Origin of the sequence: Georgenia sp. SUBG003, assembly GCF_000715355.2 — a bacterium.
Taxonomy (GTDB): Bacteria; Actinomycetota; Actinomycetes; order Actinomycetales; family Actinomycetaceae; genus Georgenia.
In genome coordinates this window covers 3015585-3239841 of sequence record NZ_CP180204.1, presented here as the reverse complement: position 1 = coordinate 3239841, position 224257 = coordinate 3015585, and the positions used below count along the sequence as shown (strand labels likewise).

The window sequence follows — 224257 nt, the reverse complement described above, 5'->3', positions numbered from 1 at the left end:
CGGTGACCCCGGTGGGCTGCAGCGCGCCCATCGCGCGGGTCAGCGCGTCCTTGTCGAGGGCGGCGGTGAGGAGGTCGAGGTCGGCGCGCAGCGGCCCGGTGCCCAGCGCCTCGATCCTCTCCGTCGCCATGAACGACGAGTACAGGTCACCGATCTTGCGGGCGTTGTCCGGGTTGCCGCCGCCGGCGTCGCCGGACGCGGCGGCCTCGACGATCGCGCGCACCCGCACCTCGCTGAGGTCGCGCAGCGCGTAGAAGGCGCCGTCGCGTGCCCGGTCCGCCGGGATGACGTGCCTGGACAGCCAGGTGCCGTTGACGTGCCGGAACAGGTCGTCCTGCGCACGGACGGAGGTGTCCATCGCCTCCGCGTCGGACATGCCGGGAGTGGTCTCACTCACGTTGGTGGTGGTCATCCTCCGACCCTACGGCAGCCTCCCGACACCGCGGAACGGGCGGGCGTCACGGTGGCGCCGCCGGTGTTGGCACAATGACCGCATGCGCATCCACATCGCCGCGGACCACGCCGGGTTCGAGCTGAAGGCCGCCCTCGTCGAGCACCTGCGGGCCGCCGGCCACGACGTCGTCGACCACGGCGCCCTGGAGTACGACGCCCAGGACGACTACCCGCCGGTCTGCTTCGCGGCCGCGCAGGCCACCGTCGACGACCCGGGCTCCCTCGGGATCGTCCTCGGCGGCTCCGGCAACGGCGAGCAGATCGCCGCGAACAAGGTCCCCGGGGTGCGGGCCGCGCTCGCGTGGAACACCGAGACAGCCACCCTCGCCCGCGCGCACAACGACGCCAACGTCGTCGCGCTGGGGGCGCGGCAGCACTCGGTCGACGAGGCGATCGAGCTCGTCGAGGCGTTCCTCGCCGAGCCGTTCTCCGGCGACGGGCGTCACCAGCGCCGGATCGACCTCGTCGCCGCGTTCGAGAGCGGTCGCTAGAAGCCCCAGCTGATGGCCGGCGCGAGCGGCGACCCGAACGCCGTCGACGCTGCCGCGAGGGAGCCGGGCGCGAGCTCGGTGACCCGCCCTGCGCCGGCCAGCGCCGCGAGCGAGAACCCGCCGAGGTACGCCGACGCGAGGTCGGCCACGTCGAGGACGAGGTGGGCCGCCTCTCCGGTCCGCACCGCCGTAGCCCCCGAGGCGGAGCCCCGCAGGTGCCAGCGACCCGCGTTGGCGGGGAGCAGCTCGTCACGCACCTCGAGCACGACGTCGACCTCGGCCGCGTACCGGCGGCCGGCCAGCGCCGCGCCAACGTCCAGCAGGCGCAGCCACACGCCGTCGTGCAGGCGCACCTGGGCACCGCGGAGGTCGGTGAGGAGGTGGAGAAGCGCGTCGTCGACGGCCAGCCGACCGGTGTGGACCCCGGCCATGAGGTCGAGGTCCGTCAGGGTCCCCCACAGCGCCCGCGCCGCGGCGGCGTCGAGCGCGACGGACTCGCGGACCTTCACGGTGCCCTGCGGCTGCCCGGTGTCGGCCCAGTCGCCCTTGCGCCGGAACAGCGCGTAGCCGCGGGGGCTCGCCGGCCGTGGTGCGCACGACGGCGATCCGCAGGCCCTCGGCGTCCTTGCGCGCCCCCCCGGCGTCTCCGGTCCTCCGGGCGGGGGGCGCTGCCCGACCGGCCTCCTGCCCGGCGGCGCCCGCCGGACCGGCGTCCTGCCCGGCGGCGCGTGGATGGGTGGTCACGCTGCATCCTCTCAGGTGTTCGCGGCACTCCCCGGGCAGGGCGCCCTGTGAGGGGCCTGGACGCTTGCGCACCACACGCTTGCGCACCACGGATCGTTAGCCGCACTATTGATCAGCCTGCTTAGTATCGAACTCGCGCAGCACCGGAGGCTCACGTGATCCGTACCGACCTGCCCCGCACCTCCGCCGGCGCGCGGAGCCGCTCGGCGCGCTCGGGCGTGCTGCGGGGTCTCGTCGTCCTCGCCGTGCTGGTCGTCTGGCTCGCGGTCGGGGCGTTCGGCGGGATGGCGCAGGGCTCCCTCGCCGAGGTCCAGGAGAACGACAGCGCCGCGTTCCTGCCGGAGAACGCGGAGTCCACGCGCGCGGACCGGCTGGCCCGGGACTTCTCCACCAGCGAGTCCCTTCCCGCGCTGGTCGTCCTTCGGCCGGCGGACGGCGGGGCGCTCACCGGGGCCGACGTGGCCGCGGGGCAGGAGCTTGCGACCGCCGTCGGCGGCGTCGGGCTCGCCGGCGCCGGCGTCCTCGAGGACTACCTCACGGCTCCGGTCGTCGCCGTTCCCTCCGAGGACGGCGAGGCGTTGCTGATCCCCGTCGCGCTGGACGCCGGCAGCGCGAACGAGCTCGTCGGCGAGGACGAGGAACGGCTCGTCAACGTCGTGGTGGACGAGCTCCGCGTCGTGGTGGACGAGCAGCTGGCCGGGACCGGCCTCCAGGGATGGGTGACCGGCCCCGCCGGCTTCGTCGCCGACCTCGTCTCCGCCTTCGGCGGCATCGACGGCATCCTCCTCGGCGTCGCGCTCGTCGTGGTCCTGGTGATCCTCTTCATCGTCTACCGCTCGCCCAGCCTTCCCTTCACGGTGCTGCTCACGGCCGTCTTCGCGCTGTGCGCGGCCGCGCTGGTGATCAAGCCGCTAGCGGGCGAGGGGATCCTCCTGCTCAACGGGCAGAGCCAGGGCATCCTCTCCATCCTGGTGATCGGAGCTGCTACGGACTACTCCCTGCTGCTGGTGGCCCGCTACCGCGAGGAGCTGACGCGCCACGAGCGTCCGGCCGACGCGATGCGCGCCGCCTGGCGGGCATCCCTGGAGCCGATCGCCGCCAGCGCGGGCACGGTCGTCGTCGGACTCCTGTGCCTCCTGCTCTCGGACCTGGGCTCGAACGCGAGCCTCGGACCGGTGGCGGCGATCGGGATCGCCTCCGCGGTGCTCGCGGCGCTCACCCTGCTGCCCGCCCTCCTGCTGGTGGCGGGACGCCGGTCCAGGTTCGTCTTCTGGCCGCGCATGCCGCACTACGTCGGTGCCGGCACCGACGCGTCCGGCGGCGGCGGATCGCGCACGCGCCCGGGGGCCTGGGAGCGGGTGGCCGGCTTCGTCGGCTCCCACGCGCGTCCGGTGTGGGTGACGACGGCGCTCGTCCTGCTCGCCGGCGCGGCGTTCGTGCCGACCCTGCGCGCCGACGGCACCAGCGACACCGACGTCTTCCTCAACGAGGTGGAGTCGGTCGCCGGCGAGGAGGTCCTTGCCGAGCACTTCGACGAGGGCACGGTCCAGCCCGCCGTCGTCATCGCCTCCGAGGAGGACGGCGAGGAGGTCCGCGAGGCGGCCGAGGGCGTCGACGGCGTGCTGTCCGCGGAGATCGTCACGGACGCCGGAACGCCTGCGGGTGCCGGGGGGCGCCCGACCCGCAGAGGGCGCGGCCGCGGCGCCGCCCGGAGACGCGGGTGGCGCCCCTCGGCCGACGTGACGCTGGTCGTCGCGGCCGGCGGTGGGCTCGGCGCCCTCGCCAGGCACGGTCTCGCGGTGTGGACGCCGGCCGACGCCGCGGCGTTCCCCTGGGCGACCTTCTCGACCAACGTCTCGGGCTGCCTGCTCATCGGCGTGCTCATGGTCCTGGTCACGGAGGTGGCGGGACGCCCCCACCGCCTGCTCCGCCCGTTCGTCGGGGTGGGCGTCCTGGGCGGTTTCACCACGTTCTCGACGTACGCCGTCCAGACGCACCAGCTCCTCGGGGAGCAGGCGACCGGCACCGCCCTGGCGTACCTCTTCGGCACCCTGGTGGCCGCGCTGCTCGCGACGGAGACCGGCATGGTGCTGACCCGCCGGGCCGCCCGCGGCCGTAGCCACCGGAAAGGACCGGAAGCATGAGAGAAGGAAGCAGGGCGCTCCGGCTGACCGTCCTGGTCGGGGAGTCCGACCAGTGGCACCACCGGCCGGTCTACGCCGAGATCGTCCGGCGGGCCCGCGACGCCGGCCTCGCGGGCGCGTCGGTGTTCCGCGGCCTGGAGGGCTTCGGCCGGTTCCACAAGATCCACACGAGCCGGATCCTGAGCCTGAGCGAGGACCTGCCCCTGAGCGTCGTCGTCATCGACGAGGAGGACAAGATCCGCGCGTTCCTGCCCAGCCTCGACGAGGTCGTCACCGAGGGCGTCGCCGTCGTCGACGAGGTCGAGGTGGTGCGGCACTTCGGCGACCGGTCCGGGGAGACGGCGTGACGGTCCTGCTCGTCGCGCTCGGCGCGGCGGTCGGGGCACCGCTGCGGTACTGGACCGACCGGGCGGTGCAGGCCCGCCACGACTCGGTCCTCCCGTGGGGCACCCTCGTGGTCAACGTCGCCGGGTCGTTCGTCCTCGGCTTCGTCGCCGGCGGGGCGGTGGCCGGAGGCGTCTCCGACGCCGTGGTGGCGGCGGCGGGTACCGGGTTCTGCGGGGCCCTGACGACGTACAGCACGTTCGGCTACGAGACGGCGCGGCTGAGGGAGAGCGGCTCGCGGCTGTACGTCCTGCTCAACATCACGCTGAGCCTTGCCGCGGGGCTCGCCGCGGCCTGGCTGGGGCTGGCGGCCGCCGGGGTCGTCTGGGGCTGACGGCAAGGGGCCCGGACCGAGGGTCGGTCCGGTTCATGACTGACGTTCGCGGTCCCGAAGGATCGCGGTCCGCGGAGACCGGCCGGTCCGGTCCGAGGCCGGCCGGGTGGCCTGGTCCGGAACGGCGCCCGGGCGGGTCCGCCGTGTGACCATGACGGGTGACGGGAGGTGGGGCTCGTGCGGATCGCGGGACCTCTGGTGGCGCTGCTCGCCGCCGTCGTGCTGGGTGGCTGCGCCGGCACGCAGGACCCCGCTGCCGTCCCGGCGACGACGCCGGCCCGCGCGGACGCCGTCCGCCTCGCCGCCGTCGGGGACTCCATCACCGAGGCGGACAGTCCCGACTTCGACGGCGGGGACCTCGGGCCGGAGTCCTGGGTGTTCCACGCGGTCGGCGAGGACGTCGCCCTGGTCGGGGGCTGGGCCCGGTGGGGAGCGACGACGGCCCAGATGGCCGCGGCGGCCGAGCCGGTGGAGGCGGACGTGCTCGTGATCCTCGCCGGCACGAACGACGTCGCTCCGGGGAGCCGCACGAGAGCACCCTCGACAACCTCCGCGAGATCGCCGTCGCGGTGGACGCGTCCCAGGTCGTGATCTCCGCCGTGCCCCCGATCGACGCCGCCCCCGCGCTGGCCGCCGAGCTCAACACCGCGCTCGAGGCGCTGGCGCAGGACGAGGGGTGGGTCTGGGTGGACGCCCCCGCGGGCCTGCGCGACGGCGCCCGGTTCGCCGACGGGATGACCTCCGACGGGCTGCACCCCACCGAGACCGGCGCCCGTGTCCTCGGCGAGGCGATCGGCGCCGTCGTCCGCGAGGTCGGACGGCAGGAGGCCACGGCGGGCGGTTAGGGACCGCGCCCCGCGCCGTGAAACGATACGCGGCATGGCGATGCGTGAGATCCGAACCGTCGGCGACCCCGTGCTGCGCACCCCGTGCGAGCCGGTCACCGACATCGATGCCCGAGTCCGTTCCCTCGTGGACGACCTGCTCGAGACCGTCGACGAGGAGGGGCGTGCCGGCCTGGCGGCGAACCAGATCGGCGTGAGCCTGCGGGCGTTCTCGTGGAACATCGACGACGAGATCGGCTACGTCATCAACCCCCGCATCGTCGAGCTCTCCGAGGACGAGTACCAGGACGGCGACGAGGGCTGTCTGTCGGTGCCCGGCCTGTGGTTCCCCACGAGGCGTGCCTGGTACGCGCGGGTCGAGGGGATCGACCTGGACGGCAGGAAGGTCGTCGTCGAGGGCGAGGAGCTCATGGCGCGGTGCCTGCAGCACGAGGTGGACCACCTCGACGGGATGCTCTACCTCGACCGGCTCGAGCGCAGCGTGCGCAAGAAGGCCATGAAGGCCGTCCGCGAGCAGCTGTGACCTTCGTCCGGCGCGCCACGGGCACACTCTGGCGCGCCGGAGGGGTTTCGGGCATGATGGCACCAGTTCGCCGCGCGAACGTGTCGCACCTGGTCAGGCAAGAGGTCGTAGGGGAAGACGCACCTCGAGCAAAGACCAGGAGGAGTTGACATGAGTGGTGCCTTCACCCGCGGCGTCATTTTCGTGCACTCTGCGCCCCGTGCGCTGTGCCCCCACATCGAGTGGGCCGCCGGCACGGTGCTCGACATCCGTGCGTCCCTGGAGTGGACGCCCCAGCCGGCCGCGCCCGGGATGTTCCGGGCCGAGCTCTCCTGGGTCGGCCCGGTGGGGACCGGGGCGCGTCTCGCCTCCGCGCTGCGCGGCTGGACGCACCTGCGCTACGAGATCACGGAGGAGGCGAGCCCGGGCTGCGACGGCGGGCGCTGGTCGCACACGCCCGAGCTCGGGATCTTCCACGCCCAGACCGACGCCCACGGCAACGTCGTGGTGCCGGAGGACCGGATCCGTGCGGCGCTCGTCCACGCGGACGAACCGGCCCGGCTGCGCCACGAGCTCGACCTCGCCCTGGGACAGGCCTGGGACGACGAGCTCGAGCCGTTCCGCTACGCGGGTGCCGGCGCTCCTGTGCGCTGGCTGCACCGCGTGGGCTGACCGCACCGCGTGGACCGGCCGCGTGGGCTGACCGCGCAGCCGCGTAGGCCTTCCGCGTGGCCTGACCGGACCGCGTGGTGGTCCGCGGTGGCTACCCCCACCAGGCCGCCGCGGCCCCGGATCGACGACGGCCACCCGGCCGGCGAAGTCGCGCAGCGTGGTCGGCTCCGGCAGCCGGCCGATGCGGCCCGTGCCGGTGCTCGTGCCGGACGCGGCCTGGGCGATCAGCGTGAAGGCAGGCTCCTCGTAAGGGTGCGCGCGGCGCAGGGCCGCCAGCACGGCCTGGCGCCGGTGCCGTGGCAGGACGATCTCGAGGCGGTCCTCGGCGACCTCCTCCACGTTCCCGACGGAACCGACGGTGGGGTTGGCGCCCTCGAGCGGGCGGAAGGTGCCGGTGCCCGGAGAGGTGAACGCGGCCCGTTCGTAGTCCCCCAGCCGGCCCGCGCCGGCGTCTGCCAGAGCGTCGAGCACGTGCGCCGTCGCCTCGCGCGGGACGAACGTGACCAGCGTGTCGAGCAGCTCGCCGGGCAGCGGGTCCACGGGCACGGTGTCCACCAGGCCGAGGAGGTCGGCCAGTGCCTCGGCGACGCCGTCCTGGGCGGCGTCGGCGTTGGTGTGCGCCGTGTACAGCGCGCACCCGCCCCTGACGAGCGAGTGAACCACCCGGCCCTTGGGACTCGTCGCGGCGACCGTGGAGGTCCCGCGCAGGTAGAGCGGGTGGTGGGTCACGAGCAGGTCCGCGCCGCGCTCGAGCGCCTCGGCGGCCACCTCCTCGGTCGGGTCGACCGCCAGCACGACGGACGTGACCGGAGCGGCCGGGTCCCCGGCGACGAGGCCGACGGCGTCCCAGTCCTCCGCCGTCGCCGGCGGGTAGTGCCGCTCGAGGAGGTTCACGACGTCGGCGAGGGTCAGGTCCGGCATGCCCGGGAGCCTAGTGCCCGGGACCTGCCCGCCGCCGTCCGCATCCGGTCGCGCTACGACGCCCCGCGACGTCGCGATGTCTCGGGTGGGCCCGGCCGGTCTCGAACCGACGACCTCCGCGGTGTAAGCGCGGCGCTCTGACCAACTGAGCTACAGGCCCCTGGCGCCGAGGCGCCCGCCACAGCCTAGAGCAGAGCAGGCACCTCGCGGCGCAGCCTCCCGTGGGCGGCGGGAAGAACCCGCGCATGACGTCAGCGCGCCGCCGCCAGGCTCGCCAGCCCCCTGCGGTAGCCGTCGAGGTCGCGGGCCTGGCCGCGGGGCTTGACCACGGCCCATCGCACCACGCCGTCGGCGTCGATCAGGAAGCTGCCCCGCAGCGCGTGCCCGTCCGTCTCGTCGAGGACGCCGTACGCGCGTGCCGTGGCGCCGTGCGGCCAGAAGTCGGAGAGCAGGTCGAACCCGAAGCCCTCGGCCTCCGCCCACGCCCGCTGCGCGAACATCGCGTCCGTCGAGATCGCCAGCAGCCGCGCGCCGCGGTCCGCGAACTCGGAGATGTTGTCCCGCAGCTCGCACAGCTCGGAGGTGCAGATGCCCGAGAACACGAACGGGAAGAACACGACCACCACCGGGCTGCCGCGCAGCGCGCTCAGGCGCACGGGCGTGCCGTGCGTGTCGGGCAGCTCGAAGTCGGGGGCGAGATCTCCCACGCGGGGCGCAGGCGCCACTCAGCGGCCCCGGCGGCGCGTCGCGATCCGGATGCCGGACCAGCCCGACGCCGCGGACGTGGCCGAGGTGGCGAGCATGCCGGCGGTGCGGGCCGCCTCCTCGATGTCGGCCGGCCGCACGTGACCGTCACGCCCGGGCTTGGGCGTGAGGACCCAGATCAGCCCGCCGCCGTCGTCGAGGTTGGACTGGGCGTCGACGAGCAGGTCGGTCAGCTCCTCCTGCCCGCCGTCGTCGGCACGCCACCAGATCAGGGTGCCGTCGCAGACGTCGTCGTAGTCCTCGTCGACCAGCTCGTTACCGGTGGCTTCCGCCACGGCCTCGCGCACCCCAGGGTCGACGTCGTCGTCGTAGAGAAACTCCTGGATCACCTGCCCGGTGGTGAAGCCGAACCTGCTGCCGGCTCCCGCGCCCGCGCTGACTGCCACGTGTGTCCTTACCTTCCCGGCCGGCGGTGCGGCCCGTGCTCCGTGCTTTCCCCGCGTCCGCGGGGGGCGTGTGGTCAAGCCCACCGTAGTGCGCCCCTCGCGCGCAAGCCCGCAGGACGGCGCGAGGACCTCGGGCGGCGCGTGTCAGCAGTCTCACACGTCCGCGTCGACCCAAGGTTCGCCAGCAGCTGGGTCAAGGTAAGACAATGGTCCTACCCTGAACGAAGGTGTGGCACCGCCAGCGTCGTCACCGTCGACGCCCAACGAAAGAGGGAACGCGTGAGTTCACGAGACGAGTCCTCGCCGCTGATCAAGGGACTCCTCAGCCAGGTGAAGGACATCGACACCGAGGAGACCCAGGAGTGGCTGGAGTCGCTGGACGGACTGATCGACGAGCGTGGGGGGCCTCGCGCCCGGTACATCCTGCTCAACCTGCTCCAGCGCGCGCGCGAACGCTCCGTCGCCGTCCCGAACCCGATCAACACCCCGTACGTCAACACCATCGGCGTCCACGAGGAGCCGTACTTCCCGGGTGACGAGGCCCAGGAGCGCAAGTACCGCGGCTGGATCCGGTGGAACGCCGCCGTCATGGTCACCCGCGCGCAGCGCCCGGGCGTGTCCGTCGGCGGGCACATCTCGTCGTACGCGTCGGTCGCGACGCTTTACGAGGTGGGCCTGAACCACTTCTTCCGCGGCAAGCAGCACCCGGGCGGGGGCGACCAGGTCTTCTTCCAGGGCCACGCCTCCCCCGGCAACTACGCCCGCGCCTTCCTCGAGGGCCGGCTCTCCGAGTCGGACCTCGACGGTTTCCGCCAGGAGTACTCCCACCCGGAGGGCAGCCGCGGGCTGCCGTCCTACCCGCACCCGCGCCGCATGCCGGACTTCTGGGAGTTCCCCACGGTCTCCATGGGTCTCGGCCCTGCGCAGGCGATCTACCAGGCGTGGGTCAACCGGTACATGCACGAGCGCGGCATCAAGGACACGTCCCAGCAGCACGTGTGGGCGTTCCTCGGCGACGGCGAGATGGACGAGCCGGAGTCGCGCGGCATGCTGCAGCTCGCCGCCCAGCAGAACCTCGACAACCTCACGTTCGTCGTCAACTGCAACCTGCAGCGCCTGGACGGTCCGGTGCGCGGCAACGGCAAGATCATCCAGGAGCTCGAGGCCCAGTTCCGCGGGGCCGGCTGGAACGTCGTCAAGGTCATCTGGGGCCGGGAGTGGGACGCGCTGCTCAACGCCGACAAGGACCGCGCCCTCGTCAACCTGATGAACAACACCCTCGACGGGGACTACCAGACGTACAAGGCCAACGACGGCGCCTACGTGCGTGAGCACTTCTTCGGTCGCGACCCGCGCACGAAGGAGCTCGTCAAGAACATGACGGACGACGAGATCTGGGCGCTCAAGCGCGGCGGGCACGACTACCGGAAGATCTACGCCGCGTACAAGGCCGCCACGGAGCACACCGGGCAGCCGACGGTCGTCCTGGCGCACACCGTCAAGGGCTACGGTCTCGGGCCGAGCTTCGCGGGCCGCAACGCGACCCACCAGATGAAGAAGATGAAGAGCACGGACCTGAAGATGCTCCGTGACGCCCTTCGCATCCCCATCTCCGACGAGGAGCTCGAGGACCCGTACAGCGCGCCGTACTACCGGCCGGACGAGTCGGACGAGACGCTGCAGTACATGCTCGAGCGCCGCCGCGCGCTCGGCGGGTTCGTGCCCGAGCGCCTGACCGAGTCCAAGGCCCTCACGCTCCCTGACGCCAAGCCCTACGAGATTCTGGCCAAGGGCTCAGGGCACCAGGAGATCGCCACCACGATGGCCTTCGTCCGTCTCCTCAAGGAGCTGATGAAGGACAAGGAGATCGGCCGGCGGATCGTCCCGATCATCCCGGACGAGGCGCGCACGTTCGGTCTGGACTCGATCTTCCCGACGGCGAAGATCTTCAACATCCACGGCCAGAACTACACGGCCGTGGACCAGGAGCTCATGCTGAGCTACAAGGAGTCCGAGCAGGGGCAGATCCTGCACACCGGCATCAACGAGGCCGGGTCCGCCGCGGCCATGCAGGTGGTGGGCACCAGCTACGCCGTGCACGGCGAGCCGATGATCCCCGTCTACATCTTCTACTCGATGTTCGGCTTCCAGCGCACGGGCGACCAGTTCTGGGCCGCCGGCGACCAGCTCGCCCGCGGCTTCGTCATCGGCGCCACCGCCGGCAAGACGACGCTCGCCGGCGAGGGTACCCAGCACATGGACGGGCACTCCCCCGTGCTCGCCTCGACCAACCCGGCGTTCGTGCACTACGACCCGGCGTACGCGTACGAGATCCGGCACATCGTCCGCGACGGCCTGCAGCGGATGTACGGCGAGGACCCGCGGGACCCGAACGTCATGTACTACCTCACGGTGTACAACGAGCCGATGGTCCAGCCCGCCGAGCCGGAGAACGTCGACGTCGAGGGCATCGTCAAGGGCATCTACCGCGTCGCCGAGCCCGAGGGTGACGGCCCGCGGGCCCAGCTCCTCGCCTCCGGGGTCGGCGTGCCGTGGGCCCTGCACGCCCGCGAGCTCCTCGCCGACGACTGGGGCGTGCGGGCCGGCGTCTGGTCGGTGACCAGCTGGTACGAGCTGCGCCGCGACGGCCTCGAGGCGGACCGGCACAACTTCCTGCACCCGCAGGAGGAGCGCCGCGAGGCGTACGTGACGAGCCGGCTGCGGGACGCGGGCGGCCCCTACGTCGCCACAAGCGACTACGAGCACCAGGTCCAGGACTCCATCCGCCCCTGGGTGCCCGGCGACTACTACACGCTCGGCGCCGACGGGTTCGGCTACTCCGACACCCGTCCGGCTGCGAGGCGCCAGCTGTTCATCGACGCCCACTCGATGGCGGTGCGCGCCCTGCAGGCCCTCGCGGACCGGGGTGAGATCGACCGGGACATCCCGCGTCAGGCCATCGAGAAGTACGACCTGTTCAACGTCCACGCCGGCGAGTCCGGCACGGCGGGCGGCGACGCCTGACCGGAGGGCCGCGCAGCGGAAGGGCCCCGTCGACCGTCAGGTCGGCGGGGCCCTTCCGCTCCCCCGACATCGCGGTCCCCCCCACCTCCCCCCCCGGCGAGACGTCAACCACTCCACGACACGTCAAGTCCTCCACGAGAGGTCAAGTCCTCCACGAGAGGTCAAGTCCTCCACGAGAGGTCAAGTCCTCCAGGAGACGTCGAGGCGTGGACGGGCGGTCAGTTGGTTCGCCGAGCCGTCAGCCCGTCCGCGACTCGCCCGTAAAATGGGCACTTCGACGCAATCCCGGTTCGCTCACTCAGAGCGGTGAGGATTTGGTGCGCAAGGGGCACCGAATCCTCACCACTGCCGAACCCGCATGCCAACCGGACCCGCGCTACGGACGTCAGATGGCCTCCGGGGCGCACCACGAGCCGGAGCAGGCAACGTCTTTCCGACCAGGGAGGGACCGGCGGAGGGATGACGTCTCGCGGAGAACGTGACATCTCGCGGAGAAGATGACGGGCGGTCTCAAGGGGTCCACGCAACACCTCGATGAGAAGAGGTGGTGCGGGTGCCGCGTCCGATGGTGTGGGTCCCGGGGCGCAGGGCGTTCTGGCGGGCGATCCGGGCCGGGGACTGGACGTTCGAGTCGGCGGCGGCGGCCGCGGGCGTGTCACGCGAGGGGGCACGCACGTGGTTGGCCGAGGCTGGCGGGGTGTGTCCGTTAATCCTCGGCGAGCCCACGGGACGCCGTCTGTGCGTGCAGGAGCGGGACGAGATCGCGGTACGGCGCGCCGCGGGCGAGGGGGTGCGGCAGATCGCCCGCGCGCTGGGACGTGCCCCCAGCACGGTCAGCCGGGAGCTGGCCCGTAACCGGGCCGCCCGGCACCCCCATCCCTACCGGGCGCACCTGGCCCAGGCCAAGGCCGACGGGGTTGCGCGAGGAAGGTCCGGACGAGGAGGTGCCTGTGGTGAGTGCGAGCGGCCGGGTGGGCGCGACGGGCGACGGCCGCGGCGGTGCCCGGTCCGCGGCCGACGTGAGCCGCGTCGTCGTCAGACCGATGGGAACGCCGCTGCCGCTGGGGTTCCTGGGCCTGTTCGTGGCGACGATCGGGTTCAGCGCCCTCCAGCTCGGCTGGCTGCCGCCCGAGCAGGGACGCAACGTCGCTCTCGGCGTCCTCGCCCTCACCGTCCCGACCCAGCTCGTCTCCTCGCTGTACGGGTTCCTCGCCCGCGACCCGGTGGCGGGCACCGGCATGGGGATCCTCTTCGGCACGTGGGGCGCGGCGGCTCTCGTCACCTTCTCGTCGCCCCCCGGGGCCGTCTCCGCGGGCCTGGGCGTGCTGTTCCTCGCCACCGGCACCGCGATGCTCGTGCCCGCAGCCGCGAGCCTCACCAAGCTCACCGCGGCCGGGGTCATGGTCCTGACGGCGGTCCGGTTCTGGCTGACGGGCCTGGCCGAGCTGACGGGCGACGCCGGCTGGAGGTCGGCCGCCGGCGTTGCCGGCCTCGTGCTCGCGGTGGCCGCCCTCTACGCCGCCCTCGCGCTGGAGCTCGAGGACGCCAACCACCGCACCGTGCTGCCGGTGCTGCGCCGGGGCGCCGGCCGCGACGTCATGACGGGCTCGATCGACGACGAGCTCGAGAACCTCTCCCACGAGGCCGGCGTGCGCAAGCAGCTCTGACGCCCGGCCCAGGACCTCGCGGCGATTCGGTGGACGGAGGTCCGTCCGGCTCGGCATGCTCGGCCCATGCAGCCGACGGAGGTCTTCGCCAGCCCGTCCACCGTGACGACCGCGCTGGAGGCCACCGGCTACATCGCCGACGCCGGACTGGCCACCGTCGCCTACCTTGCCCACCAGCTCTCCCGGCCGCTCCTGCTCGAGGGAGAGCCCGGCACCGGGAAGACCGCCCTCGCCGAGGCGCTCGCCGGCGTCCTCGGCCGGCCGCTGATCCGCCTGCAGTGCTACGAGGGGATCGACGCCACCCAGGCCCTGTACGACTGGGACTTCCCCCGCCAGATCCTCCACCTGCGCGCCGTCGAGGCACTCGCCGCCGCTCGCGCCCGTGCCGTCCCCGCCCCCGCCACGGCGGCGGAGGTCGTCGACGGCGGGACGGACCCCGCCGCGCACGCCCCGGCGTCCGCCGAGGACCTCGAGAGCGAGCTCTTCGACGAGAGGTTCCTCCTCGCCCGGCCCGTGCTGCGAGCCCTGCGCGAGAGCCCCTGCGTGCTCCTGGTCGACGAGATCGACCGCGCGGACGACGAGTTCGAGGCCTTCCTGCTCGAGGTGCTCTCCACCTGGCAGGTCACCATTCCCGAGCTCGGCACGGTCACGGCCCGGCAGGCGCCGTTCGTGGTCCTCACGTCCAACCGCACCCGCGAGCTGCACGACGCCCTCAAGCGGCGCTGCCTCTACCACTGGATCGACCACCCGGGGCTCGCCCGTGAGCTGGCGATCGTGCGCACCCGGCTTCCCGACGTCGACCCCGCCCTGTGCGAGCAGGTCGTCACCCTGGTCCAGGGGCTGCGCGGCAGGGGTGAGCTCATCAAGCCCCCGGGCGTGGCCGAGACCATCGACTGGGCCCGGGCGCTCGCCGCTCTCGGCACCAGCGAGGTGGACGTCGAGACGGCGGCCCGCACCCTGGGCACCGCGGTGAAGTACCGGGAGGACGCCGAACGCGTCCGGCAGCTCCTCGACAAGATGCTCACCAGGTAGCCGGCCGTGTGGACCGCGAGCGAGACCCTCCTCGGACTGGCCCGGGCCCTGCGTGCCGCCGGGCTGCCCGTCACCGCGGACCGGGAACGCTCGTTCCTCGAGGCCGCGGCCCTGGTGTCCCTCGCCGACCGTACGGGCGTGTACTGGGCCGGCCGCGCCACCATGACCGCCGACCCGGCGGACGTGCCCGTCTACGACCAGGTCTTCACCGCCTGGTTCGGCGGCACCGCGATGCACCTGACCCCGCACCCGCGTCCGCCGTCGTCGACGACGCCCCAGGCGTCCCTGACGCCCACGGCCGACGGCTCGGGCGGGACCGAGGAGCCGCTCTCCGCCGCGGCGTCGGGTGCGGAGGTGCTGCGCCACCGCGACGTCGCCACCCTCACCGCGGCCGAACGCGCCCGGCTCGCCCGGCTCACCGTGCGGGCCGCCGCCTCGCGGCCGGGCAGCCCTGCGGCGACGAGGACCGCGACGGCGAGGGCGAGGTCGAGCCCGGTGCCCGACTTGGGCAGAGACGCCGGGGAGAGGTTGACCGTCGTCCGGCGGGCCGGCCAGGTCACCCCGAGCTGGTGACCGCCGAGCGGACCCGCTCCCGGGCCTCGTTCACCGCGGTGTCGGGCAGTCCCACCAGCGTGAACGCCGGCAGGCCGGAGCTCATGTGCGCCTCGACCTCGACGAGATGGCCGGTCAGCCCCAGCAGCGAGACGGTCCAGGTCCGTCCGAGCCCCACGTCAGCCCACCGCCCGCAGGTGCTGTACCTCCGGCCGCCCCCCGGAGGGCACCAGGATCGCGACGACGTCGATGCGGACCTCGCGGGCCCGGGCGTCGTGGGCACCGAGCCACAGGCCGGCCAGGCGGCGCAGGCGCGCGAGCTTGGCCCGGGTCACCGCCTCCGCCGGGTGCCCGTAGCCGGTGCCACTGCGGGTCTTGACCTCGACGAAGACCAGCTCGTCGGCGGCCCGGTCGCGGGCCACGATGTCGATCTCCCCGTAGCGGCAGCGCCAGTTGCGCTCGACGACCTCGATGCCGTGGTCGTCCAGGTAGCGTGCGGCGACTCTCTCGCCGAACCTGCCGACGGCGTCCTTGGCCCTCACGTCGACCACCTCCCCCCCGTACGCTCGCGCGCGGCGGCGGGCGCGCGGGGCGGGCGGTCCGGCGGGTGTGGACGGCCGGGCCGGCGGCGGACCTGTGGACGGCCGGCGGCGGCGGTTACGGCAGCTCGAGCTCCCGCTTGGCGAGCTCCTCGACGTTGACGTCCTTGAACGTCACGACGCGCACGGACTTCACGAACCGGGCCGAACGGTACACGTCCCAGACCCAGGCGTCCGTGAGGGTGAGCTCGAAGAAGACCTCCCCGCCGGCGGAACGCACCTGCACGTCCACGTTGTTCGCGAGGTAGAAGCGCCGCTCCGTCTCGACGACGTAGCTGAACAGGCCCACCACGTCGCGGTACTCGCGGTACAGGTCCAGCTCGAGCTCGGTCTCGTAGTTCTCCAGGTCCTCGGCACTCACAGGACCATCATGCCCCGCCCACGAGCACACCCGCGTCCGCCGCCGCCGCAGCGCGCCGCTCCGCGTGGTCGTCCTGCCGCTGCACGTGGTCGGGCGAAGCCGTGCGGACCTCCGCCTCGTCCGGCGCCGCCGGGTACTCCTCCGCCTCGTCCGGCGCCGCCAGGTACTCCTCCGCCTCGTCCGGCGTCACGCCGAGCGGGCGTCCCTCGTCGTCGGTGCCGGCGCTCGCGCCGCCGACGCCGGGCAGCCGCCACGACCGGCGGTGAAGCTCGCACGGGCCGTGCTCGGCAAGCGCCGCCACGTGCTCCGGAGAGCTGTAGCCCTTGTTGCCCGCCCAGTGGTAGTGCGGGTGGGCGTCGTGCAGCTCGACCATCACCGAGTCGCGGGCGACCTTGGCGAGCACGCTCGCGGCGGCCACGACGGCGCAGCGGGCGTCGCCCTTGACCTGCGTGCGCACCGGCGGCGCGCAGAGCTCCTCCACGGTGCCGGGCACGAGGACGGCGGGCGGCTCGGGGGCGAAAAGCTCGCCCTGCGCCGGTTCGGCGAGCCAGTCGTGCACGCCGTCGAGGATGACCAGCCCGGGCACGACGCCCGCGCCGGCGAGCTCGGCGAGCGCCCGCGTCCGGCCAGGCGCAGAGCCGCGATGATCCCCAGGCTGTCGATCTCCGCCGGCGAGGCGTGCCCCACCGCGGAGCCGACGCACCACGCCCGCACGGGCGCGACGAGCTCCTCGCGCGCCTGCGGGGCGAGCAGCTTGGAGTCGGCGAGCCCGCGCGGCATGCGCCGGGAGGTCGCGGCACCGACGACGGCGACCCCGACGCTCACGGGCCCCGCCAGCGCCCCGCGGCCCACCTCGTCCATCCCGGCGACGAGCGCCCCGTCGCCGAGCTCCGCGAGCAGCGCGTTCTCGAGCACCCGGGTCGGCTTCGGCCGCCGGGTGCGGCGTGTGGCGGTGGACGTCACGGGGACGGCTCCGGGACCTTGGCGAACGTCTGCTCAGGATTGTCCAGCAGAGTGATGCGGTCCGCGGGCCACAGCACGACGAAGGCACGGCCGACGATGTTCCGCACCGGCACGTTCCCCCCGCCGGGGTCGCCCAGGTGCGCCCGGGAGTCCGCCGAGTTCGAGCGGTTGTCCCCCATCAGCCACACGTGGTCCTCCGGCACGGTGGCGGAGAACTCCATCTCGCTCGGATCGGTGCCCGCCTTGAGGTACGGCTCGTCGACGGGTTCGCCGTTGACCGTCAGCCGCCCCTCGGTGTCGCAGCATTCCACGGTGTCCCCGCCGAGCCCGATGATCCGCTTGATCAGGTGGTGGCCGGCGTCCTGGGGCAGCAGGCCGATCCAGGTGAGGACCTCGGTGGCGGTGCGCTGCCACGCGGGCCGGGTGTCCGGCGGGAGCTCTCCGAGCCAGCCGCCCGGGTCGACGAAGACCACGACGTCCCCGCGGTCGAGGTCGAAGGGGCCCGGCGCGAGCTTGTTGACCATCACCCGGTCGCCGAGCTCGAGGGTGTCCTCCATCGAGCCGGACGGGATGTAGAAGGCCTGTGCGAGAAAGGTCTTGATGAGGACCGAGAGCACCAGGGCCGAGACCATGACGGTGAGCGTCTCGCGGAACCAGCCGCCCCGCTGGCCGGCGGACCTGCCGCCGGCGTCCGAGCCCTCCCGGGCGCCGGCCGGCCGCGAGCACGCGGCACCCGGCGCGCACGCGGCACCCGGCGGACGCACCCCGCCCGCCCCGCTCGACCTGGTGGCCGCCGGCCGCATGTGGGCCGGGTACGCGGCCGCCCACCCGGAGGCGGTGGCAGCCGCGCCCGATCACACGGTCGACCGGTTCGGGGACTCGGCCGAGCTCGCGGACGAGCTGCTGGGTCTGGTCCTGCACGGTCCGAAGCGCGCCACCGCCGACCTGGTGGCCGAGTTCGTGGCCCGCGGGGAGACGCTGCCGCGGGTGGGCTCGCACTGGGTGGCGTGCGACGGCGCGGGCGCCCCGCGCGCCGTGCTGCGCAGCACCGAGCTGCGGGTGGGGACCATCGCCGACGCCGACGAGGCGTTCGCCCGGGACGAGGGCGAGGGCGACCGGACCCTCGGGTCGTGGCGGCGGGAGCACCGCCGCTACTGGGAGCGGACCTGCGCCGCGCGGGGCGCGACGTTCACCGAGGAGGAGGAGATCGTCTTCGAACGCTTCCGGGTGGTGTGGCCACCCGAGGTCGCCGACTGAGTCTCACGCCAGGGAGGCGCGGACGGACCTCGCCGCCTCGACCAGGTTGGCGAGGGCCGCCGTCGTCTCCTCGTAGCGGCGGGTCTTCAGCCCGCAGTCGGGATTCACCCACAGCTGCCCGGCCGGCACGGCGTCCAGCGCCGCGGTGAGCAGCCCGGCGATCTCCTCGGCGGAGGGCACGCGCGGCGAGTGGATGTCGTACACGCCCGGGCCGATGCCCCGCCGGAAGCCCGCGGCCTTGATCTTCGGGAGGATCTCCATCCGCGAGCGCGCCGCCTCCACGCTGGTGACGTCCGCGTCCATCTGGTCGATGGCGTCGAGGACCTCGCCGAACTCGGAGTAGCACAGGTGCGTGTGCACCTGGGTCGCCGGCTCGGCCACAGACGTCGCCAGCCGGAACGCGTGCACCGCCCACGCGAGGTACGCCTCGCGGTCGGCACGCCGCAGCGGCAGCTTCTCCCGCAGCGCCGGCTCGTCCACCTGCACGATCCGGATGCCGGCCGCCTGCAGGTCGGCGATCTCGTCGCGCAGCGCGTACGCGAGCTGCTGCGCCACGTCGGCGACGGGCAGGTCGTCGCGGACGAACGACCACGCCAGCATCGTCACCGGCCCGGTGAGCATCCCCTTGACCGGCCGGTCGGTCAGCGACGCCGCGTAGGAGATCCACGGCACCGTCATCGGCTCCGGGCGGGCGACGTCGCCCCACAGGATCCCCGGGCGGGTGCACCGCGAGCCGTAGGACTGCACCCAGCCGTGCTCGGTGACGGCGAAGCCCTCGAGCTGCTCGGCGAAGTACTGGACCATGTCGTTGCGCTCGGGCTCGCCGTGCACCAGCACGTCCAGCCCCAGCTCCTCCTGCAGCCGCACCACCCGGGCGATCTCGCCGCGCACCACGTCCTCGTAGGCCGGCCGGCCCAGCTCCCCCGCGCCGCTGCGCCGCACGCGCCCGGCGCAGCGCGGACGTCTGGGGGAACGAGCCGATCGTCGTCGTCGCCAGGGCCGGCAGCCCGAGGATCTGCGCCTGGGCGGCGACCCGTTCCTCGTACGGCGCCCGCGCGAACCGCAGCCGCGCACCGGTCCTCACGCGCTGCCGCACCTCCTCGCGGACGACGCCGGAGTGGGCCAGGCGCGAGCGCCTCGCCCCGTCGGCCTCCGCCAGCTCGAGGGCGACCGCACCACGTCCCTCGGCCAGTCCCCGCGCCAGCACGACGACCTCCTCCACCTTCTGGTCGGCGAAGGCGAGCCAGCCGCGCAGCTCGGGGTCCAGGTGCCGCTCCCGCGAGACGTCGTGCGGCACGTGGAGGAGAGGGCACGACGTCGACACCGCGACCCGGGCGCCCTCGCCGATGCCCTCGCCGACCGCTGTGAGCAGGTCGAGGGCGCGGCCGAGGTCGGTGCGCCAGACGTTGCGGCCGTCGACCACGCCGGCGACGACGACCTTGCCCGCGAGCGCGGCGAGCGTCCGCCGGTCCGGCAGCGGCCCGCGCACGAGGTCGAGGCCGACCGCCTCGACGTGGCTCGCCGCGATCCTGGGGAGCGCGTCGCGGGCGTCCCCGTACGGGGTCGCGAGGAACAGGGCCGGCCGCGCGGGCCGGGCGAGGTGGTCCGCGAGCTCCTCGAGCACCCGGTCGAGCCCGGCGAGCACGCGCTCACGCGGGACGTCCCAGGTGTCGGCGACGAGCGCCGGCTCGTCGAGCTGCACCCAGGGCGCGCCGAGGTCACCGAGCTCACGGAGCAGCTCGGTGTAGGCGGGCAGCACGTCCTCGAGGCGGTCCAGCGGGTGGAAACCGGCGGGGGCGCCGGCCGCCGGCTTGCTCAGGAGCAGGAAGGACAGGGGGCCGAGGATCACCGGTCGCAGGGTGGCGCCGTCGGCTGCGGCCTCGAGGAACTCGCGCACCACCCGGTCGTCGGCGAGCCGCAGAGGAGTGTCCGGCCCGATCTCGGGCACGAGGTAGTGGTAGTTGGAGTCGAACCACTTCGTCAGCTCCAGCGGTGCGCGGTGGCCGTCACCGCGCGCGAGCGCGAAGTAGCCCGTGCGGTCCAACGGCCGGCCCTCGCCCGTGAGCCCGGAGAACCGGTGGGGAACGGCACCCAGCATGACGGCGGTGTCGAGAACGTGGTCGTAGACCGAGAAGTCCTGCGGCACCGCCGCGTCGTCGCTGGTCAGCCCGAGGGCGGCGAGCCGCGCACGGTTGGCGGTGCGCAGGTTCACCAGGGCCGCCTCGAGGTCGTCCGGCTCGATGCGCCCCGCCCAGAAGGCCTCGAGCGCCCGCTTGAGCTCGCGGTTGCGGCCGATGCGCGGGTAGCCGAGGACGGTGGCCCCGGGAAACCAGGGAACGGTCCGGTCGACCTCTTCCGGGCTGGACATCGCTCGTCCTCCTCCGGTCCGGGATGCGGGTCCCTCCTCGCCCTGCGGCGCACGGTAGCGCGCACGGCGCGCGCCCGCCCCACGCCCGTCGCGCCGCCGAGGGCCCGTCGACCACCGGCAGCCACAGGGCGAGCACCACCGACGCGGGCAGGGTGAGGATCGCCGGGCCGGACACGGGGAACAGCCTAGTTCTGCGCCGGCTCGCCCCGGGACAGGGCGGGCCGCCGGCCCGGCCCGACGTCGCCTCACCTCCTGGCGCGTCCACCCTCGGCGCGCACGCGCGGCCGGGGGGCCCCAGGTGATCTAGGGTCGGGTCCATGGGTGATGTGCTGGAGCTGAGCGACGTCGTCGTCCGCCGCGGGAGCAAGATGATCCTGGACGGCGTGGACTGGTCGGTGAACGAGGGCGAGCGCTGGGTCGTGCTCGGGCCCAACGGAGCCGGCAAGACGACGGTCATCCAGCTCGTGGCCGGACGCCTCCACCCGACCAGCGGCACCGTCAGGATCATCGGCGAGGAGGTCGGGAGGACCGACCTGAACGAGCTGCGCCCCCTGGTGGGGCTCGCCTCGGCCGCCCTGGACCAGCGGCTCCCAGCGGGCGAGCGGGCGATCGACGTCGTCGTGACCGCCTCCTACGGGATCACGGGCCGCTGGCGCGAGCAGTACGACGAGCTCGACCTCGAGCGCGCCCAGGTGCTTCTCGACGTCTTCGGCGTCGGCCACCTGGCCGAGCGCACCTACGGCACCCTCAGCTCCGGGGAGCGCAAGCGGGTGCAGATCGCCCGCGCCCTCATGCCGGACCCCGAGGTGCTGCTCCTCGACGAGCCTGCCGCGGGGCTCGATCTCGGCGGGCGCGAGGAGCTGATGGCCGCGCTGTCCGAGCTGGCCGGCGACGGCCGGTCACCGGTGATGGTGCTGGTCACCCACCACGTCGAGGAGATTCCCTCCGGCTTCACCCACGCCCTGCTGCTGCGCGAGGGCACGGTCGAGGCGGCCGGGCCGATGGAGGACGTGCTGACCCCCCAGCACCTCTCCGCCGCGTTCGGGCTCGAGCTGGAGGTCGAGCGTCACCGGGACCGGTACAGCGCGCGCGCGGCCGGCTCCGCCCGCTGACGCCGCCCGGCGTTACGGACGCAGCACCGTTACCGAGCCGAGACCCGGCCCGTGCGCGTCCGCGACCTGGGCCGTCACCGCATCTCGGTAGGATCTGGCTCACAACGACGACGTCGGTGCTGGTCGGCCGCGCGCGGGGCGCGGGGCGGGGAGTGAGGGAACATGGCCTGGCTCTGGTGGCTGGGGGCTGCCCTCGTCCTCGGCGTCGTGGAGATGCTGACCGTCGACCTGATCTTCCTCATGTTCGCCGGCGGGGCGCTGGCGGCCATGCTCGTCACCCTGCTCGGTGCGCCGTTCTGGGTGCAGATCCTCGTCTTCGCCGGCGTCTCCGCCGCACTGCTGTTCGTCGTGCGGCCGTGGGCCAAGAGGCTCCTCGACCGTTCGACGCCGGACACCGCCACGAACATCGCCGCCCACGTCGGGCGTGAGGCGACGGTCCTCATCGACGTCACCGAGCACGCCGGGCGGGTCAAGCTCGCCGGCGAGGTCTGGACCGCCCGGGCGGCCCAGCGCGGTGCCGTCCTGCCGGCCGGGACCACGGTCCGCGTCGTCCGCATCGACGGCGCGACCGCCGTCGTGGACGCCGCCGAGGACCACTCGTACCTGCCCTGACCCACCGAACACCCTTCAGAGGAGCACCATGGCCGACAGCATCGGCGGCATCATCCTGATCATCGTCCTGGTCCTCATCGGGATCTTCGTCGTCGTCGCGATCACGCGGGCGGTGCGGATCGTGCCCCAGGCGGTGGCGCTGATCGTCGAGCGCCTGGGCAAGTACCAGACGACGATGTACGCGGGCCTGCACTTCCTCATCCCCTTCGTGGACAAGGTGCGCGCGGGCGTCGACCTGCGCGAGCAGGTCGTCTCCTTCCCGCCGCAGCCCGTGATCACCTCGGACAACCTCGTGGTCAGCATCGACACGGTCATCTACTTCCAGGTCACGGACCCCAAGTCCGCGACCTACGAGATCGCGAACTACATCACCGGCATCGAGCAGCTGACCGTCACCACGCTGCGCAACGTGATCGGCTCCATGGACCTCGAGCAGACCCTGACCAGCCGCGACCAGATCAACGGCCAGCTGCGCGGCGTGCTGGACGAGGCCACCGGCCGGTGGGGCATCCGCGTCAACCGCGTCGAGCTGAAGGCCATCGACCCGCCCGCCTCGGTGCAGGGCTCGATGGAGCAGCAGATGCGCGCCGAGCGTGACCGCCGCGCCGCGATCCTGACCGCGGAGGGCGTCAAGCAGTCGCAGATCCTCACCGCCGAGGGCGAGAAGCAGGCCGCGATCCTGCGGGCCGAGGGGCAGGCGCAGTCCGCGATCCTCAAGGCCCAGGGCGAGTCGCGGGCGATCCTGCAGGTCTTCGACGCCATCCACCGCGGCAAGCCGGACAGCCGCCTGCTCGCGTACCAGTACCTCCAGATGCTCCCGGAGATCGCCAACGGCACGTCCTCGAAGATGTGGGTCGTGCCCACCGAGTTCACGGCCGCGCTCGGCGGCATCGCCAAGGGCTTCGGCCTCGACGGGAAGGCCGACGGCGGGCCTGACCTCGACAGCGGCGAGCACCCGACCGTCGACTTCGGCGACTACGGCTCCGGCATGTCGAAGAACCTGCAGGAGACGACGCTCCAGGACCCGGACGAGGCGCTCGCCCAGGCGCGCGGGGAGGCCCAGCGCGCCACCTCCGAGGCCACCCACGCGGGTGAGGGGTCCGGCGTGCCGTTCTCCCGGTCCGCGGAGATGGGCCAGCTGCCCGCGGAGTCCGTGCCCACCCGGGCCCAGCGGCGCCTGCTCGCCACCACCGCGCTGCCGGCCCGGGAGGCGCTCGCCCTCCAGCGCACCGTGTCGCGCACCCTGGGCACCACCGTGATGGGCGAGCTCGGCGACGTCGGCCTCGAGCTCGGGCTGCTGGCCGCGGACGCACACTCGGTCCGTGCGGTCGCCCGGGGCAAGACCGCGGCGTACTCCTTCGCCTGCCCGCTCGTCGTCGGGGCGGTCGTGGCCGGCGCCCCGGACCGCTGCGAGGCGGACCTGTGGGCCGTGGGGGAGTGCCTCGGCGTCGCGTACCAGATCGTCGACGACGTCCGCGAGGTCCTCGTCGACCGTGCCCGCCGGTCGGACCTGCGTCGCGGGAAGGTGACGACGCTCGTCGAGCGGGCGAGCCGGCACCCGGGCTGGTCCCCGGTCGCGCACCTGTGGGGCGACCCGGCCCTCGACGAGGCGGGCGCCGCGGTGCTGCGCCGGTTCTTCGTCGACTCCGGGGCGGTCGCCGCGGGTGCGGCGGAGGTCCGCGAGCTGCTCGCCGAGGCCTGCCTGCGGGCGCGGGCGCTGCCGGGGGACGTCGCCCGCGTCGTCGAGCGGTTCGCCGCCACCGTCGAGGAGCTTCTCGGGGACGCCGTCAGCGGCGTCCAGGAGCCCGCCGGGTAGCTCGTGCGGGCCGCACGTCAGCTTCGTCGCGCGGCCCGCCGGGCCGATTCCGTCAGTGCTCCTGGGCTCGCTGAGTCGGCCTGGACCGACTTCATCTGCCCAGCGTCACTGAGCCTGAGTCGTGGTGCGCCGTCGACGTGTGGCGCCGTCCCACCTCACGCGGTGGCGAGATCCTCCGCGTCGACGATCGTGTAGGCGTACCCCTGCTCGGCGAGGAACCGCTGGCGGTGCGCCGCGAAGTCCTGGTCGACGGTGTCGCGGGCGACCACGGCGTAGAAGTGGGCGGTCTTGCCGTCGGCCTTCGGCCGCATGAGCCGGCCCAGCCGCTGCGCCTCCTCCTGCCGGGAGCCGAACGAGCCGGACACCTGCACGGCCACCGACGCCTCGGGCAGGTCGATGGAGAAGTTGGCGACCTTGGACACCACGAGCACCTGGATCTCGCCGGCGCGGAACGCGTCGAAGAGCCGCTGGCGCTCCGCCACGCTCGTCTGCCCGGTGATCAGCGGGGCCCCGAGCGCCTCCGCCAGCTCGTCCAGCTGGTCGAGGTACTGCCCGATCACCAGGGTCTGCTCGCCGGGGTGCCGGCCGAGGATCTGGCGCACGATCTTCGTCTTGCCGGGCGCGGACGCGGCGAGCCGGTAGCGCTCCTCCGGCTCCGCCGTCGCGTAGACGAGCCGGTCGCTCTCCGGCAGGGTCAGGCGCACCTCGACGCACTCGGCCGGCGCGATGTACCCCTGCGCCTCGATGTCCTTCCAGGGCGCGTCGTAGCGCTTGGGGCCGATGAGGGAGAACACCTCGTCCTCGCGGCCGTCCTCGCGCACGAGCGTGGCCGTCAGCCCGAGGCGCCGGCGCGCCTGAAGGTCCGCCGTCATCCGGAAGATCGGCGCCGGCAGGAGGTGCACCTCGTCGTAGACGATCAGGCCCCAGTCGTGGGCGTCGAGCAGCTCCAGGTGCGTGTAGACGCCCTTCCGCCGGGTGGTGAGGACCTGGTAGGTGGCGATCGTGACCGGCCGGACGTCCTTGCGGGCCCCGGAGTACTCGCCGATCTCGTCCTCGGTCAGCGTGGTGCGCCGCACCAGCTCCTCGCGCCACTGCCGCGCGGAGACGGTGTTGGTCACCAGGATCAGGGTGGTGGTCCGCGACCGGGCCATCGCACCTGCGCCGACCAGCGTCTTGCCGGCCCCGCAGGGCAGGACGACGACGCCGGAGCCGCCGTGCCAGAAGGTCTCGACCGCCTCCTCCTGGTAGGGCCGCAGGTGCCAGCCGTCCTGGGCGAGGTCGATGGGGTGCGCCTCGCCGTCGACGTAGCCGGCGAGATCCTCGGCCGGCCATCCGAGCTTGACGAGCACCTGCTTGAGCCGGCCCCGCTCCGAGGGGTGGACGACGACGTCCTCGGTGTCGATCCGCTCGCCCAGCAGACCCTTGGTGCGCCGGGACCGCAGCACCTCCTCCAGCACCGGCCGGTCCAGCGCGTGCAGGACGAGGCCGTGGGTCGGGTGCTTGACCAGCTGCAGGCGCCCGTAGCGGTCCATCGTCTCCGCGACGTCCACCAGCAGGGTGTGGGGGACCGGGTAGCGGGAGTACTCGATGAGCGCGTTGACCACCTGCTCCGCGTCGTGGCCGGCGGCGCGGGCGTTCCACAGCCCCAGGGGCGTGAGGCGGTAGGTGTGGATGTGCTCGGGGGCGCGCTCGAGCTCGGCGAACGGCGCGATCGCACGCCGTGCCTCGTGGGCGCGGGGGTGGTCGACCTCGAGGAGGAGCGACTTGTCGGACTGGACGATCAGGGGGCCGTCGGGCATCCGTCCATTGTGGTCCTCGCGGGGTGGCCGGAGCGACCCGGGCGGCGCCCGAGGCGGAGCGCCCACCGCTCCCACGGCGGCAGGTCCTCCCAGTTGAGCAGGATCGTGCGCCACGCCCGGCGCATCCGCCGGCGCCACTGCGCGACCCCGAGCACCGAGCGGCCCGAGACCCGGACCCGCAGACGCCGGTCGAGCCTGATGCGCCGGCGGGGCCCGAGGGCGAACGCGAGGTCGAGGTCGTCGTGCAGCTCCGGGTCGTCCGTGTGGACGGCGGCGCGGACCTCCTGCCACACCGAGCGGCGCACCGCCATGTTCGAGCCCCAGAGCGTGTGGTGCCCGAGGGCGGCGTGGCAGAGAACGTAGTACGCGCAGAGATAGGCCCAGGTCGCCGGCCGGGCCGCCGCGGAGGGAAGACCGTAGAAGCGGCCGGTGCCCGTGACGGCGGCCGTGCCGGCGTCGGCCATCACCTCCGCGATCCGGCCGACCCAGTCCGGGCCGACCACGGTGTCCGCGTCGAGCCGTGCCACGACCTCCCCGGTGGCCGCGTCGTACCCGGCGGCCGCGGCCTGCGGGATGCCGTGCACCGGTTCGTGGACGATCCGTGCGCCGAACTCCGCGGCGACCTGTGCGGTGGCGTCGGTGGAGCCGTTGTCGACGACGATCACCTCGGCCGGGGGCGTGCGCTGCACGGCGAGCGCGGCCAGGCACGCGCGGAGGGCGGGGGCGTCGTCGCGGACGGGGACGACCACGCTGATGCGGGGCGTTCCCGCCGGGGTGCCGTGCGCCGCCGCGCGCCCACTGCAGGCGCGGGGTTGAGCCCCGCGTTTTCACAGCAGACGCGACAGACCGCCTACGAGCTCTTTACGCCCAATAATTCCGGACAACGCTTGCGCCCTACGTATTACCGCGGCTGCTGGCACGTAGTTAGCCGGCGCTTCTTCTGCAGGTACCGTCACCCCGAGAGGCTTCTTCCCTACTGAAAGAGGTTTACAACCCGAAGGCCGTCATCCCTCACGCGGCGTCGCTGCATCAGGCTTGCGCCCATTGTGCAATATTCCCCACTGCTGCCTCCCGTAGGAGTCTGGGCCGTGTCTCAGTCCCAGTGTGGCCGGTCACCCTCTCAGGCCGGCTACCCGTCGTCGCCTTGGTAGGCCATCACCCCACCAACAAGCTGATAGGCCGCGAGCCCATCCCCCGACCGACACAGTCTTTCCACACCCCACCATGCGGCAGGGGCGTCATATCCGGTATTAGCCACGATTTCTCGCGGTTATCCCGAAGTCGGGGGCAGGTTACTCACGTGTTACTCACCCGTTCGCCACTAATCAGACCCGGGCAAGCCCGGGCCCTCATCGTTCGACTTGCATGTGTTAAGCACGCCGCCAGCGTTCGTCCTGAGCCAGGATCAAACTCTCCGTTAAAAACACACGCCGAACCAACACCCCAAAAGGGCACGGCCGACAATCCATACGGAGAACCCCACCCCCACCAACCGGCAGGACCAGGGCCAATCCAGGCCAACGCACCCAGCCCCGACAGGCAGGACCAGGCACGACAACCAAAACAAAACAAAACCCCGGGCACCACGACACACCAACCACGAGGCCGGCCGCCACGACACCCAGAATTCAAATGGCATCAAAAAACTTGGCACACTGTTGAGTTCTCAAAGAACAGACACACACCGGAGACAGAACCCGAAACAATACCCGCTCTCGGACCCCCTCCGGGGCAACCTCTCAAACCTAACCCATCCGAACCCGCCCCCCGCAAATCCCCCCCGGAGTAATCCAGGACACATTCACCAGGACAAACAATTCGACACAGGCACCCGACCCCCCGCGCAGCACAAAACCACACTAAGAACCAGGACTCCCCCCCGGGACCGGCCACCCTCACGGTGTCCGTGCCTCCCTGGCAGGGCTCAGCAATACTAGGCAGCCCCCGAACCCACGGTCAAACCCCCCACCCATGACCCCCGTCACACGCCAACCCGCACGGAACGGGCACCGGAGGTCGGCCATTCCGACGACGGCGCAGCATCCCGGAGTCGCTGTCGGGCCAGCTCTTCGACGGGATGCCCAGACCGGCGGTCGGTGGTCGGGCACGGACACGACGGCGGGCGGGCAGTGGTCGCGCACGGACCGCACGGAGGGTGGTCAGCCACGGAGAGGGCCCAGTACACCCGGGGAGGCTCCGGGGAAGGCTCTGCCTGGAACGCCAGGGGGCGGGGGCCCCGAAGGACCGCCCGCCCCGCTGCGCGTCGCTCCGCTCAGCTCTCAGGACGCACGAAGATGTCGTCGAAGTTCGGCTCCTCGCCGATCATCCCGTACTTCACCGCCGCCTCGGCGTAGGTCTTCACGCTCTCCTCGTCCAGCCCCGGCGCGAACACCGCGAGGTTGGTCTGCTCCACGAGCTCGGGGTCGAGCTCGAGCTTTTCGGTGATGACCTCACGGACCCGGTCCGGGTTCTCGGTGGCGAACTGGTTCGCCTCGTCCATGGCGGCCTGGAAGTTCGCCACGACCTCCGGGTTGGCCTCGGCGAAAGCGCCCGAGGTGATGTAGTACCCCAGCGTCGTGTCCGGGAAGGGCTCGACGAAGTTGGAGATCAGCGGCTTGAAGCCGCGGCTGTCCGAGATCGACTTGTGCGGCTCGACGGACCAGATGGCGTCGACGTCGCCGCGCTCGAGCGCCGCGGGCATGTCCGAGTACGGCATGGGCGTGAACTCGAGGGTCGAGACGTCCACCCCCCTCGCCCTCCAGGGCAGCCTTGATGGTGAGGTCCCCGAGGTTGTTGACCGAGTTCACGGCGATGTTCGCGCCGGCGAGCTGCTCGACGGACTGGATCTCGCCGTCGGGCAGGACGTAGATGCGGGAGGTGTCCTTCTCCGGGTCCGACCCGGTGCCGCAGCAGTTGGACACGAACTTGATGTCCAGGCCCTGGTCGATGGCCTGGAGGTCGGAGACCACGTTGGCGTAGCCGATCGGGCTCTCCTGGTTGACCACGGACGGGACGATGGCGGAGCCGGCCTCGGCGATCTTCACCTCGACGTCGAGCCCGTTGTCGGCGAAGAAGCCCTCCTCCACGGCGAGGTGCAGCGGTCCGGCGTCCATGGTGGGGATCTGCATGACGGTGAGCTCGGTGAGCCCCTCCTCGTTCTGCGCGGCCGGCTCGGCCCCGCCGGAGCAGGCGGCGAGCGCGAGGGAGGCCGCGGCGGCGAGCGCCGCGGCGAGGGATGTGCGGGACCTGCGGTTCATGGTGGTGCTCTTCTCAGATCGTGTACTCGGGCTGGTGCTGGTCGGTGACGCCCGCGGCGGCGGTGGGGGGCGCGGACGAGGTCGCGGATCTCGGCGAAGATCTGCGAGCGCAGAGCGCTGAAGCGCGGCAGCTCCTTGGTGGAGAGCTGGTCACGCTCGGCCGGAAGGTCGACGTCGACGACCTTGGTGATGCGGCTGGGCGACTTCGAGATGACGGCGACGCGGTCGGAGAGGTAGACGGCCTCGTCGACGTCGTGGGTGACGAACAGGAGCGTCATGTCGGACTCGCTCCGGATCCGCAGCAGCAGGTCCTCGAGGTCGGCGCGCGTCTGGGCGTCGACCGACGCGAACGGCTCGTCCATGATGAGCACCGCCGGACGGTAGGCGATCGCGCGGGCGATGGCGACGCGCTGCTGCATGCCGCCGGAGAGCTGCCACGGGTGCTTCCGGGCGGCAGCGCTCAGACCCACCTGCTCCAGCGCCTCGGCCACCCGGGTGCGCGCCTCGTCGGCAGGCACGCCGGCGGCGCGCAGCGGCAGGGCGACGTTGCGCTCGACCGTGAACCACGGGAAGAGCGAGCGCGAGTAGTCCTGGAGGACGACGGCGAACTCCCGCGGCACCCCGTCGACGACCCTGCCCTCGAACTCGACCGTGCCCGAGGTGGGCGGCTGCAGACCGGCCAGGCAGCGCAGAAGCGTCGTCTTGCCCGCGCCGGACGGACCCACGATGGTGAAGAACTCGTTCCGGCCGATCTCGATGGAGATGTCCCCCAGCGCCTGGAAGGCGTGCTTGCCCTCCCCGTAGGTCTTGGACAGGTGGGTGACTCGTAGCATCGCGTCTCCGGTCATGTGCGGGCCTGCTGGTCGAAGTACCACCTCAGGCCGCGCCGCTCGATGGCGCCGAACACGAGGTTCAGGACCACGCCGAGGGTGCCCAGGATGAGCACCGCGGACCACACGGCCACGAGGTTGAAGGAGTTCTGGGCGTTGTTGAGGACGTAGCCGATGCCCTGGTTGGAGCCGGTCATCTCGGACGTCACCACGAGGATGAGGCCGAGCGGGATGGCGATCCGGATGCCGGCCGCCGCCCGCGCGGCCACGGCCGGGACCACGACGAACACCTGGCGGAACAGCCCGCCGATGCCGAAGCTTCGGGTGGTGTCGTGCAGCACCGGCGAGAGCCCGCGGCACCCGTCGATGACGTTGAGCAGGATCGGGAAGAAGCACCCGAGGGCGATGATGAAGACCTTCATCCCGGTGCCGATGCCGAAGAGCAGCATCGCGAACGGCAGCAGCGCGGTGGCGGGGATGGCGCGGACGAACTCGAACGACGGCGAGAGCGCCCGGTCGAGCACCCGGTTCTGCCCCACCACGAGCCCGACGGCGATGCCCAGCACGATCGCGAGGCCGAGCCCCGCGCCGAGGTTCTTCATGCTCGAGGCGAAGTCCTGCTGGCCCTGGCCGGTGATCCAGTACGAGTGCACGGACTCCAGCACGCGCGAGAGCGGCGGGTAGTAGGGGTTGGTGGAGCCCGCCGAGGTCACCCACCACAGGGCGACGGCGAGCACGGCGCCGAGGACCTTGAGCCCGGTCAGTCTCATCGGCCCTCCTTCCGAACGGACGGGTGCCAGCTGATCGCGCGGCGCTCCGCGGCGCGGATGGCGGCGTTGAGCCCGTAACCGACCAGCCCGATGACCACGATGTACGCGTACATGCGGTCCACGGCGGCGGCGTTGCGGGCGAGGTTGAGGCCGGCCCCGAGGCCGGGCACCCCGATGAGGATCTCCGAGGTGATGACGATGATCAGGGACGTCGCCGAGGCGATCCGCACCCCGGTGACCAGGCCGGGCAGCATCGACGGCAGGGTGAGCCAGCGCAGGGTGTCGCGCCGGGAGAAGCTGAAGGCGCGGGCGGTCTCCGCGGCCACCGGGTCGACGGACCCGACGGCGTAGATCGCCGCCACGAGCGACCGCGCCCGTGCCGGCCCGCACCTCCGCGACGAGCTCGTGCTCGACGAGTGGGCGCAGCTCCCGGGCGAGCGTCGACTCCAGCCGGGCCGCCTCGTCGAGCAGGCCCTTGTGCTCGAGGAGGTCGAGGTTCGCCAGGGCCACGGCCGCCGCGGTGGCGTGGCCCGAGTAGGTGTACCCGTGCCGCAGCCAGGTGCCCGGCTCGCGGAAGAACGGCTCGGCGACCCGCGGCGCCACGAGGACCGCCCCCATCGGCAGGTACCCGGAGGTGAGGCCCTTGGCGGTGGTCACCATGTCGGGCTCGAGCCCGTACCGGGTGGAGGCGAACCAGGACCCGCCGATGCGGCCGTACCCGGTGACGACCTCGTCGGCCACGAACAGGATGTCGTACTCGGTGCACGCCTTGCGCACCTCGGCCAGGTACCCCTCCGGCGGGGCGTACACGCCGCCGGCCCCGATGACCGGCTCGCAGAAGAACGCGGCCACGCGGTCCGGGCCGATGTCCTCGACGGCGGCCCTCAGCGCGTCGGCGGAGTCCCACTCGACCGACTCGGTCCGCGGACCGAGGTCGCCGTAGCCGTCCCGGTTCCCCGGGATGCCCGCCAGCGCCGTGCCGGCGTAGTGCATGCCGTGGTAGGCCCTCTCGCGGCCCACCAGCACGGTCTTCTCCGGTCGTCCCCGCTCGACCCAGTAGCGCCGCGCGATCTTGGCCGCGGTCTCGACGGAGTCGGAGCCGCCGGAGGTGAAGAACACCCGGCTGCCCGCCACCGGTGCGATGCCGGCGAGCCGCTCGGCGAGCTCGTTCGTCGGGACGGTCGCGTTGTCACCGAAGTTCGAGTACGCCGCGAGGGTCGACATCTGCCGCGCCGCGGCCTCGGCGAGCTCCCGGCGTCCGTGGCCGACGTTGGCGTACCAGAGCCCGGCGGTCGCGTCGAGGTAGCGCCTGCCGGTCTCGTCCCAGACGTACGCGCCCTCGCCGCGCGCGAGGACGAGCTCGCCGTCGCGCTCGACGGCGGCCATGTCGGAGAACGGGTGCCACAGCGCGCCCATGTCGGTCCCTTCGTCGGCGGCGAGGATCCCGCGCACCATACCGTTCGGGGGCTCGGTCCCCGGACCGGCGTCAGAACCTCTCGTCGATGAAGGCGAAGACGGCGTCGGCCATCAGCTGGACCGCGATGGCGGCCAGCAGCAGACCCGCCAGCCGTGTGACCAGGGTGGTGCCGCCGTCGCCGAGCACGCGGTGGATCGTGCCGGCGAACCGCATCGCGAGCCAGAGCATCACGTGGACGGCGATCAGGGCGACGGCGATCGCGACCCACGCGGCCACCGACCGGTCCGACTCCTCCACGGCGAGCATCGCCGCCACGATCGCGCCGGGACCGGCCAGCAGCGGCGTGCCGAGCGGCACCAGCGCCACGTTCACCCCGCTGCCCGACGGCTTCGGCTCCTCGGTCTTGCCGGTGAGGAGCTCCATCGCGACGAGGAGCAGCAGCAGCCCGCCGGAGAGCTGCAGCGCGGGCACGGAGATGTGCAGGAAGCTGAGGATGTACTGCCCGAACAGCGTGAAGACCAGGATGACGCCGAACGCGACGGCGGTCGCCTGCCGCGCGGCCGTGGCGCGCTGCCTCGCCGTCATGGTCGAGGTCAGCGCGAGGAAGACCGGCACGGTGCCGGGCGGGTCCATGATGACGAAGAGCGTGAAGAACGTCGTCGACATCAGGGTCAGGTCGACGATCTCGTTCACGGGCGGACCACCGGGAGCGTCCCCTCCGCCTCGATCGCCTCCAGCACCGCCGGAGCCGTGGTGCGCTCCCCCAGCACGTTCGGCTTGCCGTCGCCGTGGTAGTCGCTCGAGCCGGTGCGCCCCAGGCCGAGCCGGGCGGCCAGCACCTCCAGCTCGGCGACGGCCTGCGGGGTGTGGTCGCGATGGTCGATCTCGAGGGCGAACAGCCCGGCGTCGGCCATCGCCGCGATGACCGCGTCGGCCACCACGCGGCCGCGCACGCCCGCCCGGGGGGTGCGCCATCACCGGAACGCCACCGGCCGCCCGGACCATCTCGACGGCCGCGACGGCGTCGGGCGCGTGGTACGGGACGTAGTAGGGGCCGCGCACGGAGAGGACGGAGTCGAACGCGGCCGACCGGTCAGGCACGGCGCCCACGGCGACGAGCGCGTCGGCGATGTGCGGGCGGCCGATGGTCGCGCCGTCGGCCGCCTGGGCCTGGACGAGGTCCCACGTGACGGGATAGTCCGCGGCGATGCGCTCGACCATCGTCTCCGCGCGGTCCAGCCGCGAGCGCCGCGAGCGCTCCATCTCCTCCGCGAGCCGCGCGTCGGCCGGGTCGTGCAGGTAGCTGAGCAGGTGGACGGAGATGCCACGGTGCTGGCAGGAGACCTCGGCGCCGCGCAGCAGCGCCACGCCGGTCCCGGCGACGGCGGAGGCGGCCTCGTCCCAGCCGCGCACGGTGTCGTGGTCGGTCAGCCCGACGACGTCGACGCCCGCCCGGGCGGCGGCGCGGAGGACGTCCGAGGGGCTGTCGGTGCCGTCGGACGCGTCGGAGTGGGTGTGCGGGGCGGGTGCGGGTGTCGCGTCGCCACCCGCGGCCGGCGAGGCCTGATCGCCCGGGGGGGACGGCACCGCGTCCTCACCCGCAGCCGGCGGAACCTGCTCGCCTGCGGGGGACGGCACCGCACCGTCTCCGGCGGCCGGCGGAATCTGCTCGTCGGTCGGCGGGACCGCGCCGCTCTCGGCCGGGGGCGCCTCGACGCCCACCGCGACCGGCGCGGCATCGCCCGGCAGCGCGGGGTCGTCGGAGCCGGACGGAGGCACGGCGGCGGCCGGGTCACCCTCGGTGGATCCGCCGACGGCCGTCTCCCCGCCAGAGTCGGGACGGACCTTCTCGGCAGCAGCACCGTCGACGCCGGCGTTCTGGGCAGCAGCACCGTCGACGCCGGCGTTCTCGGCCGTGGCACCGTCGGCGCGGCCGGCGTCTGCTGCAGCGAGGACCTCCTCAGGCTGGGCGTCGCCCGGCGACGAGGGCTGGTCGGTGGTGGGCTCCTGGCTGTCGCGCGAGGGCGGCTGCTCGGTCACGGGTCACTCCTTCGGGATGACGGGGTTGGCGGTTGCCACACCGTTCTCGGCACTTCCCGGCACGACGGTGCCGGGCGGTCCACGTGACGCAGCCGCGAGGCTACGGACTCCGGGACCGCTCGCTGCGGTCAGGGCACGTGACGCGGCTCTCAGTCTAGGGAACTGCGCAAGCCTCGTGGACAACACGGGCGCGGCACGGTGTCGTGCCGGTTGCACGGTCTGCGCCGGATAGCCTGACGACATGCTTCTGCTCAGGACGACCACCACCGTGCTGGAGGCCCACTGCTACGTGGTGGCGCCGCACGACGGCGCCGAGGCGCTCGTCGTCGACCCAGGGGCGGGTTCTGCCCCGGAGGTGAGGCGGCTCCTCGCCGACCACGGCCTGCGAGTGGGGGCGGTCGCACTGACGCACGGCCACGCGGACCACCTCTGGGACGCGGCCGCCGTGGCCGGTGACGCGCCGGTCTACGTCGCCCCGCCCGACCTGTACCGGCTGGACGACCCGGCGGGAGCCCTGGGCGAGCCGCTCGCGACGATGTTCCGGGAGCTCGCCGTCGAGCCGTGGCGCCGGCCGGCGGACGTGCGTGTACTGCCCGGGGAGCTGTTCGCCGGAGGCGGAGCCGAGATCGTGCCGGGGGTGGTGGTGCGGGCCGTGCCCGCGCCGGGGCACACCGAGGGATCGACCGTGCTGCTGCTCAGCGGCGCCCCCGTCACGCAGGGCGTGCTCCCGGCGGGCGCGGACGTCCACCCCGACGTCACCGGGCACCACCTCCTCGCGCTCTGCGGCGACGTCGTCTTCGCGGGCTCGGTGGGGCGCACCGACCTGCCGGGGGGCGACGAGCGGGAGATGATCTCCACCCTGCGCACCCTCGGCTCCTCCCTCGCGCCGACCACCGTGCTCCTGCCCGGCCACGGGCCCTCCACGGTCCTGGCCCGTGAGCTGGCCACCAACCCGCACGTGCGCGCGGCGTTCTCCGCCCGCTGAGGAGCATCCTGACGGCGGGCCGAATCGCTAGCCCGGGCCCGGGGATGGAAAGATCGGCGCCATGGCACGTGCGTCCTCCCTGTCCGGTTTTCCCGAGTGGCTCCCCGACGGCCGCGTGGTCGAGCAGCATGTCCTCGACTCGCTGCGTCGCACCTTCGAGCTGCACGGGTTCGCCGGGATCGAGACGCGGGCGGTCGAGCCGCTGTCCCAGCTGCTGCGGAAGGGCGAGACGTCCAAGGAGGTGTACCTGCTGCACCGGCTGCAGGAGGAGGCGGGCGAGGACGTCGGCCCGGACAAGCAGCTCGGCCTGCACTTCGACCTCACGGTCCCCTTCGCCCGCTGGGTCCTCGAGCACGCGGGCCAGCTGTCCTTCCCGTTCAAGCGCTACCAGATCCAGAAGGTCTGGCGCGGGGAGCGGCCCCAGGACGGGCGCTTCCGTGAGTTCACGCAGGCCGACATCGACGTCGTCGGTGCCGACACCCTGCCGTTCCACTTCGAGGTCGAGCTGCCGCTCGTCATGGCCGAGGCCCTGGCCGCCCTCCCGATCCCGCCGGTGCGCATCAGCGTCAACAACCGCAAGGTCGCGCAGGGGTTCTACGAGGCGATCGGCCTCGACGACGTCGAGTCCGCGCTCCGGGTGATCGACAAGCTGGACAAGATCGGCCCCGAGGGCGTCGCCCGGGCGCTCATGGACGAGGCGGGCGCGACACCGGACCAGGCGGGCAAGGCGCTGGAGCTGGCCTCCATCAGCGGCACCGACGCCTCGGTGGCCGACCAGGTCCTCGCACTGGGGGCCCGCTCCGAGCTGCTCGAGACGGGCCTGCAGGAGCTGGTGACCCTCGTCGAGACCGCCCACGACCGCTCTCCCGGCACCGTCGTCGCCGACCTGAGGATCGCCCGCGGCCTGGACTACTACACCGGCTCCGTCTACGAGACGACGCTGGTCGGCCACGAGAACCTCGGCTCGATATGCTCCGGCGGCCGGTACGACTCGCTCGCCTCCGACGGGAGACGCACCTTCCCGGGCGTGGGCCTGTCCATCGGCGTCTCCCGCCTCCTCGCCCGCGTGCTCGGCGACGGGCTGGCCCGCGCGAGCCGCGCCGTGCCCGCCGCGGTGCTCGTGGCCGTGAACGACGAGGAGCACCGCCGCGCCTCCGACCGCGTCGCGCAGGCGCTCCGGGCCCGCGGCGTCCCCGCCGACGTCGCACCCGCCGCGGCGAAGTTCGGCAAGCAGATCCGGTACGCGGACCGCCGCGGCATCCCCTTCGTGTGGTTCCCCGGCGAGGACGGCGACGAGGTCAAGGACATCCGCTCGGGCGACCAGGTCCCGGCCGACGCGGGGACGTGGGAGCCGCCGGCCGAGGACCTGTGGCCCCGGGTCGTGGCCGACGAGGACTCGGGGGCGCGATGACGATCTCCATCCCGGCCGGCACGGGCGACGGCGCCCGTGCGGTCCTCGGCGCGCTGGGGGAGTTGCGCCGCGTCCTGGAGGGCGTGACGTTCCCGCTCGACATCGAGGACGCCGCGATGTCACGCGCGGACCGCCAGGAGGTCCTCGACCAGCTCGCCGACTACGTCATACCGCGCTACGAGCAGCTCGAGGCGCCGCTGCTCGCCGTCGTCGGCGGGTCCACCGGGGCTGGTAAGTCCACCCTGGTCAACGCGCTGGTCCGGGAGCACGTCACGGCGGCGTCGGCGATCCGGCCCACCACCCGCCGTCCGCTCCTGGTCCACCATCCCGACGACGCCGCCTGGTTCGCCGACGACCGCATCTTCCCCCGGGCTCGCCCGGGTGACCGTCGCCCCCCGGCTCGGCCCCCCACCCCTGCCACCGCGGGGGAGGCGGGCGTCCACCGCGAGCTCGAGCTGCGCGCCTCCGCGGCCCTGCCGCGCGGCCTGGCGCTGCTCGACGCGCCCGACATCGACTCCGTCGTCACCGAGAACCGCCAGCTCGCGAACCAGCTGCTGGCCGCCGCCGACCTGTGGGTCTTCGTCACCACGGCCGCCCGTTACGGAGACGCCATCCCCTGGAACCTGCTCACCGAGGCGGCGGACCGGCGCATCGTGGTCGCCGTCGTCCTGGACCGCGTCCCGCACGGGGTGAGCGCGGAGGTCCGGCACGACCTCGCCGCCCGGCTGGAGGACGAGGGCCTCGGGCGGGCGCCGCTGTTCGTGATCAGCGAGACCACCATGGGCACGGACGGCCTGCTCCCCGCGGACGACGTCGCCCCGCTCCAGGGCTGGCTGCGCGGCATCGCGTCCGACGCCGGCTCGCGGGCCTCCGTGGCCCGCCAGACGCTCGGCGGGGCGGTCGACGCCGTCCTCGCCCGCGCCTCCCTCGTCGCGGAGGGCACGCAGCACCAGACCCAGACGCTCGTGCGGCTGGCCGGCCACGTGGACGAGGCGTACGCCCAGGCGCACCACCGCATCATGACCGCCACCGCCGACGGCGCCATGCTGCGCGGCGAGGTGCTGTCCCGGTGGCAGGAGTTCGTGGGCACCGGCGACTTCTTCCGGTCCGTCGAGGCTCAGGTGGGCCGGATCCGGGACCGGGTCGGGAACTTCTTCCGGGGGGCGGCCGGCACCGACCGAGCAGGTCGAGGTGGCCATCGAGACCGGCCTGCAGACGCTGCTCGTGGCGGAGGCGGAACGCGCGGCCGCCGAGGTCGACCACCTGTGGCGGCGCGAGCCGGGCGGGAGGTGCTGGCCGCCGCCACCGCGGCGCTGGCCAGCGAGGAACGCCTCACGGAGGAGGCGGCCGCGGAGGTCCGCGGCTGGCAGGACGAGCTGCTCGGCATGGTCCGGCGCGAGGGCGCCGACAAGCGGCTGACCGCCCGCATGCTGTCCTTCGGCGTCAACGGGTTGGGGATCGCACTGATGGTCGTGATGTTCGCCTCGACGGCCGGCCTCACCGGGGCCGAGATCGCCATCGCCGGCGGCACCGCCGTCGTGGCCCAGAAGCTCCTCGAGGCGGTCTTCGGCGACGAGGCGGTGCGGAAGATGACCACCGCGGCCCGCAAGGACCTGCACGCACGGGCGGGCGCGCTGCTGGCCGCGCAGGCCGACAGCTACCGGCACGCGCTCGCCGACCTGGGCATCGACCCCGCCGCCACCGACAGCATCGCCGGGGCGGTCACCGCCGTGGCGCGCTCTGGACCGTCGCTGCTGGGACTCCAGCCGCCCGGAAGCGCGCCTCGGGCGTGGGGCGGCAGGACCCGCCGCTCGCGCAGCACCCACGGCAGCCCCCGCGCGGCGGCGAGAACCCCCGCGGCAGTCGCGCGGCTGATCCGCAGCTGCCGGAGCACGACGCCGGTGCGGCGCAGAGCCGCGGGCAACGGCCGGCGCAGCCAGGTGAACCACAGCGTGTTGCGAACGCCGTCGCGCAGGCGGCGCCCGGAGTCCCTGGCCCTCGAGGCGGCGTGGTGCACCGTCAGGTCCTCGAGGTAGCAGAGCTCCCAGCCGGCGGCGGCGAGGTCGGCGGCCAGGAGCTCCTCCTCGCCGCCGAGCCACAGCCGCGGATGGAAGCCTCCCGCCGACCGGAACGCGTCGCGGCGCAGCACGGACGCGCCGGCGAGGAAGCTCCCGAGCGCGGGACCGGGAAGCCCGGGCCGCCCCCGTACCGGCGAGTCCCGGAGCTCGGCGACGATGGGGTCCTCGACGCCGTCGGGCTCGACGACGATCCGGGCGGTGAGCACCGCGACGTCAGCGTGGGCGTCGAGCACGTCGGCGGCGCGGGCCAGGCTGCCGGGGTCCCACCACGTGTCGTCGTCGCAGAACGCCACGTACGGCGTGTCCAGCCTCGCGACCCCGACGTTGCGGCCCAGGGCGCCGAGGTTCGTGCGGCTGGCGACGAGCTCCACCCACGGGTGGTCGCGGCGCACAGCCTCTGCGGTGCCGTCGGCCGAACCGTTGTCGACGACGACGACCCTCGGCGCCTCGGGCAGCTCCCGGAGCAGGCGCAGGGTGCGGTCGAGCTCGGTACGGCGGTCGTGGGTGATGACGACGACGCCCACGCGCGCATCCGGTACGGCCATGCCCTCATTCCACCCCGCCGCGCGCCGCTCGGCATTCCTGGATCCCTCGCGCGGGAAGACCCGATGCGGTCGGCGCGCGGCCGTTGGAAGCGGCTATCTAGCGTGGACGGGAGCACGACGACCGCCACGCACCGACGACGATGTGGGGAACCGACATGCCCCTCCTCCTCGCCAGGCGCCGCTACGGGCGCCGCCACGACGACCGCCGCCACAGCTGCGGCCCTCCCGCCGCTCGCCGAGCCGTCCTGGCAGCGGTGACGCGCCGAGGTTGCCCTGGGACCGGCCATGACTCGCGCGTCTTCCCAGGCGTGTGGCCGGGGCGGGGCCGGGGCCCCGGCCGGTTCCCCGCAGAGAGCACCACCGCCTCGCGGCCGTCATCCCCGGAAGGGTTGTCCGACGACCGTCGCCGGCCGCCCTCACCGGCAGCATCACGGTGGTCGCCGATGCGGTGCCCACCGACCGACGTCCCTGAACCCAGGGGCGTGCTTCCGCGACGAAGGAGAGAACCTGTGAACGAGAACAACACCCTGGTGCGAAGCATGCACGACCTCGGGCTGGCCGCCTGGTTCGGTGGCTCGCTGATGGGCGCGATAGGGCTCAACGGGGCCGCGTCCCACGCCGCCGACCCCAAGGAGCGGCTCACGCTCTCGTCCAAGGGCTGGGGCATGTGGTCGCCCGTCAACGCCGCCGCGATCGGGGCCCATGTGGTGGGGAGCCTCGGTCTCATCGCAGCGAACAAGAGCAGGCTCGCGCTGCAGCCCGGGGCCCAGCTCAACACCGTCGTGAAGAGCGCGCTGACGGTCTTCACCGCCGGTGTGACGGCGTACAGCGGCGTGCTCGGTGCGAAGGTCGCCAAGCAGGCGAAGGAGGGTGAGGGCGGCGAGGGCGCCACCGAGCCGGAGCCCACCGCCTCGAAGAAGCTGAGCGCCGCGCAGGGCCAGCTGAAGGCGCTGCAGTGGGCGATCCCCGCGCTCACGGGGACCCTGGTGGTGCTGGCGGCTCAGCAGGGCGAGCAGCAGCGGTACGAGCCGACGGCCTCCCGGTGGTGGTCACGGCGCCACCACTGACGGCCTGGCCGGTGGGCGCCCGGCCGCCGTCGGACCGGTGCGCAGGGCGGTCCGGCACGCTGCCGGGCCGCCCCCCCGGTCGCACGATGTCACGCGTGAGGGGTGCCGGGCTGCGCGTCCGCGACGGTTCGTCACGGGAGGCGACCGGGCCGGCGCGCCCCGTGTTGCGTGGAGGGTCGCGGCCGACCACGGTGGAAGGAGGTGCGCAGGGATCCGGTGACGAAGCCCTGCACGGTGGCGACGCAGAGTGGTGGAGAGGGCATGGACAGCACGTGGCAGCCGTGGAGCCTCCACGAGGGCGTACGTGACGTCGAGAGCTTGGTGGGCTGGACGGTCGAGGCGCGCGACGGGGACGTCGGCAAGATCGACGACGCGTCCCTCGACGCCGGCGAGGGGGCGCTCGTGGTCGCGGCCGGGCCGGTGCTGCTCGGCCACATGGTGCTGCTGCCCGCGGGCACGGTCGTACGGGTGGACCGGGAGCACCGTCGCGTGCACGTGGACCTCACCCGCGAACAGATCGAGCAGGCGCCCCGACGCCGGGCCGGGATGCACCTCGCCGACGAGGCGTACCGCGAGGAGGTCGCCGAGTACTACCGGCGGCTCTGACGCGGCAGGGTCGCGTCCTGACATCGGTCCGCCCTCGACTCGCGGCCCACGGGGGAGGACCCTGGTCGTACCGGCACGACGGCGTGCAGCGGTGCCGCCGTCGACCTGCGTTCCGGGAGGGTCGTCATGTCGAGCTCGCTCGTCCACCCCGCGTCCGACCCGCAGCCGTCCGGACCGCACCCGTCCGACGTGCGGCCGCCGGGCCCCGCCAGCGCCGGCGCCGGCGCCGCGCAGAGCCGCGCCCAGGTCGCGGGCGAGAGCGGGGCGGCCGACGACGGACCTCGACAGCGGCGGTGCCCCTCTCCCCCTCCCACAGCACCACCCGCTGCGGGGCGAGACAGGCCCGCGCGCGGGTGACGGACGCCGGGCCGCCCCACGCGTCCAGGGCCCGGGCGACCTCCAGGCCGCCCGCGACGGCCCGTGCGCCGCCGTCGTGGGAGCACTTGGCGTACACGCCCGGCCCGCCGCCGTCGCCGAGGTGCAGGACGTGCCGCTGACCGGGCCGGTACCGCAGCGGCGTCACCACCAGGTCGGTGCCGGAGTCGCTCCCCCAGCAGGCGAGCCGCTCGCACGGGGTCGTAGAGGTCCCGCAGCCGGGGGAACGCCGGGTCGGCCGGGGCGAGCAGCACGGTCGTGCCGGCAGGTCCCCGGGCGCGCACGGCCGACGGCGCCCCGCCCCGCGCCGACGCGGGCGCGGCCTCGCTGGTCCACGTCACCGCGGCCGGCCGGGGTCCGGCCCCCCGATCGTCAGACTGAGGTAGACGCTCAGCTTCCGGTGCGGCTTCAGCCGCGACCGGACGACCTCGCAGCCCATCTCCTCGGTGCCAGACGCGTCGCCGGGGCCGGCCGGTCCGTGGGAACGGGACGCCTCGCCGGACGGCTCGCCGCCCCACTCGTCGATCGTGCGCGAGAGCTCGTCCCGCACCGTCGCGGCGACCAGAACGGGCACCTCCTCGGTGAGGAAACGACGGGTGCCGGCCACCCCGCGGCGCGCGGCGAGGACCTCCCGGACCGCGGCGGCGAGCGCCGCAGCCCCGGCGCCGCCGGCAGGGGGTCGGGCCGGTGCCGATGAGCGTGTCATGTCGCGAGGGTCTCCAGCGCGGGCGTGGACGCCGCCCCGATCCCCGCCATGAGGTGGATGGCCGCGACGGCGCGGCCCCCCAGGTCGGGTGCGGTGTCAGCCCTGGGGGGCTCGGTCAGACCGGTGACGATCGCCTCGCTCATCGACCCGGGACCCAGAAGGTCCGGGTCGACCCGGTGCACCCAGCCCCGTTCGGCGAAGAGACGGGCGCGCGTGCGCTGCTCCGCGCTCGGGCCACGCCGGGGGACGAGCAGCGCCGGGGTCCCGGCACCGAGCAGCTCTCCCGTGGTGTTGTACCCGGCCATCGACACCACGAGGTCGGCACGGGCCACCCGGCCGCCCCCGTGGATCTTCCGCCGCACCTCCGTCGCCGGGAGGTCGAGGGCGCGCCGCTTCAGCTCCCGGACGTCGCGCTCGGGCATGAACGGCCCCGTCACGAGGAAGAACTCGGCGCCGGTCTGCGCCCGCACGTCCGGGACGGAGCTGAGGACGGCGTCGAACATCGGGAAGGCGTCCGCGCCCCCGCCGGCCAGGACCAGGACGCGCGGCGGCCCCTCGTCGCGTCGCCACAGTGCCCCGGCGACCGCCCGGGCCCGGTGGTGGGCGGGCGCGCACACGTACCCGCAGTAGGTCAGCCTCGCCGCGGACGCGGCGGGCCAGGAGTACTCCGCCGCGACGTCGTAGACGTCCCGGGAGCCGTAGACGAGCACCTCGTCGTAGAACTCCTCCAGCGCGTCGTACGCGCCCTCGGCGGCCCAGCGCCGGCGCACCGTCTCGGGGGCGTCGATGATGTCGCGCAGCCCGAGCACCACCCGCGGCCGTCGCCCGTCGAGACCCCGCAGGGCGGGGAGGAGCTCGCCCATGGCGCCGTGCGGCATGTGGTCGACCAGCAGCACGTGCGGGTCGTAGGAAGCGATGGTGCTGGCGATGACCTCCGTGCGCAGCCGCAGCACCTCCTGGAAGGAGGACGAGAGCGACACCGCGGACCACCGGCCCGGCCCGTCCTTCCGGATGCTGGGCAGCTTGAGGTAGTCGTGCCCCGGGGCGGTGGTGAAGAACTGCCCGAGCGGCGAGTCGGACATCGTCAGCGCGCTCGCGCCGGGCAGCCGGCGGAGGAATTCCCGCGCGAGGAGGGTCGTCCGTCGCATGTGCCCCAGGCCCAGGCCGTCCTGCGAGTAGATGAGGAGCCGGGGTTCGTGCCCGCTCATCGTCGTTCGCCGCCCACCGGCGACGGGACGGCGGCGGGCGGGGTGGTGGCCGGGGCCTCCCGCAGGCTCCGGTGCCACGCCACCTGACGGGCGACGCCGGTGCGCAGGTCCGTGGTCGCCCGCCATCCCAGGACGACGGCGGCCGCCGTGGGGTCGCCGTGCGTGACGCCCGTGTCACCAGGACGGTGCGGTGCCGGCGAGACCGTGAGGGGACGGCCCACCTCCTCCTCGGCGATGCGCAGCAGGTCGGGGGACGGCGACGGGCCGGCCGTGCGCGATGTTCAGCACGGTGCCCGGCCGGACCGGGGCCGTCATGGCCACGGTCACCGCCTCGGCGACGTCGCCGACGTACGTGAAGTCGCGGAGCTGCACGGTGTCGCCGTAGACCACCGCCTCCCTGCCGTCGAGGAGCGCCTCGACGAAGCGGTGGAGCGCCATGTCGGGCCGCTGCCGGGGGCCGTAGACGGAGAAGAACCGGAGAGCGACCGTGGAGAGGCCGCGCTCGAGGGCGTAGGAGCCGACCAGGCACTCGCCGGCGAGCTTGCTCACGCCGTACGGGCTCAGCGGTGCCAGACGGCTGGACTCGTGCATCGGGTCGGAGGTCGGTCCGTACACCGAGGAGCTCGAGGCGTACACGAACCGGGGGGACGGCGGCCTGCGTGGCGGCCTCGAGGAGCCGGTGGGTGGCCAGCACGTTGCGGTGGACGTACGACGGGAACTCCGGGCCCCAGGACCGGGTCACCCCCGCCTCCGCGGCGAGGTGGACGACGGCGTCGACACCCTCGAGGAAGGGGCGGAGGTCGGCGGTGACCAGGTCGTCGTGGACGAACGAGAAGGACGGGTGCGCCGCGGACGTGCGCAGGTTCCGCCGCTTGACCTGGGGGTCGTAGGTGTCGGTGAGGGCGTCGATGCCGCGCACCGTCCAGCCCTGGCCCAGCAACCTTTCCGCGACGTGGCTCCCGATGAACCCGGCGGCGCCGGTGAGCAGGACACTGACCATGAGTGAACTCCCCACGCTGGAAGCTCCCCGTCCGTGGTCCGAGACTAACGAGCCGCTCAGGATGACGACAGGTGGAACTAGGGGTGAACGCCTAGGGGTTCCCTACTGCACCTGCCCCTCCCGCGCTGCGCAGGGACGCTACGACACGCTCTCGTACCGGTCGAGGATCGCGACCTTCTCGGCCGAGGCGGAGGACTCGTCGAACTCGTGGCCGAGCCACTCCCGGGCGAGCTTGCGCGCCAGCTCGAGCCCGATCACCCGCTGGCCGAAGGTGAGGACCTGCGCGTTGTTGGACTTGATGAGCCGCTCCACCGAGAACGAGTCGTGGGCGACGGAGGCCCGGATACCGGGCACCTTGTTGGCGGCCATCGCCACGCCGATGCCGGTGCCGCAGACGAGCAGTGCCCGGTCGGCCCTGCCCTCGGCGACCGTGCGGCCGGCGGCGACACCCACGTGCGGGTAGGCGGTGTGGTCGTCGGCGCCCACGCCGACGTCGATCACCTCGTCCACGCGCTCGTCGGCCTCGAGGTCCTTCTTGAGCGCCTCCTTGTAGTCGAAGCCGGCATCGTCCGACCCGACGACGATCCTGAGTCCCATGGCGTTCTCCTTCGGTGGTTGCGTTCCGGTGGTCAGTTCTGGAGCAGGCCCGAATCGGCGATCGCCGACATCAGCAGCGCGAACGACGTCGCGCCCGGGTCCGGCGTGCCGACCGACTTCTCGCCGAGCACGCGCGAGCGGCCCCGCCGCGCCACGATCAGTGCGGTGTCCTCGGCCGCGCGCGTGGCCACGTGCGCCGCGTGCGTCCAGGCCTCCGGCAGCGGGTCCCCGGCCGCGAACCGTTCGCGCAGCGCGGTGGTGAAAGGCACGAGCGCGTCGACCATCGTCTTGTCGCCCGGTTCCGCGCCGCCAAGGCGGAGCACGGCCTCTCCGCCCTGCTCCACGGCCCGGACGATGTCGGCGGGGGCAGCGGGCGCGTCGTCGGAGAGCGCGGTTCCGACGGCGGTCAGCGCCCCGCCCCAGAGCGCCCCGGACGTGCCGCCGGCCGCCTCGGACCAGGCGTCCCCCGGCCGCCCGTGACCAGGGCAACCGGCACGGCGGGGGCCGGCGAGCCGCCGAGGCCGGAGCCGCCGCCGGAGGGCGAGCACGTGGCCCTTGACGGCGGCAGCGGCCGTTCACCGGCGGTGACTATCGTCGACGACCCGGTGCCGGAGACCGTGCGCGATTTCTCCGACACGGTCGGGACCGCGCTGGCGCTCCTCGGCGTGACGCTGACGCTGCTCCTGGCCTCGTTCGCGCACGGCACCACCACGGGGCTGGCACAGGACGTCCAGGGCCTGGAGGGGGTTCTGCGGCAGTTCGTCGTCGTCCCGGCGGCCATTTTCGAGCGGGTCGTCGCGCTCGTCGTCCCGCTCGCGGTCCTCGCCGAGCTGGTCCTGCGCCGCGAGACCCGTCAGGCCGTCACGGGCCTGCTTGCCGGGGTGCTGGGCGTGATCGGGTGCGCCGCCGTCGTCGCCGTCCTGCACCGTGCCGGCCCGGCCGACCTGGTGCGCGGGTTGTCCGTGGTCCGAGGCGGCTCGACGGAGCTGGCCGTGCCCGTGTCACTGGCGATGGTCGGCGCCCTGCTCACCGCCGCCGGGCCGCGCGGCCGGCGGCGCAGCGTCGCATGGTCGTGGGGTGCGGTGTGGGTGACGGTCGGCATCCTGCTGGTGACCGCGCAGACCGCGCTGCTCGGCGCCGCGCTCGCCCTCCTCCTCGGGCGGACGGCCGGCCTGGTGGTGCGGTACGTCCTCGGCGTGCCCACCGGGCGCGCGTACGGCGACGACCTCGTCGAGGCCGTCCGGCGGGTGGGCCTGGCGCCGGTCAGCATCACCCGGTGCCCCGGCGCGGGGCACCGCCGGTACTCGCTCGTCACCGACGACGGGCGTCACCTCGAGCTGACGGTCCTCGACGGCGACCGTCAGGTGGCCGCCCTGCTGTCCCGCCTGTGGGAGGCGGTACGGGTCCGTGAGGTCGGCGCGCCGCCGCTCTCGGCCCGGGAGACCGCCGAGCACCTCGTCGCCCTGACGGCCCTGGTCCGGGAGGCAGGCGCCAGGGTGCAGGCGGTGCACGCCGTCGCCGTGGCCCGGGACTCCACGGTGATGGTGCGGGACGGGCCGGGCGGCGCCCGTCAGCCTCTCCCGGCTCGACCCCGACCAGCTCACGGACGACCTGCTGCGCGGCACCTGGGCGGAGCTCCGGCGGGTCCACCGGTGCGGCGTCGCGCACCGCCGGCTCAGCGCCGGCGCGGTGCAGGTGGATCTGGACGACGGAGAGCCCAGGGTGTGGTTCACGCGGTGGGAGTCCGGCTCCGTCGCCGCCTCCGAGCTCGTCCGGCGCGCCGACCTCGCCCAGCTGCTCACCCTGCTCGCCGCGCGCGTCGGCACGGACCGCGCCATCCGTTCCGCCCGGACGGTGCTGACCCCCGCGGAGCTGGCGGCGCTCGCGCCGCTCCTGCAGCCGGTGGTGCTGCCGCGTGCCACGCGCGAGGAGCTCCGGGGCCGCCGGGAGCTCCTGACCGAGCTTCGGACCGCCGTCGTGGGCCCGGGCGAGAAGGCGCCGGCGGAGCCGGTCCAGCTCGTCCGGCTCGGGGGGCGCCAGGCGTTCAGCGCCACCGTCGCGACGGTCGCCCTGGTGGTCGTGCTGACCACCGTCAACCTCCACGACATCTCGGCGGCCCTCACCGCGGGCGACTGGCGCTGGAGCGTCGCCGCCTTCCTCCTCGGCCTGACGACCTTCGCGGGGGTGGCGACGACGTACGTCGCGCTCGCCCCCGAGCCGCTGCCCTTCGGTCGGGCCGTCCTGGTCCAGGTCGCCGCCTCCTTCGTGGCACTCGCCGCTCCCGCGGGGCTCGGGCCCGCCGGCCTGAACGTCCGGATGTTCACCCGTCGGGGGATCGACACGCCCCGTGCCCTGGCCACGGTAGGGCTCGTGCAGGTCTCGCAGTTCGTGGTGACGGTGCTGCTCATCGTGGTGCTGTCGGTGCTCTCGGGCGCGTCCGCCACGCAGATCCCGGCCACCAGCCCGGCGACCCTGCTGACGGTCGCCGCGGTGGTCGGCGCCGTGGGGGCGGCCCTGCTGGTCCGGCCGGTGCGGGAGTGGCTCGGCAGGAAGGTGCTGCCCGTGGTCCGTCAGACGTGGCCGCTGGTGGTGGCGCTCGGCGGCCACCCGCGGCGGCTCGCGCTGGCCGTGCTGGGCAACGTGGTGACGAGCCTGGGCTGGATCCTCGCGCTGTACTGCTCCCTCGCGGCGTTCGGCGAGCATCTCGCCGCCATCCAGGTGGCGCTGGTCTACTTCGCGGGCAACGCGGCGGGGTCGGTGGTGCCGACGCCGGGAGGGATCGGTTCGATCGACGTGGCGCTGATCGCGACCCTGACGGCCGTGGGGGTCGGCCCGGGCGTGGCGGTCTCCGCCACGGTGGTCTTCCGCGTGGTGACGTTCTGGGTGCAGATCCCGCTCGGCTGGGTCACGCTGCGCGGGCTGATGCGGCGCGGCACTCTGTGACGCGGGGCCGCACGGCATCCGGCAGGCGAGGTTCAGTCGCCGTCGAGGACGAGCGCCGCGGCGGCCGGCGACCGCCCAGATCCCCTCCCGTGGCGCAGGCCCGGACCGTGCTGCCGCGGCGTACCCGAGCACGACGAGCATCGACCCCCGTGCGCGAAGACCGACGCGTCACCCACTTCGGCGCCCGTGCCGCGAGGCCGGGGGGGCGGGTCCCGGTTGCGGTGGCGTAGGCGGCCATGGGCCGAGCGTGCGCCCCCTGCCTTGGAACCATCAGGGGTGCCGACTGCGGTTTCGCCGTGGTTCTCGCCGAGCGGGCGGGCACGCCGACCGGGAGGACCGGCGGTAGGCGAAGAAGAAGGTCCCCGCCCCGCGGAGCGGGACAGGGACCTTCGGAAGTACACCGCCTGGGACTCGAACCCAGAACCCACTGATTAAGAGTCAGTTGCTCTGCCAATTGAGCTAGCGGTGCTCGGTGCGAGAAGTGACTTTACTGCACCGCACTGGAGGCCTCCAACCCGGGACGGCTCCACGGACGGGTGATGTCCGGCACACCCGCGCGGAAGCGCCCGGGGACGCGTCCGCGGCGCTCGGGACCGGGACGGCCGCACCACCCGCCGGGCCCGCCCGGCTGGTGCGGTGGGCCGGTCTTCCCGGTACAACGCGGTTATGAAGTTCTACGCGGACCTGCCCGCACGCCGGGCCCGACAGATGGCCGGCGACGTCCTGGTGGTTCTGTGGGTGGCAGTGTGCGTCTACGTCGGCCGGACCGTCCACGACCTCCTCGCCTCGGCGTCGGAGCCGCTGCGCCGCGCGGCGCAGGTCGGCCGGAGCATCGAGGACGGCATGGGCGACGCCGGGCGGGGTGCGGACGAGATCCCGCTCGTCGGTGAGCAGCTCAGCCGGCCGTTCGAGGAGGTGGCTGCCGCGGGCGGACGGCTCGGCGACGCGGGTGCGGACGGCGCGGACCGCGTCGAGGTGCTCGCCGTACTGGTCGGCGTCCTTCTCGCGCTGCTCCTCACGCTCCTGGTCCTGGTGCCCTGGCTGGCGCTGCGGCTGAGGTACGCGGCGCGAGGGCAGGCGGGCGTACGCGCGCGCGGGCATCAGCGGGCGCGGGGCGCGGGCGCGGCACGGGTGAAACACCACGAGAGCATCCCGGTGACCAGGGCGCCGGCGTGCGTGCCCGGCTCTCCGGACGATCGAGGCCCCGTCCAGCAGCTGCTGGACGGGGCCTCTCCGGTCACGCCGGCTCGGGTCACGCCGGCTCGCAGAGCGCGTCAGACCTTGGCGAGCTGGAGCTCCGGGTTCGGCGCGTCGGTCTTCGTCGAGATCTTCCACGCGGTGACGGCCAGCGCGGCCAGCACCGCCACGAAGACGATCAGGCCGGCGTTGAGCCCGATCCCGAAGATCCACAGGTACCCGATCGATCCCGCCGCGAGGCAGTAGTACGTCATCGGGATGATCGTCTTGCGGATGAGGTCGCCCTCCCGGCCGAGCAGGCCTACCGTGGCCGCGGCCGCGACGACGTTGTGGACCGCGACCATGTTCCCGGCGGCTCCGCCCACGGCCTGGATCGCCACCACGGTCTCCGGGCTCGAGGCACCGATGCCCTCGCCCGTGGAGAACTGGAAGAGCGCGAACATCATGTTGGAGACGGTGTTCGACCCGGCGACGAAGGCGCCGAGCGCGCCGATGAACGGCGCCAGGATCGGCCAGTTCTCACCGGTGACGTTCGCGGCGGCCTCGGCGAGGGTGATGGGCATCGACTCCAGCCCGGCCTCGTTGTAGTCGCCACCGGAGTTGATGAAGATGCGCACCAGCGGCAGCGCGCACAGCAGGGCCACGGCCGCTCCTGCGAGCTGCCCGCTCGCCACCTTCCAGGACGCCGCGATCTGCTTGCCGCTCATCCGGTGCAGCACGTAGGTGGCCAGGCAGGCGAGCAGGAAGATCGCACCCGGGGAGTAGATGAGGTCCATGTTCTGGGAGATGCCGGACCCGAAGATGTCGTTGACCTTGATGACGGCCGGCCCGGTCAGGAACGCCTTGATCGCGGGCACGTTCCTGGTCAGGAGGAGCAGTGCCGCGACGATGACGTAGGGGCTCCACGCGAGGACGATCGGCATCTTCCTCGTCAGCGTCGCCGCCTCGGCGTCGGGGTTGACCGAGCCCATCCAACGGTCGCTCCAGCGTTCCCGCGGCGGGAAGTCCCAGACGTCCTTCGGCATGAGGAAGCCCTTGGACGACGTGTACATCACCAGGACCAGGCCTAGGAACCCGCCGATCATCGAGGGGAACTCCGGGCCGAGCAGGTAGGCGACGGCGACGTAGGGGACGATCATCGCCAGTGCCGCGTACACGGTGAACGGGGCGACGGCGAGACCCGCGCGGAAGCTGCGCCTCTCGCCGAAGAACCCGGTCATCAGGCACACGAGGAAGAGCGGCACGAGGATGCCGACGATGGCGTGGATCGTCGCGACCTGAGTGGCCGTGTGGGCGACGAAGCCGTAGTGGTCGAGTCCCAGCTCGTCAGCTCTGGCCCGGACGTTGGGGACGAACGCGCCGTCGGTACCCGCCAGGCCCGTCCCGACGCCCGTGATCATCGGGGTGCCGACGGCACCGAAGCTCACCGGCGTCGACTGGATGATCAGGCCCGCCATCACGGCCGCCATGGCCGGGAAGCCGAGAGCGAGCAGCAGCGGAGCCACCACTGCTGCCGGCGTTCCGAAGCCGGCGGCACCCTCGATGAAGGAGCCGAAGAGCCAGGCGACGATGACCACCTGGACCCGCCGGTCCGCGCTGATGTTGGTGAAGCCTGCGCGGATCGACTGCAACGCACCGCTCTTCGTGATCGTCTCGAGGAGCAGCAGTGCGCCGAACACGATCCAGAGCAGCCCGATGGCGATGAGGAGGCCCTGGACGACCGAGGCGCCGATCGTCGTCCAGCTCATCTTCCAGACGGCCGACGCGACCACGACCACCACCGCGAGACCGACGGGCATGGCGTACTTGGCAGGCCATCTGAGCCAGAGCAGGAGTGTGCCGACCACCAGGATCGGTAGCAGGGCGAGTAGAGCGAGTACTGCGAGGTTGTCCATGAGCCCTCCAGGTGCCGGCGTCATCGCCGGATCGATCGGGTTCCACATTATGGAAATGCATGTCCACGCCTGAGTTCGGACAGAACCGTACCGGTATTGCGTGCACCGGTACAGAGACTGTCGGTGTTCATCCGCGCGTCAGCGTCGAGGTGCTGAAGCGCCACGGCGTCGACATGCTGTGGTGCCGGCCGACGGCCGTGGACGCACGTCGCCGTGGCCGGCTGTGCAGTGATGCCCGTGGGGGCGGTTGTGCAGCGATGCCCGCGCGAATGCCCGGCCCTGGCTGTGAAGTGGAGCCCGCGCGGATGCCCGGCTCTCGGCCGCACAGCTGCCACGACGGGGGCTTGCGGTCGGGCAGCGTACGGAAGGAGGCCGGGCGCTCCGATTTGTGTGATGGGGGGTCATGGGTGGGGGGGTTGATCGTGGGTTCGGGGGGCTGTGTAGTATTGGTGGGCCCTGCCAGGGAGGCACGGACACCGTGAGGGTGGCCGGTCCCGGGGGGGAGTCCTGGTTCTGAGTGTGGTTTCGTGCTGCGCGGGGGCCGGGTGCCTGTGTCGAATTCTTTGTCCTGGTGAATGTGTCCTGGATTACTCCGGGGGGATTTGCGGGGGGCGGGTTCGGACGGGTTAGGTTTGAGAGGTTGCCCCGGAGGGGGTCCGAGAGCGGGAATTGTTTCGGGTTCTGTCTCCGGTGTGTGTCTGTTCTTTGAGAACTCAACAGTGTGCCAAGTTTTTTGATGCCATTTGAATTCTGGGTGTCGTGGCGGCCGGCCTCGTGGTTGGTGTGTCGTGGTGCCTGGGGTTTTGTTTTGTTTTGGTTGTCGTGCCTGGTCCTGCCTGTCGGGCGGGTGCGTTGGCCTGGATTGGCCCTGGTCCTGCCGGTTGGTGGGGGTGGGGGTTCTCCGTATGGATTGTCGGCCGTGCCCTTTGGGGTGTTGGTTCGGCGTGTGTTTTTTAACGGAGAGTTTGATCCTGGCTCAGGACGAACGCTGGCGGCGTGCTTAACACATGCAAGTCGAACGATGAGGGCCCGGGCTTGCCCGGGTCTGATTAGTGGCGAACGGGTGAGTAACACGTGAGTAACCTGCCCCCCGACTTCGGGATAACCGCGAGAAATCGTGGCTAATACCGGATATGACGCCCCTGCCGCATGGTGGGGTGTGGAAAGACTGTGTCGGTCGGGGGATGGGCTCGCGGCCTATCAGCTTGTTGGTGGGGTGATGGCCTACCAAGGCGACGACGGGTAGCCGGCCTGAGAGGGTGACCGGCCACACTGGGACTGAGACACGGCCCAGACTCCTACGGGAGGCAGCAGTGGGGGAATATTGCACAATGGGCGCAAGCCTGATGCAGCGACGCCGCGTGAGGGATGACGGCCTTCGGGTTGTAAACCTCTTTCAGTAGGGAAGAAGCCTCTCGGGGTGACGGTACCTGCAGAAGAAGCGCCGGCTAACTACGTGCCAGCAGCCGCGGTAATACGTAGGGCGCAAGCGTTGTCCGGAATTATTGGGCGTAAAGAGCTCGTAGGCGGTCTGTCGCGTCTGCTGTGAAAACGCGGGGCTCAACCCCGCGCCTGCAGTGGGTACGGGCAGACTAGAGTGCGGTAGGGGAGACTGGAATTCCTGGTGTAGCGGTGGAATGCGCAGATATCAGGAGGAACACCGGTGGCGAAGGCGGGTCTCTGGGCCGTTACTGACGCTGAGGAGCGAAAGCATGGGGAGCGAACAGGATTAGATACCCTGGTAGTCCATGCCGTAAACGTTGGGCACTAGGTGTGGGACCCATTCCACGGGTTCCGTGCCGCAGCTAACGCATTAAGTGCCCCGCCTGGGGAGTACGGCCGCAAGGCTAAAACTCAAAGGAATTGACGGGGGCCCGCACAAGCGGCGGAGCATGCGGATTAATTCGATGCAACGCGAAGAACCTTACCAAGGCTTGACATACACCGGAACGTCCAGAGATGGGCGCCCCGCAAGGTCGGTGTACAGGTGGTGCATGGTTGTCGTCAGCTCGTGTCGTGAGATGTTGGGTTAGTCCCGCAACGAGCGCAACCCTTGTCCTGTGTTGCCAGCGGGTTATGCCGGGGACTCATGGGAGACTGCCGGGGTCAACTCGGAGGAAGGTGGGGATGACGTCAAATCATCATGCCCCTTATGTCTTGGGCTTCACGCATGCTACAATGGCCGGTACAAAGGGCGGCGATGCCGTAAGGTGGAGCGAATCCCAAAAAGCCGGTCTCAGTTCGGATTGGGGTCTGCAACTCGACCCCATGAAGTCGGAGTCGCTAGTAATCGCAGATCAGCAACGCTGCGGTGAATACGTTCTCGGGCCTTGTACACACCGCCCGTCACGTCACGAAAGTCGGTAACACCCGAAGCCGGTGGCCCAACCCTTGTGGGGGGAGCCGTCGAAGGTGGGACTGGCGATTGGGACGAAGTCGTAACAAGGTAGCCGTACCGGAAGGTGCGGCTGGATCACCTCCTTTCTAAGGAGCTCACTCACGCCCCCGCCGTCTTCGTACGGGTTGAGGGGGTGTGCAGGTGGCCGCGCCCGGGCCGAGGGTGTCCGGGGTGGTTCGCTCACGGGTGGAACGTCAAGAGCTTGTGCATGCTGTTGGGTCCTGAGGGAACAGGCCCCGCGGCCCCGTGACCGTCGTGCCCCTTTCGGGGGTGGGGCGGGTGGGGTGGTGGGTGGCCGGTTTGCTCTGGTGGCCGCTTCCTGGTCCGTTCCGCCGTTCCCGGTGGGTGCGGGGCGGGGAGTCGGTGCGTAGCTTGAGAACTGTACAGTGGACGCGAGCATCTTTTGATCTTTTTTTGTGGGTCAAGTTTTTTTTAAGAGCATTCGGTGGATGCCTTGGCACCAGGGAGCCGAAGAAGGACGTTGTAGCCTGCGATAAGCCTCGGGGGAGCTGGCAAACGAGCTGTGATCCGAGGGGTGTCCGAATGGGGGAAACCCGGGCCAGAGTCATGTCTGGGTTACCCGCGCCTGAATATATAGGGCGTGTGGGGGGGAACGCGGGGAAGTGGAAACATCTGCAGTACCCGCAGGAAGAGATATTCCGTGAGTGCGCTCGCCGTGAACCGGCGCGGACCGAGGCGTTCGGCGACCCCGAGGCGCACGAGCCGGTTGGCGTTGTCGGGCTGGTCGTGCGCGAACGGCACCACCAGGTGCGGCACGCCGGCCCGGAGCACCTGCGCGACGGTGCCGATGCCGCCGTGGTGCACGACGGCGGCCACGCGCGGCAGCAGCCCGGCCATCGACACCCAGTCCACGTGCAGGACGTCGTCGGGCAGAGGGTCCGGCACCTGGTCGCGGAACCGGGTGAGCAGGATCGTCCGGCGTCCACGCCGCCGGCCGGCCTCGACGGCGGCGGAGAAGAGCGGGCGGGCGTGGCGCATGGCCGAGCCGAAGGTGACCACGACGGGCGGCCGGCCGGCGGCGAGGAACGCCTCGACCGCCGTCGGAAGCTCGCTCGCTCCCGGGCCGCTCCCCTCGTCCCCGGCCGGGACGAACCCGGTCAGCCGCATGTTGACCGGCCAGTCGGGGCGCACGGGCGCGAACCAGTCGGGGAAGAGCCCGAGGTTCACCTGCGGCGACGGTGCCCAGCGGCCGAAGACCCGGTGCACCGGCGGCAGCCCGAGGCCGCACCGGAAGGCGTTGAGTGGTGGGGCGAGCACGGGGTCCGACAACCAGCGGTCCACACCCGCGAGGCGGGCGGCGTGGACCCGTCGGGGCAGCCACGAGGGGGCGCGGACGAGACCGAGCTCGGCGTTGTCGTAGGCGCTGAGGAAGGTCGCGGGCTGCAGGTGCACGCCGACCAGCGGGTGGCCGTGGCGCTCGTGGGCGACGCGCGCCCCGAACGCGAGCAGGGACGCTGCCACCACGGTCCGCGCCGGGTCCAGCCCGGCAAGGTAGTCGTACACGGGCCGCATCGCGGGAACGGCGGCCTGGTCCATGACCGTGCGGAAGGACCGGGTCGGGCTCCACAGCCGCGGGTCGGCCGTCACGCGCTCGAAGTCGGCGACCGTCCCCGTCGCCACGAGCTCCAGGCCCGCCGACTCGACGAGCCCGCGGAAGGCCGGGTTGGCCGTGACCGAGACCCGGTGCCCGCGCGACCTGAGCTCGCTCCCCACCGCCACGAACGGCAGCACGTCGCCGGCGCTCCCGAGCGTGGCGAGGACGACGTGCAGGGGCATCGTCGAACGATAGAACGCGGCCCGGCGCCACGGGAGGGGGTCGGACCGCGGGGGCCTCGGTCGCAGGCGTCAGCCGGGCCAGTCGGCGACGCGCAGCCGCCTCACCACGTCCTCGGGCTCTCCCCTGCCGAGCTGGAACCGCAGCGAGGCGGGCGTGTCCGTCCCGGCCCGGAGGTAACGACCGGAGAGCTCGTCGAGCCCGCCGCGGGCGATCGTCACGGCCAGCTCGACGACGTCGGCGACGTCCGTCCACTCGGTGCGGTTCTCGTGGCTGCGCATGGACCGTGTCATGTCCGTGACGACGACGCCCGGTGCGAGCTCGAAGGCGCGCAGCCCCCGGTCGAAACCTGCTTCGTGCAGCGCGCCGCCGATGCGGAACAGCGCCGTCTTGGAGGCGTAGTACGCGGAGGCGTCGGCGCTGTCGCGGGTCCCCGCGCCGGAGCTGAGATCGATCACCCGGCCGCCGCCGCGCGCGAGCATGCCGGGGACGACGGCGCGCGCGAGGAGGAACGGCCCGCGCACGTTGGTCTCCATCACCGACCACCACTCGTCACGGTCGGCCTCCCAGAGCGGGACCTCGGCGTCGATGCGGCCTGCGTTGTTCACGAGCAGGTCGACGGAGCCGAGCCGCTCCTCCACGTCGGCCACCGCCGCGTCGACGGCCGCCGCGTCGGTGACGTCGGTGACCGCGACGACCGCACGCCGGCCCAGCCCCTCGATCTCCCGTGCCACCTCGGCGAGCCGGTGCCCGAGCGGCCAGCGAGCGGCGGCGCCCCCGGCGAGGGTGTCCCCGGGCACCGACAGCGCGGCCGGCAGCCGGACGAGCTCCGCGAGGTCCCGGGCGGTGCTCACGACGCCGGCGCCAGGCGCGCGCACCACCGGGCGAGCGTGGCCCACTGCTCGTCCAGGGCGTGGCTGCTCGCCCCGATCGGCTCCTTGAAGAAGAACCCCAGCGGTGCCAGGGGTCCGCTCTCGCCCACCTCGTGGGCGCGGGCCATGAGCCGGGCGAGGTCGAGGACGAGCGGTGCGGCCAGGGCGGAGTCGCACCCCTGCCACGTGAACTGCATCGTCATCCGGGTCCCGAGGAACCCGTCGAAGGTGATGTTGTCCCAGGCGGTCTTCCAGTCGCCGAGGTCCTCGACGTAGTCGATGCGCACCGGACCCTCGACCGGGTACCCGACGATCGACTGGACGGTCAGCGCCTTCGTCGTCGTCTTGCTGACGGCGGCCGCGGGCTCCGCGAGCGTGCGGCCGTCCCCTCCGCCGAGAATGTTCATCGCCGACCAGGAGCGCACGTGCAGGGCGCGGCGGGCGAAGAGCGGCGCGAGGGCGGACTTCACGAGCGTCTCGCCGGTCTTGCCGTCGCGGCCGGCCCAGGGCACCTCCTGCTGCTTGGCCAGGTCCGCCAGGGCCGGGACGTTCGGGCCGGTGCTCGGGGTGAACGCGACGACCGGGCAGCCCGCCCGGAAGGCGGCGTAGGAGTAGAGCGAGCTCGGCGGCAGCGGCGCGCGCCCCGCGTCGAGCTCCTGCTCGAGCCGGTCGAGGTCGTGCAGCGCCGGGTGGTCCGGCACGGGGCGGCTCCGTGCTCGAGACGTCGACGACGACGACGCGGGCCAGGCCGTGCTCCTCCCGGAACGTCGTGAGGTCCTGCTCGATGCGGTCGGCCGCCTCGCGCTGGTTGCCGCCGGCGTGGACGCCCGGCCGGATGCGGCGGTCCGCGTCGTCGAGCTCGTCGCGGAGCGCGGCGACGAGCGCCGGGTGGAATACCCCGCCCGCGGCGAGCTCGCTCGCCCGGTCGGCGAGGCTGTGCGTCCCGACGTCGTGCCCCCCGACGACGAGGTCGTCGAGGCCGACGAGCCCTGCCTGGGCGATCTCCTCGAGCTGGGAGACGAGACCGGTGTCCGGGGCGAGTCCGCGGCGGACCGCGTGCAGGCCCAGGGTCGCGGTCGTCGCGACCGACCCGCGTCCGCCGACGAACCACACGCCGGTGCGCCGTGCGGGTTCCCCGTCGCCGTCGGCGAGGATGGTGGAAGACGTCGTCGTCCGAATGTCGTCATCGAGCATGCACGTGACGGTAGTCCACTTACGTCGAGTGTCAAACAAATGTGTCCGGACCTGAGACACACTTCTGTCGCCACCTGCGGGGTATGTGCTTCACTGGGCAGGTGCACACCGACGAGCACGCCTCCGTGACCTGCGGCTCCGCGCCGGCCGTCCCCGGTCACGGCTCGGCCGAGGCCCCCGCGCGCGTGCGGGCCCTCCTCGCCCAGGAGATTCTCGTGCGCCGCGAGTCCGACGAGGCGGGCGACTGGGGACGCCTGGTCTGGGACGAGATCGGCCGGCTCGTCGACGGCGGCAAGCACCTGCGCGCGCAGCTCCTCCTGCGCACCCACGAGGCGTTCGGCGGCGCCCGCGACGACGCCGCCGTGCGCGCGGCCGCCGGGGTGGAGATGCTCCACGGGGCGTTCCTCCTCCACGACGACCTCATCGACGGCGACACCGTGCGGCGGGGCGCCCCGAACCTGGCGGCCGTCGCCCACGAGCGTGCCCTGCTGGCCGGTGCCGACATCGCCGTCGCCGCGCTCGCGGCCGGTGCGGGTGCGGCCGGGGGAGTGGGCTACGCCTGCCTGCTCCTGGGCGCGACGCGCCGCGCCGGGATCGAGGTCGTCCTCGACCTCACCGGCTTCGACCGCCGCCTCGACGGCGTCGACCTCGTCGTGACGGGCGAGGGCAGTCTCGACGAGCAGTCGCTGGCCGGGAAGACCCCCATGGGCGTCGCCGAGGCCGCGGCGGCCCGCGCCGTCCCGACCGTCGCGGTGTGCGGACGCACGACGCTGACCGACCGGCAGGCCCGGGACGCCGGCATCGAGGCCGTGCATGCCCTCACCGACATCGAGCCGGACGTGGCGCGCTGCATCACCCACGCCGGCGAGCTCCTCGAGCGGCTCGCGGCGCAGATCGCCGCGCAGCGCCTCGCCTCCCAGCACGAGACGGTGGACTCGTGAACACCTCCGACCTGACCGCCCTGCGGCCGCGGGACGACGCCGCCGTCCGGCACGACCTGGTGGTCCGTGCCGCCCGTGCCGTCATGCCCGGCGGCGTCCGCCCCGTCGAGGTCGGCGTGCGCGACGGCGTCATCACCGCCGTCGAGCCGCTCGGCGCCGACCTCGCCGCCGGCACCGTGCTCGACCTCGCCGAGGACGAGGTGCTTCTGCCCGGTCTGGTGGACTCCCACGTGCACGTCAACCAGCCGGGCCGGACCGAGTGGGAGGGCTTCGAGTCCGCCACCCGGGCCGCCGCCGCGGGCGGGGTGACGACGATCGTCGACATGCCGCTGAACTCCGTGCCCCCCACCACCGACGTGGCGGCGCTGGAGACGAAGCGCGCCGAGGCGCGCGGCTCCGTCTACGTGGACGTGGGCTTCTGGGGCGGCGCGGTCCCAGGGAACACCGCTGACCTGCGCCCCCTGCACGACGAAGGCGTCCTCGGGTTCAAGTGCTTCCTCATCGACTCCGGCGTGCCCGAGTTCGGCCACCTCGCGCCCGACGAGCTCGAGCGGGACCTGGCCGAGCTCGCCCGGTTCGACGGCCTGATGATCATCCATGCCGAGGACCCGGCCGTCATCGGCTTGGCGCCCCACGCCCACGGCCGGCGCTACGCAGACTTCCTGGCCTCGCGCCCGCGCCAGGCGGAGGAGCGTGCGATCGCCACGGTGATCGAGGCTGCGCGCCGAACCGGGGCCCGGGTCCACGTCCTGCACCTCTCCGACGCCGCCGCCCTCCCCATGATCGCCGCCGCCCGCGCCGAGGGGGTGCGGCTGACGGTCGAGACCTGCCCGCACTACCTCACGCTGACGGCGGAAGAGGTCGCCGACGGCGCGACGGCGTTCAAGTGCTGCCCGCCCATCCGGGACCAGGCCAACCGCGACGGGCTGTGGCAGGGGCTGCTCGACGGCACGATCGACATCGTCGTGACGGACCACTCGCCGTCGACCCCCGAGCTCAAGGCCCTCGACACCGGCGACTTCGGCGAGGCGTGGGGGCGGTGTGGCCTCCGTCCAGCTGGGGCTGGCCGCCGTGTGGACGGAGGCACGCGCGCGCGGTGTCGGGCTCGAGCACGTGGTGCGGTGGATGTCCACCGGGCCCGCGGAGCTGGTGGGGCTGCGGACCAAGGGGGCGATCGCCGTCGGGAAGCAGGCGGACCTGGCGGTGCTGGCGCCCGAGGCGGAGTTCGAGGTCGACGTGGCCGCCCTGCACCACCGCAACCCTGTCACGCCCTACGCCGGGCGCCGGCTCGCGGGCGTGGTGCGCCGCACGCTCCTGCGCGGTCAGAAGATCGGCGCAGAGCCCGCGGGGACCCTGCTCCGCCGCGGCGAGGCCTGAGCGACCTTGGCCCCCACCGAACACCCGGCCCGCAGGCGCGGGCTACGCCCTCGTCGGGGTCTCGGCCGATCCCCTGCAGGATCCGCGCGCCTTCGCCGACGGCGAGCAGCTGACCTTCCCGCTCGCGTCGGACACCGACCACTCCGTGGCGGAGGCGTACGGGGCGCCGAGGACGAGGGCCGGACGCACCTACGAGGCGTGCACCGCTCGACGTTCGTGGTGGACACGGACGGTGCGGTGCGTGCCGCCTACTCACCTACGCCTGTCCACGTGCGGCCGCGTTGACCCGGCGCGACCGGCTCACCTAGTCTTCCATCAGGGAGAGATTCCATTTCGTATCGTGAAAAGGAGCGCAACGTGGCAACTCCGGACGGCCTGACGATCACCGGCGACATGGGCGAGCGGTACGAGGAGGTGCTCACCCCGACCGCGCTCGAGCTGGTCGCCACGCTGCACCGCCGGCTGGACGAGCGTCGCCTGGAGCTGCTCGAGGCGCGCCGCCGGCGGGTCGCCGACCTCGCGAACGGAGGGACGCTGGGCTTCCTGCCCGAGACGGCCCACATCCGTGAGGACGACTCGTGGCAGGTCGCCCCGCCCGCCCCGGGCCTGGTGGACCGCCGCGTGGAGATCACGGGCCCGACCGACAAGAAGATGACGATCAACGCGCTGAACTCCGGCGCGAAGGCGTGGCTCGCGGACCACGAGGACGCCAACACCCCGCAGTGGAGCTCCGTGGTGGGCGGGCAGCTCAACCTGCTCGACGCGATCAACCGCACCATCGACTTCACCGCCGAGAACGGCAAGACCTACGCGCTGAAGCCGGACGAGGAGCTGGCCACGATCATCGTGCGCCCGCGGGGCTGGCACCTGCCCGAGAAGCACATCCTCGTCGACGGCCAGGAGACCTCCGGCTCGCTGGTCGACTTCGCCCTCTACATCGCCACCGCGGGCCAGCGGCAGATCGAGAAGGGCCTCGGTCCCTACTTCTACCTGCCGAAGATGGAGTCCCACCTCGAGGCGCGGCTGTGGAACGACGCGTTCAACATCGCCCAGGACGCTCTGGGCATCCCGCGCGGCACGATCCGCGCGACGGTGCTGATCGAGACCTACCCGGCGGCCTTCGAGATGGAGGAGATCCTCTACGAGCTGCGTGAGCACTCCGCCGGCCTGAACGCCGGCCGCTGGGACTACATGTTCTCGGTCATCAAGTCCTTCCGGACGCGCGGCAAGGACTTCCTGCTGCCCGACCGCAACGCCGTGACGATGACCGTGCCGTTCATGCGCGCCTACACCGAGCTGCTCGTGCGCACCTGCCACAGGCGCGGCGCCCACGCGATCGGCGGGATGGCCGCCTTCATCCCGAGCAGGGACGAGGAGGTCAACAGGGCCGCCTTCGAGAAGGTGCGGGCGGACAAGACCCGGGAGGCGAACGACGGCTTCGACGGCTCCTGGGTGGCCCACCCGGGAATGGTCGAGCTGTGCAAGGAGGTCTTCACCTCCGTCCTCGGCGACCGGCCCAACCAGATCGACCGCAGGCGCGAGGACGTCGAGGTCACCGCCGACCAGCTCCTCGACGTCGCCTCCACCCCGGGCGACGTCACCGAGGCGGGGCTGCGCAACAACGTCTCGGTCGGCATCCAGTACCTGCGGGCCTGGCTCGGCGGACTCGGCGCCGTGGCCATCTTCAACCTCATGGAGGACGCAGCGACGGCGGAGATCTCCCGCTCGCAGGTGTGGCAGTGGCTGCACAACGACGTCACCCTCGCGGACACCGGCCACCGGGTCACCCGCGAGCTCATCGACCGGATCGTGGACGAGGAGATCTCCAAGCTGCCCGGCGACCCGGCCGACTACGACGAGGCGCGTCAGACCTTCCTCGAGGTCGCCGTCGCCGACGAGTACGCCGACTTCCTCACCCTGCCGGCGTACGAGCGCATGGCCTGAGCGCAGCGCCGGCGGGCCGGGTGAGCCGGCCCGCCGACCGCCGGCCGGGGCGGGGAGATCTTCTTCCTCGCCCGCGAGTACGACGCGGAGACCGCGGAGCGTGGGGGGTCGTCAACGAGGTCGCGACCACGACCAGCTCGAGCCCCTCGCGCTCGAGTACGCCCGCATCATCGCCACGAAGTCGCCGCAGGCGTCCGGATGCTGAAGTTCGCGTTCAAGCCTCGTCGACGACGGCATGGCCGGCCAGCAGGTCTTCGCCGGCGAGGCCACCCGCCTCGCCTACATGACGGACGAGGCGGTCGAGGGCCGGGACGCCTTCCTCGAGCGCCGCGACCCCGACTGGTCCGGCTTCCCCTACTACTACTGAGCGGTCACCCGCCCAGCTGCCCGCCCCGGGCGACCACTGACCGCGAGGCAGCCGATCCCCCGGACCGGATCAGCCCAGACGCCGAGCGTGCAACCGCTACCCGATCGAGACCGACCCGTCGGCTGCGGGAACCAGCTCGATCCAGGTCGACCCGGGAGCGAGCTCCACCGCCCGGCCGCTGCTGTCGGTGAGCACCAGGGGTTCGCGCTCGCCGGCCTTGGACCACGTGGCCTCGACGACATGCCCGCCCGTGCCCACGTGCGCGGCTCCCTTGCCCTCGAGGATCGTCTCCGGCACACGGGTGCCGCTCGCGTCGCGCGCCTCGGTGAGCACCACCTGCACACGTGACCTCGGCCCGCCTGCGGGCGCACGCCGAGACGACCGCCGCGGCCGCCGAGCGCCTGCGCATCGGCCGGGACCTGCACGACTCGGTCAGCCACGCGCTCTTCGTGCTGCGGCAGCGGGCCGAGATCATCGAGAAGGCGCTGGAGACGGAGAACGCGGCGCTGCTGCAGGCGGCGGCCGCGAGCCTCAAGGACGTCTCCCAGCAGGCGATCACCGACATGCGGGCCCTGCTGGCGGAGCTCCGGCCGGCCGCCGCGGGCACCCGTGACCTCGTCGCCGACCTGAGGAGGCTCGCGGCGGAGGTGGGCCAGCGCCACGGGCTCGAGGTCGACGTCGACGTGGATCCCCTCGCGCCGCAGCGCGCCGCCTCGCTGGACAGCCGGACCTGCGAGCACCTGGAGCGGGTGGCCGGCGAGGCTCTCCACAACGCGGCGAAGCACGCCGGGGCCGCGCGCGCCACGATCTCGCTCACCGTCGTCGCCCCCCGGTGGGGGACACGGTCCGGGACCGGTGGCTCGCTGCCCGGAACTGGCGGCTCGGAGCTGAGGCTGTCGGTGCGGGACGACGGCCGCGGCGGCGCCCCCACCACGGGCGCCGGCGGGGGGCACGGCCTGCGCACCATGCGCGAACGGATGACGCTGTGCGGAGGCAGCCTGACGGTGACGTCCGAGCCGGGCGCGGGCACCGAGGTCGTCGCGCACCTCCCGCTCGCCTAGCAGAACGGACGCGGTGCAGCCGGAAGGGGCGCCCCGCACGCGGGACGCCCCTGCCGTCGTGAGCCGGTACCTGACAGCACCAGCCGTCACGCGGTCGCGATGGCCTCCAGGACCGGCATCCTGGCGGCGCGCCGGGCGGGCCAGACCGCGGCCAGCACACCCACCACGCCGGCGATGACGATCAGGCCGGCCAGCCGCACCGCGGGCACCGCCGTCTCGGTGACGCCCTGCGTGTCCATCGTCGAGATCAGGCTGGTGCCGAACGCCGACCCGAGCGCCAGGCCCACCGTCGCGCCGAACAGCGCGATCAGCACCGCCTCGAGCCGCACCGCACGCCGCAGCTGCCGCCGCGACATGCCCACGGCCCTCAGCAGACCGATCTCGCGGGTGCGCTCCATCACCGACAGCGCCAGGGTGTTGACGATGCCCAGCACCGCGATGAGCACCGAGAGCACCAGCATCGCGTTGATCAGCATGAGGATCTGCGCCACCTGGGCCTGCTGCTCCTGCGTGAACTCGGCGGGGTCCTTGACGGTCACGACGGGGTAGTCCACCAGCACCGCCTCGGCCGCGTCGCGCACGGCCTCCGCGTCGGCGCCCTCGGCGACCTCGAGGAAGAGCCAGCGGTCGAGCGCCTCACCGCCGAGCTTCTCCACGTCCGGCAGCGGTACCACGATCGGGCCGACCGCCGGGTTCGCCTCGAACGTGCCCACGACGGTGAGCTCCAGCTCGCTTCCGTCGACGCCCACCGCCGGCACGACGTGGCCGATGTCCCAGCCGCGGTCGTCCGCGGTGACCGTGTCGACGAGCATGCCGCCCGTGGGCTCGCCGTCGACCATGTCGAGCACCATGCCCTTAGACATGGTCACCTCGTCGGCCGCCATGAACGTCGAGACCTCCCCGTCCAGCTGCGCCGAGGCCAGCCGGGACACCCCCGACGGAGGCCAGCCCGTCGATCTGCCGCATCTCCTCGGCGATGGCCGGCGAGAACGGCTGCCCCACCGAGGTCGAGACGATGAAGTCGGCCTGCAGCGTCTCGTCCACCGTCGTGCCGATCGACTCGTCGGCGGACGCACCGATGATGCTGAACGCCGAGACCAGGGTCGCGCCGACCATGAGCGCCGAGGCGGTGGCCGCGGAGCGGCGCGGGTTGCGCAGCGCGTTGTCCCGCGCGAGCCGCCCCGCCGGTCCGGAGATCCGCGGCAGCACCGCGCCGACCGCCCGCACGAACGGGCCGGCCAGCACCGGGCCGAGCAGGATCGCGGCCACCAGCAGGGCCAGGGACCCGGCCCCGACCAGGGTCGCGGACGCCGTGCCGTCCTGCGTGGTCCCGGCGATCACACCGGCCACGCCGGCGAGCGCGAGGACCGAGCCGCCGACCGCCCGGCGCCGCAGCGAGCGCTCCGGCATCGCCTGGTCGTCCCGCAGCGCCGCCACGGGCGGGACCTTCGCGGCGGCGCCGTGCGTGGCCCCGCGCGCTCGCGGTCCTGCTGACGCTCCTGCTCGTTGCGGGCGCCGGTGCGCTGTGGTGGTTCCAGGTCGGTCCGGGCGCCACCGTCGCCACGCCGGAGGTCGTCGCCTCGAGGAGGACGCCGCCGTCGCCGGGGTCCGCGACGCCGGCCTCGAGCCCGTGGTCAGCCGGACGCACCACGACGACGTCGTCGCCGGCACCGTCATCTCCACCGACCCTGGACCCGGCGTCGACGTCCACAAGAACGGCCGCGTCCGCATCTCGGTCTCTCTCGGGGTGCTCATGCTCACCGTGCCCGAGGTGGCCGGCACCGAGGTCGCCGAGGCTACCGAGGCGCTCGCGGCGGAGGGCCTCACGCTCGGCGAGACCAGCGAGGAGTACCACGGCACCGTCCCAGAAGGTGCCGTGATCTCCTCCTCCCCGGCCGCGGGCGAGTCGGTGCCTCACGACACCGCCGTCGATCTCGTCGTCTCGGCCGGCCGGGAACCGGTCGACCTGCCGGACGTGACCGGGCGCCAGCGTGGGGACGCCGTGGCAGCCCTCGAGGGAGCCGGCCTGACGGTCGGCGACGTCGCCGAGGCCCACGACGACACCGTGCCCGAGGGCGCCGTCATCTCCCAAGATCCCGCCGCCGGCTCCGCCCAGCTCTTCTACCGCGGGGACACGGTGAACCTGACCGTCTCCCTCGGCCCCGAGCTGTTCGAGGTGCCCGACGTCGTCGGCCGGCAGGTCGACGAGGCGTCCGCCGCGCTGGAGGCCGCGGGCTTCCGCGTCGACGTCGAGGAGGTGCTCGGAGGGTTCTTCGGCACCGTGCGCGCCCAGGACCCCGGTGCCGGTCTGATGCTGCCGCGCGGGAGCCTGGTCACGCTGACCGTCGTCTGACCCGCTCCTGCACGGCCCGCGCCGGTCCGGGTGACCCTGGCGGCCGCACCTCACTCCTGGTAGGAGTACCGCTCCTCACGCCATGCGTCTCCACGCAGGTGGTAGCCGCGTTCCTCCCAGAAGCCCCGCTCGACCTCGGTGAGGTAGTTCCACCCCCGGAGCCACTTCGGGCCCTTCCACGAGTACAGGTGGGGCAGGATGAGGCGCAGCGGCCCCCCGTGCTCGTCGCTGAGAGGCTCGCCCGCGCGGTGGGTCGCCAGGACCGCGCGCGGGGAGACGAGGTCCTCCAGGCGCACGGTGGCCGCGTAGCCGTACTCGGCGAACACCAGCACGTGCTCGACGTCCGTGCGCGGCGGCGCCGCCTCGACGACGTCACGGGCGGCCACGCCGGACCACCGCTCGTCGACGGAGGACCAGCCGGTCGCGCAGTGCAGGTCCGCGACCAGCTCGAGCGGCGTGAGCGCCAGCACCTGCCCGAACGTGAGCTCGTGCTCGGCGCCGTCGGCCGTCGCCCCGCCCACCGTGAGCCGCCAGCGCTCCGGGCGGCGTCGCGGGACCGGGCCGTAGTGCATCACCGGTGCCGCGGCGACCGGACGCTGGCCGGGCGGCAGGAACCGGTCCGCGGGCAGGCGCGGTACCGGCGCCATGCCCGCGCCCATGGCGTGCCCGTGCCCGCCGTCGTGCTCCACCGGTCCCCCTGCGGCTGACGATTCTCGTTCCCTGCGGCCCCGTCAGTGTCCGCGCAGCATCTCGGCCACGTCGAAGGCCATCTCCAGCGACTGCTGGTGGTTCAGCCGCGGGTCCACGAGGGTCTCGTACCGGCGCGCCAGCGCGGCGTCGTCGACCTCCTCGCTTCCGCCGAGGACCTCGGTGACGTCGTCGCCGGTGAGTTCCACGTGCAGCCCTCCCGGCACCGTGCCGAGCGCCTGGTGGACCTCGAAGAACCCGTGCACCTCGTCCAGGACGGTCGCGAACTCGCGCGTCTTGTACCCGGACGGCGAGGTGATGGTGTTTCCGTGCATCGGGTCGCACACCCACGTGACCGGGCGCCCGTCCGACGTCACGCTCTCCACGAGTCCGGGAAGGACGTCCCGGATCCGGCCCGCGCCCATCCGGGTGATGAAGGTCAGCCGGCCGGCCTCCCCCTCCGGGTTGAGCCGGTCCATCAGCGCCCGCGCGTCGTCCGCCGTCGTCGTGGGGCCGAGCTTGACCCCGATCGGGTTTCGCACGCGGGAGAGGAGGTCCACGTGGGCGCCGTCCACCTGACGGGTGCGCTCGCCGATCCAGAGGAAGTGGGCGGAGGTGTTGTACGGCCGGCCCGAACGTGAGTCGATCCGCGTCATGGCGGACTCGTAGTCGAGGAGCAGCGCCTCGTGGGAGGAGTAGAACTCGACCGTCTTGAGCGCCTCGAAGTCGACCCCGGCGGCACGCATGAAGCGCATCGCCCGGTCGATCTCGGCGGCGAGCACCTCGTACCGTGCGTAGGAGGGGTTTGCGGTGAAGCCACGGTTCCAGTCGTGCACGAGGCGCAGGTCGGCGAAGCCGCCGTTGGTGAAGGCCCGGATGAGGTTGATCGTCGTCGCCGACCGGTGGTACGCGTCGAGAAGCCGCTGGGGGTCCGGCGTGCGGTCCGCCTCGGTGAAGGGGTGGCCGTTCACGGCGTCGCCTCGGTAGGCGGGCAGGGTGACGCCGTCGCGGGTCTCGAAGTCCGAGCTGCGCGGCTTCGCGTACTGCCCCGCCATCCGGCCCATCTTGATGACCGGCAGGCTCGCGCCGTAGGTCAGCACCGCGGCCATCTGGAGGATCGTCTTGATCTTGTTGCGGATGCGGTCGGCGGTCGACTCGGCGAACGTCTCGGCACAGTCACCGCCCTGGAGGAGGAAGGCCTCGCCGCGCGAGGCCATCGCCAGCTTCTCCCGCAGGTTGTCCGCCTCACCGGCGAACACGAGCGGCGGGGACCCGCGCAGCTCCTCCGACACGCGGTCCACGGCGTCGCGGTCCGGCCACGACGGCTGCTGCGCGGCGGGAAGCTCCCGCCAGCGCTGGAGACCGTCCAGGACCTCCGGGGTTGCCTCGATACTCACCCGGACAGGATAGGTGCCGCCGAGGCGTGGGACGGACGCCGTCCATCTACCGGCCCGCGGCGGCTCGACCGCTCGCCCTACCGGCCCGGGGCGGCTCGACCGCTCGTCGCGCTGCGCGGTCCGGGTGCGGACGGCGCGAGCCCAAGGATCTGCCGATGCCCTCGCCGTTTGACCAGTTCGACGTCGAGGAGCCCCGCCGCGGCCGCCGCGGGCTCCTGGTGGGGCTCGTCGTCGTCGCTCTGCTCGCCGTCGTCTACGGTGCCGGCGCCTGGTTCCTCGGCGACCGGACGCCCACCGGGACCACGGTCGCCGGCGTTCCCGTCGGCGGGCTCTCCCAGGCCGACGCCCGCGCGCGCCTGGAGAGCGAGCTGGCGCCCCTGGCCGCCGAGCAGGTCCCCGTGTCCGTCGGCGAGGCGCACTCCAGCATCGACCCGGCGGCCGTCGGGCTGACCTTCGACGCCGGCGCGACCGTCGAGGACCTGACGGGCTTCACGCTCGACCCGCGCGTGCTGTGGGGGAGGATCTTCGGGATGGGCGCCGTCGAGCCGCGCTCGACCGTCGACGAGGCCGCCCTGCGCGACGCGCTGGAGACGGCGGCCTCCGAGCTCGACGTCGCCCCGGTCGAGGGGGCCATCACCTTCGCCGGCGCCACGCCGGAGGTCACCGAGCCCGAGGCGGGCACCTCCGTCGACGTCGACGCCGCCGTGGAGTCGGTGGCCCAGACGTGGCTCACCGCCGAGCGCCCGCTCCAGCTGCCCACCCAGGAGGTCGCACCGACCGTCGGTGCGGAGGCCGTCGACGAGGCGCTCACCTCCCTCGCCCAGCCTCTCGTCTCAGCCCCGGTCACCGTCAGCGTGGACGGCACGCTCGTCGAGCTGGGCCCCGAGCAGCTCGCTGCCAACGCCACGTTCGTCGCCCAGGGCGACGCGCTCGCGCTCGAGCTCGACGGACCGGGCCTGGCCGGCGCCGTCGCCGAGGTCAATCCCGAGATCGAGGCCGCCGGTGAGGACGCGAAGATCGTCCTCCAGGGCGGGACGCCCACGATCGTGCCGTCGACGACCGGCAAGGGCCTGGACCCCGACCAGCTCGCCGAGGCCGTGCGCACGGCCGGCACGTCCGGCGACCGCACGGCCGAGGTCGCCCTCGTGACGGCGGAGCCGGAGTTCACCACGGCCGACGCCGAGGCGCTGGGTGTCAAGGAGGTCATCGCGGAGTTCTCCACCCCGATGCCCTACGACCCGGTCCGCACCACCAACCTCAGGGTCGGGGCCCAGAAGGTCACCGGCGTGCTCGTGAAGCCGGGGGAGGAGTTCTCCCTCCTCGACGTCATCGGGCCCATCTCCGCCGCGAACGGGTACGTCTCCTCCGGCGTCGTCGAGGACGGGTTCGTCTCCACCGCGGTCGGCGGCGGGCTCTCCCAGCTCTCGACGAACATGTTCAACGTGGGCTTCCTCGCCGGCATGGACGACGTCACCCACACCCCGCACAGCCGCTGGTTCGACCGGTACCCCGCGGGCCGGGAGGCCACGCTCTGGGAGCCGAGCACGGACATGGTCTGGCGCAACAACACCGACTACGGGGTGCTGGTCCAGTCCTGGGTCACCGGTGACCGGGTGCACTCGCGCCTGTGGGGCACCAAGGTCTGGGACGTGGAGACCTCCACCTCGGACAAGTACAACATCGTCGAGCCGAAGACCGTCTACAACCCCTCGCCCGACTGCACACCGGAGAGCGGCGGCAACCCCGGCTTCACGGTGACCGTGGACCGGCAGCGGTACAGGGACGGCGCCCTCCACGACGACAAGTCGTGGACGTGGACCTACACCCCCTGGAACAAGGTCGTGTGCGGGGAGCCGCCCTCCGACGGGTGACGGTCACAAGCCTTGCCGGGCGGTACCGCCGCACCGGCCGGGGTGCACCGGCCCCTGCCGGGGCTCACGTCGGTGGTGGCGGGACCTTCTTCCCCGTCACCATCGCCGTCGCCGGCACGGTGACGTCGCCGCGCCGGGTCCGCACGACGACGGCGTCCCGGCCGACCTCGACGAGCTCGCCCAGGGCGTCGTGCAGGCCGCCGGACTGGCGGTAGCGCACCACCACCCGCTCGCCCGCGCGCCAGCGCGTCCAGGGCAGCTCGGGGGGGAAGGTCGGTGCTCATGGCGACCATCCTGCCTGTCGCGGACGGAGCCTGCCGCCGTGCGCAGCGACGGCCCGCTTCGCCGTCGTCGCCGCCTGGCGCTGGGAAGGCGTGCGTCGCCGGTCTGCTGCCCACGAGACGGCGCCTGGTCGTGCCCCTCGACCGGCTGGGCGATACTAGGTGGACGGTGCCCGACCGGCGCCGCGCCATCTGCGAGGAAAGGAAGCTCTCGTGACCTACGTCATCGCCCAGCCCTGCGTGGACGTCAAGGACCGGGCGTGCGTCGACGAATGTCCGGTCGACTGCATCTACGAGGGCAAGCGGATGCTGTACATCCACCCCGACGAGTGCGTCGACTGCGGCGCGTGCGAGCCGGTGTGCCCGGTCGAGGCGATCTTCTACGAGGACGACACCCCGGCGATCTGGTCCGACTACTACCGCGCCAACGTCGAGTTCTTCAACGACCTGGGGTCCCCCGGCGGCGCCGCGAAGATGGGCGTCATCGACAAGGACGACCCGATGATCGCGGCCCTGCCGCCGCAGGCCTGAGGTGCCGCTGCACGGCAGCGCGCTGCCCGATTTTCCCTGGGACTCCCTGGCGCCGGCCAAGTCCCGCGCCGCCGCCCACCCGCGCGGCATCGTCGACCTCTCGGTCGGTACCCCGGTGGACCCCACTCCCGCGGTCGCCCGTGAGGCGCTGCGCGCCGCCGCGGACGCACCCGGCTACCCGCAGACCGTGGGCACCCTGGCCCTGCGGGAGGCGATCGTCGAGTGGTTCGCCCGACGGCGCGGCGTACCGGGGCTCGGCACGGACGCCGTGATCCCGACCATCGGGTCCAAGGAGACCGTTGCGTTCCTGCCGTCCCTGCTCGGGCTCGGCGCCGGCGACGTCGTCCTGCACCCGCGCACCGCCTACCCCACGTACGACGTCGGAACCCGCCTCGCCGGGGCGACCCCCCGTCCCCGTGGACCCGGACCCGGCGTCCTGGCCGGATGCGCGGCTGGTCTGGCTGAACTCGCCGGGCAACCCTGACGGGCACGTCCTGTCCGTCGACGACCTCGCGGCCGTGGTGGCGTGGGCGCGTGAGCGCGGCGCCGTCGTCGCCTCGGACGAGTGCTACGCCGAGCTCCCCTGGGACGGGTTCGCGGCCGCCGACGGCGTGCCCAGCCTCCTCGACCCGCGTGTGTGCGACGGCGACCGCACGAACCTGCTGGTGCTGTACTCGCTGAGCAAGCAGTCCAATCTCGCCGGCTACCGGGCGGCCCTGCTGGCCGGGGACCGGGACCTGGTCGCCCGGCTCACCGAGATCCGCAAGCACGCCGGGATGATGATGCCCGCGCCGGTCCAGGCGGCGATGGCCGCGGCGCTCGCCGACGACGAGCACGTGGCGGAGCAGCGCGAGCGCTACCGCGCCAGGCGGGAGGTTCTGCTCGGGGCGGTGACCGCCGCGGGTCTCGAGCACGATCCGAGGTCGGTGGCCGGTCTGTACCTCTGGGCGCGGTCGGCCGGGCGCCCGGCGTCTTCCTGGGAGCTGGTCGACGCGCTCTCGCACCGCGGGATTCTCGTCGCGCCCGGCACGTTCTACGGCCCGCACGGGGGACGGCTACGTGCGCATCGCGCTGACCGCGACGGACGAGCGGATCTCCGAGGCGGCCCGCCGGCTGCGCGACGGCGGCCCGCTGGCCTGACGGGCGCCGTGTCCGTCCCTCGGCACCGGCCGTCCCCGCGTTCCCGGGCGCAGCCTGGCCGGAGCCGCCACGACGACGCCGGGACCCGCCCGAGGACCGCCGGCCGGTGCCGGGCTGCTGCGGCGCCGGCTTGCGTGCGGCGGCGAGCGGCGCGCTGTCCGGCTGGACGGCCGCGGCGACGTCGCCGACGAGCTCGGTGACCCGCGGGTCGTCGGCCGTCACGCTGACGGGCGAGGTGGAGATCTTCGCGGCGCGGGCGAGCGACCGGAAGTCGGCGCGCTGCTCGGGCAGGACCAGGGTCACGACGTCGCCGCCGTGCCCGGCGCGCGCCGTGCGCCCGGAACGGTGCAGGTACGCCTTGTGCTCGGCGGGCGGGTCGACGTGGACGACGAGGTCGACGTCGTCCACGTGGATGCCGCGGGCCGCGATGTCGGTGGCCACCATGACCCGCACCTCGCCGGACGAGAAGGCGTCGAGGCCGCGCTCCCGGGCGTTCTGCGAGAGGTTGCCGTGCAGCTCGACGGCCGGGATGCCCGCCGAGGTGAGCTGACGGGCGAGCTTCTTCGCCTGGTGCTTGGTGCGGGTGAACAGCAGCCGGCGGGAGGCTCCGGACGCGAGCGTGCGGACGAGCTCGTTCTTGACGTCGGTGGTGGGGACGAGGAAGACGTGGTGCTCCATGGCTGCGACGGGTGACGCGGCGGGGTCGACGCTGTGGTGCAGCGGGTCGTCGAGGAACTGGGTCACGAGCTTGTCGACGCCGTTGTCCAGCGTCGCGGAGAAGAGCATCCGCTGGGTGCCGCGGGGCGTCGCGCGCAGGATCCGGGTGACACCGGGCAGGAACCCGAGGTCGGCCATGTGGTCGGCCTCGTCCAGGACGGTGACGGCGACGCGGTCGAGGTGGACCAGCCGCTGCCCCATGAGGTCCTCGAGGCGGCCCGGGCACGCCACGACGATGTCGACGCCCCGGTCGAGCGCCTCCACCTGCCGGTTCTGGCTGACACCGCCGAAGATCGTCGTCACGCTCAGGCCTGCGGCCTTCGCGAGCGGCGTGATGGTCTCGGCGATCTGGGTGGCCAGCTCGCGGGTGGGGGCGAGCACCAGTCCCCGCGGGTGCGCCGGCCGGGTGCGCCCGGCGAGCGACTCGCCGGAGGGCACGAGCGCGGCGAGCCGTGCCACCAGGGGCAGGGAGAACGCAAGGGTCTTGCCGGAACCGGTGCGGCCGCGGCCGAGCACGTCACGGCCGGCGAGCGTGTCGGGCAGCGTCGCGGCCTGGATGGGGAAGGGCGCGGTGATGCCGCGCGTGGTGAGGGAGCGCGACAGGACGCCGGGGACGCCGAAGGCGTCGAACGTGGCGGTCGTGGGCGCAGAGGTGTTCTGGGGCACGAGGAGGTACTTCTCTCAGCAGGAGGTCACCGCAGGCATCTCCGCTCACTCGTCATCGGCGGGCGTGGCCGCCGGCGCGGTGGCCGTGCAGTGCGATGTCGGGGCACCGCTCGGCGCCACCTGGGCCCAGTATCGCACGTCGTGGTCCGCAACGCCGCGGCCGGCCCGTGCCTGCACGGGAAAGGACCGGGAGGGACCCGGGTACGGGGACCGGGAGGGACCCGGGGTACGGGGACCGGGGAGGGACCCGGGTACGGGGACCGGGGAGGGACCCGGGGTACGGGGACCGGGGAGGGACCCGGGTACGGGACCGGGGACGCACGGCAGCCGGACGGCCGCCGCGGCTGCACGGCCCGGGGTCACGAGGGCGGCGGCACCCCTCGCCCGGCCCGGGCGCGGGTCCGGATCGCCCTCCCGGCCGGCCAGCAGCACGGCGACGGAGACGAGGGCGAGCCCGACCGCCTCCCCCCGTCGTCGGTACCTGCCCGAGGACCACCAGGCCGACGGCGAGCGACGTGGCGGGCAGCAGCGACGTCAGCAGGGCGAAGGTCTGCGCGGCGAGCCGGGTGAGCGCCACCTGCTCGATCGCGTAGGGGACGAGGGAGGACAGCACCCCCATCGCGACGACCGTGAGGAGGAGCAGGGGATCGGCCACGGCCGTCCCGACGGTCGGGACGGCGACGGGCGCGTAGAGGACGCCTGCCACCGTCATGGCGACGGCGAGCGAGGTGAGCCCGTCCCGGTCCGCCGCGATGCGCCGTCCCAGCAGGATGTACACGGCCCACGCCGCCCCGGCGAGGAGCGCGAAGAGGACACCGACGCCGGTGCCGGGGTCCGACCAGTCCAGGCCGAGCCCGCTGATGGAGACCACACCGAGCAGCGCCAGCCCGACCGCGACGCGGACCCGGAGGCCGCGTCCCGTCACCGCCGCCACCGCGACCGGGCCGAGGAACTCCAGGGAGACGGCCGTCCCGAGCGGCAGGTAGCTGATGGAGGTGTAGAACAGCAGGTTCATCGCACCCAGCACCACCCCGAAGAGGGCCGACGCGGCCAGCGTGCGACGGGTCCACGGCGTTCTCCACGGCCGCCGCCAGACCAGCAGGAGGACGGCCGAGACGAGCATCCGCCACCAGGCCACCGTCGTCGCCGGCATGTGCACGAACAACCCCACGGCCAGGGCCGCGCCGAGGTACTGGCTGACCCCGGAGACCATGAATAGGGCGGGCGCCGGCAGGGTGGGGCCGGGCCGCGGTCCGGACGCCCGGCTCACCCGAGCACCCCCACGAGAGCGAGGATGACGGGCACGCAGCCGATCGTGGTGACGAGGACGACGTCTCGCACCATCGGCACGGCACGGCCGTACCGCATCGCGTAGACGAACACGTTCTGCGCCGTCGGCAGTGAGGCGACGATGACCGGGGCGAGCAGGTCGTCGCCGGTCAGCCCGAAGGCGTGAGCCGCGAGGAGGTAGGCCAGCAGGGGCCCGCCGAGGTTCCTCAGGACGACGGCGGTCCACAGCGGTGCGCGCACCTCGCCGCGCCCGGGAAGGGGCGCGCCGCGCAGCGAGAGGCCGAACGCGATGAGCATGGCGGGGATGGCGAGATCGGCGACCATCCCGACCGGCAGCGCGACGACCTGCGGGACGGTCACGCCGGTGACCGAGACGACGAGCCCGAGCAGCACCCCGATGACGAGCGGGTTGCGTACGGGCATCGTGACCGTCTGGGTGAGGGAGACGCCCCGCCGGCCCGTCTGCGCGTCGAGCACGGAGAAGCCGACGGGCACCATGACGAGCAGCTGCAGCAGCAGCACCGGGGCGATCGCGGCGGCGTCGCCGACCGCGAAGACCATCAGCGGGATGCCGAGGTTGCCGGCGTTGACGTAGCCGGCGGTCAGCGCACCGAGGGTCAGCTCCGCGCCTCGCTGCCGCAGCAGGACGCCGCACACGAGCGCGTAGACGGCCACCAGGGCGAGCGCCGTGAGGGCGTTGACCAGCGCGCCCGTCGAGAACACGTCACGAACGTCGGCCTCCGCCACGGTGCGGAACATGAGGACGGGCGTGGCGGCGAAGAACGTGAGTCGGCTGAGGACGGCGTCGGCGCCCTCGCCGAGCACCCGCCACCTGGCGAGCGCGTACCCGAGGAGCACGACGGCGGCGAGGGTCGCGAAGCCGGTGAGCACACCTGCCACGTGCTCCCCCTCCTCAGCCGGTCCGGTCGGCCCTCATCCTCCCACCGGCGGTCACGGTGCCCGGCGGACGTCCACGCTGAGCCCTGCGTGGTCGGAGACGGAGAGGCGGTGGACCACGGCCGGGCCCGCCGCGGCGAGGCCCGAGCCGAGCAGGTGGTCGAGCTGGGTGCGCGGGCGGGCGTTGGTGAACGTCAGCCCGCCGGCGAGCGGGGCGAGGCGCCCCGCGGCGACGGTCTCCGAGGACGCGACGCGGCCGCGTCGAGGTTGAGGTCGCCGCCGAGGAGACGGGGGCCGGGCAGGGTCAGCATCGCCTCCGACGCGACGGTGAGCTGGCGGCGGGCGACGTCGGGCCGCACCGACAGGTGCGTGGCACCGACGCTCACCGGCCCCTCCTCGGTGCGCAGCACGGCCGCCAGGAGCACCCGCGCCGAGTCCCACGACCAGGCGCGCGGCGACCACCACGCCGAGCCGCCGGGGCCGCACCTCAGGTCCCGCCCTGGGCGGCGATCACCAGCGCCTCGGCGTGCGCCGCCTCCGGGTCGAGGTACGTGCCGCCGCGGACGAGCGGGCGCAGGCGGTCGCCGTCGGCCACGAGGTCGTACCGCAGCGGGCGCGCGTTGGGCAGGTTGAGCGCGGCGAGCTCCTCCGGGGTCAGGCCGTCGAGCAGCGCGCACAGGGCCCGCAGGGAGTTGCCGTGGGCCACCACGAGGACGTTCCGTCCGCCCGCCAGGTGCTCCCCCAGCTCCGGGAGCCAGGGGCGCAGGCGCGCGACGACGTCGGCCAGCGACTCCGTGGCCGTGAGAGCCTCCGCGGGCAGCCGGTCGAACGGCGGGAGGCGACGCCACAGGGCGAGCGTGCCATCGTCGAGCGCGGGGGGCCGGCCCGCGTAGGAGCGGCGCCAGTGCACGAAGAGCTCCCGGCCGTGCTCGGCGAGCACCGCCGCCTTGAGGCGGCCGGACAGGGCGCCGTAGTTGCGCTCGTTCAGCCGCCACGTCCGCACGACGGGAGCCGCGGACCGGAGACTGTCCCGGATCAGCGCGGCGGTGCGCCGCCCGCGCGCGAGCTCGGACGTGACGATCAGGTCCGGCGTGAAGCCGGCACCGGCGAGCCGCCGGCCCGCAAGGCGGCACGCGTCCTCGCCCGCCGGGGTGAGGTCGAGATCCAGGACGCCGGTGAAGAGCTCGCGGACGTTGCCGACGGACTCGCCGTGGCGTACGAGCACCAGGGCGCCGAGGGATCCGTCCACGCGCCCACTCTGGCACGGCGCCGGGAGCGGTCGCACGCGCGAACGCCTACGATCCGGACCATGCCCACCTGCCGCAGCCGGCCTCGTCGGCCGACGTGAGCGAGGAGAGGACCACGCTCCTGACCTTCGGTCACGCGGCGCTGGACCGGTCCGCCCTCGCGGGTCTGCTCCGCTCGGCCGGGGTCACGACGGTGGTGGACATCCGCCGCTTCCCCGGTTCGCGGAACAACCCGGACGTGCGCCGCGACGCCCTGGAGGAGTGGCTGCCGGAGGCCGGCATCGCCTACCGGTGGGAGCCCCGGCTGGGCGGGCGCCGCCACCTGCGCAAGGACGACGACGCCGCCTCCCCGGACACGTGGTGGCAGGTCGACGCCTTCCGCGCCTACGCCGGGTGGACCCGGGATCCCGAGTTCCGTGCCGCCCTGGCCGACCTGCTGGAGGAGGCGCGCGAGGGGCGGGTGACGGTCATGTGCTCCGAGGCGGTGTGGTGGCGGTGCCACCGGCGGCTGGTGGCCGATGTCTCCGCCCTCGCGCACGACGTCGACGTGCGTCACCTCATGCACGACGGCGGCCTGCGGGAGCATCCCGTGGCCGAGGGCGCCCGGCTCGCCGAGCCGGGGCTGGTGGTCTGGGACGGTCGCAGGACCTGACGGACCGGCGGCCGGCCGGCTGGCGCCCGGGCCCGTCAGCCGGTGCTGCTGCGGCGGTAGCCGGCGAGCACGGCGTCCACGACGCGCGCGGTGCGCAGGGCGCTCTCGCCGGTGCTCGGGCAGGTTCCGCGGCCGGTGAGCTCGTCGACCACGAGCTGGATGAGGGGCTGCTGCACGACCTCGGGGTACGGAGCGTCGATGCGCTCCTCGCCCCCGGCGGTGCGCAGCAGCAGCGGTTCCTGGCCGAAGCTCGAGAAGGTGAGCGAACCGGCCGTGCCGATGATCTCCACCTCGTCCCGCCGCTCCACGGCGTCGAAGGCCCACAGCCCCGTGCCGACGACGCCGGAGGCGAAGGTGAACGCTGCGGCCACGTGGTCCTCCGCCGGGTACCTGCCGGCCAGGTTCGCCGCGACCCCGGTGACGGTGCCGACGGGCCCGAGAAGGTGGTCGAGCAGGTCGAGGGTGTGGGAACCGAGGTCGACGAACAGGCCACCACCGGAGATCTCCGGAAGCACCCGCCACGGCAGGTGGTCCGGCTCCCACATGCCGGCCGGGCTCTCGAGACGCACGGCAACCGCCCGGACCTCGCCCACGGCTCCGCCGTCGAGGAGGTCCTTGACGCGGACGAATCGCGGCATCGCGCGGCGGTAGTAGGCGACGAAGAGCGGCACGCCGGCGCGGGCGCAGGCGTCGATCATCTCCTGGCACTCCTCCGCGGTGCGGGCCATGGGCTTCTCGACGTACACCGGCTTGCCGGCGGCAGCCGCGCGCAGGACGTGCTCGCGGTGGCTGCCGGGCGGGGTGGCGACGTAGACCGCGTCGACGTCGGGGTCGGCGACCAGCTCGTCGGCGTCGTCGTACCAGCGCGGGACGCCGTGGCGGCGGGCGAAGTCGGCGGCCTTCGCGCCGTCGCGCCGCATCACGGCGACGAGGGAGGAACGCTCGGCGCGCTGGAGGCCCGGGCCCGACTTCCGCTCGGTGACCGCCCCGGCGCCGATGATCCCCCAGCGGACGTGCTCGAGCGTGGGCGGTGTCCGGGGGAGCGCTCCGTCGCTCGCCGTGGACACCGCCGACGTCGCAGCCGCGTTCGACTCGTTCCGCCACCTGAGGGTCGACGGGCGCGAGATCGTCGGTTTCGCCCGGATGTCACGGTTCTACGCCGCGGCGGACAGCTGGGTACGGTTCCACGCCAACTACCCCCACCACCGTCAGGCGCTGCTCTCCGCGCTCGGCGTCGACCCGGGGCTCGACGACGACACCGCCTCCGTCATGGTCGGCGCGGCCGCGCGTCGCGCGGACGCGCTCTCGCTCGAGAAGCTGGTGCGCGGGGCGGGCGGCGTGGGGGCCGCGCTCCGCACCCCGGAGGAGTGGCTCGCCCACGAGCAGGGCGCGGCCGTGGCGTCGGCCCCGCTGGTGGAAGAGCTGCCGGACGAGGCGTCCGGCGGGACGGGCGGACCCGGGAACGGCGCCCGGCGACCCCTGCCGGCCGCCGCGGACGGGCCGATGTCCGGCCTGCGGGTGCTCGACCTCACGCGGGTGATCGCCGGCCCGACCGCCACGAGGTCCCTCGCCGCTCTCGGGGCGGACGTGCTACGCGTCGACCCGCCGGGGAACCCCGAGCTTCTCGACCAGCACCTCGACACCGGCTTCGGGAAGCGGTCCGCCGAGGCCGATCTGACGGACCCTGCCGCACGAGGCCGGGTCGAGGGGCTGCTCGACGGGGCCGACGTCCTGGTCTCCGGGTACCGGCCCGGCGCGCTGGGCGCTCTCGGTCTGGGCGCGGAGGAGGTGCGCCGCCGCCACCCCCACCTCGTCGTGGCAGAACTCTCCGCGTGGGGGTACCGGGGGCCCTGGGCGCACGAGCGCGGCTTCGACTCGATCGTCCAGGTCGCGACCGGGATCGCGCACCGCTACGCGACGTCGGGGCCCGGCGGGCTGCGGCCCGGGGCACTGCCCGTGCAGGCGCTCGACCACACGGCCGGCTACCTGCTCGCGGCGACGGTCATGCAGGCGCTGGCCGAGCGCGTCGAGAACGGCGGCCGCGCGGTCCGGGTCAGCCTCGCCCGGGTGGCGCACGAGCTGCAGGCGCTACCGGTCCCGGAGGGCGAGGCGCAGACCCTCCCGGTCACCACCGCGACCGTCGCGTCGCACTACGGCACGCTCGTCCACGTCCCGCCGCCCCTCGCGGCCGGGGGCGAGAGGCTGCGGTACCCGGGGCCGCCGCGCCCGTACGGCGGCGACGGGCTCACCTGGGGGTGAGCCCGCCGCGGCGCCGCCTACCAGCGGTGGTGCACCTGGGCGCGGATCCGCTCGTCGTAGAGCTCGGCGACGGCGGCGAGCAGCTCCTCGGACAGCGGCTCGAGGTCCGCCGCGGCCGCGTTGGCCCGGGCCTGCTCGGCGTTGCGCGCGCCCGGGATCACGGTGGTGACCCCCTCCTGCTCGATCACCCAGCGAAGCGCGACCTGGGCGGGCGTGGCGCCCTCGGGGCCGTGCTCAGCCACGAGACGGGAGAACTCCTGGGCGGCCTCGACGCCGGTGGCGAAGTCCACGCCCGAGAACGTCTCGCCGATGTCGAACTGCTCGCCGTGGCGGTTGTAGGTGCGGTGGTCCGTCTCGGCGAACGTCGTCGTGGCCTTGTACCGGCCCGACAGCAGCCCGGAGGCGAGCGGCACCCGCGCGATGATGCCCACGCCCTCCTCGGCGGCACGGGGCAGCACCTGCTCGAGCGGCTTGCGCCGGAAGGCGTTGAGGATGATCTGCACGCTGACCGGGTGGAGCGTCTCGATCGCGGCCAGCGCCTCGTCGCAGGTCTCCACGCTCACGCCGTAGCCCGCGATGCGCTCCTCGGCGACCAGGGCCTCGAGCGCGTCGAACACCGCCGCGGAGGTGAGGACCTCGCTGGGCGGGCAGTGCAGCTGCACCAGGTCGAGCCTGTCGACACCGAGGTTCGTGCGCGAGCGGTCGGTCCACTCCCGGAACGCCTCGAGGTGGTAGGACCCGGGCACCTGCTCGGCCCGCCTGCCCATCTTGGTCGCCACCGTGAGGTCGACGCCGGGGGTTCTCCCGCAGGAAGGACCCGATCAGGCGCTCGCTGCGCCCGTCGCCGTAGACGTGCGCGGGCGTCCCTCCTCCGGCGGGTCGTCGCCGCCACGCCGGCCAGCACGGCCAGGGCCGCGAGCAGGCCGGTGACCAGGGCGGGCCACTGCCCGAGCCGGTCCGAGACGGTCAGCGTGGTCCGCAGCGGCAGCGACTCGACCATCTGCTCGGCGGTGAACAGGCCGGTGGTGTCCTGGAACACCCCGTTCGGGCTGACGACGCCGCTGACGCCCACCGTGGACACCTGCACCACGGCGCGGCCGTGCTCGACCGCCCGGAACCGGGACATGGCGAGCTGCTGCGTGGACTCCTGGGTCATCCCGAAGGAGGCGTTGTTCGTCGGGACGACGATCAGCTCGCCGCCGGCCACCACACCCTCCCGGATGAGCTGGTCGTAGGCCACCTCGAAGCAGATCCCGAGGGCGACGGGCACGTCCCGCCCGAGCCGCTCGACCGGCACGGCCATCAGCCCGGTGCCCGTTCCGGCGGCCATGTCGACGCTGATGAGGTCCACCGCGCTGGTGAACTGGCGGAAGAAGTCCCGATGGGGCATGTACTCGCCGAAGGGCACGGGGTGCTGCTTGGTGTAGACGAGGTCGGTCGGGCCGCGGGAGGTCCACACGACCATCTCGTTGTAACGGGTGCGCAGTCCCGGCCGCTCCGGGTCGTCGACGTAGCGCTGGGTGCCGAGGAGGATCGGCGCCCCGACGGTGGCGGCGGCGTCCTGCACGACTGCGGCGACACCGGCGTCCGTGCGTGGGTCGATGTCCGCGGCGCTCTCGGGCCACAGCACGAGGTCCAGCTCGCCGGGCGCCACGCGCTCGAGCAGCGCCTCGGTGCCGGCGGCGTGGTTGGCGGTGACCGCCCGTGCCTGGGAGACGGCGTCGGCACCGGCCGTCGGCACGGCGTCGGCGCCCGCGTCGCCGTCGCCGGACGAGGCGGCGCCCGCGTCGCCGTCGCCGGACGAGGCGGCGCCCGCCGGGCCGCTGCGCACGGCGTGCTCCGCCGCGGCGCTCAGCGCGGGGCCGTGCAGCGCGCGCGGGTGCCGCCGGCGCAGGGCGACGAAGTACTCGACGTTCCCGGAGGGCCCCGGCAGCGGGCTGGGGACCACGGCCCAGGTGTCCAGGCCCTCCGCGGCCGCCGCGGCGGCCACCTTGAGGACGGACTCCACGTGCTGGTCCGTGTCACGGACGACGCCACCGTGGCCGAGCCGTTCCTTGCCGACCTCGAACTGGGGCTTGACCATGAGCAGCAGGTCCGCGTCGGGCGCGGCCGCGCGCGCGAGCGCCGGGAGCACGAGCGTGAGGGAGATGAAGGACATGTCACCGACCACGAGCTCTGGCGCGGGGGCGACCTGCTCGGGCCTGAGCGTGCGGACGTTGGTGCGGTCCAGGACCGTCACGCGCGCGTCCGACTGCAGCGACCACGCGAGCTGTCCGTACCCGACATCGACGGCGACCACGTGGGCGGCACCGCGGCGCAGGAGCACGTCGGTGAAGCCGCCGGTCGAGGCTCCGGCGTCGAGGCAGCGGCGTCCGGAGACCACGGGGGCGTCCGTCCCGAGGGCGTCGAGCGCACCAGCCAGCTTGTGGGCACCGCGCGAGACGTAGTCGTCGCCCGCGGGCACGTCCACCCGGACGGCCTGTGCGGGGTCGACCTGGCGCGCCGCCTTGGTCACGACCTGCCCGTCGAGCAGCACGTACCCGGCGGCGATGAGCTCGGCGGCGTGCTGGCGCGACCGGGCCAGTCCCCGGCGCACCAGCTCCGCGTCCACACGGACCAGACGGGCCATCAGTTCTCGGCGCTCGTCAGTCGCGCCGACAGGTGGGCGTGGATGGCGTCGAACATCGGGACCTGCTCGGCCAGCGGCACGTCGGCGATGCCCTCGAGCAGGGCGAGCGGGTCGCCGGCGGAGCCCGGCGCCCGAGCCGGGTCGCCGTCGGGCAGGCCCTTGCCCCGCTGGTCGGCGGGTGTCTGCCCCATGCCTCGCTCCTCCTGCCTCGCTGTGCCTGGCTCAGGGAAGGTTATCGCGGCGCGACGACCTCGAGCACGGGCACCTGCTCGCCTGTGAGCACAGCGCCGCCGTCCACCGCCGACCAGGCGGCGGCGGTCAGGCACCGCCACGCGTCGAGCGAGACCGTGACGGGCGCGTCCTCCAGCTCGAGGTCGACGGTGCGGTCTCCCACGCGCAGCTCGAAGACGGGTCGCGGGCCGACGAGGCGCGCGGCCGCGGCACCGCACCGCCACCAGCCGTCGGGGTCCTCGACGGGCGCCGGGTGCGGCTCGTTGAGGTCCCGCAGGTCGACCGCGAGGTAGCTCGGACGCTCCCCGGGCACCGCGAGGATCACGTCCCGGGCGTCGCTGACACCGGTGAGGACGTGCAGACCGGGGATGCCCGCCGCCCGCGCGCCGGCGAGGTCGGTGTTGAGCCGGTCCCCGACGGCGATCGGACGAGTTCCGCCCGCCTTCGCCGTCGCCTGCCGGAAGATCTCCGGCTGCGGCTTCCCGGCCGAGACGGGGACGACGCCGGTCGCGTTGGTCACGGCCGCGACGAGCGAGCCGTTGCCCACCGCCATGCCGCGCTCCATGGGGAGGGTGGCGTCGAGGTTCGTCGCCACGTAGCGGGCGCCGGCCCTGACGGCGAAGGCCGCCTCGGTCAGCTCGCGCCAGCCGAGGTCGGGCGAGAAGCCCTGGACGACGGCGACCGGTCCGTCCGCGGCGGTCTCGGCGAGCCGGAACCCGGCCTCCAGCAGCGCCGTGCGCAGACCGGCCCCGCCGACCGGCAGGACGAGCGAGCCCGCCGGCAGCTCGGCGCCGAGGATGGCCGCCGCCGCCTGCGACGACGTCATGACCTCATGGGCCTGCGTGGGTATCCCGAGGCTGGTGAGCTGGTCGGCCACCGTCTGGGGCTCGCGTGCGGCGTTGTTCGTCACGAACATCATCCGCTGTCCGAGCGCCCGCGCACCTGCGACGCCCTCGTCGGCGTGGTCGACGGGCTCCGCGCCGCGGTAGCACACCCCGTCGAGGTCCATCAGCGCCACGTCGTAGACGCTGGCCAGCGGGCGCCGGCTCTCCAGCAGCCGCCCGGAATCCGCCGTCACGGGCGCTCCTCCCCCGACTCGAGGTCCAGCTCCGCCTGCTCGAACGCGTCGGACGACTCGCCCGCGTCGCCCTCTGCCGCTTCCCGAGGCTCGTGCGGCTCCCGCTCGTCCCGATCCGCCTCCGCGTCACCCTCCACGAGGTCGCCGTCCGCGTTCGCAGCACCGCCGTCTGGGATGCCTGCCCGTTCGTCGACCTGCGACGCTCGGGCGTCGTCGGACGCGCCCCGCGACGAGGCCTCGCCGGTGGGGGCTCCGCCCGTCTCGGTCTCGGCCGACTCGAGGTCGAAGACGACGATCTCGTCCTCCGGCTCAGGCTCTGGGCCCGCGGCCTCGCGAAGCGCGGAGGCCTCGTCGGCTCGCCCGAGCTCCTCCAGCCGGTCCGCCCTGACGATTTCCAGCCGGCGCTGCAGCTCTGGCTGGGTCACCTTGCCGACCAGTGACGACTCGAGCACGAGCAGTCCCGCCTCGTTCTCGCCGAGATCCGCCCGTGCGCCGCTCGCCACGATCGCCAGCTCGACGCGGTCGTGCTCGGAGAGCTTCGCGAGGTCGGACTCGGCGACGATCGCCAACGCGCGCTCCGGCCGCCCGAGCCCGCGCTCGCAGTCAGCCTCCATAGGGCGGTGAGCGTCCAGGCCGGAGAGACGCCGGACCGTCCGGAGCTCCCGGAGCGCCTCGGCATAGTTGCCGGTGGCGTAGGCGGTGACGGCCAGTGCCTCCCGGACCACGTCGACGCGCCCCGCCCGCCGCATCGCGGCCTGCGCATGCTCGTACGCCGCGGCGGGGTCGTCGTCGATCAGTCGTCCGGCTATCACCAGGTGGCGTGCCACGAGATCGGCGTTGTTCTTGCTCAGCGTGCGCAGCCGGGCACGAGCAGCACGGTCGAGCATCTGGGGCTCGATCTCTTCAGGGATGGAGGGTTCCTGCACCCGGTCGAACCGATCCGGACGGGGCTCCTGCCTGTCGTCCCGAGCGTCGCGGGCGCGGCCGGTGTCACGCCGCGGCCCGTACCCACCCTCGCGGCGCTCGCCACCACGACGGGCGTCACGGTCGAAGCCACCCTCGCGACGCGGCCCACGCTCAGAGCCGCCCTCGCGACGCGGCCCACGGTCGTAACCACCCTCGCGACGCGGCCGGGCGTCACGGTCGTAACCACCCTCACGGCGCGGCCCACGGTGCCCCGCGCCCAGCACGCGCCCGCGACCAGCCCGCGCCCCCGTCAGCACGCCGCGTCGGAGCAGCGCCGCCCCCTCGCAGCACACGGCCCGTGCCTGGGGGAAGGACACGGGCCGGTGCGGTACGGGGGGGCAGGATCAGAGCTGGTCCTGCCGCGTGGCGAGCGTGGTCTGGACCTTGATCTCCTTGCCGTCGCGCACGACAGTCAGGGTGACCTTGTCGCCGCTGGCGTACTGGCGGACATAGCCGGTGAGCGACTCCGCGCCGCTGACCGGGTCTCCGTCGATGGCCACGATGACGTCGCCCGCCTCCACGCCGGCCTCGGCCGCCGGCGTGCCGGGATCGAGCCGCTCGACCACGGCCCCGGCGCGGGTTGCGCCGTCGGCCTCGGCGGTGCCGTCACTCATGTACACGCCGAGGTAGGCGTGCTCGGCCACACCGTTGTCGATGAGCTGCTCGCCGACCTGCTTGGCGAGGTTGCTCGGGATCGCGAAGCCGAGCCCGATGCTGCCCGAGCTGCTGCCCGAGGCGTTCGGCATGCTGGCGATGGAGCTCGTGATGCCGATGACCCGGCCGGTCGCGTCGAACAGTGGGCCGCCGGAGTTGCCGGGGTTGATGGCGGCGTCGACCTGGATGGCGTTCGTGGTGACGCTCGTGCCCTGCTGCCCGGGCGACTGCGGCGCCTCCGTGGTGGTGACCGGTCGGTCGAGCGCGGAGACGATACCCGTGGTCACCGTGGAGCTCAGGCCGAGCGGGTTGCCGACCGCGACCACCGGGTCGCCGACGACGACGTCCTGGGAGTTGCCGAGCGTCGCGGGCTGCAGGTCGTCCGGCGGGTCGGTCAGCGTGATCACGGCGAGATCGGTGGCGGGGTCGGTGCCCGCGATGGTCGCCTCGTACAGGCGGCCGTCGGAGAGCGTCACGACCAGGCCGCCGTCGACGGCGTCGCCGACCACGTGGTCGTTCGTGAGGATGTGGCCCTCCTTGTCGAGGATGACGCCGGAGCCGGCGCCGCTCCCGGACTGCGTCCTGACGTCGATCGCGACGACCGAGGGGCGGACCGCGGCGGCCACGCTCGCCCAGTCGGGGTCGGTGGTCGTCGAGGTGACCACCGGCGCGGCGTTCGTCGAGGACGCGTCCTGCGACTGGCTCGTGGTCGCGGCGGTGGTGGGTGCCTGGTCGTCGAGCGCGCCGGTGAGGCCGGCGGTCCCGATGCTGGCCAGGACGCTCCGGCGGCACCCGGCGTGCCCGGGACCACCGGGTCGCCCGGGCTCTTCGGTGCACCCTCGGCGTAGGCGTCCGCCGCCGCTCCGTCGCGGCGCGGCGGGTCCGTGTAGTCGGACGTGCTCATGACGACCTCCGATCGTGCGCGCCCTCGCGCGCTGCCCCGATCGTCGCGCCTCATGCCCTCCGGCGCACGCGCAACCGGCCCGGCGGTCTCCTCAGGCCGCCGGAACGGGGTTCGCCCCCACGCCGAACCACTGCCGCAGCCGGTCGGTGACGGCCTGGTCGAACGCGTCGTCGTCGTGCCGTGCGCGCAGCCACGCCGCGAAGTCGCCGCCGGCGGCCAGGTCCATCTCCGCGCGGCAGGCCGCGGGGTCGGTCACCGCCCGCAGGAGCATGGACTCGGCCTCCTCGGCCGTGCGGTAGACGAAGGGGTAGCCCGCGGGCACGATCCCGGCCACCCACGGCCGGTCGGGGAAGATGCCGACGGCGCCCGCCACGAGCGCCTCCACGTACTCCAGGCCGTAGGACTCCTCCTCGGCGGTCGCCAGGAACGCCGTCGTCCGGGCGAGCGCCTCCCAGTAGGACTCCCGGCTGGCCGTCAGCGGCCCCACCCACGCCCACTCCTTGCGAGAGAGCGCCATGGCCCGCTCGGTCACCAGGTGGGACTCGTGCAGCCGCCCCTCGACCCGGATCGGGGTGCGGGCGGCGACCCGCTCCACCACCTTGAGGAACAGGTCCGGGCGCTTGCGGTCGGAGACGTAGATCGCTGGGTAGAGCACCACCGGGACTGGCGGCTCCTGGCGCGGGCGGACGTGGTCGAGCCGCACGCCCAGGTTCACCCAGGCGATCCGGGCGCGCTCCGCGAGGCGGGGCACCGCCCACGCGACGACCGTCTCGCGCACCTCGGTCGCCGTGCGCTCGGAGTTGCAGAACGTCGGAAAGAGCGCGCAGGACAGCGCGAGGGCGGCGACGTCGACGGTGCGGGTGTACCGGGAGGGGTTCCACCAGACGAGGTTCATCACCTGCGGCCGTTCGCACCGGCGGGAGAGCGTCTGCCACACCGCCACGGAGTCGATGACGTCCATGTTGACGACGACGGTGCGCGAGCCGTCCACCGCGTAGAGCGGGACGACGTCGACACCGTCCGGGCGCCGCCCGGCGCCGGCCAGCGGCCCCTCCGGTGCGACCACCTGCGCGTCGGGGAAGATCCGCAGCAGCCGCCGCACCAGCGTCGCGCCGGCGTCGCGGCCGCCGACGCGGCCGTCCTCGAGCTGGATGCTGCCGAGGCGCACCGCCACGTTCATCGTTGCTCACCCCTTCCTGCGTCGGCCGGTTCACGTACGACCGTCCTGTCTGCCCGCGGAGGGCCGGCCGCGGTCGGGCCGGCGGGCCGGCCGTCCCTCTTCGCGCCGACGCCGCGGTCGCGCGGCACCGGCCGCGCCGGCTGAGCGCTCGACCGGCCGCAGCGCCGGTGACGCTTCTCACCCGCGGGCACGCGACAGCCTGTGCCCGCCGGGCCGGACAGGTAGGGGCCGATATACGGCGTGGCCTGCGCGCACGTCCTCGACGGCCCGCGCCGCGCCCGGTGGGGTGCGGATTTCGGACGACGACAGGTGTAGCCAGCGCCTCACCGTCTCGGGTTGGACGTGACCGTTCCGTTACCTAGCGTCGGTCGCCGATGCCCGCGGACGGCCGCGGGCGAGCCCGTGAGGAACGCATGCCCCAGAGGACGAAGAACCCCCGCACCGCACGCCACGGCGGCGGTCCGGCCTGGCGACCGGTCGAGCCCGACGCCCCAGGGCCCCGGCAGGCCGGCGCCACCGTCATCCTGCCCCGTCGCGTGCTGCGCGAGCGCGACCGCGCCGAGCAGCTCGCCAGCCTCGAGGTCGGCTCGCCCGAGCGCGGCGAGTGGGAGGCACGCCTGCGCGGCGTCGGCCAGGGGCAGCGGAACCTGGAGTCACCGTCGCTGACGATGCTCGTCCTGCTCGCCACGATCGGCGTGCTGCTCTACGCCTCGTTCCTGCTGCGCCCCGGGAACTCCGGCGACCTGCTGCCCTGGCTCCTCGTCGTCGTGTGCGAGTCGATCATGATGGGCCAGGTCCTCATCTCCCTGTGGACCCAGCTGTCCTCCACGCACAGCCCGCGCGACTTCACCTACAACGAGGCGAGCCGGAACCTGTTCGTCCCGGTCGACTGGGACCTCAACGCCCCGCTCGCCACGGACCAGATGCAGCTCGACGGCGTCCCGGTCACCGTCGACGTCTTCATCACCACGTACGGCGAACCGGTCGAGACCATCCGCGCCACCGCCGCCGCGGCACGTGCCATGCGCGGCAGGCACGAGACGTGGATCCTCGACGACGGCCGCTCGCCCGAGGTCGAGGCGCTCGCCGCCGAGCTCGGCGTCCGCTATCTCACGCGAGCTGACAACAAGGGCGCGAAGGCCGGCAACATCAACCACGCGCTCGGCAGGACCACGGGCGACTACTTCGTCATCCTCGACGCCGACTTCGTCCCCTCCCCCGACCTGCTCGTCGAGACCGTCCCGTTCTTCGCCCAGGAGAAGGTGGCGTTCGTCCAGACGCCGCAGGTCTACGGCAACATCCACAACTTCATCACCCGCGGCGCCGGTTACCTGCAGACCGTCTTCTACTCCCTCATCCAGCCCGGCAAGAACCGCTTCAACTCGGCCTTCTGCGTCGGCACGAACGTCGTCTTCTCGCGGGAGGCGATCGCGGAGATCGGCGGCATGTACACAGGGTCGAAGTCCGAGGACGTGTGGACGTCGATGAAGCTCCACGAGCTCGGCTGGCGCTCGGTCTACATCCCCACCGTGCTCGCCGTCGGCGACACCCCCGAGAACATCGAGGCCTACACCAAGCAGCAGACCCGGTGGGCCACCGGCGCGTTCGAGATCCTCTTCAGGGCGAACCCGCTGACCAACCGGCGGCTGTCGGTGGACCAGCGGCTCCAGTACTTCGGGACCGCCACGTTCTACCTCGGCGGCGTGGTCACGTTCGCTCTCCTGCTCCTCCCGCCGCTGCAGATCTTCCTCGACCTCACGCCGATCGCCGCCGACCTGCCCCTGTGGGAGTGGGCGCTGTACTACTCGGGCTTCTACCTCATGCAGATCGTCGTGGCGACGTACACCATCGGCTCGTTCCGGTGGGAGACGCTCCTGCTGTCCACGGTGTCCTTCCCGATGTACATCCGGGCGATGGCTGGCGCGCTCGTGGGCCGGGACCGCGCGTGGCACGTCACCGGCAGGGCCGGGCGGGCGGCGTCGCCGTTCAACTACATCGTCCCGCAGATGCTCATGTTCCTCGCGCTCGTCGTCACGTCCGTCGTCGGCTTCTGGAAGGCCGAGTGGAGCTCGACGATCACGCTCGCCCTCGTGTGGAACACGGTCAACGCCGTCGCCCTGGCCCTCTTCCTCGGCATCGCGGTGCGCGAGGCCCGCGGCCTGCGCCGTGCCCGGCGTCCCGTGCCGCCCGCCCACGTCGCAGCCGCGTCCCCGGTCGCCGCCACCTCCCTCCTCGCCCGATAGGACTCCCCGTGAACTTCCGCCGCTTCGTCTCCCTGCTGCTCGGCGCCGTCGTGATCCTCGGCCTCGGTGCGGTCGGCCTCGTCTACACCTACGGCCGTGCCCACACCATCGACGCGCTCACGGCGACCGTCGAGACCGACGTCTCCACGGTCGGCACCCCCTTCGCCGGCCACGTCCAGACCCTCGAGGTCCACGCCGGCGACCACGTCACGGCCGGCCAGGAGATCGCCCGCGTCCAGAGCCCGAACCTCGGGCAGTCCCTCGAGACCGGGTTCCCCGAGGAGGGGCTCGGCTACCGCGTGGACGGCGACGACGTCATCGTCCTCACCGCCACCGCGGACGGCGTGGTCGGCAGCGCCGAGCACGCCGTGGGCTCCTTCGTCACCGCCAACACCGAGATCGCGACCGTCGAGGTGCAGGGCACCACCCGGGTCCGGGCCGAGGTGCCCATGACCGCGGCCGACTTCGCCCGCCTCCCGGCCGGCTCCCCGATGACCGCCCGGCTGCCCGACAGCACGGAGGTGGCTACCGAGGTCTACGAGGTGCAGTTCGAGGAGTCCGAGGACGGCGCGTCGGTCGCCGTCGTCCGCGCCCGCGGCCCGGAGCTCGTCGGCGCCGGCACCTTCACCAACGGCGCCCCGGTGACGGCCCAGGTCAAGCTGGACGACGCCGAGGGCCTCGGCTCGTGGGCCGCGCGCCAGCTCGCCGAGCTCGTGACGCCGACGACAAGAAGTACGACCGCGACCACGACCGACGACCACGACAAGAAGTGACGACCGCGACCACGACAAGAAGCACGACCGCGACCACGACAAGGACAAGTGGCACGACTAGCGCGACGCGGTAGCGCATGACGCGTCGTCCGCGAGGGCCCGGACGGGTCCTCCGGTAGGTGGAAGCGCGTCCCCCCCACGTTCGGCCGTCCCGGACGTGGGGGTCACCCCGCACCCAGCACGGGGGCGGCCGGGACTCCCGGCCGCCCCCCGTTCTCTGCGTAGCCTGGAGGCGCACGGGAACCATAAAGGCGTGGGGAGACGACGTGCGCGTCCTGCTCGTCGAGGACGAGAGTCCCTTGGCCACCGCGCTGCGGCGGACCCTCGAGGCGGAGGGCTTCAGCGTGGTGGTGGCGGACGACGGCATCGACGGCGAGTGGCAGACCCGCGAGCAGGACTTCGACGTGGTGGTCCTCGACGTCATGCTGCCCGGCCTGTCCGGCTACGACGTGTGCCGGCGCATGCGGGTGCGGGGCGACCGCACGCCGGTGCTCTTCCTGACGGCCAAGAACGGGGAGTTCGACGAGGCCGACGCGCTCGACATCGGCGGCGACGACTTCATGTCGAAGCCCTTCTCGACCGTCGTGCTCTCGGCCCGGCTCCGCGCTCTCACCCGACGTGCCGCCACGAACGACGGTCCGCCGCTCGCCGTCGGGCCGCTCCGGCTCGACCCGGCGCTGCAGCGGGCCTGGTGCGGCGAGCGCGAGCTGCACCTGACGGCGCGGGAGCTGGCGCTGCTGACGTACCTCGTCCACCGCGCCGAGCACGTGGTGGGAAAGCAGGAGATCCTCGACCACGTGTGGGACCAGGCCTTCGACGGCGGTCCCAACGTGGTCGAGGTGTACGTCGGCCGTCTGCGCCGCAAGCTCGGGCCCACCCCGGGCATCACCATCAGCACGGTCCGCGGGCTGGGGTACCGCCTCAGCGGGAGACGGACGTGAGGAGCGGACGACTGGGCGTGCGGGCGACCACCACGCTCGCCGCCACGGCCGTCGTCGCCGCCATCCTCGCCGGCGCGGGCGTCGCGCTGGTCCTGCTCATGCGCCGGGAGCTCGTCGCGGGCGTGGACGCCGCCGCGCAGGACCGGGCGCTGGACATCATCGTGCTGCAGCAGGACATCGTGGCACGGCCGGTCGTGCCGGCCACGCCGTACGGCGGCACCTTCGTCCAGGTGCTCGACGCCGAGGGGCGCGTCGTCGCGGCCAGCGGGGGGCTGGAGGAGACCGCCCCGATGGCCGGCCCCGCCGACGAGGCGGAGGTGCGTACCCGCACCCTGCCGGACACTCCGCAGGGACGCCCCTACCGGGTGCTGGCGATGCCGGCCGGGACCGAGGAGGCCCCGCGCACCGTGGTGGTGGCCCAGTCGCTGCGTACGGCGAACCGTGCGGTCGGCGACACCACCCGGCTCATCGTGGCGATCTTCCCGCTCGTGCTGGCTCTGACCGGTCTGGTCACGTGGCTGAGCGTGGGCCGGGCGCTCGCCCCCGTCGAGCGGATCCGCCGGAAGGCGGCGACCATCGGCGCGGGCGACCTGTCGCAGCGGGTTCCGACACCGCCCGCGCACGACGAGCTCCACCTGCTCGCCGAGACGATGAACCTGATGCTGGCCCGCATCCAGGCCGCGACCGAGCGACGTGAGCACTTCGTCTCGGACGCGTCCCACGAGCTCCGCACGCCGCTCGCCAACATGCAGGCGATGCTCGAGGTCGCCTCGGCCAGGGACGAGCCGGAGCTGTGGCGGGAGACGGCGTCCGCCCTGCGGACCGAGCAGACACGCATGGCCCGGCTGGTCGACGACCTGCTGCTCCTGGCCCGGCTCGACGGCCACGCCCCGCGTACCACGCGCGAGGTCGACCTCGACGACGTGGTCCACGGGGGAGGCCCAGTGGCTCCGCCGCACCACCGACCTCGACGTCGACGTCGAGCCGCTGCCGGCGCTCCGCGTGCTCGGCGACCAGGCTCAGCTTGCCCGCGTCCTGCGCAACCTCACCGACAACGCCCGCCGGCACGCCCGGACCACCGTCTCGCTCTCCCTTTGCCAGGTCGGTCCGTGCGCCGTCGTCGCCGTCCGGGACGACGGCGCAGGCATCCCGCCCGAGGAGCGCGAGCGCGTCTTCGACCGGTTCACGCGGCTCGACGAGGCTCGCGGGCGGGACCAGGGCGGCAGCGGCCTGGGCCTCGCCATCAGCCGGGCGATCGCCAGGTCCCACGGGGGGGGATCTCGTCGTCGCCGACGAGACGGAGCTGGGAGGGGCCGCTCTCGAGCTCCGGCTCCCGCTGCTGCCCGAGGAGGCGGAGGCGGACGACGAGCGACGTGCCCCTCCGCGCTGAACGCGCGCCGAACAGCGCCGGCCACGGGCGCCCGCGCGGGACGGCCCCCCCCACCGCGTGCACGACGAAAGGGCCGGCGCACCCAACGGTGCGCCGGCCCCCTCGGGACGAACGTGTCAGCGACCCAAGGTCCGGCGCGACCACGCGTGGCGCCGAGGTAGAGGGAGATGAACAGGACCGCGAGCACGATGGAGATGGCCCAACGGATCCAGTCACCACCGCCCGTGTCTGCCATGCCGAGCGCGTTGGTGATCAGCCATCCGACCGCCGCACCGGCGGCGCCGAGGATGATGGTCCAGAGGATGCCCAGGTTCTGGTCACCCTTCATGAAGAGTCGCGCCAGGGCGCCGATGACGGCTCCTGTGATGATGATCCAGAGAATGCTCATCTGAGCCTCGCTTTCTCACGCCGCGCGTGCGGCGATGACGTCGTGCTGACATGAAGAAGCGTGGCAGCAACGGGCGCCCACCGCATCTTGAAACGCGTCACAGGTGCGTCACAAGTTGTTCAGGACGTCTCGCGTCAGCGAGTGGAGCCCCCACGGGGAGCGCCCTGCGCCGCGCCGGCGCGACGACGCCGTCCCGAGCGGGGCCGGCCACCGGGCGCGGTGGCTGACGACGCCGGGCGTCGACGCCGCGCGCGGCGGGGCGACGGCGGACTGGGCGGGGGTGGTGACGGCGAGGATCATCCCTCCCGCCGCCAGGACGGTCAGCCCGGCGCGGGCCGACGTGGAACGGGTCAGATTCACGGTGTCCCCTTGCTCTGTGCCGCCGAGGGACGTCGTGAACTGTGCCCCCCGGCAGTTCCTCGTACCCGGGCGACATCACCCGGCTACGTCTTGCCCGGAACGGTAGGGGGACACCACGGCGGCGTCAAGACCTTTCACGCTGGTCCTGGCCGGTGCAAAGCGTTTTCACACCCTGCGAGACGGCCGAGTACTCAGCGAGGCGCTTCGGTTCTCGCCTGCTCGGGCTGGTGGGTCGCCGCCCAGCTGGCGAGCAGCCGGAGGCGGTCCTCCGACCCCGAGCCTGGCTCGGCGGTGTAGATCGTCAGAGCCAGCGGCCCGGCGTCGTCGGCCGACAGGTCCACCGAGTGGTACGCGAGCTTGAGCGGGCCGACCACGGGATGGTTGAACTGCTTGGTCCCCGCGGTGTGGATGCGGACGTTGTGCGTGGCCCAGCGGGCGCGGAACTCCTCGCTGAGGGTGGAGAGATCGCCGACGAGGTGACGCAGCTCCTGGTTGTGCGGGTCCCGGCCCGCCTCCGTGCGCAGCAGGGCGACCGTCACGTCGGCGGCGCCGTCCCAGTCGGGGTAGTAGTCGTGCGCGCCGGGATCGAGGAACTGGTACCGGGCGATGTTCGCGGGAGCGCCACCGCCCGTGAAGACCGGCGAGTAGAGCGCCCGGGCCAGGGCGTTCGCGGCGAGGATGTCCAGGCGGCCGTTGCAGACGAACGCGGCCGAGCCGGTCATGGAGTCGAGCATCCAGAGCACCCGGGGCGGCACCTCGGACCGCCGCCGGCGCGGGGCGGTGCGGGCCGCCGGCCGCGCGGCGCGGGCGAGCTCGAACAGGTAGACTCGTTCGGCCCCGTCGAGCTGCAGCGCCCGGGCGACGGCCTCCAGGACCTCGTCGGAGACGCCGCTGATGTGCCCCTTCTCCAACCGGGTGTACCACTCCGTGCTCACCCCGGCCAGCACGGCGACCTCCTCGCGCCGCAGCCCCGGAACGCGGCGGCGGCTCCCACCGGTCGGCAGCCCCACCTGACCGGGCGTGAGCCGGGCGCGACGCGTGGCGAGAAAGTCGCGGATGTCGGAGCGGTTGTTCACGTCCTCCACCGTACGTCCGGTGCCGAGAGATGGGAGGTTGTGGTTGTACCCCCACTACCTCGACCTGCCGCACGGCGGGAAGAGCCTGTTCGATGGATCCTGTCAGTGCGGGACCGGCGGCCGAGGGGCCGCCCAAGCTCCACGGCCCGGAGCCCCGCCCAACGCCATCGAAGGAGCACCACCATGCGAGGAGCAGTCCTCCACGCCCCCGGCGACGTCCGCGTCGAGAACCGTGAGCGCCCCCTGATCGTCGAGCCGACGGACGCGATCCTCCGCGTCGCGGCCGCCTGCGTGTGCGGGTCGGACCTGTGGCCCTACCGCGGGATCGAGAGCGTCGACGGCCCGGCACCGATGGGCCATGAGTACGTCGGCATCGTCGAGGAGATCGGCGACGACGTCCGGAACGTCCAGGTCGGAGACTTCGTCGTCGGCTCCTTCTTCGCCTCGGACAACACCTGCGAGATCTGCCTCGCCGGGTACCAGACCCACTGCGTCCACCGTCAGCCCGGTGCGGCCACCGGTGCGCAGGCGGAGCTGGTGCGCGTGCCCCTGGCTGACGGCACGCTCGTCGCCACCCCGGGCGTTCCCGACGCCGACCTCGTCCCGTCCCTGCTCGCGGCCTCCGACGTGCTGGGCACCGGCTGGTTCGGTGCCGTCACGGCCGAGGCCGGGCCCGGGAAGACCGTCGCGGTCGTCGGCGACGGCGCCGTCGGCCTGCTTGCCGTGCTCGCGGCCAGGCAGCTGGGCGCCGAGCGGATCATCGCGATGAGCCGGCACGCGCCGCGGCAGAAGCTGGCGCTGGAGTTCGGGGCGACCGACATCGTCACCGAGCGGGGCGACGACGGCGTGGCGCGCGTCAAGGAGCTGACCGACGGTCTGGGCGCCCACTCGGTCGTCGAGGCAGTGGGAACGCAGGAGTCGATGATGCAGGCGATCCGCTCCGCCCGGCCCGGCGGGCACGTCGGCTTCGTCGGCGTCACCCACGACGTCTCGATCCCCGGCGAGGAGCTGTTCTTCTCCGGCGTGCACCTGCACGGCGGACCGGCCCCCGTGCGGCAGTACCTGCCCGAGCTGATCCAGCTCATCTGGGACCGCAAGATCGAGCCCGGAAAGGTGTTCGACCTGGAGCTGTCGCTCGAGGAGGCCGCGGAGGGCTACCGCGCCATGGACGAGCGCCGAGCCGTGAAGGCGCTCCTGCGTCCCTGACCCGGCGAACCCCTGCGCCGGACACCGACCGGTGGAGGCCTGCGCTGCTCCCGGCACACCTCCACCGGCCGCCGTCGTCGCCGCGCCACCACACGCAGCGCACGGGACGGCTCCGGGGCGACGGACGGTGGATCGACCTATCCACGGGAAGTGACCCAGGTCACGTTCCGGCCGTGCGGTGCCAGGACGTTGGCCCCACGATCTGGACATATGGGGCCGCGATGCTTGTACCAACAAAGAGGTTCACAAACCCCCGCATAACGGAGAGCATCATGGCCACCACCGCCAGCGTCCCGTCCACCACCACCCCCGTCTACCAGGACCAGATCGTCACCTCCGGCGCCGCCCGCAAGGCGCTCGCCGCCGGCCGCATCGTCATCGGCTGGACCTTCCTGTGGGCGTTCCTCGACAAGCTCCTCGGCCTGGGCTACATGACCCCCGCCGAGCGTGCCTGGATCAACGGCGGCACCCCCGCCCAGGGATTCACGCGTCGGCGGACACGGCCGCGACGGCGGCGGGCACGTCCATGAGTCCCGCACCGGTGGCGTCGGCGCCCCAGGTGATGGTCGTGGTGGCACCGCTGGGGTCGAGGACCTGGCGCGCACCCGCCGCCAGCGGGACCGCCGTCGTCTCCAGCACCTCCTCGGCCTCGGCCTGGGTGAGGCCGGGGGCCGCCTCGGCCATGAGGGCGACGGCGCCGGCGACGTGCGGCGACGCCATCGAGGTGCCGCTGAGGTAGTAGTGGCTCAGCTGCGAGTTCGTCTGGTACGGGCCGAGCACCCACGAACCCGGTGCGGCGACGTCCAGGTCCTGCCCCTCGAGCTCGCGGGAGGAGAAGGGCGCGATGTAGGCGTCGTCGGCGGAGGTGGGGTCGGCGACGTCGCCGGTGCTCCACCACGTCGGCGAGGTCCACCGGCCGGTCCAGCCGGAGGCGGCGACCGAGATGACCTGCTCGAACGCGCCGGGGTAGCCCATGCCGGCCTCGCCCTCGTTGCCCGCCGCCGCCACGATGAGCACCCCGTTGGCGACGGCGCGGTCGACGGCGGCCTCGGTCAGTGCGTCGGGGCTCGGCCCGCCGAGCGACATGTTGATGACGACCGGGGAGTCGCCGAGCTTGCCGGACACCTTCAGGTCGGTGACGTAGTCGATGCCCGCGGCCACCGCGGAGGACCAGCCGGAACCGTTCTGGTTGAGCACCTTCACCGGGATGACGGTGGCCTCCGGCGCGACGCCGGCCACGGGCACGCCGTCGACGTCGTAGCCGAGGATGGAGCTGGTGACGTGGGTGCCGTGACCGTCCTGGTCGGTGGACCACTTGTTGGGCTGCGAGGAGATGCTGCCCCTCTCGCCGCCACCGCCGCCGAACGCCACGCCGAGGTCCGCCGCAACCGCCTCGGTGCCGAAGTACTGCGGCCAGCTGGAGTGCAGGCCCGTGTCGAGGACCGCGACGTACACGCCCTCGCCGGTCTCGTCGACCTCCCGGGTGTCGGTCTCGCCCTGCTCGTAGACGTCGATCTGGTCGGTGTTCCAGGTGGCGATGCCGTCGACGGTGCTCGTGAACGGTGCCGGGCTCACCGGCCTGCCGACGTACTGCACGTCCTCGTTCGCGGCCTCGACGAAGGGCAGCGCCTGGAGGTCGGCGAGGTCGGCGGCGGCGATCTTCATCGTCAGCGCGTCGATCTCCGGGTACGTCTCGTTGATCGTTCCGAACGACCTGAGCTCACGCTCGACGCCCGGGGTCAGGTCCGTGCTGAGGACGACGTTCACCCCGATCTGCTTGCCCGCCGCCTGGGCCGTGGGGATCGCGGCGGCGGTCAGGGCGACGAGAGAGGCGAGCCCGGTGAGAGCGCGGCGCATAGTTCTCCTCCAGAGTGCGCCCGGCCGGATGTCCGCAGCGTGGGGCATTCGGACCGGACCGGGACGTAGATGAATTACGCCGAGCCTAACGCCCGGGTGGCGGACGTCACGGGCTATCGGGCATCTTCCGTCCGCCACCAGGTGGGGACGCGCCGGGCCGAGCGGTCGGGTCCGCCGGGCGAGGCGGTCCCGGGACGGGAAGGCGGTGCCGCGTTCAGGCGGTCCGCGGCTCGCCCGGCGCCCGCCCGCGCTCCCGAGCAGAAGCTCGACGTGCTCGCCGAGCTCGGTGTCGCGCCGCGGGCCTCGGCGGAGGAGGCCCCGGAGGAGGACGAGGAGACCGAGGGCGTCGAGGAGACCGAGGGCGCCGAGCAGACCGAGGGCGTCGAGGAGGTGGCCCCAGAGGACGCGGAGACCGCCGCCACGCCCGGTGCCGCCGTCGAGACTGCCGACGAGGGGCCGAGGCTGCCCGCCGCCGCGCTGCTGTTCCAGGCGCCGGACCTGACGAAGACCCGCCCGCGTCGTCGTCGGGCGCAGGCCCCCGCCGGCGCTCCGACGGTCAGCGAGGCGGAGGAGAGCGCCCGGCCGGAGAGCGCCGAGAACGAGGCACCCGAGGACCGGACCGCCGAGGACAGCACGGCCGAGCAGACCGCCACCGAGGAGCAGGCCGGTGGCGAGGACCAGGCCGTCGGCGAGGAGGAGCAGACCGGTGGCCGCCGTCGTCGCCGTCGTGGCGGCCGTGGACGCCGCAACCGCGGCCAGTCCGACAACGGTGAGAGCCAGTCCGACAACGGTGACGAGCAGGAGGACGAGGAGTCCGAGGCCGCCGGCCCGGAGAGCGCCGAGCCCGAGACCACCGAGGCGACGGACGAGGAGAGCGAGGCCCAGGACGTCGAGAGCGAGGAGGGCGGCTCGAGCTCGCGCCGTCGTCGCCGTCGCCGCCGCTCCGGCCGGAGCGAGGGCGAGGGGTCCGGGCGCGCCGCGCGCGACGAGGTGACCGCGCTGAAGGGCTCCACCCGGCTGGAGGCCAAGCGCCAGCGCCGCCGCGAGGGGCGCGAGGCCGGGCGCCGTCGTCCGACCCTGTCCGAGGCCGAGTTCCTCGCCCGTCGCGAGGCGGTCAACCGCCAGATGGTGGTCCGCGAGAAGGACGGCCTGAACCAGATCGGGGTGCTGGAGGACGGCATCCTGGTGGAGCACTACGTCGCGCGGCACACGCAGACGTCGATGGTCGGGAACGTCTACCTCGGCCGCGTCCAGAACGTGCTGCCGTCCATGGAGGCCGCGTTCGTCGACCTCGGCAAGGGTCGCAACGCCGTGCTGTACGCCGGCGAGGTCAACTGGGACGCCGCGGGCATGGAGGGCCAGCCGCGCCGCATCGAGCAGGCGCTGAAGTCCGGCGACTCCGTGCTCGTGCAGGTCACCAAGGACCCGATCGGGCACAAGGGGGCGCGGCTGACGTCGCAGATCACCCTGGCCGGACGCCACCTGGTGCTCGTGCCCTCGGGCGCGATGACCGGCATCTCGCGCAAGCTGCCCGACAACGAGCGCGCGCGCCTGAAGAAGCTGCTCAAGGAGATCGTCCCGGCCGGGGCGGGTGTCATCGTGCGCACCGCCGCGGAGGGCGCCACCGAGGAGCAGCTGCGTGCCGACGTCGAGCGCCTCACCAAGCAGTGGGCCGACATCGAGGCGAAGGCCAAGAACGCCAAGAGCGCCCCGGTGCTGCTCAAGGGCGAGCCGGAGCTCGCCGTGCGGGTGGTCCGGGACGTGTTCAACGAGGACTTCGAGTCCCTCGTGGTCCAGGGCGACACCGCGTGGCAGACGATCTCGACGTACGTGAAGGACCTCTCGCCGGACCTCGCCCACCGCATGCGGCACTGGACGAGCGAGAAGGACGTCTTCGCCGAGTACCGCGTGGACGAGCAGCTCGCCAAGGGCATGGACCGAAAGGTCTGGCTGCCCTCGGGCGGCTCGCTGGTCATCGACCGGACCGAGGCGATGACGGTCATCGACGTCAACACCGGGAAGTTCACCGGCTCGGGCGGCACGCTCGAGGAGACTGTCACGCGCAACAACCTCGAGGCGGCCGAGGAGATCGTCCGCCAGCTGAGGCTGCGCGACATCGGCGGCATCATCGTCATCGACTTCATCGACATGGTGCTCGAGTCCAACCGTGACCTCGTGCTGCGGCGCCTGCTCGAGTGCCTGGGGCGCGACCGCACGCGCCACCAGGTGGCCGAGGTGACGTCGCTGGGCCTGGTGCAGATGACCCGCAAGCGCGTGGGGCAGGGCCTCGTCGAGGCCTTCTCGACTCCTTGCGAGCATTGCAACGGGCGCGGGTTCATCGTGCACGAGGAGCCCGTCGAGCGGTCCGGGTCCGGCGAGTCCCGCCCGCACGGGTCCGACGACGGCGGGTCGCGCCGGCGCGGTCGCCGTGCTCCGGCGCCGGTGGTCGAGACCCCGGAGGAGGCACCGGCGGAGGACCCGGCGGCCGCGCGTCGGCCCTTCCGGCCCGCGCCGGCCCTTCCCGCCCACGCCGGCCGCCTCCGCGCAGCCAGGACGCCGTTCCCCCCGCGCGATCTCTCGCGGCGCCGGAGTGGCACGAGTTCGGTGCGAATACCGCACCGAAGTTGTAGCGACGCAGGTCCGAGCGCGGGGGAGGACCCGAGCGCCCGGGGGGCGGCGGGGACGTGGCGGGGTGTGGCCGCAGCGCGCAGCACGGAGAGCGGGAGAACCTGGGCTGGCGCGGGAAGCCCATCGGCGAGCGGCTGCGCCCCCTGGTGCGGGCGGCTGCCCGGCGGACATGAAGGAGGGCCCCGCCGCCGCGGGACCCTCCTGGCGGTCAGCTCCTCGGACCGTCTGTCAGTTCTTGGAGCCGATCATGCCGTGCGGGTCGAGCACGTACTTCTTCGCCGCGCCCTTGTCGAACTCCTCGTAGCCCCGCGGGGCCTCGTCGAGCGAGATCGGCGTCGCGCCGACGTTCTTGGCGATGGAGACCTTGTCGTGGAGGATCGCCATCATCAGCCCGCGGTGGTACTTCATCACCGGGCACTGGCCCGTGGTGAAGGCCAGCGACTTCGACCAGCCGAGGCCCAGCCGGATGGACAGGTCGCCGTGCTTGGCCGCCTCGTCCACGCCGCCCGGGTCGCCGGTGACGTACAGGCCCGGGATGCCGAGGGCCCCGCCGGCAGCGGTGATGTCCATGAGGGAGTTGAGCACCGTGGCCGGGTGCTCTGTCGCCGCCTCCTTGCCGTGTCCGCGTGCCTCGAAGCCGACGGCGTCGACGCCGCAGTCGACCTCTGGCACGCCGAGAATCTGCTCGATCTGCTCCTTCGGGTCGCCCTTGGAGACGTCGACGGTCTCGCAGCCGAAGCTGCGCGCCTGAGCGAGGCGGTCCTCGTTGAGGTCGCCGACGATGACCACGGCGGCACCCAGCAGCTGGGCCGCGGTGGCCGCCGCGAGGCCCACCGGTCCGGCGCCCGCGACGTAGACCGTGGAGCCGGTGGTGACGCCGGCGGTGTAGGCGCCGTGGTACCCGGTCGGGAAGATGTCCGAGAGCATGGTCAGGTCGAGGATCTTCTCGAGCGCCTGGTCCCTGTCCGGGAACTTCAGCAGGTTCCAGTCGGCGTACGGCACGAGCACGTACTCGGCCTGCCCGCCCACCCAGCCGCCCATGTCGACGTACCCGTACGCCGAGCCGGGCCGGTCCGGGTTGACGTTGAGACAGATACCCGTCTTGCGCTCCTTGCAGTTGCGACAGCGTCCGCACGCGATGTTGAAGGGCACCGAGACGATGTCGCCCTCCTTGATGAACTCCACGTCGCGCCCGACCTCGACGACCTCACCGGTGATCTCGTGCCCCAGCACCAGGCCCTCCGGGGCGGTGGTGCGGCCACGCACCATGTGCTGGTCGGACCCGCAGATATTCGTCGAGACGGTCTTGAGGATGACGCCGTGGTTGACCTGGCGCCCGATGTTGGCCGGGTTCACCCCCGGTCCGTCCTTCAGCTCGAACTCGGGGTAGGGGGTGTCGATGACCTCGACCTTGCCCGGACCTGCGTAGCTGACAGCCTTGTTGGTCACGAAACTGCTCCTTCGACGACGTCGTTGTCCGAAACAGGAAGCCGGCCTCTTCCGATCCTGGAGGCGACCGACCCCCACCAGCCTGCCACGCCGGATGGGGGTCCGTCACGGGTCGGGGGCTGATCCACCCCGGCCGGGAAGGGGGAACGACGGGTTAGCCTCGGGCGGTGAGCACTTCACCCTCCGTGCCGTCTTCGGGGGCCCCCCAGGCGGCCCCGACGGCGCAGCTGCGGGTGCGCCTCGACCTCGCCTACGACGGCACCGAGTTCGCCGGGTGGGCCCGCCAGCCGGGGCTCCGAACCGTCCAGGGCACGCTCGAGGAGGGGCTCACCACGGTGCTGCGCCTGCCGGAGCCGGCGAGGCTGACGGTCGCGGGCCGCACGGACGCGGGTGTGCACGCGCGCGGCCAGGTCGCGCACCTCGACCTGCCCCGCGAGAACTGGGCGGCGCTGCCGGGCCGCAGCGACCGGACCCCGGGCGAGGCGCTGGTCAGCCGGCTCGCCGGCGTCCTCGGGCGCGGCGGCGTGCCCCGCGGCAGCAGCGACGTCGTCGTCCGGCGGGCCGCCGAGGCGCCCGCGGGCTTCGACGCGCGCTTCTCGGCCGTGTGGCGGCGCTACGTCTACCGAATCGCGGACGCGACGGTGCAGCGGGACCCGCTGCGCCGGCACGACGTGGTTTGGCACGGCCGCCCGCTCGACGTCGCCGCGATGGACGTGGCCGCCCGCCTGCTGCTCGGGGAGCACGACTTCGCGGCCTACTGCAAGCCCCGCGAGGGCGCCACGACCATCCGGACCCTCCTCGAGATGGAGTGGCGGCGCGTCCCGCCGGGCGAGCCGGACGCGGGGCTCGTCGTGGCGACCGTGCGCGCCGACGCGTTCTGCCACTCGATGGTCAGGGCGCTGGTCGGCGCGTCGCTGGCCGTGGGGGAGGGGCGACGGCCCGCGTCGTGGCCCGCAGAGGTGCTCGCGGGCGGGGTGCGCGACCGGCGGCGGCACCGGCACGGACGCGAGCACCGCCGCCGGCGGCGGCACGCGGTACGGCTACGCGTCCGCCTACGGCTCCCCTTCCCGGCGCCGCCGGACCGTCCCGGCCCCCGGCGCACCCCGCGTACGCCCCCGCCGCCCCGTACTCCACGCCGACGGCGTACCAGGCGCCCGCAGCGCCGGGCCCGTACGCGGGCCCCAGGCCCCCGGTGCCACCGCGTCCGCGGACCCCGGGACCCGGTTCCGCCGTCGTCGCCGTGGTGCTGGCCCTCTCCCTGCTCGCGACCGCCGGACTGCTGCTCTGGGACCTCTACCAGGCGCAGGGCTGGCTGCTGCCGGTCACGATCGGCGGCACGGTGCTGCTCCTGCTCGGACTCGGCGTGATGCTCTCCGCCCTGCGCGGGCGGCGCGGCGGCGCCCTGTCGGTCCTCGGGGTGCTCACGGCGCTGGTCGTGGTCCCTGCGACGCTCGTCTCCACGGTCGCGCCCTTCCACGTGGGCATGGCCTCCGGCGCCGGGTTCGGCGACCGCAGCTTCACCCCGACGACGGCGCAGGCAGCCTCCGACGGGTCCCAGCTGATGGCCGGCGACCTGGACGTGGACCTCACCAGGGTCGACCTGGGCGACGCGCCCGTGACCGTGCCGCTCGGGCTCGGGGCGGGCGACGTGCACCTCGTCGTCCCGAAGGACACCTCCGTCCGTCTCGAGGTCGAGCTGGGCGCGGGCCGGATCCAGGGGCGCACCTCCGGGGACTGGTCCGGACCGATGGACCGCAGCCCGGCCAGCTCGTCCGTCCCGGTCACGTGGTCCGAGGGCACCGCGATCGACGCCACCTATCTCTCTCCCGAGGCGCAGGAGGGCGACGACGCGCTCGTCGTCGAGATCGCCGTCGGCGCCGGGGACATCACCATCGAGGAGCAACGATGACCGACGACCGCAACGACGGCGTGGACGACCGCGACCGCCGCGAGACGGAGCAGCTGCCCGGGCCGTCCGGGGCGCACGAGACGAGTGTGCTGCCGACCTCTGACGACACGGCAGCACACCCGGCGGCCACGGACACGGCAGCCCTCCCGGCGGCCACGGACACGGCAGCCCTCCCGGCGGCCACGGACACGGCAGCCTTCCCGGCGGACACGGACACGGCAGCCTTCCCGGCGGCCAGTGACGCGACCGCCTCCCCGTCATGTCGCGCAGGAACTGCACGACGGCGGGGCGGGCCGGCTCCGGCACGGAACGGGCGATCGCCCGCATGCGCTCGTGCATCCGGGCGAGCCGGTCGCGCACCTCGCGGTGCGCGTGCTCGGTGGGGACCACGATGATCGAGCGACGGTCGGTGGGGTGCGGGGTCCGCCGCAGGTGCCCGGACGCGGTCAGCCGGTCCAGCAGCTTGGTGGTCGACGCGGTCGAGATCCGCAGGTGCGCGGCGAGGTCCCGCGGCGCCACCGTGCGGCCCTGGCCCTCCGCGGCGATGATGAATTGCAGGGCCTGCATGTCGGTCACGTTCATGTCCATGTCGGCGCTCAGGCGTCGGCGCATCTCCTGGTCGGCGCGGCGGAACGCCCGCAGTGCGGCGAGCATCTCCACCACCGCGACATCGCCGTCGTACCAGTAGGACGACCGCGGCGACGTCGGGTCCGGCGAGGGGTTGTCTGGCATGGGCAGTATGTTACCTTGGAAACTATCTAGCCGGGCTAGCAAATAGCGGCAGGCGCGACCGGAAGAGGTGAGGCCGATGACCGGCCCCGTCCCGCTCGATCACGTGGTCCTCCTCGACGACGACGGACGGCCGGTCGGCGTCGCGCCGCTCGGCGGCGTCCACGGCGCCCGTACCCCGCTGCACCTGGCGTTGTCGTGCTACCTCTTCCGGGGCGACGGTCGCGTGCTCCTCACCCGGCGCGCCCTCGGCAGGCGCACGTGGCCCGGGGTGTGGACCAACTCCCTCAGCGGGCACCCCCGCCTCGGCGAGACGGTGCCCGAGGCCCTCGCCCGTCACGCCTCCCACGAGCTCGGCCTCGCCGTGCGCGACGTGCGCACGGTGCTGCCGGACTTCCGCCACCGAGCGGTCGACGCCTCCGGCGTCGTCGAGAACGAGCTGTGCCACGTCCTCGTCGCCTTCACCGACGACGAGCCGGCGCCGAACCCGGACGTGGTCATGGACCTGCGCTGGGTGGACCCCGAGGAGCTCGGCCGCCTCGTCGTCGTCGCCCCGTGGGCGCTGAGCCCCTGGGCCGTCCAGCAGGTCCACGCCATGGCGGCCCTCGACGAGGACGACGGCGCCGCCGACGCGGCGGACGTCCGGGCGCGGGAGCTCGTCGGATGAGCGCCGGGACGACGGCCCCGCCGGCGACGGACGCTGCCACCGAGCTGCGCCGGATCCTCGACGCCGGAGCCGTCCGCGCCGGCGTGCGGGCGGCCCGCACGCCGCGAGTCGCGCGTCCGGAGCGAAGGCGGGGGGCCGCGGAGCACGGTCGGGCGCGGCGTTCCGGGAGGTCAGGGCAGCCGGGCGACGGCCCCGGTGACCAGGTCCCAGAACCGCGGGACGTCGAGCTCCGTCGCCACGAGGTGGTCGAGATCACGCCCCTGGCGCCCCCGCAGGTCGGTGACCGTCATCCCCCGGGTGTGCTGCCCGTGGAGCTCGACGTCCACGTGGCCGGGCCGCACCGCGACGATCTCGGGGACGACGGCGCGCACCAGGGCGCACACGTCGTGCACGGGCGGGGAGGCGAAGCCCTGCTTGGCGAGGTAGGCGGGGCCGAAGAAGTCCAGCATGTCGACGACGAAGTCCCCGGCCCGGGTCCCCATGCCGCGGAACCGGTCATGGACGTCGGGGGGTGGCGAGCGCCTGGTGGGTGAGGTCGAGCCCGACCATCGTCACCCGCCAGGGAGCCGTGAACACGATGTGCGCGGCCTCGGGGTCGGTGTAGATGTTGAACTCGGCGGCCGGGGTGACGTTGCCCTTGGTGAAGCCGCCGCCCATGAGGACCACCTCGGCCACCCGCTCGGCGATCTCGGGCTCGCGGCGCACCGCGGCGGCGACGTTGGTCAGCGGGCCGGTGGGCACGAGGGTCACGGTGCCGGGGTCGGCGGTCATGACCGTCTCGACGATGACGTCCACGCCGTGGCGCGGGTCGAGCGCGACCGTCGGCGCGGGAAGGTCCGGGCCGTCGAGACCGCTCTCCCCGTGCGTCTCGGAGTCGGTGAGGACGGCGCCGGAGACGAGCGGGCGGTCGCACCCGGCCGCCACCACGACTCCCTCGAGCCCGGCGACCGTCGCGACGGCCAGGGCGTTGCGGGTGACCTTCTCCAGCGTCTGGTTGCCGCCCACGGTGGTGATCGCGGCGATCTCGACCCCGGGCAGGCCCGCGGCGGCGAGGATCGCGAGGGCGTCGTCGTGCCCGGGGTCGACGTCGAGCAGGATGCGCGTCGTGCTCACGCGAGCACCTCCTCGGTGGTGACGAGCGTGATCTGCGGGGCGTAGAGGGCCATCGCGTCCAGCGCCCGCCGGTGGTTCTCCTCGCTGGAGCCGGCGCAGGCGTCGACGACGACGTCGACCCGGGCCCCGCCGTCGGCCGCGGCCAGGGCGGTGGACAGCACGCAGCAGTCCGTGGCCGCCCCGGCGAGCCGCAGGTGGGGCGTCGCGCCGGTGACCGCCCGCAGGGCGGGCGTCCACTTGCCGAACGTCGGCTCGGCGACGACGGCGGCCGGCACGTCCCGCAGGGCCGGCATGATCTCGTACAGCGGGTCACCGTCGGGAACCTGCGCGAAGGGCCAGGCGCGGTAGTAGGGCACCCAAGAGCCCTCGGGCCGCTCGGGAGCGACGAAGCGGGTGACCACCACCCGGCCGGCGTGGGCGTCGGCGAGCCGGCGGACCGGCCCGACGATGGCGTCGAAGGCCGGCGCGGCCCAGGGGCTCGGCGGCTCGGCGAAGATGCGCTGCGGGTCGATCACGACGAGCCAGGGCGCGTCCGGTTCCTCTGCGGTCACGGCCGAGACGCTACCGCGCGCGGCGGGCCGGGCACCGGGCGGAGCCCGGCCGGGGGACCCGCGGGCCGCGCCGGGCGCTCACACGCGGTACTGCGCCGCCAGCGGGCAGGCCCACACATCGAGGCCGCCGCGACCCACCTGGTTGATGTACCGGGTGACGGCGACGTAGGACTGCCCGATGGACGTCTCCGTGTAGCGCACCCCGAGCTTCTCGCAGTGCTCCCGCACGATCGGGGCGACCTTGCGAAGGTGCGGCCGCGCCATCGACGGGAACAGGTGGTGCTCGACCTGGAAGTTCAGCCCGCCCATGAACGTGTCCACCCAGCGGCCGCCGGTGATGTTGCGGCTCATGAGGACCTGGCGACGCAGGAAGTCGATCTTGACGTCCGGCGGAACGATCGGCATGCCGATGTGGTTGGGGGCGAAGGACAGCCCCATGTACAGGCCGAACACGGCGAGCTGGACGCCGACGAACGCCAGCGCCTTGCCGGGAGGCAGCACGAGGAAGACGAGCGCGAGGTAGCTCACCAGCCGCACCGCGATGAAGGTGGCCTCGACGCCGCGCCGCTTGACCTCTCCGCGCGAGAACAGCCGCCTGACGCCCTGCACGTGGAGGTTGAGCCCTTCGAGCAGCAGCAGCGGGTAGAAGAACCAGCCCTGCTTGCTCGCCAGCCAGCGGGTCAGCGGCGTCCTGCGTGCCTGGGCGGCCTGCGGGGTGAACGCCAGGACGCCGGACGCGATGTCGGGGTCGGCGCCCAGCTTGTTGGGTGCGGCGTGGTGCTTGTTGTGCTTGCGCTGCCACCAGCCGTGCCCCATGCCGGCGAAGAGGTTGATGACCACGAGGGAGACCCACTCGTTCCATTTCCCGGAGACGAAGATCTGCCGGTGCGCGGCGTCGTGGCCGAGGAACGCGATCTGCGTCATGAGCAGCGCGAGGACGACGGCGGTCACCATCTGCCACCAGGTGTCGCCGACGATCACGAAGACGGCGGCGAGCGCGATGCCCGCGAGCGTCAGGCCGACGAGCTTGGACCAGTAGTAGCCGTAGCGCCGCCTCATCAGCCCGGCCTGCTGCACGACGGCGGTGAGCGCGGTGAAGTCGCTCAGCTGCCGTTCGCGCGCCGCCCCGCGCGGGGACCGTGCAGGTCGCTCCGGCTGGCCGGTGCCGGTGTGGGTCAGTGTCTGGCTCATCGGTACCGCCTGTGGTCGCACAAGAACGCGACCCGGGGCCGCACTGGTGGCCGAACCGGCCTCCGCCCCGAGTGTGGCATCTCCGGACGCTTCGCGATACCGGAGGCTACGGAACCGTAGGTGGGCGCGGCGTGTCGGTGCGCCCGCGCGTGTCGCGGACAGCGCCGTGGCGGTGCCGCCGGGGCCCCCGGCCTACTCCGCCCCCGCCGAGGTGCACAACCTGACGTCGGCGGCGCCGCCCACCCGGTAGTCGTACCGCTCGCCGCCCGCCTCCAGGACGACGTGGTAGCCGTCGACCAGCGCCTGGGTGTAGACCGTCCCGGGCTCGGGACAGCCGAGCGAGCCGTCGTTCCACGTCACCGCCTCCGCGCTGACGACGGCGACGGACCCGGGCGGGCCGCCGGAACGGGTCGCCAGGTCGGCCAGCACGGCGTCCCAGACCGGCTGCGGGACCGCGGCCGGTCGCGTGGTCCCCGCGAGGACGGCGGCGGCCGCCGCCGGAACGGCCCGGAGCTGCGGCAGGGACCGGTAGACCTCCAGCACGGAACGGGGGGCTCCAGCCCTCGACGCGGGCGAACCGGGGGGTCGTCGGCGAGATGCTGGAGGAGCGCGACGGAACGGGCGTCCCCGACCCGCATGGCGGCGGTGAACACGGTCCGGCCAGCCTTGCTGCCCAGCGCCCCGGTGATGTCGAGGTAGAGACGCAGGCCCGGGTGGACGGCGCGGTACGGTGCGGGACGGCCGCCGCGTGGCTGGTACCGCGCGACGCTGACGTCGAACACGGACAGGCCCATGGGGGTCAACGGCCGGGTGATGCCCTGCAGCAGGCTCGCGCACAGGAACACGCGGGCGCCGTCGCGTCCTCCGTCCGGGTCCGGCAGGGGGTACAGGGTGGTGATCGGTCGCGACTGGACCAGGTAGATCCGTCCTTGCCGGTCGAGCGACCACTCCACGTCCTGCGGCCGGCCGCCACTTCTCTCCGCCCGCACGCCGAGCGCGGCGACGGCCTGCACCTGGGAGTTGGTGAGGCACGGCTCCGGCCCCGCCGGGCGCCTGAGGATCGCGCCCGTGGAGGACTCCACCGCCCACCGGTCCGGGTTGACGGTCCCGCCGACCAGCGCTGCGCCGAGGCCGGGCGCGGCGTCGATCACCGCCTCGCCGCGCCGGCCCGTCACCGGGTTGGCGGTGAACAGCACCCCGGAGACTGCGGCGTCCACCATCTGCTGCACGACGACCGCCATGCTGACCGTCCGGTGGTCGACGCCGTTGGCTGCGCGGTAGGCCACCGCCCGGTCGGTCCACAAGGATGCCCAGCAGCGGCGCACCGCGTCCCACAGAGCGTCGGGGCCGACGACGTCGAGGTACGTGTCCTGCTGGCCGGCGAAGCTGACCTCGGGCAGGTCCTCCGCGGTGGCCGAGGACCGCACGGCGACCGGCACGTCGTCCCCCAGCTGGGCGTACGCGGCGCGGACCGCCTCGAGCGTCGCCGTAGGGACGGCAGCAGCGGTGAGACGGGCGCGCGCCGTCCGGGCGAGAGCTGCGGAGGCCGAGCTTTCGTCCCCCTCCCCGGGCCGGGCCCGGCCGACGGCCTGGCCTGCCGCCGGTCGTGCGGTCAGGCTGTCCACGAGCTCTGCCAGGCCCGCCGTCTCCGCGGCCTGGTCGTAGAGCTCCGTGGTGAGGCAGAACCCCGGCGGCACCGGCAGCCCGGCCGCCAGCAGGGTGCCAAGGTTCGCCGCCTTGCCGCCGACCGTGGGACCCATAGTGGGGCCGACGTCCGCCAGGTTCACGACGCCTCGCGCCAGGCGCTCCGGGGGAGCGGCAGTTGTGCCCATATCAGCCACCACGTCGTCGTCGGCACACTGACGGTTCGACGATAGGCCGCCCCGTCCGGGAGTCAACCCTCCGGGAGTCGGGGCGCAGGCTCGGCGCTCCACCGGGGGAACGGCCCGTCAGGGGCAGCCTGTAACCCTATGAGTCGCCCGCCGGGGTTACCCTGTGAGGCATGGTCGTCGTGCCCCGGATCGAGATCACCGACGTCGTGGATCTCGTCAACCACTACTCCGTCCGCGCGCGTGCTGCCGCGGGCGACGAGGAGAAGGGGTACCGGCCGCTCGACGAGGTGCTCGGGCCGGTCGCGGAGCAGGTGGGCGAGCGGTCGACGGACGAGCTGCACGGACTCGCCGACGAGGCCTACCAGATCTTCGTGGCGGCCGCGGAGGGCCGCGACGTCGCACCGGTGCTCAACACCCTCCTGGCCGCGGCGAGGCCGACGCCGGTGCTGGCGCGGAACGGCGACGTCACCTGGGAGGTGGCCGAGGGGGGCAGCCGGGCTGCGGGGCGCGCTCGGCGTCGTCCTCCTGGACTGGCTGCACACGAACGGCCCCGAACGGCTCGGGGTGTGCGGGGGCCACCGGTGCGCCGACGCCTTCGTCGACGCCTCGCCCGCCGGGCGCAAGAAGTTCTGCTCCGCCGGCTGCCTCAACCGTCACAAGGTGGCAGAGCACCGGCGCCGCGCCGCCGCGCGCGCGGCCCGCTGAGCGGTCCGCGAGCTTCTCGCCGCCCGCCGAGCGGCCACCGTTCGTCCCGCCGGACGTCACCGCGAGAACCTCGCGGTACGGGGTTCGCAACGGGCATGCTGAGCTCACCACTCGAGGAGGAGCTCGCATGCTCGTGATCGACCTCAGCACCGCAGGCCCCGGCGGGGGACCGGTGCGTCAGCTCGAGGGCCGCGGCTGCGAGGCGGGCGTCTCCCTGATCTTCACCAGCACGGCGGAGCCGGGGGCCGGTCCGTACCTGCACAAGCACCCGTACGCCGAGACCTTCGTCATCCACTCCGGGCGGGCGCTGTTCACCGTCGGGGACGAGGAGCTCGTGGGCGCGTCGGGCCACGTGATCGTGGTGCCCGGCTTCACCCCGCACAAGTTCGCGGTGCTGGGACCGGAGACGTTCCGGTCCACGAACATCCACGCGAACGACACCTTCGTCACCGAGTGGCTGGAGGGCCCGGAGGCCGCCCTTCTCTAGCACCGGGAGCGGCCGGCCGGCGGGGGCGACGGGCGGAGGAGTCGCGACACACCACGGCCACGGGCGCCCCGCTCCGTCGCTCGGGCCCTTCGTGGCCGGTCCGTGCGGCGGCCGGACCTGGGGGCCGCCAGCGGGGGTTCCGGGCCAAGAAGAAGGGCCCGCCCCGTGGGGCGGGCCCTGCACGTGTCCGGACGGCCGGACACGGGGTGTCAGTGCTGGTGGCTGGCCTCGTGCTCGGCCACCTGGCGCCGGACCTCCTCCATGTCGAGGCCCTTGACGCCGTCGACCAGCTGCTCGAGGCTCTTCGCCGGCAGCGCGCCCGCCTGGGAGAAGACGAGGATCCCGTCGCGGAACGCCATCAGGGTCGGGATGGCGGTGATCTGGAGCTGGGCGGCGAGCTGCTGCTCGGCCTCCGTGTCGACCTTCGCGAACGTGATCTCCGGGTTCGCCTCGGAGACCCTCTCGTAGATGGGGGCGAACTGCTTGCAGGGGCCGCACCAGTCGGCCCAGAAGTCGACGAGCGTGATGCCGTCGCCGCTGATCGTCTGCTCGAACTCCGCGGTGGTGATGTTCTTCGTCGCCATGCTGCTGCTTCCTCCTCGTGGGGTTGCTCTGGGGGAGATAACGCGAGGGCGCGGGATTCATTCCCGGAGCCTCCGCTGGCGGCGCGTCACACCGTGACCACGAGCTTCCCGCGGACGTGGCCACGCTCGCTCGTGAGGAGCGCGTCACGCGCACGGTCGAGGGGGAACCGTTCGGCGATCTCGACACGCAGCTCGCCGTGCGCGACCTGGTCGAGGAGGCGGGAGAGCCGGGCCCGGTCGGGGCGGACGTAGACGTAGCGGCCGCCGAACCGCTCCCTGACCCCCGGGTCCACGACCGAGGCGACGCGTGCGCCGTCGGCGAGGACCTCCGCGGACGCGTCGAGGGCGTCCCCGCCCACCAGGTCGATGACGGCGTCGACGCCGTCCGGTGCCTCGCGCCGGACGTTGCCGACCAGCCCCTCGCCGTACTCCACGGGCACGGCGCCGAGGTCGGAGAGGTACTCGTGGTTGCGGGCGCTCGCCGTGCCGAGCACGAGCGCGCCGCGCAGGCGTGCCAGCTGCACGGCGAACGAACCGACGCCACCGGCGGCGGCGTGGACCAGGACCGTGTCGCCGTCGGCCACCCGGGCGGCGTCGAGCAGCATGTCCGCGGTCATCCCGGCGAGGGGGACGCCTGCGGCGACGTCGAGCGGGACGTCGTCCGGCACCTTCGCCCAGGCGCGTCCAGGCACGCTGACCTGCTCGGCGAAGGTGCCGGCCTGGATGTGGTCCTTGCGGGCGTAGGCGGCGACACGGTCGCCGGGGGCGAGGCCCTCGATGGCGGGGCCGGCCGCGAGGACGGTTCCCGCGACGTCCCAGCCGGGCACGAGCGGCAGGTGGTTGGGGACCGCGCCGCGCATGCCGCCGTAGAGGATCTTCCAGTCGACGGGGTTGACGCCCGCCGCGGCCGTCTTGACGAGCACGTCGTCGGGCCCGATGCCCGGGGCGTCGAGCTCGGTGAGCTCCACGGCACCCGGGCCGTCGAACGAGCGGATCACCGCCGCCCTGACGCGTCCCTCGGCGGCCCTCACCGTCCGGCGCGCCCGGCCGAGCTGCCCCTGGTGCGGACCTTCTCCAGCAGCTCCTTGGCCCGGCGCTGGTTCTCGGGCTTGGCGGCCTCACGGCGCACGATCTGGATCGCCTTGGCGGCGACGGCGCCCTTGAGGGCTCCACGGATCAGTCGCATGATCTTCCTTCCTCCTGGATGCTGCCCCGCGTGACGTGCGCGCCGGGGCGCGCGTTCTCGGGGATTTCGACCGTACGGGCGTGCGGCCGAGGCTGCCACCGCTGGGCCGGCGCCCGTGGTGCCGCACGTCCGGCTCGGCCGCTGCAGTGGCGCGGCGGCGCACCCGGTCCAGAGGTGCGGCCGCGGTCTGTCCTCACGGCAGGCGGTCACGCCCGGCGCGGTGGCGGACCCCCCTCGTCCTGGGGCTCCTCGTCGCCGAGGTCCTCCTCGGGCCGGCGGTAGGGGTCGGCCTCGCCGGCGTAGCTGGCGCTCGCCGCGAGGGCGGCCACCTCGGCGTCGCGGGCGGCAGCCTCGCGCAGGGCGTCCTCGAGGCTGGCGGCGGTCTCGGGGACGGCGTCGGGCACGAACTCCAGCGTCGGGGTGAGCCTGATGCCGGTCTGCTTGCCGACCTCGGAGCGGATGAGCCCCTTGGCGGAGGCCAGCGCCGCGGCCGAGGCCGCACGCTCCTCCTCCGAGCCGAGGACGGTGTAGAAGACGGTGGCGTTCTGCAGGTCGCCGGTCACGCGCACGTCGGTGACGGTGACGAACCCCAGGCGGGGGTCCTTGATCCGGGTGTCGAGCATGCGCGCGACGATCTGCTGGATCCGCTCGGCGAGCCGGCGGGCGCGGGGCGCGTCAGCCATGGGGGTCCTCCTGATGATGGGTGGGAGCGAGCGGCCCCGCGGGCACGTTCGTACCAGCGGGGCCGCTCGGGTCGAGCGTCAGGCGCGCGGCTTCTCGCGCATCTCGAACGTCTCGATGACGTCGCCCTCCTGGATGTCCCGGTACCCGAGGCCGATACCGCACTCGAAGCCCTCGCGGACCTCGGTGACGTCGTCCTTCTCGCGTCGCAGGGACTCGATGGTGAGCTTGTCCGCCACCACGACACCGTCGCGCACGAGGCGGGCGCTGGCGTTGCGGCGGATGAGGCCGGACCGGATGATCGAGCCGGCGATGTTGCCGAACTTGGAGGAGCGGAACACCTGGCGGATCTCCGCGGTGCCCAGCTGGACCTCCTCGAACTCCGGCTTGAGCATGCCCCTCAGGGCGTTCTCGACGTCCTCGATCGCGTCGTAGATGACCGAGTAGAACTTCAGGTCCACGCCCTCGCGGTCGGCCAGCTCGGCGACCCGCTCGGCGGGGCGCACGTTGAAGCCGATGATGACCGCGTTGTCCACGGTCGCCAGGTTGACGTCGTTCTGCGTGATCGCACCGACGCCGCGGTGGATGATCCGCAGCGCGACCTCGTCGCCCACGTCGATCTTGAGCAGCGAGTCCTCCAGCGCCTCGACGGCACCGGAGACGTCACCCTTGAGGATGAGGTTGAGGTTCTCGACCTTGCCCTCCTCGAGCGCCTTGGTGAAGTCCTCGAGGCTGACGCGCTTGCGGCGCTTGGCGAGCGTCGCGGCCCGCTCGGCGGCCTCGCGCTTGTCGGCGATCTGCCGGGCGGTGCGGTCGTCCGGCGCCACCAGGAAGGTGTCACCGGCCCGGGGCACGGACTGCAGGCCCAGCACCTGGACGGGACGGGACGGGCCCGCCTCGCGCAGGTTCTGGCCGTGCTCGTCGAACATGGCACGCACGCGGCCGTGGGCGGTGCCCGCGACGATGGCGTCACCGACCTGCAGCGTGCCGGACTGGACCAGCACGGTCGCGACAGCGCCGCGGCCCTTGTCGAGGTTGGCCTCGATGGCCACGCCGCGGGCGTCCTTGTCGGGGTTCGCCCGCAGCTCCAGAGCGGCGTCCGCGGTGAGCAGGACGGCCTCGAGAAGGTCGTCGATGCCCATGCGCCGCAGCGCGGAGACGTCGACGAACATGGTGTCGCCGCCGTACTCCTCGGCCACGAGGTTGTACTCGGTCAGCTGCTGGCGGATCTTGGCGGGGTTGGCCCCCTCCTTGTCCACCTTGTTGACCGCGACCACGATCGGCACGTCGGCCGCCTGGGCGTGGTTGAGCGCCTCCACGGTCTGCGGCATCACGCCGTCGTCCGCGGCGACCACGAGGATCGCGATGTCCGTGACGTCGGCGCCGCGGGCACGCATGGCGGTGAACGCCTCGTGACCCGGGGTGTCGATGAACGTGATCGCGCGGTCCTGGCCCTCGTGATCGGTGCGCACCTGGTACGCGCCGATGTGCTGGGTGATGCCGCCGTGCTCCTCGGCGACGACGTCCGTGGACCGGATGGCGTCGAGGAGCTTGGTCTTGCCGTGGTCGACGTGACCCATGACGGTCACGACCGGCGGCCGCGCAGGACGTCGTCGGACTCCCCGGCCTCCTCCGCCTCGAGGTCGATGTCGAAGCTCTCGAGGAGCTCGCGGTCCTCGTCCTCCGGGGAGACGGATCTCCCGCGGCCGCGGTGGAGAGCAGCGTGCGGCGCACGACGGGGGAAGCCCCACCGGCGCACGACGCGCTCCAGACCGGCGGTCCCTGCGTCCAGCCCGCGCGCGAGGTGGACCATCACGACGGCCAGGCACGTGACGAAGTACCAGGCGGCCGCTGCGCAGCCCGCCCACAGCAGTGCGACCGAGACGGACGCCGCCAGGTCGTCCGGCCCGGCGGCGCCCGCGGCTCGTGCGAGGAAGGTGCCGACGTCCGCTGCCCGCCACGCCAGCCAGGCGCCGAGCGGCCCGGTGAGGATCAGGCCGGCCAACGGCCCGAGCGTCGAGCGTTGTCCTGCCGAACCGGTCATGTTGGCCCCCTTGGTGTCGTACCGTGCCGTTTGATGCACTTTGAAGTGCTGTGACGTAGGTCTATCGGAGGTGCTCCGCCTTGTAAACCCCTGTAACGCGCCTGTGGACGGCCGGTCCGGAGCGCGGGTGCCGAGGTGCCGTAGCGTGCGCGCATGCGGTGGGAAGCGCTGTTCGAGGACCTGCAGGCCCAGCTGGCGGCGGCGGAGCGGGCGGAGGACGACGAGCTCGTCGCCGAGCTCACCGAGGCGGAGATGGGCGCGACCACCCTCCCGGACCGCCTGCGCGCCCGGCTGGGCGACGACGTCCGGCTACGTCTGCGGTCGGGGGTGGACGTGTCGGGGAGGGTGCTGGACGCGGCACCTCAGTGGCTGCTCCTCGGGGACGCCCAGGAGCGCCGCCACCTGGTCCCGACGCCGGCGGTCCAGGCGGCCTGGCCGCTCGGCCCGGTGGCGCCCGAGGCGGGAACGGTGGAGAAGCGGCTACGCATGACGCACGCGCTGCGTGCGCTGGCCCGAGAGGGCGTGCAGGTGCGCGTCACCTGCGACGGCGGCGACTACACCGGCTGGCTCACCCGCGTGGGTGCCGACCACGTGGACGTCCGCCCGGAGTCCCCGGCTCCCATGGTCGTCACGGTGGCGCTGGCCGCGGTGGTCGTGGTCAGCACTCTCTGACGGCCGAGCTGCCTCTGACGGGGGAGCAGCCCCGGACTCTCACGACCTCTGCTCGGCCTCGATCCGCGCCCGCGTGCGGGCGTACTGCTCCTGGATGTACTCCTCCAGGGCCGCCGACTCGACGCGCCACTGGTTCCGGCCGCCGACCTGGATGGCGCGCAGCTCGCCCGAGCGCACGAGCACACGGACCTGCGCGACCGAGACCGCGAGCTCCTCGGCAACGTCCGCCAGGGTCAGGAATCGCTGCGCCATGGCCACATCATCGCACCACCCGTGCGGGGACGCGGCGGCACGAGCGGTCCCTGTGGACGGAAGAATCCGGCAATATGCTGCCCGGGGCACGATGTGCCGGTGAGCAAGCAGGGGGCGTGGATGAACACGGATGAGCTGCCGCAGGCGCGCAGGATGCGTCGACCCACCTGGCGGGACCCTCGCCTCGGCGTCGGGGTCGTTCTCGTCGCCGCCTCGGTGGCGCTCGGCACCTGGGCGGTGCGCGACGCCGCGGCCACCGTCGAGGTCTACGCCGCGCGCGACGCGCTCACCCCCCGGCGACACGGTCGCCCCCGACGCGCTGGCCGTCCGTGAGGTCAGGCTCGGCGACGACGAGGGCCTCTACCACCTCGTCGCCGACGGCGTCCCGGACGGCGCCGTCGTCGTCCGCACCGTGGGGGCGGGCGGGCCGGACCGACGGCGGAGACCGCGGCCGAGGAGAAGGCCGAGCTCACCGCGCCGCCCACGCAGGCCCTGCCGGCCCGGGCCGAGCAGCTCGAGCTCGCGCCGGACGTCATCTACACGCTCCCGGCCGACGAGATGCTGGTCAAGGGCGCCCCGCACAAGGTGCGCTCCGCCGCGAACGACCGCGTCGTCGAGGCGCTGACGCAGGTGCTCACCGACTTCTCGGTCGACGCCAGGGTCACCGGCTTCTCGCGCGGGCCGACCGTCACCCGGTACGAGCTCGAGCTCGGCGCCGGCGTGAAGGTCGAGCGCATCACCGCGCTGAGCAAGAACATCGCCTACGCCGTGGCCAGCGCGGACGTCCGGATCCTGTCGCCGATCCCCGGCAAGTCCGCGATCGGCGTCGAGATCCCGAACGCCGACCGGGAGACCGTCGCGCTCGGCGACGTGCTGCGCTCGTCCGTGGCCCGGCGCACCGAGCACCCGCTCGTCGTCGGCGTCGGCAAGGACGTCGAGGGCGGCTACGTCATCGCCAACCTCGCGAAGATGCCGCACATGCTCGTGGCGGGCGCCACGGGCGCGGGCAAGTCGAGCTTCGTCAACTCGATGATCACCTCGATCATGATGCGCGCCACCCCGGAGGAGGTGCGCATGGTGCTGGTCGACCCCAAGCGGGTCGAGCTCACCATCTACGAGGGCATCCCGCACCTGATCACCCCGATCATCACCAGCCCCAAGAAGGCCGCCGAGGCCCTGGAGTGGGTGGTGCGGGAGATGGATGCGCGCTACGACGACCTGTCCATGTTCGGGTACAAGCACATCGACGACTTCAACGCCGCGGTGCGCAGCGGGAAGGTCAAGCCCCTGGAGGGCTCCGAGCGGAAGATCGCGCCGTACCCGTACCTGCTGGTGATCGTCGACGAGCTGGCCGACCTGATGATGGTCGCCCCGCGCGACGTCGAGGCGTCGATCCAGCGCATCACCCAGCTGGCCCGCGCCGCCGGCATCCACCTGGTCCTGGCGACGCAGCGGCCCTCGGTCGACGTCGTCACCGGCCTGATCAAGGCCAACGTGCCGTCGCGGCTGGCGTTCGCCACCTCCTCGCTCGCCGACTCCCGCGTGGTGCTGGACCAGCCCGGCGCCGAGAAGCTCATCGGCCAGGGTGACGCCCTGTTCCTGCCGATGGGCTCCGCCAAGCCGATGCGCGTGCAGGGCGCCTGGGTCACCGAGTCGGAGATCCACGCCGTCGTCGAGCACGTCAAGGCGCAGCTGCAGCCCACGTACCGCGAGGACGTCATCGCGCCGGTGGCGAAGAAGCAGGTGGACGAGGACATCGGCGACGACCTCGACCTGCTGCTGCAGGCCGCGGAGCTGGTCGTCACCACCCAGTTCGGCTCCACCTCGATGCTGCAGCGCAAGCTGCGCGTCGGCTTCGCCAAGGCGGGCCGGCTCATGGACCTGCTCGAGTCGCGCGAGATCGTCGGCCCCTCCGAGGGGTCCAAGGCCCGCGAGGTCCTCGTCCAGCCGGACGACCTGCCCGCGACCCTCGCCATGCTGCGCGGGGAGGAGCCGGCGGAGGCGCCGTACGACGGCGACGAGGTCGGCGACGCCGCCGGTGCGGTCCTCGCCGACGAGGCGCCGGTGGACCGGTACGCCGACGGCGTGGCGGGCCACCTCCCCGCGGCGGCGGACGGGTACGACGACGAGGACAGCGACGACGGCGAGGACGCCTGGCAGCTCACCGGCCGCTGAGGCGCCGCCGCGCGGGGGCGGTGCCGGCCCGTCGTCAGCGTGGGCGGCGGATCACCGTCGGAGCGTCGCCCGTCGCGTCGGCGGCTCCGTGCGCATCCGCTCGGCGCCCATCACCTCGGTGACGCGGACGTGGCGGGCGGCGACGGTGGTCGCGTCGAGGCCGAGCCCGTCCGGCCTTGCGCCCCTGACGAGCTCGTCCAGGGGGTAGATGCGCCGGCTGTCGGCACGATCCACCGTGACCGGGGCCCAGTCGAGCGCCGTGACGGCGGCCGGCCCGTCGGCGGCGACCCGGACCGTCGCCGTGGTCATGATCCCGGTGGCCGTCTCCATGGTGCAGCACGCCTCGTCCTGGTTGGAGAGGAAGTTCCCCATCGAGTAGACGACCCACATGCCCTCGCCCCGGGGCCCCCCGGGCAGGCGGTCGATCGGCTGCGGCACGTGCGAGTGGCTGCCGATGAGGACGTCGACCTGGCCGCCGCGGGCAAGCTCGGCGGCGATCCGGAGCTGCTCGTCGACGGGGGAGTGGGTGTACTCGACGCCCCAGTGGACGTTGGCGACGACGACGTCGGCGCCCGCCTCGCGCGCGGCGCGGGCCTGCCCGGTCATCACGGCGACGTCCGCCCTGGTCACCGCCCACGGCGAGCTCGCCGGGGCGGCCTGGCCGTTCATGATCGTCGTGGCCGAGAGCTGGGCGACGACGAGCTCCCGTCCGCCCCGCTCGAGCCGGTAGAGCTGCGGCGCGGCCGCCTCGGCGTCGCTGCGCGCGGTGCCGACGTGACCGAGCCCGGCGGCGTCGAGCACGTCGAGCGTGTGGTCGACGCCGGCCGCACCACGGTCGAGGGCGTGGTTGGTGGCCGTGGCGCAGCCGTCCCAGCCGAGCTCCGCGAGCGCCGGCACCAGCTCGCCGGGCGCGCCGAACACGGGGTACCCGGTGACGGCCTGCCCCGGAGGGGCGAGGGGGACCTCGAGGTTGCACAGCGCCAGGTCGGCGCCGGCGGTCCACTCCCTGACCCCCTCCATGAGCGGGACGAAGTCGTACCCGCCGCCGGGCAGCGCGGCGAGGTGGTTGACGTTGTCGTGGGGAAGAACGTCCCCGGCGGAGAGGATGGTGAAGGTGACGCCCTCGGCCGTCGACTGCGCCGCCCCGGGCGACGGTGCCGGGTCGGACGACTGCGGAGCCCCGGACGACGGTGGCGCCGCCGACGACGGCCGGGCAGAGGGGGGCGCGTCGCCACCGCCCCCATCCTCAGCGTGATCACGCCGCTCTCGCCCGAGGCCGGAGCGATCGTCGTGGCGGTGCTGGTCACCTTCCTCGCCGTCGGCGGTGGCCTGAAGTCGGTGGCCTGGAGCGACTTCTTCTCCGCGCTGGTCATCGTGCTCGGCCTCATGGCCGCACTGCCGATCGTGCTGGGCGGCGAGATCGGCGGGTGGAGCGAGTTCCGGCAGGGCCTGCCGGAGACGCACACCTCCCTCACCGGCGGTCTGTCCGCCCTCCAGCTGCTGGGCTACTTCCTGCCGCTGTTCCTGCTCATCCTGGCGGACCAGAACATGTACCAGCGGCTCGGCGCCTCCCGCGACGAGCACGAGGCCCGCAAGTCGACCGCCGGCTTCTTCTTCTCCAGCTTCCTCGTCACCGTGCCGGTCGCCCTGCTCGGGTCGGCGGCCGTCGTGCTGATGCCCGACATCGTCCCCGACACGGCCGTCCTGTCCCTCGCCGGCGAGGGCCACCTGCCGTCCGTCCTCGGCGGGCTGGTGCTCGCCGGAGCGCTCGCCTTCATCATCACCACCGGCTCGTCGTTCCTGCTGTCCGGTGCCGGCAACGTCGTCTACGACGGGGCCCAGCGCCTGCTCGGCCGGGAGATGGACGACCGCGGGCGACTGCGGGTCCACCGGCTCGCCGTGCTCGGCATCGCGGCGATCGCCTACGTGCTCGGCCGGTACTTCCCGACGGTGCTCGAGCTGCAGATGTACTCCTACACCGTCTACGGCGTGGCCATCGCCCCGCCGGTGCTCGCCATCTTCTTCTGGAGGCGGGTCAGCAGGTGGGGCGCCGTGACGTCCATGGTGCTGGGCGTCGTGGTCACCATCGTCTGGGAGCAGCTGGACCAGCCGTACGGCCTCAACTCGATCCTCATCTCCCTCCCGGTCGCCCTGCTTGCTCTCGTCCTGGTCAGCCTGGCACTGCCGGACCGGGGCGCGAGGGCCGGGGCGGCCGGCCTGGACGAGGCGGCCGAGGACCGGCGCCTCCTGCCCGACGAGGTCTGAGCCGGCGCCGCACGGCGGTGCCCCGGACCTGGTCGGCGTAGGCGCGCGGCGCGGGCGGTACCGCGCGTCCCGTGGGTGCGCCGCGGCGGAGGTCCCGTGCGGTCCGGGCGCCGGAGGACGTACGCTGCTGGGGGAACAACCCGGCGGACGACGCCGTTGGCGTTGACGTAGCAGTCCCGAGAAAGCGGAGAGACCCATGAGCGAGACCACCGAGAAGGTCGCCACCCACGGCGTGGAGCTGACCGACGTCGCGGCGAACAAGGTTCGCGCCCTGCTGGAGCAGGAGGGACGCGACGACCTCCGCCTGCGCGTGGCGGTCCAGCCGGGCGGGTGCTCCGGCCTCATCTACCAGCTCTACTTCGACGAGCGCATGCTCGACGGGGACGCGGTGCGCGAGTTCGGCGGCGTCGAGGTCGTCGTCGACCGCATGAGCGTGCCCTACCTCGACGGCGCGACGATCGACTTCGCCGACACGATCGAGAAGCAGGGCTTCACCATCGACAACCCGAACGCCGGCGGATCCTGCGCCTGCGGCGACTCCTTCCACTGACCGACCGGCGGGCCGAGGCTCGCCCCCCCGCGGCCCCGAGCCGGATCCACCGGCCGGGGCCGCCGCCCTGTCCGGGGATGGCCCCGGAGGGCCGCCGGCGCGCCGTCGGCGGTCCCGAACGCTCTCGTACCGAACCCTGGAGAGACCTCTTGCGTCGTCGTCCCGCCGTCCTGACCACCCTCGCGCTCGCCGCGGCCCTGACCCTCGCGTCCTGCTCCGGCGGCGAGGGGGAGGAGGACCCGACGGCCGGAGCCTCCGCCAGCGCCTCCGCCGAGGCCACGCCGGCCGGCACCGAGCTGCCCACGGTCTCCGGCGCCTTCGGCGAGGACCCCACGATCGAGTTCCCCGGCACGGGTGCGCCCGCCGACCTCCAGGTCGAGGTGCTCCAGGAGGGGGACGGCGCCGAGGTGGGCGCCGACGACTTCGTCGTGGCCGACTACGTCGGGCAGGTCTGGGACGGTGATGTGTTCGACAGCTCCTTCGAGCGCGGCGCGCCGACCGGGTTCAGCCTCAACGGCGTCATCCAGGGCTGGAAGGAGGGGCTGACCGGGACGCACGTCGGCGACCGCGTCCTGCTCTCGATCCCCTCCGACCTCGGCTACCCCCAGGGCACTCCCGACGGGTCCGTGGCACCGGGTGACACGCTCGTCTTCGTCGTCGACGTCGTCGAGACGTACGCGCCGGACGTCACCGGCCAGGCGGACGCGACGCCGGTCGAGCCGGCCCCGGACACTCCCGTCGTCGTGGAGGGTGCGCTGGGCGCGCCCGCCACGGTCACGGTCGAGGAGGGCGCTCCCGAGCCGACCGAGCCGAGCGTCACGGTGATCGCCAACGGCACGGGGGGAGAAGGTCCCGGAGACCCCGGGGACGACCGTGCTCATCCAGCTCGCCGAGAACGCGTGGGACAACAGCCAGCCGAACTCGACCTGGGAGTCCTCGGGCGTCACCTCGCTCCAGGTCGGCACGGGCGGGCTGTTCGACCAGCTGATCGGCGTCCCGGTCGGCTCGCGCGCGGTGCTGCAGGCACCCGGCACCGAGGGCGGCGAGCAGGAGGAGGCCAGCCCTGCGTTCGCCGGTGTGGTGGACATCATCGCCGTTCTTCCCGCACCGCCGGCCGGCTGAGTCGCGAGCGCCGCGCCACGCCCCCGGCATCGCGGACAGCCGGGCGGTGGCGGCCAGCAGGTGCAGCGACCGGTAGACGTTCGACTTCCCGGTGCCGTTCGCGCCCGTGACGACGGTCAGCGCCCCGAGCGGCAGCACGACGTCCCGCAGCGAGCGGTAGCCGCGGACGGCGACGGTGGTCAGCACCGGCGGCCTAGTCGGCGGGCACCGCGAGGCCGTCGACGATCTCGGCGCCCGGCAGGGCGGCGAGCACCTCGCCCGGCACCAGCAGCTTCGAGCGACGCACGCCCGAGCCGACGATCGACTGGCCGTGCACCACGCGCGCGTCGAGGAGCAGGCGCCAGTCGCGGGGCAGCCCGATCGGCGTGATGCCGCCGTACTCCATCCCGGAGGCCTCGACCGCCCGGTCGGTGGGCCAGAACGACGCCTTGCGGACGTCGAGCAGCTTGCGAACCGTGGTGTTGACGTCCGCACGGGTCGTCGCGCGCACGAGGCACGCCGCCACCCGCTCGTCGCCGGCGCGTCTCCCGGCGACGATGACGCAGTTCGAGGAGACCTCCGTGGGCAGGTCGTACGCCTCGGTCATCGTGGCGGTGTCCGCCAGCTCCGGGTCGATCTCGGCGACGAGCACCTGTGCGGCGGCGTCCGAGGGCATCGCCGCGAGCGCGGCGTGCACGGGCGGGGCGAGCAGGTCGGGGCGCTCGCGGGCCGGGACCCAGACGAGCGCGCCGAAGACGACGTCGTCGAGCTCGCCGAGCACCGCCGTCGGCTCCGAGGCGTCCATCGGGGGCGAGCCGAGGTCGGTGCCCGGCTCCGGCGTCGTCCCGGGCCCGTCGCCGGGCCCGTTGCCCGCCCCCTCCGGCTGCGTCGTCGTCACGCCTGGAACGTGGCCGTCAGCGTGGCCCGGGCGACGGTGTGGAACAGGGTCGTGATCGCGGCCTTGGTGGGCGTGGTCTCCTCGTCGAGCTCCAGCGTCTCGGTGTCGAGGGCGTGGACCGCGAAGTAGTACCGGTGCGCGCGGTCCCCGGGGGGCGGGGCGGCGCCGGTGTAGGCGTGCTCGCCGGCGTCGTTGCGCAGGTGGAAGGCCGCCCCGGGCAGCATGAGGTCCGACTGCCCGGCGCCCTGCTCCAGCTCGGTGGTGTCAGCGCCCAGGTCCACCACGCTCCAGTGCCACCAGCCGGACGGTGTCGGCGCGTCCGGGTCGAAGCAGCTGACGACGAAGCCGCGGGTCTGGGCGGGGAAGCCCGACCACGACAGCTGCGGGGAGACGCTGCCGCCGCGCTGGCTGTGGGCGGGCTCCATGGGGGCGCCGTCGGTGATGTCGCTCGAGGTGAGCGTGAACGACGGCACGGCGGGGAGCTTCTCGTAGGGGTCCTGGGCCAGCGGGCGGTCGAGGTTCACAGCAGTCCTTCCGTCGGTCGGTTCTCGTGCTGGCTCCAACCTAGGGCCTCGCCCGTCCGCGCGTCGTCCCACGTCACCGGCGTGCCACCGCGGGCAGGTGACCTTGGTCCCCGGTCCCGGCGTGATCCACGGCATACAAAGGGAGGAAAGCGACGAGGAGGTCGGTGTGTTCCAGGTCCGCATCCACGGTCGCGGCGGCCAGGGCGTGGTCACGGCCGCCGAGCTGCTCGCCGACGCCGCCTTCCGGCAGGGCCGCCACGCCCAGGCCTTCCCGAGCTTCGGCTCCGAGCGCACAGGTGCCCCGGTGGTCTCGTTCTGCCGCATCGCCGAGCGGCCGATCCGGGTCCGCGAGCCCGTCCTCGCGCCCGACGCCGTGATCGTCCAGGACCCGACGCTCCTGCGCGCCGTCGACGTCTTCGACGGCCTGCGCCCGGAGGGGTACGCGCTCGTCAACTCCCGGCGCCGCCTCGACGAGCTGGGGCTCGGCGAGCGGCTCGCGGCGCTGCCGCCGGGGCACGCGGTCACCGTGCCGGCCACCGAGATCGCCCTGGAGCACGTCGGGCGGCCGCTCCCCAACGCCGTCCTGCTCGGTGCGTTCGCCGCCCTGTACGACGCGCTCGACCTGGGTGCCGTCGTCGCCGCGCTGCGGGAGAGGTTCCCCGGCGAGACGGGGGGAGAGGAACGTCGCCGCCGCGCTCGCGGCGTACGACTCCGTCGCGGGCCCGGCCCACGACGCCGGAGGGAAGGAGCGGCTCCGTGCGTGAGCAGATCGAGGGATCGAGGGCCGTCGCCCGTGCGGTGGCCGCGGCACGCCCGCACGTCGTCTGCGCCTACCCCATCTCGCCGCAGACCCACATCGTCGAGGAGCTCTCCCGCCTGGTGAAGGCGGGGGAGCTGGCCAGCGAGTACGTCAACGTCGAGTCCGAGTTCGCCGCCATGTCCGTCGCGATCGGCGCCTCCGCCACCGGCGCACGCGCCTACACGGCCACCTCCAGCCAGGGCCTGCTGTACATGGTCGAGCCGATCTACAACGCCGCCGGCATGCGGCTGCCGGTCGTCATGACCGTGGCCAACCGGGCCGTCGGCGCGCCCATCAACATCTGGAACGACCACTCCGACGCCATGAGCCAGCGCGACTCCGGGTGGCTCCAGCTCTACGCCGAGGACAACCAGGAGGCCGCCGACCTTCACGTGCAGGCCTTCCGCATCGCCGAGGAGCTCTCCGTCCCCGTCATGGTGTGCATGGACGGCTTCGTCCTCACCCACGCCTTCGAGGAGGTCGACGTCCCCGAGCAGGCCCAGGTCGACATCTTCCTGCCGCCCTTCAGCCCCCCGCCAGCGTCTCGACCCCGACGAGCCGGTGACCATGGGCGCGATGGTGGGGCCGGAGACGTTCACCGAGGTGCGCTATCTCGCCCACCAGGTCCAGCTCGACGCCGTCGACGTCATCGCGCGCGTCGGCCACGAGTTCGCCGCGGCGTTCGGCCGCGAGTCCGGCGGTCTCGTGCGCCCCTACCGCACCGCCGGGGCGGAGACCGTGGTGGTGGCGCTGGGCTCCGTGCTCGGCACCCTCAAGGACGCGGTCGACGACGCCCGCGCCGCCGGGGAGCGCGTCGGCGTCCTCGGCGTCACCTCCTTCCGTCCCTTCCCGTACGACGCCGTGCGGGAGGCCCTCGCCGGCGCCCGCCGCGTCGTGGTGATCGACCGGGCGCTCGCACCGGGCGTGGGCGGCGTCGTCGCCCAGGACGTGACGCGGACGTGCTCGGGGCCGGGTTCCAGGCCAGGACGCTGCCGCTGCACGACGACGACGAGGGCGAGGTGGCCCGCGACCCTGGTTCCGCCACGTCCCCGGGCCGCGACCCGGGACGGCGCTGCCCGGCACGCCGCGTCGCCCGCGTTCGCCGTGCTGTACCTGCACGGCTGGAACGACTACTTCTACCAGCGCGAGCGCCCGCCGCTGGTCGGCCGACGGGCGCCTTCTACGCACTGGACCTGCGCAAGTACGGCCGGTCTCTGCGGGCGCACCAGACGCGTGGCTTCATGGAGTCGCTCACGGTCTACGACGAGGACATCCACGCCGCCCTGAAGGTGGTCCGGGCGGAGCTCGGCGTGGGCACCGACCTGGTGCTCATGGGCCACTCCACCGGTGGGCTCACCGCCGCCCTGTGGGCCCACCGCCACCCGGGTGCCCTGCGGGCGCTGGTGCTCAACTCCCACGCCGTCCAGCCGGTGCGGGTCGATCTCCACCACCTGGCGCACGACGGTCCGGTTGTCCCCGCCCGCGGGCGCGGCGCGGCCCCCGGGCCGCCCCCGAGCCACGAGGTGTCCGGCACCTCGATGTCCGTCATCGGCAGGCGCAGCTCCTGCTCCACCACCTGCAGGGCGCGGCCGAGGTCCAGCGCGGACGGGTACCGGTGTGCCGGGAGCTTGGCCATGCCCCGGGCGAGGACCTTCTCCAGCGACGCCGGCACGTCCCCGCGCCGATGGGCGGCACGGGGTCGCGGCGGATGCGCATGGTGTAGTCGAGCCTGGTGTTCGGGCCGCCGGGCCGGGTGAACGGCGACCGCCCGGCGAGCAGCGTGTAGATGGTGGCGGCGAGCGAGTACACGTCCCCGGTGACACCGACGGCCGCGTGGCCCTCGACGGACTCCGGCGGGGCCCACGGCACTGACACGCCGGCCGTCTCGTCCGCGTTCGCCGTCGTCATCCCGGCGATGCCGAAGTCGGTCAGCGCCGGGCGGCCGTACTCGGTGGTCAGGACGTTGGCGGGCTTGATGTCGCGGTGGACGATTCCGGCGCGGTGCGCCGTCTCGACCGCGCCCGCCAGGCGCACGCCGATGCCGACCGCCTCGGCCACGCCCAGCGGCCGCACCCTGAGCCGTTCGGCGAGGTTGGGCAGGGGGCAGTACTGCATCACCAGGTACGGCCGGCCGTCGGCGGCCTCGCCGGCGTGGTAGATCGCCACGATCGAGGAGTGCCCGGACAGCCGTGCCATGAGGTTGGCCTCGGCGATGAACTGCTCGCGGGGCTGGCCCTCGGTGGCCTCGCGGGTGAGGACCTTGACCGCCACCTTCCGGTGCGGCATGTGCTGGGTGTAGAGGTAGACGTCCGCGAAGCCGCCGGAGCCGAGCAGCTTCTCGAACGTGTACCCGGGCAGCTCCGGGTGCCGGGCGGGCGCGCGGCGGCTCACTCGTCGGCCTCCTCGCCGGCCCTGACGACGGCGATGCTCACGCCCGTCCCGAGCTCGACCACGCCGCCGGCGGGCACGGGCACCCCGGTGCCCGGGTGGAGACGGAAGGCCGGCTGCCCGGGCAGGACGAGCACCGTGCCGTTCGTGGAGTTCATGTCCGTGACGACGACGTGGTCGCCGGCGGGCCGGATCTCCACGTGCGTGCCCGAGACGTCGCGCTGCGGGTTGGAGACGGTGACCAGCCGCGGCACCTCGCCGCCCCGGAAGCGGGACGACTCCGGCGCGCGGCCCAGCAGCACGGGGCGGGTGACCTCGATGCGCGGGCCGGTCGAGAGCACGAGCTCGAGGATGGGCTGCTCGGCCCAGGGCTCGCCGTCGTGACCCCCGTCGTCGGCCGGCCGTTCCTCGGCCGGGAGCGGGGGCAGCTGCGACGGCAGCACCGTGTGGCCGTCGTGGTCGCCGTCGTCGGCGGGACGCGCCCAGGGCACCTCCGAGATGAGCCCCGGGCCCGCGGAGGGGGCGGGCGGCTCCGGCCGCACCGGGTGCACCGGGACGCCCGGGGACTGCGGTGCGGTGGGCGGCGCGAAGGACGAGCTCACGTCCTCGGCGGCGTGCCCGGCTGCGCCGTCGGCGACGTCGTCAGCCGTGCGGTCGGGCTGGTCGTCCTCGTTCTCCGGGATCTGCGTGGCCTCCAGCCCGAGGGTCGCGAGGCCGGCTCCTGCTTCGCCCACGGGTCCGCGGGACGGCGGGGCCGGTGCCGCCTCGGCGGGCGCTGCTCCGCGGGGCCGGCCGGCGATCAGGCGCCCTGGATCAGGGCGGGGTGCCCGCGGAGGCGGTCGAGGCCGTCTACATGGGGCAGGTCCTCCAGGCCGGCGCCGGGCAGGCGCCCGCCCGGCAGGCCGCCGTCGGCGCCGGGATCCCCTGGTCCGCGCACGCCACCACCGTCAACAAGGTGTGCCTGTCCGGGCTGTCGGCCGTCATCGACGCTGCCCGGCTCATCCGCTCCGGCGAGGCCGACGTCGTCGTGGCGGGCGGCATGGAGTCGATGACGAACGCCCCGCACCTCCTCATGGGCACCCGCGCCGGGTGGTCCTACGGCAACGTCGAGGCGGTGGACCACATGGCCTTCGACGGGCTGACCGACGCCTACGACCGCGAGGCGATGGGCCTGGCCACGGACAGGAGGACCGCGTCGACCTACCCGCTCACCCGCGAGCAGCAGGACGAGGTCGCCGCCCGCTCCCACCAGCGCGCTGCCAAGGCCTGGGCGGACGGCGTCTTCGCGGGCGAGGTCGTCCCGGTCACCGTGAGGACCCGCAAGGGCGGGGTCGAGGTCACGACCGACGAGGGGATCCGCCCCGACACCACCGTGGAGTCCCTCTCCGCGCTGCGCCCGGCGTTCACCCCCGAGGGCTCCATCACCGCCGGGAACGCCTCCCAGATCTCCGACGGCGCAGCCGCGGTGGTCCTGACCACCCGCGCCCACGCGGAGGAGCAGGGCTGGACGGTGCTCGCCGCCCTGCGCGCCCCCGGCCAGGTGGCGGGACCGGACGCCTCGCTGCACGCGCAGCCCGCCCGCGCCATCGAGAAGGCGCTGGCCCGGCAGGGGTGGGACGTGGCCGACCTCGACCTCGTCGAGATCAACGAGGCCTTCGGCGCCGTCGTCGTGCACTCGGCGGCGGAGCTCGGTGCCGATCCCGAGAAGGTCAACCCGCACGGCGGCGGCATCGCGCTGGGCCACCCGATCGGTGCCTCCGGCGCCCGGCTCGTGGTCCACGCCGCCCACCAGCTCGCCAGGAACGGCGGTGGCAGGGCCGCCGTCGGCCTCTGCGGCGGCGGCGGGCAGGGCGAGGCCCTCCTGCTGGAGGGGTGAGCAGTCCGGCGGCGGCAAGATACCGCCGCCGGTTCCACGGACGACGGCGGACGCGGCCGCCGTCGGGAGGAAAGGGCACGGCGGGTCACCGCCGTCGGGAGACGAAGGAGTTTTCCATGGGTGAGGTCATCGAGCACGACGTCCAGACGTCGCGGATCCGCGTGCACGTGCGGGACACGGACCCGGGCGGGGCGACGTCGCCGTCGGGCACCGTGATCCTGGTGCACGGGAACTGCTCCTCCTCGGCGTTCTTCCACCGTCTGCTGACGGCGCTGCCGGAGGGGTGGCGGGGCATCGCTCCGGATCTGCGCGGGTACGGCGACACCGAGCCGCTGCCGATCGACGCGACCCGCGGCATGCGGGACTTCTCCGACGACCTTGCCACGTTGATGGACGCCCTCGGTGTGGGGCGGGCCGCGTTCGTCGCCCACTCGGCCGGCGCGGGCGCCGTCATGCAGCTCGCGATCGACCTCCCCGAACGGGTCGGTGCCGTCCTGCTGGAGGCTCCGGCGTCGCCCTTCGGCTTCGGCGGGACGGCGGACGCGGAGGGCACGCCGGTGTGGCCGGACCACGCGGGCTCGGGCGGCGGGACCGCGAACCCGGACTTCGCCGCGGCGATCGCGGCCGGGGACCGGTCGACCGACGCGCCACACTCCCCGCTCAACGTGTTCCGCTCGCTCTACGTCGTGCCCGGGACGCAGCTCGAGGACGAGGACCTGCTGCTCGACTCCGTGCTCTCCACAAGGATCGGCGACGAGCACTACCCGGGCGGGACGGAGCCCAGCGAGAACTGGCCCGGAGTGGGGCCCGGGACCACAGGGATCAACAACGCTCTCTCGCCGCGGCACTACGACATGAGCGGCTTCGCGGACGTGCCCGAGGTCGGCCCGGTGCTCTGGGTGCGCGGCGACGCCGACGCGATCGTCTCGGACACCTCGCTGCTCGACCTCGGACACCTCGGCTCGGTCGGGGCGATCCCGGGGTGGCCGGGAGCCGACGTCTACCCCGCGCAGCCGATGGTCCGCCAGATGCGCACGGTGCTCGACCGGTTCGCGGCCGCGGGCGGGCGCTACGAGGAGGTGGTCCTCGAGGGCGTCGGGCACAGCCCGCACCTGGAGGACCCCGACCGCTTCGCAGAGCTGCTCGCCGGGCTGCTCAGCCGCGAAGGGGTGCGGCCGGCGTCGTGAGGCCAAGAACTACGGACGGAACTCTTCCCGATCATGGCGGACGGACGTCACAGCCACGTGATGAGATAGGCCAATGACGAGGACGAGGACGACCGACGCGGCGACCGGTCGGGCGAGCACGGCCGGGACCGAGGACCGCTACGCCTGGCTGGAGGACGTCGAGGGCCGCGAGCAGCTGGCCTGGGTGCGCGAGCGCAACGCGCACGCGGAGTCCGTGCTGACGGGCGGGGAGCGCTTCGACGCCATGCGTCGCGGGATCCTCGAGGTCCTGGACTCCACCGAGAAGATCCCCGGTGTCGTCCAGCGCGGCGAGCATCTCTACAACTTCTGGACCGACGCGGAGCACGAGCGCGGACTGTGGCGCCGCACCACCTGGGACTCCTACAGGACCGCCGACCCGGAGTGGGAGGTGCTCATCGACGTCGACGCCCTCAACGAGGCCGAGGGCGCCAACTGGGTGTGGCACGGCGCCCGGGTCCTGCGCCCGTCGTACACGCGCGCGCTCGTCCAGCTCTCCCGCGGCGGGTCGGACGCCGACATCACCCGCGAGTTCGACCTGACCACGAGGACGTGGGTCGAGGACGGCTTCACCCGCGAGGAGTCGAAGGGCGGCATCGGCTGGGCGGACGCGTCGGGCGACTCGGTGTTCGTCTACTCCGACTTCGGCGAGGGGTCGATGACCACCTCCGGCTACCCGCGCACGGTGCGCCGGTGGCACCGTGGCACCCCGCTGTCCGAGGCCAAGGAGATCTACGCCGGAAAGCCCACCGACATGCTCATCGGCGCCGGGCACGACTCCACGCCCGGCTATGAGCGCGACGTCGTGTTCCGGCACCTCGCCTTCTACGACTCCGAGCTCTACCTGCTCGGACCCGACGACGAGCTGACGCTGGTCGAGGTGCCACGCTCCGCCGAGCCGGACCTCTACCGCGACTGGCTCACCGTGGAGCTGCGCGAGGACTGGACCGTCGACGGCCGCACCTACTCCGGCGGTGCGTTGCTCGGCATCCCGCTCGAGCACTTCCTCGCGGGCGACCGCCGGTTCGAGGTGCTCTACGCGCCGACGCCGACGACGTCGCTCGCCGGCGCGACGTGGACGCGGCACCACCTGGTGCTCAACGTCCTCGACGACGTCTCCAACCGTCTCGAGGTCCTCACTCCCCCCGGTGACCGGGTCGGGTCAGGCGTGGCGCCGTCGGCCGCTCGACCTGACCGCGGGGGGCACCGCGGCCGGCGAGGTGCCGGAGCTGGCGACGATCGCCGTCGGCGCCGTGGACCCGGACGAGGAGGACGCGCTGTGGCTGACGACCACCGGCTTCCTCACCCCGACCACGCTGTCGCGGCTCGACCTCGACGAGGACGGGGCGACGACGTCGATCGAGCGGCTGAAGTCTCTGCCGGCGTACTTCGACACCACCGGGCTGCACGTCGAGCAGCACTTCGTCGCCTCCGCGGACGGCACCCGGGTGCCGTACTTCCAGGTCTCGCGAGAGCCGGTCGCGCACGACGGCGAGGTCGAGCCCGCGCCGACGCTGCTCTACGGCTACGGGGGCTTCGAGATCTCGCGCGTCCCGGCGTACTCGGGCGGCATCGGCCGGGCGTGGCTCGAGCGCGGCGGGGTGTACGTCGTCGCCAACATCCGCGGCGGCGGGGAGTACGGGCCGCGCTGGCACCAGGCCGCGCTCAAGCAGAACCGGCACAAGGCGTACGAGGACTTCGCCGCCGTCGCACGCGACCTCGTGGCTCGCGGCGTGACGGACCGGGCCCACCTCGGCGCGCAGGGCGGATCGAACGGCGGCCTGCTGATGGGCAACATGCTCACGCAGTACCCGGAGCTGTTCGGCGCCATCGTGTGCCAGGTCCCGCTGCTCGACATGAAGCGTTACTCCCACCTGCTCGCCGGGGCGTCGTGGATGGCGGAGTACGGCGACCCGGACGACCCCGAGCAGTGGGAGTTCATCAAGGAGTTCTCCGCATACCACCTGTTCGAGCCGGACCGCGACTACCCGCCGGTGCTGTTCACGACGTCCACGCGCGACGACCGGGTGCACCCCGGGCACGCCCGGAAGATGGCGGCGCAGATGATCGACGCCGGCAAGGACGTCAGCTACTACGAGAACATCGAGGGCGGCCACGGCGGGGCGGCGACCAACGCCCAGGCGGCGTTGATGCAGGCCCTCGCGTTCGAGTTCCTGTGGCAGCGGATCGGCTGACGACGGTGAACGGGGGCGCGTCGCCCGAGGGCGGGTCGGCGCCCGAGAGCGGGTCGGCGCCCGAGAGCGACCACTGCCTGTTCTGCGCGATCGTCGTCGGCGGCGCACCGGCCAGCGTCGTCCTCGCCGACGACGACGCCGTCGCCTTCCTCGACACCGTGCCTGTGAACACGGGGCACGTGCTCGTGGTGCCGCGACGGCACGCGGCCGGGCTGGTCGACCTGCCCGTGCCCGTCGGTGAGGCAGTGTGGCGCACGGCTCACCGGATCGCAGCCGCACTCCGTGCCGACGCCGAGTGGTCCGAGGGCGTGAACCTGCACCTGTCGGACGGGGAGGCCGCCGGGCAGAGCGTCGGCCACGTGCACCTGCACGTCATCCCCCGCTGGACCGACGACGGCCTGCGGATCGTGAAGGACAACGGGGCCGCACGGCCCTCCCGCGACGAGCTCGACGCCGTGGCGGCGCAGCTGAAGCGTGCGCTCGTGCACGGCGCGAGCTGAGACGGAGCACCGGCCCGGCCCTCGGACTCCGCTCGTCCACAGTTCCGGGCCGGCCCTCGGAGTCCGCTCCGTCCACAGTTCCGGGCCGGTCCGGTGCCGATGTCGGTGGGTCGGCCTAGTGTTGTACTCATGTTCGAGAGCGGGGGGCGGGCCGGGGTCGCCGGCGGTGGTGCGGGCGTGTCGGTGCTCGAGCGCCGGTTCTCGGATTCCCTCACGGCTTGCGGCGCGGCTCCGGTGCCGCGGGTGGACCTCTCCGGCCGGGGGCCCGTCGTCGTGGTCGATCCGGCGCTGCCGACGTCGTGGCGTCGCCGCCGGCCGTCGACGGCGGCCCCCGCCCGTGAGGAGGCCGGCTCGACCGCCGGCCGTGCGCCGAGGTGTCGCCCCGCTCATCACGTCTCCCTCACGGTCGAAGGATGCCCGCCGGGGGACGGGGGCCGGGGCGGACGCGCGTCCACCGGTGAGGCGCCCGCGCGCAGGGGCGGCGCGACCTCAGGGGCGCGGACCGCCCTCGGCCCCGCTCACGCAGCCGGGCCTCCTCGGCACGGACCTGCTCGTGGGTCGCGCGCTCGGCCTCCAGCCACGTCGGCATCTCGTCCAGCAGCGCCTTGATCTGCTCGGTGGTCAGCGGCTCCGTGACGCCCCCGCGGGCCAGGCCGGAGGTGGAGACGCGGAGCCTGCGCGCCACCTCCTGCCGGGGGTGCGGGCCGGAGCGCCGCAGCTCCGACAGCCACGCCGGCGGGTTCGCCTGAAGCTCGTTGAGCTCCTCGCGGCTGATGTCCCGGCCGCGGAACTCCTCCGGGGTGGCGGCCAGGAGCACACCGAGCTTGCGTGCAGCGGTCTGGGGCTTCATGGTCTGCTGCTTGGGTGCGCTCACCCGACCCAGCGTAGGCGGTCCACGTCCGTCCGGCCGACGCGCACTAGCCTGGGGCCATCCGTGACGCGAGAGGAGGCGGCATGACGGAGCCTTTCCGTCTCCGGTTCGCCGCCGGGGTCACACCGGACAAGTGGCTGCGCACGTGGGCCGCGCGCATGCCCGGCACGCCGGTGGACGCCGCCGTCCTCGACGAGGGCGACGATCCCTCGGCCCTCCTGCGCGCGGGGACGTGCTCGATCGCGTTCGTCCGCCTGCCGGTCGACCGCACGGGCCTGCACGTCATCCCGCTGTACGAGGAGGTGCCGGTGGTCGTCGCGGCCCGGGAGCACCCGGTGGCCGCGTTCGACGAGCTCGACGTCGCCGACCTCGCCGACGAGAACCTCCTCCAGAGCCCGGGGGAGGTGCCGGAGTGGGCAGCGGTCGCCACCGACCGTCCGCGCCCGGCGCTGGGCCCGATGACCGTCCAGCAGGCCGTCGCGGTGGCCGCCTCGGGGGCGGGCGTCCTGATCGTCCCCCTCTCCGTCGCACGGCTCCACCACCGCAAGGACGTGGTCCACCGCCCGGTCACCGGCGTCACCGGTTCCCGCGTGGGGCTCGCCTGGCGGGCCGACGACGAGGACCCGAGGATCGAGACCTTCATCGGCATCGTGCGGGGCCGGACCGAGCGGAGCAGCCGCGGAGGCACGGGCGAGGCCGGCACGGGCGCGAACGGACAGGGCCGGACCGGGACGGAGCCGAAGGACGGGAAGGCGGGAAAGCAGGCCGGCCGAGCGGGCCCACGCGCCAGGCCCGGCCGGTCGGCCCGGCGGAGGCCGCGGGGCCCCGGCCGGCCGGGTGGTCGACGCTGACGGAGGTGGGACGCCGGTCCCGGCACGGGCCGGCTCGGTCCTAGCCTCCCCGGGAGGGCGCACGCCCCGACCGGACGAGAGGAAGCAAGGGCATGGGGGAGCAGAACGGTGCGCACCGTACGGGTGAAGGACGTCACGATCGGCGCCGGCGTCCCGGCCGTCGTCGTCCCGGTCCTGGGCCGGACGACGGCGGAGCTGCGCGCCGAGGTGGTCGGGCTCGCCGGGCGCGGGCGGGAGCTGCTCGATGGCCGAGTGCAGCTGCGCGGCCGCGCCCTCCGCGCGGGCCCGGGTCTCCGGGTTCGACCGCTCCCACTCCGCCTGCTCGGCGTCGCGAACGGCCTGCTCGACGGCGCGCATGCGGCCCTCGACCCGCTGGACCTCCGCGCGCGGGACCTTGCCGGCCTCGTCCCACTGGTCCTGGATCGGGCGGAGCGCGGCCCGGGCCGCGCGCGCGTCCGTCACCGGCAGCAGGGCCTCCGCCTGCTCGAGGAGCACGAGCTTCACCTTGAGGTTCTCGCCGTACTCGGCGTCGATCTCGGCGTTCTGCGCGCTGCGGGCGTCGAAGAAGCTCTGCTGCGCCGCCCGGAACCGGGCCCACAGCGCGTCGTCGTCCTTGCGGGAGGCCCGGCCGGACGCCTTCCACTCGTCCATGAGCTGCCGGTACGCGGCGGCGGTGCGGCCCCAGTCGGTCGAGGTGGACAGCTCCTCGGCGCGCGCGATGAGCTTCTCCTTGGCCTCCTTGACGGTGTTCTGGGCGGCGTCGAGATCGGAGAAGTACTGGCGGCGGTGACGGTCGAACGCCGTGCGGGCGTGCGAGAACCGCTTCCACAGCTTGTCCTCGGTTGCACGGTCGAGGCGCGGACCGTTGCGCTGGGCATTCTTCCACTCGTCGAGCAGGTCACGCAGTCGCTGCCCCGACTGCTTCCACTGCGTGCGCGCCGGGTCCTGCTCCGCGATCTGCTCGGCCTTCTCCACGATCGCCGTGCGCTCCGCGACGGCCTGCGCCTTGGCCGCCTCGCGCTCCGCGGCAGCCTGCTTGCGTCGCTCGCCCGCGACCTCGCGGAGCCGCTCGAGACGCTGGCGCAGGCCGTCGATGTCGCCGACTGCGGCCGGCGCGTCGAGGGACTCGGTGAGGGTGGCGAGGGTCTGGTCGATCTCCTTGGCCGGGAGCTGCGGAAGCCGTGCCTCGAACAGCGCCACCTGCGCCTGGAGGTCGAGGAAGCGGCGGACGTAGAAGCCGAGCGCCTCCTCGGTGTCGGCCCCCGTGTACTGCCCCACAGACCGCTCGCCGGCGGCCTCGCGGACCCAGACCGTCCCGTCGTCGTCGACCCGTCCCCAGGCGGCCGCCTCGGCCGCGTCGTGGGGGTCGACCGGGGGCACGACCGCCGGCTGCGACACCACGGGCGCGACGACGGCGGGAGAGACCGAGGCGGCGGCCGCCCCGGTGCGCGCAGCCGACACCGAGCCGGTCGCAGCGGAAGACGCGGCGGACGCCGTCCTCGTCGGCCTCGACGGCCTCGACGGGGCGCGCCGGCGTACGGACCGTGCCGTCGCCCGGATGCGTTCCCGGGCCCTGGCCCGAACCGGTGACAGGGCCGTCCGCGACGCCCTGGCGTCCCTGGTGCGGCCCGGCGACGAGCTGCTGACCGCCCTGGTGGGGGCGGAGGCCGGGCAGGACGCCGCGGCAGAGGTGCGTGCGGCGGCTGCCGCGCTCGACCCGGCGCTCGAGGTCGTCGTCGTCGACGGGGGGCAGCCGTCCCCCGCACTGCTCCTGGGGGTCGAGTGAGCCAGCCGATCGCGCGCAAGAGTCACGACCCCGCCTTCCTCGGCGAGGCGGGCGGCCGTCTGGGGCGCTCCCTGGAGAAGGAGCTCGGCACCAGGACGGGCAGGGCGCTGGGCAAGCTCGGGCTGCGGACGGTCGGCGACCTGCTGCGGCACTACCCCCGCCGCTACGGCGACCGGGGCAAGCTCACGCCCCTGCGCCAGCTGCGCGTGGGGGACCACGTCACGGTCATCGCCGCGGTCGCCACGTCCGACCTGCGTCCGATGCGCGGCAAGCAGGGTGCCATCCTCAACGTCCGGATCACCGACGGCACCGACGAGCTGGTGCTCACCTTCTTCGGCCGGCACTCCCGCACGCTGGAGCACCACCAGCGGCGGCTCCACCGCGGAGCGACCGGCATGTTCAGCGGAACCGTCGGCGCCTACCGCGGCGACCGCCAGCTCACCCATCCCGACTACGAGACCTTCACCGACCTCGACGACGAGTTCGCGGCCGTGCAGAAGGTGGACTGGCCGATCCCGATCTACCCGGCCGGCGCGAGCATCGCCAGCTGGCAGATCGAGAAGGCGGTCGGGACGGTCCTGCGCACACTCACCTCCGACGACGTGCCGGAGGCCCTCCCCGAGGCATACCGCCGTGAGCACGGGCTGCCTGACGTCATGGCAGCCCTCCGTGGCCTCCACGCGCCGCACACGCCGGAGGAGTGGCAGCGCGCCCGGCGTCGCTTCCGCCACGAGGAGGCGTTCGTCCTCCAGACGGCGCTCGCCCGGCGCCGTGCCGCGACCCTGTCCGACGCCGCCACGGCGTTCGCGCCGCGCGAGGGCGGCATCCGCGACGCGTTCGACGCCCGCCTGCCCTTCGACCTCACCGCGGGGCAGCAGGAGGTCGCCGCCGTGCTCGAGGCCGAGATCGCCGCCCCCGTCCCCATGATGAGGCTGCTCCAGGGCGAGGTCGGCTCCGGCAAGACCGTCGTCGCGCTGCGGGCGATGCTCCAGGTGGTCGACGGCGGAGGGCAGGCCGCGCTGCTGGCACCCACGGAGGTGCTCGCGCAGCAGCACCACCGTTCGATCACCGGCATGCTCGGCCCGCTCGCCGAGGCGGGGATGCTCGGCGGCGCCGACGAGGGCACCCGCGTGGTCCTCCTGACGGGCTCCATGGGCGCGGCGGCCCGCCGCAGGGCGCTCGCCGCCGCGGCGTCGGGGGAGGCGGGGATCGTCATCGGCACTCACGCCCTCCTCAGCGAGGTCGTGCAGATCCCCGCCCTCGGGCTCGTCGTGGTCGACGAGCAGCACCGCTTCGGCGTCGAGCAGCGCGACGCCCTTCGCGCCAAGGGCCGCACCACACCGCACCTGCTCGTCATGACGGCGACGCCGATCCCGCGGACCGTCGCCATGACGAGCTTCGGGGATCTCGAGACCTCGACCCTGCGCGAGCTGCCGGCGGGGCGCGCCGGGGTGGGGACCACCCTCGTCCCCGCAGACAGGCCCCGCTGGGTCGAGCGCACGTGGGAACGGGTCCGCGAGGAGGTGGACGCCGGCGGCCGCGCCTACGTCGTGTGCCCCCGGATCACCGCCGGGGAGAACGGCGCGGGCGCCGGCGCCACGGAGGACGGCTTCGCCGACGACGTCTCCGCCGAGCTCTTCGCGCTCGACGAGGCGGGGGAGGCGCGCGCGCCGCTCGCCTCCGTCGAGGAGGTCGCCGCCCTGCTGCGCCAGATGCCGGCGCTGGTCGGCGTCGCGGTCGGCGAGATGCACGGCCAGCTGCCGGCGGAGGCCAAGGACGCCGCCATGGCCGACTTCGCCGCCGGCCGGACCCCGGTTCTCGTCTCCACGACCGTCATCGAGGTGGGCGTCGACGTCCCGGACGCCACGATCATGGTCATCCTCGACGCCGACCGGTTCGGCCTGTCCCAGCTCCACCAGCTGCGCGGGCGGGTGGGGCGCGGCACGAAGCCGGGCGTGTGCCTCGCCGTGACGGGCGCGCACCCGGAGTCCGCCACCTTCGAACGGCTCACCGCGTTCGCAGCCACCACCGACGGGTTCGAGCTCGCGGAGACCGACCTGAGGCTCCGGCGGGAGGGAGACGTGCTCGGTGCCTCCCAGTCCGGCCGGTCCAGCTCCCTGCAGCTGCTGCGCGTGCTGCAGGACGCCGACGTGATCGACGCCGCGCGTGCGGCCGCGCGGGAGCTCGTCGCGCGCGACCCGGAGCTGGCTTCCGAACCGGGGCTCGCGCAGCTGGTCGCCGAGTCGGTCGACGAGGACGCCGCCGCCTACCTGGAGCGAACGTGAGACAGGGGCACGGCAGGATCGCCACGGCGCCGGCGGTCGACGTTCCACCTCTCGCGAGCTCGGCGGAACCGCTCGTGCGGACGCGGGCGCTCCTGGTGGGGTACGGCCTGCCGGTCTGCCCGCCTGTCGACCTGACGGTGCGCCCCGGCGAGGCCGTCGCGGTCGTCGGCGCCAACGGCACGGGGAAGTCGACCCTGCTGCGCACCGTCACCGGTCAGCTCGAGCCGCTCGGCGGGAGCGTCGAGCTCCTCGGCGGTCCCGCTGACGAGGGGGCGGTGGAGGTGCGCGCCGCGGTCGCCCGTGACCTGGGCGACGACGCGTTCTTCCCCGCGCTCACCGTCCGCGAGCACCTGCTGCTCACGTGCCACGGGCACGGCGTGCAGGATCCGGCCGACGTGGCCGACGAGCTGCTCGAGGAGTTCGGCCTGCTCGGACGTGCCGACGCGCTGCCCACCGCCCTGTCGTCCGGCCAGCGCCGCCGCCTGCTCCTGGCCGCCGCGTTCGCGCGACCGCGGTCCCTCCTGGTGCTGGACGAGCCGGAGCAGCGCCTGGACGCAGGCATGCGCGACCACCTCACCCGAAGGCTGGTCGAGGAGCGTGAGGCGGGCGGAGCCGTCCTCCTCGCCACCCACGACCCGGCGGTGGTCGCCGGCGCGGCGACCTCCGTGGTCCTGCTCGGGGAGTCGGCAGTCCGCACGGTCGGCACGGCGGCGGGTGCGGCCGCCATCGCGGCGCTGTGACGGCGCCGAGCGGACGGGCGCTGCGCCGCTGGACGCGGCACCGTGCGCTGCTGAGGTCGCGGGGCGGTGTCTCGGACCTCCTCACCGACCTCTACCTCGCCGCGCTGACCGTGGTGATGACCACCGCGATCGTGCTGTCCGTGGCCGGCCGGACGGGGGCCGACCTGGCGAGGGCGTCGGTGCCGCCGACGTCGGGCGGGTTCGTGCTGGCACCAGGGTGGCTGGCGGTACTCGCGGGACTGGCCGCGGCGGTCCTGCTGGTCTCCCTCGCCGCCCGGATCGGCCCCGTCTCGGTGTCCCCGGCGGAGGGGCGCTGGTGGCTCCCGCTCCTGGTCGACCGGCGTTCGCTGCTCGCCGCGCGGGCACCCGGGTGACGACCTCGCCGCCGCGCGTGCGGTCGAACTCGACGGCCTCGACGGACCCGTCCTTGACCACCACCCGACCGGCGTTCGGGAAGAGCGCGGCGATGTCCTCGGCGGTGGGCGTGCCCCACAGCACCTCCGCCTCGTCCCGGCCCACGAGGACGACGTCCGCGCCGTCGGCGAGCGGCCTGAGCGTCTCGGCCGCCTCCGCCGCCGGCCACAGCGCGGGCCGGTAGTTGACGTCGAAGGACACTCCGGCGCCGGCCACCCGGGCCGCGTCCACCACGGTCGGGACCAGCGCGCGGCAGGTCTCCGACAGGGCCGGGGTGATCCCGGAGACGTGCACCCACCGGGCGGTCGCGACCGGCCAGCCCGAGACGTGCATCGGGCCGAGCCGAGAGGCCGCGGAGCCGCGGCGGTAGTAGTAGACCCTCGCGCCGGGGTCCTTCACGTACACCGCCGTGTTCGCGCCCGGGTCGCGCGCGACCCACCGGGTGTCGACGCCGGACGCCGAGATCGCCGCGAGCACCCGGTCGCCGAGCGGGTCGGCGCCGAGCGCGGAGATCCACGCCGTCGGAACGCCGAGCTCGGCAAGGTACTGCGCGAGGTTCGACTCGGCCCCGCCCGCGGAGATGGTGAAGGTCTCCGCCGTCGCGACCGGGCCGGCGTCCGTCGAGGTCACCATCGCCATGGTCTCCCCGATGCAGAGCACCTCCGGCAGGCGGGCGCCGCCCGGGGCGCCCCGTCGAGCCGTGGCTCACCGGCGCCCTCGAGGACGGACGGGTTGAGGATGTTGCGCGGCCGCCGTCCGGCGACGACGTCCACCACGTTCTGGACGGTGCGCCGCTTGAGCTCCGCGTAGGACTCCTCGGTGTAGAAGCCCGCGTGCGGGGTGAGGACGACCCGGTCGAACTGCGTGAGCGGGTGATCGGCAGGCAGCGGCTCGGTCTCGAAGACGTCGAGGCCCGCCCCCAGCAGGTGCCCGGACCGCAGGGCGTCGACGAGTGCATCGGTGTCGACGACGCCGCCGCGGGAGGTGTTGACGACGACCGCGTGCTCCGGCAGCAGCGCGAGCCGTGCGGCGTCCAGGAGGTGATGGGTCGCCGGGAGGAGCGGGACGTGGACGGAGAGCGTCTGGGAGCGGCGCAGCAGGTCCTCCAGGGAGACGACCTCGTAGCCCTCCCCGGTCAGCGTGCCCGGCTCGAGCGTGGTGTCGCTGACGACCACCTCGAAGCCGACGCCGGCCGCCTTGCGGGCGGTCGCCCGTCCGATGGCGCCGAAGCCGAGGACACCGAACGTGCGGCCGTGGACCTGGTACATCGGGCCCACCTCCGCCAGGTTCGGCCGGCCGGCGCGCGTGCCGCGGTCCAGCGCCACGAGACCGCGGCCGACGGCGAGGGCGAGGGCGATGGCGTGGTCGGAGACCGCCTCGGTGCCGTAGTCCGGCACGTTGCACACCGCGATGCCGCGGGCGGTGGCTGCCTCGACGTCGACGGTGTCGACACCGACGCCGTAGCGCCCGACGGCCTCAGGTTCGGCAGGGCGTCCATCACCTCGGCGGTGATCTGGGCGTACTGGACGACGAGCGCGTCCGCGTCCCGGGCGTTGGCGATCACTCGCGGGCGCGGTGCCCTGGGCGAGCACCAGCTCGGCGCCCGCCTCGTCGGCCACGGCCTGCTCGATGTCGACCGACGCGTGGTCGCAGTCGGTGATGACGATTCTCATGCTTCCTGCCAGAGCGAGACGACGACCTTGCCGGAGGACTGGGAGTCCTTCGCGGCGGCGAACGCGTCCAGGGCCTGGTCCGCGGGCAGCTCGTGGGTGATGACGTCCTCGATGCCGGGCGTGGCGTCGAGCAGGGCCACGGCCTCGTCGATCTCGTCGTTGAAGCGGAAGGACCCGTGCATGGTCACCTCCTTGGAGATCAGCGGGGCGAGGTTGATGCCCTTCGGCTCGTTGGGGACCATGCCCACCTGGACGTAGGTGCCGGCGCGGCGCGCCGCCACGATCGCCGCGTTGATGGCGGCCGGGGCGCCGGAGCACTCGAGGACGACGTCGAACGCGGACTCGGGGATCTCCTCCTCCGTGACCTGGATCGTGCGGTGCACGCCGAGCGCACGGGCCCGCTCGAGCGGCCCGGGCAGGACGTCCGTGGCGACGACCTGCGCGGCGCCCTTCGCGAGCGCGCCGGCGGCGGTGAGCAGCCCGATGGGGCCGGAGCCGGAGACGAGGACCGTCCTGCTCTCGACGCCGCCGGCCAGGTTGATGCCGTGGAGGCCGACGGCGAGGGGCTCGGCCAGCGCCGCGCGGCGCAGCGGCAGGCTCTGCGGCAGGACGCGGAGCATGTCCTTGGTGACGATGAGGTACTCGCTCATCCCGCCCTGGGTGTGCGGCCAGGTGGAGGCGCTGCCGAGGTAGGCGCCGTTCGGCCACAGGTGGCGGTGGTCCTCCAGCCCGGGCTCCGGGGTGCCGAAAGTGGCGGGGTGCACGGTGACCGGGGTGCCGGGGGCGAGCTCGCCGGAGGGGTCGAGGTCGACGGTGCCGGAGACCTCGTGACCGGGGACGAGCGGCTCCCGGACAACGAACGCGCCGTTGGCGCCCTCGTAGTAGTAGTGCAGGTCGGAGCCGCAGATGCCGCCGAAGGCCATGCGCAGGCGCACCTCCCCCTCGCCGGGCTCGGGCGTGGGGACCTCCTCCTCCCGGAGGTCCTGCTTGCCGTGGATGACGATCGCTCTCATGTCGCTTCCTTCGTGACGTTCGGTCTTGGGGGAGTGCTGGGACGACGGCGGGCCGGGGCGCGCGACCGGCGGCTCCGGCGTCGGCTCAGACGACGGAGGTCATTCCGCCGTCGACGAAGATGTTCTGGCCCGAGACGAAGCTCGAGGCGTCCGACGCGAGGTAGACCAGCGTGCCGACGAGCTCCTCGAACTTCCCCCAGCGCTGGGCCGGGGTCCGGTTGATCACCCAGCTGTTGAACGCCTCGTCCTCGACGAGGGCCCGGTTCATCTCGGTGGCGAAGTAGCCGGGGGAGATGGCGTTGACCTGGATGTTGAAGCGGGCGAGGTCGGCCGCCATCCCCTTGGTGAGCATGACGACGCCGCCCTTGGTGGCGGAGTACGGCGCGATGGTCTGGCGGGCGAGCATGGACTGCACCGAGCCGATGTTGATCACCTTGCCGGAGCCGCGCTCGGCCATGCCGCGAGTGACCTGCTGCGAGACGTAGAACGCGCTGGAGAGGTTCGCGGCGACGATGTCGTCCCAGTCGGCCGCGTCGAAGTCATTGAACGGCGCCCGGCGCTGGATGCCGGCGTTGTTGACGAGGACGTCCGGCACGCCGTGCTCGGCGACCAGCGCGGCCACACCCTCGCGGACGGCGGCCTGGTCGGTGACGTCGAAGGAGACCGCCGGCGTCTCGGTGCCAGTGATGGCGGTGATGTGCTCCTGGGCCTTCGCCAGCGCGTCGGCGTCCCTGCCGTGGAGCAGGACCTTGGCGCCCGCCTGCGCGAGGCCGACGGCGAGGGCGTTGCCCAGCCCGCGGGAGGAGCCGGTGACGAACGCCAGCTTGCCGGTGATGTCGAAGAGGGAGTTGACCATCGTGACTTCCTTGCCGATCCGGGGGTGTGGTCGGGCTCCGGCGGGCCGGGCGCGGACGCGGGGTCCGGCTGTGGGACCGGGGCGGCGGTGCCTCCTGGGCTCCGTCGTCCGTGACGTCGTTCCTGGCTCGTTCGTGCCTCGCGCCACAGGCTCGCACAAAGGTCACACCTTTGGCAATCCTTGTCCGCTGTGCCCACTGCGCCCGCCGCTGTGCCGGCCGCGCCCATGCCCCCGGGCCCGGCTCCCGGCCTCGCGCGCCACGAAGCCCACTGCGTCCGTTCGCGCCGTCCGCGCACCTCGTCGCCGGCTCCGTCCCGCCGCCGACTGCGCCCGTTCGCGCCGTCCGCGCACTCCGTCGCCGGGTCCGTCCCCGCCGACTGCGCCTCTTAGTGCCCACTGTGCTCGTCCGCGCCAACTGCGCATTGCGTTCCGTGCGCACCCGGCGACGGCGCCAGCGGTGGGTGGCGACGTGCTTCCGCCGGGTGGAGCACGCAGTGCGACGGCGCCCGCGGTGGGTGGTGACGGTGCTCCGCGCGGGGTGGAGCGACGCGGTGGACGGGGTCCAGCGGCGGGGAACGGCAACGGGGACGGCCGCCGGGCTGTTGCCGGTGACCGTCCCCGTGTTCGTGGTCCCGCAGCGCAGGAGGGGCGGAACTGTGAGAGCGCCTAGAAGATCGCGAAGACCGCCAGCGCCAGGACGAAGCCCAGCACGGACTCGATGGTCTGCTGGACGGTCCAGGTCTTCAGGGTGGTCTTGACGTCCATGCCCATGAGGCGACCCACGAGCCAGAAGCCCGAGTCGTTGACGTGCCCGGCGAAGACCGAGCCCGCCGCGGTCGCGAGCGTGATGGCGGCCACGTCCATGGCGCCGTAGTTGCCGGCGGCGACGGCCGGGGCCATGAGGCCGGCGGCGGTGACCAGCGCGACCGTCGCGGAACCCTGCGCCACGCGCATCACGACGGCGATGACGTAGGCCGCGACGATGACCGGCAGGCCGATGCCGTCGAGGGTCTCGGCGAGCGCGTCGCCGATGCCGGAGGCTCGCAGCACACCGCCGAACATGCCGCCGGCGCCGGTGATGAGGACGACCGAGCAGATCGGGCCGAGCGAGGAGTCGAGGATCTTCTCCAGGGCGGTCCCGTGCTCGCCGCGCCGGGTTCCGAGCACGAACGTGGCGACCAGCACCGAGATCAGCAGCGCGACGGGCGACTCGCCGAGGGCGGAGAGCACCTGGAACCAGGTGGCGTCGGCGGAGACGACCCCCAGGGAGCGGAGGAAGTCCAGGCCGGTGTTCATGAAGATCAGGAGCAGCGGCAGCAGGAGCATGCCGATGACCGTCCCGACCTTGGGCAGGTCCCTGGGCTGGTCCTCGTCGATGGTGCCGAAGAGCGCGGGGATCGGCAGGACGTACTTCTTGCCGACGCGCAGACCCCAGATGTAGCCGGAGACGTACCAGAGCGGGAAGGCCATGACGAGGCCGACGAGCAGCACGAGGCCGAGGTTGGCTCCGTAGAGCTCGGTCGCGGTGACCGGGCCGGGGTGCGGGGGCACGAAGACGTGCATGACCGAGAAGGCGGCGGCCGCCGGGATGCCGAACAGCAGCACGTTGTTCCCGAGGCGGCGGGCGACGGCGAAGATGATCGGCAGCATGACCACGAGGCCGGCGTCGAAGAAGATCGGGAAGCCCATGATGAGGGAGGCGATGCCGAGCGCGAACGGGGCCCTCCGCTCGCCGAACACGTCGACGAGCTTGTTGGCGAGAACCATCGCGCCGCCGCTGTGCTCGACGAGCTTGCCCAGCATGGCTCCCAGTCCCACCAGCAGTGCGACGGACCCGAGGGTGCCGCCGAAGCTCGACACCATCGTGTCGACGATGGCGTTGGCGGGGATGCCGGTGGCGAACGCCGTGAGCAGGCTGACCAGGATGAGCGTGAGGAACGCGTGCAGCTTGAACCTGATGACCAGGACCAGGATCAGCGCGATCGCACCCGCGGCGATACCCAGGAGCGGTCCGGCTCCCAGGGTTTGAGTCCAATCTTCCATGAAAGTCTCCATCGATAGTCGTGCGCCGCCCGCGCGGCTCTCTTTGCCATGGCGCGGGGACCGTCCGGTACCCTTACAGAAAGATCACATCTTTACCAATCCGCACGGAGGCGGCATGGCGGCACCGGTGCTGCACACCGACCTGCTCGACCGGCTGGGTCGCGAGATCGCTGGCGGCGTCCACCCCGCGGGCGCGGTACTCACGCTCGCCCGGCTCGAGCAGCGCTTCGGCGTCTCGCGGACGGTCGTGCGCGAGGCGGTCCGGGTGCTGGAGTCGTTCGGCCTCGTCGTGTCCAAGCGGCGGGTCGGCGTCGTCGTGCAGGACGTGGGCTCCTGGTCGGTGCTCGACCCGCGGGTCATCGGCTGGCGCCTGGCGGGCCCGGGCAGAGACGCGCAGCTGCGCAGCCTCACCCAGCTGCGTCACGCCGTGGAGCCGACGGCGGCGCGGCTAGCCGCGCAGGCCCGCGGCGGAGGACAGGGAGCCGAGCTCGTCCGGCTGGCCGAGCGGCTGCGCGAGCTCGGCGAGCAGGGCCGTGGCGACACGGACGAGTACCTACGGGCCGACGTCGACTTTCACACCCTGCTGATCCGCCTGAGCGGGAACGAGATGTTCCTCGGGCTGCAGCGGACCATCGCCGAGGTGCTCATCGGCCGCACGCGCGTCGGACTCACGCCCGCCTGGCCCGCGCCGCACTCCCTGGACGACCACGAGGCGGTCGCACGCGCGGTGGTCGAGGGGCAGGCGGAGGCGGCGGAGGCCGCCTCGCGGGCGGTGGTGGCCGAGGTGTGGCTGGAGCTCGGCGACCCGGCACGGCGTGGCGGCGCGATGCCTGACGACCGGGCATCCGAGGGCGAGCCACCCGACGACCGAGCGTCCGACGCCGCGACGCCCGACGACCGGGCGTCCGACGACGAGGCCGCCGATGACCGGGCGTCCGACGACGAGGCCGCCGATGACCGGGCGTCCGACGAGGATCGGACGGTCACCCCAGCGCCGGGGTCACCCGATCCAGAAGATCAGGAGGCAGAGCAGGAAACCGCCCACTGACTGCAGCGACTGCTGCACGGTCCACGTCTTGAGCGTGGTCTTGACGTCCATGCCCATCAGCCGGCCGACCAGCCAGAACCCGGAGTCGTTGACGTGGCTGGCGAACACGGAGCCGGCGGCCGTGGCCAGGGTGACGGCGACGATCTGCAGGACGCTGAAGTCGGCGGCGGCGACGGCCGGCGCCATGAGCCCGGCCGCGGTGACCAATGCCACGGTGGCCGAGCCCTGGGCCACGCGCAGGATGAGGGCGATGACGTAGGCCGCCACGATGACCGGCAGGCCGATGTCCGCGAGCGAGTCGGACAGCGCGTCGCCGATGCCGGAGGTGCGCAGCACCCCGCCGAACATGCCACCGGCGCCGGTGATGAGGATGACGGAGCAGACGGGCCCCAGGGCCGAGTCCAGGACCTTCTCGAGAGCGGTCCCGTGCTCGCCGCGGCGGTTGCCCAGCACGTACGTGGCCACCAGCACGGAGATCAGCAGCGCGACCGGCGCGGAGCCGATGGCCGAGAGCACCTGGAACCACGTCTCGTCCTCGGAGACGACCCCGGCGCCGTTGAGGAAGTCCAGGCCGGTGTTCATGAAGATCAGCAGCAGGGGGAGCAGGAGGATCGCGATGACCGTGCTCACGCTCGGCGGGTTCTCCTGGATGTCGTCGTCCACGGGACCGAACAGGGCCGGCACGGGGAAGACGTAGCGCCGTCCGACGTAGAGGCCCCAGCGATAACCGGTGACGTACCAGAGGGGGAACGCGAGGAGCACACCGACGAGCAGCACGAGGCCGAGGTTCGCGCCGTACAGCTCCGTGGCGGCCACCGGTCCCGGGTGCGGGGGCACGAAGACGTGCATGACGGAGAACGCCGTGGCGGCCGGGATGCCGTACAGGAGCACGTTGTTCCCGAGGCGGCGGGCGACGGCGAAGATGATCGGCAGCATGACCACGAGGCCGGCGTCGAAGAAGATCGGGAAGCCCATGATCAGGGAGGCGAGGCCGAGGCCGAAGGGGGCGCGTCTCTCCCCGAACACGCTGACCATCTTCTCGGCGAGCACCCTCGCCCCGCCGCTGTGCTCGACCATCTTGCCGAGCATCGCGCCCAGGCCGATCAGGAGTGCGACGCTGCCCAGCGTGGTGCCGAAGCTCGAGACGAGCACGTTGACGATCTGGCCGGCCGGGATGCCGGTGGCGAACGCGGTGAGCAGCGAGACGAGCACGAGCGTGAGGAACGCGTGCACCTTGAAGACGATGACCAGCACGAGGATGAGTGCGATGGCACCTGCGGCGATGCCCAGGAGCGCCCCTGCCCCGAGGGTCTGGGTCCAACCTTCAATTTCCATGACGGTCTCCGTCCGTGCGGGTCGCGCACCCACCTTCGGGTGACGACCGCATACTCGGTGTTCGGGACCCTGCCGAACGGCCGAGTGCGGCCGGGCCCTCCTGACCCTGCGTGTCACCACGGACGATAGGGCAGGCGGCGCCGGACGGCTCGCGGAGAGGCGAGATTGAGGAGCGGTGAGAACGGTAACGACGGGACGGCGGACCGTCAGGCGGTCAGCTCGAGCCGGTCGATGATGCCGTCGGTGATCTGGTCCGGCGTGCCCGAGATGTCGACGGAGAAGCCCGGCTCGTCCTCGCCCAGCGGCTCGAGCGTCTCGAACTGGGAGTCCAGGAGCGACGTCGGCATGAAGTGGCCCTTGCGGTGCGCCATGCGGTCGGCGATGAGGCCCCTGGCGCCGCCGAGATGGACGAAGGTGACGTCGTCGTTCTCGCCCTCGAGCACCTCGCGGTAGACGCGCTTCAGCGCGGAGCACGTGACGACGGCCTTGCGCCCGGCCGCGGACTGCTCGTCGAGCCAGCTGCGGATCGAGGCGAGCCACGGCCAGCGGTCCTCGTCCGTCAGCGGCGTGCCGGAGGCCATCTTGTCGATGTTCCCCGGGGGTGGAACTCGTCCGCCTCGGCGCTGACCCAGCCCAGGCGCTCGACGAGCTCCTCGGCGATCGTCGTCTTGCCGGACCCGGCGACGCCCATGAGTACCAGGTGCTTCCGATTGTCAGTGGTCACGATCTCTCCGTGGTCGGGCAGGGCCGGGGGACAGTCACACGGTGCCACTCGCGTGGGCCCTGATCTGCCACTTGCCGGGGTGACACGCCCCACGCCGCCGCGCGCCGAGGACGACGGCGGAGCCGCCCGGCGGGCGACGGCGGAGCCGCCCGGCGGACGACGGCGGGCCGGCCGCCTCAGCCTTGGACGACGGGCACCGGCTCAGGCGCGATGTTGAAGTTGTCGCGGAAGACGTTCTCGGGGTCGTAGCGACGCTTGAGCGCTCGCAGCCGCTCCAGGGTGGGCGGCGGGTAGGCGTCGAGCAGGCGCTCGGGCCGCGGGTCGGTCTCGAAGCTGGGGTAGATCCCGGTGAAGTGGTGCTGCATCGGGTCCCACGCCCGGTCGAGCCGGGCGCGGGAGGCGCCGAAGGCGACCACGGAGAAGTTCGCGGAGCGGTGCGCGAACGCGGTTGCGTCCGGTGCGACGTCGGCGGTGGCGCCGCCCATGGCACGGATTTGGAAGAAGAAGGTCTCCCCGCCCTTGACCAGGCGCTCCGCGTCGGCGGCGAACGCGGGCGTGACGTGCTCGAGCAGCCCGGACCGGGTGACCGGCTCGCCCTGGGCGTGGTGGGCGGCGTCGGGCAGGCTGACGACCGCGGGGTACGGCAGGATCTGCGCGGACTGGCCCAGGAGCGGGCCGAGGGCCGCGAGGGGGCGGAGCCGGGAGAGGATCGTGCCGGCGTCGTCGGAGTTGACGGCGGTCATGAGCTGGGCGACCACCCGGCCGTCGCGCGGCCCGCCCATGACGAGGAAGCTCGTGGTGTCCCGCGGCGCGGCCTCGACGGCGGCGCCCCAGCGCCGGAGGAAGCCGGCGGTGTCGGTGGCGTCGAGGGCGAGCTGGGCGAAACCGATGTCGCCGACATCGTCGACCTCGAACTCGAAGGCCGTCACGACGCCGAAGTTGAAGCCCGCGCCGCGCACGGCCCAGAACAGGTCCGCGTTCTCGGTCTCGTCGGCGCGCACGTGCGTGCCGTCGGCCAGAACGAGCTCGGCGGCGCGGAGGTGGTCGATGGTGAGCCCGTGGTCGCGGCCCAGGAACCCGATGCCGCCGGTGGTGGTGAGGCCCCCGACGCCGACGCCGCCGTAGTCGCCGGAGCTGAGCGCCCAGCCGTAGGGCCGCAGCGCCGCGGCGACCTGGCCCCAGCGGGCGCCGGGACCGATGCGCACCCGGCGGGACGTCTCGTCGAGCACCTCGATCCCGTCGAGGGCGGAGACGTCGACGACGATCCCGCCGTCGTTCGTGGACCGGCCGCTGATGCCGTGGCCGGCGCTGCGCACGGAGAGCGGCACCGGCTGGGAGCGCGCGAAGGTGACGGCCTCGGCCACCTCCCGGGCGTCGCGCGGGCGCAGCACGAGCCCGGGCGAGCCGGCCCGCAGGTAGTTCGACCGGACGGCGGGGTAGAGCGCGTCGCCCGGTTCCACGGCGCGCTCGACGAGTGAGGCGGGGAGCTGGTCGTAGGCGATGAGCTCGCGGGCCGTCGGCGGGGGGCAGGGCCGTGATCGTGCCGCCGTGGAGCTCGCACACCCAGCGCGCGATGGCCAGGCCGAGGCCGGTGCCGCCGCCCGCGTGCTGGTCGGACCAGAAGCGGCTGAAGACCTGCTCCACGTGCTCGGGGGCGATGCCGTCACCGGTGTCGGTCACCTCGAGCGCCCAGCGGCCGGCGTGCAGCGCCTGCGCCCGTACGGTGACGACACCGCCCGCGGGGGAGTGCCGGACGGCGTTGTCGAGGAGGTTCGCGACCACCTGGTGCAGGCGTGCGGCGTCCGCCTCGACCGTCAGGTCCCGGGGCGTCACGTGCGGGGCGATCGTGACGTCGCGCCCGTGCGTGGCCGCCTCGGCGATCGCCCGGTCGACCAGCTCGGCCACCGCGACGGGAGCGACGTCCAGGGGAACGGCGCCGGCGTCGACGCGGCCGAGATCGAGGAGGTCGCCGACCAGGTCTCCCAGACGCTCGGACTGGGCCAGGGCGGTCTGCAGGGCGTCGTCGTCGGGGCGGACGACGCCGTCGACCAGGTTCTCCAGCAGGGCGCGCTGGGCGGCCAGCGGGGTGCGCAGCTCGTGCGAGACGGTGGCCAGGAGCTGGCGGCGTTGGTCGTCGGCGTCGTGGAGGTCCTCGGCCATGGTGTTGAACGCGCGCGCGAGCCGCCCGACCTCGTCGGCCGACGTGGCGCGTACCCGCACCGAGTAGTCGCCCCGCGCCATCCGGGACGTGGCGTCGGTCATCTCGCGCAGCGGCGAGGTCATGCCGCGGGCGAGCCACTGGGTCACCGCCAGGGCTGCGGCGACGGTCACCGGGACGCTCAGCCACGCCGGCACGCCGGCCCGCCCGCCGATCTCCGAGACGAGGGCCGCGCAGACGACGCTGATCCCGACGAGGAGACCGAACTTGAGCTTGACGGAGCCGACGACGTCCAGCGGCCGGTCACGGTCCACGGCTCAGGCCTCCAGCGCGTAGCCGACACCGTGGACGGTCCGCACGCGCGACGCGCCGATCTTCGCGCGCAGCGCCTTGACGTGGCTGTCGAGCGTCCGGGTGCCCCGCGCGTCGGCCCACCCCCCAGACCTCGCGCATCAAATCCTCGCGTGTGCGCACCGCGCCCGCGGCGTCCGCGAGCTCGACCAGCAGGTCGTACTCCAGCGGGGTCAGGTGCACCGGCTCGCCGGAGACGGTGACCCGCCGTCCGGCGCGGTCCACCGCGAGGTCGCCCACCACCAGGCGGGTCGGCGCGCACGTGGCGAGCTCACGCGCCCGCTCGACCCTGCGCAGCAGCGCGCGGACGCGGGCCACCACCTCGCGGGAGCTGAACGGCTTGGTGACGTAGTCGTCGGCCCCGACGGCGAGGCCGACGAGCATGTCGGTCTCCTCGACGCGGGCGGTGAGCATCAGCACCGGCACCGGCCGGGCGGCCTGGATCCGCCGGCACACCTCGATCCCGTCGAAGCCCGGCAGCATGACGTCGAGGAGCACGAGGTCGGGCCGGTGCGCCGCGTGAGCCGCGACCGCGCCGGGCCCGTCATAGGCCTGGACGACGGCGAACCCCTCGGCCGCGAGGCGGTCGGTCAGGGCCTGGTTGATCGTGGCGTCGTCCTCGACGACGAGCAGCGTGGCCGGCACGGCGGCCCGGGAGGAGGTCATGGCTCCGAGCCTAGGATCCGGCCCGCGGAGGTCCTGGTCGTGAGGCGTGGAGGTTGTGTGAAGAAACACCGGTGGCCCGCCCCGGCCGGGGCGGGCCACCGCGTGGGGCCGCAGCGGGTCAGGCGGAGGTGACCACCAGCGCCACGTTGTGGCCGCCGAAGCCGAAGGCGTTGTTGGCGGCCGCGACCTGGCCCGCGGGCAGGGCGCGCGGGGTGTCCCGCACCAGGTCGATCGTGATGTCCTCCTGCAGGCTGTCCACGTTGATCGTGGGCGGCGCCTGGCGCTCGCGCACGGCCAGCACGGTCAGGACGGTCTCGAGCGCGCCGGCGCCGCCGAGCAGGTGCCCGGTCATGGACTTCGTGGCGGAGACGGCGGTGTCGTCCCCCACGACGCGGCTGATCGCGGCCGCCTCGACGCCGTCGCCGGCCGGGGTGGAGGTGGCGTGGGCGTTGACGTGCACGATGTCGTCGGCCGCGAGACCGGAGTCGGCGAGCGCGATGCGCATCGCCCGCTCCTGCCCGGCGCCCGTCGGGTCCGGCGGGGCGATGTCGAACGCGTCCGCGGTCATGCCCACCCCCGCCACGACGGCGTGCACGCGCGCCCCGCGGGCGGCCGCGTGCTCGGCGGACTCGAGCACCACGATCCCGGCGCCCTCGCCCATGACGAAGCCGTCACGGTCGACGTCGTAGGGGCGCGAGGCCCCGGCGGGGTCGTCGTTGCGGGTGGACAGGGCCTGCATCTTCGCGAAGGCCGCGAGGGGCAGGGGGTGGATGGCGGCCTCGGTGCCGCCGGCGATGACGACGTCGGCGCGGCCGTCGCGGATCATCTCGACGCCGTAGGCGATCGCCTCGGCGCCCGAGGCGCAGGCGGAGATGGGCGCGTGCGCGCCGGCCTTGGCGCCGAACTTGACGGAGATGTTGGCGGCCGGGGAGTTGGCCATGAGCATGGGCACGGTCAGCGGCATGACCCGGCGCGCGCCCTTCTCCTTCACGGTGTCCCAGGCGTCCAGGATGGTCCAGACGCCACCGATGCCGGAGCCGACGACGGTGCCCAGGCGTTCGCCGTCGACCTCGGGGCTGCCCGCGTCCTCCCAGGCCTCGCGGGCCGCGACGAGGGCGTACTGGGCGGAGGGGTCCATCCGGCGGATCTCGTTGCGGGGCAGGACGGTGTCGGTGGGGACGGCCAGGGTGCCCGCGAAGTTGACGGGGATCTCGTACCGCTCGGCCCAGTCGTTCTCCAGCGTGCGCACGCCCGACTTGCCGGCCAGGACCATGTCCCAGGTGGTGGCCACGTCCCCGCCCAGCGGGTTGGTGGTACCCAGACCGGTGATGACGACGGTGGGCTGTGCCATGCGGTGCTCCAGGGGTTCGGGGCCGCCCTGCGTGGCGGCGTGACGGGTCGGGAGGTGGCCCGGGCGGCGGGGGTGCACCGCCTGGTGCACCCCCCGCGGGGCAGGTCAGGCCTGCTGGGCCCCGTTGATGTAGTTGACGGCGTCCTGGACGGTCTTGAGGTTGCCGACCTCCTCGTCGGGGATGCGCACGTCGAACTTCTCCTCGGCGAGGGTGGCGATCGTCATCATCGACAGCGAGTCGACGTCGAGGTCGTCCGTGAAGGACTTCTCCGCGGTGACCGACTCGGCCGGCAGGCCGGTCTCCTCGTTGACGATCTCGGCCAGGCCGGCAAGGATCTCCTGCTCGCTGAAAGCCATGGGGTTGCTCCGTTCCGTAGGTGTTGCTGGTTGTCGGTTGACAGTCTGGGGGGTGCCACAGCCCTGTCGCGCGCGGGCGCGCGGCAGGTCAGGGCAGCACCACGACCTGCGCGGCGTACGCCAGACCGGCCCCGAAGCCGATCTGCAGGGCGATGTCCCCGCTCTTCGCCTGCCCCTCACGGAGCAGTCGCTCCGTGGCGAGCGGGATGGACGCCGCCGAGGTGTTGCCGGTCTCGGCGATGTCCCGGGCCACCACGACGTCCTCGCGCAGCCCGAGCTTCTTGACCATGTGGTCGATGATCCGCATGTTCGCCTGGTGGGGGAGGAACACGTCGATGTCCTCCGGGCGCAGCCCGGCGGCCTCGATGGCCTGCTCGGCCACGGGGGTCATCTGGAACACGGCCCACTTGTAGACGGAGGGTCCCTCCTGGCGCAGGGTCGGCCACCCGACCTCGGTGCCCGGCTCCGCGTTGCGGTAGTCGAGCCAGGAGTGCGTCTGGCCGATCATGGCGGCCGCGGACCCGTCCGAGCCCCACACCGTCTGCCCGATCCCGGGCTCGTCCGACGGCCCGACCACGGCGGCGCCGGCGCCGTCGCCCAGCAGGAAGCTGATGGAGCGGTCGGTGGGGTCGATGAAGTCGGACATCTTCTCCACGCCGATGACCAGCACGTGGCGGGCGGTCCCGGCGCGCACGAGGGCGTCGGCCTGCGCGATGCCGTAGGCGTAGCCGGCGCAGGCCGCGGAGATGTCGTAGGCGGGCGCGGGCGTCGCGCCGATGCGGTCGGCGACGACGGCGGCCAGCGACGGGGTCTGCTCGAACCAGGTGACGGTGGAGACCAGGACGGTGTCGACGTCGGAGCCCTGCAGGCCGGCGGCGGCGAGCGCCTCGTTCGCCGCCCGCTCGGCGAGGTCGGCGACGGTGACGTCCTGCCCGGCGCGACGCCGGGACACGATGCCCGTGCGCTGGCGGATCCACTCGTCCGAGGAGTTGATGGGACCGACGATGTCGTCGTTCACGACGACGTTCTCGCCTCGCACGCCGCCCACCCCGAGGATCCGGGCGTGCTGGACGGGCCGCGCGGCGCGCAGGGTCGGTCGGGTCATCGGGTTCCTCCGTGGCGGTTCATCAGGTCTCGGGCGGCGGGCAGGTCCTCGGGGCCCTTCACGGCCACGGTCTCCACCCCGGGAAGGGTACGTCGGGCCAGGCCGGTGAGGACCCCGCCGGGGCAGAGCTCGACGACGCCGGTGACGCCGAGGGCGATCAGCCGCTCGCAGCACAGGTCCCAGCGCACGGGGTTGGCCACCTGCGTCACCAGGCGCTCGACGGCCTCGGCCCCGGAGGTGACGACGGCGCCGTCGGCGTTCGACAGCAGGCTGACGCGCGGGTCGGCCGGCGCCAGCGACGCGGCGGCCCGGCGCACGTGATCGACGGCGGGGGCCATGTGCTCGGTGTGGAACGCGCCGGCCACCTGCAGCGGGATGACGGCCGTCGAGCAGGCCGGGGCGAGCACCACCTACGCCGAGCTGGACGCGCGGGCCACCGCGCTCGCCGAGCGGCTGGTGCGGGCCGGGTACGTGCCCGGGGACCGCGTCGCCACGCTGACGCGCAACAGCACGGACCACGTGGTGCTCTTCTTCGCCTGCGCGAAGGCCGGGCTGGTCCTGGCACCGATGTCCTGGCGGCTGTCGGGCGAGGAGCTGGCCTACCAGCTGCGTCACGCCCGCCCCGCGCTGGTCGCCGTCCAGGCGGGGCTGACCGAGGAGGCCCGCGCCGCGCTCGCCCTCCTCGACGTGACGCCGCCCGTGGAGCTGCTGGGTCCCGACGGTGTGGAGGAGCACGTGCCGGGCCCCGCCCGGCCGGACGGGAACCCGCCCGGGCCGCTGCGCCGCGTGCGCGACGACGACCCGCTGCTGCTCATCTACACCTCCGGCACCGCGCGGGCGCCGCGCGGGGCGCTGCTCACCCACGAGAACTGCTTCTGGACCAATCTCTCCCTCGGCGGCGCCACGGGCATGACCGGCCAGGACGTGGTCCTGTCGGTGCTGCCGCAGTTCCACGTCGGCGGGTGGAACGTCCAGCCGCTTCTGGCGTGGTGGTCCGGCGCGACCGTCGTCCTCGAGGCGGACTTCGACCCGCCCGCCGTCCTCGAGCTCCTGGCCGGCCGCCGCGTCACCACGATGATGGGCGTCCCGACGACGTACCAGCGGCTGGCCGAGCTGCCCGGCTTCGCGGACGCGGACCTCTCCGGGCTGACGCACGCGGTCGTCGGCGGGGCGCCGATGCCCGAGCCGCTGCTGCGCACCTGGCACGAGCGCGGGGTGCGGATCGTGCAGGGCTACGGCCTCACCGAGGCGTCCCCCAACGTGCTCGCGCTGCCCTCCGCCGACGCCTTCGACCACGTCGGCTCGGTGGGCAAGCCCTACCCGCACGTGGACGTCGCCGTGGCGGACGCGGTCACCGGGCACCTGCTCCAAGGCCCCGCGCGCGGGGAGCTCCTCGTCCGCGGCCCGGCCGTCTTCGCCGGGTACTTCCGCGACCCGGAGGCCACCGCGGAGGTCGTGCAGGACGGCTGGCTGCGCACGGGCGACCTCGTCGAGCGCGACGCCGACGGCTACTTCCGGGTGGTCGACCGGCTCACCGACATGTACATCAGCGGCGGCGAGAACATCTCCCCCGCCGAGGTCGAGGCCGCCCTGGCGACGCACCCGGACGTGGTCGACGTCGCCGTCGTGGGGGTGCCCGACACCCGCTGGGGCGAGGTGGGCCACGCGTTCGTCGTCCGTGCCCCCGGCTCCGCCGTCGACGCCGAGCGCCTGCTGGAGCACTCGCGCCAGCACCTGGCGAGCTTCAAGGCGCCGCGCGGGGTGACGTTCGTCGAGACGCTCCCGCGCACGGCCCTCCACAAGGTCCGCCGCGGCGCCCTGCGGGAGGTGGCACCGTGAGCGCCCCGCCGCGCACCGAGCGCGGCACCCGCACGCGCGCACGCCTGCTCGCCGTCGCCACCGACGTCTTCGCCGAGCGCGGCTACCACGACGCCTCGATCGTGAAGATCACCGAGGCGGCGGAGGTCGGCCAGGGCACGTTCTATCTGTACTTCGACTCCAAGCAGGCGATCTTCGAGGAGGTCGTCCGCGACCTCAACACCCGGGTCCGGCGGGCGATGTTCGAGGCCTCGAGCAGGCAGGCCGCGCGGCTCGACGCCGAGCGGGCCGGGTTCCGGGCGTTCTTCCGCTTCACGGCGGAGAACCCGGCCCTCTACCGCATCATGCGCCAGGCGGAGTTCGTCGCGCCGGACGTGCTGCACATGCACTACGAGACGATCGCCCGCGGGTACGTCGCGGGGCTGACCGCCGCCCGCGAGCGCGGCGAGCTGGCCGCCGAGGTCGACCCGGAGGTCACCGCCTGGGCCCTGATGGGCATCGGCGAGCTCGTCGGCATGCGCTGGGTCCTGTGGTCCCGGGACGACGGCGCAGCCCCCGGCCGACCTGCCGCCTCCGCCTCTGCCCCCGCCGCCTCCGACGCCGGCCTCCCGCCCGACGTCTTCGAAGCCACCATGCGCCTCGTCGAGCGCACCCTCTCCCAAGGAGCACCACGATGACCCCGACCAGAACGCTCGAGGGCCGCCGCGCCGTGGTGACCGGTGGCGGCAACGGCATCGGCGCGGCGTGCGCTCGCGAGCTCGCCGCCCGCGGCGCCCACGTGGTCGTCGCGGACCGTGACGAGGCCGCCGCCTCCGCCGTGGCCGCCGAGACGGGTGGTGAGACGTGGGTGGTCGACCTCGACGACACGGCCGCGCTCGACGGGCTCGTCCTCGACGCGACGTGCTGGTCAACAACGCCGGCATCCAGGTGGTCCGGCCGATCGAGGAGTTCGAGCCGGCCGACTTCCGCCGCATCCAGCGGATCATGGTCGAGGCCCCGTTCCTCCTCGTGCGCGCCTCGTTGCCGCACATGTACGCGCGAGGCTGGGGCCGCGTCGTCAACATCTCGTCGGTGCACGGCCTCGTCGCCTCGCCGTTCAAGTCCGCGTACGTCACCGCCAAGCACGCCCTCGAGGGGCTGAACAAGGTCACGGCGCTGGAGGGCGCGGGGCGCGGGGTGACGAGCAACTGCGTCAACCCCGCCTACGTGCGCACCGCCCTGGTCGAGAAGCAGATCGCCGACCAGGCCCGTGCCCACGGCATCAGCGAGGACGAGGTGCTGGAGAAGGTCCTCCTCACCGAGCAGTCGGTCAAGCGGATGGTCGAGCCGGCGGAGGTGGCCTCCCTCGTCGGGTGGCTCACCGGCCCGGACGCCGGGATGGCGACCGGTTCCTCCTACACCCTGGACGGGGGGTGGCACGCGCGATGAGTACGCACACCTACGCAGAGATCGACGTCGCCGTCGACGGCGGCACGCTTCGCGCCGGGATCTGGGAGCCGGTCGCCCCGGCGGGAGAGGGCGCGACCGGCCCGGGCACGGCCGGCCCCGTGCCGACGGTCCTCGCGGTGCACGGCATCACCGCCACGCACCGGACCTGGACCTACCTGGCCGACGCGCTGCCCGGGATCCGGGTCGTCGCGCCGGACCTGCGCGGGCGTGGACGCAGCAACGCGCTGCCCGGGCCGTTCGGGATGGCCCGGCACGCGGACGACCTCGCCACCCTGCTCGGCGAGGTCGCCGCGGGGCCGGTCGTCGTCGTCGGCCACTCGATGGGCGGCTTCGTCTCCGTGGTCCTGGCGCACCGGCACCGCGACCTGGTGGACGCCCTCGTCCTCGTCGACGGCGGTCTGCCGCTCGACGTCCCCGCCGGCGCCGACCCGGACGAGCTGATGCGCGCCGTGCTCGGGCCCGCGGCCGCCCGGCTCGCGATGACGTTCCCCGACCATGAGGCCTACCGCGACTTCTGGCGCGCGCACCCCGCGTTCACGGGCCACGTCGACGAGCGGCTCGGCGGCTACTTCGACTACGACCTGGAGCCGGCCGACGGGGGCTGGCGTCCGTCGTCGCGCATCGAGGCCGTTACCGGGGACCAGCGCGAGCTGGTCACGGGAGAGTCCCTCCTGCCCGCCCTCGACGCGCTCGACGCCCCGGCGGTGTTCCTGCGCGCCCCGCGCGGCCTGCTCGACGGCGAGCCCCTCTATGCCGCCGAGCACGTGGCCGCCTGGGCCGAGCGCCTGCGGATCACGACCGTCGAGGTCACCGACGTCAACCACTACACCATCGTCATGGGCGGCGCAGGGGCGGCGGCCGCGGCCGAGCAGGTGCGTGCCCTCCTGGCGGTGCGCACGTGACCGCGGCACAGCAGGCCGCCGAGATCTGGTATCAACAGGTGCGGCCAGTGAGCCGTGCCCGCACGAGCAACCACCCCGACGACGTGGGGGGAGTTCACAGCATGCTCTCGGCCAGGAGCCCGCGTGACGCACCGGTCCCGAGGGACCGCGCCGGGCGCAGGGCGGTCGCCGTCCTCGCCGCCCGGGCGTCGTCCGCGCCGTGCTGCTCGTCGTCGGCGCAGCCCGGGCGCTCCCCCGATCCCACCGAGGCCGTGCCACGAGAAGAAGGAGACGACCGATGACCAGCGGAACAGCGAGCGCCACGATCCGGCCGGGGACCTCCCGCGGCCTGGACAAGGTGGTCGCCTCGGCGGCGGAGGCCGTGGCTGACGTCCCCGACGGCGCCTCCCTCGCGGTGGGCGGGTTCGGCCTGTCGGGCAACCCGATGGCGCTGATCGAGGCGCTCCTCGCCCAGGGCGCGACCGGCCTGTCCGTGGTCTCCAACAACTGCGGCGTGGACGACTGGGGCCTGGGGCTGCTGCTGAACGCCGGGCGCCTGTCGAAGATGACGGCCAGCTACGTGGGCGAGAACAAGGAGTTCGAGCGGCAGTTCCTCTCCGGCGAGCTCGAGGTCGAGCTGACCCCCCCAGGGCACGCTGGCGGAGAAGCTGCGCGCCGGCGGGTCCGGGATCGCGGCGTTCTTCACCACCACCGGGGTGGGGACCCAGGTGGCCGAGGGCGGGCTCCCGCGCCGGTACGACGGCTCCGGCGGGGTGGCCAAGGCGTCGCCGCGGAAGGAGGTGCGGACCTTCGCGGTGCGCGGCGAGGAGCGCGAGTTCGTCCTCGAGGAGGCGATCGCCACCGACTTCGCCCTCGTGCACGCCCTCAGGGGCGACCGGCACGGGAACCTGGTGTTCAACAAGGCGGCGCGGAACTTCTCCCCGCTGGCCGCGATGGCCGGGCGGGTCTGCATCGCGCAGGTCGAGGAGCTTGTCGAGCCCGGCGAGATCGACCCCGACCAGGTGCACCTGCCGGGCATCTACGTCCACCGCGTCGTCCACGTGGGCGGCGGCATCGAGAAGCGGATCGAGCGGCGCACCGTGCGCTCCCGTGACGAGGAGGCCTGAGATGGCACTGACCCGGCAGGAGATGGCCGCACGCGCGGCCCTGGAGCTGGCCGACGGCTCCTACGTCAACCTCGGCATCGGGCTGCCGACGATGGTGCCCAACTACGTCCCGGACGGCCGGCAGGTCGTGCTGCAGTCCGAGAACGGGATCCTCGGGGTGGGTCCGTACCCGTACGAGGACGCCGTCGACCCCGACCTGATCAACGCCGGCAAGGAGACGGTGACCACCCTGCCGGGGGCCGCCTTCTTCGACTCGGCGCTGTCCTTCGGGATGATCCGCGGCGGCAAGATCGACGTCGCGATCCTCGGCGGCATGCAGGTCTCCGCCGCCGGGGACCTCGCCAACTGGATGATCCCCGGCAAGATGGTCAAGGGCCCGGGCGGGGCGATGGACCTCGTGCACGGCGCCGGGAAGGTCATCATCCTCATGGAGCACAACGCCCGGGACGGCTCCGCCAAGATCGTCAACGAGTGCTCGCTGCCGCTGACCGGCCGGGGCGTGGTGGACCGGATCATCACCGACCTCGCCGTCATCGACGTCACGCCGCGGGGTCTGGTGCTGACCGAGCTCGCCCCCGGCGTGGGCGTCGAGGAGGTTCGCGAGCGCACCGAGCCCGAGCTGGAGGTCTCCGAGCACGTCCACGCCGTGGAGGTCGACGCATGAGCGCCCCGACGTCTCCCGCCGCCGGCACGCCCAGCGCCGGCGGCAGGGCCGGCCCGGACGACGTCGTCATCGTCGGCGCCGCCCGCACCCCGCAGGGGAAGCTCAAGGGTCAGCTCGCCGCGCTGACCGGGGTCGAGCTCGGCTCGGTCGCGATCAGGGGCCGTCCCGACGCGTCGTGCTCGGCGCGCCCGGGGGGCGCATCGTGAGCGCTGCACGCCCCGACGGCGGAAGACCGGCCGAGCGGCCCGGTGCGAAGCACCCAAGACGCCAGGGCACCGGCAGTCCCCGCGGTGGGGAGGGCGCGCGGCAGGGCAGAGGCCCCGGACAGGACCCTGCCTCTCGGCAGAGCGGCAGCTCCCAGCAGGGGAGGAGGGCCCAGCAGCGAGGCGAGGTCCAGCAGCGAGGCGAGGCCCAGCAGCGAGGCGAGGCCCAGCAGCGCGGCAGTTCCCAGCAGGGCGGCAATGCCCAGCAGAGCGGCCGCGCAAACCGTTCGTCCCTCTCCGCTGGCGCCCGCCGTCGGCGCCCGGACGCACCGCGTCTCGCCGCCTACGACGTCCTGCGCCAGGTGGCCGGCAGCGACGCCTACGCGAACCTCGTCCTCCCGGGCCTCCTGCGCGAGCGCGGGATCACCGGACGCGACGCGGGGTTCGCCACCGAGCTCGCGTACGGCACGCTGCGGCTCCAAGGCCGCTACGACGCCGTGCTCGCACAGTGCACGAACGGCCGGCCGCCGGAGTCGCTCGACCCTGAGGTCCTGGACCTGCTCCGTCTCGGCGCCCACCAGATCCTGGGGATGCGCGTCCCGAGCCACGCGGCGGTGTCGGAAACGGTCGACCTGGCACGCTCCGTCGTCGGCCGTGGTCCCGCGGGCCTCGTGAACGCGGTGCTGCGGACGGTCGCGCGGACCGGCCTCGACGAGTGGCTCCGTCGCATCGCCGCTGAGGTGGACCCGGACGGGTCCGACGCCGTCGCCCGGCTCGCGGTGACCGGCTCGCACCCCGTGTGGGTCACCCGTGCGCTGCGGCAGAGCCTTCTCGCCGACGGCCGCCCCGACGACGAGCTCGCCGCTCTCCTCGACGCCGACAACGAGCCTCCCCGCGTCACGCTGGTGGCACGCCCCGGGCTCGTCGAGGTCGACCGGCTGGCCGACGAGTGCTCCCGGGCGACGGGCGACGCCCCCACCCCCGGCGGCTTCTCGCCGTTCGCGCTGCAGGTCTCGGGCGGCGACCCGTCCGAGATCGCGTCCGTGCGACGCGCCGCCGCGGGCGTGCAGGACGAAGGCTCCCAGCTGGTGGCGCTGGCCCTGGCCGCGGCGCCGCTCGCCCCGGACGGCCACGACGCGGCTCCGCCCGAAGATCTCACCGGTCCCCGCGACCGCAGCTGGCTCGACCTGTGCGCAGGACCGGGCGGGAAGGCGGCCCTGCTCGGCGCCCTGGCGCGCCAGCGGGGCGCCACGCTGCTCGCCAACGAGGTCGCACCCCACCGTGCCGGGCTCGTCCGCGGCTCGGTGGCTGCGCTGCGGCCGGGACCGTCGAGGTCCAGGTCGGTGACGGCCGCCGGGTCGGGGAGGAGCGCCCGCGCCAGTTCGACCGGGTGCTCGTCGACGCGCCGTGCACCGGGCTCGGGGCCCTCCGCCGTCGCCCGGAGTCCCGGTGGCGGCGCACGCCCGCCGACCTGGCGGCGCTCGGCTCCCTCCAGCGGGAGCTGCTCGCCTCCGCCGTCGACGCCACGCGGGTCGGGGGAGTGGTCGCGTACGTCACCTGCTCCCCGCACGTGGCGGAGACGCGCGTCGTCGTGGAGGATGCCCTCCGCCGTCGCGACGACGTCGAGCTTCTGGACGCGGCCGCCGTCGTCCGGGAGATCGCCGTCACCGAGCCGCCCGGTCTGGGCGACGGACCCTTCGTGCAGCTCTGGCCGCACGCGCACGGCACGGACGCGATGTTCCTCGCGCTGCTGCGGCGGACCGCCTGACCATGCCGCCGAGGGATCGACGGGGCCAGCCGCCCCCGTCGACCGCGTGAGCGATCCCGGCGAGGGATCGGCGAGGCCAGGCGCTCTCCTCGACCGCCTGAGCGGTCCCGGCGAGCGGTAGACGCGGCCAGCCGCCCAGGTCGACCTGCTGCCCCGTCCGGCCGGGGATGGTGAAGGCGGCCCGGACGCAGGGCACGCCGTGCGGCCTCGGCCAACCTCCCTCGTTAGTGTTGGGCCCGTGAGCATCGTCATCTCCCCGAGCATCCTCAACTCCGACTTCTCCGACGTGCGCGGAGAGCTGGCGAAGATCGCGGGGGCCGACTACGCCCACGTGGACGTCATGGACAACCACTTCGTCCCGAACCTCACACTCGGGCTGCCCGTCGTCGAGGCGATCCTGCGGACGACCCCCGTCCCGGTGGATGCGCACCTGATGATCGAGGACCCCGACCGGTGGGCGCCCGCCTACGCGGAGGCGGGCTGCGCGTCCGTGACGTTCCACGCCGAGGCCGCGATGGCACCGGTCAAGCTCGCGCGGGAGCTGCGCGCCAACGGCGCCCGTGCCGGCCTCGCGGTCCGGCCCGCCACCGCGATCGAGCCCTACCTCGACCTGCTGCCCGAGTTCGACATGATCCTCGTGATGACGGTCGAGCCGGGGTTCGGGGGCCAGTCGTTCATCGACGGCACCCTGCCGAAGATCAGCCGCACCCGGAAGGCGATCCAGGACGCGGGCCTGGACGTGTGGGTCCAGGTCGACGGAGGCGTCTCGCGCGAGACGATCGAGCGTGCCGCCGACGCGGGGGCGAACGTCTTCGTCGCCGGCTCTGCCGTCTACAAGGCCGAGGACGCCGCGGCAGAGGTGCAGGCGCTGCGCGACATCGCCACGGCCGCCCACCACCACTGAGCCGGGTCCACCGCTCCCGTCGGCGGACGACACCCGTCTCCCGCCGCCCGACGGCGCACCCGCGCCGTGTGCGACGGGGCGAACCTCAGCTCCCGCGGCGCCCGACGGCGCACCCCACTCCCGTCGGCGCGCCCGCGCCTCCCGGTGCGGCCGACGTCGGAGGCCGGGTCCGAGATTCCCCTCGTGGGCGCGACCGAACGAACGCGAGGACGGTCCGCCGTGGTCCTTCCCGGACGACCCGCCGAGGTCCCATCTGGACGGCGCCGGGGCCTATAAGACCTGTCACTTCGTGACGTGCGACGCACCGGCCGTTCGAACCGAGGTGTAGGGTCGCCGCGCCCCAATCCCTGACAGGACGGACACATCTTCATGAGTGACCAGGCGTTCCACATCGCCGCACTGGTCGTCTACTTCGCCGGCATGCTGGCGATCGGCTGGTACTTCCTCCGCAGGAACAACAGCCTCGACGACTACATGCTGGGCGGGAGGGGACTGCCGCCGGCGGTCGCCGCGCTCAGCGCCGGCGCCTCGGACATGTCGGGCTGGCTGCTCATGGGGCTTCCCGGCGCCATCTACGCCGCCGGACTCGTCGAGGGCTGGATCGCCATCGGACTCACGCTCGGCGCCTGGGCGAACTGGAAGTTCGTCGCGCCGCGCCTCCGGGTGTACACCCAGGTGTCGGCCAACTCCATCACCATCCCGAGCTTCCTCGAGAACCGCCTGCGGGACACCACCCGGGCGATCCGCATCGCGGCGGGCGCCATCATCCTGGTCTTCTTCACGTTCTACGTCTCCGCCGGCATGGTCTCCGGTGGCGTCTTCTTCACGAGCTCGTTCGGCCTGGACTACCGCACCGGCATGCTGCTCGTCGCGGGCGTGACCGTGCTCTACACCCTGGGCGGCGGATTCCTCGCCGCAAGCTACACCGACTTCGTGCAGGGCCTGATGATGTTCCTCGCCCTGATCGGTGTGCCGATCATCGGCATCCTCGCCGCCGGCGGTCCCGGCGAGGTGCTGTCCACCATCCGTGAGGTCGACCCGCAGCACCTCAGCATGGTCGGCGGCGGCATCGGCGTCATGGCCGTCGTCTCCGCGCTCGCGTGGGGCCTCGGCTACTTCGGTCAGCCGCACATCATCGTCCGGTTCATGGCCCTGCGGACCGCGGACGAGGCACGCGCCAGCCGCCGGATCGGCATGGGCTGGATGATCCTCTCCGTCGGCGGCGCCATCGCCACCGCCCTGGTGGGCGTCGCATACTTCCACCAGAACCCGGGCCTCACGCCGGAAGATCCTGAGACGGTCTTCCTGGTCCTCGGTCAGATCCTCTTCCACCCGCTCATCGCCGGCTTCGTCCTGGCGGCCGTCCTCGCGGCCATCATGAGCACGGTGTCGTCGCAGCTGCTCGTCACCGCCTCGGCACTGGTCGAGGACCTGTTCACCATCGGCTTCAGGCGCGAGACGACAGGCCGCCAGCAGGTCATGCTCAGCCGCGCCGCGGTCCTGCTCATCGCGCTGGTTGCGGCGGCCATGGCCTGGACTCAGAACGACACCATCCTGGGACTCGTCGCCTTCGCCTGGGCGGGGTTCGGCGCAGCCTTCGGCCCCACCATCCTGCTCGCCCTGTACTGGCGCCGGCTGAGCACGGCCGGTGCTCTCGTCGGCATGGTCGCCGGAGCGGTCATGGTGGGCGTCTGGGGCAACGTCGAGGGCGGCATCTTCGACCTGTACGAGATCGTCCCGGGCTTCGTCCTCAACCTGGTGCTCGCCGTCGCCATCAGCCTGGCCACCCACCGCCACCACGGCGAGGTGACGGCCGAGTTCGACGAGACCATGCGCGTGCTCGACGGCGGCGAGCCGGCCGCGGTGCCGGCGGCCCGCGGCTGAGGAGACCACCGCACCCGACAGAGCTGCGCCGTCGGCCCCCGAGCGTGACGGCCTCGGCGCGGTCGGCGACCTGGCGGACGTCGAACGCCCCCTCCGCCGTGCGCGCCAGGCCCTCGTCGAGCTGGGCCGCGACGGGCGGCGGCGCGGCGAGGGCGATCGGCACGTCGCGTGGCGCGGTGTTGAGCGCCGGCCACGCGAAGGCGATGAGGGCCACGGACACCAGGGCCGCGAGCCCTAGGACGATCGCGGTGACGCGACCCCATGGCGCGGGTGTGGTTGACGATCGCATCGGTCGTTCCTCTCGTAAAACGAACGTTCCTTCGCTGTCACGATCGAGAGTGCGCCCGCCAGCCCGCGTTGTCAAGAACGAATATTCGTTTTACCGTGGTGCATGCCTAGAGTGACGGACGAGTACCGCGCCGCCCGGCGCGAGCAGATCCTTCAGGCCGCGTTCCGCTGCGTCGCCCGCAGCGGCTTCCACGGCACGACCATGGCCGACGTCATCGGCGAGTCCGGGCTGTCGGCCGGCGCCGTCTACGGGTACTTCAGGGGCAAGAGCGAGCTGCTCCTCGCCATCGCGGACCGCGCGATCGGCTCCATCGACGAGGTCTTCGACCACCTGCTGGCCGACGGCGCCGCCCCGCACCCCGCCGACGTGCTCCGCACCGCCCTCGACGCGCTGATGTCGGTGGGCGAGGAGGGTGTCGACCTCACCGTCGTCACCGTGCAGGCCTGGGCCGAGGCCGTGCGCGGCGGGGAGGTCCGCGAGCTCCTGAGCCCGCGCGTCAGGCACCTGCGCGAGCAGTGGGTGGAGGTAATGCGGCGCTACCAGGCGGCGGGCCACCTCGGCGCTGACGCGGACCCGGAGGACGCGGCGAAGGCCATGGTCGGCCTCATCCCGGGGTTCATCCTCCAGCGCCTGATGCTCGGCGACGTCACCGCGGACGGCTTCACCCGCGGGGTGCGCACCCTCCTCGACTCCTGACCCCTATGGGGCGCCCTGCCCGCCTCTCACGCCGACGCACGAATTACTCCAACATCCTCGTCCAAAACTCGTACGACGCGGAGTGCACGGTGGAACGATCGTCAGATCACTAGGGCGCCCTTGATTGGGCGCCCCCATGCACGAGCGGGGAGCCCAATGACTGACACCGAACTGACTTATGCCCCCCGCGACTGACGGGGTGGCGCCGGGTGCACTCGTCGACAAAGCCAGGGGCGCGGCCCAGACCGAGGGCTTCCAGTCCCAGATCTACAAAGCCATCTCGGTGCAGCGCCCCGTGGTGATCGAGTACCTGAAGTCGCTTCGTCGGGACAAGCCTGACGCCTCCGCCACGGAGATTCTCAAGGAGCTCGACCGCCGCTACGTCACCACAGTGACAACCGCCAGCACGGGGGGTCGGTGCATCGGCAGCGATCCCGGGCGTCGGCATCCCGGTCGCCCTCGGCCTCGGAGTTGCCGACCTGCTCTTCTTCTACGAGACGAGCGCGCTGTACGTCCTTGCCGTCGCGGAACTTCACGGTATCGAAGTGAACGACGTCGCTCGGGCACAGCCGCTCGTCTTTGGGATGCTGCTCGGCGAGAAGTCGCAGAGCCTGGTGATGACGGTTGTGCTCGGCGCGGTTCCGGGTGCGGCAAGCGTCGACAATGCTCACACCGCCGCCACCGAAGTTCTGGTGGATACCCTTCCGGACGGCTGGGGTGAGGTGCTCACCCAGCAGCTCCCCGACTCCGCGCTTTCTCCGGTACTCACCGTCCTCGCCCGCCAAGCGCTCAAGGAAAGTGCGAAGTTTGGCGCAGGCAGCCTGGGGAAGGCTCTCCCGTTTGGCGTCGGTGCCGTGATCGGCGGCGTCGGCAGCTTCACGTTCGGTCGGGACGTCGTCAAGGCTGCGCACGTCGCCTTCCCCGAGCCGCCCGCGGACTTCCCGGCATCGCTCGCAGACTTCCAGAAGGCGGAGCCGAAGTCGGCCGAGCCGTCCCGGGCGGTCGCCGCGTTGCAGGCCGCCGCCGGTGGTGCCGCCGAATTCGGCGGGGACATCTGGAACACGGCGACCAGAGCGACAGAGGTGTTTCGCTCGGTCGACCTCGACGGCGACGGCATCCCCGATGAGGCCCGAGCGCTCACCGCGGTGAAGGATGCGGGCTCCGCGATCAAGGGGGCCGCAACCGGCGCCGCAGGTGCCGTGGGTGGAGTGTTCCGCAGGAAGCGCAACCGTGCGGAGGTCGCCGACGACACCCCGAACGAGCCGGCCGAGGCCCCGGCGGAGTCCTGAGCCGCTCACAGACCTACCTGTCTCGGTGCACCACCGTCGTCACGCCGTCCCCCACCGCGACGACGGCGGAGCCGGCCAGACCTGCCCGCGCGCCCCTTCCAGCGCGGCGATCAGCGACCGCGCGTCGTGCGGCCCGATGTGCCGGGTGTCCCCCACGAAGAACGTCGGGGTCCCGCGGGCCCCGCTGGCCTCGGCGTCGGCCACGTCCTCACGGATCCGTGCCGCGTGGCGCTGCTCGTCGACGTCGCGGAGGAACTCCTCGACGTCGAGCTCCAGCTTGCCGGCGTAGCCCGCCAGGTCCTCGAGCTCGAGCTCGTCCTGGTGGGCGAAGAGCACGGCGTGCATCTCCCAGAAGCGCCCCTGGGCGCCGGCAGCCTCGGCGGCAGCGGCGGCGAGCTCGGCGTGCGGGTGGACGTCGGGAAGCGGCAGGTGTCGGAACACGTAGCGAAGCTCGTCCCCGAAGTGCTCGAACACCTCCATCAGCGCACCTGTCACGCGCCCGCAGAACGGGCACTCGTAGTCCCCGTACTCCACGAGGGTCAGCGGCGCCGTCGCCGGTCCGCGGATGTGGTCGCGGTCGGGGTCGACGGGGCGCGCAAGCCTGATCGGCAGGGACGCCGTCGTCTCCCCATGGAGCCGCGCGGCCAGCTGGAACACCACCCAACCGAGCGCCGCGGCGAGGACGACGGCGATCAGCACCCCGACGGTTGCCTCCTGCTGCAGCCGCTCGTCCTCGAACGCGAGGTGGATGATCAGCAGCGCCACGGTGAACCCGATGCCGGACAGCGCGGCGCCGCCGAGGATCTGCCCGGGCCCGACGCCCTGCGGGAGCTGTCCCGCCCCGAGCCGGGCGCCACCGAGGGTGAAGCTGCCGATGCCGGCGAACTTGCCCACCACGAGCCCGACCACCACCGCCCACGTCAGCGGGGACGCGAGGGCGTCGGCCAGCACGCCTCCACGCAGGTCGACCCCGGCGTTGGCGAGGGCGAAGATCGGCACGATGACGTAGCTCGTCCAGGGGTGCAGCACGAGCTGGAGACGTTCGTTGACGGACACCGCGCGGGTGAGCGCCTCCTGCGCGGAGCGGCCCACCTCGGGAATCGGCGACTGCCGGAAGGCGCGGACCGCTGCGCGGCGGAGGTGCCGCTGACGGTGACCTGCTGCCGCCCGAGCACCGTCGTCACCTCGCCGTGGCCCAGGTGGCCGAGCCCGTGGCGAGCAGCAGCACGCCGAGGACGAGGACGACCAGGACGACCTGCCCGCGCCGGGGGGCGGTCACGGCCGGCCCGTGGCGGAACCGACGACCGAGCGGGTGCGGTTGCGGGACGCAGCCCGGCGGCCACCTGCACCGCCCGGACCGCCGCGGCGGCCTTGTTGCGGGTCTCCTCGTACTCGGTGGCGGGGTCGGAGTCCGCGACGATGCCGGCACCTGCCTGCACGGACGCCTGCCCGCGGTGGATGACGGCGGTGCGGATGGCGATGGCGAGGTCGGCGTTCCCGGCGAGGTCCAGATAGCCGATGACGCCGCCGTAGACGCCGCGGCGGGCCGGCTCGAGCGTGTCGATGAGCTCGATCGCCCGCGGCTTGGGCGCACCCGACAGCGTGCCCGCCGGGAAGGTGGCGGTCAGGCAGTCCAGCGCGGTCACGTCGGGCCGCTGCCGTCCCACGACCGTCGAGGAGATGTGCATGATGTGGCTGAAGCGCTTGACCTCCATGAGCTCGACCACCTCGACCGTCTCCGGCCGGCAGACCTTGGTGAGGTCGTTGCGGGCGAGGTCGACGAGCATGACGTGCTCGGAGAGCTCCTTCGGGTCGGCGAGGAGCTCCTCCGCCAGCGCCCTGTCCTCGGCCGGGGTGGCTCCGCGCGGCCGGGAGCCGGCGATCGGGAAGGTCGTGACCTGCCCGTCCTGGACCCGCACGAGCGTCTCGGGGCTGGAGCCGACGACGGCGAAGCCCTCGCCGTCGTCCGCGCCGTCGTCGAGCTGGAGGTAGTACATGTACGGGCTGGGATTGATGGTGCGCAGCACCCGGTAGACGTCGAGCGGGTCGGCGGCGCAGTCGATGTCGAGGCGCTGGGAGAGCACCACCTGGAAGACCTCGCCGTCGACGATGGCCTGCTTGGCGGCGAGCACGGCGTTCTCGAAGTCGCTGCGCGGGGTGCGGAAGCGGAGCTCGGGCTCCGCCGTCGGCACGTGGACGGCGGCGGCACCCGGGGCCGGGGCGAGCAGGGACGCCTCGAGGGCGTCGAGTCGGGCGACGGCGTCCGCGTGCGCCTCGTCCACCCGCTCCGGGGTGTCGTCGAAGTTCACCGCGTTGGCGATGAGCCAGACGGACCCGTCGTGGTGGTCGACGGCGGCCATGTCGGTCGCGAGGCACAGCGCCACCTCGGGGGGTGTCGTGCTCGAGCGGCGCCAGTGCGCGCAGGGTGGGCTCCCACTGCCGCAGCACGTCCCAGCCCAGCGAGCCGACCAGCCCGCCGGTCAGCGGCGGAAGGCCCGGGACGGCCGGGGTGCGCAGCTTCTCCAGCGTCGTGGCGAGCACCTCGAGGACCGGCCCCTCGGCGGGGATGCCGACGGGCACGTCGCCGGTCCACCGGGCGTGGCCGTCGCGGCTGGTCAGGGTGGCCCGCGAGGCGGCACCGACGAAGGACCAGCGCGCCCAGGCGCCGTCGTGCTCGGCGGACTCCAGGATGAACGTCCCCGGGCGGCCCCCGGCGAGCTGGCGGTACAGACCCACGGGCGTGACGTCGTCGGCCAGGAGCCGGCGCACCACGGGGATGACGCGGCGGTCCGCCGGCCAGCTCGCGGAAGAGCGGCAGCGCGGGCCACGTCTGCCCCCAGCCGACCGCGACGGGGGGCGCCGCGCCGGACTCGCCGGGCGTGGTCACGTCGGAAGCGCCGGACGTGGTCGCGCCGCTCACGGTCGGTCCCCGACGACGGCGCCGAGGTCTCCCCCGGCCTCGAAGCACGTGCGGGTGCCGGTGTGGCAGGCCACCCCCACCTGGTCGACGCGGACGAGGACGGCGTCGCCGTCGCAGTCCAGCGCCACCGACTTCACGTGCTGGCTGTGCCCGGACGTGTCGCCCTTGCGCCAGTACTCCCGCCGCGAGCGGGACCAGAACCACGCCCGCCCGGTGGTGAGGGTGCGGTGGAGCGCCTCGTCGTCCATCCAGCCGACCATGAGCACCTCGCCGGTGTCGTGCTGCTGCACGACGGCGCAGACCAGGCCGTGCTCGTCACGCTTGAGGCGGGCGGAGATTCCGGGGTCGAGGGTGGTGTTCGGGGGCACCGGACGATCTTGCCACGCACGCCTCGCGCACGTGAGACGCCCCCTCGCCGCGAGACGCCAACCCCTCCGCGAGAGGTCAACTACTCCGCGAGACGTCAACTCCTCCATGGCACGACAACCCCCCCCGTGGCACGTCAACTACCCATGGCACCTCAACTCCTCCACGGAACGTCATACTCTCCCGCAGGACCTCCGCCGCCCCTGGTGCCACGTGGAGCCGTGGCAGCCTCGGCCTGACGCCAGCCCGCACTGCGTCTCCACCTCGTGACCGGCTGAGCGCCGTCGTCGGCCGCCCCATCCGAGCACCAGGTTGAGGAGATGGTTCGCCGGGACGCCCGATCCGAACCGTTTTCGCAACCTCGTCGGGCTCGCCGGCCGCGCGCGAGCTCAGCGCCGTCGTCGGCCGGCCGCGCGGGCTCAGCGCGTCTGCGCGACCCAGGATCCGTACATTTTCGCGTACGTGGCGCCGGCGTCGAGGAGCTTGTGGTGCCCGCCGACCTCGACGACGTTCCCCTCGTCGACGACGACCACCAGGTCGGCGGCCTCGGCGGTGGAGAGCCGGTGCGCGATCGTGACCGAGGTGCGGCCGCTGGTGAGCCGGTCCAGCGCGCGGTTGATGCGGGTCTCGGTGGCAGGGTCGACGGCGGAGGTGGCCTCGTCGAGGATCAGGAGGTCCGCGTCGGCCAGGTAGGCGCGCCCGAGCGCGACGAGCTGGCGCTCGCCCGCGGAGAGCGACTCGCCGCGCTGGCCCACGGGGGTGTCCAGGCCGGCGGGCATGGTGGCGATCCACCCCTCCAGGCCGAGGTCGGCGACGGCGGCGCGCACCTCCTCCGGCCCGTGGGCGACGGGGCCGTAGGCGAGGTTCGCCCCGATGGTGGTGCCGAAGAGGAACCCCTCCTGCGGCACCAGCACCACGCGCTCGCGCAGCTCGGCGAGCGGGAGGGCACGGAGGTCGGTGCCGTCGAGGAGCACCTGGCCGGCGGTGGGGTCCATGAGCCGGGCGAGCAGCTTCGCGAGGGTGGTCTTGCCCGACCCGGTCTGCCCGACCACAGCCACCTGCGTCCCCGGCTCGACGGCGAGGTCGACGCCGTGGAGGACCTCGGGGCCGCCGGGGTAGGCGTAGCGCACGCCCCGGAACTCGATGCGGGCCGCGCGGTGGCCGTGGCGGCGGGCGGCGGGACGGTGGACGGCCAGACGGTGGACGGCGGGACCCGGTGCGCCCGCTCGGTCCTCGGTGGAGTCCGGCTCGGGGTCCTTGACGTCGACGGGCGTCTCGAGCACGGCGATCACGCGGCGCCAGCCCGCCACCGCGTTCTGCAGCTCGTTGAGCACCTCGGTGGCGTTCTGAACCGGCCCGGTGAACATCTGCACGAGGAAGAGGAAGGCGAGCAGCGTCCCGACGGAGATGTCGCCGCGCACGCCCAGGTAAGTCCCGGCCACGACGACGGCCGCGAGCGCCACGGCGGAGAGCACCACCCCGGTGGAGAAGGCCAGCGCGACGAGCGTCTGCGCCCGCACGGCCTGCGTGAGGTGGGCACGCACCGAGCGGTCGATGCGCTCCTGCGTGCGGTCGGCGGCGCCGTAGGCGCGGATGGTCTCGGCGCCGACGACGGACTCCGAGACCGCCGAGAGCATCGCGCCGACCCTCAGCCGCACCGCGCCGTACGCGACGGAGACCGCCCGCTGCGCCCGCGGGGCGAGCAGCACCATCGGCAGGTAGCACAGCCACACGAGCAGGGCGAGGCGCCACGAGTACACGACCATCGCGACACTGGCGAGCAGCAGCTGCCCGGCGTTGAGGATGAGCATCAGCCCGCCGCGCTGGACGAACATGGAGATGGTGTCCACGTCCGAGGTGACGCGGGAGACGAGCGAGCCCCGCTTCTCGGCCGACTGCGTGAGGGTGGAGAGGTCGTGGACGTGGCGGAACGTCTGCACCCGCAGCTGCGCCAGGCCGGTCTCGCTCGCCCTGTACAGCCGGACGTTGACGGCTGCGCTCACCCGCCCCGTGACCACGAGCACCGCGAGTCCGGCCACGCACAGCCACGCCACCCGGGCGACGTCGGGCCCGCCCGGGGCGAGGATGCCGTGGTCCGTGGCCTGCTGGACGACCACCGGCACGACCACGCGGCCCACGGTGGCGACGACGGCGAGCAGCAGGGTGGCCCGCAGCCCCTCGGTCATCGCCGGCGACAGCTGCAGGCCCCGGCGGATCGTCGCGAGGACGCCCAGGTCGGAGGCGGAGGAGATCTGCGAGCTCATCGGCCCTCCCCCCGGGGCGCGGGCGGCCCGCTCGGCCTCCCGCTCCGCGGTGCGGGCGGCGTAGGCGGTGACGAGCTCGTGGTAGCCGGCGTCGCGGGCCAGAAGCTCCTCGTGCGTGCCGGCGTCCACCACCGACCCGCCGTCGAGGTGGACGATCCGGTCGGCCAGCGCGATCGTCGAGGCACGGTAGGCGACCAGCAGCACGGAGGGACCGCCGTGCGTGGCGGCGCCCAGGCCGGCGAGGATCTCCTGCTCCACCACCGGGTCGACTGCGGAGGTGGCGTCGTCGAGGACCAGCAGGCGGGGGCGGCGCACGAGGGCGCGCGCGATGGCGAGGCGCTGGCGCTGCCCGCCCGAGAGGGTGGCGCCCCGCTCCCCCACGACGGTGTCCAGGCCGTCCGGCAGGGCGCGGACGAACCCGTCGGCCCGTGCGGTGCGCAGCGCGGCCCAGACCTCCGCGTCGTCGAAGCGTCCGCCGTCGTCCAGGGTGACGTTGCCGCGCACGGTGTCGTCGAAGACGAACGTCGACTGGCTGACGAGCGCGACGGCGGAGGTGCGGGCGGCGGGGTCGAGGTCACGCACGTCGTGGCCGTCGAGGAGCACCCGGCCCCGCGAGGGGTCCATGAGGCGGGCGACGACGGCGGTCAGGGTGGACTTCCCGGCGCCGGTCGGCCCGACGACGGCGACCGTGCGGCCCGGCGGGACGGCGAGCGAGACGTCGCGGAGCAGATCGGTGGTGCCGGGCACGTCACCGGGGTGCCCGGCCGGTCCGCCGTCGGCCGCCTCGGCGAGCCGGGGTGGGGACCGTGACGGTGACGCGGTCGACGCGGACGGCCGCGGGACCTTCGACCCCGGTCGCGTCACCGTGGGCGGCGCCCGCCTCGGGAACCGGTACGGCGGGAAGCTCGTGGGTCCGCTCGCCGTCCGCGGTGCCGGGGGCGCCGTCGGCCAGGTCGTGGGTCCGGTTGGCGCCGGGGAACTCGTTCGTGGGCAGGTCCTCGGCGTTCGTGTCCGGGCGGGCGGCTGACTCGCGCGCGGGGTCGTTGCTCATGAGGTCATTCTCCCCTGCCGCCGTCGTCGCCACGACCAGGCATGGCGGAGGCGGGCAGGGGGACGCCGGTGAGCTCCACGGCGCCGCGCACGTGGGCGGCGAGCCCGGTGCCGATGACCTCCATCGCCCGCGCCATCTGCTCGCGCCGGCTGACGCCGTCGGCGCTGTCGAGCCGGATGGGGTCGCCGAAGACGACGTGCAGCTTCGAGCGCGGCCCGGGGACGTGGCCGCGCCTGTCACCGGGCAGCCGGGTGCCCAGGCAGGCGGCCGGGACGATGGGCGCGCCGGAGTTGACGGCGAGCCAGGCCACGCCGGCCCGCACGGAGCTGGCGTCGCCGCCGCCGCGGGTGCCCTCCGGGAAGATGCCGACGACGCGCCCCTCGTCCAGGAACGCCTTTCCGGTGGCGAGGGCGGCACGCCCCGAGGACCGGTCGACCGGGATCTGGCCGGCCCAGGTCATGAGGAAACCGATCCTCGAGTCGAAGAACTCCTGCTTGACCAGGAAGTGCGAGCTGCGCGGCACGGCGCCGAAGACCACGGGGCCGTCGATGATGCCGACGTGGTTGGAGGCGATGATCACCGGCCCCTCGGCGGGGACCTTCTCCGCCCCGTGGACGGTGGTGCTCCACCAGACGTGGTCGAGGAACCGGCCCACCTGGCGCGCCCAGACCGGCCCCCACCGGTAGACGTCCTCGGGGCGCACGCGCTGCCCGCGGGTCTGCCCCTGCCTGTCCGGGCGGCTCACCGGCGGGCCTCCTGGGCGCGGGTGACGACGGCGAGCACGGCGGCGAAGGTTTCGTCCACGCCGAAGGAGGAGGAGTCGACCGTGACCACGCCGTCGGCGGCCGTCAGGAAGGTCGAGACGGTGGAGTCGTCGGCGTCACGGCGGACCACCTCGTCGCGGGTGGCCGCGATGGTGGCGGCGTCGGCGGTGCCGTGGCGCTCCTTCGCCCGCCGCGCCAGCCGTTCCCGCTCGTCGGCGAGGAGGAGGATCCGGACGTCGGCGTCGGGCGCCACGACGGTGGTGATGTCCCGGCCCTCCGCGACGATGCCGCGACCGCTGCCCTGCGTCGCACTGTTCCGGACGGTCCCGGCCGCGGCGTCCGCGATGATCTCGCGCTGGAGCCGCTTGAGCTCGGCGCGCGCCTCGAGGTTGGTGGCGACCTTGGAGACGACGGCGGTCAGCCCGGCCTCGCGGATCGCGTCGGTGACGTCGACGCCGTCGCACACCACCCGCGGTTCCTCCGGGTCGGTCAGCATCGTCAGCGGCATGGCCCGGACGGCCTCCGCGACCGCCGGGACGTCGTCGAGGTCGACGCCGCTGCGCCCGCACCACCACGTGGCCGCCCGGTACATCGCACCGGTGTCGAGGTAGGCCAGGCCCAGCTCGCGCGCGAGGCGGCGGGACACCGTGGACTTCCCCGACCCGGAGGGTCCGTCGATCGCCACCACGATGCCGCGGTCCTGCCTGCCCTGCTCCACGCTGTCCTCCTGCCGCGCCGAGGCGCTGTCCTTCGTCCTGGGTCCGTCGTGCGCCGAGGCGCCGTCCGTCGTCGTGCGCCCGTGGGCCGCCGCGCTCACCGTGCGACCACGCGCCACCCGCGCCGGTCGAGCTCCTCCTCCAGCGGCTCCACCGCCGACGGCAGCACGGACAGGACGGCCAGGCCGACCGGCTGCCCGGCGGAGTGCTCGAGCTGGAGGTCCTCGATGTTGACCCCCGCCTCGCCGACCTCGCTGAAGAGCCGGCCGAGCTCTCCCGGCTCGTCCGGGACGAGGACGGTGACCTCGCCGTAGCGGCGGGGCGCGCCGCCGTGCTTGCCCGGGATCCGCCCGACGCCCACGTTCCCGCCGCCACCACCCGGGCGAGCGGGCCCGTGGAGCCGGGAGCGAGCGGACCGTCCTGCGCGGCGCGGTCGAGGGCCGCGACGACGACGTCGAGATCGTCGCGCAGCTCGCGCAGCGCCCGCGCGACGGGCGCGGCGTTGCCGACGAGGATCGTGGCCCACAGCTGCGGGTCGGAGGCCGCGATGCGGGTGACGTCCCTCAGGCCCTGCCCCGCCAGACCGAGCGCGGGCTCCGGCGCTCCCGCAGGCGGGCGGCGACGAAGGAGGCCGCGAGCTGCGGCACGTGCGAGACCAGGGGCGACGGCGTCGTCGTGCTCCTGCGCGCCGAGGGTCGACGGCGGCCGCACCGACGTCCGTCGCGAGGGAGCGCACGGCGAGGACGGCGCCGGGCAGGCTGTCCGGACCGGGCACCACCACCCAGGGGCGCCCGACGAACAGGTCACCGTCGGCCGCGGCCGCGCCGGAGCGCTCGCGCCCGGCCATGGGGTGCGACCCGACGTAGCGGGCGGCGTGCTCCCCCGCGTCCCGGGCGACCTCCTCGGCGATGACGGCCTTGACGCTGGCGACGTCGGTCACCACGGCGCCCGGGTGGCGGGCGAGCTGGGCGACCACGGTCTCGGCGGGGGGTCGTGGCGCTGGTCGCTGCACCCCTGAGAGGGCCCGGCGCGGTGGTCGCTGCACCCCTGAGAGGGCCGGCGCGGTGGTCGCTGCACCCCGGAGAGGGGCCCTGGCGTCGACCGCTCCGTCCCCTGAGCGCCGCGCGCGGGCGCGCCGTCTAGGCTGCCGGTTGTGACTGAGAGCACCGCCGGCGGCCCCGCCGCCTCCATCGACCACCCCGGCCCGCCGCGCCACCCCGACGGACGCGATCGCGGACGCCTACGTCCACCGCCTCGTCGCCCTCGACCCGCTGACGGCCACCAGCCTGGGGCTGCCCGGGTACGACCGAGCCATGCCCGACCTCTCCCCGGCAGGCATCGCCGAGCGCACGATGCTCGACCGGGCGACGCTCGCCGAGCTGGACGCGGTGGCGCCGGTCGACGACGTCGACGGGGTCACGCACGCCGCCATGCGCGAGCGCCTCGGCCTCCAGGTCGAGCTGGCCGAGGCGGGCGAGCTCGAGCGGGACCTCAACGTCATCGCCTCCCCCGTCCAGGCGGTGCGGGAGGTCTTCGACCTCATGCCGACGACGACGGCGCAGGACTGGGAGACGATCGCCGCCCGCCTCGCCGCCGTCCCGGCGGCGCTGGAGGGCTACCAGGAGTCGCTGCTCGCCGCCCGGGACGCGGGCAACGTCGCCGCCCTGCGCCAGGTGGAGGCCTGCCTGAAGCAGGCGGGCGAGCTCGCCGACGCGGAGTCCTCGTTCTTCACCACTTTCGTCGCCTCCGCCCAGCCCGACGGCGAGGTCCCCAGCCGCGCTCTCGCGGCCGCCCTGGAGTCGGGAGCCGCCGACGCCCGCCAGGCCTACGCCGACCTCGCCCGCATGCTGGGCGAGGAGATCGCGCCGGACGCCCCGGACGCGGACGCCGTGGGCCGCGAGCGCTACGCCCTGTGGTCGCGGTACTTCCTGGGCGCCGTCGTCGACCTCGACGAGACGTACGAGTGGGGCCGGGAGGAGCTCGGCCGCATCGTCGCGGAGCAGCAGAACGTGGCCGACGAGCTCTACGGGACCGGCACGGACATCACCGAGGCGATGGCGCGCCTGGACAAGGACCCGGCGCGGATGCTGCACGGGACCGAGGCGCTGCGGGCCTGGATGCAGACCACCTCGGACGAGGCGGTCGCCGCGCTGGGCGGCGCGCAGTTCGACATCCCGGAGCCGGTGCGGCGCCTGGAGTGCCTCATCGCCCCGACCCACACCGGAGGGATCTACTACACCGGCCCGAGCGCGGACTTCTCGCGCCCGGGGGCGCATGTGGTGGTCGGTGCCCGAGGGCGTCACGGAGTTCGCGACCTGGCGGGAGAAGACCACGGTCTACCACGAGGGGGTGCCCGGTCATCACCTGCAGATCGCGCAGACCGTCTACCGGGCGGAGCTGCTGAACCTCTGGCGCCGCATGGCGTCGTGGGTCAGCGGGCACGGCGAGGGGTGGGCACTGTACGCGGAGCGGCTCATGGCGGACCTCGGCTTCCTGGACGACCCGGGCGACCGCATGGGCATGCTGGACGGGCAGCGGCTGCGCGCGGCCCGGGTGGTGCTCGACATCGGCGTGCACCTGGGCAAGCCTGCGCCCGAGGAGTGGGGCGGCGGCACGTGGGACGCCGCCAAGGCGTGGGAGTTCCTCAAGGGCAACGCGAACATGGCAGAGGGCTTCCTCGCCTTCGAGCTGGACCGCTACCTCGGCTGGCCGGGCCAGGCGCCGAGCTACAAGATCGGGCAGCGGCTGTGGGAGGAGACGCGCGTCGCCGCCGGGCGGGCCGCCCAGGAGCGGGGCGAGGAGTTCGACCTCAGGGCGTTCCACCGCCGCGCTCTCGACATCGGGTCGGTGGGCCTCGACGTGCTGCGGGACGCGCTGACCCACTGAGGGACGCCATCCCCCACGGCCCGCCTGCCGCGCACCGACACCTCGCCCGCGGTGCTCGCGGGTGCACCGCCGGTGAAGCCGCGCCCGTGCGCCCCGGCGCGGGGCGTGCGTCGTTACCGTGAGACGCATGGCCACACAGCCCGGCCCGGCGGCAGACTCCCCGGACCCGGCGTCCCCGCGCCGCTCGTCGTCTCGCCCGGACCCGGAGGCCCCGCCGCCCCGCCCGGCGATGTCGGACCGGACCCCGGCGCCGGTCCCACGGGGCACGGCACCGCCCGAGGCGCTGCGCCGCTCCCGCGCGCTGTGGATGCTCAGCTTCCTGGCCGGCCTGACGGCCGCGGTCTTCGCCGTCCTCGGCAGGGAGGCGCACCTGGACCGCATCGCCGGGCAGGTTCGCGAGCTCGCCCCCGACCGTGCGGCCGGCACCGCCGGGACCGCGGCCCACGTGGTCCTGGCGGGCACGGTCGCCGCGGTGGTGCTCGTCGTGGTGGTGGAGCTCGTCCTGGTGCGACGGCTGCTGGCCCGACGCGGCGGCGCCCGGGTCGGCCTGACGGTCCTCCTGGGGCTGCAGGTGGTCGTGGCGGTGGTGGCCGAGGCGTACCTGACCGTCCCCGGCGCGGACGGGCTGCGCGACCGACTGGTGCTCGTGCTGTGGGTCGGCCTAGCCGCCCTGGCGTACGTGGTCGCCCTCGCGCCGAGCGTGGGCCGGTGGCTGCGCGTCCGCTGAGAGTCCCGTGACCTCGGCGAGGATGCCCTCGCAGCTGCGCACCACCACCCGGCACACCTGCCCCGCCGCCCGGTCGGTCAGCGGCGACTCGGCGAGCGCGCGCCACCGCCGCATGGAGGGCGACGGCCGCCGCGCCGCGCGGGGGCGCGCGGGCCTGACCGGCTCGTCGTCCATGAGGGCCTCCCGCACGATCCGGCGGGGGTCGTACTGGCGCGGGTCGAGGGCGGCGAGGTCGTCGAACTCGGGGCCGAGCTCCTCCCGCACCTTCTCCTTGGCGCCCGTCGCGATCTTCTTGACCTCGCGGGTCAGGCGACCGAGCTGCTGGGCGAGCTCGGGCAGCCGCTCCGGCCCGATGAGGAGGAAGGCGAGCACGAGCAGGACGACCAGCTCACCCCCGTTGATCCCGAACACGGGCTCAGGATACGGCGCCGCAGGGGCTCGTCGTGCCGCCGTCCCGCGGCGGGGGGCTCAGTTCTCCCCGAGGACCACGCGGACCTCCTCGACGCCGTTGCCGCGCCGCACCCCCAGGACCACGGTGTCGCCGGGCGCCTTCGAGCGCACCGCCACGATGAGCTCGTCCGGGTCGGTGACCGGGCGGCCGTCGATGCTGAGGATCACGTCGCCCGGCCGGATGCCCGCCACGTCGCCCGGGCCGCCCGGCACCACGGCCGGGTTGTCGTCGACGTCCTCCTCGAGCACCTGCACCCCCTCCCCCGTGTACCGGGTGTCGAGGGAGACGCCGATCACCGGGTAGGTGGCGGAGCCGGTGGCGATGATCTGCTCGGTGGTGCGCCGCACCTGGTTCGCGGGGATGGCGAACCCCAGGCCGATGCTGCCGGTGGCGGAGGCGGCGCCGGACGCCTGCGCGATGGCCGTGTTGATCCCGATGACCTGGCCGCTCGCGTCCACCAGCGGCCCACCCGAGTTGCCGGGGTTGATGGCCGCGTCGGTCTGGATGGCGTTGATGAACGTCGTCGTGCCGCCGGCGCCGGCCTTCACGGGACGGTTCAGCGCGCTGATGATCCCGGACGTCACGGTGCCCTCGAGCCCCAGCGGGGCACCGACGGCCACCACCGGGTCGCCGACCGCGACGGTGTCGGAGTCGGCGAGCACGAGCGGATCCAGTCCCTCGCGGTCGACACGGAGGACGGCGAGGTCGTAGTCGGCGGTTCGTCCGACGATCTCCGCCTCCTCCTCGCCGCCGTCGGGGAAGCCGACGATGACGCGGCCCCCCTCGGCCGCGTTCTCGATGACGTGGTTGTTGGTGACGATGTAGCCGTCCTCGCGCAGGACCAGGCCGGTGCCCGAGCTGCCCTGCCCGTTGCCGCGCGCCTGGATGTACACCGTGGAGGGCAGCACGGCCTCCGCGATGCCCGCGACGGAGTCGGGGGGCGCGGTCGGCGGCCGAGGCGGTCGGCAACGTCTGGCCGGGCTGGGCGAGCGTGAAGAACGAGCGGGCGCCGAGCGCACCGAGGATGACGCCGGCGAGCAGCGCCAGGACGACGAGCAGGACGACGACACCGAGCGCGACGCGCCGCTGCGCCCTCCGCTCCGCCGTCGTCGTGGTGTGCTCTGCCGGCCCGGCCGACGGCGGGGGGAAGGACCCCGGCGCCGCTCCCTGGTAGGAGGGAGGGGCGAACGGACCGTGGGCCTCGCCGCCGGAGTGGCCGGGAATGGGCCGGGTGGGAGCGTCCGTCTGCACCGGCGCCCAGTACGGCGGGGTGCCACCGGCTGCGGTCCGCTCGTCGCGCGCCTCGCCGCGCCTGGCGCTGCGGAAGGAACGGCGCGAGCGGTACGGCACGCCGGCGGGCGGCTCGGGCTGGTGGCCGCCGACGGGCTGGGCGGGCCCGGCGGGGCGTCCCAGGGCGTGGTACCCCTCGCGGGCCGCGGGGCCGGTGCCGGCCGGTGCCGACGGCGCAGCCAGCCGATCACGATCCCCCCGGGGCTCGGGCGGCCGGGTCCGGGTAGAGCTCCTCGAGGTCGCGCATGACCCGCATGCCTTGCCCGACGCCCCGCTCGAGCAGCCGGACGAGCTGGTTGTCGCTCACGCCGGAGGCGAGCGGGGTGGAGGACTCCGCGACGACGGACAGCAGGCCGTCGTCGAGCACCCGGACGTAGCACTTCGGGCCGACGTACTCGCGGTTCCACCCGTCGAGCCTCGCCAGCACCTCGCCGAGACGTTCGATGTTGAGGCGGCGGTGCCAGGAGCCGCGCACCTGCAGGACGGTCTCGTCGTGGCCGAGCAGGTACACGTGGAAGACCGCCTGCGCCCACATGGCCCCCAGGTCGCCGGAAGAGTCGCGGAACCACGGGTAGCCCAGCTCCGTCAGCGCGTCCGCCACCCGGGACCGGGTCAGCGGCAGCACCACGTCGCGGGCGGCCCGCACGCCCCCCGGACCGTCCGCCTGCGCGGGGCCGAGTGGAACCCGTCCCTCGTCGAAGGTGCCGGACGAAGCCATGTGACGAGACTAACCGGCGCAGGCGCCCGGCGTCCCTCGCGCAGACGCCTGAACGTGAGGCCCGCCCGGCGTCTCCGCGGCGTCCCGCCAGGCAGGGCCTCACCCTCGTGCGGCCCTCCCGGCCGGGCCGCCACCCCCGCGCCCGTGCCGGTCACCCCCGTGCCGGCGGTCGGCGCCGTCGGAGCCCGGTGCACCCGCGCCCCGGTGCGGGGGTAGGTTGACGGGCGTGCAGGCCACGCAAGCGCAGGAGCCGCAGGTGATCGCCGTCGTCGGCATGACGGCCACCGGAAAGTCGGCCCTCGCCCTCGACCTCGCCGAGGCCCTCGGTGGTCCCGACGCCGTCGAGATCGTCAACGCGGACGCCTTCCAGCTCTACCGGGGCATGGACGTCGGCACGGCGAAGCTGCCCCCGCACGAGCGGCGCGGCGTCGTCCACCACCAGCTGGACGTCCTGGACGTCACCGAGGAGGCCTCGGTCGCCGACTACCAGCAGGCCGCCCGCGCCGACGTCGCGGCGGTCCGCGCCCGGGGCCGGCTGCCGGTGCTGGTCGGCGGCTCCGGACTGTACGTGCGCGCCGTGCTGGACCACCTCGACTTCCCCGGCACGGACCCGGCGCTGCGTGCGGAGCTGGAGGAGCGTGCGGCGCGCCGGGGGACCCGTCCGCTGCACGACGAGCTGGCCGCCCGCGACCCGGAAGCCGCCGCCCGCATCGACCCCCGGAACACTCGCCGGGTGGTCCGCGCGCTCGAGGTCATCGCCCTCACCGGCCGTCCCTTCTCCGCACGCCTGCCCGAGCACGTCTACGCCGTCCCGGCGGTGCAGCTGGCCGTCGCCGTGCCCCGCCCCGAGCTGGACGACCGGATCGCGGCACGGACGGCCCAGATGATGGCGGACGGGCTCGTCGAGGAGACCGAACGGCTTCTGGGCCAGGGGCTCGCGGAGGGGGTCACCGCGAGCCGCGCCGTCGGCTACGCCCAGGCTGCCGACGTGCTGGCCGGCCGCACGAGCCGCGACGAGGCGGCCGACGCGATCTCGCTCGCCACGCGCCAGCTCGCCCGTCGGCAGGAGAAGTGGTTCCGCCGCGACCCCCGCGTCCACTGGCTGCCGGCGGCGGACGCCGACGACCTCCTCGCCGCAGCGCTGCATATCCTGGCGCCATGACCACGAGCTTCGGCGTGCTGGCCGGCCGCACCCTGACCACCGGCCACGGCACGGAGAACGACTTCGTGCTGGTGCCCGACCTCGAGGGGACTCTCCTGATCCGTGCGGAGGAGGTCGCCGCCGTGTGCGACCGCCACGCCGGCATCGGTGCCGACGGCCTGATCCGGGTGGTGCGCTCGCGCGCGCTGCCCGAGGGGGCCGCCGTGCTCGCCCAGGCCCCGGACGCCGAGTGGTTCATGGACTACCGCAACGCGGACGGCTCGCTCGCGGAGATGTGCGGGAACGGGGTGCGGGTCTTCGCCCACTACCTGCGCAGCACCCGGTCTGGTCGCGCTGGACGACGGCGCGAGCGTCGTCGTCGGCACGCGCGGCGGTCCGCGCCGCATCACCCGCCAGGGCGCGGCGTACACCGTCGACATGGGTGGCTGGGCGATGCCGGGAGGGCCGCAGGCGGAGGCGGAGGGCTACGACGTGGTCGTCGACGTTCCCGGGCTCGACGGCCCGCGCGCGGGCCTGCGGGTGAGCGTGCCGAACCCGCACACGGTCGTCGCCCTGCCCGACGAGGCGTCGCTCGCGGCGGCCCAGCTGACGCTCGCCCCCACCTACGACCCGGTGCCGCCCGAGGGCACCAACCTCGAGCTGGTCGTCCCGCTCGGCGAGGACAGCTCGGACGGGACCGCGGTCGGCACCGTCCGCATGCGGGTCCTGGAACGCGGCGTGGGGGAGACCCGTTCCTGCGGCACCGGCACCTGCGCGGCCGCGCTCGCGGTGCGCGCGTGGGGCGGCGCCGACGCGCCGGACGTCTGGCGCGTGCTCGTGCCGGGCGGCGAGGTGACCGTGCGCGTCGAGGGTGACCGGGTCCTCCTGACCGGCCCGGCCGTCCTGACGGCCGACGTCGTCCTGCGCGCCTGACTCAGCGCGGGCGGACGGTCAGCACGCGGAAGCCCTTGGAGCTCGCCGTGCGCGTGACGTCGGTCCCGAGCTCCTCCGCCAGCCACCGGTGCAGCGAGTCGGCGCCGAGGTTGCGCTGCACCACGAGGTGGGCACGCCCGTCGGGAGCCAGGCGGGAGAGCCAGGTGCGCAGCAGCTCGTGGAGCGCCTCCTTGCCGATGCGGATGGGTGGGTTGGACCAGATCTCGTCGATCCCGCCGGGGAGCTGACCGAGCGCCTCCGCCGGGTCAAGGACGGTCACGTTGCCCAGCCCGAGGGCCGCGGCGTTGCGGGCCGTGAGGTCGCGCGCGCGGGCGTTGACGTCCACGGCGACCACACGGGCCTCCGGCGACGCCTGGGCCATCGCGACGGTCAGCGGGCCCCAGCCGCACCCGACGTCCACCAGCGTCCCGGTCGCGGGCGGGTCGTCCACCGCGTCCAGGAGCACGCGCGTCCCCAGGTCGAGCCGGTCCCCGGAGAAGACGCCCGCCGCCACCTGGACCGACACCTCCCGGCCGCGAAGGCGGACCCGCAGCGGCCGCAGCTCGCCCGGGGAGGCCGGCTCGGCGGAGAAGTAGTGCTCGTGCGCGCTCACCGCGGAAACGCTACCGGCTCCCTGTGCGCGGCCCCCGGCCGGCTCCGCCAGGAGTGGAAAGAGATGGCTCGCCGGGTCGTGGCGTGGGATCCTTGGGGGGCACCGACGAAAGGACACCATGGCGCGCACCGACCATCACCTCCCGACCGCTGCGGACCGGGAGCCGGGCATCGGCGACCAGCAGGCGGCAGAGGACGTGGTCGCGCGTATCCTCGCCCGCGCCGGTTCCCTGCGCTCCACCGAGGGCACGGCCCTGCAGGCCGAGGACCACCCCGGGTCCGACCACGACGGCGAGCAGCTCGAGCGTGAGGAACGCGCCGCGCTGCGCCGTGTGGCCGGGCTGTCCACCGAGCTCGAGGACGTCACCGAGGTCGAGTACCGGCAGTTGCGCCTCGAGCGGGTGGTGCTCGTGGGGCTGTGGTCGACCGGCACCGCGGAGATGGCGGAGGTCTCGCTGCGCGAGCTCGCCGCCCTCGCGGAGACCGCCGGCTCGCAGGTCCTCGACGGGCTGCTGCAGCGCCGGGTCAACCCGGACCCGGGCACCTATCTCGGCTCGGGCAAGGCCGCCGAGCTGGCCGACCTCGTCCGCTCCGTCGGCGCCGACACGGTCGTCGTCGACGGCGAGCTCAGCCCCTCCCAGCGTCGTGGCCTGGAGGACATCGTCCAGGTCAAGGTCATCGACCGCACCGCGCTGATCCTCGACATCTTCGCCCAGCACGCGAAGTCCCGGGAGGGCAAGGCGCAGGTCGAGCTGGCCCAGCTGGAGTACCTGCTCCCGCGCCTGCGCGGCTGGGGCGAGTCGATGTCCCGGCAGGCCGGTGGCCGCGTCGCCGGCGGTGCGGGCATCGGCTCACGCGGCCCCGGTGAGACGAAGATCGAGCTGGACCGCCGCCGCATCCGCACCCGCATGTCCCGGCTGCGGCGGCAGATCAAAGAGATGGCACCCTCCCGCGAGACCAAGCGGGGGTCGCGGCGGCACCACCAGATCCCGTCCGTGGCGATCGTCGGCTACACGAACGCGGGCAAGTCCTCGCTCCTGAACCGGCTCACCGGTGCCGGGGTTCTCGTCCAGAACCAGCTGTTCGCCACCCTCGACCCGACGGTGCGCCGGGCCACCACGCCGGACGGCCGCGTGTACACGCTCGCCGACACGGTCGGCTTCGTGCGGTCCTTGCCCACCGAGCTCGTCGAGGCCTTCCGGTCCACGCTCGAGGAGGCCGGCGAGGCGGACCTGCTGCTGCACGTCGTCGACGCCGCGCACCCCGACCCCGAGGGCCAGGTGCGGACCGTGCGGACCGTCGTGGCCGACATCCCCGGCGGCACGGACGTCCCCGAGCTGATCGTGCTCAACAAGGCGGACCTCGCCGCGCCCGAGGACCTCACGGCACTGCGGACCCGCTACCCCGGGGCAGTCGCCGTCTCGGCCCGGACCGGTGAGGGCGTCGACGAGCTCGCGGCCCGCATCGCCGAGCTCCTGCCCCGGCCCACCGAGGAGATCGACGTCGTCGTGCCCTACAGCCGGGCGACCTGGTCTCCCGGGCCCACACGGACGGGGAGATCCTCGCCGAGGAGTACGCCGCCGGCGGCACCCGCCTGCACGCCCTCGTCCCGCCGGACCTCGCCGCCGACCTGCGCGCGGCCGGCGTGCCCGACGGCGGGGAGGCGTCGGCCGCCCGTCCGGCCTCCTGACGTGGTCGCCCCCGCAACCGACGACCTCCTCGCCGACGCCGTCGCCGCTCTGGGCGGCACCCCGCGGGAGGGGCAGCAGCGCATGGCCCGGGCCGTGACCGAGGCCCTGGAACGACGGCAGCACCTGCTCGTCCAGGCCGGCACCGGCACGGGCAAGTCGCTCGCCTACCTCGTCCCCACGCTGGCGCACGCCGTCGCCGCCGGGAAGCGCGCCGTCGTCTCGACGGCGACGCTCGCCCTCCAGCGCCAGGTGCTGACGCAGGACGCGCCGCGGGTCGCCGAGGTCGTGGCGGCACGCACCGGGCTCCGGCCCGAGGTCGCGCTGCTCAAGGGCTGGCACAACTACCTGTGCCGGCACAAGGTCGCGGGCGGCTACCCGGCCGACGAGGAACCCGGTCTGTTCTCCGTCTCCGCGGCGACCGGCGTCGACCCGGCCGCACCGGTGCCCCCGGCCGACGGCTCGGACCCCGGCCCCGCCGTCGCCGCGCGTTCCACCCTCGCGGAGCAGGTCCTGAGGCTGCGGGAGTGGGCCGAGGAGACGGCCACGGGCGACCGTGACGACCTCGTGCCCGGCGTGAGCGAGCGGGCCTGGCGGCAGGTGTCCGTCACGAAGATGGAGTGTCTGGGCGCGAGGTGCCCGATGCTGGCCGAGTGCTTCCCGGAGGCCGCGCGGCAGGCGGCCCGCGAGGCCGATGTCGTCGTGACCAACCACGCCATGCTGGGCATCGCCGCCTCCGGCTCCCCGAACGTGCTCCCCGAGCACGACATCCTCGTCGTCGACGAGGCCCACGAGCTGACCGACCGGGTGACCGCCCAGGCGACCGGAGAGCTCAGCGCCGGCGTCGTCGAGCGGACGGCCCGTCTCGCCCGCAGGCACGCCGGCGTCGGCGTCGACGCCCTCGACGCCGCCGCGGCCGCCGCGGGGCCGGCGGCGCCCGGCCGGTGCGCAGGCAGGCGTGCAGCTCCTTGCGCAGCGCCCCGCGCCCCTGGACGAAGATGGCTGGTAGATCGCCTCGTGGCTGACGCGCATGGACCCATCGTCGGGGAAGTCCGCGCGCAGGCGCCTGGTGATCTGCTGCGGGCTCCAGCCCAGGCCCAGCTTGGCCTCGACGTAGGCGCGCAGCCGGGGGTGGCTGGCGAGCTTGGCCGGCTTGGGGCGCCGGGCCCGCTCGTCGGCCTTGGCCTGGGCCAGGTGCGCCCGGTAGGGATGGGGGTGCCGGGCGGCCCGGTTACGGGCCAGCTCCCGGCTGACCGTGCTGGGGGCACGCCCCAGCGCGCGTGCGATCTGCCGCACCCCCTCGCCCGCGGCGCGCCGTACCGCGATCTCGTCCCGCTCCTGCACGCACAGACGGCGGCCCGTGGGCTCGCCGAGGATTAACGGACACACCCCGCCAGCCTCGGCCAGCCACGTGCGTGCCCCCTCGCGTGACACGCCGCCGGCCGCCGCCGCCGACTCGAACGTCCAGTCCCCGGCCCGGATCGCCCGCCAGAACGCCCTGCGCCCCGGGACCCACACCATCGGACGCGGCACCCGCACCACCTCTTCTCATCGAGGTGTTGCGTGGACCCCTTGAGACCGCCACGCCTCGCGGAGGAGATGACGTCTCGCGTGAGTCAGCGGAGGAACTTCTGGAGCTCCTCGAGGTCGGGCATGTCCTGACCCTGCGGGCCCTGGGCCTGGTTGCCGAGACCGAACGCCGAGCCCGACGGCGCAGAGGCCTGCTGGGTCGCGCGCTGCGCCGCCTCCAGCTCCTGCTGGCGCCGCTTCGCGGGGTTGCCGGACTTGCCCTTCTTGCCCTTCTTCGGCGGCGGGGCCATGCGCCCCTTCGACTTCTTGCCGCCGCCCGGCATCATGCCCATCCCGGGCATGCCGCGACCGCCGCTGCGAGCCATCTGCCTCATCATCGTCTTGGCCTGGTCGAACCGCTCCATCAGCGAGTTCACCTCGGCCACGGTGGTGCCGGAGCCCCTGGCGATGCGGAGCCGCCGTGACCCGTTGAGGATCTTCGGGTTCGCACGCTCGGCCGGCGTCATGGAGTGCACGATCGCCTCGACGCGGTCGACCTCGCGCTCGTCGAAGTTCTCCAGCTGCTCGCGCATCTGGCCCATGCCCGGCAGCATGCCGAGCATCTTCTTCATCGAGCCCATCTTCTTCAGCTGGGCGAGCTGGGCGAGGAAGTCCTGGAGGGTGAAGTCGCCGTCGCCGGCGAGCTTGGCCGCCATCTCCTCGGCCTGGGCCGCGTCGAAGGTCTTCTCCGCCTGCTCGATGAGCGTGAGGATGTCGCCCATGTCGAGGATGCGGGAGGCCATCCGGTCGGCGTGGAAGCGCTCGAAGTCGGACAGCTTCTCGCCGGTGGAGGCGAAGAGCACCGGCTTGCCGGTCACGCCACGCACGGACAGGGCGGCACCGCCGCGGGCGTCGCCGTCGAGCTTGGACAGCACCACGCCGGTGAACCCGACGCCCTCGGCGAACGCGTTGGCCGTGGAGACGGCGTCCTGACCGATCATCGCGTCGAGGACGAAGAGGATCTCGTCGGGGTCCGTGGCGTCACGGATGTCGACCGCCTGCTGCATCATCTCGGTGTCCACGCCGAGACGGCCGGCGGTGTCCACCACGACGACGGAGTACTGCTTGTCCCGGGCGTGCTGGACGCCGGAGCGCGCCACGGCCACGGGGTCGCCCACGCCGTTGCCGGGCTCGGGCGCCCACACGGGCACGCCGGCGCGCTTCCCGACCACCTGCAGCTGGGTGACGGCGTTGGGGCGCTGGAGGTCGGAGGCGACGAGCAGGGGGGTGTGGCCCTGCTCCTTCAGCCACCGGCCCAGCTTCCCGGCGAGGGTGGTCTTGCCGGCGCCCTGCAGACCGGCGAGCATGATCACGGTCGGCGGGTGCTTGGCGAAGCGCAGGTCACGGGCCTCGCCGCCGAGGATCTCGACGAGCTCGGCGTTGACGATCTTGATGACCTGCTGCGCCGGGTTGAGCGCGGCGGAGACCTCGGCGGACTTGGCCCGCTCGCGCACGTTCGCGGTGAACGAGCGGACCACGGGCAGCGCGACGTCGGCCTCGAGCAGGGCGCGCCGGATCTCCGAGACGGTGGCGTCGATGTCGGCCTCGGAGAGACGCCCCTTCCCGCGCAGCTGCTTGAAGGAGGCGGTGAGCCGGTCGGACAGGTTGGCGAACAAGGCGTACCTCGTGGTTTCGGGCGGAGATGGCTGACGATCAGGGTAACGCCCGCAGCCGCGCGCCCACCCGCTCCGTGAGCGTACTCACCAGGTTCGCCCGCCAGGACGTCCACGCCTGCGGCCCGGCGGCGCGGGCGTCGGCCTCGCTGAGACGGCGCAGCAGGGCGAGCAGGTCGGCCCGGCGGTCGACGGCGACCGCCACCTCCTCCAGCACCGCCGGGTCGGTGAGGTCCCGCGTGGTGGCCACGGCGGGAAGGGTGAGGTGCTCGCGCACGAGGCGGACGACGTCGTCGCTCGCCCCGGGGGGCGACGCCGAACCTCGTGAGGACGGTCCGGGCGAGGACGGCCCCCTCGGCCGCGTGGTCGCGCGAGCCGGCGGTCTTGCCGATGTCGTGCAGCAGCGCGGCCAGCAGGAGCACCCCCTCCGGTCCGGGGTCGACGGCGGAGCCGGGAACGTCGGCCGAGGCGGGGGCGAGGGCGTCGGCCGAGGCGGGGGTGGTTCCCGGTTCCGGCCCGCCGCGGCACCGCCCGCGGTCGCGGGGATGCCGGCGACCGTCTCGACGAGGTGCCGGTCCACGGTGAACCGGTGCAGCGCGTTGCGCTGCGGGCGGTTGCGGACGGCCGCCCACTCCGGCAGCCACACGGTCACGACGCCTGCGAGGTCGAGCGCCTCCCACACGGGCACCTGCGCGGGCCCGGAGGCCAGGAGCTCCAGCAGGAGGCGCAGGGCCTCCCCGGGCCAGGGCGTGGGCGGGGCCGTCGTGCGGCCCAGCGAGTCGAGCATCGACGGCGAGAGCGGCAGGCCCGTACGTGCGGCGGCAGCCGCGGCTCGCAGGGCGAGGAGCGGATCGGCGGCCGGGTCCGCACCGCCCGCGAGGACGATCTCGCCCTCGTGCTCCACGAGCCCCTCGTCCACCACCGGCAGGCGGGGAGCGGTCGCGCGGCCCCGGACCACGAGCGGGCGCAGGATCCTCGGGCGACGGGCGTCCAGGTGCTGCCGGGCGCGGCGGGTGGTGGCGTCGAGGGCGGCGGAGACCACCCTGGCCGCACCGGCGACGCCGGCGAGCAGGTCGTCGGCGGCGTCGGTGACTGTCCGCCCCGACGGCGTGGTGGCCACCACCTCGCGGTCCGGCGTCCCCGTGATCGTCGTGGACGACGTCGTCACCACCGGCGCCACCCTCGCCGCCTGCGCAGGGGCGCTGCGGGCCGGCGGGACCGCCGTCGCAGGGGCGTTCGTGCTCGCCTCGACGCCCTCACCGTCGCGCCACGCGGCGCGCCCGACGGGCTAGGACGTTGGACGTGTCGCTCGGGGCCGATTGCGACTAGCGTGAGGTCATGGAGGACACGTCCGGACCGCAGGACACGCGCGAGGTGGCGCGGACCCGGTCCGGCTCGGGGGAGGTGGTCGCTCTTTCCGTCGCCCGCTGGTGAGAGCGGGCACCACGAAGTCGAACGGGGGCGGCTGTCGCTCCCGTGTTCCCCTGGACCTAGGGAGGTCACCATGGAGATCGTCGTCAAGGGCCGTAACACCGAGATCGCCGACCGGTTCCGTAACCACGTGGAGGAGAAGCTCACGAAGATCGAGCAGTTCGCCCCGCGTGCGCAGCGCGTCGAGGTCGAGCTGACCCACGAGCGCAACCCGCGCCAGGCGGACCAGGCGGAGAAGATCGAGATCACCGTGCGTGACAAGGGACCGGTGATCCGGGCGGAGGCCAAGGCCTCGGACCGTTACGGAGCCTTCGACATCGCCTCGGGCAAGCTGCTCGAGCGCCTGCGTCGCTCACGCGACCGCCGCAAGAACCACCACCGCTACGCCACTCCGGCCCCCGTCGACGAAACCCTCTCGACCGCGGCGGAGGAGACCCCCCAGGACCAGCTGCCCGACCGTCCCGTCGCCCCCACCGAACCGGGGCAGAGCGTCGAGGCGCAGCTGGGTGACTCGCCCGTGGTCGTGCGCCAGAAGCTGCACGAGGCCCGCCCCATGACGGTGGACCAGGCGCTGTACGAGATGGAGCTCGTCGGCCACCCCTTCTTCCTCTTCATCGACGACGAGACCGGACAGCCCTGCGTGGCCTACCACCGCCACGGCTGGACCTACGGCGTGATCCGCCTGAACACGGTCGTCGCCGGGACCGAGTCCACGAACCACGTCGCCGAACAGGTCGTCGCGGGCGCGAACAGCTGACGCGGACGCTGCCGGGCCCACCGCCGCACCGCGGCGGTGGGCCCCCGTCGTCCCGGCAGAGGCACGGGGCGGGCGGAACATGGCGGGGTGCCGGAGGGTGCCGAAGGGCGCCGTGGTGCGGGGGAGTCCTCGCGGAGCAGGGAGGGTGCCCCGGGTGCGGCCGGTACGTGTCGCCGGGCCGCAGCGGCGCTCCTAGACTGCGGCAGATGACGGTGCGCGTCGGCATCTCCGGTTGGCGGTACCGGCCGTGGCGCGGCACCTTCTACCCGAAGGGCCTGCCGCAGCGGCGCGAGCTCGAGTACGTCGCCGAGCACCTGCGAACGGTCGAGATCAACGGGTCCTTCTACTCGCTCCAGCGCCCCGACAGCTACCGCGCCTGGTACGCGCAGACCCCGCCGGGGTTCGTCTTCGCCGTCAAGGGGGGCCGCTTCATCACCCACATGAAGAAGCTCGCCGACGTCGACACCCCGCTCGCGAACTTCTTCGCGTCCGGGGTGCTGGCGCTGCAGGAGAAGCTCGGGCCGGTGCTGTGGCAGCTGCCGCCGAACCTCGGGTTCGACCCCGGCCGTCTCGCCGCGTTCTTCGAGCGGCTGCCACGCACCACCGGGGCGGCCGCCCGCCTGGCCGAACGGCACGACCAGCGGCTCGAGGGGCGCGCCTGGACGGAGCCGGGCGAGGACCGGCAGCTCCGCCACGCGCTGGAGGTCCGGCACGACTCCTTCCGGGACCCGGCGTTCACGGATCTTCTCCGGGCCCACGACGTCGCCGTCGTCGTCGCCGACACCGCCGGCAAGTGGCCGCTGATCGCGGAGGCGACCGCCGACTTCGTCTACGTCCGGCTGCACGGGGACTCCGAGCTCTACGTCAGCGGGTACGACGACGCCGCCCTCGACTCCTGGGCGGGACGGATCCGGCAGTGGCACGGGGACGGACACGACGTCTTCGTCTACTTCGACAACGACGTCAAGGTCCGCGCGCCGGTCGACGCGATCGCGCTCGCGGACCGGCTGACCGACCTCGACCTGACGGAGGCGTGATGGGAAGGACCGAGCGGCCGGGTGCGCAGGAGTGGGTTCCTCCCGACGCGGACGTCGAGGCGCTGCGGGACGCGGCGCCGGGGTGCCGCGGCTGCGAGCTGTGGGCCGACGCGACGCAGGTGGTCTTCTCCGTCGGCTCCGAGAAGGCCCGGGTCATGCTGGTCGGCGAGCAGCCCGGCGACCGGGAGGACCGTACCGGCGAACCGTTCGTCGGCCCGGCGGGCGACGTCCTCGCCGACGCCCTCGCGGCCGCAGGCATCGACCGGGCCGGCGTCTACCTCACCAACGCCGTCAAGCACTTCCGGTTCACCGAGCGGGGCAAGCGGCGGATCCACAAGACACCCGGCGTGGCGCACGTCGAGGCGTGCCACCCGTGGCTCGAGGCGGAGCTGGCCGCGGTCGCCCCGGACGTCGTGGTGTGCCTCGGCGCGACGGCGGCCCGCGCCGTGCTGGGGGCGCGAGGTCCGCGGTGGTGGAGTGGCGGGTCGACCATTTCGGTGCCCTGACGGACACCCGCGCGGTGCTCGACACGGCCCACGCCCTGGCCAGGCTGCTCGGACCGGTGCCGCTGCTGGTGACGTGCCGCACGGTCAGCGAGGGCGGCGCGGCCGACCTCGGGCCGGACGCGTACGGCGAGCTGCTGTCCGCGCTCGCGTCGTCCGGTGCCGCCGACCTCCTCGACGTCGAGCACCGGCGCGCGGGCGACGTCGTCGCCGCGGTCGTCGCCACCGCCGGCCGGCACGGCGTGGCGGTGGTCGCCTCCGAGCACGACTTCGAGGCGACCCCGCCCGCCACGGAGCTCGTCCGACGCCTCCGGGACATGCAGGATGCCGGCGCCGACGTCGCCAAGATCGCGGTCATGCCCCGCACCCGTGCGGACGTCCTCGCGCTCCTCGACGCCACCCGCGAGATGACCGAGGAGTATGCGGACATCCCGGTGATCACCATGTCGATGGGACCGCTCGGAGTGGTCACCCGGCTCGCCGGGCACCTGTTCGGCTCGGCCGCCACCTTCGCCTCCGCGGGCGCGGCGTCGGCCCCGGGCCAGGTCGAGGTCGAGGATCTGCGCGCCGTGCTCGAGGTGCTGGACCACGCGTCGCGCTGACCCGACGGCGCGTGGGCGCGGAGCACCGTGCGACGGTTCTCTCTGAACTCCATGGTGATGCAGCCTGCCGGTCCGGCAGGCATGGTGGTGCTCACGGCGCCGGCCGACGGCACCGCGGTGAGCGTCGCCGTGGGGACCTCGGTGAGCGTCGCCGTGGGGGCCGCGGTGAGCGTCGCGGGGGCCCGGGCGGGGCCGTGCCCCTGCTGGCCGCCCGCTCTACCTGCCCGCCTGGCGCGAGCAGCGGGCGACGGCAGGAGGTGCCCGAGGAGGTTGCGGAGGTTGCCCGAGGAGGTTGCGGAGGTGGGAAGTGCCCGAGGGTGACATCGTCGCGCGCGTGGCGCGCCGCCTCGACCTCGCCCTCGCCGGCCGGGTCCTCGCGCGAGGGGAGCTGCGCTGGCCGAACCTGGGCGGGACGGAGCTCGCCGGGGTCGGCGTCGTCGGCAACGCCCCGGTCGGCAAGCACCTGCTCACGCGCCTGGACGACGGCCGCACCCTCCACACGCACCTGCGGATGGAGGGGCGCTGGCGCCTCGTGCGCACCGGCGAGCTCGCGCCGGGCGGACCCAGCCGGGCTGACCGTTCGCCGCAGGTGCGCGCGGTGCTGGCCACCGAGCAGTGGACGTGCCTCGGCTACGACCTCGGGATGATGGACCTCGTCCCGACGCGGGACGAGCACCTGCTGGTCGGCCACCTGGGCCCGGACGTCCTCGCGGTGGACCTGGACGTCGCCGCCGCCGCCGCGCGGATCCTGGCGCAGGGTGACCGGGGCATCGGCGAGACGCTGCTCGACCAGACGGTGGTGGCGGGCCTGGGCACGATCTACATGGCGGAGACGCTGTGGCTGAACCGCGTGTGGCCGTGGGCCCCCGCAGGCACCCTCGGCCACGTCGCGCAGGACCTGGTCCGGACCTCCCGCCGGATCATGCAGCGGTCCGTCGCGGCCCGGACGCCGACGGCGACAGGCGACCTGCGCCGCACCACGAACCTGCACTCCCGCGAGCGGCTGCCGTGCCCGCGCTGCGGCACCCCGATCGTGCGGTCGGAGGTCGGAAGGGCGCCCACGGCCCGCCAGGTGTTCTACTGCCCGGCGTGCCAGCGCCCGTAGGGCCGCCGGCCGACACGGCCCCCCCCCCACCCCGCCCCGGCACGCAATGCCCTGCGCACCCGCAGCCCGGGGCACGCCGTGCCCCCGGAGACACCACGAGCCCCGGATCGCTCCGGGGCTCGCAGGGGCACGACCAGCTGCCTGGCGTCCGTCCGACGGTCAGCCGACGGGCGTGAGCAGGCTCTCGCGCCGCAGGAGCTCGTCGGGAACCGTGTCGGGCACGTGCACGCCCTCGGCGACCGCCACGCGGTCGGACACGGCGCGCAGCACGAAGCTCAGCGGAACGTTGAGCGCCTCGCAGATGGAGGCGAGCAGCTCGGAGGAGGCCTCCTTCTGGCCGCGCTCCACCTCGCTGAGGTATCCGAGTGACACCCGGGCGGCGGACGAGACCTCGCGCAGCGTCCGTCCCTGGCGCTGGCGGGCGTCACGGAGCACGTCACCGATCTCACGTCGAAGCAGGATCATCGTGCTGCCCTCCTCCCCTGCCCGGCTGGGCGATGTCGTCCTACCGTACCCTGCACCTGGCGCGTGGCGCTGCTCGGAAAGGCTGGTGGGGCGTCCTTGCGGCCGGTACTGCTGCTTGCCGCCCCGATAGGTGTACCTGGTCATCGTCATCAGTCAGGTCAACGCCCCGGGGCGCACTCTTGTTCCCCGCCCCGCGCCCCCCGGCCCGTCAGGCGTCGTCGCCGTGGAGCGTGCCGGCGAGCAGCGCGAGCGCAGCGTCGACGCTCGCGCCCCGCAGTGCGGCTCTGCCGCCCGCGAGCCGCAGCGAGCGCACCCGCACCCCGACCCGCGGCGAGGACGCCACCTGCGCCGTCGCCCTGGCGCGCGGGGCCCTGGTGCCCGAAGCCGTCGAGAGGGCGGTCGCCGACGCGTCGACCTGGGTCGCGGCCGGCGGCGCGGAGGGTTTCCGGGCACGCGAGGACGCCCGCACCGCCGTCGTCGATGTCCCGGGCGAGGCGTCCGAGGCATCCGGCAGCTCGTCCACTCCCCGCGCCGACGGGCCTGACGCCGGCGTGGGCAGTGCGGCAGCAGACCCCAGCACCCGGGGTCGAGGACCGGACATCGGCGAGTACCGGCCCTGGTCGGAGGACCCGGCGGCGCTCGACCGCCTCGCCGCCCAGCTCAGGGCCCATGGCTCGTTGGTCGCGACGGGCGGCTGCTTCGACATCGTCCACGCCGGCCACGTCGCCACGCTGCAGGCCGCCCGCCGGCTCGGTGACCGACTCGTCGTCGTCATGAACTCAGACGCGTCGGTGACCCGCCTCAAGGGGCCGGGCAGGCCGGTGGTGCCCGCGCCCGACCGCGCCCGGGTGCTGGCCGCGCTCGACTGCGTCGACGCCGTCGTCGTCTTCGACGAGGACGATCCGCGGGCGGTCCTGGACCGGCTGCGGCCCGACGTGTGGGCCAAGGGCGGGGACTACGGCGGCACACCGCTGCCCGAGGCGGAGGTCGTGCGCCGCCACGGCGGACGGGTGGTCCTCCTCCCCTATCTCGGCGGCCGATCCACGACCTCGATCATCCAGCGCTCGGGCCTGGCCCGGGCATCATCGACAAGGAGTCCTGCATGACCACTGCCCCGCAGCCGTCCCGCACCCCGCGCGAGGTGGGCACCGTCTTCGTGACCGGCGGCGCCGGCGGCCTGGGTGCCGCCGTCGTCGACGCGGTCCGGGAGGCCGGCGGCACGCCCGCTGTCCTCGACCGGGACGTCCCCGCCGACGGCGTGCCCCACGTCCAGGTGGACCTGGCCGACTCGTCCGCCGCGGCCGAGGCGGTGGAACGGCTCGTCGCCGAGGTCGGTCCGCCGACGGCCGTGGTGACCGCGGCCGGGACGGACGCGTGCGGCCCGATCCTGGAGATCTCGCCCGAGGCGTGGGAGAAGGTCATCCGGGTGAACCTGCTCGGGACCGTCGCGGTGGTGCGGGCGTGCCTGCCGCACCTCGAGCGGGTGCGCGGGACGGTCGTGACGGTCTCGTCCACCCTCGGCCTGCGCGGGGCCGACGCCGCGACCGCCTACTCGGCGTCGAAGTTCGCGATCCGGGGGTTCTCCCAGGCGCTCGCCGCGGAGTACGCGGGGCGCGTCGGCGTCACCTGCCTCGTGCCCGGCGGGATGCGGACGGCATTCTTCGACGGGCGCGACGAGCGTTTCCGCCCGGCACCGGACCAGGACCTCAACGACCCGGCCAACACCGCGTCCGCCGTGCTGACGGCGCTGCGGCAGCCGGTCGGCAGCGAGATCCGCGAGATGCTCGTCATGGCGTCCGGGGAGCCGTCCTGGCCGTGAGTCGCCAGGCTGACGTCCCGCGCGACGGCGACGTCGTCCGGGCGGAAGCCGGCGTGCGCCCCCGTGGCGCCGGCGATGTCCTGGTGCTGCGCGCGCTCGGCCTCGGCGACGCGGTCGCCGGGGTCGCGGCGCTGCGCGGAGTTCGGCGCGCCTTCCCGCGGAGACGGCTCGTCCTGGCGGCACCTGCGGGCGTCGGGGCGTGGCTGCGCGACCTGGGCGTCGTCGACGAGGTGCTACCGGCGTCGGGCCTCGACCAGCCGCTCGAGTACCGGGGCACCGGCCACGTCGGGGTGAACCTGCACGGCCGTGGGCCGCAGAGCCACCGGCTGCTTGCCGCCACGCAGCCCGACCAGCTCGTGGCGTTCGGATGCACCGAGATCGGTCATGCCGGTCCCGAGTGGCGGCCGGACGAGCACGAGGTGGACCGCTGGTGCCGCCTGGTGCGCTCGGCGGGCGGCGACTGCTCGCCGGAGGATCTGCGCATCCCCGTGTCGGAGAGGGTCGAACCAGGTCCGATGGGCCCGTCGGCGCTTCACGCCCCGGTGGCCGGTCGGGGGGCGGACTCTCCGCCCGCGCCGGTCGTGGTGCACCCGGGGGCCGCGTCGATCTCCCGGCGATGGCCGGAAGCCGGATGGAACGCCGTGGCGAGGACGTTGGCAGCAGCCGGCCACTCGGTCGTGGTCACCGGTTCCGGCGACGAGGTGCCGCTCTGCGAGCGGATCGCCGCGGCGGCGGGCCACCGCGTCCGTTCGGTGGCCGGGACGCTGGATCTGGATGGTCTCGCCGGGACGGTGCGCCACGCGCGTCTGCTCGTGTGCGGGGACACGGGGGTCGCCCACCTCGCGACCGCGTTCTCCACACCTTCGGTGCTGCTGTTCGGCCCGACCCCGCCGGCGTTGTGGGGCCCCGCCATCGACCCGCACCTGCACACAGTCCTGTGGCGCGGCACCGGGCCGGGTGACCCGCACGCCGACATGGTCGATCCGGCCCTGGCGGCTATCGAGGTGGAGGAGGTGGTCCGGGCCGCGGAGCAACTCCTCGCCGCCACACCGACTCCGGAAGACCAGCGTCAGCCTGCGAGGTGCCGGTAGACGGTCGCCCGAGAGACGCCAAGGGCTCTGGCTATCTGCGTCGGGGTCTCCCCGGCGGCTTGTCGAAACCTGGCCGCCGCGATCTTGTCTGCGTCCATCACCGTGGGTCGGCCGCCGACTCGACCCTGCGCGCGCGCAGCCGCGAGGCCGGCCATCGTACGTTCACGGTTGATGTCGCGCTCGAGCTCTGCAAACGCGGCCATGACGGTGAAGAAGAATTTCCCCTCTCCCGTCGGCGTGTAGGTGCCGACGAGCGTGCCGCTCAACACACGCAGGCCGATCCCACGGTCGCTCAGACTGTCCGCGATGGTGAGGATCTCTTTGGTCGACCGACCGAGACGGTCGAGCTTCCAGACGACAAGGGTGTCGCTGCCGTCGCGGAGGAAGTCCAGCGCCTGCTCCAAGCCAGGGCGCCTGCTCGATCGGCTGCTGACCTTCTCCTCGAAGATCCGGATACAGCTGGCAGCCTCGAAAGCGTCGCGCTGCAGCTGGAGGTCCTGGGAGTTCGTCGACACACGGGCGAGCCCGATAAGCGATTGCGTCACCGCGCTAGCGTCTCAGGAATAACATGCCGCAACTTTGAAATGGCTAACCCGAGTTCCAACTGCAGACCGACGGAGGGTATCAACCTCCCGTGCCACGGCGGCTGCTCGCCGCTCGCTAGGATGCTGCGCGCCGCTCTTCACAGTGCAGGAAACTCAGTAGCGGCAGTCGTTCGCTCACGCAGGTAGTCCCGTCCGGCTGGCGCCCGACCAAGCCAGGCCGACTGTCACTTAAATAGCGGAGGACCCGTTTTCGTGACATAGATTAAGTGACGGGTTAAGTGACACACAGTCAGCGCCGACACGGCCGCACCCCCCAATTGTCACGTAATCGGTCGTTTAAGTGACAAGGGAGTGCATCGGTGCTGGTCGGGTACATGCGGGTCTCGAAGGCCGACGGGTCCCAGACCACCGACCTGCAGCGCGACGCCCTGCTGGCCGCCGGCGTTGATCCTGGCGCCCTCTACGAGGACAAGGCCTCCGGCAAGACGGACAACCGCCCCCACCTCGCCGCGTGCCTGAAGGCGCTGCGCCGGGCGCTGCGCCAGCCGCACCACGGGCAGAACTCCTCCAGCAGCTGGGCGGTCGGGGAGGTCTTGCCGCAGCTGGGGCACGTGTCCTTCTGCTCGATGGCCCGGCGCCAGGCGAGCGTCTCGGTGTCCGTGCCGGCCGGGAACTCGAGCCCGTACTTCGCGGCCGTCTCGAAGGAGGCGAGGGCGGCGCGGATGCGGATGCCCAGCAGCTCCACCCCGGCCACCGACACCATGATGTCGGCGTTGAGCACGAGCCCCTTGTCGAGCAGGGTCTCGATGACGTGCACCAGCGACCCGTCCCTGTCACGCTGCGGCTCGAGGGCTCCCCCTCGCCCGCTGACCACGCTCATGCCCGGCCTCCTCTCTCCGGGTTCAGCCGCAAACGCTCAGCCGTCCTCGGTATGGCCGCGCGCGTACCTCGCACGCCGACGGTAGCTCATGAGCTCTCCGTCCTCGTCGAGCTCGATCTCGTACTCCGCCATGATGTCGGACGTGCTGGGCACCCGCGGGTCCTCGACCACCTCGATGAGCACGATCCAGCTGTCGCCGTCGCGGCGGACGCCGACGACGCCCTCGATGGTGCGGCTGGTGAGCTCGGCGAGCTGCTGGACCGCCAGCCGCGCGGCGCGTCCGGCACCCAGGCGAGGGCGGTGGCTCCGGCCCCCTCCGTCACCTCCGTCCTCCTCTTCCGGCCGACGACGCGGGTGGTCGCCGTGGTGGTCCTGGCTCTCGCCGTCGTCATGCGGACGGCGACGGGGAGGCTCGCCGTTGTCCTCGCGGCTCCCACCCCCGGCCGACGGCGCGCGCCCGCCGTCGTCGTCCCGGCGCGGCGTCTGCCCACCGTCGCCGTCCCGACGCTGTGCCTCACCGCCCTCGGGCTCCCGTCTGGGCCGGGCCGGCCGCGAGCCGGTGCTCTGGCCTCCGGAGGATTCCTGCCGGGCCGCACCGCCGGAGGCGCGCCGGGGCGCTTCCGACTGCTTGCGGGGGTGCTTCTCGCCGGTGGACTCCTCCCCCGCCGGCCGGCGGGAGCTCTGCCGGGTGGACGTCCCGGTGTCGGACTCGCTCATCTTCCCTCTCCCTGTCGGGTCCGGCGGTTCGCCTCGATCAGCCGCGCCACCAGCGACTCCTCGAGCGTGTCGGCCTCCTCGTCGCCCGATCTCCCCCCCGCTCGCGCGCCCCGGGAGACGTCGTCGAGCTGACGGCGGATCTTGCCGACGTCGTAGTACTCGCGCTCCGCCTCGTCGAGCACCTGCTGCGCGACCCAGACGGTGCCGCGCACCGGCGCGAGGGGAAGCGTGAGCAGACCGCTGAGGAGACCCATGCCTCAGTCCTCCGGGACGAAGTCGTACGGGGCCTGCGGCCCGATCAGCCGGAAGACGATACGGTCGGCCGTCCGGGTCGCGAGCGCGTCGACGGCCTCTTCGAACGCGTCCTGCTCGCCCCGCCGCACGAGCGCGGCAGCCTCGAGGACGTCGTCGACCTGGCCGGTCTCACGCGTCCGCAGGTCGGAGGTCCACGGCGTGACCGCCTCGAGCAGCTGGGCGGCGTCCGCCTCCCTTTTGCGCTCGAAGCCCTGCACCACCAGCTCGCCCAGGCGGATGCGCGCGTAGTAGGTCGCGTCCTCCGGCTGGTCACGGGTCGCCTCCCGCAGCTCGCGGATCTCCGGCTCCTCGCTCACCAGCTCGGTGAGCACGGCCTGCTCGACGTACTGGGCACGGACGGTGAACTGCACGACGTCGGCGAGGTTGCGCAGGTGCACGGCGTAGCCGTCCAGCCGCTCGTCCGGCACGGCCTCGTCGATGGCGTCGACGTCGGGCACCGCCGTGCCGAACCTCATCGGGAGGACGGGGACCGCCGCCGCGACCGTGTCCAGCACTCCGGCGTGGGCACGTACCTCGGCCGGCAGCCCGACCACCTCACCACCCGGCAGCTCCGAGACCAGCGCGGCGACGTCACCGAGGCCGACCACGTGCACGCGCTCGCCACCGACGCCCTCGAGGCCCTCCGGGACGTCCGCGTCGGCGAGCACCAGGCCGTAGACGTACAGCAGCGTGTCGACCTCCTCCGCCGCGGGTGCTGTCACGAAGACTCCTTCGCGGGTGCGCGGCGTCGGCGTTCCTCGCCGGAGTCCTTGTCGTCACCCCCGGTGAGCGCCTCCTTCGCGCTCGAGACGATGCCCTTGGTCTTTCCACGGGCCCCGCTCTCCGTCAGTCCCTCCATGAGTTCGGGCAGGTCCCTGCCTCCGGACTCGGCGAGGTTCAGGCGGCTGGTGGCCTCGGCGAACCGGAGGTAGGTGTCGACGCTCGCGATGACGATCCGGGCGTCGATGGTGATCAGCTCGATCCCGACCAGCGACACCCGCACGTAGGCGTCGATGACCAGACCCTTGTCGAGAATGATGTTGACGACGTCCGCCAGCGATGCGGACGACGGACGGTCGACGTACCCGCCCCGGGACCTCGTGGTAACTGCACTCATCGTGCCTCCTACCTACTTTCCTCGGCGTACTCGTCCTCGGCGCCCTCTGCGGGGGCCTCCTCGTACTCGTCCTCGGCGCCCTCTGCGGGGGCCTCCTCGTACTCCTCCTCGGCGCCCTCCTCCGGGACCTCCTCGTACTCCTCCTCGGGGGCAGGCTCCTCCTCGTACTCCTCCTCCGCGGCAGGCTCCTCCTCGTACTCGCCCTCGGCGGGCTCGTAGGACTCCTCCTCCGGGAACTCGTCCTCGGACTGCTCGGACTCCTCCGACTCCTCGGCGGCCTGCTCGTCCTCGACCACCTCGTCGTGGGTCCGCACGATCTCCTTGTCGTGGATCTCGGCGCGGTAGCCCTCGACGTCCTCGGGGTGCAGGACGGTGTCGGTCATGACGTGGCGGACGAAGAACTTCAGCTCCAGCCGGAGCCGGCGGTTGACCGCACGCCACATGTTGGCCGTCTTCTCGAAGAAGCCCTGCGGGTAGTACTCGACGACGACGACCAGCCGGGTGAGCTCCTCTCCCAGCGCGTGGAACGTGACCGCGCCGCTGAGATGGCCCTTCGGGCCGCTGGAGTCCCAGACGATGCGCCTGTCGGGGACCTGCTCCTTGATGCTCGTGCTCCACTCGCGGTGCGACCAGAAGACCTGGCCCTTGAACGCGACCTTGCCCTGCTCGTCGTCGAGCTCGGCGCGCTCCACCTTCTTCATGAAGTCGGGCCAGTTGTCGTACTCGGTCCACGCGTTGTAGACCACGCTGACCGGCGCACCGACGTCGATGCTCTCGACGATGTTGTTGAACTTGAACTTCTTGCGACCCCCGCGGCCACCGCCGCCCTCGCCGCCACCGCCGAAGATGCCCTTCACCTTCTCCTTCACGCCGGTGGCCGCCCCTGCGAGTCCCGCCTTCACAGGGGAATCCCCTTCGGCGAGCTTCTCGGCACTCTTGGCCAGGGCCGCACCCTTGAAAGTGGGCGCATCCCCGCCCTCGTCGTCGTCGCGGTCGCGGGCGCTCTCGCCGCTCGCATAGGCCGTCAGCCGGTCGGACAGGTTCCCCACGCGCCCGGTCAGCCTGTCGACGGCGCGGCCGCCCAGCGCGCGGGCGTACCCGCCCGCAGAACTCTTCAACGCGGCAAGCGGCAGGTTGTGCGAGGCCGGACCCGGTCCGGGCTCGCTTGTCTTGTCGTTCATGAGGCTGCTCCTTCACCTTGTCCGTGGTGGACGCGGCCGAGTGGGTTGACTAGGGCTGGGGGCGGGTCGGCGGCAGCGGCTTCTTCGCCGCCGGCTTCTTCCTCGCCGTCCCGGACGAGGACTTCCGCTGCGCCCCGCCCTGCTGGCGCGGCTGGGCCTTCTGCCTGGTCTGCTGGGACCCGCCGCGCCCACGGCGCTGGCCGGACTGCTGAGAGCCGCCGGCGTCAGACTGCTGACCGGCTCCCTCCTCCGCCTCGGGCTCCTCGGCAGCGGGCTCCGCCTCGTCCTGGGCGGTCTCCTCCTCGGTCCCCGTCTCCTCGGCCTGGTCCTCCGGCTCCTCGGCAGGCTCCTCCTCGGCCTCCGCCTCGGGCTCGGCCTCCTCGGCCTGGCGCTCCGGCTCCTCGGCAGGCTCCTCCTCCGCCTCCGCCTCGGGCTCGGCCTCCTCGGCCTGGTCCTGGGGCTGCTCGGCGGCCTCCTCCTCGGCCGGTTCCTCTGCCTGACCCTCGGGCTCCTCCGTGGGCTCCTCGCTCTCGGCCTCCGGCTCCTGCTTCTTCTGCCCGGGCCGGAGCTTGCTCACGACGCTCCGGCCCTTGCCGGCGGTCTTCCCGGCCGTGTCGCGGCCCTTGCCGGCCGTCTTCTCCGCGGCCTCGCGCCCCTCACCGGCGGCCTTCTCCGCGGTCTCCTGCCCCTGCTCCGTAGTCTTCTTGACCTGCTCCTCGGCGAAGCCCGCCAGCTTCTCGGTGCGCTCCTGCAGGTTCGCCGTGACCTGCTCCACGCCCTTCGTGGCGGCCGCCATCGCGGCAGCCTTGCTCGCTTCGACGAGTCGCCCGGTCAGCTCGTCGGTGAGCTTCTTGACCTCCGGCGACGAGAGGATCGAGCTGCCGGCCTTGGCGAGCATCTGGGGATTGCTCTGCAGCTGCTTGGCGCCGAACGTGGACGCAAGCATCAGCGCCGTCTTCATCTTCTTCGTCCGGCCGAGCAGATATCCGCCGAGGAGGATCCCGGCGAACTTGAGCTTGTCATCCATGGCGACTCCCAGCTTTCGGGTCGTGTGTGACCAGCAGCACGTGGTCCGGACCATCACGATGACACAGACGCACCACGCTCGCCTGCTGTGCAGCGGTGCCTCAGATCTGTCGCGGGCGACCCTGGAGCCCGCGCGGGAGTCCGCTCGGATCCGCCGCCGCGCCGGACCCGTTGACTACCCCCGGAGCGGGTTCTAGCGTCGAGAGCGCCGGTCGGTCGATGGTCGCCCGACCCGCACGGGAGGTAGTCATGCTCTCCGCCTACAGCCCCGTCCCGACCCTCGCCGTCAAGGACCTCGCAGCTGCCCGGTCCTTCTACGAGGAGACGCTCGGCTTCGACTCGGGGAGGGAGGAGGCCGGTGGCATCGTCTACACCGCGGGCTCCGGGCAGTTCCTCGTCTACGAGTCCTCCTACGCCGGCACGAACAAGGCCACGGCCATGGCCTTCGAGGCGCCGGACGGTGACTTCGACACCGAAGTTCAGAACCTCCGCGACAAGGGCGTGGAGTTCCAGACCTTCGACATGGAGGGGATCGAGTGGGACGGCGATGTCGCTACCTTCGGGCAGGCGCGAGCGTCTGGTTCAACGACCCCGACGGCAACATCCTCAGCCTCGGCACGGCGGTGATGTGATCCGAAGGAGCAGAGAGCCCGAACCCTCGCCGAGGGTTCGGGCTGCCGCTGATGTCCTGCGACATCACAGAGCGGAGACGGTGGGATTTGAACCCACGGACGGGTTGCCCCGTCACGGCCTTAGCAGGGCCGCGCACTAGACCTGACTATGCGACGTCTCCAAGTCCACCGGACAGGCTACCTGCCGCGTGGCCCTGGGCAAAAACGACGGCCCAGGACGGGCGAGCGCGGAGGGCAAGGGATTCGAACCCTTGGTGGGTTGCCCCACAACGGTTTTCAAGACCGTCACATTCGGCCGCTCTGTCAGCCCTCCATGCCGCAGCGCTGAGCCGACGGCGGCCCCAGTGTAGGCGAGCCGCTGCGTGCCGCAGGCGCACCGGGCGTGACCCGTCCCGATTCGGCGGGCTCGACCGCCGTTGGGGCACGATGGCTGCATGCGTGCCATCACCGTCACCGACCACTCGGCCCTCGAGCTGACCGACGTGCCGGACCCGCGGCCCGGGCCCGGCGAGGTCCTGGTCAAGGTCGCCGCCGCCGGCCTGAACCGGGCCGACCTCCTCCAGCGGGCGGGGCACTACCCGCCGCCGCCAGGCGCGAGCAGCCTCCTCGGTCTCGAGGTCTCGGGCACGGTCGCCGCCGTCGGCGAGGGCGCGGCCGGAGGTGCTGAGGTTGAGCTCGGCCCCGAGCACGGTGGGCAGGCCGAGGGTGCGAGCCGCCTCGGCCAGGCGCACGACGCCGTAGAGGCCGTCGTGGTCGGTCAGCGCCAGCGCGGACAGGCGCAGCCGGGCCGCCTCGGCGGCGAGCTCCTCGGGGAGGTTCGCGCCGTCGAGGAAGCTGAAGGCCGAGTGCGCGTGCAGCTCGGCGTAGGGGACGTCCGGCACGCCGCCATCGTATCGAACTGCTGTTCGATATGCGTGCAGTCGGGCCGGGAGCCGACTCGGGCGACCCTCCTGCCAGGGGCGTCCACCCACGCTCGCCCCTGAATCGCCCGCCCTCAAGAGGTACGTTCACGCGCCGTTCATATAGCGTTTGCCCACGTGCGGGGCCCCGCCGGTGCGCCCCGTGCCGGTGCCATCCTCGAACGAACGGTTCCCATGCTCCAGACCACCAGCGCCACCCGGGTCGACGTCAGGCCGCGCCCGGGCGACGAGGCACCCCAGGACGGGCGCCGCCGGGCACGGCCGCGTCTGCGACGGGTGGTCGACGCGGTCGAGCGGGCGGTGCCTCTCGCGTCGCTGAGCCTTGCCGTCGCCGTCGTCGTCACGATGATCCTCGAGCTGGTGCACGTCCAGACCGACGTCTGGATCGCGCCGCTCGAACGGGTCGACACCTGGCAGGCGGACCAGCTGGCCCTCGAGGTCATGGTCGTCTGGGCGGTGGTGGCGCTCCTCCACGCCCTCGTCGGCCGGCTGTGGCTGGCCGCCGCCGTCAGCGTCGTGGTGGCAGGCGTCATCGCCTTCGCCGACTACCAGAAGATGCTGATGCGCGGGGAGCCGCTGTACCCCACCGACATCGAGTACCTCAAGGACGCCGGGCTGCTCCTGAACAGCATCGGCGTCAACCCGGCCTACGTCCTGGTGGGCCTCCTCGCCGTGGCACTGCTGGTGGCTTCCGCCGTCGTGCTGACCTTCCGGCGGTCGGCGCGGCGTGCCGGCTCAGCCCGGCCGGCGCAGCCCGCCAGGCCGCCGCTCCGCCGTCGCCTGCGCGCTCTCGCGCCGCGCATCATGGTCGGTCTCGTGGCCGCCGGCGTGCTCGCCGCGGCGGTGACCTTCAACGAGGACGGCAACCCGCTGCGGGCCGTGTGGGAACGCTCCGGTCCCACCTGGGCGCGGTGGAACCAGGTGGAGAACTACGCGGAGAACGGGTTCGTCTCGGGCCTGCTGTACAACATGCCCGGCACAGCCATGGAGCGACCGGACGACTACTCCCGCGCCACCATGCAGCAGATCGCGGACAGGTACGCCGCGGTCGCCGCCGAGACGAACACGACGCGCGACCCCCAGGCGCTCGCGGACACCAACGTCGTCGTCGTGCTCAGCGAGTCCTTCACGGATCCCACCCGCCTGCGCGGCGTGGAGGTGTCGGAGGACCCGATCCCCTTCACACGCGCGCTGATGGAGCGGAACCCGTCCGGCACGATGCTCAGCTCCGACTACGGCGGCGGCACGGCCAACGTCGAGTTCGAGGTGCTCACCGGGCTGTCGCTGAACAACTTCCGCGAGCAGATGCACACGCCGTACCAGATGCTCGTGCCGTACGAGGACGACTTCCCCTCGCTGCTGCGCTCGATCGGCACGGAGCACGACGCCATCGCGATCCACCCGTACCAGCGCAACTTCTACAAGCGCGACGAGGTGTACGAGACCTTCGGCTTCTCGCGGGCCGCGTTCGAGCACGACATGGCCGACGCCGCGCTGGTGGAGGACAACCCGTACATCTCCGACGCCGGGACGTTCACGCGCGTGGTCGACGAGCTCAGGGCCTCGGAGGACCCGATGGTCGTCAACGTGGTCACCATGCAGAACCACCGTCCCTACGCCGGCAAGTACGACGACCCCATCCGCGTCGACGGGCAGATGCCCGCGATCCAGCAGAGCAACCTCGGCCAGTACGTGCGGGGGCTGCGGTACAGCGACGAGGCGGTGGAGCAGCTCGTGACCGACCTCGAGGCCCTCGACGAGCGCACGATCGTCCTGTACTACGGCGACCACTCCCCAGCGGTGTGGTCCGACCAGGTGTGGGCGCTCAACCAGGGCCAGACGATGTACGAGACGCCGTGGTTCGTCTGGGCGAACTTCGAGACCGCCGCCGTCGACCCCGGCGCGGAGCTTCTCGGACCGAACCACCTCTTCAACCAGGTGCTTTCGGCGGCCAACGCGCCGGTCACGCCGTACGACGCGCTGCTCGCCCAGCTCTCCGAGGAGGTCCCGGCCGCCGAGCGCGGCATCATGCTCGACCCGCAGGGCCGGGGAGATCACCGCGGCGGACCTCTCCCCCCCGGGCACGTCAGCTGCTCGAGGACTACCGCCTCGTCCAGTACGACCTCGCGGTGGGCGAGGGCTGGGCGGAGGCGGACCTGTTCCAGGTGCCCCCGGCCCGCTGACCCCGGAGCGGTCAGGTGAGGTGGTCGTGGTCGCCGCGGGCCCAGGCGGCGTGCCGGGCGGCGCTCTGGCGCACGGCGGTCCGGCCCTCGCTCGGGATGGTGTTGCCGAAGTTGCCGTAGATGCGGTCGAAATCGAGCTCCAGGATGTCGCGCGCGACTCGCTGCGCCACCGCGCCGGACAGCGGGATCCGGTTGGGGTAGCTGCGCATGAACGCCACGGTCCGCCGGTCGGGGTTCGGGCCGATAGTGTCCCCGCACAGGAGCACGCCGACCCCGTCGGCGCCGGTCCAGGTGGCGACGGCGTTGCCGGGGAAGTGCCCGCCGATCTGGTGCATCACGAACCCCGGGACGGGCGTGACCCGGCCGGACCAGTAGCGCACGGCGTCGTCCTCGCGGGCGAGCCAGCGGGCGTCCGCCTGGTTGACGAGCACCGGGACCCCGCCGAGCGCCCGGCTCCACTCGACCTGGGCGCCGAACATGTGCGGATGGCTGGCAGCGATCGCGACGACCTCGCCGGCCCGGCGGACCCTGCGCACGGTGTCTTCGTCGAGGAAGCCGAGCGGGTCCCACAGCACGTTGCCCTCGGGGGTGCACGCGAGCAGCGCCTGCTGGCCGATGCCGACGTGCGGCTCGGCGACCAGCCCGAGCAGCCCGGGCTCGACCTCGTACATCGCGACGAGGTGCCCGAGCTCGCGCATCTCCTCCAGCGTGGTCCAGGCCTGCCCCGTGGCGGGAACCCACTGCCGCTCGTCGGTGCAGATCTCGCAGATCTCGGGCGGGGAGTCGGTGTCGGCGTGCTCGACGGCGCAGGTGCGGCAGATCCAGACGGTCATGCGGCGATCCTCCCGCCTCGGTGCAGCGTGCACCAGGACTTTCAGTCGTACACGGCCTCGACCTGCCACCGCCCGCGCTCGACGGCGAGCAGCAGCGCGGGCGCCCCTTCCGGGACCACCTGGACGTAGGCGCGGCGTCGCCCCTGGTCCGACCACCACCGCTCGGTGCCGTGCCACGGCCCCGCCCACGCGAGCAGCGGGTACTCCCCCGCGTCGACCGGCGACTCCAGGAAGACCGTGTGCCGCCCGACGTCCACCCCGAGCAGCCGTGGCAGCCGGACCGGGGCACTGCGCGTTCCTGGGCCGACGACGCACGGCAGCGCGCCGACGCCCGGCGCCGCCGCCCGGGCCGCCGCCGCACGTGCGTCGTCGCGCCCGGGGTAGACCTTGGCGTACACCACGTCCCGGCGCGACCGGGTCCGGTCACCGCCGGAGAACCCGGTGAGGTCGTAGCGCAGCACGCACGGCCCGGTGCGCGGGTGGTGGACGACCGTCACCCCGACCGGCCGCCCGTCGCCGACACCCAGCGCGGCAAGTGCCTCCCCGGCGACCACGGGGTCGATCATGGCGGGCAGGGTCGGCAGGTCGGGATCGTCGGGGAACGCCGTGACGGAGAGCCCGCCGTCGGCGCAGCGGACCAGGAGCGTGACCTCGTCCGGCGGGGCGACGGTGAGCCCGTCACCGGGCCCGGCCGCCCCCAGGACGGCCGTGACCCGCAGGGACATCCGGTCCGGACCGTCGTAGAGGACCGAGTGGGTGCGGACCCGCCGGATGTCGCGCCCAGGCAGGTGCGTCCCCAGCCAGTCCCGGGCGACCTCGTGGGCGAACCGTGGGTCCAGCGCCCGTTCCGCCAGCCGCACCGCCTCCCGCAGCGCGGGCGCACTCATGACCCACCGCCGGCGCTCACGGGGGACTCCCCGCCGGCGCTCACAGGGGACTCCCCGCCGTCGACGGCGCGGCCGAAGAGGCTGGCGAAGGGGCCGTCGGTGCGGGCCAGCGTCCTGGGTGAGCCTTCCTGGACGATCCGCCCCTCCTCGAGCACCAGCACGCGGTCGGCGCAGGCGACGAGGTCGGCGTCGTGGGAGATGATCAGCGTCGTCGTCCCGGAGATCAGCGTGCGCAGCGCCGCGACGACCTGCCCGGCCGACTCGGGGTCGAGGCCGGTCGTCGGCTCGTCGAGGATGAGCACGGGTGCGTCGCGCACGAACGCCCGGGCGATCGCGATGCGCTGACGCTGGCCGCCGGAGAGCGTCGCGCCACGCTCGCCGAGCATCGTCGCGTAGCCGTCCGGCAGCTCCTTGACGAACTGGTCCGCGTTCGCCAGCCGGGCCGCGCGGACGATGCGTTCGCTGTCCGGCGCGTCGATGCCGTAGGCGATGTTCTCCGCGACCGTCCCCGTCAGCAGCAGCGTCTCCTGCAGCACCACGCTGACCTGCCGGCGCAGCGACTCGAGCGTGAACTGCCGGACGTCCGTGCCGTCGATGGCGACGGTCCCGGAGTCGGGGTCGTACAGGCGGGGGACCAGCTGGGCGACCGTGCTCTTGCCGGCACCGCTCGGCCCGATGAGCGCGACCACCTCGCCCGGCTCCACCGTGAACGTGATGTGGTGCAGCACGGTGCGGACGCGGTCGTCGTCGGCGGCGGTCTCGGGGCGGTAGCCGAAGGAGACGTTGGTGAAGCTCAGCCGGCCGGTCAGCCGCGGCGCGGGCCGGGCGCCCGGGGAGTCCGTGACCGCGGGCTGCCGGGCGAGCAGCTCCTCGATGCGTTCCGTGCTCGCGAGCAGCTTGCCCACCTTGTACCACTCGCTGACGATCTTGCGGGACGGCTTGAACATGTTCTGGATGAGGAGCACGAACAGCACGAGCGTGCCCGCGGAGATCGAGCCGCGGTCCACCAGCCAGACGCCCAGCCACACCACCCCCCGCGATCGTCACACCCTCGAGGATCGCGATGACGAAGCTGAACTGCGCCTGGATCGTGGCGACCTTCAGCGAGGCCCGCATGCTCTGGTCGCTCTGCCGGGAGAACCGCTCGAGGTCGACGTGGCCGCGGCCGTAGCTCTGCACCAGACGGATCGAGGAGAGCATCTCCTGAGCCGTCGACGCCAGGTCACCCTCCTTGGACCGCTGCTCCTTGGAGACCCGCTTGAGGCGTTCGGAGAAGTGGTTGGACACGAGCGCGAGGGCGGGCACCACGACGACGGCGACGAGCGCGACCTCGGGCGACTGCGTCAGGAGCACGACGAAGGACCCCACGAGCAGCAGGGCGCTGGCGACGATGTTGCTCAGCGACGCCACGACGAACTCCTCCACCACGAGGACGTCCCCGGTGACGCGGGTGAGCACGTCGCCGGTCCGCCGCCTGTCGTGGTACGCCATCGAGAGCTTCTGGAGACGGTCGTACATGGTGACCCGGACGTTGTAGCCCAGCTCGCGGCCGCCCCGGGCGAGGAACACCTCCGACAGGGAGTCGGCCCCCTTGTTGACGGCAGCGATGAGGACGATGGCGATCCCGAGGAGGAGGACCGTCTCCCAGCGCTCGGAGTCGATCAGCGCGGGGAACCCGCGCTCGCGCAGGGTCGGGGCGTCGCCGCTGACGAAGTCGACGGTGTAGGCGATCGGCAGCGGTTCCACGACCGCCGTGAGCGCCTCGAGCACCAGCATCACGAACCCGAGGACGTACGGCGTGGTGGAACCGTGGTGGGTGCGGATGAGGTCGTACGCCCGGCGCATCTCCGAGCGTCGCCGGGCGCGCCGCTCCCGTCGACGGCTCCGGCGTGGCCGGAGGGGCCGCCGGGTTCCGGCGGCGGTGCCGGCGCCGGTCGCGGCCTCGACGGCGGTCATGGCCCCTCCCGCTGGTCGAGCACCCGGTGTCCCTGCCCGACGTAGCGGCGCGGCAGGGCGGACAGCGGCTCCCGTGCGTAGGCCCGGAGCGCCTTGCGCATGAGGGCGACGGCTACGTGAGAGGTCCGGCGCGGTCCGCCAGGTCCGCGCCCGCCCCGGTCGCCGGCGGCGCCCGCGTAGGTGGTCAGGAACCGGGCCGCGAGGGCGTCCGCGGCGTCGAGGGCGGCCGGGTCCGGCAGTGCCGCCTCCGTCGTCGGCGCCCGCAGCGCCTGCTGCTGCAACGACGCGACGAAGTCCCCGACGTCGGAGGCCGCGTCCCGCGAGGCCCAGGTGGTCGAGGTCGAGGAGGGCGACGGAGTCGCGGACGAGGAGGAACTGGCCGGGCCGCAGTCGCCGTGCACCAGGGACACCGGGCCGCTCTGGAGCTGGCGCGACTGGGGCGTCGCGGCGCCGGGCGGGAAGACGCATGTCGGCGAGGGGCACGGCGGCAGCTCGGCCCGGCCCGGCCCTTAGCTGCTTCGGATGCCCCGGCGCGCCGCCCGGGCTACCGTCGACTGACCCTCGAAGTCCCCGACCTCGCCCACGGCGGAGGAAGGAGACCGGCACGCGTGTACGACCACGATCTGTTCGTCAAGACCCTCTCGGACTTCGTACGCACCCTGGTCGAGCCCTACGACACCGACGCCGTGCTCGACGATCTCGCCACCACCGTCCGGGAGACGCTGCACCTCACCGGCGCAGGTGTCTCGCTCGCCGACGACGGCGGGATCCGGAGAGCCACCGTCATCCCTCCGCACCTGGTCCCCCTCGAGGACTACCAGCAGGAGCACCAGACCGGACCGAGCGTCGACGCCTTCCGCACGAGCCGTCCGGTCGTCGCCTCCGGGCCCGACGAGCTGCGGGCACGCTGGCCCCGGTACGCCGAGCTCGCGCTCGAGTGCGGAACCGCGGCCGTCGCCGCCCTGCCCCTGGCGCTCGGCGGGAAGACCTTCGGCGCGCTCTCCATGTACGCCGACCGCCGCGACTGGCCGGAGCCGGACCTCACCGCCGCGGCCCTGCTGGGCGAGATGGCCGCGGCCTACCTCGTCCACGAGTCGGTGCACCAGCAGCAGCAGCAGCTGGCCAGCCAGCTCACGCAGGCGCTGAGGTCCCGAATCGTCATCGAGCAGGCCAAGGGGATCCTGGCGGAGGCGAACGGCGAGACGGTGGAGCACGCCTTCGAACGCATCCGGTCCCACGCCCGGAGCCACAGCGTGAAGGTCCGCGACGTCTCGGAGGCGATCGTGCGCATGGGTCTGCGCCTGTAACGGACCGGTTGCCACCAATTGGCGTCCTTGATTACGGTTTAATAACAGCCCGCCCCAGAACATTCGGCGGGACCCCCGCCCCAGCACCTGGCGGAACTACGGCCGCTCCGGACCTCGGCGGTGACGCCCGCGCACCAGCGGGCACCGACAACTGGAGCGCACAATGCCGTTCGCCGACGTCATCGAGATCCCCACCCACGCCTCCCGCCAGCAGCGTGACCTGCCGACCATCGACACGGTCAGCGACCTCGTCCGTGCCGCGCAGGGCGGTGGCGAGCTGTACCTCCGCGTCAGTCGCGGCCCGGAGGACGTCCACACCGGGAGCCGTCACCCGGAGAGCGGTTACCCGCTGCCCGGTCTCGCGTGCTGGCCGCTCGGTCCAGAGCCGTGGTGGCCGGCCGGCACCTCCACCTGGATCGCCCGTCAGCTCGTCAGCCACTCCTACCTGCTCTCCGAGCGGGCCCTCGCCTGGGTCCTGACCGGCCCCGTGGTCGGCCGCGGCGCCGACGGCGAGCCGCTCGTGGCGCCCGCACGCCCCGTCGCCCTCCTCGGGCACGGCGCGTTCCTCGAGGCGGAGAGCGTCTACGCCGCCTGGCGCTGCCGCGACGTGCGCTGAGGTGCGCGGTGCGGCCCGGTGAGAGGATGGGCGCCGCCAGACCGTCCCACTGCCAGGAAGTGACATGCCGCGCCTCGACACCACCGACACCGCCCCCGACTTCACCCTGCCCACGGCCGACGGCGGCCAGGTCTCGCTCTCGGCGCTGCGGGCCGGTGCCGAGAACGGCGTCGTCGTCTACTTCTACCCGGCGGCCGGGACGCCCGGGTGCACCAAGGAGGCCTGCGACTTCCGCGACTCCCTGGCATCCCTGCAGGGTGCCGGCTACGCCGTCGTCGGTATCTCCCCCCGACGGTGTCGACAAGCTCGCGCGGTTCACCGAGTCGGAGGGGCTCACCTTCCCGCTCGGGTCCGACCCCGACCACGAGGTGCTCGAGGCCTACGGGGCCTGGGGCGAGAAGAAGAACTACGGGAAGACGTACGTCGGCGTCGTCCGCTCGACCGTCGTCGTCGGCAAGGACGGGACGGTCCGGCTCGCGCAGTACAACGTGAAGGCCACCGGTCACGTCGCCCGGCTGCGCAAGGAGCTCGGGGTCGACTGAGTCGGCCCGCGACCGGCGGCCGGGCGGCGTCGGCCCGCGGCCGGCGGTGGGCGACGCTGGCCGCGACCGGCGGTCGGGCGGCGTTGGCCACGACCGCCGGACCGGCCGCAGGTCGCTGCCCCGGCGGGAGGCCGTCGGCCGATAGGCTGGTTCGCGAGCGCGAGTGGCGTAACTGGCAGCCGCGCCAGGTTTAGGTCCTGGTGCCTTCGGGCGTAGGGGTTCGACGTCCCCTCTCGCGCACTCTCCTCCCCACGTGGGGGTGCCCTGACTCCCCAGGGGCACCGCCCCTCCTCTCCCCCCATCCGCCGCCCACCTCGCCCCCCGTCCGACCCGGGCGGGTTCCGCCCCGCAGGACGGGGGCACCGCTCCGGGGCCTCAGGACGTGCACGAGCCGGGACGAGGGCCGATGGTGGACGTGTGTCCGGGCCACCGGCTCGCTGCGGAGCCGCGGGACCACCCTCGTCCGGCGGGCGGTGGCTCGCGCCCCGGGCGCCGGCTGCGACCACCGCCGGGCGGTGACGCGGTGAGCGCCGCCGTCGTGCACGCCACCCGGCGCCCTGCTCGGCGCGGTACGAGTCCCCCACTGGACCAAGAACGCTCTCGTGCTCGCGCCCCTGCTGCCCGCCGCCGACCGGCTCAGCCCTCAGGCCCTGCTCGGTGCGGTCCTCGCGTTCGTCATGTTCTGCCTCATCTCCTCGGCGATCTACCTCGTCAACGACGTCGTCGACGTCGAGACCGACCGGGCGCACCCCGTCAAGCGGCACCGCCCGATCGCGGCGGGCACCGTCTCCCCGCGCACCGCGCTCGCGTCGGCCGCCGTGCTGGTGGTCGCCGGGCTCGCCCTGGCGTCCGCGCACAGCGTTCAGCTCGCGCTCGTGGCGGGGACCTACGTGGCGCTCATGCTGGGCTACTGCCTGCGCCTCAAGCACGAGCCGGTGGTCGAGCTCGGGGTCGTCGCCTCGGGATTCCTGCTGCGCACGTTCGCCGGGGCCGTCGCCGCGGACATCCCGCTCTCGCCCTGGTTCCTCCTGGCCGCCGGCTTCGGCTCGCTCTTCGTCGCCGCCGGCAAGCGCTACGCCGAGGCGCAACGGGCCCTGACGGGGGGCGCAGAACGTGCGCGCGGTCGTGCGCGCCTACAGCCGCACGTACCTCAGGTTCGTGTGGACGACGGCGGCCGCGCTGGTCATCGCCACCTACGCGCTGTGGGCGTTCCAGGTCCACGACCAGCGCGACTCGGGGTGGAGCATGGCCTCCACGGTCCCGTTCGTGGTGGCCGTCCTGCGCTACGCGGTCAACGTGGACGCGGGGCGGGCGGAGGAGCCGGAGGACGTCATCCTCCACGACCGCATGCTGCTGGCGCTCGGCGTCCTGTGGGTGGTGCTGCTCCTGCTGGCGGTCTTCGCGTGAGGCCGCACCGGCTCGCCGGGGAGGCCGCCCGGTTCTGGGTGGTCGGAGGGTGCGCCTACGCGGCGGACCTGTTCGTGTTCAACGTGCTCCTCCTGCACCTGCACGCCCCGTCGGTCACGGCGAAGGTGATCTCGAGCGTCGTGGCCGTCGCGGTGGCGTACTCGGGCAGCCGCTGGTGGACCTGGCGGGACAGGCGCAGCCCGGACCTGGCCGGCGAGCTGCTGCGGTTCCTGCTCGTCAGCACGGTGGCCGCGGGCGTGCAGCTGCTCTGCCTCGTCCTCGCCCGCGAGACGCTGGACCTGCGCAGCCCGGTCGCGGACAACGTGTCGGCCAACGTGGTCGGCATGGCGCTGGCGACGGTGTTCCGCTTCTGGGCCTTCCGCACCGTCGTCTTCCGGAACCCGGACCTCACCACGGCAGACGACGGAACACCTGTCCGGGAAGGTGGCGCACCACGGCCATGACGGCCCGCAGCACCGGCGGCACCCAGACGGTCTCCGGCCCGTGCTGCAGGTGGCGGACCACCCGCGCCGCCACGTCCCCCGGCTCGGCGGCGAGCGGCACCTGCCGCAGGCCGCGGGTCATCGCGCTGCGGACGAACCCGGGGCGGACCACGAGCACCCGGACGCGGACGGGCGCAGCGCCTCCCGCAGACCGGTGTAGAAGGAGTCCATCCCCGCCTTGCTCGCCCCGTAGACGAAGTTGGAGCGCCTCGGCCGCTCCGCCGCGACGGAGGAGAGCGCGACGACGACGCCGTGGCCCTGCGCCTCCAGCCGGCCGGCGAGCAGCACCCCCACGCTCACCGCCGCGGTGCTGTTGACCTCCATCAGCCTGACGGCGGCCGCGTGGTCGCGCCAGGCCCGCTCCTGGTCACCCAGCACGCCGAAGGAGACGACGGCGACGTCCACGTCGCCGTCGGCGAACGCCGCCTCCACCACGGCAGGGTGGGAGGCCACGTCCTCGGCCTCGAAGTCCAGCACGGCCACCTGGTGCCCGCCGGCGCTCAGCGCCGCCGCCGCCGCGTCCCGGCGCCTGACGGGCGGGCGGCGAGGACCACCCGGGCGGGACGCCGGGAGACCAGCGCCCGCACCACGGCCAGCCCGATCTCGGAGGTCCCGCCGAGGAGCAGGACGGACTGCGGGGTTCCGACGGAGTCGATCACAGGCCCAGTCTCCTCGACAGGTCCGAGGTGAACACCCCGTCCGGGTCGACCTGCCGACGGACCTCGCGCCACCGGCCCAGACCGGGATACATCCGCTCGACCGTCTCGGGCCTCGCCCGGGAGTCCTTCGCGAGGTATATCCGGCCTCCGGCGTCGAGCACCAGGTCGTCGAACCGGTCCAGCAGCGCCGCCAGCGCCGGCACCACCGGCAGGTCCAGGGCCAGCGTCCAGCCCGGGGCCGGGAACGACAGCGGGGCGGGACCGGCCGTGCCGAAGCGCTTGAGCACCGCCAGCGACGCCACGACCCGTTCCCGGTGCAGCAGCTCGATCACCCGCCGGACCACGGTGTGCCGGTCGAACGGGACGACGAACTGGTACTGCACGAGCCCGCGCGGTCCGTACAGCCGCGGCCAGGAACCGACGACGTCCAGCGGGTGGAAGTACGGTCCGACGCCCTGGACGTCACGCCGTCGCCGTGCCGGCGCCCGGTGGTACCAGGTCTCGTTCAGCGCACGGACGGTGGCCCGGCCGACCAGCGGGACAGGGGCGGTCACCGGGACCTCCGGAGGCCGGCGCGGGCCGAACGCGAGGGGCCTCTCGCGCAGCCGCGCCGGCAGCTGCTCACGCCGGGCGGGACTGCCCCGGGTCAGCACCGACCGACCCAGGGACGCCCCGCCCATCAGGCAGTCGACCCAGGCGACGGAGTAGGTGTAGCTCTCGTCGCCGGTGCTCATGCGGTCCATGAGCTCCTCGAGGTCCCGGGCACGCTCGGTGTCCACGGCCACCCACGCGGTCTCGACCGGCAGCATCCGCAGGGTCACCCGCAGCACCACCCCGGTCAGGCCCATCCCGCCGACCGTGGCCCAGAAGAGCTCAGCACCGTCGTTCGGGCCCACGTGACGCGTGGAGCCGTCCGCGAGCAGCAGGTCCAGGGACTCGACGTGGTGGGAGATGCTGCCGCGGACATGGTGGTCCTTGCCGTGGATGTCCGCCGCGACCGCGCCGCCCACCGTCACCTGCCGCGTGCCCGGGGTCACCGGCACGAAGAGTCCCAGGGGAAGCAGCACCCGCATCAGGTGCTCCAGGCTGACGCCGGCCTCGACGGTGACCAGGGCCCGCTCGACGTCGACCGACAGCACGCGGTCCAGGCCGACGAGGCTGATCACCGTCCCGCCGGCGTTCTGCGCGGCGTCGCCGTAGCTGCGGCCCAGGCCGCGCAGCGCCACGCCCCGCCGCGGACGCGTCCGGAGCGCGGCGGCGACGTCACCGACGGAGCGCGGGTGGACCACGGCCGCCACGCTCGGTGCCGTCCCGCCCCACCCGGTGAGGCGCACCCTGGTGGTCATACCCCTCCTCGTCCGCGGCGACCGCGGGTCGCACGGGCCACGCATCGTGCCGATGCTCCAGCATCGCGGACGACTGAAGTCACCGGGCGTAGATCATGAGGTGGTAGGAGCACCGGGGGGTCCCGGCCCGCGACGTGCACCGGCTGGAAGTCCTCGCCGCGGGGATGCGTGCGCACGGCGGCGTCGGTGGGGGTACACGGCGTCGAAGACGTCGGGTTCCCGGCTGGCGAGGACCAGCACGTCGGGCCGGCGCTCGTGGACCACCTCGGCCCGCTGGCGGGGGGTCAGCGGACCCGTGCGCTGGATGAGCGGGTCGTTGAGCATCAGGTTGTCCACGGCCGTCCGCCCACCCGCGCGGGCCGGCACGTAGCCGGCGTCGGAGATCGCGAAGGTGACGTCGGGCGCGGTGTTCGTGACCAGCCACCCGGCGGCCTCGGCGCGGGCGGCCGCGCGGCAGCTCATGTAGCTCTGCTGCCACCGGTGGACGTCGCGCACCGACGCCGGCGGCACGAGCAGGACGGCCGCCGCGACCACGACCGCCAGGCCCGCCGCAGGCACCCCCGGCACGCGGTGCGACGGCCGGGCCCCCTCCACGAGCGACGGCGAGGGCCCGGGGACCGCTCCCGGCGGGGGCGGGCGCCGTGGCACGCCCGTGGCGCTGGGTCGCGGTCAGCGCGGCTGCGTGGACGCCGGCGATGGTGGTGATCTTCGCCGGCGCCCAGGCCGCGCCGGCGAGCTGGCCGACAGCGGCCGTCGCGCTCCTCGGCACGGCGACGGGCGCTCTCGCGGGAGCCGTCCTCGGAGCGGTGTGCGGGGCGTCGGTGCCGCGGCTCGGACCGCGCGCCTGAACGGATGCCTACCCGCCAACCGGACCGAGCGCCCACGCCGCCACCCGGACCGGAGGGCGATCCTCCACCCGGACCGGCGGCCTGCCCCACCACCCGGACCGGAGGGCTATCCTCCCCCCCGGACCCGGCGGCCTACCCCTCCACCCGGACGTCGACCCGGTGCAGCCCGGTCGCGCCGTCGGCGCCGGCGGCCGGCGCTGACTGGTCTGGACGATCCCGTCGAGCCCGGTGGCGCGGACCTCGAGCGCATGATCGCCGGCGGAGGCGTCCCAGCGGTAGAGCCACTGCCGCCAGGTGTCCACGCTCACCTGTTCCGCGAGCTCGGCCGGCCGCCAGTCGCCGTCGTCGACCCGCACCTCGACCTTCCCGATGCCGGTGTGCTGCGCCCATGCCACGCCGGCCACGACAACCTCGCCCGCACGCAGCGGGCTGCCCCCGCGCGGAACGTCGATGCGGGAGGCGATCTTGACGGGCGCCTCCGCCGACCAGCCGCGGGTGGTCCAGTACGCGACGTCGTCCGCGAACCTCGTCACCCTGAGCTCGCTGACCCACTTGGTGGCAGAGACGAAGCCGTACAGCCCGGGCACCACCAGCCGCACCGGGTAGCCGTGCTCCGGCGGGAGCTGAGTGCCGTTCATGCCGACGGCGAGCAGTGCGTCGCGCTCGTCGGTGAGCGTCCTCAGCGGGGTGGAGGCGGTGAACCCGTCGACGCTGCGCGAGAGCACCATGTCGGCGTCAGCGGCCGGGGTAGCACGGGCCAGCACCTCACGGACCGGGAGGCCGAGCCACAGCGCGTTGCCGACGAGGTCCCCGCCCACGTTGTTCGACACGCAGCACAGGGTCACCCACGCCTCGACGAGGTTCTCGGCCAGCAGGTCGTCGAGCGTCAGGACGACCTCCCGCTCGACCAGTCCGTGCACCCGCAGCGTCCAGGTCGCCGGATCCACGCGCGGGACCACGAAGGCGGTGTCGATCCGGTAGAACGTCTCGTTCGGCGTGCGGAACGGCGCGAGGCCGTCGACGCGCAGCTCCGCACCGTCCGGGAGCGGCGCTGCGGGGCTCGCCGGCGCGGGCAGGGTCAGCCGGCCCCGACCGGCCGCCGCACGGCCCCGTCCCTCACGCATGGGGCGGGGCCGTCGCTGTCCCGCCCGGGCGGCCGGATCGCCGGGCCGTCGCCGGTGCGGCAGACGAACCGGACGAATCGGTCGCAACGCCCGCCGGGATGCTGACATGGCGACAGAATCACCCGGCCACGCCCCGGTCCCTGGGCGTTCCCGTGCCGGTTTCATGGATAAGGTAGGCCGCGGAGGACAAAGGTCCCGAGCCTGCGCGCGCCCGACGGCCGCGGAGGGCGCAGGATCTCCGGACTCCCGCTCCACTCAGCACCGCGTCGGAAGGTCAGATCCCGTGCGAACCACGTCCAGGCACCAGGGCAGAAGCCCTGTGGTGCGCAGTCTCGCCCTCGCGGGTCTGGTGGCCCTCACGGCCGCCGCCTGCGCGCCGGCCGAACAGTTCCCCAGTGAGCCGGGCAAGGGCGTCGACGTCGGCTTCCTGCCGAGCGAGCGCGGCCTGACCGACAAGGTCGACAGCCTGATCGACCTGTGGAACGGGTCCTGGATCGCCGCCCTCGCCGTCGGCGTCCTCGTCTGGGGCCTGACGATCTGGTGCATCGTCGCCTACCGCAAGCGCAAGAACGACGACCGTCTGCCCGTGCAGCTGCGCTACCACGTGCCGCTCGAGCTCATGTACACCGTCGTGCCCGTCCTGATGATCGGCGTGCTCTTCTTCTTCTCGAGCAAGGTCACCGCCGACTTCCAGGACGTGACCCCGTCGACGCAGGCGGCCGGAACCACCTCCTCCGCGGGGGAGATCAACGCCGAGGCCGAGCCCGCGGACCAGGAGATCGAGGTCTACGGCAAGCAGTGGAGCTGGGACTTCAACTACCTCACCGAGGACGTCTACTTCTCGGGCGACCGCATCTCGCTGACCGGGCAGGAGGGCGTCGAGGAGACGCTGCCGACCCTGTACCTGCCGGTCGACGAGACCGTCACGTTCACCGTGAAGTCGCGCGACGTCGCCCACGCGTTCTGGATCCCGGCCTTCCTGTACAAGGTCGACATCATCCCGGGCCGGACCAACACGTTCCAGGTCACCCCGCAGAAGGAGGGCATCTACTCCGGCAAGTGCGCGGAGCTGTGCGGGGAGTTCCACGCCGAGATGCTCTTCAACGTCGAGGTGGTCGACCGGGCCACCTTCGACGACAAGATGGCCGAGCTGCGTGACGCCGGCCAGACGGGACGGCTCGGGGAAGAGCTGAACCGCCAGTACCTCGTCACGCAGGAGGACCAGCACTGATGGCGACCATCACCACCACCCACCCCGACGTCGTTCCCGGCCTCCGCCCGCAGCGGCAGAGCCTCGGGCGCATGGTCATCGGCTGGGTCACGTCGACCGACCACAAGACGATCGGCTACATGTACGTCGCCACGTCGTTCGCGTTCTTCATGGTCGGTGGCGTGCTGGCGCTGCTGATCCGTGCGGAGCTGTTCGAGCCGGGGATGCTGCTGCAGTCCAAGGAGCAGTACAACCAGCTCTTCACGATGCACGGCACGATCATGATGCTGCTGTTCGCGACGCCGTTGTTCACGGCGTTCGGCAACATCCTGGTGCCCATCCAGATCGGCGCGCCGGACGTCGCCTACCCGCGGCTGAACATGTTCTCGTACTGGCTGTTCAGCTTCGGCGGACTGGTGACCGTCGCAGGCTTCCTCACCCCCAAGGGCGCGGCGAGCTTCGGCTGGACCGCCTACACCCCCCTGTCCAACGCGACCTTCTCGCCCGGGCTGGGCGGGGACCTGTGGGTCCTCGGGCTCGCGATGACCGGTTTCGCGTCCATCTTCGGAGCGGTGAACTTCATCGCCACGATCATCACGATGCGCGCCCCCCGGCATGACCATGTTCCGGATGCCGATCTTCACCTGGAACGTCCTCATCACCTCGATCCTGGCGCTGATGGCGTTCCCGGTGCTGGCCGCCGCCCTGTTCGGCCTCGCCGTCGACAGGCTCCTCGGCGGGCAGATCTACAACCCGGAGGCCGGCGGGGCGCTGCTGTGGCAGCACCTGTTCTGGTTCTTCGGCCACCCCGAGGTCTACATCATCGCGCTGCCGTTCTTCGGCATCGTCTCCGAGGTCATCCCGGTCTTCTCCCGCAAGCCGCTCTTCGGCTACAAGGGCCTGGTCTTCGCCACCATCTCCATCGCGGCGCTGTCCGTGACCGTGTGGGCGCACCACATGTTCACCACCGGCGGCGTGATGCTGGAGTTCTTCTCCCTGATGACGATGCTCATCGCGGTGCCCACGGGCGTGAAGTTCTTCAACTGGATCGGCACGATGTGGCGCGGGAAGCTCACCTTCGAGACGCCGATGCTCTACTCGCTCGGGTTCCTGGTGACGTTCCTCTTCGGCGGCCTGACCGGTGTCATCCTGTCGAGCCCGGCGATGGACTTCCAGGTCCACGACACCTACTTCGTGGTGGCGCACTTCCACTACGTCGTGTTCGGCACCGTCGTGTTCGCGATGTACGCGGGCTTCTTCTTCTGGTGGCCGAAGTGGACGGGCCGGATGCTCGACGAGAAGCTCGGCAAGATCCAGTTCTGGATCCTGTTCGTCGGCTTCCACACGACGTTCCTCGTGCAGCACTGGCTCGGGGTCCAGGGCATGCCGCGCCGCTACGCCGACTACATGGTCGAGGACGGCTTCACGCTGTACAACCAGATCTCCAGCGTGGGCGCGGTGCTGATCGCCGTCTCGACCCTGCCGTTCCTGTGGAACGTCTACAAGACCCAGCGCGGGCCGCGGACGGTGTTCGTCGACGACCCGTGGGGCTTCGGCAACTCCCTCGAGTGGGCCACCGCGTCCCCGTTCCCGCGGCACAACTTCACCTCCCTGCCGCGGATCCGTTCCGAGCGCCCCGCGTTCGACCTGCACCACCCGGAGGTGGCCGCGATGGACCATCCCGAGCCCAACCGGGACATCCTCGACTCGCTCTACGCGAGCCCTGAGGCAACCGGTCGCCAGCGCGTGGTCACCGAGCGGGCGGCACGCAACGACGAGGAAGGGACGCAGCGATGAGCCACCACGACGACCACGGCGTGCCCGAGCAGACGAAGCCCATGCGGGTCGAGGCCTGGCTCTTCAGCGCCGGTGTCTTGTTCTTCATCCCCGTGGGGCTTGTCTACGGCTTCACTGCCGACTGGGAGCCGGTCGGCGTCGTCGGGTTCTTCCTTCTCGCCGCGATGTTCGCCCTCGCGGGCGGCTACATGTGGCTCACGGCGCGGCGGGTCGACCCGCGGCCGGAGGACAACCCGACGGCAGACATCGAGGACCGGGCCGGCGAGGTCGGCGTGTTCTCCCCGCACAGCTGGTGGCCCCTCGTGCTCGGAATCGCCGCCACGCTGGCGTTCACGGGCCTGGCCATCGGCTGGTGGATGACCGGTATCGGAGTCGTTCTCGGCGTGGTCGGCCTGGTCGGCCAGCTCTTCGAGTTCTCCCGCGGACAGCACGCACACTGACAGTCTCTGCGCTCGAGACGCCCCGGACCGGAGAACGGTCCGGGGCGTTCGTGTCTCTCGGGCACTCGGGCTGACGCGGCGAGGAGGAGACGCGCGGGGCCCTCAGAAGCACGGGAGACAGCCCACCGGCCCCGGTAGCGGGTGGAGGACGTCCCGGTCGCGCGAGAAGGCCCCCAGGATCGTTCCTGGGGGCCTTCAGGCCTGTCCGGGTGGGCGGCCGCAGTCTGTTGCGGTCCAGAACCGCCCCGTCCCGGCTCAGGACCGACGACGGCTCAGCACGGACGCCGGCGCGCGGGTCAGGCGGGGACGATGAGTCCGCTCGCCTGGGTCGTCGCCCTGCCCAGGCGGGCGGCGACGTCCTGCCAGTTCACGATGTTCCAGAACGCCTTGACGTAGTCCGCCTTGACGTTGAGGTAGTCGAGGTAGAAGGCGTGCTCCCACATGTCGAGCTGCAGCAGCGGGATCGTGCCCACCGGCACGTTGTTCTGCTGGTCGTACATCTGGAAGATCACGAGCCCGCCCGAGACGGAGTCGTAGGCGAGCACCGACCAGCCGGAGCCCTGGATGCCGGTGGCGACGGCGGCGAACTGGTTCTTGAAGGCGTCGAAGGTGCCGAAGGAGTCCTTGATGGCCTCGGCGACGTCGCCCTCGGGCTCCCCGCCGCCCTCGGGGGAGAGGTTGTTCCAGAAGATCGTGTGGTTGATGTGGCCGCCGAGGTTGAACGAGAGGTTCTTCTCGTGCAGGTTCACGGCGGCAAGGTCGCCGGACTCGCGGGCCTCGGCAAGCTTCTCCAGCGCGGTGTTGGCGCCCGCCACGTAGGTGGCGTGGTGCTTGTCGTGGTGCAGCTCCATGATCTTGCCGCTGATGTGGGGCTCGAGGGCGCTGTAGTCGTACGGAAGGTCGGGCAGCGTGTAGACGGCCATGAATGTCCTCCTGTGCTCTGGCGGCACCAGATACGGCGCCGCGCCGGTGTTTCGTTCCGGGTTGCCCCGGTCACAAGGTCCAACCTATTGGGTGCGGTCTTGTTCCCGCGTGTCCGTCTGGTGGACGACTGCCGTCCGCTGCGGCGTGTCCTCGGCGCAGACCGAGACGGCGGGCAGACGGCGACGGCGGCCGGTCCCATGGGGGACCGACCGCCGTCGGGGTGTGGGGGTCTCAGCGCCTCTGTGACCGCGCCAGGGTCGCGACCGACCCGCCCTCCGCGCTCTCCACGTCGCCGCTGCCGTGCGTGGTCGAGGGGAAGTGGTCGAGCGCCACGGACCCGCCGCGGAGACCCTCCGCGTGGTGGCCGGTCTCCTCGAGCTCACCGTGGTGGCCGGCGGCCGCCAGCTCCACGGGGGTGACGGGCTCGATGCGGTCCTCGTAGAAGAACCGGGACAGCTTGTGCCGGAAGGAGTCCGCGCGGTAGCCCGGACGGTCCACGCCGTTGCGGTCGGTCGCCGGCTCCAGCTCCAGCGGCCGGTGCGCCTCGTGCGCGACGAGGATCCACCGCTCGTGGTCCGTGAGCGGCTTGTGGACCTCCATGAACGCCCCGTTGGGCATCTGCACGACGCGACCGGTCTCGTGACCGTGCAGGGCCAGCTCGCGGTCCCTGCGCTGGAGACCCAGGCAGATCCGCTTCGTGACCACGAACAGCACCACGGGCAGCACGAAGATCAGGACCCGGAACGCCCACGTGATGTCGTTGATCGACAGGTCGAAGTGGGTCGCGATGATGTCGTTGGCCCCTGCCAGGACCAGGATCAGGAACGCGCCGAGCCACGCGACACCGAGGGCGGTGCGCACGGGCACGTTGCGAGGCCGGTCGAGCACGTGGTGCTCGCGCACGTCGTTGGTCGCCGCCCGCTCGAGGAACGGGTAGAGCGCGATGAACGTGAACAGCAGGCCGGGGACGACGACGCCGGGGACGAGGATGTTGAGCGACAGCGTGTAGCCGCCGATGACGACCTCCCAGTTGGGCATGAGGCGCAGCCCGCCCTCGAGGAAGAGCATGTACCAGTCCGGCTGGGCGCCCGCGGAAACGGGGGAGGGGTCGTACGGACCGTAGTTCCAGACGTTGTTGATCGCGATCAGCGCGCCCATGAGGGCGATGAAGCCGAAGACGATGAAGAAGTAGCCGGCCATCTTCGCCACGTACACGGGGAACGCGGGGTACCCGACGACGTTGTTGTCGGTGCGGCCGACGCCCGGGTACTGGGTGTGCTTGTGGACGACCATCAGGATCAGGTGCACCGTCACGAGCGCGATGATCAGCCCCGGGACGAGCAGGATGTGGACCGTGAACAGGCGCGGGATGATCTCGGTGCCGGGGAACTCCCCGCCGAAGAGGCCGTAGCTGAGGTAGGAACCGATGATCGGGATCGCCTTGGCCACGCCGTCGGCGATGCGCAGACCGTTGCCGGACAGGACGTCGTCGGGGAGCGAGTAGCCGGAGAATCCGGCGGCCAGGCCGAGGATCATCAGGGTGAAG

201 protein-coding genes, 5 tRNA genes, 1 rRNA gene, 52 pseudogenes and 2 other annotated features (2 of these 261 only partly in view) are annotated in these 224257 nt (G+C 73.4%); of the genes and pseudogenes, 114 read left to right on the top strand and 145 right to left on the bottom strand.

The features are described 5' to 3' along the window. Positions 1 to 412 carry the beginning of a M13 family metallopeptidase gene (locus DA06_RS16800; protein ID WP_043502186.1) on the bottom strand. 1607 nt of this gene lie to the left of the window's left edge, so the window shows 412 of its 2019 coding nt (coding positions 1-412); it begins with the start codon at positions 410 to 412; its stop codon lies off the left edge, out of view. An 82-nt stretch (positions 413 to 494) separates the two neighbouring features. Between DA06_RS16800 and DA06_RS16795 the strand changes: the two genes are divergently transcribed. After that, a complete protein-coding gene (locus tag DA06_RS16795; protein WP_043502183.1) occupies positions 495 to 944 on the top strand; it encodes a ribose-5-phosphate isomerase in 450 nt (149 codons plus the stop codon). On the opposite strand, the gene DA06_RS16790 is transcribed toward DA06_RS16795, so the two are convergent. Next, on the bottom strand, positions 941 to 1678 hold the full coding sequence (locus DA06_RS16790; RefSeq protein ID WP_418608069.1) for a sterol carrier protein domain-containing protein: 738 nt from the start codon (positions 1676 to 1678) through the stop codon (positions 941 to 943). The genes DA06_RS16795 and DA06_RS16790 overlap by 4 nt on opposite strands. Before the next feature lie 165 nt (positions 1679 to 1843). On the opposite strand from DA06_RS16790, the gene DA06_RS16785 reads away from it, so the two are divergent. The 7 genes from DA06_RS16785 (at position 1844) to DA06_RS16755 (ending at position 6569) form a co-directional block, all read left to right on the top strand. Then, the gene (locus DA06_RS16785) at positions 1844 to 3832 is read left to right on the top strand and encodes an MMPL family transporter (protein WP_418605517.1); all 1989 of its coding nucleotides are present in this window, start codon (positions 1844 to 1846) and stop codon (positions 3830 to 3832) included. Beyond that, complete coding sequence (locus DA06_RS16780) at positions 3829 to 4179, top strand: DUF190 domain-containing protein (protein WP_043502174.1); 351 nt, start codon at positions 3829 to 3831, stop codon at positions 4177 to 4179. Before DA06_RS16785 ends, DA06_RS16780 begins: the two co-directional genes overlap by 4 nt. Further along, entirely contained in the window at positions 4176 to 4550 is a 375-nt protein-coding gene (gene crcB, locus DA06_RS16775) for a fluoride efflux transporter CrcB (RefSeq protein WP_043502173.1), read from the top strand. Before DA06_RS16780 ends, crcB begins: the two co-directional genes overlap by 4 nt. Before the next feature lie 177 nt (positions 4551 to 4727). Next, positions 4728 to 5141 carry a hypothetical protein gene (locus DA06_RS16770; protein WP_418605516.1) on the top strand — a complete coding sequence of 138 codons (414 nt, stop codon included), beginning with the start codon at positions 4728 to 4730 and terminating at the stop codon, positions 5139 to 5141. After that, on the top strand, positions 5120 to 5395 hold the full coding sequence (locus tag DA06_RS16765; protein WP_043502169.1) for an SGNH/GDSL hydrolase family protein: 276 nt from the start codon (positions 5120 to 5122) through the stop codon (positions 5393 to 5395). Before DA06_RS16770 ends, DA06_RS16765 begins: the two co-directional genes overlap by 22 nt. Positions 5396 to 5429: 34 nt before the next feature. Next, positions 5430 to 5918: a peptide deformylase gene (gene def / locus DA06_RS16760; RefSeq protein ID WP_043502167.1), complete on the top strand. Its 489-nt coding sequence runs from the start codon at positions 5430 to 5432 to the stop codon at positions 5916 to 5918. A 150-nt stretch (positions 5919 to 6068) separates the two neighbouring features. Then, on the top strand, positions 6069 to 6569 hold the full coding sequence (locus DA06_RS16755) for a DUF3145 domain-containing protein (protein ID WP_043502165.1): 501 nt from the start codon (positions 6069 to 6071) through the stop codon (positions 6567 to 6569). 141 nt (positions 6570 to 6710) lie between these two features. Here DA06_RS16755 and DA06_RS16750 read toward each other — a convergent pair. From DA06_RS16750 to DA06_RS16735, 4 genes and pseudogenes are all read right to left on the bottom strand, one after another. After that, positions 6711 to 7490 (bottom strand): annotated as a pseudogene (locus DA06_RS16750) (YqfO family protein); the annotation flags it as partial. An 86-nt stretch (positions 7491 to 7576) separates the two neighbouring features. Further along, a tRNA-Val gene (locus DA06_RS16745) sits at positions 7577 to 7650 on the bottom strand. Between the two features lie 91 nt (positions 7651 to 7741). Then, positions 7742 to 8197 (bottom strand): peroxiredoxin, encoded by a 456-nt coding sequence (locus DA06_RS16740; RefSeq protein ID WP_418605515.1) that lies wholly within the window; start codon positions 8195 to 8197, stop codon positions 7742 to 7744. 18 nt (positions 8198 to 8215) lie between these two features. After that, positions 8216 to 8641 (bottom strand): DUF3052 domain-containing protein, encoded by a 426-nt coding sequence (locus DA06_RS16735; protein WP_043502158.1) that lies wholly within the window; start codon positions 8639 to 8641, stop codon positions 8216 to 8218. Between the two features lie 279 nt (positions 8642 to 8920). Between DA06_RS16735 and aceE the strand changes: the two genes are divergently transcribed. Continuing rightward, entirely contained in the window at positions 8921 to 11665 is a 2745-nt protein-coding gene (gene aceE, locus DA06_RS16730) for a pyruvate dehydrogenase (acetyl-transferring), homodimeric type (RefSeq protein ID WP_043502157.1), read from the top strand. Between the two features lie 510 nt (positions 11666 to 12175). Here aceE and DA06_RS16725 read toward each other — a convergent pair. Further along, positions 12176 to 12340 (bottom strand): hypothetical protein, encoded by a 165-nt coding sequence (locus DA06_RS16725; RefSeq protein WP_418605391.1) that lies wholly within the window; start codon positions 12338 to 12340, stop codon positions 12176 to 12178. Between DA06_RS16725 and DA06_RS16720 the strand changes: the two are divergent. The 3 genes and pseudogenes from DA06_RS16720 to DA06_RS16710 all read left to right on the top strand — a co-directional run. Then, positions 12318 to 12509 (top strand): annotated as a pseudogene (locus DA06_RS16720) (helix-turn-helix domain-containing protein); the annotation flags it as partial. The gene DA06_RS16725 and the pseudogene DA06_RS16720 sit on opposite strands and share 23 nt — an antisense overlap. Before the next feature lie 109 nt (positions 12510 to 12618). Next, entirely contained in the window at positions 12619 to 13332 is a 714-nt protein-coding gene (locus tag DA06_RS16715) for a hypothetical protein (protein WP_418605514.1), read from the top strand. Positions 13333 to 13398: 66 nt separating this feature from the next. Beyond that, the gene (locus DA06_RS16710) at positions 13399 to 14364 is read left to right on the top strand and encodes an AAA family ATPase (RefSeq protein WP_043502149.1); all 966 of its coding nucleotides are present in this window, start codon (positions 13399 to 13401) and stop codon (positions 14362 to 14364) included. 191 nt (positions 14365 to 14555) lie between these two features. On the opposite strand, the pseudogene DA06_RS16705 reads toward DA06_RS16710, so the two are convergent. The 6 genes and pseudogenes from DA06_RS16705 to lepB all read right to left on the bottom strand — a co-directional run bounded on the left by DA06_RS16705 (position 14556) and on the right by lepB (position 17471). Next, positions 14556 to 15022: pseudogene (locus tag DA06_RS16705) on the bottom strand (magnesium chelatase domain-containing protein). Between the two features lie 73 nt (positions 15023 to 15095). Then, on the bottom strand, positions 15096 to 15458 hold the full coding sequence (locus tag DA06_RS16700; protein WP_043502144.1) for a YraN family protein: 363 nt from the start codon (positions 15456 to 15458) through the stop codon (positions 15096 to 15098). A gap of 115 nt (positions 15459 to 15573) precedes the next feature. Continuing rightward, on the bottom strand, positions 15574 to 15876 hold the full coding sequence (locus DA06_RS16695) for a DUF2469 domain-containing protein (RefSeq protein WP_043502140.1): 303 nt from the start codon (positions 15874 to 15876) through the stop codon (positions 15574 to 15576). Positions 15877 to 15883: 7 nt separating this feature from the next. Further along, entirely contained in the window at positions 15884 to 16579 is a 696-nt protein-coding gene (locus DA06_RS16690; protein WP_418605513.1) for a hypothetical protein, read from the bottom strand. Continuing rightward, positions 16579 to 16737: pseudogene (locus DA06_RS16685) on the bottom strand (ribonuclease HII); the annotation flags it as partial. The gene DA06_RS16690 and the pseudogene DA06_RS16685, both read right to left, overlap by 1 nt. A gap of 98 nt (positions 16738 to 16835) precedes the next feature. Continuing rightward, entirely contained in the window at positions 16836 to 17471 is a 636-nt protein-coding gene (gene lepB / locus DA06_RS16680) for a signal peptidase I (protein WP_043502142.1), read from the bottom strand. 169 nt (positions 17472 to 17640) lie between these two features. Between lepB and DA06_RS16675 the strand changes: the two genes are divergently transcribed. Beyond that, positions 17641 to 18096, top strand: a complete 456-nt coding sequence (locus DA06_RS16675; RefSeq protein ID WP_043502136.1) for an ASCH domain-containing protein — start codon at positions 17641 to 17643, stop codon at positions 18094 to 18096. 3 nt (positions 18097 to 18099) lie between these two features. Here DA06_RS16675 and metE read toward each other — a convergent pair whose 3' ends face one another. Then, the gene (gene metE / locus DA06_RS16670) at positions 18100 to 19038 is read right to left on the bottom strand and encodes a 5-methyltetrahydropteroyltriglutamate--homocysteine S-methyltransferase (RefSeq protein ID WP_418605512.1); all 939 of its coding nucleotides are present in this window, start codon (positions 19036 to 19038) and stop codon (positions 18100 to 18102) included. A gap of 472 nt (positions 19039 to 19510) precedes the next feature. Next, a pseudogene (locus tag DA06_RS16665) lies at positions 19511 to 20464 on the bottom strand (5-methyltetrahydropteroyltriglutamate--homocysteine S-methyltransferase); the annotation flags it as partial. Between the two features lie 317 nt (positions 20465 to 20781). Here DA06_RS16665 and DA06_RS16660 point away from each other — a divergent pair. The 4 genes and pseudogenes from DA06_RS16660 (at position 20782) to DA06_RS16645 (ending at position 24004) form a co-directional block, all read left to right on the top strand. After that, positions 20782 to 21576, top strand: a complete 795-nt coding sequence (locus tag DA06_RS16660; protein WP_043502132.1) for an ABC transporter ATP-binding protein — start codon at positions 20782 to 20784, stop codon at positions 21574 to 21576. Between the two features lie 162 nt (positions 21577 to 21738). After that, positions 21739 to 22188, top strand: a complete 450-nt coding sequence (locus tag DA06_RS16655) for an NfeD family protein (RefSeq protein ID WP_043502131.1) — start codon at positions 21739 to 21741, stop codon at positions 22186 to 22188. Positions 22189 to 22216: 28 nt separating this feature from the next. After that, positions 22217 to 23095, top strand: a pseudogene (locus DA06_RS16650) (SPFH domain-containing protein); the annotation flags it as partial. 81 nt (positions 23096 to 23176) lie between these two features. Continuing rightward, entirely contained in the window at positions 23177 to 24004 is an 828-nt protein-coding gene (locus tag DA06_RS16645) for a polyprenyl synthetase family protein (protein ID WP_418608068.1), read from the top strand. A gap of 155 nt (positions 24005 to 24159) precedes the next feature. Here DA06_RS16645 and DA06_RS16640 read toward each other — a convergent pair whose 3' ends face one another. The 11 genes and pseudogenes from DA06_RS16640 to DA06_RS16590 all read right to left on the bottom strand — a co-directional run bounded on the left by DA06_RS16640 (position 24160) and on the right by DA06_RS16590 (position 33664). Beyond that, complete coding sequence (locus DA06_RS16640) at positions 24160 to 25803, bottom strand: DNA repair helicase XPB (RefSeq protein ID WP_043502122.1); 1644 nt, start codon at positions 25801 to 25803, stop codon at positions 24160 to 24162. Continuing rightward, positions 25785 to 26552, bottom strand: coding sequence for a glycosyltransferase family 2 protein (locus DA06_RS16635; protein WP_418605511.1), 768 nt, complete (start codon positions 26550 to 26552; stop codon positions 25785 to 25787). The genes DA06_RS16640 and DA06_RS16635 overlap by 19 nt, the downstream gene beginning before the upstream one ends. Before the next feature lie 10 nt (positions 26553 to 26562). Next, positions 26563 to 27216, bottom strand: a sequence feature (16S ribosomal RNA rRNA prediction is too short). A gap of 859 nt (positions 27217 to 28075) precedes the next feature. Beyond that, positions 28076 to 28303, bottom strand: a complete 228-nt coding sequence (locus DA06_RS16630; RefSeq protein ID WP_418608339.1) for a hypothetical protein — start codon at positions 28301 to 28303, stop codon at positions 28076 to 28078. 6 nt (positions 28304 to 28309) lie between these two features. Further along, positions 28310 to 28504, bottom strand: a pseudogene (locus DA06_RS16625) (hypothetical protein); the annotation flags it as partial. 70 nt (positions 28505 to 28574) lie between these two features. Next, positions 28575 to 28916: pseudogene (locus tag DA06_RS16620) on the bottom strand (ABC transporter substrate-binding protein); the annotation flags it as partial. A gap of 140 nt (positions 28917 to 29056) precedes the next feature. Next, positions 29057 to 29908, bottom strand: a complete 852-nt coding sequence (locus DA06_RS16615) for an ABC transporter ATP-binding protein (RefSeq protein WP_418605510.1) — start codon at positions 29906 to 29908, stop codon at positions 29057 to 29059. After that, the gene (locus tag DA06_RS16610) at positions 29905 to 30492 is read right to left on the bottom strand and encodes an ABC transporter permease (protein WP_418608067.1); all 588 of its coding nucleotides are present in this window, start codon (positions 30490 to 30492) and stop codon (positions 29905 to 29907) included. Before DA06_RS16610 ends, DA06_RS16615 begins: the two co-directional genes overlap by 4 nt. A gap of 164 nt (positions 30493 to 30656) precedes the next feature. Beyond that, positions 30657 to 30986 (bottom strand): ABC transporter permease, encoded by a 330-nt coding sequence (locus DA06_RS16605; protein ID WP_418608066.1) that lies wholly within the window; start codon positions 30984 to 30986, stop codon positions 30657 to 30659. Between the two features lie 67 nt (positions 30987 to 31053). Further along, positions 31054 to 32046, bottom strand: a pseudogene (locus DA06_RS16600) (aspartate aminotransferase family protein); the annotation flags it as partial. 100 nt (positions 32047 to 32146) lie between these two features. Further along, the gene (locus tag DA06_RS16595) at positions 32147 to 32743 is read right to left on the bottom strand and encodes a MarC family protein (RefSeq protein WP_418608065.1); all 597 of its coding nucleotides are present in this window, start codon (positions 32741 to 32743) and stop codon (positions 32147 to 32149) included. Positions 32744 to 32766: 23 nt separating this feature from the next. After that, a pseudogene (locus DA06_RS16590) lies at positions 32767 to 33664 on the bottom strand (PHP domain-containing protein). A 694-nt stretch (positions 33665 to 34358) separates the two neighbouring features. Between DA06_RS16590 and DA06_RS16585 the strand changes: the two are divergent. The 3 genes from DA06_RS16585 to DA06_RS16575 all read left to right on the top strand — a co-directional run bounded on the left by DA06_RS16585 (position 34359) and on the right by DA06_RS16575 (position 38549). Continuing rightward, complete coding sequence (locus tag DA06_RS16585) at positions 34359 to 35102, top strand: MBL fold metallo-hydrolase (protein ID WP_043502104.1); 744 nt, start codon at positions 34359 to 34361, stop codon at positions 35100 to 35102. 61 nt (positions 35103 to 35163) lie between these two features. Beyond that, the gene (hisS, locus tag DA06_RS16580; RefSeq protein WP_043502102.1) at positions 35164 to 36513 is read left to right on the top strand and encodes a histidine--tRNA ligase; all 1350 of its coding nucleotides are present in this window, start codon (positions 35164 to 35166) and stop codon (positions 36511 to 36513) included. Beyond that, entirely contained in the window at positions 36510 to 38549 is a 2040-nt protein-coding gene (locus DA06_RS16575; RefSeq protein ID WP_418605507.1) for a dynamin family protein, read from the top strand. The genes hisS and DA06_RS16575 overlap by 4 nt, the downstream gene beginning before the upstream one ends. Positions 38550 to 38701: 152 nt before the next feature. Here DA06_RS16575 and DA06_RS16570 read toward each other — a convergent pair. Then, positions 38702 to 39136: pseudogene (locus DA06_RS16570) on the bottom strand (glycosyltransferase family 2 protein); the annotation flags it as partial. A gap of 509 nt (positions 39137 to 39645) precedes the next feature. On the opposite strand from DA06_RS16570, the gene DA06_RS16565 reads away from it, so the two are divergent. Continuing rightward, entirely contained in the window at positions 39646 to 40203 is a 558-nt protein-coding gene (locus DA06_RS16565; protein WP_043502099.1) for a hypothetical protein, read from the top strand. A 261-nt stretch (positions 40204 to 40464) separates the two neighbouring features. After that, a complete protein-coding gene (locus DA06_RS16560; protein WP_043502097.1) occupies positions 40465 to 40809 on the top strand; it encodes a PRC-barrel domain-containing protein in 345 nt (114 codons plus the stop codon). A 124-nt stretch (positions 40810 to 40933) separates the two neighbouring features. On the opposite strand, the gene DA06_RS16555 is transcribed toward DA06_RS16560, so the two are convergent. From DA06_RS16555 to DA06_RS16515, 9 genes and pseudogenes are all read right to left on the bottom strand, one after another. After that, complete coding sequence (locus tag DA06_RS16555; RefSeq protein ID WP_418605505.1) at positions 40934 to 41332, bottom strand: hypothetical protein; 399 nt, start codon at positions 41330 to 41332, stop codon at positions 40934 to 40936. A gap of 189 nt (positions 41333 to 41521) precedes the next feature. Next, entirely contained in the window at positions 41522 to 41890 is a 369-nt protein-coding gene (locus DA06_RS16550; protein WP_043502090.1) for a hypothetical protein, read from the bottom strand. Next, positions 41887 to 43098 (bottom strand): glycosyltransferase, encoded by a 1212-nt coding sequence (locus DA06_RS16545; protein ID WP_052436873.1) that lies wholly within the window; start codon positions 43096 to 43098, stop codon positions 41887 to 41889. The genes DA06_RS16550 and DA06_RS16545 overlap by 4 nt, the downstream gene beginning before the upstream one ends. Further along, positions 43095 to 43319 carry a hypothetical protein gene (locus DA06_RS16540; RefSeq protein ID WP_052436872.1) on the bottom strand — a complete coding sequence of 75 codons (225 nt, stop codon included), beginning with the start codon at positions 43317 to 43319 and terminating at the stop codon, positions 43095 to 43097. The genes DA06_RS16545 and DA06_RS16540 overlap by 4 nt, the downstream gene beginning before the upstream one ends. Further along, positions 43273 to 44091 (bottom strand): annotated as a pseudogene (locus DA06_RS16535) (NAD-dependent epimerase/dehydratase family protein); the annotation flags it as partial. The pseudogene DA06_RS16535 and the gene DA06_RS16540, both read right to left, overlap by 47 nt. Positions 44092 to 44236: 145 nt before the next feature. After that, positions 44237 to 44695, bottom strand: coding sequence for a ribose-5-phosphate isomerase (locus tag DA06_RS16530; protein WP_043502087.1), 459 nt, complete (start codon positions 44693 to 44695; stop codon positions 44237 to 44239). Between the two features lie 32 nt (positions 44696 to 44727). Then, positions 44728 to 45243, bottom strand: a complete 516-nt coding sequence (locus DA06_RS16525; RefSeq protein ID WP_418605503.1) for a DAK2 domain-containing protein — start codon at positions 45241 to 45243, stop codon at positions 44728 to 44730. Between the two features lie 27 nt (positions 45244 to 45270). Beyond that, a complete protein-coding gene (locus tag DA06_RS16520; protein WP_052436869.1) occupies positions 45271 to 45621 on the bottom strand; it encodes a hypothetical protein in 351 nt (116 codons plus the stop codon). A 75-nt stretch (positions 45622 to 45696) separates the two neighbouring features. Then, on the bottom strand, positions 45697 to 46428 hold the full coding sequence (locus tag DA06_RS16515) for a hypothetical protein (protein ID WP_418605501.1): 732 nt from the start codon (positions 46426 to 46428) through the stop codon (positions 45697 to 45699). On the opposite strand from DA06_RS16515, the gene DA06_RS16510 reads away from it, so the two are divergent. Next, positions 46418 to 47638, top strand: a complete 1221-nt coding sequence (locus DA06_RS16510) for a lysylphosphatidylglycerol synthase transmembrane domain-containing protein (protein WP_052436867.1) — start codon at positions 46418 to 46420, stop codon at positions 47636 to 47638. The two genes, DA06_RS16515 and DA06_RS16510, sit on opposite strands and share 11 nt — an antisense overlap. A 396-nt stretch (positions 47639 to 48034) precedes the next feature. Here the strand turns inward: DA06_RS16510 and DA06_RS16505 are convergent. Then, positions 48035 to 48107, bottom strand: a tRNA-Lys gene (locus tag DA06_RS16505). An 805-nt stretch (positions 48108 to 48912) separates the two neighbouring features. Next, positions 48913 to 50778: an L-lactate permease gene (locus tag DA06_RS16500; RefSeq protein ID WP_418605500.1), complete on the bottom strand. Its 1866-nt coding sequence runs from the start codon at positions 50776 to 50778 to the stop codon at positions 48913 to 48915. Positions 50779 to 51683: 905 nt separating this feature from the next. Between DA06_RS16500 and DA06_RS16495 the strand changes: the two genes are divergently transcribed. Further along, a 16S ribosomal RNA gene (locus DA06_RS16495) occupies positions 51684 to 53214 on the top strand. 382 nt (positions 53215 to 53596) lie between these two features. Then, positions 53597 to 53793: a sequence feature (23S ribosomal RNA rRNA prediction is too short), on the top strand. A 1-nt stretch (position 53794) separates the two neighbouring features. On the opposite strand, the pseudogene DA06_RS16490 reads toward DA06_RS16495, so the two are convergent. From DA06_RS16490 to DA06_RS16475, 4 genes and pseudogenes are all read right to left on the bottom strand, one after another. Beyond that, positions 53795 to 54925: pseudogene (locus DA06_RS16490) on the bottom strand (glycosyltransferase); the annotation flags it as partial. 69 nt (positions 54926 to 54994) lie between these two features. Then, the gene (locus tag DA06_RS16485; protein ID WP_418608064.1) at positions 54995 to 55777 is read right to left on the bottom strand and encodes an SDR family oxidoreductase; all 783 of its coding nucleotides are present in this window, start codon (positions 55775 to 55777) and stop codon (positions 54995 to 54997) included. Next, positions 55774 to 56496, bottom strand: coding sequence for an inositol-3-phosphate synthase (locus DA06_RS16480; protein ID WP_418608063.1), 723 nt, complete (start codon positions 56494 to 56496; stop codon positions 55774 to 55776). Before DA06_RS16480 ends, DA06_RS16485 begins: the two co-directional genes overlap by 4 nt. Before the next feature lie 61 nt (positions 56497 to 56557). Next, positions 56558 to 56989, bottom strand: a pseudogene (locus DA06_RS16475) (inositol-3-phosphate synthase); the annotation flags it as partial. Between the two features lie 101 nt (positions 56990 to 57090). Here DA06_RS16475 and DA06_RS16470 point away from each other — a divergent pair. The 5 genes and pseudogenes from DA06_RS16470 to DA06_RS16450 all read left to right on the top strand — a co-directional run. Further along, positions 57091 to 57930, top strand: a complete 840-nt coding sequence (locus tag DA06_RS16470) for a glycerate kinase (RefSeq protein WP_418608061.1) — start codon at positions 57091 to 57093, stop codon at positions 57928 to 57930. 83 nt (positions 57931 to 58013) lie between these two features. Further along, positions 58014 to 59307, top strand: a pseudogene (gene allB, locus DA06_RS16465) (allantoinase AllB). Then, a complete protein-coding gene (locus DA06_RS16460; protein WP_418608060.1) occupies positions 59192 to 59686 on the top strand; it encodes a peroxiredoxin family protein in 495 nt (164 codons plus the stop codon). The pseudogene allB and the gene DA06_RS16460 overlap by 116 nt, the downstream one beginning before the upstream one ends. A 14-nt stretch (positions 59687 to 59700) precedes the next feature. Continuing rightward, entirely contained in the window at positions 59701 to 61251 is a 1551-nt protein-coding gene (aceB, locus tag DA06_RS16455; RefSeq protein ID WP_052436865.1) for a malate synthase A, read from the top strand. Positions 61252 to 61296: 45 nt separating this feature from the next. Then, positions 61297 to 61618: pseudogene (locus DA06_RS16450) on the top strand (enoyl-CoA hydratase-related protein); the annotation flags it as partial. 96 nt (positions 61619 to 61714) lie between these two features. Here the strand turns inward: DA06_RS16450 and DA06_RS16445 are convergent. Beyond that, a complete protein-coding gene (locus tag DA06_RS16445) occupies positions 61715 to 61954 on the bottom strand; it encodes a DUF3048 C-terminal domain-containing protein (protein ID WP_418605499.1) in 240 nt (79 codons plus the stop codon). Positions 61955 to 61962: 8 nt separating this feature from the next. On the opposite strand from DA06_RS16445, the gene DA06_RS16440 reads away from it, so the two are divergent. Next, a complete protein-coding gene (locus tag DA06_RS16440) occupies positions 61963 to 62679 on the top strand; it encodes a sensor histidine kinase (RefSeq protein ID WP_418605498.1) in 717 nt (238 codons plus the stop codon). A gap of 86 nt (positions 62680 to 62765) precedes the next feature. Here DA06_RS16440 and DA06_RS16435 read toward each other — a convergent pair whose 3' ends face one another. Further along, the gene (locus DA06_RS16435; RefSeq protein WP_418605497.1) at positions 62766 to 63563 is read right to left on the bottom strand and encodes an ABC transporter permease; all 798 of its coding nucleotides are present in this window, start codon (positions 63561 to 63563) and stop codon (positions 62766 to 62768) included. Continuing rightward, positions 63535 to 64116 carry a hypothetical protein gene (locus DA06_RS16430; RefSeq protein ID WP_418605496.1) on the bottom strand — a complete coding sequence of 194 codons (582 nt, stop codon included), beginning with the start codon at positions 64114 to 64116 and terminating at the stop codon, positions 63535 to 63537. The genes DA06_RS16435 and DA06_RS16430 overlap by 29 nt, the downstream gene beginning before the upstream one ends. Positions 64117 to 64207: 91 nt before the next feature. Between DA06_RS16430 and DA06_RS16425 the strand changes: the two genes are divergently transcribed. Then, a complete protein-coding gene (locus DA06_RS16425; protein ID WP_418605494.1) occupies positions 64208 to 65032 on the top strand; it encodes a PASTA domain-containing protein in 825 nt (274 codons plus the stop codon). 50 nt (positions 65033 to 65082) lie between these two features. Here the strand turns inward: DA06_RS16425 and DA06_RS16420 are convergent, their stop codons facing one another. Next, entirely contained in the window at positions 65083 to 65721 is a 639-nt protein-coding gene (locus DA06_RS16420; RefSeq protein ID WP_418605493.1) for a molybdopterin-dependent oxidoreductase, read from the bottom strand. Between the two features lie 42 nt (positions 65722 to 65763). Beyond that, positions 65764 to 67116, bottom strand: coding sequence for a class II 3-deoxy-7-phosphoheptulonate synthase (locus tag DA06_RS16415; RefSeq protein ID WP_043502055.1), 1353 nt, complete (start codon positions 67114 to 67116; stop codon positions 65764 to 65766). Positions 67117 to 67271: 155 nt separating this feature from the next. Here DA06_RS16415 and DA06_RS16410 point away from each other — a divergent pair, with 155 nt between their 5' ends. Next, entirely contained in the window at positions 67272 to 68987 is a 1716-nt protein-coding gene (locus DA06_RS16410) for a VanW family protein (RefSeq protein WP_052436860.1), read from the top strand. A 64-nt stretch (positions 68988 to 69051) separates the two neighbouring features. On the opposite strand, the gene DA06_RS16405 is transcribed toward DA06_RS16410, so the two are convergent. Next, on the bottom strand, positions 69052 to 69213 hold the full coding sequence (locus DA06_RS16405; protein WP_418605492.1) for a hypothetical protein: 162 nt from the start codon (positions 69211 to 69213) through the stop codon (positions 69052 to 69054). Positions 69214 to 69481: 268 nt separating this feature from the next. On the opposite strand from DA06_RS16405, the gene fdxA reads away from it, so the two are divergent. From fdxA to DA06_RS16390, 3 genes and pseudogenes are all read left to right on the top strand, one after another. Next, positions 69482 to 69799: a ferredoxin gene (gene fdxA / locus DA06_RS16400; protein ID WP_043502049.1), complete on the top strand. Its 318-nt coding sequence runs from the start codon at positions 69482 to 69484 to the stop codon at positions 69797 to 69799. A 1-nt stretch (position 69800) separates the two neighbouring features. Beyond that, entirely contained in the window at positions 69801 to 70283 is a 483-nt protein-coding gene (locus DA06_RS16395; RefSeq protein WP_418605491.1) for an aminotransferase class I/II-fold pyridoxal phosphate-dependent enzyme, read from the top strand. Continuing rightward, positions 70216 to 70800 (top strand): annotated as a pseudogene (locus DA06_RS16390) (aminotransferase class I/II-fold pyridoxal phosphate-dependent enzyme); the annotation flags it as partial. The gene DA06_RS16395 and the pseudogene DA06_RS16390, both read left to right, overlap by 68 nt. Here the strand turns inward: DA06_RS16390 and DA06_RS16385 are convergent. The 5 genes and pseudogenes from DA06_RS16385 to DA06_RS16365 all read right to left on the bottom strand — a co-directional run. Next, a pseudogene (locus tag DA06_RS16385) lies at positions 70769 to 72322 on the bottom strand (DEAD/DEAH box helicase); the annotation flags it as partial. The pseudogenes DA06_RS16390 and DA06_RS16385 overlap by 32 nt on opposite strands. Positions 72323 to 72374: 52 nt before the next feature. Next, positions 72375 to 73535, bottom strand: a complete 1161-nt coding sequence (locus tag DA06_RS16380) for an EamA family transporter (protein ID WP_418605490.1) — start codon at positions 73533 to 73535, stop codon at positions 72375 to 72377. 53 nt (positions 73536 to 73588) lie between these two features. After that, entirely contained in the window at positions 73589 to 74512 is a 924-nt protein-coding gene (locus DA06_RS16375) for an AEC family transporter (RefSeq protein WP_043502043.1), read from the bottom strand. Positions 74513 to 74703: 191 nt separating this feature from the next. Beyond that, positions 74704 to 74934, bottom strand: coding sequence for a hypothetical protein (locus DA06_RS16370; RefSeq protein ID WP_418605489.1), 231 nt, complete (start codon positions 74932 to 74934; stop codon positions 74704 to 74706). A gap of 62 nt (positions 74935 to 74996) precedes the next feature. Continuing rightward, positions 74997 to 75758 (bottom strand): 2,3-bisphosphoglycerate-dependent phosphoglycerate mutase, encoded by a 762-nt coding sequence (locus tag DA06_RS16365; protein ID WP_043502038.1) that lies wholly within the window; start codon positions 75756 to 75758, stop codon positions 74997 to 74999. Between the two features lie 95 nt (positions 75759 to 75853). Here DA06_RS16365 and DA06_RS16360 point away from each other — a divergent pair, with 95 nt between their 5' ends. Continuing rightward, positions 75854 to 76408, top strand: a complete 555-nt coding sequence (locus DA06_RS16360; protein WP_043502036.1) for a DUF488 family protein — start codon at positions 75854 to 75856, stop codon at positions 76406 to 76408. 35 nt (positions 76409 to 76443) lie between these two features. Here the strand turns inward: DA06_RS16360 and DA06_RS16355 are convergent, their stop codons facing one another. After that, a complete protein-coding gene (locus DA06_RS16355) occupies positions 76444 to 77475 on the bottom strand; it encodes a Gfo/Idh/MocA family protein (protein WP_418605488.1) in 1032 nt (343 codons plus the stop codon). On the opposite strand from DA06_RS16355, the gene DA06_RS16350 reads away from it, so the two are divergent. After that, positions 77468 to 78667 carry a CoA transferase gene (locus DA06_RS16350; RefSeq protein ID WP_052436858.1) on the top strand — a complete coding sequence of 400 codons (1200 nt, stop codon included), beginning with the start codon at positions 77468 to 77470 and terminating at the stop codon, positions 78665 to 78667. The two genes, DA06_RS16355 and DA06_RS16350, sit on opposite strands and share 8 nt — an antisense overlap. A 17-nt stretch (positions 78668 to 78684) precedes the next feature. Here DA06_RS16350 and DA06_RS16345 read toward each other — a convergent pair. From DA06_RS16345 to DA06_RS16315, 7 genes and pseudogenes are all read right to left on the bottom strand, one after another. After that, positions 78685 to 79525: pseudogene (locus DA06_RS16345) on the bottom strand (aldo/keto reductase); the annotation flags it as partial. 211 nt (positions 79526 to 79736) lie between these two features. Beyond that, positions 79737 to 81296: pseudogene (lnt, locus tag DA06_RS16340) on the bottom strand (apolipoprotein N-acyltransferase); the annotation flags it as partial. Continuing rightward, positions 81296 to 81487, bottom strand: coding sequence for a hypothetical protein (locus DA06_RS16335; RefSeq protein ID WP_043502020.1), 192 nt, complete (start codon positions 81485 to 81487; stop codon positions 81296 to 81298). The pseudogene lnt and the gene DA06_RS16335, both read right to left, overlap by 1 nt. 41 nt (positions 81488 to 81528) lie before the next feature. After that, complete coding sequence (locus DA06_RS16330; RefSeq protein WP_043502018.1) at positions 81529 to 82605, bottom strand: HAD-IIA family hydrolase; 1077 nt, start codon at positions 82603 to 82605, stop codon at positions 81529 to 81531. Next, positions 82602 to 83531, bottom strand: a complete 930-nt coding sequence (locus DA06_RS16325) for a hypothetical protein (protein ID WP_418605487.1) — start codon at positions 83529 to 83531, stop codon at positions 82602 to 82604. The genes DA06_RS16330 and DA06_RS16325 overlap by 4 nt, the downstream gene beginning before the upstream one ends. Positions 83532 to 83915: 384 nt before the next feature. Beyond that, positions 83916 to 84890, bottom strand: coding sequence for a S1C family serine protease (locus tag DA06_RS16320; RefSeq protein ID WP_418605486.1), 975 nt, complete (start codon positions 84888 to 84890; stop codon positions 83916 to 83918). Between the two features lie 330 nt (positions 84891 to 85220). Further along, entirely contained in the window at positions 85221 to 86309 is a 1089-nt protein-coding gene (locus DA06_RS16315; protein ID WP_043502008.1) for a glycosyltransferase, read from the bottom strand. 413 nt (positions 86310 to 86722) lie between these two features. Here DA06_RS16315 and DA06_RS16310 point away from each other — a divergent pair, with 413 nt between their 5' ends. The 5 genes and pseudogenes from DA06_RS16310 to DA06_RS16290 all read left to right on the top strand — a co-directional run bounded on the left by DA06_RS16310 (position 86723) and on the right by DA06_RS16290 (position 91817). Beyond that, positions 86723 to 88552, top strand: coding sequence for a glycosyltransferase family 2 protein (locus DA06_RS16310; protein WP_418605484.1), 1830 nt, complete (start codon positions 86723 to 86725; stop codon positions 88550 to 88552). 8 nt (positions 88553 to 88560) lie between these two features. Beyond that, the gene (locus DA06_RS16305; protein WP_418605483.1) at positions 88561 to 89325 is read left to right on the top strand and encodes an HlyD family efflux transporter periplasmic adaptor subunit; all 765 of its coding nucleotides are present in this window, start codon (positions 88561 to 88563) and stop codon (positions 89323 to 89325) included. A gap of 266 nt (positions 89326 to 89591) precedes the next feature. Then, positions 89592 to 90266 (top strand): response regulator transcription factor, encoded by a 675-nt coding sequence (locus DA06_RS16300; RefSeq protein WP_043501999.1) that lies wholly within the window; start codon positions 89592 to 89594, stop codon positions 90264 to 90266. A gap of 98 nt (positions 90267 to 90364) precedes the next feature. Further along, a pseudogene (locus tag DA06_RS16295) lies at positions 90365 to 91135 on the top strand (histidine kinase dimerization/phospho-acceptor domain-containing protein); the annotation flags it as partial. Between the two features lie 133 nt (positions 91136 to 91268). Continuing rightward, complete coding sequence (locus DA06_RS16290; protein ID WP_418608057.1) at positions 91269 to 91817, top strand: sensor histidine kinase; 549 nt, start codon at positions 91269 to 91271, stop codon at positions 91815 to 91817. 335 nt (positions 91818 to 92152) lie between these two features. Here the strand turns inward: DA06_RS16290 and DA06_RS16285 are convergent, their stop codons facing one another. Further along, complete coding sequence (locus DA06_RS16285) at positions 92153 to 92404, bottom strand: hypothetical protein (protein ID WP_418605482.1); 252 nt, start codon at positions 92402 to 92404, stop codon at positions 92153 to 92155. Between the two features lie 191 nt (positions 92405 to 92595). Then, positions 92596 to 93480, bottom strand: coding sequence for a helix-turn-helix transcriptional regulator (locus DA06_RS16280; RefSeq protein WP_418605481.1), 885 nt, complete (start codon positions 93478 to 93480; stop codon positions 92596 to 92598). Positions 93481 to 93663: 183 nt separating this feature from the next. On the opposite strand from DA06_RS16280, the gene DA06_RS16275 reads away from it, so the two are divergent. Next, the gene (locus tag DA06_RS16275; RefSeq protein WP_043501985.1) at positions 93664 to 94686 is read left to right on the top strand and encodes a zinc-dependent alcohol dehydrogenase family protein; all 1023 of its coding nucleotides are present in this window, start codon (positions 93664 to 93666) and stop codon (positions 94684 to 94686) included. A 272-nt stretch (positions 94687 to 94958) separates the two neighbouring features. Next, the gene (locus DA06_RS16270; RefSeq protein ID WP_418605480.1) at positions 94959 to 95216 is read left to right on the top strand and encodes a hypothetical protein; all 258 of its coding nucleotides are present in this window, start codon (positions 94959 to 94961) and stop codon (positions 95214 to 95216) included. Here the strand turns inward: DA06_RS16270 and DA06_RS16265 are convergent. Then, entirely contained in the window at positions 95170 to 96543 is a 1374-nt protein-coding gene (locus DA06_RS16265) for a S8 family serine peptidase (RefSeq protein WP_052436855.1), read from the bottom strand. The genes DA06_RS16270 and DA06_RS16265 overlap by 47 nt on opposite strands. 141 nt (positions 96544 to 96684) lie before the next feature. Here DA06_RS16265 and DA06_RS16260 point away from each other — a divergent pair. After that, positions 96685 to 99075 (top strand): annotated as a pseudogene (locus DA06_RS16260) (Rne/Rng family ribonuclease); the annotation flags it as partial. A gap of 324 nt (positions 99076 to 99399) precedes the next feature. On the opposite strand, the gene fdhA reads toward DA06_RS16260, so the two are convergent. After that, on the bottom strand, positions 99400 to 100620 hold the full coding sequence (fdhA, locus tag DA06_RS16255; protein WP_043501971.1) for a formaldehyde dehydrogenase, glutathione-independent: 1221 nt from the start codon (positions 100618 to 100620) through the stop codon (positions 99400 to 99402). A gap of 167 nt (positions 100621 to 100787) precedes the next feature. Between fdhA and DA06_RS16250 the strand changes: the two are divergent. Both DA06_RS16250 and DA06_RS16245 read left to right on the top strand, forming a co-directional pair. Continuing rightward, positions 100788 to 101603, top strand: a pseudogene (locus tag DA06_RS16250) (tRNA pseudouridine synthase A); the annotation flags it as partial. Between the two features lie 260 nt (positions 101604 to 101863). After that, complete coding sequence (locus DA06_RS16245; RefSeq protein ID WP_418605479.1) at positions 101864 to 102529, top strand: hypothetical protein; 666 nt, start codon at positions 101864 to 101866, stop codon at positions 102527 to 102529. A gap of 447 nt (positions 102530 to 102976) precedes the next feature. On the opposite strand, the pseudogene DA06_RS16240 reads toward DA06_RS16245, so the two are convergent. Beyond that, positions 102977 to 103096, bottom strand: a pseudogene (locus DA06_RS16240) (MarR family transcriptional regulator); the annotation flags it as partial. Positions 103097 to 103337: 241 nt separating this feature from the next. On the opposite strand from DA06_RS16240, the gene idi reads away from it, so the two are divergent. Further along, positions 103338 to 103925 (top strand): isopentenyl-diphosphate Delta-isomerase, encoded by a 588-nt coding sequence (gene idi, locus DA06_RS16235; protein ID WP_052436853.1) that lies wholly within the window; start codon positions 103338 to 103340, stop codon positions 103923 to 103925. Between the two features lie 170 nt (positions 103926 to 104095). Here the strand turns inward: idi and DA06_RS16230 are convergent, their stop codons facing one another. From DA06_RS16230 to DA06_RS16205, 6 genes are all read right to left on the bottom strand, one after another. Then, a complete protein-coding gene (locus tag DA06_RS16230; RefSeq protein WP_418605477.1) occupies positions 104096 to 104407 on the bottom strand; it encodes a nucleoside hydrolase in 312 nt (103 codons plus the stop codon). A 13-nt stretch (positions 104408 to 104420) separates the two neighbouring features. Next, positions 104421 to 105038 carry a nucleoside hydrolase gene (locus tag DA06_RS16225; protein WP_418605476.1) on the bottom strand — a complete coding sequence of 206 codons (618 nt, stop codon included), beginning with the start codon at positions 105036 to 105038 and terminating at the stop codon, positions 104421 to 104423. Beyond that, positions 105035 to 105589, bottom strand: coding sequence for a cysteine hydrolase family protein (locus tag DA06_RS16220; protein ID WP_043501956.1), 555 nt, complete (start codon positions 105587 to 105589; stop codon positions 105035 to 105037). Before DA06_RS16220 ends, DA06_RS16225 begins: the two co-directional genes overlap by 4 nt. A 78-nt stretch (positions 105590 to 105667) precedes the next feature. Beyond that, entirely contained in the window at positions 105668 to 106780 is a 1113-nt protein-coding gene (locus DA06_RS16215) for a fatty acid desaturase family protein (protein WP_043501954.1), read from the bottom strand. Between the two features lie 192 nt (positions 106781 to 106972). Further along, complete coding sequence (locus tag DA06_RS16210; protein ID WP_418605475.1) at positions 106973 to 107140, bottom strand: hypothetical protein; 168 nt, start codon at positions 107138 to 107140, stop codon at positions 106973 to 106975. Further along, positions 107137 to 108540 (bottom strand): PEP/pyruvate-binding domain-containing protein, encoded by a 1404-nt coding sequence (locus DA06_RS16205; protein WP_418605474.1) that lies wholly within the window; start codon positions 108538 to 108540, stop codon positions 107137 to 107139. Before DA06_RS16205 ends, DA06_RS16210 begins: the two co-directional genes overlap by 4 nt. 210 nt (positions 108541 to 108750) lie before the next feature. Between DA06_RS16205 and DA06_RS16200 the strand changes: the two genes are divergently transcribed. Both DA06_RS16200 and DA06_RS16195 read left to right on the top strand, forming a co-directional pair. Continuing rightward, complete coding sequence (locus DA06_RS16200) at positions 108751 to 109317, top strand: CGNR zinc finger domain-containing protein (protein WP_418605473.1); 567 nt, start codon at positions 108751 to 108753, stop codon at positions 109315 to 109317. A 127-nt stretch (positions 109318 to 109444) separates the two neighbouring features. Continuing rightward, positions 109445 to 109804: a cupin domain-containing protein gene (locus tag DA06_RS16195; RefSeq protein WP_052436852.1), complete on the top strand. Its 360-nt coding sequence runs from the start codon at positions 109445 to 109447 to the stop codon at positions 109802 to 109804. 209 nt (positions 109805 to 110013) lie between these two features. Here DA06_RS16195 and trxA read toward each other — a convergent pair whose 3' ends face one another. From trxA to infB, 5 genes and pseudogenes are all read right to left on the bottom strand, one after another. Continuing rightward, positions 110014 to 110388, bottom strand: coding sequence for a thioredoxin (trxA, locus tag DA06_RS16190; RefSeq protein WP_043501942.1), 375 nt, complete (start codon positions 110386 to 110388; stop codon positions 110014 to 110016). Between the two features lie 86 nt (positions 110389 to 110474). Further along, the gene (locus DA06_RS16185) at positions 110475 to 111419 is read right to left on the bottom strand and encodes an NADP-dependent oxidoreductase (RefSeq protein WP_043501940.1); all 945 of its coding nucleotides are present in this window, start codon (positions 111417 to 111419) and stop codon (positions 110475 to 110477) included. Continuing rightward, positions 111416 to 111574: a hypothetical protein gene (locus DA06_RS16180; RefSeq protein ID WP_418605471.1), complete on the bottom strand. Its 159-nt coding sequence runs from the start codon at positions 111572 to 111574 to the stop codon at positions 111416 to 111418. The genes DA06_RS16185 and DA06_RS16180 overlap by 4 nt, the downstream gene beginning before the upstream one ends. A gap of 206 nt (positions 111575 to 111780) precedes the next feature. Next, positions 111781 to 112257 carry a 30S ribosome-binding factor RbfA gene (gene rbfA / locus DA06_RS16175; RefSeq protein ID WP_418605470.1) on the bottom strand — a complete coding sequence of 159 codons (477 nt, stop codon included), beginning with the start codon at positions 112255 to 112257 and terminating at the stop codon, positions 111781 to 111783. Between the two features lie 78 nt (positions 112258 to 112335). After that, positions 112336 to 113948, bottom strand: a pseudogene (gene infB / locus DA06_RS16170) (translation initiation factor IF-2); the annotation flags it as partial. Between the two features lie 504 nt (positions 113949 to 114452). Here infB and DA06_RS16165 point away from each other — a divergent pair. Beyond that, entirely contained in the window at positions 114453 to 114971 is a 519-nt protein-coding gene (locus tag DA06_RS16165) for a hypothetical protein (RefSeq protein WP_043501932.1), read from the top strand. Positions 114972 to 115010: 39 nt separating this feature from the next. Here DA06_RS16165 and DA06_RS16160 read toward each other — a convergent pair whose 3' ends face one another. Next, positions 115011 to 115223: a helix-turn-helix domain-containing protein gene (locus tag DA06_RS16160; RefSeq protein ID WP_043501930.1), complete on the bottom strand. Its 213-nt coding sequence runs from the start codon at positions 115221 to 115223 to the stop codon at positions 115011 to 115013. Between the two features lie 99 nt (positions 115224 to 115322). On the opposite strand from DA06_RS16160, the gene DA06_RS16155 reads away from it, so the two are divergent. Further along, entirely contained in the window at positions 115323 to 115556 is a 234-nt protein-coding gene (locus DA06_RS16155) for a hypothetical protein (RefSeq protein ID WP_418605469.1), read from the top strand. A 27-nt stretch (positions 115557 to 115583) separates the two neighbouring features. Here DA06_RS16155 and DA06_RS16150 read toward each other — a convergent pair whose 3' ends face one another. Beyond that, positions 115584 to 115805, bottom strand: coding sequence for a hypothetical protein (locus DA06_RS16150; protein WP_418605467.1), 222 nt, complete (start codon positions 115803 to 115805; stop codon positions 115584 to 115586). Between DA06_RS16150 and DA06_RS16145 the strand changes: the two genes are divergently transcribed. Further along, on the top strand, positions 115782 to 117398 hold the full coding sequence (locus DA06_RS16145; RefSeq protein ID WP_418605466.1) for a DNA translocase FtsK: 1617 nt from the start codon (positions 115782 to 115784) through the stop codon (positions 117396 to 117398). The two genes, DA06_RS16150 and DA06_RS16145, sit on opposite strands and share 24 nt — an antisense overlap. Before the next feature lie 51 nt (positions 117399 to 117449). Here the strand turns inward: DA06_RS16145 and DA06_RS16140 are convergent, their stop codons facing one another. Beyond that, positions 117450 to 118451, bottom strand: a complete 1002-nt coding sequence (locus tag DA06_RS16140; RefSeq protein WP_418608055.1) for a CapA family protein — start codon at positions 118449 to 118451, stop codon at positions 117450 to 117452. A 9-nt stretch (positions 118452 to 118460) separates the two neighbouring features. Between DA06_RS16140 and DA06_RS16135 the strand changes: the two genes are divergently transcribed. The 3 genes from DA06_RS16135 to DA06_RS16125 all read left to right on the top strand — a co-directional run bounded on the left by DA06_RS16135 (position 118461) and on the right by DA06_RS16125 (position 121445). After that, entirely contained in the window at positions 118461 to 119663 is a 1203-nt protein-coding gene (locus DA06_RS16135) for a sodium:solute symporter family protein (protein WP_418608054.1), read from the top strand. 196 nt (positions 119664 to 119859) lie between these two features. Continuing rightward, on the top strand, positions 119860 to 120213 hold the full coding sequence (locus tag DA06_RS16130) for a HesB/IscA family protein (RefSeq protein WP_043501918.1): 354 nt from the start codon (positions 119860 to 119862) through the stop codon (positions 120211 to 120213). Positions 120214 to 120290: 77 nt separating this feature from the next. Then, the gene (locus DA06_RS16125) at positions 120291 to 121445 is read left to right on the top strand and encodes an FKBP-type peptidyl-prolyl cis-trans isomerase (protein ID WP_418605464.1); all 1155 of its coding nucleotides are present in this window, start codon (positions 120291 to 120293) and stop codon (positions 121443 to 121445) included. Here DA06_RS16125 and DA06_RS16120 read toward each other — a convergent pair. The 3 genes and pseudogenes from DA06_RS16120 to DA06_RS16110 all read right to left on the bottom strand — a co-directional run. Beyond that, positions 121375 to 121521, bottom strand: a pseudogene (locus DA06_RS16120) (AAA family ATPase); the annotation flags it as partial. The gene DA06_RS16125 and the pseudogene DA06_RS16120 overlap by 71 nt on opposite strands. 7 nt (positions 121522 to 121528) lie before the next feature. Then, positions 121529 to 122119: a YbaK/EbsC family protein gene (locus DA06_RS16115; protein WP_052436850.1), complete on the bottom strand. Its 591-nt coding sequence runs from the start codon at positions 122117 to 122119 to the stop codon at positions 121529 to 121531. Between the two features lie 89 nt (positions 122120 to 122208). After that, positions 122209 to 122736, bottom strand: coding sequence for a YbhB/YbcL family Raf kinase inhibitor-like protein (locus DA06_RS16110; protein WP_043501913.1), 528 nt, complete (start codon positions 122734 to 122736; stop codon positions 122209 to 122211). A 166-nt stretch (positions 122737 to 122902) separates the two neighbouring features. Here DA06_RS16110 and DA06_RS16105 point away from each other — a divergent pair, with 166 nt between their 5' ends. From DA06_RS16105 to DA06_RS16090, 4 genes and pseudogenes are all read left to right on the top strand, one after another. After that, on the top strand, positions 122903 to 123619 hold the full coding sequence (locus DA06_RS16105; protein WP_418605463.1) for a 2-oxoacid:acceptor oxidoreductase family protein: 717 nt from the start codon (positions 122903 to 122905) through the stop codon (positions 123617 to 123619). Then, a pseudogene (gene porA, locus DA06_RS16100) lies at positions 123535 to 124002 on the top strand (pyruvate ferredoxin oxidoreductase); the annotation flags it as partial. The gene DA06_RS16105 and the pseudogene porA, both read left to right, overlap by 85 nt. A gap of 100 nt (positions 124003 to 124102) precedes the next feature. Then, complete coding sequence (locus tag DA06_RS16095; RefSeq protein ID WP_418608052.1) at positions 124103 to 124822, top strand: transketolase C-terminal domain-containing protein; 720 nt, start codon at positions 124103 to 124105, stop codon at positions 124820 to 124822. Further along, a pseudogene (locus tag DA06_RS16090) lies at positions 124750 to 124905 on the top strand (alpha/beta hydrolase); the annotation flags it as partial. The gene DA06_RS16095 and the pseudogene DA06_RS16090, both read left to right, overlap by 73 nt. A 175-nt stretch (positions 124906 to 125080) precedes the next feature. On the opposite strand, the gene DA06_RS16085 reads toward DA06_RS16090, so the two are convergent. Then, positions 125081 to 125926: a serine/threonine-protein kinase gene (locus DA06_RS16085; protein WP_052436849.1), complete on the bottom strand. Its 846-nt coding sequence runs from the start codon at positions 125924 to 125926 to the stop codon at positions 125081 to 125083. Further along, positions 125923 to 126657 (bottom strand): FHA domain-containing protein, encoded by a 735-nt coding sequence (locus DA06_RS16080; RefSeq protein ID WP_052436848.1) that lies wholly within the window; start codon positions 126655 to 126657, stop codon positions 125923 to 125925. The genes DA06_RS16085 and DA06_RS16080 overlap by 4 nt, the downstream gene beginning before the upstream one ends. Positions 126658 to 126680: 23 nt before the next feature. Here DA06_RS16080 and DA06_RS16075 point away from each other — a divergent pair, with 23 nt between their 5' ends. From DA06_RS16075 to DA06_RS16055, 5 genes and pseudogenes are all read left to right on the top strand, one after another. Beyond that, positions 126681 to 127799 carry an acetyl-CoA C-acyltransferase gene (locus tag DA06_RS16075; RefSeq protein WP_418605460.1) on the top strand — a complete coding sequence of 373 codons (1119 nt, stop codon included), beginning with the start codon at positions 126681 to 126683 and terminating at the stop codon, positions 127797 to 127799. Positions 127800 to 127915: 116 nt separating this feature from the next. Further along, positions 127916 to 128986, top strand: a complete 1071-nt coding sequence (locus DA06_RS16070) for an alpha/beta fold hydrolase (protein ID WP_052436847.1) — start codon at positions 127916 to 127918, stop codon at positions 128984 to 128986. Positions 128987 to 129059: 73 nt separating this feature from the next. Further along, positions 129060 to 130082 (top strand): annotated as a pseudogene (locus DA06_RS16065) (S9 family peptidase); the annotation flags it as partial. Between the two features lie 70 nt (positions 130083 to 130152). Continuing rightward, entirely contained in the window at positions 130153 to 131199 is a 1047-nt protein-coding gene (locus DA06_RS16060) for a prolyl oligopeptidase family serine peptidase (protein WP_418608051.1), read from the top strand. A gap of 5 nt (positions 131200 to 131204) precedes the next feature. Next, the gene (locus tag DA06_RS16055) at positions 131205 to 131699 is read left to right on the top strand and encodes an HIT family protein (RefSeq protein ID WP_418608049.1); all 495 of its coding nucleotides are present in this window, start codon (positions 131205 to 131207) and stop codon (positions 131697 to 131699) included. A 400-nt stretch (positions 131700 to 132099) separates the two neighbouring features. Here the strand turns inward: DA06_RS16055 and DA06_RS16050 are convergent, their stop codons facing one another. Next, positions 132100 to 132549 (bottom strand): DUF5997 family protein, encoded by a 450-nt coding sequence (locus DA06_RS16050; RefSeq protein ID WP_418605459.1) that lies wholly within the window; start codon positions 132547 to 132549, stop codon positions 132100 to 132102. Positions 132550 to 132653: 104 nt separating this feature from the next. On the opposite strand from DA06_RS16050, the gene DA06_RS16045 reads away from it, so the two are divergent. Beyond that, complete coding sequence (locus DA06_RS16045; protein ID WP_043501893.1) at positions 132654 to 133421, top strand: LysR substrate-binding domain-containing protein; 768 nt, start codon at positions 132654 to 132656, stop codon at positions 133419 to 133421. A gap of 444 nt (positions 133422 to 133865) precedes the next feature. Here the strand turns inward: DA06_RS16045 and DA06_RS16040 are convergent. After that, a pseudogene (locus DA06_RS16040) lies at positions 133866 to 134621 on the bottom strand (DUF349 domain-containing protein); the annotation flags it as partial. A 244-nt stretch (positions 134622 to 134865) separates the two neighbouring features. Between DA06_RS16040 and DA06_RS16035 the strand changes: the two are divergent. From DA06_RS16035 to DA06_RS16020, 4 genes and pseudogenes are all read left to right on the top strand, one after another. Further along, positions 134866 to 135207 carry a hypothetical protein gene (locus DA06_RS16035; RefSeq protein WP_418605458.1) on the top strand — a complete coding sequence of 114 codons (342 nt, stop codon included), beginning with the start codon at positions 134866 to 134868 and terminating at the stop codon, positions 135205 to 135207. Continuing rightward, positions 135204 to 137492 (top strand): ATP-dependent DNA helicase RecG, encoded by a 2289-nt coding sequence (locus DA06_RS16030; RefSeq protein ID WP_418605457.1) that lies wholly within the window; start codon positions 135204 to 135206, stop codon positions 137490 to 137492. Before DA06_RS16035 ends, DA06_RS16030 begins: the two co-directional genes overlap by 4 nt. Before the next feature lie 131 nt (positions 137493 to 137623). After that, positions 137624 to 138232, top strand: a pseudogene (locus DA06_RS16025) (ABC transporter ATP-binding protein); the annotation flags it as partial. Between the two features lie 116 nt (positions 138233 to 138348). Continuing rightward, positions 138349 to 138606: a DUF6297 family protein gene (locus DA06_RS16020; protein ID WP_418608048.1), complete on the top strand. Its 258-nt coding sequence runs from the start codon at positions 138349 to 138351 to the stop codon at positions 138604 to 138606. A 58-nt stretch (positions 138607 to 138664) separates the two neighbouring features. On the opposite strand, the pseudogene DA06_RS16015 reads toward DA06_RS16020, so the two are convergent. The 5 genes and pseudogenes from DA06_RS16015 to DA06_RS15995 all read right to left on the bottom strand — a co-directional run. Further along, positions 138665 to 139279, bottom strand: a pseudogene (locus DA06_RS16015) (sugar kinase); the annotation flags it as partial. Beyond that, positions 139273 to 140319 (bottom strand): C-terminal binding protein, encoded by a 1047-nt coding sequence (locus DA06_RS16010; RefSeq protein WP_418605456.1) that lies wholly within the window; start codon positions 140317 to 140319, stop codon positions 139273 to 139275. The gene DA06_RS16010 and the pseudogene DA06_RS16015, both read right to left, overlap by 7 nt. Next, positions 140316 to 141332: an L-idonate 5-dehydrogenase gene (locus tag DA06_RS16005; protein WP_043501870.1), complete on the bottom strand. Its 1017-nt coding sequence runs from the start codon at positions 141330 to 141332 to the stop codon at positions 140316 to 140318. The genes DA06_RS16010 and DA06_RS16005 overlap by 4 nt, the downstream gene beginning before the upstream one ends. Before the next feature lie 85 nt (positions 141333 to 141417). After that, positions 141418 to 142188, bottom strand: a complete 771-nt coding sequence (locus tag DA06_RS16000) for an SDR family oxidoreductase (RefSeq protein WP_043501867.1) — start codon at positions 142186 to 142188, stop codon at positions 141418 to 141420. 666 nt (positions 142189 to 142854) lie between these two features. Beyond that, positions 142855 to 144231, bottom strand: coding sequence for a GntP family permease (locus tag DA06_RS15995; RefSeq protein ID WP_043501866.1), 1377 nt, complete (start codon positions 144229 to 144231; stop codon positions 142855 to 142857). Between DA06_RS15995 and DA06_RS15990 the strand changes: the two genes are divergently transcribed. Next, on the top strand, positions 144230 to 145279 hold the full coding sequence (locus tag DA06_RS15990; RefSeq protein ID WP_418605454.1) for a FadR/GntR family transcriptional regulator: 1050 nt from the start codon (positions 144230 to 144232) through the stop codon (positions 145277 to 145279). The two genes, DA06_RS15995 and DA06_RS15990, sit on opposite strands and share 2 nt — an antisense overlap. Here DA06_RS15990 and DA06_RS15985 read toward each other — a convergent pair. The 10 genes and pseudogenes from DA06_RS15985 to DA06_RS15940 form a co-directional block, all read right to left on the bottom strand. Next, a complete protein-coding gene (locus DA06_RS15985; protein ID WP_043501872.1) occupies positions 145232 to 146608 on the bottom strand; it encodes a GntP family permease in 1377 nt (458 codons plus the stop codon). The two genes, DA06_RS15990 and DA06_RS15985, sit on opposite strands and share 48 nt — an antisense overlap. A 212-nt stretch (positions 146609 to 146820) precedes the next feature. After that, entirely contained in the window at positions 146821 to 147195 is a 375-nt protein-coding gene (locus tag DA06_RS15980; protein WP_418605452.1) for a gluconokinase, read from the bottom strand. After that, positions 147174 to 147338 carry a hypothetical protein gene (locus tag DA06_RS15975; protein WP_418605451.1) on the bottom strand — a complete coding sequence of 55 codons (165 nt, stop codon included), beginning with the start codon at positions 147336 to 147338 and terminating at the stop codon, positions 147174 to 147176. The genes DA06_RS15980 and DA06_RS15975 overlap by 22 nt, the downstream gene beginning before the upstream one ends. A gap of 176 nt (positions 147339 to 147514) precedes the next feature. Further along, positions 147515 to 148798: an FAD-binding oxidoreductase gene (locus DA06_RS15970; RefSeq protein ID WP_418605449.1), complete on the bottom strand. Its 1284-nt coding sequence runs from the start codon at positions 148796 to 148798 to the stop codon at positions 147515 to 147517. 130 nt (positions 148799 to 148928) lie between these two features. Next, positions 148929 to 149579: pseudogene (locus DA06_RS15965) on the bottom strand (sensor histidine kinase); the annotation flags it as partial. Positions 149580 to 149813: 234 nt separating this feature from the next. Continuing rightward, positions 149814 to 150513, bottom strand: a pseudogene (locus DA06_RS15960) (response regulator). Between the two features lie 118 nt (positions 150514 to 150631). Then, the gene (locus tag DA06_RS15955) at positions 150632 to 151864 is read right to left on the bottom strand and encodes a beta-ketoacyl-[acyl-carrier-protein] synthase family protein (RefSeq protein WP_043501860.1); all 1233 of its coding nucleotides are present in this window, start codon (positions 151862 to 151864) and stop codon (positions 150632 to 150634) included. Between the two features lie 105 nt (positions 151865 to 151969). Next, positions 151970 to 152221, bottom strand: coding sequence for an acyl carrier protein (locus tag DA06_RS15950; protein ID WP_043501856.1), 252 nt, complete (start codon positions 152219 to 152221; stop codon positions 151970 to 151972). 88 nt (positions 152222 to 152309) lie between these two features. Next, positions 152310 to 153326: a beta-ketoacyl-ACP synthase III gene (locus DA06_RS15945; RefSeq protein WP_043501855.1), complete on the bottom strand. Its 1017-nt coding sequence runs from the start codon at positions 153324 to 153326 to the stop codon at positions 152310 to 152312. Then, entirely contained in the window at positions 153323 to 153733 is a 411-nt protein-coding gene (locus tag DA06_RS15940; RefSeq protein ID WP_418605447.1) for an ACP S-malonyltransferase, read from the bottom strand. The genes DA06_RS15945 and DA06_RS15940 overlap by 4 nt, the downstream gene beginning before the upstream one ends. Between DA06_RS15940 and DA06_RS15935 the strand changes: the two genes are divergently transcribed. From DA06_RS15935 to DA06_RS15920, 4 genes and pseudogenes are all read left to right on the top strand, one after another. Next, positions 153702 to 155165, top strand: coding sequence for a class I adenylate-forming enzyme family protein (locus DA06_RS15935; RefSeq protein WP_418605445.1), 1464 nt, complete (start codon positions 153702 to 153704; stop codon positions 155163 to 155165). The two genes, DA06_RS15940 and DA06_RS15935, sit on opposite strands and share 32 nt — an antisense overlap. Beyond that, positions 155162 to 155821: a TetR/AcrR family transcriptional regulator gene (locus tag DA06_RS15930; RefSeq protein WP_043501844.1), complete on the top strand. Its 660-nt coding sequence runs from the start codon at positions 155162 to 155164 to the stop codon at positions 155819 to 155821. The genes DA06_RS15935 and DA06_RS15930 overlap by 4 nt, the downstream gene beginning before the upstream one ends. Next, a pseudogene (locus DA06_RS15925) lies at positions 155818 to 156572 on the top strand (SDR family NAD(P)-dependent oxidoreductase). The gene DA06_RS15930 and the pseudogene DA06_RS15925 overlap by 4 nt, the downstream one beginning before the upstream one ends. After that, the gene (locus DA06_RS15920; RefSeq protein ID WP_043501851.1) at positions 156569 to 157495 is read left to right on the top strand and encodes an alpha/beta fold hydrolase; all 927 of its coding nucleotides are present in this window, start codon (positions 156569 to 156571) and stop codon (positions 157493 to 157495) included. The pseudogene DA06_RS15925 and the gene DA06_RS15920 overlap by 4 nt, the downstream one beginning before the upstream one ends. A gap of 94 nt (positions 157496 to 157589) precedes the next feature. Here the strand turns inward: DA06_RS15920 and DA06_RS15915 are convergent, their stop codons facing one another. Beyond that, on the bottom strand, positions 157590 to 157739 hold the full coding sequence (locus DA06_RS15915; RefSeq protein WP_418605444.1) for a hypothetical protein: 150 nt from the start codon (positions 157737 to 157739) through the stop codon (positions 157590 to 157592). Between the two features lie 33 nt (positions 157740 to 157772). On the opposite strand from DA06_RS15915, the pseudogene DA06_RS15910 reads away from it, so the two are divergent. From DA06_RS15910 to DA06_RS15875, 8 genes and pseudogenes are all read left to right on the top strand, one after another. After that, positions 157773 to 158601, top strand: a pseudogene (locus DA06_RS15910) (CoA transferase subunit A). A 1-nt stretch (position 158602) separates the two neighbouring features. Beyond that, a complete protein-coding gene (locus DA06_RS15905; RefSeq protein WP_418605443.1) occupies positions 158603 to 159265 on the top strand; it encodes a CoA transferase subunit B in 663 nt (220 codons plus the stop codon). Beyond that, complete coding sequence (locus DA06_RS15900; RefSeq protein WP_418608338.1) at positions 159262 to 159471, top strand: hypothetical protein; 210 nt, start codon at positions 159262 to 159264, stop codon at positions 159469 to 159471. Before DA06_RS15905 ends, DA06_RS15900 begins: the two co-directional genes overlap by 4 nt. Next, a pseudogene (locus DA06_RS15895) lies at positions 159468 to 161236 on the top strand (transcription antitermination factor NusB). Before DA06_RS15900 ends, DA06_RS15895 begins: the two are co-directional and overlap by 4 nt. A 238-nt stretch (positions 161237 to 161474) precedes the next feature. Further along, positions 161475 to 162140: a ribulose-phosphate 3-epimerase gene (gene rpe / locus DA06_RS15890; protein ID WP_043501838.1), complete on the top strand. Its 666-nt coding sequence runs from the start codon at positions 161475 to 161477 to the stop codon at positions 162138 to 162140. Between the two features lie 369 nt (positions 162141 to 162509). After that, complete coding sequence (gene putP, locus DA06_RS15885; protein WP_052436844.1) at positions 162510 to 164024, top strand: sodium/proline symporter PutP; 1515 nt, start codon at positions 162510 to 162512, stop codon at positions 164022 to 164024. A 391-nt stretch (positions 164025 to 164415) separates the two neighbouring features. Continuing rightward, entirely contained in the window at positions 164416 to 165009 is a 594-nt protein-coding gene (locus DA06_RS15880) for a TetR/AcrR family transcriptional regulator (protein WP_043501832.1), read from the top strand. Between the two features lie 584 nt (positions 165010 to 165593). Beyond that, entirely contained in the window at positions 165594 to 166298 is a 705-nt protein-coding gene (locus DA06_RS15875; RefSeq protein ID WP_043501830.1) for a hypothetical protein, read from the top strand. Between the two features lie 39 nt (positions 166299 to 166337). Here the strand turns inward: DA06_RS15875 and DA06_RS15870 are convergent, their stop codons facing one another. The 9 genes and pseudogenes from DA06_RS15870 to DA06_RS15830 all read right to left on the bottom strand — a co-directional run. Next, positions 166338 to 167327, bottom strand: coding sequence for a Na+/H+ antiporter NhaA (locus DA06_RS15870; protein ID WP_418605442.1), 990 nt, complete (start codon positions 167325 to 167327; stop codon positions 166338 to 166340). Positions 167328 to 167617: 290 nt separating this feature from the next. Beyond that, positions 167618 to 169185: pseudogene (locus DA06_RS15865) on the bottom strand (anthranilate synthase component I); the annotation flags it as partial. Positions 169186 to 169214: 29 nt separating this feature from the next. After that, complete coding sequence (gene hisI / locus DA06_RS15860; protein WP_043501825.1) at positions 169215 to 169586, bottom strand: phosphoribosyl-AMP cyclohydrolase; 372 nt, start codon at positions 169584 to 169586, stop codon at positions 169215 to 169217. Positions 169587 to 170003: 417 nt separating this feature from the next. Further along, positions 170004 to 172595: an ABC transporter ATP-binding protein gene (locus DA06_RS15855; RefSeq protein ID WP_418605440.1), complete on the bottom strand. Its 2592-nt coding sequence runs from the start codon at positions 172593 to 172595 to the stop codon at positions 170004 to 170006. Position 172596: 1 nt separating this feature from the next. Beyond that, positions 172597 to 172899 carry a hypothetical protein gene (locus DA06_RS15850; protein WP_418605439.1) on the bottom strand — a complete coding sequence of 101 codons (303 nt, stop codon included), beginning with the start codon at positions 172897 to 172899 and terminating at the stop codon, positions 172597 to 172599. 4 nt (positions 172900 to 172903) lie between these two features. After that, the gene (locus DA06_RS15845) at positions 172904 to 173644 is read right to left on the bottom strand and encodes a lysophospholipid acyltransferase family protein (RefSeq protein ID WP_418605437.1); all 741 of its coding nucleotides are present in this window, start codon (positions 173642 to 173644) and stop codon (positions 172904 to 172906) included. Next, positions 173641 to 174381, bottom strand: coding sequence for a (d)CMP kinase (gene cmk, locus DA06_RS15840; RefSeq protein ID WP_043501819.1), 741 nt, complete (start codon positions 174379 to 174381; stop codon positions 173641 to 173643). Before cmk ends, DA06_RS15845 begins: the two co-directional genes overlap by 4 nt. 478 nt (positions 174382 to 174859) lie before the next feature. Further along, positions 174860 to 175090 (bottom strand): annotated as a pseudogene (locus DA06_RS15835) (prephenate dehydrogenase dimerization domain-containing protein); the annotation flags it as partial. A gap of 4 nt (positions 175091 to 175094) precedes the next feature. Continuing rightward, positions 175095 to 175355 (bottom strand): annotated as a pseudogene (locus DA06_RS15830) (prephenate dehydrogenase/arogenate dehydrogenase family protein); the annotation flags it as partial. A 181-nt stretch (positions 175356 to 175536) separates the two neighbouring features. Here DA06_RS15830 and DA06_RS15825 point away from each other — a divergent pair. Then, positions 175537 to 177265, top strand: a pseudogene (locus tag DA06_RS15825) (DUF885 domain-containing protein). A 127-nt stretch (positions 177266 to 177392) separates the two neighbouring features. After that, the gene (locus DA06_RS15820) at positions 177393 to 177992 is read left to right on the top strand and encodes a hypothetical protein (protein WP_418605436.1); all 600 of its coding nucleotides are present in this window, start codon (positions 177393 to 177395) and stop codon (positions 177990 to 177992) included. On the opposite strand, the gene DA06_RS15815 is transcribed toward DA06_RS15820, so the two are convergent. Beyond that, entirely contained in the window at positions 177927 to 178403 is a 477-nt protein-coding gene (locus DA06_RS15815) for a twin-arginine translocase TatA/TatE family subunit (RefSeq protein WP_418605435.1), read from the bottom strand. The two genes, DA06_RS15820 and DA06_RS15815, sit on opposite strands and share 66 nt — an antisense overlap. Positions 178404 to 178460: 57 nt before the next feature. Then, positions 178461 to 179351, bottom strand: a complete 891-nt coding sequence (locus DA06_RS15810; protein ID WP_418605434.1) for a S1C family serine protease — start codon at positions 179349 to 179351, stop codon at positions 178461 to 178463. Between DA06_RS15810 and DA06_RS15805 the strand changes: the two genes are divergently transcribed. After that, complete coding sequence (locus tag DA06_RS15805) at positions 179338 to 179982, top strand: hypothetical protein (RefSeq protein ID WP_418605433.1); 645 nt, start codon at positions 179338 to 179340, stop codon at positions 179980 to 179982. The two genes, DA06_RS15810 and DA06_RS15805, sit on opposite strands and share 14 nt — an antisense overlap. On the opposite strand, the gene DA06_RS15800 is transcribed toward DA06_RS15805, so the two are convergent. After that, a complete protein-coding gene (locus DA06_RS15800) occupies positions 179921 to 180451 on the bottom strand; it encodes a YbjN domain-containing protein (RefSeq protein WP_052436838.1) in 531 nt (176 codons plus the stop codon). The two genes, DA06_RS15805 and DA06_RS15800, sit on opposite strands and share 62 nt — an antisense overlap. Positions 180452 to 180725: 274 nt before the next feature. Between DA06_RS15800 and miaA the strand changes: the two genes are divergently transcribed. Together miaA and dapF are read left to right on the top strand one after the other, a co-directional pair. Beyond that, positions 180726 to 181613, top strand: coding sequence for a tRNA (adenosine(37)-N6)-dimethylallyltransferase MiaA (miaA, locus tag DA06_RS15795; protein WP_052436839.1), 888 nt, complete (start codon positions 180726 to 180728; stop codon positions 181611 to 181613). Continuing rightward, positions 181610 to 182525, top strand: a pseudogene (gene dapF, locus DA06_RS15790) (diaminopimelate epimerase). The gene miaA and the pseudogene dapF overlap by 4 nt, the downstream one beginning before the upstream one ends. A 1-nt stretch (position 182526) precedes the next feature. Here the strand turns inward: dapF and DA06_RS15785 are convergent. Next, positions 182527 to 183138, bottom strand: coding sequence for a class I SAM-dependent methyltransferase (locus DA06_RS15785; protein ID WP_043501802.1), 612 nt, complete (start codon positions 183136 to 183138; stop codon positions 182527 to 182529). A 118-nt stretch (positions 183139 to 183256) separates the two neighbouring features. Between DA06_RS15785 and hflX the strand changes: the two are divergent. Further along, positions 183257 to 184827: pseudogene (gene hflX / locus DA06_RS15780) on the top strand (GTPase HflX). An 82-nt stretch (positions 184828 to 184909) separates the two neighbouring features. Further along, positions 184910 to 185077: pseudogene (locus DA06_RS15775) on the top strand (DEAD/DEAH box helicase); the annotation flags it as partial. A gap of 649 nt (positions 185078 to 185726) precedes the next feature. Here DA06_RS15775 and DA06_RS15770 read toward each other — a convergent pair. Then, positions 185727 to 186163 (bottom strand): annotated as a pseudogene (locus DA06_RS15770) (transposase); the annotation flags it as partial. 73 nt (positions 186164 to 186236) lie between these two features. On the opposite strand from DA06_RS15770, the gene DA06_RS15765 reads away from it, so the two are divergent. Further along, a complete protein-coding gene (locus DA06_RS15765) occupies positions 186237 to 186401 on the top strand; it encodes a hypothetical protein (protein WP_418608337.1) in 165 nt (54 codons plus the stop codon). A 40-nt stretch (positions 186402 to 186441) separates the two neighbouring features. Here DA06_RS15765 and ffh read toward each other — a convergent pair whose 3' ends face one another. Together ffh and DA06_RS15755 are read right to left on the bottom strand one after the other, a co-directional pair. Next, complete coding sequence (gene ffh / locus DA06_RS15760; RefSeq protein WP_043501797.1) at positions 186442 to 188010, bottom strand: signal recognition particle protein; 1569 nt, start codon at positions 188008 to 188010, stop codon at positions 186442 to 186444. Between the two features lie 37 nt (positions 188011 to 188047). After that, a complete protein-coding gene (locus DA06_RS15755) occupies positions 188048 to 189127 on the bottom strand; it encodes a hypothetical protein (protein ID WP_418605432.1) in 1080 nt (359 codons plus the stop codon). On the opposite strand from DA06_RS15755, the gene DA06_RS15750 reads away from it, so the two are divergent. The 7 genes from DA06_RS15750 (at position 189120) to DA06_RS15720 (ending at position 193442) form a co-directional block, all read left to right on the top strand. Beyond that, positions 189120 to 189299, top strand: a complete 180-nt coding sequence (locus DA06_RS15750; RefSeq protein WP_418605431.1) for a phosphoribosyltransferase family protein — start codon at positions 189120 to 189122, stop codon at positions 189297 to 189299. The genes DA06_RS15755 and DA06_RS15750 overlap by 8 nt on opposite strands. A 212-nt stretch (positions 189300 to 189511) precedes the next feature. Beyond that, positions 189512 to 190195, top strand: coding sequence for a ribosome hibernation-promoting factor, HPF/YfiA family (gene hpf / locus DA06_RS15745; RefSeq protein ID WP_043501792.1), 684 nt, complete (start codon positions 189512 to 189514; stop codon positions 190193 to 190195). A gap of 206 nt (positions 190196 to 190401) precedes the next feature. Further along, the gene (locus DA06_RS15740) at positions 190402 to 191232 is read left to right on the top strand and encodes a DUF72 domain-containing protein (protein WP_052436837.1); all 831 of its coding nucleotides are present in this window, start codon (positions 190402 to 190404) and stop codon (positions 191230 to 191232) included. Then, positions 191232 to 191738 (top strand): UdgX family uracil-DNA binding protein, encoded by a 507-nt coding sequence (locus tag DA06_RS15735; RefSeq protein WP_418605430.1) that lies wholly within the window; start codon positions 191232 to 191234, stop codon positions 191736 to 191738. Before DA06_RS15740 ends, DA06_RS15735 begins: the two co-directional genes overlap by 1 nt. Continuing rightward, on the top strand, positions 191705 to 192337 hold the full coding sequence (gene aroD / locus DA06_RS15730) for a type I 3-dehydroquinate dehydratase (protein WP_418605429.1): 633 nt from the start codon (positions 191705 to 191707) through the stop codon (positions 192335 to 192337). The genes DA06_RS15735 and aroD overlap by 34 nt, the downstream gene beginning before the upstream one ends. A gap of 27 nt (positions 192338 to 192364) precedes the next feature. Continuing rightward, positions 192365 to 192658: a hypothetical protein gene (locus DA06_RS15725; protein WP_418605427.1), complete on the top strand. Its 294-nt coding sequence runs from the start codon at positions 192365 to 192367 to the stop codon at positions 192656 to 192658. Beyond that, positions 192645 to 193442 carry a DNA-formamidopyrimidine glycosylase family protein gene (locus tag DA06_RS15720; RefSeq protein ID WP_043501784.1) on the top strand — a complete coding sequence of 266 codons (798 nt, stop codon included), beginning with the start codon at positions 192645 to 192647 and terminating at the stop codon, positions 193440 to 193442. The genes DA06_RS15725 and DA06_RS15720 overlap by 14 nt, the downstream gene beginning before the upstream one ends. Before the next feature lie 159 nt (positions 193443 to 193601). Here the strand turns inward: DA06_RS15720 and DA06_RS15715 are convergent, their stop codons facing one another. Further along, on the bottom strand, positions 193602 to 193907 hold the full coding sequence (locus DA06_RS15715) for a helix-turn-helix domain-containing protein (protein WP_043501782.1): 306 nt from the start codon (positions 193905 to 193907) through the stop codon (positions 193602 to 193604). Positions 193908 to 194115: 208 nt separating this feature from the next. Beyond that, positions 194116 to 194250, bottom strand: coding sequence for a hypothetical protein (locus tag DA06_RS15710; protein WP_418605426.1), 135 nt, complete (start codon positions 194248 to 194250; stop codon positions 194116 to 194118). A gap of 31 nt (positions 194251 to 194281) precedes the next feature. Here DA06_RS15710 and DA06_RS15705 point away from each other — a divergent pair, with 31 nt between their 5' ends. Genes DA06_RS15705 through DA06_RS15695 form a run of 3 tightly spaced genes read left to right on the top strand, consistent with a single transcriptional unit; the run spans position 194282 to position 196817 of the window. After that, positions 194282 to 195013, top strand: a complete 732-nt coding sequence (locus tag DA06_RS15705) for an adenylyltransferase/cytidyltransferase family protein (protein ID WP_418605425.1) — start codon at positions 194282 to 194284, stop codon at positions 195011 to 195013. Then, on the top strand, positions 195010 to 195726 hold the full coding sequence (locus tag DA06_RS15700) for an SDR family oxidoreductase (RefSeq protein WP_043501769.1): 717 nt from the start codon (positions 195010 to 195012) through the stop codon (positions 195724 to 195726). Before DA06_RS15705 ends, DA06_RS15700 begins: the two co-directional genes overlap by 4 nt. Next, positions 195723 to 196817 carry a glycosyltransferase family 9 protein gene (locus DA06_RS15695; RefSeq protein ID WP_418605424.1) on the top strand — a complete coding sequence of 365 codons (1095 nt, stop codon included), beginning with the start codon at positions 195723 to 195725 and terminating at the stop codon, positions 196815 to 196817. Before DA06_RS15700 ends, DA06_RS15695 begins: the two co-directional genes overlap by 4 nt. Here the strand turns inward: DA06_RS15695 and DA06_RS15690 are convergent. Continuing rightward, entirely contained in the window at positions 196796 to 197362 is a 567-nt protein-coding gene (locus DA06_RS15690) for a recombinase family protein (RefSeq protein ID WP_043501767.1), read from the bottom strand. The two genes, DA06_RS15695 and DA06_RS15690, sit on opposite strands and share 22 nt — an antisense overlap. A 359-nt stretch (positions 197363 to 197721) precedes the next feature. Here DA06_RS15690 and DA06_RS15685 point away from each other — a divergent pair. Further along, positions 197722 to 197892 (top strand): annotated as a pseudogene (locus DA06_RS15685) (recombinase family protein); the annotation flags it as partial. On the opposite strand, the gene DA06_RS15680 reads toward DA06_RS15685, so the two are convergent. From DA06_RS15680 to DA06_RS15650, 7 genes and pseudogenes are all read right to left on the bottom strand, one after another. Continuing rightward, the gene (locus DA06_RS15680) at positions 197823 to 198242 is read right to left on the bottom strand and encodes a gas vesicle protein (RefSeq protein WP_418605423.1); all 420 of its coding nucleotides are present in this window, start codon (positions 198240 to 198242) and stop codon (positions 197823 to 197825) included. The pseudogene DA06_RS15685 and the gene DA06_RS15680 overlap by 70 nt on opposite strands. Before the next feature lie 36 nt (positions 198243 to 198278). After that, the gene (gvpO, locus tag DA06_RS15675; RefSeq protein ID WP_052436835.1) at positions 198279 to 198959 is read right to left on the bottom strand and encodes a gas vesicle protein GvpO; all 681 of its coding nucleotides are present in this window, start codon (positions 198957 to 198959) and stop codon (positions 198279 to 198281) included. Next, positions 198956 to 199213 (bottom strand): gas vesicle protein GvpG, encoded by a 258-nt coding sequence (locus tag DA06_RS15670; protein ID WP_043501765.1) that lies wholly within the window; start codon positions 199211 to 199213, stop codon positions 198956 to 198958. Before DA06_RS15670 ends, gvpO begins: the two co-directional genes overlap by 4 nt. Positions 199214 to 199216: 3 nt before the next feature. After that, positions 199217 to 199975, bottom strand: a complete 759-nt coding sequence (locus tag DA06_RS15665; protein WP_043501762.1) for a GvpL/GvpF family gas vesicle protein — start codon at positions 199973 to 199975, stop codon at positions 199217 to 199219. Between the two features lie 188 nt (positions 199976 to 200163). Beyond that, a pseudogene (gvpJ, locus tag DA06_RS15660) lies at positions 200164 to 200370 on the bottom strand (gas vesicle protein GvpJ); the annotation flags it as partial. An 8-nt stretch (positions 200371 to 200378) separates the two neighbouring features. Then, entirely contained in the window at positions 200379 to 201551 is a 1173-nt protein-coding gene (locus DA06_RS15655; protein ID WP_052436834.1) for an SRPBCC family protein, read from the bottom strand. A gap of 49 nt (positions 201552 to 201600) precedes the next feature. Next, entirely contained in the window at positions 201601 to 202578 is a 978-nt protein-coding gene (locus DA06_RS15650; protein WP_052436833.1) for a hypothetical protein, read from the bottom strand. Positions 202579 to 202826: 248 nt separating this feature from the next. Here DA06_RS15650 and DA06_RS15645 point away from each other — a divergent pair, with 248 nt between their 5' ends. Beyond that, complete coding sequence (locus DA06_RS15645) at positions 202827 to 203204, top strand: VOC family protein (RefSeq protein WP_418605420.1); 378 nt, start codon at positions 202827 to 202829, stop codon at positions 203202 to 203204. A gap of 77 nt (positions 203205 to 203281) precedes the next feature. Here the strand turns inward: DA06_RS15645 and DA06_RS15640 are convergent. After that, positions 203282 to 203370 (bottom strand) — tRNA-Ser (locus DA06_RS15640). Between the two features lie 67 nt (positions 203371 to 203437). After that, a tRNA-Ser gene (locus DA06_RS15635) sits at positions 203438 to 203522 on the bottom strand. Positions 203523 to 203643: 121 nt separating this feature from the next. Here DA06_RS15635 and DA06_RS15630 point away from each other — a divergent pair. Next, positions 203644 to 203865: pseudogene (locus DA06_RS15630) on the top strand (alcohol dehydrogenase catalytic domain-containing protein); the annotation flags it as partial. A 9-nt stretch (positions 203866 to 203874) separates the two neighbouring features. On the opposite strand, the pseudogene DA06_RS15625 reads toward DA06_RS15630, so the two are convergent. Next, a pseudogene (locus tag DA06_RS15625) lies at positions 203875 to 204090 on the bottom strand (PHP domain-containing protein); the annotation flags it as partial. A 213-nt stretch (positions 204091 to 204303) separates the two neighbouring features. Between DA06_RS15625 and DA06_RS15620 the strand changes: the two are divergent. Then, a complete protein-coding gene (locus tag DA06_RS15620; RefSeq protein WP_043501752.1) occupies positions 204304 to 206331 on the top strand; it encodes an LTA synthase family protein in 2028 nt (675 codons plus the stop codon). Here DA06_RS15620 and DA06_RS15615 read toward each other — a convergent pair. From DA06_RS15615 to DA06_RS15595, 5 genes and pseudogenes are all read right to left on the bottom strand, one after another. Continuing rightward, complete coding sequence (locus DA06_RS15615) at positions 206324 to 207145, bottom strand: hydrolase (protein WP_043501750.1); 822 nt, start codon at positions 207143 to 207145, stop codon at positions 206324 to 206326. The two genes, DA06_RS15620 and DA06_RS15615, sit on opposite strands and share 8 nt — an antisense overlap. A gap of 41 nt (positions 207146 to 207186) precedes the next feature. Beyond that, positions 207187 to 208032: a hypothetical protein gene (locus DA06_RS15610; RefSeq protein WP_418608335.1), complete on the bottom strand. Its 846-nt coding sequence runs from the start codon at positions 208030 to 208032 to the stop codon at positions 207187 to 207189. Continuing rightward, complete coding sequence (locus DA06_RS15605; RefSeq protein WP_052436832.1) at positions 208029 to 209063, bottom strand: ABC transporter ATP-binding protein; 1035 nt, start codon at positions 209061 to 209063, stop codon at positions 208029 to 208031. The genes DA06_RS15610 and DA06_RS15605 overlap by 4 nt, the downstream gene beginning before the upstream one ends. A gap of 85 nt (positions 209064 to 209148) precedes the next feature. Continuing rightward, positions 209149 to 209808, bottom strand: a pseudogene (locus tag DA06_RS15600) (ABC transporter transmembrane domain-containing protein); the annotation flags it as partial. A 176-nt stretch (positions 209809 to 209984) separates the two neighbouring features. Next, complete coding sequence (locus DA06_RS15595; protein WP_418605418.1) at positions 209985 to 210398, bottom strand: hypothetical protein; 414 nt, start codon at positions 210396 to 210398, stop codon at positions 209985 to 209987. Between the two features lie 198 nt (positions 210399 to 210596). Here DA06_RS15595 and DA06_RS15590 point away from each other — a divergent pair, with 198 nt between their 5' ends. The 5 genes and pseudogenes from DA06_RS15590 to DA06_RS15570 all read left to right on the top strand — a co-directional run bounded on the left by DA06_RS15590 (position 210597) and on the right by DA06_RS15570 (position 214324). Then, entirely contained in the window at positions 210597 to 211295 is a 699-nt protein-coding gene (locus tag DA06_RS15590) for a GAF and ANTAR domain-containing protein (protein ID WP_043501736.1), read from the top strand. Between the two features lie 163 nt (positions 211296 to 211458). Next, positions 211459 to 211911 (top strand): DUF6098 family protein, encoded by a 453-nt coding sequence (locus DA06_RS15585; RefSeq protein WP_052436830.1) that lies wholly within the window; start codon positions 211459 to 211461, stop codon positions 211909 to 211911. A gap of 64 nt (positions 211912 to 211975) precedes the next feature. Then, positions 211976 to 212453: pseudogene (locus DA06_RS15580) on the top strand (peroxiredoxin). Between the two features lie 157 nt (positions 212454 to 212610). Then, positions 212611 to 212693, top strand: a tRNA-Leu gene (locus DA06_RS15575). A 362-nt stretch (positions 212694 to 213055) separates the two neighbouring features. After that, on the top strand, positions 213056 to 214324 hold the full coding sequence (locus tag DA06_RS15570) for a UbiA family prenyltransferase (protein ID WP_418605417.1): 1269 nt from the start codon (positions 213056 to 213058) through the stop codon (positions 214322 to 214324). On the opposite strand, the gene DA06_RS15565 is transcribed toward DA06_RS15570, so the two are convergent. The 5 genes from DA06_RS15565 to DA06_RS15545 all read right to left on the bottom strand — a co-directional run bounded on the left by DA06_RS15565 (position 214269) and on the right by DA06_RS15545 (position 216935). Then, on the bottom strand, positions 214269 to 214445 hold the full coding sequence (locus DA06_RS15565; protein ID WP_418605415.1) for a hypothetical protein: 177 nt from the start codon (positions 214443 to 214445) through the stop codon (positions 214269 to 214271). The two genes, DA06_RS15570 and DA06_RS15565, sit on opposite strands and share 56 nt — an antisense overlap. After that, positions 214442 to 214840, bottom strand: a complete 399-nt coding sequence (locus tag DA06_RS15560; RefSeq protein WP_418605414.1) for an SDR family NAD(P)-dependent oxidoreductase — start codon at positions 214838 to 214840, stop codon at positions 214442 to 214444. Before DA06_RS15560 ends, DA06_RS15565 begins: the two co-directional genes overlap by 4 nt. 23 nt (positions 214841 to 214863) lie before the next feature. Then, a complete protein-coding gene (locus DA06_RS15555; RefSeq protein WP_418605413.1) occupies positions 214864 to 215022 on the bottom strand; it encodes a hypothetical protein in 159 nt (52 codons plus the stop codon). Further along, positions 215019 to 216368 carry an FAD-binding oxidoreductase gene (locus DA06_RS15550; RefSeq protein WP_043501734.1) on the bottom strand — a complete coding sequence of 450 codons (1350 nt, stop codon included), beginning with the start codon at positions 216366 to 216368 and terminating at the stop codon, positions 215019 to 215021. The genes DA06_RS15555 and DA06_RS15550 overlap by 4 nt, the downstream gene beginning before the upstream one ends. Before the next feature lie 93 nt (positions 216369 to 216461). Beyond that, positions 216462 to 216935 carry a hypothetical protein gene (locus DA06_RS15545; RefSeq protein WP_418605412.1) on the bottom strand — a complete coding sequence of 158 codons (474 nt, stop codon included), beginning with the start codon at positions 216933 to 216935 and terminating at the stop codon, positions 216462 to 216464. A gap of 74 nt (positions 216936 to 217009) precedes the next feature. Here DA06_RS15545 and DA06_RS15540 point away from each other — a divergent pair, with 74 nt between their 5' ends. After that, a complete protein-coding gene (locus DA06_RS15540) occupies positions 217010 to 217216 on the top strand; it encodes a hypothetical protein (RefSeq protein ID WP_418605411.1) in 207 nt (68 codons plus the stop codon). An 8-nt stretch (positions 217217 to 217224) separates the two neighbouring features. Here the strand turns inward: DA06_RS15540 and DA06_RS15535 are convergent, their stop codons facing one another. After that, the gene (locus DA06_RS15535) at positions 217225 to 218340 is read right to left on the bottom strand and encodes a molybdopterin-dependent oxidoreductase (RefSeq protein WP_418605409.1); all 1116 of its coding nucleotides are present in this window, start codon (positions 218338 to 218340) and stop codon (positions 217225 to 217227) included. Positions 218341 to 218659: 319 nt separating this feature from the next. Here DA06_RS15535 and coxB point away from each other — a divergent pair, with 319 nt between their 5' ends. The 3 genes and pseudogenes from coxB (at position 218660) to DA06_RS15520 (ending at position 221787) form a co-directional block, all read left to right on the top strand. Then, positions 218660 to 219571: a cytochrome c oxidase subunit II gene (gene coxB, locus DA06_RS15530; RefSeq protein ID WP_418608045.1), complete on the top strand. Its 912-nt coding sequence runs from the start codon at positions 218660 to 218662 to the stop codon at positions 219569 to 219571. Beyond that, positions 219571 to 221347 (top strand): annotated as a pseudogene (ctaD, locus tag DA06_RS15525) (cytochrome c oxidase subunit I). The gene coxB and the pseudogene ctaD overlap by 1 nt, the downstream one beginning before the upstream one ends. A 41-nt stretch (positions 221348 to 221388) precedes the next feature. Further along, complete coding sequence (locus DA06_RS15520; protein ID WP_043501722.1) at positions 221389 to 221787, top strand: cytochrome c oxidase subunit 4; 399 nt, start codon at positions 221389 to 221391, stop codon at positions 221785 to 221787. Positions 221788 to 222083: 296 nt separating this feature from the next. On the opposite strand, the gene DA06_RS15515 is transcribed toward DA06_RS15520, so the two are convergent. Both DA06_RS15515 and DA06_RS15510 read right to left on the bottom strand, forming a co-directional pair. Next, the gene (locus DA06_RS15515) at positions 222084 to 222710 is read right to left on the bottom strand and encodes a superoxide dismutase (protein WP_043501716.1); all 627 of its coding nucleotides are present in this window, start codon (positions 222708 to 222710) and stop codon (positions 222084 to 222086) included. Positions 222711 to 222942: 232 nt separating this feature from the next. Next, on the bottom strand, positions 222943 to 224257 hold the 3' portion of the coding sequence (locus tag DA06_RS15510; RefSeq protein ID WP_418608043.1) for a cytochrome b. The gene runs 413 nt beyond the window's last position; 1315 of the gene's 1728 nt are visible here — the last part of the coding sequence; the start codon falls outside the window, past its right edge — the gene reads right to left on this strand; it ends in the stop codon at positions 222943 to 222945.

Bases quoted from the DNA above. Each gene is read 5' to 3' on its own strand.
- putP (WP_052436844.1), top strand. From the start codon at position 162,510: ATGAGTGACCAGGCGTTCCACATCGCCGCACTGGTCGTCTACTTCGCC.
- DA06_RS15655 (WP_052436834.1), bottom strand. From the start codon at position 201,551: ATGAACGACAAGACAAGCGAGCCCGGACCGGGTCCGGCCTCGCACAAC.
- DA06_RS15945 (WP_043501855.1), bottom strand. From the start codon at position 153,326: ATGACCCGACCGACCCTGCGCGCCGCGCGGCCCGTCCAGCACGCCCGG.
- DA06_RS16000 (WP_043501867.1), bottom strand. From the start codon at position 142,188: ATGGTCAACTCCCTCTTCGACATCACCGGCAAGCTGGCGTTCGTCACC.
- DA06_RS15880 (WP_043501832.1), top strand. From the start codon at position 164,416: ATGCCTAGAGTGACGGACGAGTACCGCGCCGCCCGGCGCGAGCAGATC.
- DA06_RS15700 (WP_043501769.1), top strand. From the start codon at position 195,010: ATGACCACTGCCCCGCAGCCGTCCCGCACCCCGCGCGAGGTGGGCACC.
- miaA (WP_052436839.1), top strand. From the start codon at position 180,726: ATGACGGCCACCGGAAAGTCGGCCCTCGCCCTCGACCTCGCCGAGGCC.
- DA06_RS15615 (WP_043501750.1), bottom strand. From the start codon at position 207,145: ATGACCGTCTGGATCTGCCGCACCTGCGCCGTCGAGCACGCCGACACC.
- DA06_RS16645 (WP_418608068.1), top strand. From the start codon at position 23,177: ATGTCGAAGAACCTGCAGGAGACGACGCTCCAGGACCCGGACGAGGCG.
- DA06_RS15950 (WP_043501856.1), bottom strand. From the start codon at position 152,221: ATGGCTTTCAGCGAGCAGGAGATCCTTGCCGGCCTGGCCGAGATCGTC.
- DA06_RS16215 (WP_043501954.1), bottom strand. From the start codon at position 106,780: ATGAGCCAGACACTGACCCACACCGGCACCGGCCAGCCGGAGCGACCT.
- DA06_RS15565 (WP_418605415.1), bottom strand. From the start codon at position 214,445: ATGACCCGCGGCCTGCGGCAGGTGCCGCTCGCCGCCGAGCCGGGGGAC.
- DA06_RS16275 (WP_043501985.1), top strand. From the start codon at position 93,664: ATGCGAGGAGCAGTCCTCCACGCCCCCGGCGACGTCCGCGTCGAGAAC.
- DA06_RS16675 (WP_043502136.1), top strand. From the start codon at position 17,641: ATGTGGGCCGGGTACGCGGCCGCCCACCCGGAGGCGGTGGCAGCCGCG.
- DA06_RS16205 (WP_418605474.1), bottom strand. From the start codon at position 108,540: ATGGGTCCCACGGTCGGCGGCAAGGCGGCGAACCTTGGCACCCTGCTG.
- lepB (WP_043502142.1), bottom strand. From the start codon at position 17,471: ATGGTCTCGGCCCTGGTGCTCTCGGTCCTCATCAAGACCTTTCTCGCA.
- DA06_RS16050 (WP_418605459.1), bottom strand. From the start codon at position 132,549: ATGAAGCCCCAGACCGCTGCACGCAAGCTCGGTGTGCTCCTGGCCGCC.
- DA06_RS16575 (WP_418605507.1), top strand. From the start codon at position 36,510: ATGACGATCTCCATCCCGGCCGGCACGGGCGACGGCGCCCGTGCGGTC.
- DA06_RS15740 (WP_052436837.1), top strand. From the start codon at position 190,402: ATGACGGTGCGCGTCGGCATCTCCGGTTGGCGGTACCGGCCGTGGCGC.
- DA06_RS16610 (WP_418608067.1), bottom strand. From the start codon at position 30,492: ATGAAGAACCTCGGCGCGGGGCTCGGCCTCGCGATCGTGCTGGGCATC.
- DA06_RS16005 (WP_043501870.1), bottom strand. From the start codon at position 141,332: ATGAGAGCGATCGTCATCCACGGCAAGCAGGACCTCCGGGAGGAGGAG.
- DA06_RS16270 (WP_418605480.1), top strand. From the start codon at position 94,959: ATGGCCACCACCGCCAGCGTCCCGTCCACCACCACCCCCGTCTACCAG.
- DA06_RS15920 (WP_043501851.1), top strand. From the start codon at position 156,569: ATGAGTACGCACACCTACGCAGAGATCGACGTCGCCGTCGACGGCGGC.
- DA06_RS15620 (WP_043501752.1), top strand. From the start codon at position 204,304: ATGCTCCAGACCACCAGCGCCACCCGGGTCGACGTCAGGCCGCGCCCG.
- DA06_RS15990 (WP_418605454.1), top strand. From the start codon at position 144,230: ATGAAAGTCTCCATCGATAGTCGTGCGCCGCCCGCGCGGCTCTCTTTG.
- trxA (WP_043501942.1), bottom strand. From the start codon at position 110,388: ATGGCGACGAAGAACATCACCACCGCGGAGTTCGAGCAGACGATCAGC.
- DA06_RS15550 (WP_043501734.1), bottom strand. From the start codon at position 216,368: ATGACCACCAGGGTGCGCCTCACCGGGTGGGGCGGGACGGCACCGAGC.
- DA06_RS15955 (WP_043501860.1), bottom strand. From the start codon at position 151,864: ATGGCACAGCCCACCGTCGTCATCACCGGTCTGGGTACCACCAACCCG.
- DA06_RS15680 (WP_418605423.1), bottom strand. From the start codon at position 198,242: ATGAGCGTGGTCAGCGGGCGAGGGGGAGCCCTCGAGCCGCAGCGTGAC.
- DA06_RS16530 (WP_043502087.1), bottom strand. From the start codon at position 44,695: ATGGGACTCAGGATCGTCGTCGGGTCGGACGATGCCGGCTTCGACTAC.
- DA06_RS16435 (WP_418605497.1), bottom strand. From the start codon at position 63,563: ATGGCGGCCGACGAGGTGACCATGTCTAAGGGCATGGTGCTCGACATG.
- DA06_RS15670 (WP_043501765.1), bottom strand. From the start codon at position 199,213: ATGGGTCTCCTCAGCGGTCTGCTCACGCTTCCCCTCGCGCCGGTGCGC.
- DA06_RS16335 (WP_043502020.1), bottom strand. From the start codon at position 81,487: ATGGGGCAGACACCCGCCGACCAGCGGGGCAAGGGCCTGCCCGACGGC.
- DA06_RS16410 (WP_052436860.1), top strand. From the start codon at position 67,272: ATGCCCTCGCCGTTTGACCAGTTCGACGTCGAGGAGCCCCGCCGCGGC.
- DA06_RS15875 (WP_043501830.1), top strand. From the start codon at position 165,594: ATGCTGCTCGGCGAGAAGTCGCAGAGCCTGGTGATGACGGTTGTGCTC.
- idi (WP_052436853.1), top strand. From the start codon at position 103,338: ATGACCGGCCCCGTCCCGCTCGATCACGTGGTCCTCCTCGACGACGAC.
- DA06_RS16640 (WP_043502122.1), bottom strand. From the start codon at position 25,803: ATGCCCGACGGCCCCCTGATCGTCCAGTCCGACAAGTCGCTCCTCCTC.
- DA06_RS16125 (WP_418605464.1), top strand. From the start codon at position 120,291: ATGGCCCCGGAGGGCCGCCGGCGCGCCGTCGGCGGTCCCGAACGCTCT.
- DA06_RS16310 (WP_418605484.1), top strand. From the start codon at position 86,723: ATGCCCCAGAGGACGAAGAACCCCCGCACCGCACGCCACGGCGGCGGT.
- DA06_RS16660 (WP_043502132.1), top strand. From the start codon at position 20,782: ATGGGTGATGTGCTGGAGCTGAGCGACGTCGTCGTCCGCCGCGGGAGC.
- DA06_RS16130 (WP_043501918.1), top strand. From the start codon at position 119,860: ATGAGCGAGACCACCGAGAAGGTCGCCACCCACGGCGTGGAGCTGACC.
- DA06_RS15995 (WP_043501866.1), bottom strand. From the start codon at position 144,231: ATGGAAGATTGGACTCAAACCCTGGGAGCCGGACCGCTCCTGGGTATC.
- DA06_RS16010 (WP_418605456.1), bottom strand. From the start codon at position 140,319: ATGAGAATCGTCATCACCGACTGCGACCACGCGTCGGTCGACATCGAG.
- DA06_RS15515 (WP_043501716.1), bottom strand. From the start codon at position 222,710: ATGGCCGTCTACACGCTGCCCGACCTTCCGTACGACTACAGCGCCCTC.
- DA06_RS16115 (WP_052436850.1), bottom strand. From the start codon at position 122,119: ATGGACGCCTCGGAGCCGACGGCGGTGCTCGGCGAGCTCGACGACGTC.
- DA06_RS16195 (WP_052436852.1), top strand. From the start codon at position 109,445: ATGCTCGTGATCGACCTCAGCACCGCAGGCCCCGGCGGGGGACCGGTG.
- DA06_RS16380 (WP_418605490.1), bottom strand. From the start codon at position 73,535: ATGGTCTCCGGGGTCAGCCAGTACCTCGGCGCGGCCCTGGCCGTGGGG.
- DA06_RS16070 (WP_052436847.1), top strand. From the start codon at position 127,916: ATGGGTGAGGTCATCGAGCACGACGTCCAGACGTCGCGGATCCGCGTG.
- DA06_RS15820 (WP_418605436.1), top strand. From the start codon at position 177,393: ATGGCCACACAGCCCGGCCCGGCGGCAGACTCCCCGGACCCGGCGTCC.
- DA06_RS16160 (WP_043501930.1), bottom strand. From the start codon at position 115,223: ATGGCGCAGCGATTCCTGACCCTGGCGGACGTTGCCGAGGAGCTCGCG.
- DA06_RS15900 (WP_418608338.1), top strand. From the start codon at position 159,262: ATGAGCGCCCCGACGTCTCCCGCCGCCGGCACGCCCAGCGCCGGCGGC.
- DA06_RS16795 (WP_043502183.1), top strand. From the start codon at position 495: ATGCGCATCCACATCGCCGCGGACCACGCCGGGTTCGAGCTGAAGGCC.
- hisS (WP_043502102.1), top strand. From the start codon at position 35,164: ATGGCACGTGCGTCCTCCCTGTCCGGTTTTCCCGAGTGGCTCCCCGAC.
- DA06_RS15610 (WP_418608335.1), bottom strand. From the start codon at position 208,032: ATGAGTGCGCCCGCGCTGCGGGAGGCGGTGCGGCTGGCGGAACGGGCG.
- DA06_RS15535 (WP_418605409.1), bottom strand. From the start codon at position 218,340: ATGCGTGAGGGACGGGGCCGTGCGGCGGCCGGTCGGGGCCGGCTGACC.
- DA06_RS16780 (WP_043502174.1), top strand. From the start codon at position 3,829: ATGAGAGAAGGAAGCAGGGCGCTCCGGCTGACCGTCCTGGTCGGGGAG.
- DA06_RS16200 (WP_418605473.1), top strand. From the start codon at position 108,751: ATGAGTCGCCCGCCGGGGTTACCCTGTGAGGCATGGTCGTCGTGCCCC.
- DA06_RS16315 (WP_043502008.1), bottom strand. From the start codon at position 86,309: ATGAACGTGGCGGTGCGCCTCGGCAGCATCCAGCTCGAGGACGGCCGC.
- rbfA (WP_418605470.1), bottom strand. From the start codon at position 112,257: ATGGCTGACGCGCCCCGCGCCCGCCGGCTCGCCGAGCGGATCCAGCAG.
- DA06_RS15935 (WP_418605445.1), top strand. From the start codon at position 153,702: ATGACGGCCGTCGAGCAGGCCGGGGCGAGCACCACCTACGCCGAGCTG.
- DA06_RS15850 (WP_418605439.1), bottom strand. From the start codon at position 172,899: ATGAGCAACGACCCCGCGCGCGAGTCAGCCGCCCGCCCGGACACGAAC.
- DA06_RS16550 (WP_043502090.1), bottom strand. From the start codon at position 41,890: ATGACACGCTCATCGGCACCGGCCCGACCCCCTGCCGGCGGCGCCGGG.
- DA06_RS16165 (WP_043501932.1), top strand. From the start codon at position 114,453: ATGCGGTGGGAAGCGCTGTTCGAGGACCTGCAGGCCCAGCTGGCGGCG.
- DA06_RS16500 (WP_418605500.1), bottom strand. From the start codon at position 50,778: ATGTGGAACCCGATCGATCCGGCGATGACGCCGGCACCTGGAGGGCTC.
- DA06_RS15520 (WP_043501722.1), top strand. From the start codon at position 221,389: ATGCGGGTCGAGGCCTGGCTCTTCAGCGCCGGTGTCTTGTTCTTCATC.
- DA06_RS15980 (WP_418605452.1), bottom strand. From the start codon at position 147,195: ATGGCCTCCGGCACGCCGCTGACGGACGAGGACCGCTGGCCGTGGCTC.
- DA06_RS16095 (WP_418608052.1), top strand. From the start codon at position 124,103: ATGGGCGCGATGGTGGGGCCGGAGACGTTCACCGAGGTGCGCTATCTC.
- DA06_RS16755 (WP_043502165.1), top strand. From the start codon at position 6,069: ATGAGTGGTGCCTTCACCCGCGGCGTCATTTTCGTGCACTCTGCGCCC.
- DA06_RS15645 (WP_418605420.1), top strand. From the start codon at position 202,827: ATGCTCTCCGCCTACAGCCCCGTCCCGACCCTCGCCGTCAAGGACCTC.
- DA06_RS16585 (WP_043502104.1), top strand. From the start codon at position 34,359: ATGCTTCTGCTCAGGACGACCACCACCGTGCTGGAGGCCCACTGCTAC.
- DA06_RS16020 (WP_418608048.1), top strand. From the start codon at position 138,349: ATGACCACCGCGATCGTGCTGTCCGTGGCCGGCCGGACGGGGGCCGAC.
- DA06_RS16265 (WP_052436855.1), bottom strand. From the start codon at position 96,543: ATGCGCCGCGCTCTCACCGGGCTCGCCTCTCTCGTCGCCCTGACCGCC.
- DA06_RS16560 (WP_043502097.1), top strand. From the start codon at position 40,465: ATGGACAGCACGTGGCAGCCGTGGAGCCTCCACGAGGGCGTACGTGAC.
- DA06_RS15905 (WP_418605443.1), top strand. From the start codon at position 158,603: ATGGCACTGACCCGGCAGGAGATGGCCGCACGCGCGGCCCTGGAGCTG.
- DA06_RS15715 (WP_043501782.1), bottom strand. From the start codon at position 193,907: ATGATCCTGCTTCGACGTGAGATCGGTGACGTGCTCCGTGACGCCCGC.
- DA06_RS16595 (WP_418608065.1), bottom strand. From the start codon at position 32,743: ATGTCGACGACGTTCTTCACGCTCTTCGTCATCATGGACCCGCCCGGC.
- DA06_RS16545 (WP_052436873.1), bottom strand. From the start codon at position 43,098: ATGAGCGGGCACGAACCCCGGCTCCTCATCTACTCGCAGGACGGCCTG.
- DA06_RS16615 (WP_418605510.1), bottom strand. From the start codon at position 29,908: ATGACCGGAGACGCGATGCTACGAGTCACCCACCTGTCCAAGACCTAC.
- DA06_RS16180 (WP_418605471.1), bottom strand. From the start codon at position 111,574: ATGCGACTGATCCGTGGAGCCCTCAAGGGCGCCGTCGCCGCCAAGGCG.
- DA06_RS16230 (WP_418605477.1), bottom strand. From the start codon at position 104,407: ATGGGGACCCGGGCCGGGGACTTCGTCGTCGACATGCTGGACTTCTTC.
- DA06_RS16710 (WP_043502149.1), top strand. From the start codon at position 13,399: ATGCAGCCGACGGAGGTCTTCGCCAGCCCGTCCACCGTGACGACCGCG.
- DA06_RS15735 (WP_418605430.1), top strand. From the start codon at position 191,232: ATGGGAAGGACCGAGCGGCCGGGTGCGCAGGAGTGGGTTCCTCCCGAC.
- DA06_RS15800 (WP_052436838.1), bottom strand. From the start codon at position 180,451: ATGGCTTCGTCCGGCACCTTCGACGAGGGACGGGTTCCACTCGGCCCC.
- hpf (WP_043501792.1), top strand. From the start codon at position 189,512: ATGGAGATCGTCGTCAAGGGCCGTAACACCGAGATCGCCGACCGGTTC.
- aceB (WP_052436865.1), top strand. From the start codon at position 59,701: ATGGGCGAGCGGTACGAGGAGGTGCTCACCCCGACCGCGCTCGAGCTG.
- DA06_RS16145 (WP_418605466.1), top strand. From the start codon at position 115,782: ATGCTGGTCAAGGGCGCCCCGCACAAGGTGCGCTCCGCCGCGAACGAC.
- DA06_RS16630 (WP_418608339.1), bottom strand. From the start codon at position 28,303: ATGGACGAGGCGAACCAGTTCGCCACCGAGAACCCGGACCGGGTCCGT.
- DA06_RS15650 (WP_052436833.1), bottom strand. From the start codon at position 202,578: ATGGATGACAAGCTCAAGTTCGCCGGGATCCTCCTCGGCGGATATCTG.
- def (WP_043502167.1), top strand. From the start codon at position 5,430: ATGGCGATGCGTGAGATCCGAACCGTCGGCGACCCCGTGCTGCGCACC.
- DA06_RS15585 (WP_052436830.1), top strand. From the start codon at position 211,459: ATGCCGTTCGCCGACGTCATCGAGATCCCCACCCACGCCTCCCGCCAG.
- DA06_RS16655 (WP_043502131.1), top strand. From the start codon at position 21,739: ATGGCCTGGCTCTGGTGGCTGGGGGCTGCCCTCGTCCTCGGCGTCGTG.
- gvpO (WP_052436835.1), bottom strand. From the start codon at position 198,959: ATGAGCGAGTCCGACACCGGGACGTCCACCCGGCAGAGCTCCCGCCGG.
- DA06_RS16045 (WP_043501893.1), top strand. From the start codon at position 132,654: ATGACGGAGCCTTTCCGTCTCCGGTTCGCCGCCGGGGTCACACCGGAC.